A 223,885-nucleotide genomic window follows, 5' to 3' on the forward strand; every position below is an offset into this window, starting at 1 on the left:
GCTCGGCAAGACCTTCACCGCGGTCCCCCGGGGCATCGCCCTGATGATCGGCTGCAACACCTTCCCGACCTGGAACGGCTACCCGGGCCTGTTCGCCTCCCTGGCCACGGGCAACGCGGTGCTGGTCAAGCCGCACCCGCGCGCCGTCCTCCCGCTGGCCCTGACGGTCAAGGTGGCCCGCGAGGTCCTCGCCGAGACGGGCTTCGACCCGAACCTGGTCGCGCTCGCCGTCGAGCGCCCGGGCGAGGGCATCGCCAAGACCCTGGCCGTCCGCCCCGAGATCAAGCTGATCGACTACACGGGCTCGACGGAGTTCGGCGACTGGCTGGAGGCCAATGCCCGCCAGGCCCAGGTCTACACGGAGAAGGCGGGCGTCAACACCGTCGTCATCGACTCGACGGACAACTACAAGGGCATGCTGTCCAACCTGGCCTTCGCGCTGTCCCTCTACAGCGGCCAGATGTGCACCACCCCGCAGAACCTGCTGATCCCGCGCGACGGCATCGACACCGACGCCGGCCACAAGACGTACGACGAGGTCGTCGCCGACCTCGCGGCCTCCGTCGGCGGCCTGCTGGGTGACGACGCCCGGGCCAACGCCCTGCTCGGCGCGCTGGTCAACCCGGACGTCAAGGCCCGCCTGGAGGCCGCGGCCGCCCTCGGCGAGGTCGCGCTGGCCTCCCGCGAGGTCACCAACCCCGAGTTCCCGGGCGCCGTGGTCCGCACCCCGGTGATGGTCAAGCTGGACGCCTCCAAGCCCGACCCGGAGGCCCCCTACCTCTCGGAGTGCTTCGGCCCGGTCTCCTTCGCGGTCGCGGTGGACTCCACGGCGGACGCCCTGGACCTGCTGCGCCGGACGGTGCGTGAGAAGGGCGCCATGACGGTCGGCGCCTACACCACCTCCGCGGACACCGAGCGGGCGATCGAGGAGGTCTGCCTGGAGGAGTCCGCGCAGCTCTCGCTGAACCTGACCGGCGGGGTCTACGTCAACCAGACCGCTGCCTTCTCGGACTTCCACGGCTCGGGCGGCAACCCCGCGGCCAACGCGGCCCTCTGCGACGGCGCCTTCGTCTCGAACCGCTTCCGCGTGGTGGAGGTCCGCCGCCAGGCCTGAGCGCCCGGGTGCCGGGCCGTGCCGGTGGCACGGCCCGGGACCCAGCCGGACGTTCCTCCGCTCAGCCGCGGACGAGGGCGACCAGGTCCGCGCGGCCCGACGCCGCGATGAGCGGCGCCTGGTCACGGGAGCCGGCGGCGAGGCTGACGCGCGCCGCGTTCACGGCCCGCACCACCGGATTGTCGGCCCCACCGGGCTCCTGCGACTTCGCGTGGAGCGCCTTCGGGTCCACGTAGTCGTACGTGTCGCCCCGGAGCCGTCGGGCGGAGATCTCGTCCTCGACGCGGCGCAGGTCCCGGGCGGCCAGGTAGTCGGCCTGGGAGATCCTCGCCCAGACGCCGGTGCCGCCGGTGATGAAGAAGTGGTTGGGCGAGCCGTTGGGGTTGAGGGCGCTGTTGTCGACCAGATAGGTGCGGCCGGACCGGACCGTCAGGTCCTTGCCGAACAGTTCGGCCCACCTGCCGCTCGACTTCCGCAGCAGCCCTTCCACGAACTCGCCGACCTCCACCGCCTCGGCGAGGATCGTCGCGTCCGCGACCGACGCGTGGAAGAGGCTGTTGAGCGCCACGGCGGCCGGGCTGCTGCCGCAGTGGCGGTAGGAGTGACGCTGCAGGGACATGCCCAGCCGGAGCGGCCAGGTGCCCTCCACGTCGACGTTGACGACGTTCCCGGTGATCGTTGCGGTGGCCATGGCGGGATCCCCCTCGCGGACGGCGGCTTCACGACACCATCACAGTGCGGGGGAGCTGTGGACGTCCCTTGAATGTCCACTGAACGAACTACCGCACGATTTCCCGCACGGCCTCCCGGGGACCACCCCAGTGGAAGAGGGTCATCGCGACGCTCGTCGCCAGGTTGTAGCTGGAGACCTGCGGCCGCATCGGCAGGGACACCAGGTGATCGGCGCGGGCGCGCAGCTCGGACGAGATGCCGTGGCGTTCCGAACCGAAGGCGAGCAGGGCGTCGTCGGGGAGGGTGAGGGAGCGGATGTCCTCCCCCTCGGGGTCGAGGGCGTAGAGCGGTCCGGGCGGCAGCGTGTCCAGCGTGATCCGCTCCACCGTGGTGGCGTAGTGCAGCCCGGCACCGGCCCGGACCACGTTCGGGTGCCAGGGGTCGAGGTCGCCGCGGGTCACGACGCCGGTGGCGCCGAAGCCGGCGGCGAGGCGGACGACCGCGCCGACGTTGCCGAGGTTGCGCGGGTTGTCGAGCACCACGACCGGCGCGGGCCGCGGGATCCGCCCGAGCCCGGCGAGGCCCTGCGTCCGGTCGGGCCGCAGGGCCAGTGCGGCGACGCCGGTGGGGTGCACGCGGGGCAGCAGCGTGCTGAGGTCGGCCCGGCGCACCAGCCGCGCCACGTCCGCCTCGACGTCCGGAGCCAGCTCGCGGGCCAGTGCCCGTACGGCGTCGGGGTCGTCGGCGACGGCCATCCGCACGTCGGCGCCGAAGCGCAGGGCGTGCTTCAGCGCGTGGAACCCGTCGAGCAGCACGAGCTCCCCGCCTCCGGCGGCCTCCCGCCATTCCCGCCCGACCTGCTGGACCCGGTGTTCCTCGCTCATGCCCCCGACCCTACGGCCCGCCCCGCCCCTTCCCGCCCCGCGGGGCGCCCTTGTCGGCCGCTGCGCGGGGCCGTCCCCTGCCCGCCCTTCCGCCGTTCCCCGGGGCTCCGCCCCGGACCCCGCGCCTCAAACGCCGGCGAGGCTGGATGTGCCAACCGTCCGGCGTCCGAGGACCTTTCCAACCCGTCCGGCGTTTGAGGACCGGGTCCGGGCGGAGCCCGGGGAACGGTGGAAGGGAGGGTAGGGGACCAGCCCCGCAGGGACCCCGGAGCCCGGTCAGCCGCCGCTCGTGCTCGGCGCCGGCTCCGCAGGAGCAAGCACGGGCTCCGGGGCCGCACGGCGCCGCACGGCCACCCGCGCGCCCACCCACACCAGGAACCCGGTCGGAAGGAACACCGCATCCGCGGCGATCATCGCCAACGAGAAGAACGGCAGCCCCAGCAGCACCGCGATCCCCGCATGCTCCAGCATCATCACGCCCAGCAGCACGTTCTTGATCCGCCGGTTGAACAGCGTGAACGGAAACGCCACCTGCGCCGCCACCGTCCCGTACGTCAGCAGCATCACCACCGTCCCGCTGCCCGCCAGCACTCCCGACAGGCCCGGCCACGGCGTGAAGTAGTCCAGCCCCAGCGGGTAGTACAGGGCCGTGCCGTCCTGCCACCGCGAGCCCTGGATCTTGTACCAGCCCGCCGTCGCGTAGATCAGGCAGACCTCCGCCATGATCACCAGCATCCCCGCGTTGTGCAGCAGGTTCGCCAGCACGTCCAGGACGGCCCGCGCCTCCCCCTCCGGCTCGTGGCGGTCCACGAGCCACCACAGCCCGCACATCACCCACACCGCCGCGAACGCCGCCAGCCACCCCGCGCCGAACCGCCCGGACGCCGCCCCGTACGCGTACACCGCGCCCAGCACGCCCCACAGCACCGGCCCGGCCGCGCCCGCCGTCGCCGAGCCGCGCCTGCGTGCCCGCCGCGCGTCCAGCGACCACACCTGCGCGCACCGGGTCAGAACCAGGTAGATCGCCATCAGGTGGATGACGTTGTCCCCGCCGTCGCCCATGAAGACGCTGCGGTTCTGCAGCGACAGCACGCCGACCATGAACACCACCGAGGTGGCCCTGGTCCGCCAGCCCAGCAGCAGGCCGGCGCTGGCCAGCACCGCGACCGCGTAGACGATCTCGAACCACACCTCGGAGCCGGACCACATGAGCACGCTGAAGGCACCGTTGGAGGCCGTCAGCCGCTGCGCGAGCGCCCAGCTCCACGGCCCGTCCGGCCCGTAGAGCTCACCCCGGTTCGGGAACTCCCGCAGCAGGAAGAACAGCCAGGTCCCGGCGAAGCCGATGCGTACGACGGCGCTCTGGTACGGGCCCAGTGCCCGCCCCGTGACCTGCTCCAGCCCCCTGGCCAGACCGGCTCTCAGACCGTCCACCACGGCAGCTCCCGGTAGTACGTCTGGGTGTCGGTGGTCTCGTCGCTCCACTTCGGCGCGGCCACCGCCGTCGTCGCCGAGCGCATCTGGATCCGCAGCAGGCGCCCGCCCGCGCGGTCCACCAGCTCCGGCGTCAGCCGGCCCACGGCGATCCGCCGCAGGTACTGCTCGGACAGCTCGCCCCGCTCCCCGTGCGGCCGGTTGTCCTCGTCGTGGGAGCCGGTGAAGAAGTCCCAGGCCCTGCGCAGCTCGTTCTGCTCGGTGTGGCTCGGCAGCAGACTGTGCCGGATGGCCGCGCCGTCCTCGGCGCTCAGGTCGCGCCAGTCGGTGGTGACCAGCTCGCCGGCGGCCGTGCGCACCTGGGCGCGCACCTGCACGGCGATGTTCTGCTGGAGCGGGTTGGGCGCGAAGAGCTTCCAGTTCTGCTCGAACTCGGGGTAGATCCATCCGTCGATCGTCCTGGCGTGCCGCTTGCTCAGCGTGTTGGACGGGGCGACGTGCAGGAAGACCAGCGCGAGGTGGGCGCAGGCGGCCACCGCCACGGCCCCCAGCGCGAGGGCGGCGACGACACGGAAGCGGGGGGAGAGACCGGCGATCCCAGGTGCCCGCGGGGGCACCGGAAGGGGTGGCTCGACGGCCCCTCCGGCGCTCTTCGGCTCGTACGAATCCATCCCGCCCCGATCGTCCGGCGTCACAGCGTCGGCCACAGAGGTTGACCACAGAGGTTGACACCCTACGGGCCGCCGTCTCACCATTGAAGAGCATGAACCGAACGATCGGTCGGTCGGGCGGCAGGACGGGCAGGACAGACACTGACGAGGGGCCGGGATGGTGGCAGTGACCCCGGAAACAGATCCGGGCATGACCGCACAGCTCGCGGCGGCGTTCGACGCGGCCGTGGCGGCGGAAGAGCGCGTGGAACCGCGCGACTGGATGCCGGAGGCGTACCGCAAGACCCTGGTCCGCCAGATGGCCCAGCACGCCCACTCCGAGATCATCGGCATGCAGCCCGAGGCGAACTGGATCACCCGCGCCCCCTCGCTGCGCCGCAAGGCCATCCTGATGGCCAAGGTCCAGGACGAGGCCGGCCACGGGCTGTACCTCTACAGCGCCGCCGAAACCCTCGGCACCAGCCGCGACGAGCTGCTCGACATGCTCCACGCGGGCAAGCAGAAGTACTCCTCGATCTTCAACTACCCCACCCTGACCTGGGCGGACGTCGGCGCGATCGGCTGGCTCGTGGACGGCGCGGCGATCACCAACCAGGTGCCGATCTGCCGCTGCTCCTACGGGCCCTACGCCCGCGCCATGGTCCGGATCTGCAAGGAGGAGTCCTTCCACCAGCGCCAGGGCTTCGAGCTGCTGATGGCCCTGTCCAAGGGCACCGAGGCCCAGCACGCGATGGCGCAGGACGCCGTGAACCGCTGGTGGTGGCCGTCGCTGATGATGTTCGGCCCGCCCGACGACGAGTCCTCGCACTCGGCGCAGTCGATGGCCTGGCGGATCAAGCGGCACTCCAACGACGAGCTGCGCCAGCGGTTCGTCGACATCGCCGTCCCGCAGGCGGAGGCCCTGGGCCTGACCCTGCCCGACCCGGACCTCAAGTGGAACGAGGAGCGCGGCCACCACGACTTCGGCGCCATCGACTGGGCCGAGTTCTGGGACGTCCTCAGGGGCAACGGCCCCTGCAACGAGCAGCGGCTCGGCCAGCGGCGCGCGGCCCACGAGGAAGGCGCCTGGGTGCGCGACGCAGCCGCGGCGTACGCGGGCAAGCAGGCGGCGAGGACCGCCGCGGAGAACGCACGGAACGCACAGAACGCACAGAACGACGTGGAGGCACGGGTATGACGCAGAACTGGCCCCTGTGGGAGGTGTTCGTGCGCTCGCGCCGCGGCCTCTCGCACACGCACGCCGGAAGCCTGCACGCCCCCGACGCGGAAATGGCCCTGCGCAACGCCCGCGACCTGTACACCCGCCGCAGCGAAGGCGTCTCCATCTGGGTGGTGCCCTCCACGGAGATAACGGCCTCCTCGCCCGACGAGCGCGACCCCTTCTTCGCGCCGTCCGCCGACAAGCCGTACCGCCACCCCACCTTCTACGACATCCCGGAGGGGGTGAGCCACCTGTGACCAGCACCGATGTCACGATGACGGCCGCGCTCGCCCTCGGCGACGACGCGCTGATCCTCTCCCACCGCCTCGGCGAATGGGCCGGACACGCCCCTGTCCTGGAGGAGGAGGTCGCGCTCGCCAACATCGCCCTCGACCTGCTCGGCCAGGCCCGCATCCTGCTCTCCATGGCGGGCGACGAGGACGAGCTGGCGTTCCTGCGCGAGGAGCGCTCCTTCCGCAACCTCCAGCTGGTCGAGCAGCCCAACGGCGACTTCGCCCACACCATCGCCCGCCAGCTCTTCTTCTCCTTCCACCAGCACGAGCTGTACGGGGAACTGGCGCGCGGCGACGGCCCGTTCGCGCCGCTGGCGGCCAAGGCAGTCAAGGAGACCGCGTACCACCGCGACCACGCCGAGCAGTGGACCCTGCGCCTGGGCGACGGCACCGAGGAGAGCCACGCCCGCATGCAGGCGGCGCTGGACGCGCTGTGGAAGTTCACCGGGGAGATGTTCCAGCCGGTGGAAGGAATCGACGGCGTGGACTGGGCCGCCCTGGAGCAGCGCTGGCTGGCCGCGGTCGCGGATGTCGTGGAGCGGGCCGGGCTCGCGCTGCCGGCAGGACCGCGCACCGGCGCCTGGGCGGCCGGCGCCGGACGCCAGGGCCTGCACACCGAGCCGTTCGGCCGGATGCTCGCCGAGATGCAGCACCTGCACCGCAGCCATCCGGGGGCGTCGTGGTGACCCGGGCGGCGTCCGGGGCCGACACCGCGACGAGCCGCCTGGAGGCCGAACTGGCCGCCCTGGCCGGATCCGTGCCGGATCCGGAGCTGCCCGTACTCACCCTCGGGGAGCTCGGCGTGGTCCGCGGCGTGCGCATGCACGAGGACGGCCACGCCGAGGTCACCCTCACCCCCACCTACACCGGCTGCCCGGCCATCGAGGCCATGTCCGCCGACATCGAGCGGGCCCTGACCGGCCACGGCATACCCGAGGTGCGGGTGACCACGGTGCTCTCCCCCGCCTGGTCCACCGACGACATCAGTGCCGAGGGCCGCCGCAAGCTCGCCGAGTTCGGCATCGCCCCGCCCCGGCCGCACGCGGCAGGCGGGCCGGTCCCGCTCACCCTGTCCGTCCGCTGCCCGAACTGCGGATCGACCGACACCGAGCTGCTCAGCCGGTTCTCCTCCACCGCGTGCAAGGCGCTGCGCCGCTGCGCCGCCTGCCGCGAACCGTTCGACCACTTCAAGGAGCTGTAGATGGCCGCACCCCGCCACGGCGCGTTCCACCCGCTGACGGTGGCGGCAGTCGACCGGCTCACCGACGACTCGGTGGCCCTGACCCTGCGGGTTCCCGGGGAACTGCGCGAGGACTACCGGCACGCCCCCGGCCAGCACCTGACCCTGCGCCGCACCGCCCCCGAGGGCGGCACCGAGGTCCGGCGCACCTACTCGATCTGCTCCCCCGCCCCGGTACCGGACGGCCCGGGCCCGGAGCTGCTGCGGGTCGGGGTGCGGCTGGTGGAGGGCGGCGAGTTCTCCACCTTCGCGCACAAGGAGATCGCCGCCGGGGACGTGCTGGACGTGATGGTCCCGGCCGGCCGCTTCGTACTGGACCCGGCCGCCGCCCCGGCCGCCGGGCACTACGCCGCGATCGTGGGCGGCAGCGGCATCACGCCGGTGCTGTCGATCGCCGCCTCGCTGCTGGCCGCCCGGCCCGACGCCCGCTTCTGCCTGGTCCGCAGCGACCGCACCGCGGCGTCGACGATGTTCCTGGAGGAGGTCGCCGACCTCAAGGACCGCTACCCGTCCCGCTTCCAGCTGGTCACGGTCCTCTCCCGCGAGGAGCAGGAGGCCGGACTGCCGTCGGGCCGGCTCGACGAGGAGCGACTGGCCGGCCTGCTGCCCGCACTGCTGCCGGTGGCCGAGGTGACGGGCTGGTTCCTGTGCGGCCCGTACGGGCTGGTGCAGGGCGCCGAGCGGGCCCTGGCCGCGCTGGGCGTCGCCCGGACCCGGGTGCACGAGGAGATCTTCCACGTCGAGGACACCGCCGGCCCGGTCCGCACCGCGGCTGCGACCGCCGCCTCCCACGTGCGGGTCACCGCCCGGCTCGACGGCCGCTCCGGCACCTGGCCGGTGCAGGGCGGCGAATCCCTCCTCGACGCGGTGCTCCGCAACCGCGCGGACGCGCCGTACGCCTGCAAGGGCGGTGTCTGCGGCACCTGCCGGGCGTTCGTGGTCTCGGGCGAGGTCACGATGGAGCGGAACTTCGCGCTGGAATCCGAGGAGACCGAGGCCGGTTTCGTCCTGGCCTGCCAGTCCCACGCGGTGACCGAGGAAGTGGAGATCGACTTCGACCGCTGAGGCACCACCCGCCCGTCCCCCTGTGCAATTACAGGAACCTGTTCTATCTTGACGCACCGTCAGACCGAACGGATCCGGTGCGCGCACGGGAGGACAGGCAGTGGACTTCACCTTCACCGAGGAGCAGCAGGCGGCCGTCGAAGCGGCCCGGGCCGTGTTCGCGGACGTCGCGGCCGACGGCGTGCCCAGCCCCGCGCTCACCCCCGGGGCCGTCGCCGACGACTTCGACCGGCCCCTGTGGGCCAGGCTCGCCGGATCCGACCTGCTGAGCCTGGTCCTCCCCGAGCAACACGGCGGCGCCGGCCTCGACGCCATCGCCCTGTGCCTGGTGCTGCGCGAGGCGGCAAAGGTGCTGGCCCGCGTACCGCTGCTGGAACACTGCGCCACCGCCATGGCCGTCCAGGCCCACGGCAGCCCCGAACTCACCGCCGCCCTGCTGCCCGGCGCCGGCAACGGCACACTCGTCCTGACCGTCGCCGCCCACGGCCGCTCCGGCCACGACCCGGCCGAACTCGCCGTCACCGCCCGCCGGGAGGGCTCCGACTGGGTCCTGGACGGCACCCAGACGGCCGTCCCCTGGGCGCAGAGCGCCGACTGGATCGCCGTACCGGCCCACACCGGCGAGGGGGACGCGGTCCTCGCGCTCGTCTCCCGCACCGCCGACGGCCTCGCACTCGCCGAACAGGTCTCCACCAACGGGGAACGGTTCGCCGAACTCGCCCTGGACGGCGTCCCAGTGGCCGCCACACACCTCATCGACGCCCCCGGCGCCTGGGAGGCGCTGCGCCGGCTCCTGGCCACCGGGACCTGCGCCCTCGCCCTCGGACTCGGCGAGAGCGTCCTGGCGATGACCAGCCAGTACACCGCCAAGCGCGAACAGTTCGGCTTCCCGGTGGCCACCTTCCAGGCCGTCGCCGTGCAGGCCGCGGACCGCTACATCGACCTGCGGGCCATGGAGGTCACCCTCTGGCAGGCCGCCTGGCGCCTCGAGGCGGCCACGGCCGGGGCGGGCGGCCCGCTCCCGAGCTCCGGTGACGTCGCGGTAGCCAAGATCTGGGCCTCGGAGGGCGTACGCCGGGTCGTACAGACCGCCCAGCACCTGCACGGCGGCTTCGGCGCCGACACCGACTACCCGCTGCACCGCTACCACGCCTGGGCCAAACAGCTGGAACTCCAGCTCGGCCCGGCCGCCGCGCACGAGGAGGCCCTGGGCGACCTCCTGGCCGCCCACCCCCTCGCCTGACGGACCTGCCTACAGCACGAAGGCCGGGTTCCCGCTGTCCGTCACCATCGGGCGCCCGACACCTTCCCAGGCCTGCATTCCGCCGTCGATGTTCACGGCGTCGATCCCCTGGCGCACCAGGTACTGGGTGACCTGCGCGGAACGCCCGCCCACCCGGCACATCACATGCACGCGGCGGCCGTCCTCGACGGCCTCCGTCAGCTCGCCGAAACGGGCCACGAAGTCGCTCATCGGGATGTGCAGCGCACCCTCGACATGCCCGGCCGCCCATTCGTCGTCCTCGCGGACGTCCAGGACAAAGCCTTCGGCGGGCACCGCGGCAGCGTCCACCGAGGGAAGCGGTCCGAAGTTCATACGTCGCCTTCTCTCATCACAGATCCGACTTCCAACCTATCCGACGCCCTGAAGATCCAACCCCCGCCAACTCCAGCCCCGCCGGCGTTTGCGCCGCCCGCGGGGCACATCCAGCCCCGCCGGCGTTTGAGGCGCGAGGTCTGGGGCGGAGCCCCAGGAAGCCGGGCGCAGCCCGGCCCGCCCACCGTCCCCGGTCAGCCCGCGGCGGCGGCGAGCTCGGCGGCCAGCTCCGCCTCCCGCTCGGATACCTGCGCGAGCAGCTGCTCCGCGATCTCCTCCAGCAGCCGGTCCGGGTCGTCCGGGGCCATCCTCAGCATGGACCCGATCGCACTGTCCTCCAGCTCCTTGGCGACCAGCGCCAGCAGCTCCTTGCGCTGCGAGAGCCACTCCAGCCGCGCGTACAGCTCCTCGCTCTCACTCGGCGCCTGCGGCGCGACCGCGGGCCCGGCCGCCCATTCCTCGGCCAGCTCGCGCAGCACCTTCTCGTCGCCCCGCCCGTACGCCGCGTTGACCCGCGCGATGAACGCGTCGCGCCGCTCCCGCTCGGTCTCGTCCTGGGCGAGGTCGGGGTGGGCCTGGCGGACCAGCTCGCGGTACAGACGCCGCACCTCCTCCGTCGGCCGCACCCGCTGCGGCGGCCGCACGGGCTGATCGGTGAGCATCGCGCCCGCGTCGTCGGAGATCCCTTCCGAGTCCATCCAGTCGTGGAACAGCTCGTCCACCCCCGGCATCGGCATGACCAGCGAACGCGCGTCCCGCGCCCGCCGCAGATCCTCGGGATCCCCGGTACGGCCCGCCTTGGCCTCGGCGATCAGCGCGTCCAGCTCGTCCAGCCGCGTGTACATCGGGCCGAGCTTCTGGTGGTGGAGGCGGGAGAAGTTCTCCACCTCCACCCGGAAGGTCTCCACAGCGATCTCGAACTCGATCAGCGCCTGCTCGGCGGCCCGCACGGCCCGCTCCAGCCGCGCCTCGGGCCGCTCGTCGGCGGTCTGCTCAGGCTGCTCGATGTGCTCACTCACCCGGCCAGCCTACGGCGATGTTTCACGTGAAACACCACCCTGTGCGCACGGGTGCGGTGCCGCGCAGATCGCGGTGCCTGCCGCGGCGGCCGGCGCGGTCCCGCGGCGCCCGGACCCGCCCGACCGGCTACCCGCCAGACGCAGGCACCCACCCGGACCACCAAGCGCCCACGCCAGGCACCCACCCGGACCACCAAGCGCCCACGCCAGGCACCCACCCGGACCACCAAGCGCCCACGCCAGGCACCCACCCGGACCACCCAGCGCCCCCGCCAGGGACCCCCGCCGTCCCGGCAGGCCCGCCCAGCGCGCCCACCCCGCCCAGCCCGCCACGAGGGCCCCGCCACCCCACCCGGCCGCCGCCGGGGGCCCGGCGCGGCACCCTCACGGAGCGTCGTGCGCGCCGCCGCGAGGCGCCCCCATCCGAACCACCCGGCCCGCCGCCAGGCGCCCCGTCAGACGCCCAGTTCCGCCGCGATCCGCCCGCTGCGGATACCCGCCAGCAGATCCGCGTGGTCGGCCTCCGTGCGGTCCGCGTAGGCCACCGCGAACGCGGCGACCGCCTCGTCCAGCTCGTCGTTCTTGCCGCAGTACCCGGCCAGCAGCCGCGGATCGGCGCTGTGCGCGTGCGCCCGGGCCAGCAGCGCGCCCGTCATCCGCGCGTAGTCGTCGATCTGGTCGACGGCCAGCGCGGCCGGGTCCACGCTGCCCTTGCGGTTGCGGAACTGCCGCACCTGGTACGGCCGGCCCTCCACCGTGGTCCAGCCGAGCATGATGTCGGAGACCACCTGCATCCGCTTCTGCCCGGCCACCACCCGGCGCCCCTCGTGCTCCACCGGCACCGTCTCGAAACCGGCCGGCAGGTGCGGCAGCAGCACCGACGGCCGCGCCTCCTTCACCTGGAGCACCAGCGGCTCACCCCGGTGGTCCAGCAGCAGCACCACGTACGAACGCGTGCCCACGCTCCCGGTCCCCACCACCCGGAACGCCACGTCGTGGATCGTGTAGCGGGCCAGCAGCGGCAGCCGGTCCCCCTGGAGCGTGCTCAGGTACGGGCCCAGCGAGGCCGCCACGGCCGCCGCCTCCCCGTCCCCGACCCTGCGCAGTACCGGCAGCGCGTCCACGAAGCGGCGGCCGCCGTCCGGGCCGATCTCCGTCGACTTGGCCGCGAACCGGGCCGAGGTGTTGTTGCGGGCCTTCTCGGAGACCCGCTCCAGCGTGCCCAGCAGATCGCGGGCATCGGTGTGCGAGACGAGCTCCTCGTCCGCGATCGCGTTCCACGCGTCCAGCGCCGGCAGCTTCGCCAGCAGCCGCATGGTCCGCCGGTACGCGCCCACCGCGTCCAGCGCAGCCGCCCGGCAGGTGTCCTCGTCCGCGCCGGCCACCCGCCCGGCCAGCACCAGCGAGCTCGCCAGCCGCTTCACGTCCCACTCCCACGGACCGAACACGGTCTCGTCGAAGTCGTTCAGGTCGATGACGAGCCGCCCGCGCGCGTCCCCGTACAGGCCGAAGTTGGCCGCGTGCGCGTCACCGCACAGCTGGGTGCCTATGCCGGTCACCACGCCGCCGGACAGGTCGTGCGCCATCAGCCCGGCCGCGCCGCGCAGGAAGGCGAAGGGGTTCGCGGCCATCCGGCCCACCCGTATCGGCGTCAGCTCGGCGACCCGCCCCGCGTTGGACTCCTCCACCGCCCGCACGGCGTCCGGCCGCCCGGCGGGGGCCTCGAAGCGGGCGTGCGCCGACCGCGGCACCCGGCTCCGCAGCGCCTTGCCCTCCTCCTTGGGCGAACCCGCCGCCACCTTCGGCCCGAAGCCCGCCACCACCGGTATCCGCTGACCGGCAACCGTCGAAACCGCAGCCATGCGCGCCGCCCCCACCCATCACCTGTGCATTGATCGCTACCAGAACGGGCTGAACCGTATCTACAGCCCGGCGTCCCTGGCCAGCAGCGCCGCCTGAACCCGGTTGTCGCAGCCCAGCTTCGCCAGGATCCGGCTCACGTACGTCTTCACGGTCGCCTCGCTCATGTGCAGCCGCCGGCCCGCGTCCGCGTTCGACAGGCCCTCCCCCAGCAGCGCCAGCACCCCGCGCTCCCGGTCGCTCAGCTCCGCCACCCGCCGCCGCGCCTCCTCACCGCGCCCTGCCGCCGTCCCCGACGCCAGCTGGTCCACCACGTGCCGGGTCGCCGCCGGCGAGAGGTACGCGTCCCCGGCCGCGGCCGCGCGCACCGCGCCGATCAGCTCGCCCGGCGCCGAGTCCTTCAGCAGGAAACCCGCGCCGCCCTGGCCCAGCGCCCGCAGTACGTTCTCCTTCTCCCCGAAGGTGGTCAGGATCAGCGCCCGCACCTGCGGCACGGCCCGCCCCAGCTCACCCAGTGCGGTCAGCCCGTCCAGCACCGGCATCTGGATGTCCAGCAGCACCACGTCCGGCAGGTGCGAACGGGCCAGCTCCACCGCCTCCCTGCCGTTCCCCGCCTCCGCGACGACCTCGATGTCCGGTGCCGAGGTGAGGATCATCCTGATCCCGGCCCGGATCAGCGGCTCGTCGTCGGCGATCACCACTCTGATCACTTCGGCTGTCACCCGCACTCCTACTGCTTGACCTCGTAGACCTGCTTGTCCACGAGCTTGCCGTCCTTGAAGCAGAACCGGAAAACGGTGTCGGTGGTCAAGTTCCCCTGCGGCTCGGTCGACAGCAGCGTCAGACAGCTCGAACCCTCCGGCCGCGGCGGCCCCTTGCGGTCCAGCCCCTGCGTCAGCACGGTGGCCCCGTCGGGCAGCCGGCCCCGTACCGCCTGCTCGGACTCGCCCGTCCTCACGGCGTCGAACTCCGCCCGGTCGATCATCGCCTCGTTGGCCGATCCGACCAGGAGCACCAGCCCGGCGCCGAGCACGATCACCAGCAGCACCACCGCGGCCACCGCGATCCCGCACCCCATGGCGACGCCCCCGGACCGGCCGCGCACCTTCACGGCCAACTCCCGGTCCACCGCGTCCCAGTCCATCGGCGGCATGCTCCTGGGAGCCCGCGCCCCCCACAGCCCCCGCGCCTGCGCCTGCTGCCCGAAGTCGTCGGCCACCTCCCCGGCCCCGGCCGGCTCCTCCTCGACCCCGGCCGGCCCCGCCCCGTACGGCAGCACCCCGGCCACCCGGAACCCGCCGCCCTCCGCCGGGCCCGCGTGCACCATCCCGCCGACCAGCCGCGCCCTCTCCCGCAGCCCCGTCAGCCCCTGCCCGCCCGACACCACGTCACCGGCCCCCGGCCCGGCCGCCGGCCCGTTGGCGATCTCCACCACCAACGAGTCGTCCTCGTAACGCAGTTCCACCGTGATCGGCGCCCCCGGAGCATGCTTGTACGCGTTCGTCAGCGCCTCCTGCACGATCCGGTACGCCGCGTGGTCGCAGGCCGCGACCAGCGCCCTGGGCTGTCCCGACGTGGTCAGCCGTACGTCCGTGCCCGCGACCCGCGCGGCCTCCACGACCCCCTCGATCCCGGCCACCCCGCGCGCCGCGGGCTGGGCCGCCTCCTCCACGGGCAGCGGCGCCTCCACCCCGTCCCGCAGGATCCCGACGACCTCGCGCAGTTCGTGCATCGCCGCCACCGACGCCTGCCGCAGCACCCCCACCGCCTCGCGCTGGCGGTCGGTCAGCTTCGGGTCCACCTCCAGCGCACCCGTGTGCACGGAGATCAGAGCCAGCTGGTGCCCCAGGCTGTCGTGCATGTCCTGCGCGATGCGCTGCCGCTCGCGCAACCGCGCCTGACCTGCGACCATCGCCCGCTCGCGCAGCAGTTGGCCGTTGCGCTCCTGCAGGGCCTGCAGCAGCGTCCGGCGCTGCGACCAGTACCGGCTCGCCAGGCCCGGCATCAGCGTGATCACCAGGAACATCAACGTGGAGAAGACCAGCACCAGCAACGGCCGCATCTGCGACCACTGGTCCCACACGCTGAGCCCCACCGCCGCGAGGAAGGCCAGCGTGAACGCGGCCAGCGCCCGGCCCACCCCCACGATCCGGCGCCCCGCGGACCAGCCCAGCAGCACCGTCACCAGGAACGCCCCGGGCAGTACCGCGCCCGCCGCCGAGCCCACCACGAGCGTGGTCCCCGGCAGCCTCCGCCGCAGCAGGGTCAGCACCGCCACGACCACCACCGACAGCGCCATCCGCTGCCCGGACCCCTTGTCGAGCTCCTCGACTCCCAGACCGAGCACGCCCATCACGACGACGAGGGCCAGATCACCCGCCAGCATCCGCGGCGTCCAGGGGCCGGGCCCCGTCAGCCAGTCCCAGCCCGCCCGCGCCTTCGCCTTCACATCCACGCGCCGACCCTAGACACCCGGGCCTCCGCCCGGCCGCCCTCTTTCGTCGCACCCCGTCCGACGAAAGTCGGATCCGCCCCGGCGACGTGTCCTGGATCACCTTCCCCGCGAAGACGGATGAAGACGGATGACGAAAGAGAACGACGGAACGACGGGACGGCCGCGCCTGACCCGGGAAAACACGAAACGGCCGCCACCGCTTTCGCGATGACGACCGTTTCGCCGATGTGGGCGAGGGGGGATTTGAACCCCCACGTCCCGAAGGACACTGGCACCTGAAGCCAGCGCGTCTGCCGTTCCGCCACTCGCCCGAGCAGCGTCCCAGTGGTTCTTCCCTTTCGGGCCGTTCCCCTGGCGACGTCGAAACATTAGCACGTCGGACGGGGTGGATTCACATCGCTTTCCCCGGACCCCCGCACCCCGCCGTGGACATCCCCTCCCGCAGTCCGCTCCCGGTGCGGGACACTGTCCTCGGGCCGCCCCTACGATCCCTTGTGAGGACCAACACTCGTCCGCACAGGACCGATGGGGAACCAGCCGAATCCGCCACGCGTGGATACGATCAGTAAGCAGTACAGGGCGACAACGACGGAGGAGGTGCCCCATGGGAGTCCTGAAGCGGTTCGAGCAGCGACTCGAAGGTCTGGTGAACGGCACCTTCGCCAAGGTCTTCAAGTCCGAGGTCCAGCCCGTGGAGATCGCCGGCGCCCTCCAGCGCGAGTGCGACAACAACGCCACGATCTGGAACCGCGAGCGGACCGTCGTCCCCAACGACTTCATCGTCGAACTCAGCGCCGGCGACTACGACCGCCTGAGCCCCTACTCCGGCCAGCTCGGCGACGAGCTCGCGGGCCTCGTCCGCGACTACGCCAAGCAGCAGCGCTACAGCTTCATGGGCCCCATCAAGGTCCACCTGGAGAAGGCCGAGGACCTCGACACCGGCCTGTACCGGGTCCGCAGCCGCACCCTCGCCTCCAGCACCTCCCAGCCGCAGCCCCAGGCCCCGCAGGGCCAGCAGGGCGGCTACGGCTACCCCCCGGTCGCCGCCCCGCCGATGCCCGCAGGCCCGCCCCCGGGCGCCCCGCGCAGGCCGGCCGCGGGCGCACCGGCCCCCGTACCCGCCACGGGCGCCCCGCGGCGCCACTGGATCGAGATCAACGGCACCCGCCACCAGATCTCGCGCCCCACGCTCGTACTCGGCCGAAGCACCGAAGCCGACGTGCGGATCGACGACCCCGGCGTATCCCGCCGGCACTGTGAGATCCGGACCGGAACGCCCTCGACGATCCAGGATCTCGGGTCCACCAACGGCATCGTGGTGGACGGGCAGCACACCACCCGCGCTACGCTCCGCGACGGCTCGCGGATCGTCGTGGGCAGCACCACCATCATTTACCGGCAAGCCGAAGGGTGAAGCGGGGGCAATGTCAGAGCTGACCCTGACGGTCATGCGGTTGGGTTTCCTGGCCGTTCTGTGGCTGTTCGTCATCGTGGCCGTACAGGTCATCCGCAGCGACCTGTTCGGAACGCGAGTGACCCAGCGCGGCTCCCGCCGCGGCGGGAACACCGGCGCGCCCGCGCAGTCCGGCGGACGCCAGACGGCTCCGCCGCAGCAGCGCCAGCGCCGCGGGGCGCCCACCAAGCTCGTGGTCTCCGAGGGCACCCTCACGGGCACCACCGTGGCCCTCGCCGGACAGACCATCACGCTCGGCCGCGCCCACGACTCCACGATCGTGCTGGACGACGACTACGCGTCCAGCCGCCATGCCAGGATCTATCCCGACCGGGACGGACAGTGGATCGTCGAGGATCTCGGGTCCACCAACGGCACGTATCTCGACCGGACCCGCCTGACCACCCCGACGCCCATTCCGCCGGGCGCCCCGATCCGCATCGGCAAGACCGTCATCGAGCTGCGGAAGTAGTACGAGAATGAGCGAGCGGAGCGAGCGCGCTGCGGCGATCCGTCCCACCGAGGACACGGACACGCGCGCGCTCCCGACCGGAGGGTGGGCAGTGTGGCTCGAGACCGGTTGTACCCGGAGCCGACCGGCGAGGTGCGCATGAGTCTGTCCCTGCGGTTCGCCGCCGGATCGCACAAAGGCATGATCCGCGAGGGCAACGAGGACTCCGGCTACGCCGGACCCCGCCTCCTCGCGATCGCCGACGGCATGGGCGGCCAGGCCGCCGGCGAAGTCGCCAGCTCCGAGGTGATCTCCACCCTCGTGCAGCTCGACGACGACGTCCCGGGCTCCGACATCCTCACCTCCCTCGGCACCGCCGTGCAGCGCGCCAACGACCAGCTGCGCCTCATGGTCGAGGAGGACCCCCAGCTCGAAGGCATGGGCACCACCCTGACCGCGCTGCTGTGGACCGGCCAGCGCCTCGGCCTCGTCCACGTCGGCGACTCCCGCGCCTACCTGCTGCGCGACGGCGTCCTCACCCAGATCACGCAGGACCACACCTGGGTGCAGCGCCTCGTCGACGAGGGCCGCATCACCGAAGAGGAAGCCACCACCCACCCGCAGCGCTCCCTGCTGATGCGCGCGCTGGGCAGCGGCGACATCGTCGAGCCCGACCTCTCCATCCGCGAGGTCCGCGCCGGCGACCGCTACCTGATCTGCTCCGACGGGCTCTCCGGCGTCGTCTCCCACCAGACCCTGGAAGAGACCCTCGCCGACTACCACGGCCCCGGCGCCACCGTGCAGTCCCTCATCCAGCTCGCCCTGCGCGGCGGCGGCCCCGACAACATCACCTGCATCGTCGCCGACGTCCTCGACACCGACAGCGGCGACACCCTCGCCGCCCAGGTCAGCGACACCCCCGTCGTCGTCGGCGCGGTCGCCGAGAACCAGCACCAGCTCTTCGACGGCGGCAACGCCATGCAGAGCGCGGCCGGCCGCGCCTCCGGCCTCGGCCGACAGGCCCCGCCCCCCACGGGCTCCTTCGGCCCCCCCGGCAGCGGCGAGGGCCCCGGCTACGGCTACCCCGACCAGGGCCGGCCCGCCCCCGGCGGCGGCGCGTACGGCACCTTCGGCGAAGCCGACGCCTACAACGGCGACTCCGGCTACGAGGACACGTACGACAAGCCCCGCAGCAGGCGCCGCGGCGGCAACGGCCGCAAGTGGGCCACCCGCACCCTGGTCCTGCTGATCGTCGCCGGCGTCGTCGGCGGCGGCGTCTACGCGGGCTGGCGCTGGACCCAGAACCAGTACTACGTCGGCGTCAAGGGCGAACACGTCGCCCTCTTCCGCGGCATCAGCCAGAAGCTCGGCCCGCTGGAGCTCTCCAAGGTGGAGACCGACCGCCCCGACATCGAACTGAAGTACCTCCCGCCCTTCAAGCGCAAGCAGGTCGAGACCGGCATCAGCGAGGAAACCCTCCCGGGCGCCCGAGAGAAGATCGACGAACTCGGCGTCCAGGTCTCCGCCTGCCAGAAGGACGAAAAGCGCCGCAACGCCGAGGCGCAGAACCAGACACCCGGCACCGACACCACGCTGACTCCCCAGGAGCAGCAAGTGGTCGGCCTGTGCGGCAAGCAGTAGACACCCGCGGGCACAGGGGGCCTGCCACACCATGAGCGTTGTCACCAACACGACCACCATCGGAGCCATCGAGCTGCCGAGCCGGCGCAACACCGAGCTCCTGCTGCTCGGCTTCGCCGTGGTCATCCCGATCTTCGCCTACGCCAACGTGGGCCTCGCGATCAACGGCAAGTTCCCCCCCGGGATGCTGCTCTACGGCCTCGGCCTCGGCGCCCTGGCCGGGATCGCGCACCTTGTCGTACGCCGCTACGCCAAGTACGCCGACCCGCTGCTGCTGCCCCTGGCCACCCTCCTCAACGGGCTGGGCCTCGTACTGATCTGGCGCCTGGACCAGTCCGAGCGCCTGCAGAACCTCGCCAAGCGCTCCTTCGGCGGGTTCACCGAGTCCGCGCCCCGCCAGATGATGTACACGGCGCTCGCGATCGCCCTGTTCGCCGGCGTCCTGCTGGTCCTCAAGGACCACCGCGTGCTCCAGCGCTTCACGTACATCTCCATGGTGGTCGCGCTGGTCCTGCTGATCCTGCCCGTCATCCCGGGTCTGGGCGCCGACGTCTTCGGTGCCAAGATCTGGATCAGCGTCGGCGGCTTCTCCATCCAGCCCGGTGAGTTCGCCAAGATCGTCATCGCCGTCTTCTTCGCCGGCTACCTCATGGTCAAGCGTGACGCCCTGGCCCTGGCCAGCCGCCGCTTCATGGGCCTCTACCTGCCGCGCGGCCGCGACCTCGGCCCCATCCTGATGATCTGGGCGATGAGCCTGCTCGTCCTCGTCTTCGAGAACGACCTCGGCACCTCGCTGCTCTTCTTCGGCATGTTCGTGATCATGCTGTACGTGGCCACCGAGCGCACCAGCTGGATCGTCATCGGCCTGCTCATGAGCGTCGGCGGCGCCGCCGTCGTCGGAGCCACCGCCAGCCACGTCAAGGCCCGCGTCACCGCCTGGCTCGACCCCTTCGCCTGCTACGGCACCTCCGGCGCCTGCGAGCAGGTCGGCCAGTCGATCATGAGCTTCGGCTCCGGCGGAGTCCTCGGCACCGGCTGGGGCCAGGGCAACTCCGACCTCATCGGCTTCGCCGCCAACTCCGACTTCATCTTCTCCACCGTCGGCGAGGAACTCGGCCTGACCGGCGTGATGGCCTTCCTCCTGCTCTACGGGCTCATCATCGAACGCGGCGTCCGCACCGCCCTCGCAGCCCGCGACCCCTTCGGCAAGCTCTTCGCCATCGGCCTCTCCGGCGCCTTCGCCCTCCAGATCTTCGTGGTCGCCGGCGGCGTCATGGGCCTCATCCCCCTCACCGGCATGACCATGCCCTTCCTCGCCTCCGGCGGCTCCTCCGTCCTCGCGAACTGGGCCCTCATCGGCATCCTCATCCGGATCAGCGACACCGCACGCCGCCCCGCCCCGGCCCCCGCCCCGTCCCCCGACTCCGAGATGACCCAGGTGGTCCGCCCGTCATGAACAAGCCCCTGCGCCGCATCTCGCTGTTCTGCGGGCTGCTCATCCTCGCCCTGCTGATCCGGACCAACTGGCTCCAGTACGTCCAGGCCGAGGAGCTCAGCACGCGCAAGGAGAACCGCCGGGTCCAGATCGCCCAGTACGCCACCGAACGCGGCAACATCATCGTGGGCGGCCAGCCCATCACCGGCTCCGCGGTCACCGACGGCAGCGACTACAAGTTCAAGCGGACCTACCTCGACGGCCCCCTGTGGGCACCCGTCACCGGCTACGCCTCCCAGGCGTTCGGCTCCACCCAGCTGGAATCCCTCGAGGACGGCATCCTCACCGGCAACGACGACCGGCTCTTCTTCGACCGCACCATCGGCATGTTCACCGGCGAGAAGAAGGCCGGCGGCAACGTCGTCACCACGCTCAACCCCGCCGCCCAGAAGGCCGCCTACGACAAGCTCGGCAACAAGAAGGGCGCCGTCGCCGCCATCGACCCGCGCACCGGCGCCATCCTCGCCCTCGTCTCCACCCCCTCGTACGACCCCTCCCGCTTCGCCGGCAACTCCAAGGCCGACGGACAGGCCTGGAACGAACTGAAGGACAGCGAGGACAAGAACCTCGTCAACCGCGCCCTGCGCGAGACCTACCCGCCGGGCTCCACCTTCAAGGTCGTCACCGCCGCCGCCGCCCTGGAGAACGGCGTCGTCTCGGACATCAACGCCCCGACGGACACCCCCGAGCCGTACATCCTGCCCGGGACCAAGACCCCGATGGTCAACCACGCCAACGGATGCGAGAAGGCCAGCATCAACGAGGCCCTGCGCGTCTCCTGCAACTCCGTCTTCGCCAACATGGGCGACAAGGTGGGGCGGGACAACATGGTGAAGACCGCCGAGAAGTTCGGCTTCAACAACAGCAAGATCGACATCCCGGTCCGCGCCTTCGGGAGCGTCTACGACAAGACCATGGGCAAGGACGGGAACGCCCTGAGCTCCATCGGCCAGTTCAACACCGCGGCCACCCCCCTGCAGATGGCCATGGTCGCCGCCGCCGTCGCCAACGACGGCAAGCTGATGAAGCCCTACATGGTCGACCAGCTCACCGCGCCCAACCTCGACATCATCGAGAAGCACGAGCCGCAGGAGATGAGCCGGCCCATCTCCGCGGAGAACGCCCAGAAGCTCCAGCAGATGATGGTCAACGTCGTCGAGAACGGCACCGGCACCACCGCCAAGATCAAGAACACGGTCGTCGGCGGCAAGACCGGTACCGCCCAGCACGGCGAGGGCAACAAGAAGCGCCCGTACGCCTGGTTCATCTCGTACGCCGAGAACCCCGACCACACCTCGCCGGTCGCCGTCGCCGTCGTCATCGAGGACAGCAGCGCGGACCGCGAGGACATCTCCGGCGCCGGCCTCGCCGCCCCGGTGGCGAAGGTCGTCATGGAAGCCGTGCTGGGCAGCGGCAAGGGGTGACGGGCGGGGCCGGGTACCACACAAGAGTCGCAAGAGGCACCACGGATGTGATCCGGATCATAATTTCCGCCCGGATCCGAGCGTACGGTACCGGTCCAGTATCAGCCTGTGGCCGCGAACCGATCACAGACGATCGGCCGGTAGCCTTTGCGCGAACAGCACACCGCCGGACCACACACAGGTGCGGTCGGGACTGACGGAGAGGGCTGCACGTTATGGAAGAGCCGCGTCGCCTCGGCGGCCGGTACGAGCTGAGCCACGTGCTCGGCCGCGGTGGCATGGCCGAGGTCTACCTCGCCCACGACACCCGGCTCGGTCGTACCGTCGCCGTCAAGACCCTGCGCGCCGACCTCGCACGCGACCCGTCCTTCCAGGCCCGGTTCCGCCGCGAGGCCCAGTCGGCCGCGTCGCTGAACCACCCGGCGATCGTCGCCGTCTACGACACCGGCGAAGACTACGTCGACAACATCTCCATCCCGTACATCGTGATGGAGTACGTCGACGGCTCCACCCTGCGCGAGCTCCTGCACTCCGGCCGCAAACTGCTGCCCGAGCGCACCCTGGAAATGTGCATCGGCATCCTCCAGGCCCTCGAGTACTCGCACCGCGCCGGCATCGTGCACCGCGACATCAAGCCCGCCAACGTCATGCTGACCCGCACCGGCCAGGTCAAGGTCATGGACTTCGGCATCGCCCGCGCCATGGGCGACTCCGGCATGACCATGACGCAGACCGCGGCCGTTATCGGCACCGCCCAGTACCTCTCCCCCGAGCAGGCCAAGGGCGAACAGGTCGACGCGCGCTCCGACCTCTACTCCGCCGGCTGCCTGCTCTACGAGCTCCTGTGCGTACGGCCGCCGTTCGTCGGCGACTCCCCCGTGGCCGTCGCCTACCAGCACGTACGGGAAGAACCGCAGCCCCCGTCGAACTTCGACCCCGAGATCACGCCCGAGATGGACGCCATCGTCCTCAAGGCACTGGTCAAGGACCCCGACTACCGCTACCAGTCCGCCGACGAGATGCGCGCCGACATCGAGGCCTGCCTCGACGGCCAGCCCGTCGCGGCCACCGCCGCCATGGGCGCCGCCGGCTACGGCTACCCGCACGACCAGGGCCACGGCTACGGCCAGCAGGGCTACGACCAGCCCACCACCGCCCTGCGCACCACCGACGCCGGCCAGACCTCCATGCTCCCGCCGATGAACGCGAACGACGGCGGCTACGGCTACCCGGAGCAGGGCCACGGCGGCTACGACCAGGGCCCCCACCGCCGCCAGAGCCAGAAGAAGAGCAAGGCCTCCACGATCCTCCTGGTCGCGGCCGGCCTCCTCGTCCTCATCGGCGCGATCCTCATCGGCCGCGCCCTCCTCGGCGACGGCGCCGACAACCGGCCGACCGTGCCCAAGCTCATCGGGCAGACCCTGGAACAGGCGCAGAAGAGCGGCGAGAACGTCGGCATCAAGGTGGTCAAGGGAGCCGACGAACCCTGCGCGGACCAGCCCAAGGGCAACGTCTGCAAGCAGGACAAGGCCCCCGACACCAAGGTCGACAAGGACTCCACCGTCACGGTGACGGTCTCCACGGGCGCGCCCAAGGTGGCGATCCCCAGCGTGACCGACCTGCTGGTGGACCAGGCCGAGGCGAAGCTGAAGGACGCGGGCTTCCAGGTCGAGCGCAAGTCCCAGGAGTCCAGCCGCGCCGTCGGCACGGTCCTGGAGCAGAACCCGAAGGCGGGGGGCGAGGCGGAGAAGAACTCCGTCGTCACGCTGACCGTCGCCAAGGAAGTCTCCAAGGCCACCGTCCCGGACCTCATGGGCAAGACCAAGGAGCAGGCGGTCGCCCTCCTCACCGCCGCCAACCTGAAGCTCGGCAGCACGACGGAGACCGAGTCCCCCGGGGCCGCACCGAAGACGATCATCCAGCAGCAGTACGCGGCGGGTGAGCAGCTGGAGGTCGGCAAGACGGTCAACGTGACCATCGCCAAGGCCAGCCAGGCGACCACGGTCCCCGTGCCGGCCAACCGGACCCTGGGCCAGTACAAGGACGAGCTGAAGCGGGCCGGCCTGAAGCTGGGCAACATCACCGGCCCGACGGACGACAACGCGATCGTCGTCAACACCAACCCGGGCCCCGGCCAGCCGGTCAACACGGGCTCGAACGTCGACGTCTTCACGATGGCGGGCCAGCAGGACGGCGGCTTCTTCGGAGGCCTGGGCAACCGCCGCTAGGCATCCGCCCTACACGCACGACAGAGCCCGGCCCCAGTGGGGGCCGGGCTTTTGCGTGCCGCGCCCCCCGCTCTCCACATATCAACGAAAACCGATCGTGTCTTCATATGTCGGAAGTCGTTGACCCGTTTGGGGCGGAGCATCAGGCTCCGCCAGGGAGGGCTGGACCGTGATCGACGAATCGGTGCTGTTGGAATCAAGGACCATGCGCACGAGCGTGCTGGGCCGGACGGAAGTACTGGACAAGGTGAAAACCCTGTCACTGCTGCCGGACGGACTACACGTGACGACGGCCATGGTTGCGGCGTACTTCGAAGTGGCGGAAGAGGTCGTCAACCGACTGCGCCAGCGCCATCGCGAGGAGCTCACCGGCAACGGTATGCGCACCCTCAAGGGCCCTGAGCTGGAAAGTTTTGAAAGAGACAACCTGTCTCTTTCAAAGGAAAGTTATCCACAGGGTCGAGGTGGACGAGTTCACTTGGCCGTCTACACCCGCCGGACCATCCTCAACGTGGCCATGCTGCTGCGCGACAGCGAGGTCGCCCGGAGCGTGCGCACGTACCTGCTGGATCGCGAGGAGTCGTCCCGGCAGCAGCCCGCACCCAACGACGTCGAGTCGCTCGACGAACGGATCACCCGCCTCAGCGAGGCCGGCTTCACCAAGCTGCTCGGCAGGACCGTCGTCCCCATGCTCAGCGCGCTCGTCGAGACCTCCGGCGAACACCACAGGGAACTGCTCAGCCTCCGCAACGACGTCCAGCAGATCCAGATCAAGCTCATCGAGCACGACATCCAGCTCAGCCGCCTCCAGCGCGGCCAGGACGTCAGGGCGCTCACCGGGATCATCGGGACCATCGACGCCATGAACTGGCGGGAGTTCGAGGAGCACGTCGCCCAGCTGCTCCGGCGCGACGGCTGCACCGACGTCGAGCTGCACGGCGGGCACGGCGGCGACCGCGGGGTCGACATCTCCGCCCGCACCGCCGACGGCCGCACGGTCGCCGTGCAGTGCAAGCACTTCGCGCCGTTCCGGCACGTGCTCAGCGGAGAGATGCAGAAGTTCCTGGGCGCTTCCAAGGTCATCCACGAAGCCGACGTGGCCCTCTACGTGGCCACGTGCGCCTTCACCCGGGAGTCCCTGGCCCTCGCCGCCCAGGGAGGCGTGACAGCCGTCCACAGGGGCCTTCTGGAGGCTTGGAGCGCCGGGGTCCAGCTCCAGGTCCTGCGCTGATGACCGAGTTGCTTGAAGCAACTCGGTCATCCCGACTTGTCCACAGCCGCGGTGACTTACCTCCTCGAAGGAGGTCAGTCACCGCAACTCCGCCGGCCGCGTCCGCTTCCCGTCGACCTTCTCCGTGCGCACCAGCTCGCCCCACACCACGTACCGGTACTTCGACGTGTACACCGGCGTGCACGTCGTCAGCGTGATGTAGCGCCCCGGGGCCGTCTTCCCCGACTCCTTCGGGACCGGGTTGATCACGTCCGTGTTGTACTTCGACGTCTGCCGCAGCTCCGCGAAGACCTTGTAGACGTACCAGGTGTCCCGCGTCTCGAAGACGATCGCGTCGCCGGTCTTCACCCTGTCGATGTTGTGGAACTTCGCCCCGTGCCCGTCCCGGTGCGCGGCGAGCGTGAAGTTGCCCTTCGTCTCCCACGGCAGCGCCGACTTCACCGGCTGCGTGTAGTAGCCCGCGACACCGTCGTTCAGGATGTCCGGGTCGGTGCCCTTCTTGACCAGCACCTCGCCGTTCTTCATCGCCGGGACGTGAAGGAAGCCCACCCCGCCCTGGACGTCCAGCGCGCCCGGCGCGGCGGGAGCGCCCGCCGGCGGGGCCTGCCACTGTTCGCGGATCCGGTCGCCCCGCTCCGACGCCTGCCGGTCCGCGAGGACGTTCGTCCACCACAGCGAGTACGCCACGAACAGGCCAAGCACCAGGCCCAGGGTGATCAGGACCTCGCCCAGGAAGCTCAGGAAGCCGGCGAGCAGGCTGCGGCGGGGGGCACGTGAGGACACTGCTGGTTCGTCCTTAGGGCGGCGAAGACGGCGAAGAGGGTGGCTACGGGCTGGTCAGCGCGGGCGGCGGGCCCTGGCTGCGGGGACGTTCATCCGTCATCCTGCCCCATACGACCATCCGGTAGGTGCTGGTGAACTCGGGCGTGCAGGTCGTCAGCGTGATGTAGCGCCCCGGCCCGGTGAACCCCGAGCCCTCCGGCACCGGTCTGATCACCGACACGTTCGTCGGCGGGGTCTGCGCCAGCGACGAGGTCATCTCGTACGTGTAGTACGCGTCCCGGGTCTCGACCACCACGGGGTCCCCAGGCACCAGCCTGTTGATGTAGCGGAACGGCTCGCCGTGGGTGTTGCGGTGGCCCGCCACCGCGAAGTTGCCCGTCCTCTCCGCCGGCATCGCGGTCTTCAGCGCGCCCTCGCCGTAGTGCCCGACCATCCCCTTGTCGAGGACCTTCGGCTTGCTGACGCCCTCCGCGACCGGCACCTTCAGGTCCAGCTTCGGGATGTACAGGATCGCGAAGCCCTGGCCCGGCTCGAAGGCCGTCACGGGCGGCGCGGCGGCCCCCGCGGACGCACCTCCGCCGCCCGCGCCCGGGCCCTGCTGCCAGGTCTGCTGGAGCGAGCCCGCGGCGCCGTCCGCCGTCCGCTGCGCCAGGAGGTTCGTGTACCAGAGCTGGTAGGCGACGAACAGCAGCATCACCAGCCCGAGCGTGATGAACAGCTCCCCGCCCAGCCGGCTCAGGACGATCAACGGGCCGCCCGACGCCGGCCGCCTGCGCCGCCGCCCGCCCCGCCTCCTGCTCTGCCTGGCGGAGCGCTTGGCGGCCTCCTGCGCCGCCCTGCGTCGCGCGGCCCGGCCCTCGGTGGGCGCGGACGGCGCGACGGCGGTCACGCGACGGCCTTGCCCACCACCGGGGCGAGCCCCACCGAGCGCTCCACGGCGCCCGCGTCACCGCAGCGCACCAGCCAGTTCGCCAGCATCCGGTGGCCCCACTCCGTCAGCACCGACTCGGGGTGGAACTGCACGCCCTCGACGTCGTGCTCGCGGTGGCGCAGGCCCATGATGATGCCGTCCTCCGTCCGCGCCGTGACCTCCAGCGAGTCCGGCAGGGTCGGCGGCTCGGCGGCCAGCGAGTGGTAGCGGGTCGCGGTGAAGGGCGACGGCAGCCCGGCGAAGACGCCCAGGCCCTCGTGGAGCACCGGGGAGGTCTTGCCGTGCAGCAGCTCCGGCGCCCGGCCCACGACACCGCCGTACGCGACCGCCATCGACTGCATGCCGAGGCACACGCCGAAGACGGGGACGCCGGTGTCCGCACAGTGGCGGACCATGTCGACGCAGACGCCCGCTTCCTCCGGCGTACCGGGACCCGGCGAGAGCAGCACCCCGTCGAATCCGTCCTGCGCGTGCGAGAGCTCGACCTCGTCGTTGCGCAGCACCTCGCATTCGGCCCCGAGCTGATAGAGGTACTGGACCAGGTTGAAGACAAAGCTGTCGTAGTTGTCCACGACCAGAATGCGCGCGCTCAAGGAGTGACTCCCGATCCCTCGTCCACCGTCACGTCGTTGAACGGAAGGAGCGGCTCGGCCCAGGGGAAGACGTACTGGAAGAGCACGAAGACCACCGCGAGGACCAGCACGAGCGAGATCAGCGCGCGTACCCACGCGTTTCCCGGCAGATGGCGCCAGATCCAGCCGTACATGCCGCCTGTTTCCTTTTCGTCCACATATGTCCACGCACCGCGAAGGGCGGTACGCCAACAGACTAAAGGCAGCGGCCCGGCGGGGTGGGTCAGCCGGTCAAACCCTCCGGCTTCCCCTGCCCGGCGGGGCGCGAGCCGGTCAGCTCCGCCCAGACGACGAGCCGGTGGCTGTGGCCCCATTCCGGGTCGCAGGTGGTGAGGGTCAGGTAGCGGCCGGGTGCGGTGAACGGTGATTTCGCCGGGACCGGGTCGACCACGGCGATGTCGGTCGGCACGGTGCGCAGGGGGCCGCCGCGCACGGTGTACGTGTACCAGGCGGCGGCGTCCTTGAGGATCACCTCGTCGCCCGGGCGCAGCTCGGGGAAATCCTTGAAGGGGTCGCCGTAGGTACGGCGGTGTCCGGCCACGGAGAAGTTCCCGGTGGCGCCGAGGCGGGCGGTGCCGGAGTAGTGGCCGAGGCCCTTCTTGAGCACGTCCGGGTCGGTGCCCTCCAGGACGGGCTTGTTCCAGTCGCGTCCGAAGCGGGGAATGTACATCTCGGCGAAGGCCCTGCCCGCCGGGTAGCCCGCCGGCTCGGGAGCCGCGGACGGCGCCGTCGGCTGCGGGGATGCCGGCGGAGACGGAGACGGAGAACGGGACGGAGAAGGCGCGGGGGCGGCCGCCGGGGCCACCGGGGCCGCCGCCCAGCGGTCGCGCAGGGCGGACATCTCGCCGTCCATGGCCCGGTCGGCCTTGACCCCGGTCCAGAACAGCACGTACGCCACGAACAGCACGATCAGGGTGCCCGCGGTCAGGCACACCTCGCTGAACGTCCGCACCGCCAGGCGCAGTACGACGTCAGGGCTGACTCGTCTCGGAGGAAGGGCCGACCGGCTTCGCATAGTGGAGGTCCACTGTGCCGGAGTAACCGGGAAGTGTCAGCGCCTTGTGCTCGTCCACTTTCCAGCCGAGCCCGTACGCGTTCACGTACAGCTGGTAGTTCTGCAGGGCCGGCGAGGCCGCCAGGGCCTTGCGCAACGCGCCCGGGTCGCCGACCGCCGACACCTTGTAGGGAGGGGAGTAGACGCGGCCCTGGAGGATCAGGGTGTTGCCCACGCAGCGCACCGCGCTGGTGGAGATCAGCCGCTGGTCCATGACCTGGATGCCCTCGGCGCCGCCCTGCCACAGGGCGTTCACCACGGCCTGCAGGTCCTGCTGGTGGATCACCAGGTCGTTCGGCTGCGGCTCGGGCACGTTGGGGATGCGGGCGGTGGCGTTCGGCGGGGCGTCGTTGAGGGTGACCGTCAGGCCCTTGCCGGACAACTCCTCGGTGCCGGAGGCCGCGCGCAGGGCGGTGAGCTTGGCGTCCTCCGCCTTGGTGCTGCCGTCGTCACGGTCGGCGAGGGCGTCCACCCGGCTGCGGACCGGTTCGAGGCTCTGCTCCAGTTCGGCGTTGTCCTGGCTGCGCTCGTGGATCAGGTCCGACAGCTTCAGCATCGAGGCGTCGGTCCGGATGTTCGTACCCTTGGAGGTGTTGAAACTGGTGACGAAGAGCAGGCCGGCCAGGGCGAAGACGGCGGCCGTCAGCAGCCGGACCGCTCCGGCCTTGCGCCGGGGACCCGCGGAGGAGTCGTCGGAATTGCTCAACGTACCCTTCTCCTTCAACGCCACAGGTCCACTACGCTAACGGACGCCCGGGGCAGGCAAGGTCCCCAGCCCATCGACAGGAGAGCCCCTCGTGCCGAAGTCACGTATCCGCAAGAAGGACGACTACACCCCGCCGCCGACCCGGCAGCCGCAGAGCATCAGGCTGACGAACCGCAGCTGGGTCGCTCCGGTCATGCTGGCGCTCTTCCTCATCGGACTCGCGTGGATCGTGGTCTTCTACGTGACCGAGACCCGGCTGCCGGTCGAATCGCTGGGCAATTGGAACATTGTAGTCGGATTCGGATTTATCGCAGCGGGATTCGGCGTCTCCACGCAGTGGAAGTAGCACCGATCGCTCTCCGGCGGAAGCTCTCCCCATGAGTTATCCACAGCGTCATCCACACCTGAGGAAAAGACAGAAGATCTGTGGATAACTCTGTGGAGGGTTGACGCCGGTGTGATCAGGTGAGTTCTGCCGTCCGGAGCAGAATCACCGCCGCGGCCAGCAGGAACACCACCGCGCAGGTACCCCATTGGACCAGTGCGCGATTCCTGCCGGTGGCCGGCCGGAGCATGGCCAGCCCGAGCACCGCTCCTGTGATCAGGCCGCCCACGTGGGCCTGCCAGGAAATGGACAGGGCCCCGCCGAACGGCACGAAGGTCAGCACCAGCATCAGCACGACCATCACGATCACCGGCCGCATCTCGTAGCGCAGCCGGCGCGCCAGCACCACGGTCGCGCCGAGCAGGCCGAAGATGGCGCCGGAAGCGCCGAGGGTCGGGGTGTTCTGCGGGGTCAGCAGGTAGACGAGGGCGCTGCCGCCCAGGCCCGAGAGCAGGTAGACGGCGAGGTAGCGGGCCCGGCCCAGCGCCGCCTCGAGCGGCCCGCCGATGAACCACAGCCCGATCATGTTCCCGACCAGGTGCCACCACTCGACGTGCAGGAACACCGAGGTCAGCAGGCGGTGGTACTGGCCGGTGGAGATCCCCTCGACGGGGGCGCCGGGGAACTCGCGGTACCGGCCGAGCAGCTCCAGCTGGATGACGACGGCCGGGGCGATCAGCCCCACGAAGAACACCGCCACGTTGATCCCGATCAGGATCTTGGTGACCAGCTGGGGATCTGCGGCGACCACCCCGCCCGCGAGGTTGCGCGGTGCGTTCGCGGTGGGGCGGTGACCGGTGCCGGAGCCCTCACGGACGCATTCCGGGCACTGGAAGCCGACCGAGGCGCTGATCATGCACTCGGGGCAGATGGGCCTCTCGCAGCGGGTGCAGCTGATCCCCGTGTCGCGGTCCGGGTGGCGGTAGCAGCGCGGCAGACGGTCGGTGTCCATCGGGTCCCCCGGGTCGTGGGTCAGCGCTTCTCGATGACGACGGACTTGATGACCACGTCCTCCACCGGCCGCTCGGTCCGCGGGTTCGTGGCGCTGGACGCGATGGCGTGCACGACCTGCCGGCTCGCCGGGTCCGTGACCTCGCCGAAGATCGTGTGCTTGCGGGTGAGCCAGGCCGTGGGCGCGACGGTGATGAAGAACTGCGAGCCGTTGGTGCCCGGGCCGGCGTTGGCCATGGCGAGCAGGTAGGGCTTGGTGAAGGCCAGGTCGGGGTGGAACTCGTCGGCGAACTGGTAGCCGGGGCCTCCGGTGCCGTTCCCGAGCGGGTCGCCGCCCTGGATCATGAAGCCGCTGATGACGCGGTGGAAGACGGTGCCGTCGTAGAGCGGGTCCGTGGTCTTCTGGCCGTCCGTGGGACGGGTCCACTCCCGCTCACCGGTGGCCAGTTCCACGAAGTTGCGGACGGTCTTCGGGGCGAAATTCGGCAGCAGCTCGATCTCGATGTCGCCTTGGCTTGTCTTCAGGGTGGCGTAGAGCTTCTCGGCCACGGATCTGCCTTCCATAGTCATCACTGTCGGGTCCAGATGGTCGCACGGAGGGCTGTACGGCACAGAAATACTCCACCCGTATGCCCTGTCGCGCATGCCGGGAGGCCCTATGCCAGGCATGATCCGGTAAAGGGTGGAAAGGTGAGCTGTGTCCACCGCCGAGGAGGAGGTTCCAGTGACCCGCAAGGACATGCACCTGGCCGCCGAGCATGCCAGGGAAGCCGTGAAGTACGCGGCGGAAGCAGTGGCCCCGTATGCCGGATCCGCCAGGGACGCGGCGGTGCAGTACGCGCACGACGCGAACGAGCTCCTGGCGCCGAAGATGTCGCACGCCGCTCACGGGGCCGCGCGGCAGGCGCGGTCGACGTACGAGTGCCATGTGCAGCCCCGGCTCCGGGCCGCGCGCACGCACGTCCCGCCGAACGTGGACCGGGCGGCGACGAAGGCGGTGGAGCATACGCGGCAGGCGGCGCGCCAGGCCGCCGATTACACGCAGCCGCGCATCGAGAGCGCGATCGCCGCGGCCACCCCGGTGGCCGAGGAGGCGGCTTCGCGATCCGTGGCGGCCCTGGCGGCTCTGCGCGGCCAGGTGTCGGCCAAGGAGGTGCAGCAGCTGGTACGGCGCCATGAGCGGCGGGCGCGTGCGGGCAAGTGGGTCAAGGGCTTCGTGATCGCCGGTGTGGTCGCGATCGGGGCCTACGCGGCGTGGAAGTGGTGGGACCAGCAGGCGAACCCGGACTGGCTCGTCGAACCGCCGGCGGCGACGGAGCTGTCGGCGAGCGACGCGGAGCCGGCGAGCTTCGACGACGAGCTGGCTGAGAAGGAGCGCGAGGCGGGGTCCTCCTCCGACGACAAGCAGCCCTGACGAGCGGACAGCGCATGGGCGAGGGCCCGGATCCGGTGGGATCCGGGCCCTCGCCCGTGCGCGCCGCGGCCGTCAGCCGGGGAGGGTGAGGACCTGGCCCGGACGGATGAGGTCGGGGTTGGCGCCGATGACGCCCCTGTTCATGGCGTAGAGCTCGCGCCAGCGGGCCTCGTTGCCCAGTTCGCGGCGGGCGATCGCGGGGAGGGAGTCACCGGCCTTGACGGTGTAGGTGCGCTTCTTGGCCGCGGGCACCGGCTTGGGCGCCGGCGCCGCGGGGACGGCCTTGTGCGCGGCGGACGCCGGGGTCGGGGTGTGCGGGGCGCCCGGTACCGTCCCGGCGGCCATGGGCTTCGGCGGCAGGGGGGTGGGCTCGGGCGCGACGGGCACGGCCTTGTGCGCGGCCGACCCCGGGGTCGGGGTCGCGGGCCTGGGGGGCGCGGGCTTGGGAGGAGCGGGCTTGGGGGGTGCGGCGGCGGCCATGCGCTCGGCGGCGGCCCGGGTGGCCGCGGCCGCGTCGGCCGCCTGGCTCCCCATCCGCTGCTCGCCCTGCTCCTTCGCCTTCTCGGCGGCCTCGTCGTGCTTCTTCTTGTCGGACTTCAGGAAGTCGAAGAGTCCCATGTCTGATACGCCTCCGGCGTGGGTGTTTCCCCCCTTGGCTCGGTGCCTCCCCCCACTGTCCGCCACGGGGCGGTGGGCGGCCGTGTGACTGGGCCGTTCGGGGGAGCCCGTCACTGGCGGGCGCGGCGGGCCGGCCGGGAGCTCTCGGAGGGGGTGGCGAGATCGCCCTCGACGAGCAGACCGAGGACGCGCAGGAGGGCGGTGCGGTCGGATTCGGTGAGGCCTGCGAGGGCGTCCGCGTGGACCTGGTCGACGATGCGCTGACTCTCAGCGGCGACGGTCGCGCCCCGGTCGGTGACGGCGATGATGCGGGCCCGGCGGTCCTTGGTGGAGGGACGGCGCTCGGCGAGTCCGGCCTTCTCCAGGGCGTCCACGGTGACGACCATCGTCGTCTTGTCCATGTCGCCGATCTCGGCGAGCTGGATCTGGGTGCGCTCCTCCTCCAGGGCGTGGACGAGGACGCAGTGCATGCGCGCGGTGAGACCGATCTCCCCGAGGGCGGCCGCCATGCGGGTGCGCAGGACGTGGCTGGTGTGGTCCAGGAGGAAGGAGAGGTCGGGCTCGGTCCGGGTGGGTGCCATGGCAGTCATGGATCCACTGTAACGATTCGATCCGAAGAAAATAGTCTGCAACAAAACTATCTGGTACGGTCTCACCAGCTGCCGCGCCCGCACCGCGGCCCCTGCGCCCGACGACTGGAGAGTCCGATGCCTGCCGCGCTCACCTCCGCTCCTTCCGCCACGCCCACCACGCCCACCACGCCCACGGCCGGACCGCACCGGCTGCGCTCCCGCTGGACCGCCCTCGCCGTGCTCTCGACGGCCATGCTGATGACGGTCCTCGACGGCAGCATCGTCACCGTGGCCATGCCCGCCATCCAGAACGACCTGGGCTTCTCCCCAGCGGGCCTCAGCTGGGTCGTGAACGCCTACCTGATCGCCTTCGGAAGCCTGCTGCTGCTCGCCGGACGCCTCGGCGACCTGATCGGCCGCAAGCGGATGTTCCTCGCCGGGACCGCCGTCTTCACCGGCGCCTCGGTGCTCGCCGGTTTCGCCACCTCCTCCGCCGTGCTCATCGCCGCCCGCTTCCTCCAGGGGGTCGGCAGTGCGATGGCCTCCGCCGTCGGCCTCGGCATCCTGATCACCCTGTTCACCGCACCCCGGGAGCGGTCCAGGGCGATCGCGGTGTTCTCATTCACCGGCGCAGCCGGCGCCTCGCTGGGCCAGGTGCTCGGCGGAGTGCTGACCGAGGCCCTCGACTGGCACTGGATCTTCTTCATCAACCTGCCCATAGGGCTGACCGCCCTGCTGCTGGCGCTGCCGGCCCTGCCCGCGGGCCGGGGCCCGGGGCTGGGCGCGGGTGCCGACGTACTGGGCGCGCTCCTGATCACCGGCGGACTGATGCTCGGCATCTACACCGTGGTGAAGGTGGAGCAGTACGGCTGGGCCTCCGCTCACACCGTCGGCCTGGGGGCCCTCTCCCTGGTCCTGCTGGCAGGCTTCATCCTGCGCCAGGCGAAGGCCCGCACCCCGCTGGTGCCGCTGCGGATCTTCCGCTCCCCCGCCGTGACCGGCGCGAACCTGGTGCAGATGCTGCTGGTGGCCGCCCTGTTCTCCTTCCAGATCCTGATCGCCCTCTACCTCCAGAAGGTGCGGGGCTACGGGGCCGCCGCCACCGGACTGGCGATGCTGCCCGCCGCCCTGGTGATCGGCGCGGTCTCCCTCGGCGTCTCCGCCCGGCTGAACGCCCGCTTCGGCGAGCGCAACGTGCTGCTGGCCGGCCTCGGCCTGCTCGTCGTCGCCCTGGGACTGCTGACTCGCCTGCCGGTGCACGCCGACTACGTCACCGACCTGCTGCCGGTGATGCTGCTGGCCTCCGGCATCGGCCTGGCGCTGCCGGCCCTCACCACCCTGGGCATGTCCGGCGCCGACGAGGGTGACGCCGGACTCGCCTCGGGGCTGTTCAACACCACCCAGCAGATCGGGATGGCGCTGGGCGTGGCCGTCCTGTCCACACTGGCCGCCTCCCGCACCGAGTCCCTGGCGGGGAGCGGCAGTTCACCGGCCGAGGCGCTCACCGGCGGCTACCACCTGGCGTTCGGCATCGGCGCCGCACTGCTCCTGGCCGGGATCGTCCTGGCTTCGACCCTGCTCAGGGCGGGCAGCACCCCCCGGCGTTAGCCGGAGACGACGAGGGGGCCGGGTGGACGTTTCACGTGAAACCGATGTTTCACGTGAAACCGGCCCGTGTTTCACGTGAAACACCGGCCGGAGTTATGGTCCGGAGCATGCCCGAACTCGTCACCCCCACTCCCCGGCTGCACTCCTCCTGGCTCGCCGCACAGAAGGAGTGGGGTCCAGACGCCCACATGGACGGGGCCGGACTCGGCTCCGACGACGACGTGGACAGCGCCGAGGGGTTCGCGGCCTGGGTGGGGAAGCTGCGCCTCCAGTCCGACCGCACGGCGCCCCTCGAACCGGGCCGCGTCCACGCGACGTACTGGTGGATCGCCGAAGGCGACACCTACCTGGGCGCCATCGACCTGCGGCACTACCTCAACGCCTTCCTGCTCGACGCGGGCGGCCACATCGGTTACAGCGTCCGCCCCTCCGCACGCGGGCGGGGACTGGCCCGCTGGGCGCTGGGCGAGGTCCTGTACGAGGCACGGCTGCTGGGACTGGACCGGGTCCTGCTGACCTGCGACCCGGACAACACCGCCTCCGTACGCACGATCGAGGCGAACGGCGGGGTCCTGGAGGACCTCCGCGAGACCCTGATCGGCCCCAAGCGCCGCTACTGGATCGAGCTCCTCCCGGCCCGGTGACCAAGGCCCGGCCACGCGAAAAAGACCTCCCCGACCGCGTTTCCGCAGGTCGGGGAGGTCTCTGGCGGTGGAGCCTAGGAGATTCGAACTCCTGACATCTGCCTTGCAAAGGCAGCGCTCTACCAACTGAGCTAAGGCCCCTCGGAACTGGACGCACCTGTCCCCCGAAAAAACGGGGTCGTTCCGCAGAACAGAGTACCGGGTGTACCCCCTCATCTCGCAAAATGATAGGGACTCCCGCCCCGCGACCACTCTCCGTAAGATGCTCGCGAGGTTCGCACCAGCGAAGGGGAGTAGTAAGAGTGGACGCTGTTCAGCAAGAGGCCACGGCCAGAGCCAGAGAGCTTCAGCGCAGTTGGTACGGAGAGCCGCTCGGAGCGCTCTTCCGCCGGCTCATAGATGACCTCGGCCTGAACCAGGCGCGCCTCGCTGCGGTGCTCGGACTGTCGGCACCCATGCTGTCCCAGCTGATGAGCGGCCAGCGCGCCAAGATCGGCAACCCTGCGGTCGTGCAGCGCGTCCAGGCACTCCAGGATCTCGCCGGCCAGGTGGCCGACGGAAGCGTCAGCGCCGTGGAGGCCACCGACCGGATGGACGAGATCAAGAAGACCCAGGGCGGTTCCGTCCTCAGCAACAGCGGTCAGACGACCACCAGTTCTGGCGCTCCCACCGTCAAGCGGGTCGTCCGCGAAATCCAGTCCCTGCTGCGCTCGGTCTCCGCCGCCGGCGACATAATCGACGCTGCGGACTCCCTCGCCCCCAGCCATCCGGAGCTGGCAGAGTTCCTCCGGGTGTACGGAGCGGGCCGTACCGCCGACGCGGTCGCCCACTACGAGGCGCACCAGAACTGACGGACGGGCAGCCGGACAAGCCACAACGGGTGACGGGGGACGGGCGCAGCGATGGGTGAGATCTTCGCCGGCCGGTACGAGCTGACGGATCCGATCGGACGCGGTGGCGCGGGCGCCGTGTGGCGGGCCTGGGACCACCGCCGCCGCCGGTACGTCGCCGCGAAGGTCCTGCTGCAGAGCGATGCCCACACCCTGTTGCGGTTCGTGCGGGAACAGGCCCTGCGCATCGATCACCCGCACGTCCTCGCCCCGGCCAGCTGGGCGGCCGACGACGACAAGGTCCTGTTCACCATGGACCTGGTCGGTGGCGGCTCCCTCGCCCATGTGATCGGGGACTACGGTCCCCTGCCGCCCCGCTTCGTGTGCGCCCTGCTCGACCAGCTCCTGTCGGGCCTGGCCGCGGTGCACGCGGAAGGTGTCGTGCACCGCGACATCAAACCGGCCAACATCCTGATGGAGGCCACCGGAACCGGGCGGCCGCACCTGCGGCTGTCCGACTTCGGCATCTCCATGCGCAAGGGCGAGCCGAGGCTGACCGAGACCAACTACGTCGTCGGCACGCCCGGTTACTTCGCGCCCGAACAACTCCTCGGTGCGGAGCCCGACTTCCCCGCGGACCTCTTCGCCGTCGGACTGGTCGGCCTGTACTTGTTGCAGGGCCGCAAGCCCGACTCCCAGGCCCTGGTGGAGCGTTTCCTCGCCCACGGGACCCCGGGCGCCCCCGAAGGCGTCCCGGCGCCGCTGTGGGAGGTCCTCGCCGCGCTGCTGCAGCCGGACCCCGGCAGCCGGTTCAAGACGGCCACGGGGGCGCGCAAGGCCCTTGCCGAGGCCGTGGAACTGCTTGCGCCGTCCGCCCCGGACGAGGAGCCGGTGGAGGTCTTCGACCAACTCGGTCCGCTCCCGGCCGGTTTCGGCCCCGACGGGCCGCGGAGCACCGCGGCGGTCACTCCCGAGGCCCCGACGGCGGGCCTGGCGGGCGCCGCCGCCCCGCTGACCGCCCCGGGCCCCGCCACGGCGGCCGCGCCCCCACCGACCACCCCCGGCGCGGGCCCCGGCTCCACCACGGCGGGCGCGGACCCCGCTCCCGCCGACCCGCGCGGCCGGGCCACGCTCCCGGCCCCGGTGCCCGCGGCCCCGGTGCCCGCGGCATCCACCGCCCCGTACCCGGCCGGTCCCGCGCAGGCGCCGACGGCCGCCTCCGGGTTCGGGCCTCCGCCCGGGGCCCCGTACGAATACGCGGTCGCCCCGCCCCAACTCCCCGCCCAGGCCACCGCGTACGGCCCCTCCCCGACGGGGAGCTTCCACCTCCAGCCGCCGACCGCACCGGTGCCGCATTCCCCCGCCGCCCCGCCGCCGCGCCGGACCGGTATCGCCCCGCCGCGGCCGAAGGCCGTCGCCGCACTGCTCGCCGCCGCACTGCTCTGCTTCGCGACCGGCGTCTGGGCCCTCACTCAGATGTAGTGCGGCGTCCCCGCCGGCCGAGCAGGATCCAGCCGCCCAGCACCAGCAGCAGCACCGTCCCGGTCCCGAAACCGGCCCCGGCCACCACCCGCATCACCGAGGCGCGGTCCGCGGCGTCCGCGGCCTCCGGGGCCGTCAGCCCCGCCCTTGCGGCCTCCCGGTCCGGCGCCCCCACCCCGAAGCCGCCGGCGGCCGGGTCCTCCTTGTACGCGGGCGCCTTGCCCGGAGTCCCGGTGACGTCCAGGCGCAGGGTCAGCGGGACCGTCGTCCCGTCCGCGGTGAACTCGGCGGTCTTCGCGCCCATGGTGACCGCGACGTAGTACCAGCCGGCGATCGAGGCGTGCTGCACGTCCCTGTCGCTGGAGAAGCGGTTCTCGTAGGCCACGGGCGGGGTCCTCCCCAGGGTGACCCCGGCCTGCCTGCCGTCGTAGGAGGTGTCCTTCTCCGAGACCAGCCCCCGGAAGGGGCTGTACAGCGAGACGACGAGCCCGCCCGAGGCCGAGCCGGACGGCTTGGTCATGGTGGCCGCGGACAGCTCCGCCCCGAGCTGCAGTTGCTGTCCCCAGTCCAGCGGCACCCGGTACCAGCGGGTCTGCCCCGCCCGCAGCTCGTCGCGCCACACCCCGCCGCCCAGCGCCCGGGCGTCGTTGAACCCGCTGCCGCCGCTGCGTCCCACCGCCTCGGTGCCGGGCAGCGGCGCTGCCCCCGAGGGCCAGGCGCTGGGTGCGGCCGTGGGGCCGCCGGGGCCGCGCCCCGGCTCGCGCTGCACCCGCAGTTCGAGCGGCCACTCGCGGGGGTCGGAGCCCTTGGACGAGGTGCGGGTGACCTTGACGTAGTAGACGCCGCCCGGCGCGCAGTCGAGGTCCTCGGCGCCCCACCGCACCCCGACGGCGCTGATCGGCACCGGGTCGTAGCCGAAGCCGGCGCGGCCCGCGGAGCCCGGGCAGGAACGCCCGGCGGTGGTCATGATCTCCACCTCGATGCCGTCGCCGTAGGAGACCTTGGCCCCGGCGGCGGGTCGCGCCACCGCGGAGACGTACACGTTCGACTGGTCCTGCTCGAGCACGAGCCGGTAGACGCGCTCACCGGGGGCGATCCGGTCCGTGTAGACGTTCCCGGCGGCGATCTGCGGGGCGTCGGCGGTGGAGGGCTTGCCCTCGACGGCTTTCGCGCCGTCGGCGGGGCGGTAGGACGGCAGCGGCTGGGGTACCGGGGCGGCGTGCGCCTCACCCGGCAGAGCCGCCGGCACCGCCAGGCACAGGGCCGCTGCCACCGTCGTCGTCCGCAACCGGTCCACTACGCCCACCCCGAGTTTGCCAGCGCAAGCCAAATCTTTGCATAACGGAAGTTTTCGTCACAGAACAGCACAAAGCCCCGGCCGCAGCGGCAGCCGGGGCTTCATGGGATCAGCCTTCGGTCTCACACACCGGAACCAGAGGGCACGGAGTCGGTTGCCTCCGTCCACAGGTCCTGCTCGGCGCGGTCCGCCTGGATCTGGCGGTACACGAGGAGCCCGCCGATGGCGGCCAGTGCGACCAGGAGCAGCTTCTTCACCGCGCGACCTCGTCTTTCGTTGACGTAGGGGACTTCCTGACGCCCAACAATACACAGGGACCGATACCGTTCGGTGACCTGGCGGACCACCAACTGGCCCAACGGCGAAGACCCCCAGGCCTTGGGCCTGGGGGTCTTCGACACTGTGGGGCTAACAGGATTTGAACCTGTGGCCTCATCCTTATCAGGGATGCGCTCTAACCAACTGAGCTATAGCCCCATCCGCCTTCGCTGCGCTCCCGCGCTGCGCGCTGACTCCTGAAGATTAGCGCACAGACGCGGTAGCTCCAAAATCGGTTCTCACGCAGCGTCTGCGCAGGTCATTCGTCCTCGGCGAGCGTCAGCTCCACACCACCGACGAAGCCCGCCGACAGGTTGTAGATGAACGCGCCGAGCGTGGCCAGCGCCGTCGCCAGCACCACGTCGATGACCGCGATCACCGACGTGAAGATCAGGACGCGCGGCAGCGACAGGAACGACTGCAGGTCGAAGCCGTTGCTCTCGTTCGAACCGGTCGCCTCGCTGATCGTGCCGCCGACGGTCGAGAAGACGCCCATCGCGTCCATGACCATCCACAGCACCGCGGCGGCCACGATCGTGCAGACGCCCAGCGCGATCGACAGCAGGAAACTGACCTTCATCACCGACCACGGGTCGGCCTTGGCCACCCGCAGGCGCGCCTTGCGCGTCCTGGGGGCCGTACGGACCCCTGTGCGCGGCTTGCGCTGCGCCGAGGGACCCTCGCCGGTCCGCGGCGCGCCGGGGCCCTGGGGGGCCGTGTACGCCTGCGGCGGCTGGTACGGCGGCTGCGCCGGACCCGCGCCGGCGGCCGGCTTCGGTTCTCGGGTGTCCGTCACGGTTCCCCCCTGGGAGTCCGCGGCGGGGCCACGGGCACCGTTCGCTCCAGTCTTGGCCGGTCCGGCGCCCGTGGCTCCACTCACGACTTACTCCTCGTGCTCCCCGACCGAAGGCTGCGTGCCCTCGGCGGCCTCGGCGGCCTGTGCTTCGGCCGCCTCGGTCCCAGTGTCGGTCTCGGTCTCGTCCGCCTCGTCGGCCTCCTGGCCCGCTTCGGCGTTACGAGCGATGCCCACCACGGCATCTTTCTTGCCCAGGTTGATCAGCTGGACGCCCATCGTGTCACGGCCGGTCTCCCTGACTTCGTTGACGCGCGTACGAATCACACCACCGCTGAGGGTGATTGCGAGGATTTCGTCGCTTTCGTCCACCACGAGCGCGCCCACGAGGGACCCGCGGTCCTCCACGATCTTCGCGGCCTTGATACCCAGACCGCCGCGACCCTGGACGCGGTACTCGTCGACCGGCGTCCGCTTGGCATAGCCGCCGTCGGTCGCGGTGAAGACGAACGTACCGGGCCGGACCACGCTCATGGAGAGCAGTTCGTCACCCTCGCGGAAACTCATGCCCTTCACGCCGGACGTCGCACGCCCCATCGGACGCAGCGCGTCGTCGGTCGCCGTGAAGCGGATCGACTGCGCCTTCTTGCTGATCAGCAGCAGGTCGTCCTCGGCCGACACCAGCTCCGCGCCGATCAGCTCGTCGTCGCTGCCGTCCTCGGTCTCCCGGAGGTTGATCGCGATCACGCCACCCGAACGGGGGGAGTCGTAGTCCTTGAGCGCCGTCTTCTTCACCAGGCCGCCCTTGGTGGCCAGGATCAGGTAGGGCGCCGCCTCGTAGTCGCGGATCGCGAGGATCTGCGCGATCTTCTCGTCCGGCTGGAAGGCCAGCAGGTTCGCCACGTGCTGCCCGCGCGCGTCACGGCCGGCGTCCGGGAGCTCGTACGCCTTGGACCGGTAGACCCGGCCCTTGTTCGTGAAGAACAGCAGCCAGTGGTGCGTCGTGGACACGAAGAAGTGGTCGACCAGGTCGTCCTGCTTCAGCTTCGTACCGCGCACGCCCTTGCCGCCGCGCTTCTGCGAGCGGTAGTCCTCGGTCTTGGTCCGCTTGACGTAACCGCCGTGCGTGATCGTGACGACGATGTCCTCCTCGGCGATCAGGTCCTCGATGGACATGTCACCGTCGAAGGGCACCAGCTTGGACCGCCGGTCGTCGCCGAACTTCTCGACGATCGCCGCCAGTTCCTCGCTCACGATCGAACGCTGGCGCTCCTCCGAGGCCAGGATCGCGTTGTACTCGTTGATCTTGGCCTGGAGCTCGTCGTGCTCCGCGACGATCTTCTGCCGCTCCAGCGCCGCCAGACGCCGCAGCTGCATCTCCAGGATCGCGTTCGCCTGGATCTCGTCGATCTCCAGCAGGCCCATCAGGCCCTCGCGCGCGATCTCGACCGTATTGCTGCGCCGGATCAGCGCGATGACCTCGTCGATCGCGTCCAGCGCCTTCAGCAGACCGCGCAGGATGTGCGCGCGCTCCTCCGCCTTGCGCAGCCGGAAGCGCGTACGCCGGACGACGACCTCGATCTGGTGCTGCACCCAGTGCCGGATGAACGCGTCGATCGACAGCGTGCGCGGCACACCGTCCACCAGCGCCAGCATGTTCGCGCCGAAGTTCGTCTGCAGGTCGGTGTGCTTGTACAGGTTGTTCAGCACGACCTTGGCCACGGCGTCGCGCTTGAGCACGATCACCAGGCGCTGACCCGTACGCGACGAGGTCTCGTCACGGACGTCGGCGATACCGCCGATCTTCCCGTCCTTCACCAGGTCCGCGATCTTCTGCGCCAGGTTGTCCGGATTCACCTGGTACGGAAGCTCCGTCACCACCAGGCACTGGCGGTTCTGGATCTCCTCGACCGCGACCACCGCGCGCATCGTGATGGAGCCGCGCCCCGTCCGGTACGCCTCCTCGATGCCCTTGCGGCCCACGACCAGCGCACCGGTCGGGAAGTCCGGGCCCTTGATCCGCTCGATGAGCGCGTCCAGCAGCTCCTCGTGCGTGGCCTGCGGGTGCTCCAGCGCCCACTGGGCACCGGCCGCGACCTCGCGCAGGTTGTGCGGCGGGATGTTCGTCGCCATACCCACGGCGATACCGGCGGAGCCGTTCACCAGCAGGTTCGGGATGCGCGCCGGCAGGACCGTCGGCTCCTGGTTGCGGCCGTCGTAGTTGTCCTGGAAGTCGACGGTCTCCTCGTCGATGTCCCGGAGCATCTCCATGGCCAGCGGCATCAGCTTGCACTCGGTGTAGCGCATCGCCGCCGCCGGGTCGTTGCCCGGGGAGCCGAAGTTGCCGTTGGAGTCCACCAGCGGCATCCGCATCGACCACGGCTGCGCCAGGCGGACCAGGGCGTCGTAGATCGAGGAGTCACCGTGCGGGTGGTACGTGCCCATGACGTCACCGACGACGCGGGCGCACTTGTAGAAGCCCTTCTCGGGCCGGTAACCGCCGTCGTACATCGCGTACAGCACACGACGGTGGACGGGCTTGAGACCGTCCCGCACGTCGGGCAGCGCACGCGAGACGATGACGGACATCGCGTAGTCGAGGTAGGAGCGCTGCATCTCCGTCTCGAGCCCGACGGGCTCGATCCGCACCTGCGGCTGCTCCTCTTCGGTGTTCTCGGCGGTGGGAGTGTTTTCGTCGGCCATCGCTGGTCAAAGATCCTTTCAGGCGGTCAGCAGGGACCGACTCAGATGTCGAGGAAGCGGACGTCCTTGGCGTTGCGCTGGATGAAGGAGCGCCGCGCCTCGACGTCCTCACCCATCAGCACCGAGAACAGGTCGTCGGCCTGAGCCGCGTCGTCCAGCGTCACCTGGCCGAGCACGCGGTGGTCGACGTCCATGGTGGTGACGCGCAGCTCCTCGGCGTTCATCTCGCCCAGACCCTTGAAGCGCTGGATCGAGTCTTCCTTGATCCGCTTGCCGTTCTGCTTGCCGAGCTCGACCAGGGCGTCGCGCTCGCGGTCCGAGTACGCGTACTCGAAGTCGTCGCGGCCCCACTTGATCTTGTACAGCGGCGGACGGGACAGGTACACGTGACCGGCCTCGACCAGCGGCCGCATGAAGCGGAACAGGAAGGTCAGCAGCAGGGTGTTGATGTGCTGGCCGTCGACGTCGGCGTCCGCCATCAGGATGATCTTGTGATAGCGGAGCTTCTCGATGTCGAAGTCCTCGTGCACACCGGTACCGAAGGCACTGATCAGCGCCTGGACCTCGGTGTTCTGGAGGATCTTGTCGATACGCGCCTTCTCGACGTTCAGGATCTTGCCGCGGATCGGCAGGATGGCCTGGTACATCGGGTTGCGGCCGGACTTGGCCGAACCGCCGGCGGAGTCACCCTCGACGATGAAGATCTCGCACTTGGTCGGGTCGTTCGACTGGCAGTCCGACAGCTTGCCCGGCAGCGAGGCCGACTCCAGCAGACCCTTGCGGCGCGTCAGGTCACGCGCCTTGCGGGCCGCGACCCGCGCCGTGGCCGCCTGGATGGCCTTGCGGACGATGTCCGCGGCCTCGACCGGGTTCCGGTCGAACCAGTCGTTCAGGTGCTCGTGGACGACCTTCTGCACGAAGGTCTTCGCCTCGGTGTTGCCCAGCTTGGTCTTCGTCTGGCCCTCGAACTGGGGCTCGCCCAGCTTCACCGAGATGATCGCCGTCAGACCCTCGCGGATGTCCTCACCGGCGAGGTTGTCGTCCTTCTCGCGCAGCAGCTTCTTGTCGCGCGCGTAGCGGTTCACCAGACCCGTCAGCGCCGCACGGAAGCCCTCCTCGTGCGTACCGCCCTCATGCGTGTGGATCGTGTTCGCGAAGGAGTACACGCCCTCCGTGTACTGCGAGTTCCACTGCATCGCGATCTCGACCGAGAGCATCCGCTCCTTGTCCTCGGCCTCGACGTCGATGACCGTCGGGTGGATCAGGTCGCCCTTGCGCGAGTTCAGGTACTTCACGAAGTCGACGATGCCGCCCTCGTAGTAGTACTTGACCGTCCGCGCCTGCGGCTCGGCCGTGTCCGCGTCCGGGTCGTCCGCGCCCGCCGTGGCCTTCGCCGACTCCCGCTCGTCGGTCAGCGTCAGGGTCAGGCCCTTGTTGAGGAAGGCCATTTCCTGGAAGCGCCGCGACAGCGTCTCGAAGGAGTACTCGGTGGTCTCGAAGATGTCGCCGTCGGCCCAGAACGTCACCGACGTGCCGTGCTCGTCGGTCTCCTCGTGCTTGGCCAGCGGCGCCGTCGGCACACCCAGCTTGTAGTCCTGGGTCCAGCGGTGGCCGTCCGTCCTGACCTCGACCGCGACCTTGGTCGACAGGGCGTTCACGACGGACACACCGACACCGTGCAGACCGCCGGAGACGGCGTAACCGCCGCCGCCGAACTTGCCGCCCGCGTGCAGGACGGTCAGGACGACCTCGACGGCCGGCTTGCCCTCGGACGGCACGATGCCGACCGGGATACCGCGACCGTTGTCGACCACGCGCACCCCGCCGTCGGCGAGGATCGTCACGTCGATGGTGTCGGCGTGCCCGGCCAGCGCCTCGTCGACCGAGTTGTCGACGACCTCGTAGACGAGGTGGTGAAGACCACGCTCACCCGTCGAGCCGATGTACATACCCGGCCGCTTGCGGACCGCGTCCAGGCCCTCGAGGACCTGGATCGCACTGGCGTCGTAATTCTTCTCGTTGGAGTCGCCGGAATCGGCCACGAAGCGCCCTTTCTGGCACAGCGCAGCCCGTACTCCGGACCAGCGTGTGCGCCGGAGGAGCGGCCGCGTCGATCTGCGTTGTCTGCGTGATCCCGCGAGCGGGCGGGATTCTCCTCCAGTCTACCGGTACCACGGACATGAATGGGGGTTTGCCGGTACCTGAGTCCGCATGTGCCGCCCTGAACCGCCACTCTCCGACTCCCCATATCCGGGAAGGGGCTCAAAGAGGCTCACACGGGCATCCAGCGCTTCGGCCTGTCAACCTCCCACTACCGTGAGGGACACCACCCGCACCACAGGCCGAATCCCACCCCACCCCGTCTCAAACCCGGCCCCGTCCCCATCCGAAACAGGTCTCGCCCAGGCGCGAACCAGCCCCGCCGACAGCGAAGCCGCCACCGCCGACGCCGTCCGGCCGCCGGGGGGCGAATCCAGACCCTCCGGCGTTCGAGGAACGGGAGCCGGGGCAGAGCCCCGGAATCTCGGCGCAGCCGAGCCCAGCCCCCGGCGGCTACCCGTACGTGTCCCCCGGACCCGTGGACCCCGGCGCCCGCCACGGCCCGTACCCCTTGGGCCGGCCGCCCCCGGGCCCCCGTACGAGAAGAACCCGCACCGTCCCCTGCCCCAGATCCGCGTTCAGCCGCGCCACCAGCTGCGGCGCCAGCAGCTTCAGCTGCGCCGCCCACGCCGAGGAATCACACCGCACGACCAGTTCACGGTCCTCGTACCGCTCCGGTTCACAGTGCGCCGCGATCTCCGGACCGACGATCTCCGGCCAGCGCTCCATCACGCCCGCCACCGCCATCGGCATCTCCCAGCCCCGCTCCGTGCGCAGCCGGTCCAGCGCGGCCATCAACGGCATCGGATCCCGGCCGTCCGCACGCGCCCCCGAACGCAGCCCCGGACCCTGATGCCGCTTCTTCCCGCCCGCCGCGTTGCCCCGGGCCCGCGCCTGCTCCCGCGCCGCCGCCAGCGCCTGCCGCGCCAGATCCACACCGGAAGGCTCCGCCGCCCTGCGCGGCTCCTGGCCCCCGCCGCCCCGCTCGCCGTCCTGACCGCTCACAGCCGGGTCACCTCACCGCCGGACACCCCGAACCGCGCCCCCACCAGCACACCCGGAACGTCATCGTCCACAGCCGCGGTCACCAGCACCTGCTCGCCCCCGGCCACCAGCTCCGCCAGCCGCTCCCGGCGCCGAGCGTCCAGCTCCGCGAACACGTCGTCCAGGATCAGCACCGGCTCCGCACCCTCCGAGCGCAGCAGCTCGTAGGAGGCCAGCCGCAGCGCCAGCGCGTACGACCACGACTCCCCATGACTCGCGTACCCCTTCGCCGGCAGCTCCTTCAGCCGCAGCACCACGTCGTCCCGGTGCGGCCCCACCAGGGTCACCCCGCGCTCGATCTCCTGCTTGCGCACCTCGCCCAGCGCCGCCAGCAGCACCTCGTACAACGCATCGCGGGTCCGCGCCGCACCACTGTCCACCGCCTCGCCCGCGGAGGACCTGTACGCCAGCCCCAGCGGGCCGCCCCCGGGCGCCAGCTGCTCGTACGCCTTGTCCGCCAGCGGCAGCAGCGTCCCGATCAGATCCAGCCGCTGCGCCAGCAGCTCCGCACCCGCCCGCGCCAGGTGCTGGTCCCACACGTCCAGGGTCGACAGGTCCATCGACCGGCCCCCGTGCCGACGGGCCATCGCCGCCGACTTCAGCAGCGTGTTCCGCTGCTTGAGCACCCGCTCGTAGTCCGACCGGACACCCGCCATCCGCGGCGAGCGCGCCGTGACGAGCTCGTCCAGGAACCGGCGGCGCTCCCCCGGATCGCCCTTCACCAGCGCCAGGTCCTCCGGCGCGAACAGCACCGTCCGTACGATCCCCAGCACATCCCGCGGCCTGACCTGCGAGGACCGGTTGATCCGGGCCCGGTTCGCCCGCCCCGGATTCAGCTCCAGCTCCACCAGCTGCTGCCGCTCGCCCTGGACGACGGCGGCGCGGACGATCGCCCGGTCCGCCCCCATCCGCACGAGCGGGGCGTCCGAGGCGACCCGGTGGCTGCCCAGCGTCGCCAGATAGCCGATCGCCTCGACGAGGTTGGTCTTGCCCTGGCCGTTGGGACCCACGAAAGCCGTGACGCCCGGGTCGAGGGGAACCTCGGCCCGGGCGTACGAGCGGAAGTCGGCCAACGAGAGATGCGAAACATGCATACGGCGCCGACCTCCCCCGGCTTCCTGCTGCTCTGCTCTGTGGTGCTGTTGTGCTGTGGTGCTGTCGTGAAGCGGTGAAGCGGTGGACTACTTCTTCTCGACCGCGTGGCCGCCGAACTGGTTTCGCAGCGCCGCGATCATCTTCATCTGCGGGGAGTCTTCCTGACGCGACGCGAACCGCGCGAACAGCGAGGCCGTGATCGCCGGCAGCGGCACGGCGTTGTCGATCGCCGCCTCCACCGTCCAGCGTCCCTCACCCGAGTCCTGCGCGAAGCCCTTGAGCCGCTCCAGGTGCTCGTCCTCGTCGAGGGCGTTCACGGCCAGGTCCAGCAGCCAGGAACGGATGACCGTCCCCTCCTGCCAGGAACGGAAGACCTCGCGGACGTCGGTGACCGAGTCCACCTTCTCCAGCAGCTCCCAGCCCTCGGCGTAGGCCTGCATCATGGCGTACTCGATACCGTTGTGGACCATCTTCGCGAAGTGGCCCGCACCCACCTTGCCGGCGTGCACGGCGCCGAAGTCGCCCTCCGGCTTGAGGGCGTCGAAGACCGGCTGGACCCGCGCGACGTGGTCCTTCTCGCCGCCGTACATCAGCGCGTAGCCGTTCTCCAGGCCCCAGACACCACCGGAGACACCGCAGTCGACGAAGCCGATGCCCTTGGCCGCCAGCTCCTTGGCGTGCTTCTCGTCGTCGGTCCAGCGGGAGTTGCCGCCGTCGACGACGATGTCGCCGATCGAGAGCAGCTCGGCGAGCTCGTCGATCGTGGACTGCGTCGCCGCACCCGCCGGGACCATCACCCACACGACGCGGGGGGCCTGCAGGCTGTCCACAAGTTCCCGCAGGCTGTGGACATCGGCGAGGTCCGGGTTGCGGTCGTATCCGATGACGGTGTGGCCTGCGCGGCGGATGCGCTCGCGCATGTTGCCGCCCATCTTGCCGAGACCGACGAGACCAAGCTCCATCAGGTGGTTCCTTACGCGTTGTGGCCGTCTGTGCCGGGGCTCCCGACCGTGTTCTCACGAACACGCGGGCCGCCCACCGGATCCGAGCCTACGCCGGGGTGTGCCGCCCGGCCCCACGGGCGCTCCCAGGTGGGCGAACCGGCTCCGGGAGGCGTCGTACGAGGTCAGGCACGGGCACCGGCCGCCGGTGGAACCCGTACGGGGGCGGACGCCGTCGGGCCCGGCCCCGCAGACGGCGAGACCGGGCCCGACGTGAGCGCGTCAGCCGGACAGACGCACCGGCATGATCAGGTACTTGTACGCCTCGTCCGCCTCCGCGTCGACCGCCGGGCGGCCGCTGAGCAGTGCCGGCTTCGTGGACGTGGTGAAGCTCAGCTGAGCGGCCGGCGAGTCGATCGCGCTCAGGCCGTCCAGCAGGAAGGTCGGGTTGAAGGCGATCGAGATGTCGTCGCCCTCCAGCGTGGCGTCGACGCGCTCCACAGCCTGTGCGTCGTCGCTGGAACCGGCTTCCAGGATCAGCACGCCCTGCTCGAAGCTCAGGCGGACCGGGGTGTTGCGCTCGGCGACCAGGGCCACTCGCTTGACGGCCTCCACGAACGGGGCGGTCTCGATCACGGCGATGGAGTTGAACTCCGTCGGGAACAGCGTGCGGTACTTCGGCAGGTCGCCCTCGAGGAGACGGGTGGTGGTGCGGCGGCCCGCGCCCTCGAAACCGATGAGGCCCTCGCCCGCGCCCGAGCCGGAGAGCGCCAGGGTGACCGTGTCACCGCTGGTCAGCGACTTGGCGGTGTCGAGGAGCGTCTTCGCGGGCACCAGGGCCACGGCGGAGGCGTCCGGGTTCTCCGGCTTCCACAGGAACTCGCGGACCGCGAAGCGGTAGCGGTCGGTCGAGGCCAGGGTGACGCGGTCGCCCTCGATCTCGATGCGGACGCCGGTCAGCACGGGCAGCGTGTCGTCGCGTCCGGCGGCGATGGCGACCTGCGCGGCCGCGGAGGCGAAGACCTCACCGGGCACGGTGCCGGTCGCGGTCGGCATCTGCGGCAGCGCCGGGTACTCCTCCACAGGCAGGGTGTGGAGTGTGAACCGCGAGGAGCCACAGACCACGGTCGCCCGTACACCGTCTGTGGAAATCTCCACGGGCCGGTTGGGGAGGGCGCGGCAGATGTCGGCGAGCAGCCGGCCGGAGACGAGGACGGTGCCGTCCTCCTCCACGTCCGCCTCGACGGAGACGCGGGCCGAGACCTCGTAGTCGAAGCCGGAGAGGGACAGCAGGCCCTCCTCGGCCTTCAGCAGCAGGCCCGCGAGAACGGGCACCGGCGGCCGGGCCGGGAGGCTGCGTGCGGCCCACGCCACTGCCTCCGCGAGTACGTCGCGCTCCACCCGGATCTTCACCGGAACCGCCTCCTGCTGTTGCTCGCTCGTCTGCCGGCCTTCGTCGTCGGCCCGTCGATGCCTCGACCGATGCCGGGGACCAGTCTGACGTACGGCGCCGACAGTCGTTGCTGCCGGCGGTCAAGTCGGGAGCGAGGTGTCGGGGAGGGCCGCCGAGCGAGTTGTGCACAGGACCTGCTTGAAAACCGAAACCGGCCTAACTCTCTATGGGGGTAGTAGTAGGGCCTGTGGAAACGGTGGAAAACCTCGTCCGCGCAGGTCAGGACCAGTTTTTTATCCCCACAGCCTGTGGATGGCACCGGTGGACAACACGGTGTCTCTGTGGAGAACGAAAAGTTCTGCACAGGCTGTCCCCAGGGACCCCCGACTACTCCACAGGTGTGTCCCCAGCTTTCCCCCGGTACTCCACAAGCCAAACGTCCACATCCGTGTGACGCCTTTCACTCCGGGCGGTGAGAGGGGGTGGCGCGTTGCCGAACAGTGGACAACGGTGTGGAGAAGACATCGGATCCTGTGCACAGGACCCGCGAACCTGTGGGTCACCGGTGGACAACGTAGTGGACAGGCCTGTGGATGAAAATCTTGTCCACAGCCTGTGGATGACGCTTGCGCACAATTCCACAGGGTTCTGACCTGCCCTGATGAGGCCTCAACCCGGAGCCCTGTGGACAGATTGTGGGTGATGCGGGGCGTCCCCAGGGTGTGGACGGAAGAAAGTCACCGAATCTGTGGATGAGTTGGCCTTCAGGGGGCGTATTCGAACAGGCTGGGGGCGCAAGGACGAAGAAGGGCGCCCCCGTTGTGGTCCGGGAGCGCCCTCTCGATGCGTTTGAAGAGCCTGCAGAAGCCCTCTCGGGCCCGTCCCCCGGGCTCGGCCGAAGCTCCGCTCAGGCGTTCTTGATGCGGTTGGTGAGCTCGGTGACCTGGTTGTAGATGGAGCGGCGCTCCGCCATCAGAGCCCGGATCTTGCGGTCCGCGTGCATGACGGTGGTGTGGTCCCGGCCGCCGAACTGGGCCCCGATCTTCGGCAGCGACAGGTCGGTGAGCTCCCGGCACAGGTACATGGCGATCTGGCGGGCGGTGACCAGCACCCGGCTGCGCGAGGAACCGCACAGGTCCTCCACGGTCAGCCCGAAGTAGTCCGCGGTGGCCGCCATGATGTCGGTGGCGGTGATCTCGGGCGCGCTGTCCTCGCCGCCGGGGATCAGGTTCTTCAGCACGTCCTCGGTCAGGCCGAGGTCGACCGGCTGCCGGTTCAGGCTCGCGAAGGCCGTGACCCGGATCAGCGCCCCCTCCAGCTCGCGGATGTTGCGCGAGATCCGGGAGGCGATGAACTCCAGCACCTCCGGCGGGGCGTTGAGCTGCTCCTGGACGGCCTTCTTGCGCAGGATCGCGATGCGGGTCTCCAGCTCGGGCGGCTGGACGTCCGTGATCAGACCCCACTCGAAGCGGTTGCGGAGCCGGTCCTCGAGGGTGACGAGCTGCTTGGGCGGCCGGTCGGAGGAGAGCACGATCTGCTTGTTGGCGTTGTGGAGCGTGTTGAAGGTGTGGAAGAACTCCTCCTGCGTCGACTCCTTGCTCGCGAGGAACTGGATGTCGTCGACGAGCAGGATGTCCATCTCGCGGTACCGCTTGCGGAAGGCGTCGCCCTTGCCGTCGCGGATGGAGTTGATGAACTCGTTCGTGAACTCCTCGGAGCTCACGTACCGCACGCGGGTGCCCGGGTAGAGGCTGCGCGCGTAGTGCCCGATGGCGTGCAGCAGGTGCGTCTTGCCGAGTCCCGACTCCCCGTAGATGAAGAGGGGGTTGTACGCCTTCGCGGGCGCCTCGGCGACGGCCACCGCGGCTGCGTGCGCGAAGCGGTTGGAGGCGCCGATGACGAAGGTGTCGAAGAGGTACTTGGGGTTGAGCCGGGCGGTCGGCTCCAGCGGGCCCGAGGTGGATCCGCCGGACGGGGCCGGCGGCGGCGCGGGCCGGCCGGGGGCCTGGCGCGGGGCGGGCTGCTCGTAGGACTGCTGCTCGTACTGCTGCTGCTCGTACGCCGGCTGTTCGTACTTCGACTGGTCGTACGGGGACTGCTCGTACTTGCCCTGCGGTTCGTAGCTGCCCTGGTCGTAGGCGGGCGGCTCGGGCTGCTGGAGGTAGCCCGGCTGCGGGGAGGCGTACGGGTCGCGCTCGGGGAAGCCGCCGAGGCGGGGCTGCTGCCAGCCGTAGTCGTCCTGCTGGCCGCCGCGGGGCCAGGCGCCGGGCTCGGGGCGCGGCTGCTGGTACTCCGGGTAGGCGGGGCGGACGGTGGGGAGCTGGTCGTCGCCGTTTCCGGGGCGCTGGCCGCCGTAGGGCTCGTAGCCGCCGGGCTGCGAGGCGGGCGGGGAGGAGGGTGCGGGCTCGCCGGCCGAGTCGTCCACGGTGATGGCGATCCGGATGGGGCGGCCGCACTCGCGGCTGAGCGCGTCGCTGATCAGGGGGGCGAGCCGGCCTTCGAGTACCCGCTTTCCCCACTCGTTGGGGACGGCGAGGAGCGCGGTGTCGGCGACGAGTGCCAGGGGCTGGCATCGTTCGACCCACTGCTTGTCCTTGGGCTCGATGCCCGGCTGTCCCTCACCGAGGAGCTTTTCGAGCACCCTGGGCCACACTGCGGCAAGATCGGCAGGTACGTCAGCCACAGGGCACGCTCTCTCACAGGGGTCCCACGAATGTGTGGTTCTTTGGGACGGTCGGGACAAAAAATCCGGGATCAGGCAACGGTAGTCAGGCCTACGGGTACGGTTCAAGTCGTTGTCCACAGCCTGTGCACAGTGTGGGGCCTGGTCGGCTCGGTTTGACCGGATGGCGTAGCCGCGCGTACCGTAACGAGGTCGAGTTGTCGATGGCTGCTGCCGCCTGCCTACCGATGGGCGAAGATCACTGATCGTGATCATTTAGCGGTGCCACTCGGGCGAACACGCGAGTTTCTCCTCGTGGGCGCACGGTGACAGCCAGGCGATGTCCCGCCACAACGATTCATTCTCTGGAGCCCCCGAGTGAGCAAGCGCACCTTCCAGCCGAACAACCGCCGTCGTGCCAAGACCCACGGCTTCCGTCTCCGGATGCGTACCCGTGCCGGTCGCGCGATCCTGGCGAACCGTCGCAGCAAGGGCCGCGCCGCCCTTTCCGCGTAATCACGCGGAAATCGTGACGTCGTGCTGTCTCCCGAGAATCGGCTGAGGCGGCGCGAGGACTTCGCGAGCGCGGTACGCCGAGGACGCCGGGCTGGTCGCCCGCTCCTCGTCGTCCACCTACGTACAAGCGGTGCAACGGACCCGCACGGGCCGGGGGAGATCGATCCCTCGACGCGTGCGGGTTTCGTCGTCAGCAAGGCTGTCGGCAACGCCGTCATACGTAACCGGGTGAAGCGGCGTCTGCGTCATCTGGTCCGGGAGCGGCTGTCTCAGCTGCCCGCCGGTAGCCTGGTGGTGGTACGAGCGTTGCCCGGAGCGGGTGATGCCGGCCCTGACGAACTCGCCCGGGACCTGGATGCCGCTCTGGCGCGGCTTCTGGGAGGCGTGGCTCGATGAAGTACCCGCTGCTCGCTTTGATCAAGCTGTACCAGTGGACGATCAGTCCGCTGCTCGGGCCGGTGTGCCGCTATTACCCCTCGTGCTCGCACTACGGGTACACGGCCATCGACCGGCATGGTGCGGTGAAGGGGACGGTCCTGACCGCCTGGCGGATCCTGCGGTGCAATCCGTGGTCCCCGGGTGGTGTGGATCATGTCCCACCCCGTAAACGCCCGCGTTGGCACGAGCAGCTGCGCAGTGCGTTGCGTAGATCTCGCAATGCTCAAGGAGCCTGATTAGTGGACACGATTGCCAATCTGTTCAGCTTTATCACCACACCCGTTTCGTGGATCATCGTCCAGTTCCACAGCCTGTACGGGGCGGTCTTCGGACCGGACAGCGGAGCGGCCTGGGGCCTGTCCATCGTCTCCCTGGTGATCTTGATCCGTATCTGTCTGATCCCGCTCTTCGTGAAGCAGATCAAGGCGACGCGCGGCATGCAGGCGCTCCAGCCGAAGATGAAGGCGATCCAGGAGCGCTACAAGAACGACAAGCAGCGTCAGTCCGAAGAGATGATGAAGCTGTACAAGGAGACGGGTACCAACCCGCTCTCCTCGTGCCTTCCCATCCTGGCGCAGTCCCCGTTCTTCTTCGCCCTGTACAGCGTTCTGTCGAGCATCGCCAACGGCAAGACCATCGGCGTCATCAACGAGGAGCTGCTTGCCAGCGCCCGTCAGGCGCACATCTTCGGCGCTCCGCTGGCTGCCAAGTTCACGGACAGCGCGGCGAAGGTCGCGAGCCTGGACGCCTCGATCACCGACGTGCGCATCGTGACCGCGGTCATGATCGTTCTGATGTCGCTGTCGCAGTTCTACACCCAGCGTCAGCTGATGGCGAAGAACGTCGACCTGTCGGTCAAGACGCCGTTCATGCAGCAGCAGAAGATGCTGATGTACATCTTCCCGGTGATCTTCGCCGTCATGGGCATCAACTTCCCGGTCGGTGTCCTCGTCTACTGGCTGACCACGAACGTCTGGACCATGGGTCAGCAGATGTACGTGATCAACCAGAACCCGACCCCGGGCAGCAAGGCGCAGGACCAGTACCTGACCCGTCTGCTGAAGCAGATCACCTCGCACGGTGCGGTCAAGGGGAAGGCCAAGAAGAAGGTCGTCGCCGCGATCGTGGCCAAGGGCCCGGACCGCAACGACAACGAGCGCAAGTTCATCACCGCTCTGACCAAGCAGGGGATGGCCGCCCAGGCGGACGGCTCTGTGATCAAGAGTTCCGAGGCCACTTCGGATGCGGACGCAGCAAGCAGCGGTGCCGCGAAGCGGCAGCAGCCGAAGCGGCAGTCGAAGTCGCAGCGTCAGTCGCCCAACAAGACCTCTCCCAAGAAGTAAGAAGGAGTCCCTCCCGTGACGGAAGGCACCACCACCGCCGCCGCTGAGGGCGGCGACACCCTGACCCGCCTCGAGCAGGAGGGTGAGATCGCGGCCGACTACCTCGAGGGTCTGCTGGACATCGCCGACCTGGACGGGGACATCGACATGGACGTCGAGGCCGACCGGGCCGCGGTGTCGATCGTCAGTGACTCCGCCAGCCGCGACCTGCAGAAGCTCGTGGGCCGTGACGGTGAGGTTCTGGAGGCTCTGCAGGAGCTGACCCGCCTCGCGGTGCACCGGGAGACCGGGGACCGCAGCCGGCTGATGCTGGACATCGCCGGGTTCCGTGCGAAGAAGCGCGAGGAACTGGCGGCGCTGGGCGCCAAGGCAGCGGCGGACGTGAAGGCGTCCGGTGAGCCGCTGAAGCTGGCGCCGATGACGCCGTTCGAGCGGAAGGTCGTCCACGACGCCGTGGCGGCCGCGGGTCTGCGCAGTGAGTCCGAGGGCGAGGAGCCGCAGCGCTTCGTCGTTGTGCTCCCGGCCTGATCGGTAGCGAAAGTGTTTCGGCCCCGTCTGTGTCGCAGGCGGGGCCGATCTTTGTCAGCCTGGCATGTGAGAAACCATGCGGTACGGAAGGACGGTCCCCGTGACGGAGGCAGCTGAGCTTCCCCCGGCGCCCGAAGAGGCGCGTGCGGTGTTCGGTGAGTTTTTCCCGGAAGCTGTGCGGTACGCGGAGCTGCTGGCGGACGCGGGAGTCAAGCGGGGCCTCATCGGGCCGCGTGAGGTGCCGCGGCTGTGGGAGCGGCACCTGCTGAACTGCGCTGTGCTGTCGGAGGTGGTGCCCCAGGGCGTCACCGTGTGCGATGTGGGCTCGGGGGCCGGTCTGCCCGGTATCCCGCTGGCTCTGGTGCGCCGGGATCTGAAGATCACGCTGCTGGAGCCGCTGCTGCGCCGGACGACCTTCCTCCAGGAGGCGGTCGAGCTGCTGGGGCTGGACCACGTCACGGTGGTGCGCGGGCGTGCCGAGGAGGTCCTCGGCAAGGTGCAGCCGGTGCATGTGGTGACGGCTCGTGCGGTGGCCCCGCTGGACCGGCTGGCCGGCTGGGGAGTGCCCCTGCTGCGTCCGTACGGGGAGATGCTGGCGCTGAAGGGTGACACCGCGGAGGAGGAGCTCGTGAGCGCGAAGACCGCGCTGGCGAAGCTCGGTGTGGTGAAGACCTCGGTGCTTCACGTGGGTGAGGGTGTGGTGGATCCCCTGTCCACGGTGGTGCGGGTCGAGGTCGGAGAAAGCCCCGGTGGGGTGAGGTTTGCGGCCAAGCGGGCTAAGGCGGCCCGGGTGAGCCGTTCGCGGCGCCGCCGCTGATATGACGGGGATCCATGGGGTTCCGGCAGCGATTTCTGCGGTGTTGGGCCCTATAGGTATGGATTTCGGAGTGTCGTAGAGGCCTGAAGACTCCGTCCGGGCATCGTGTTTCACGTGAAACGTCGCTCTCTGCTGCACGGAATCATCAGCCGCGGTCGTGCGGCTGCGTCCCCCCGCGAGAAGAAGGACGCGAGGGGGACGGAGTTGTCCACATCGGTGGATTCATCCACAGGAGTAAGGGCCCCGCTGGTTCGCGACCCGGGTGACATGGCAGGCTCTGTTCATCGCGAGCCTGATGTCGAGGAGAGTGACACCGTGCGGTCCGACGCCAACCTCGCGGGGCCGATGGCCGACCCGGTCCCCGGTCCCCGCTCTGAATCACCGGGCGAGGATGTTTCACGTGAAACATCGGCGCCCCTTGTAGACAACGAGACCCCGATCGGCCGAGCCGCCCAGCTGGCGGTCGAGGCGCTGGGGCGTTCCGGTGAGAAGCTTCCCCGGCCGGAGCAGACCCGGGTCATCGTGGTCGCCAACCAGAAGGGCGGCGTGGGCAAGACCACGACGACCGTGAACCTGGCGGCCTCGCTGGCTCTGCACGGGGCGCGTGTCCTGGTGGTCGACCTCGACCCGCAGGGCAATGCCTCCACGGCGCTGGGCATCGACCACCACGCGGACGTGCCGTCGATCTATGACGTGCTCGTGGACAGCCGGCCCCTGCTTGAGGTTGTGCAGCCCGTGGTGGATGTGGAGGGGCTCTTCTGTGCTCCGGCCACGATCGATCTGGCGGGTGCGGAGATCGAGCTGGTGTCGCTGGTGGCAAGGGAGAGCCGGCTGCAGCGGGCGATCCAGGCGTACGAGCAGCCGCTGGACTACATTCTGATCGACTGCCCGCCTTCGCTGGGGCTGCTGACGGTGAACGCGCTGGTGGCCGGGGCGGAGGTGCTGATCCCGATCCAGTGCGAGTACTACGCGCTGGAGGGTCTGGGTCAGCTGCTGCGCAACGTGGATCTGGTGCGGGCGCATCTGAACCCCACGCTGCACGTGTCGACGATCCTGCTGACGATGTACGACGGCAGGACCCGGCTGGCCTCGCAGGTGGCGGAGGAGGTGCGCACGCACTTCGGCAATGAGGTGCTGCGGACGAGCATCCCCCGGTCGGTGCGTATCTCGGAGGCGCCGAGCTATGGGCAGACGGTGCTCACCTATGATCCGGGTTCCAGTGGTTCCCTCTCCTATCTGGAGGCGGCGCGCGAGATCGCGTATCGCGGGGTCGGAATGCAGTACGACGCCCAGCAAGCCCACATGGGCACGGGCCTGAACAGCACGCAGAGTGTGGCGGAGGGGATCCAGTGAGCGAGCGACGTAGAGGCCTGGGGCGGGGGCTGGGTGCGCTGATCCCCGCGGCTCCGCAGGAGAAGACGCCGCCGGTGATCGGCGCGGCCTCGACTTCTCCGTCGGCGGTGCCGGTGCTGACTTCGGAGCGGGGGGTCGCGGCGGCGAAGCTGGCTTCGCTGGCGCAGGCGGATGTTTCACGTGAAACATCGGTAGCCGTCGAGTCGGCGGGTGAGCCGGTGGCGGCGCCCGAAGCCAATGTGGTGGCGGGAGCGTCGTTCGCGGAGCTCCCGATGGATGCGATCACGCCGAACCCGCGCCAGCCTCGTGAGGTGTTCGACGAGGACGCACTGGCCGAGCTGGTGACCTCCATTCAGGAGGTGGGTCTGCTGCAGCCGGTGGTGGTGCGGCAGTCGACGCCGGGCCGCTACGAGCTGATCATGGGCGAGCGGCGCTGGCGGGCGTGCCGGGAGGCCGGGCTGGAGAGCATTCCGGCGATCATCCGGGCGACGGACGACGAGAAGCTTCTGCTGGACGCCCTGCTGGAGAACCTGCACCGGGCGCAGCTGAACCCGCTGGAAGAGGCTGCCGCTTACGACCAGCTGCTCCAGGACTTCAACTGCACGCACGACCAGCTGGCGGACCGGATCGGGCGTTCGCGTCCTCAGGTGTCGAACACGCTGCGTCTGCTCAAGCTGTCGCCGTCGGTTCAGCGCCGGGTGGCTGCGGGTGTGCTGTCGGCAGGGCATGCGCGGGCGCTGCTGTCGGTGGAGGACTCCGAGGAGCAGGACCGGCTGGCGCACCGGATCGTGGCCGAGGGGCTGTCGGTGCGAGCGGTCGAGGAGATCGTGACGCTGATGGCTTCCGAGCCTTCGAGCAAGGTGAAGCCGAAGGGGCCGCGTGCTGGTGCCCGGGTTGCTCCGGCTCTGAGTGAGCTGGCGTCGCGGCTGTCGGACCGGTTCGAGACTCGGGTGAAGGTGGACCTGGGCCAGAAGAAGGGCAAGATCACCGTCGAGTTCGCGTCGATGGAGGATCTGGAGCGGATTCTGGGGACGCTGGCGCCGGGCGAGGGCCGGGTGCTGGAGCAGGGTCTTTCCGGGGAGTAGTACCCGCAGGTGCCTTTTGCAGCCCCTTGCTTCTTCGAGATGTCCGCACTCGAAGAAGCAGGGGGCTGTGCTTACGATGTGGTCATGGGTCGTCGGCTGGTACCGCTCACGCTGGACAACCTCCGGGACCTGCCCAGGCGTTGCAGGAGCTGTGTGTTCTGGGAGCTGGATCCCGTCACCGGTGGGGCCGCCGTGAAGGCGGGTACGTCGGAGCTGGAGAAGGAGGCCTGGATCTCCGCGGTCCTGCTGGACTGGGGTTCCTGCGGACGGGTGGTCTACGTGGACGACGTCCCGGTGGGGTTCGTGCTGTACGCGCCGCCGGCGTATGTGCCCAGAGCCGCTTCCTTCCCGACGAGCCCGGTGTCCCCGGACGCGGTGCAGCTGATCACGGCCTGGATCATGCCGGGGTACCAGGGGCAGGGTCTGGGGCGGGTGATGGTCCAGACGGTTGCGAAGGACCTGCTGCGGCGCGGATTCAAGGCGATCGAGGCGTTCGGCGACGCGAGGTGGGAAGGGCCTGCTTGTCTGCTGCCGGCCGACCATCTGCTGTCGGTGGGGTTCAAGACCGTCCGTCCGCATCCCTCTCATCCCCGGCTCAGGCTTGAGCTGCGTACGACGTTGTCCTGGAAGGAGGACGTCGAGCTGGCCCTGGACCGTCTGCTGGGCGGGGCGAGGGCGCGGACGGAACCCGCGCTGCGGCCGCTGTGAGTGCCCGGAACCGTGAAACGGGGCCGCCCCTGGGAGGGGCGGCCCCGTTTCACGTGAAACAGTGACGCGTCAGGCGGTCTTGACCTCGACGAAGTCGGAGAGGTCGCGCAGGATGGCGGCCTTCGGCTTCGCGCCGACGATGGTCTTGGCGACCTCGCCGCCCTGGTAGACGTTGAGCGTCGGGATGGACATGACGCCGTACTTGGCGGCGGTGGCCGGGTTCTCGTCGATGTTGAGCTTGACGATCTCGATCTGGTCGCCGTACTCGGCGGCGATGGCCTCGAGGGACGGCGCGATCTGGCGGCACGGACCGCACCAGGCGGCCCAGAAGTCCACCAGTACGGGCTTGTCGCTCCTGAGGACCTCGGCGTCGAAGTCTGCGTCGGTCACGTTCTTGAGGGTGCCGGCCACTGCGGCCTCCTTCTTCATTCCTGCGGGGTGTTGGGGTGGGGCTGGTGTGGGGGTCAGACTGCGACGTGGGCCTTCTCGGCGTCCGCGAGGGCGGCGAGGAAGCGCTCGGCGTCGAGGGCGGCGGAGCAGCCGGTGCCCGCGGCGGTGATGGCCTGACGGTAGGTGTGGTCCACGACGTCGCCGGCGCCGAAGACGCCCGTGACGTTGGTCCGGGTGGAGGGGGCGTCGACCTTGAGGTAGCCCTCTTCGTCGAGCTCCAGCTGGTCCTTGAACAGCTCGGTACGCGGGTCGTGGCCGACGGCGATGAAGAGTCCGGTCACGGGAAGCTCGGTGGTCTCACCGGTCTTGGTGTTGCGCAGGGTGAGGCCGGAGAGCTTCTGCTCGCCGTGGATTTCGGCGACCTCGCTGTCCCAGGCAAAGGTGATCTTCGGGTCGGCGAAGGCGCGGTCCTGCATGGCCTTGGAGGCGCGCAGGCTGTCGCGGCGGTGCACGATCGTGACGGACTTGGCGAACCGGGAGAGGAAGGTCGCTTCCTCGATCGCGGTGTCGCCGCCGCCGACGACGGCGATGTCGTGGTCCTTGAAGAAGAACCCGTCACAGGTGGCGCACCAGGAGACACCACGGCCGGAGAGGGCGTCCTCATTGGGCAGGCCGAGCTTGCGGTGCTGGGAGCCGGTGGTGACGATGACGGCCTTGGCGCGGTGGACGGTGCCGGCGGTGTCGGTGACGGTCTTGATCTCACCGGTGAGGTCCACGGAGACGATGTCGTCCGGGACGAGCTCGGCGCCGAACCGCTCTGCCTGGGCACGCATGTTGTCCATCAGGTCGGGCCCCATGATCCCGTCCTGGAAGCCGGGGAAGTTCTCCACCTCGGTGGTGTTCATCAGGGCGCCACCGGCGGTGACGGCACCTTCGAAGACCAGCGGCTTGAGCGAAGCGCGTGCGGTGTACAGGGCGGCGGTGTAACCGGCCGGCCCGGAGCCGATGATGATCACGTTTCGTACGTCGCTCACGGGTTTCTTCCTCGTCTCTGCGGACTGCGTGTTGCCTACCGGGGGCCGGTGCGGACTCTCACCCCACCCAACGGATCCTACGGCGCCCGCATTCCCCGCCTGTCCCCCGTGGACCTGAACGGGTCAGGTCCGGGGGTAGGTGTTCGTCAGGAGGAGGTTTCCGGTGGGCGAACCCGTGGTCTCGCAGGTGGTGTCGACGAGGTAGGCGTCGACGCTCGCGGGGTCCCCGGAGTGCGGCAGGACGAGGAGGTAGACGGGGGTCCCCTGGTAGCTGCCGCGCTCGGAGGCGAGCGGGGTGTCCGGGCGGCCCGTGGCGTGCTGCACACAGGCGGGGACGGGTCCGGGGGCCCGCCGATCGCCGGGGGCGACGGGTGCGGCGGGGGAGTTCTCGAGCCCCAGGGTGTTGTTCTCCGCTTCGGGGGCGGTCTTGGCGCCCGGCGCCGGCGGGAGGATGCGTCGGACGCTGTCCTGGAGGCTCTGCGCCGTGTACCCGCCGGCGGCGGCTGCGGTGTCGGAGCTGGCGGCGGTGCCGGCCTGGTGCGGAGCGGTGGAGAGCTCGGTGAAGAGGAAGATCCCGAGGGCGCAGGCTGCGGCCGTGGCGAGACCCGCGAGGACGGCGATCCTGCGGCGGGCGCGACGCCGCCCGGGTCCGGTTGGGCCGGTGGGGTGACCGGCGGGGCGGTGCGGGGCGGATGTTTCACGTGAAACATCGGCGGCGACGGGGGTGCGCGGCTGGGGTGCGGGCTGTCGGCTGTCCTTGTCGCGGGTTGCGTCGAGGAGGGCTTCGGCGGCGAGGGCGGCGTCGATGCGGCCGGCGATGTCGGAGGGCATCCGGGCCGGGCCGGGGAGGGTGCCGAGGAGGGCGCGGATCTCGTCGAGGGAGGCGCGGACGTCGGCGCACAGGGAGCAGTCGCGGAGGTGGCTGCGGATCTCGGCGGTGCGGGACGGGGAGAGGAGTCCTTCGGTGAGGTCGGAGATCTCCGAGACGTCCGGGTGCCGGATCGTGCCGGTCGCGTCGGCTGTGGGGCTCACGGTCGTCCACCTCCGCCCTTCACTGGGTCTGCGTCTTGGTCTGGCTGCCGGGGTTCTGTCGCAGGTGGGACGGGAGTCCCCGGCGTCCGGTTCCTTCCCCGCTCGGTGGCGGTGTTATCCCCGGCACCGGTGCGCAGATGAGTGAGCATCGGGACGAGTTTCGCGCGGCCGCGGGCGCACCTGCTCTTGACGGTGCCGGTGGGTACGTCGAGGACGTCGGCGGCTTCGGCGACGGAGTATCCCTGCATGTCGACGAGGACGAGCGCGGCCCGTTGTTCGGCCGGGAGGGTGCTGAGGGCGGCCAGGAGCTGGCGGTGGAGGTCCTGGCGCTCCGCGGGGGCCTCGGCGGACTCGTGGGGCTCCAGGAGGCGCTCCAGACGGTCCGTGTCGTCGAGGGGCGAGGTCCTGCGGGAGGCGGCCTTGCGGGCGCGGTCGAGGCAGGCGTTGACGGTGATGCGGTGGAGCCAGGTGGTGACGGCGGACTCGCCGCGGAAGGTGTGGGCGGCCCGGTAGGCGGAGACGAGGGCGTCCTGCACGGCGTCGGCGGCCTCCTCCCGGTCCCCGAGCGTCCGCAGAGCGACGGCCCAGAGCCGGTCCCGATGCCGCCGCACGAGCTCCCCGAAGGCGTCGGGATCCCCCTTGGCGTGCAGCGCCAGGAGTTCCTGGTCGCTCCGGTCGTCTCCCGTTGCTGGCTGCATCACACCTCCCTTCCCGGAGGGAGCGTACGGGCCGGGCGGGACGAATACGAGGGTCCGCCGTGCCCTCGGCACGGCGGACCCGGGGCGTACCGATCAGGAAGCGGGCTGGTCGCCGGTGCCGAGAATCCTGATCTCGTTGATGCCGCCTCGGAAGCCGTCCCCGCCTTCCGAGGGCAGGGCGGTGATGTGCACCACCACGAAGCGGGTCTTGATCGGGGTGTCCCGGGTGGCCTGCAGCTTCTTCCCCGCGGTGGCCGACTTCACGAGCTCTTGGGGGAAGTCGGAGATGCCATGGGGTGAGGAGGCCTCGGGGGAGGCGGCGCGGACCTCGACCTTGTGTCCCGCGCCGTGCATGTCCACGTCGACGCCCGTCACCTCTTGGACGCTACCGAGGTCGACGACGATGCCACTGCCGTCATCGAACTTGTCCAGGTTGCCGAACTTCCCGCCGTAGCCGTAGAAGATCAAGGTGATCCACGCGGTGTCGGAGTTTCCGTCGATGGCCTTGTCGACGTCGTCGGGCTTTATCGGCTCCTTGCCGAAGACGGAGGCGCCGGCGATGTGCAGCGGCTTGCTCTCCTTGGGCTTCTTCTTGTCCTCGTTGGTGGTGGACTGCGAGTTGCCGGTTCCGCCGCTGTCACCCTTGCCGCGGCCCAGGAGGGTGTCCGCGAGCTGCCAGCTGCCCAGGCCCAGGGCGGCGATCAGCAGTGCGGCGACGCCCCACTTCAGGGCGCGGCCGGTGCGGCTCTGGAGCGGAGGCGGCGGAGGGACGACGGGGCGGCTCTGGGCGGTGGTGACGCCCGCGGGCGCGGGGCGGCCGTAGCTGCCCTGCTGGTAGGTGGTCTGCTGGTACTCCGGAGGGGCGGTGAAGGCGGGCTCCGGGGGCCGGATGCGGGGCATCGCGGCGACGGCCTTGGCCAGCTCCTCGGGGGTCGTGCAGGCGGGTTCCTGGCTGGAGGCGGTGGCCCCGTCATTGGCGAGGGCGCGCATGGCGAGCTCGCCCAGGCCGCGGTGGACACCGGCGCGGACCTGGTCGGGTGCGAGCAGGCCGACGCCCTTGGGCAGGCCGGTGAGGCCGTAGGCGTCGTTCTCGTACGGCCAGCGCTGGGTCAGGGCGGCGTACAGGAGCGCGCCGATGGCCTCGGTGTCGGCGCGCTGCGGGGTCTCGCTGGTGATGCCGCGCAGGGCCGCGTTCACGGCGAGGCCTCGGATGCGGTACTGGCCGGTGGAGGTGCGCAGTATCGCGCTGGGCGTCAGCCGGAGGTGGGCGAGACCCTCGCGGTGCGCGGCGGTCATGGCCTGGGAGACCTGGTGGACGAGCTGGTAGGCCTCGTGCGGTTCGAGGGGGCCCGCGGCGAGCAGCGCGGTGAGTTCGGTGGCGTCGGGGAGCCACTCGTGGACGACGTAGACGAGGTCGTTCTCCTCCACGGCGTCGAGGACCTGGACGAACCGGGGGTCGCCGAGCAGGGCGGAGGAGCGCGCGGCGGCCAGGACGGAGCGGGCGCGGGGGTGGTCGGCGGGGAGGAGGTGGACGCCCACGGCGCGGCGCAGTTTCTCGTCCATCGCACGCCAGCTGCTGAATCCGTCCAGACGGGTGACGCATTCCTCGAGCCGGTAGCGTCTGGCGAGCTTGTGGCCGCTGTGGAGTTCGGGTGCGGCCGCGGGGGCCGCGCTGCTGCGTTCGCCGTCCTTTTCGGGCATGGGTCCGTCCGCGGCTTGTCCGTTCTGGGTGTCCACCCCGTCGGCCGTGGCCTGTGCCGCCTGAGCGGCCAGCGGCTTGTCGCCGCTGTTGTCGGCCACGTCGACGGCAGCCGTGCTACGTTCCGCCACCGTCGTTCCCGCCTCCCCATCCGTTACGCGCTGTCGGCCAGTCTGCGAAGCCATGCCAATTGTGCCCACAGTCCGACGCTATGCACGACACACGAAAGGGGGCGACGGTTGTGCGCATCAGCGCCCCAAACGCCCGCGGACCATTCCGACCATCGCGTTGAGCTCTTCGATCCGCATGCGCTTGGCGGCGAGGAGGAAGACGGCGCCCAGGGCGATGCCGCCGGCCGTGAGGGCCGCGGCCGAACCACCGACTCCGCTTCCGAGTACCTGGGTGACCCCGTAGGCGACCGCTCCCGCGACCGCGGCGGCCGGGACGCAGGCGCCGGTCAGACGGGCGTAGGTGCGGGCCACGTGGGCACCGTCGAGGTCGCCGCCGAGGCGGGCCTTGAGGCGGCGCCAGGCGACGCCCACGCCCACGGCGTAGCCCAGGCCGTAGGCGGCGGCCATGCCGACGACGGCCCAGCGTTCGGGGAGCACGAGGAACGCGGCGGTCGAGACGGCCGCGTTGACGGCGGCCACGATGACCGTGTTGTAGAAGGGCGTCCGGGTGTCCTCGTAGGCGTAGAAGCCGCGCAGGACGACGTACTGGACGGAGTAGGGGATCAGTCCGAGGCCGAAGGCCATCAGGACGTAGCCGATGTTCTGGGCGCCGGCGCCGGAGCCCGCGTAGAGCAGGGTGGCCATGGGGACGCCGAGGGCGAGGAAGGCGAAGGCGCAGGGGACGATCGCGACGGCGGAGGTGCGCAGACCGTAGGAGATGTCGTCGCGGACTGCGGCGGCGTCGCCGTCGTGGGCGGAGCGGGAGATGCGGGGCAGAACGGCCGTCATGACGGAGACGGTGATGATCGCCTGCGGCATCTGCCACAGCAGCAGCGCGTAGTTGTAGGCGGTGATGCCGGTGCCGGGGTGGCCCTGCTTCTCGGCGACGGATCCGGCCCAGGTGGCGAGCTGGGTGACGACGACGAGGCCGACCTGGTTGGCGAGGACGAAGAAGAACGTCCACTTGGCCAGGCGGGCGGCCTTGCCGAGGCCGTGGCCCTTCCAGTCGAAGCGCAGGCGGGGGGAGAAGCCGGCGTCGCGCAGGTAGGGGAGCATCGCGAGGGCCTGGACGGTGAGGCCCAGCAGGGTGCCCAGACCCAGCAGGCGGACGCCTTCGGGGGTGACGGTGGTGGCGCCGACGCCGGAGGTGGTGAAGCTGCCGAAGGCCCAGATGAAGGCGCCGAAGGTGGCGATGACGACGATGTTGTTGAGGACCGGGGTCCACATCATGGCGCCGAACCGGCCCCGCGCGTTGAGGATCTGACCGAGGACCACGTGGACGCCCATGAAGAACATCGTCGGCAGGCAGTAGCGGGCGAAGGCGACCGCGACGTCCATCTGGGCGGGGTCGGAGGCGATCTTCGGCGACATCATCGTGATGAACACCGGGGCGGCCAGGACGCAGATGGTGGTGACGGCGGCCAGCAGGACCACGACGAGGGTCAGCAGCCGGTTGGCGTAGGCCTCGCCCCCGTCGCTGTCGTTCTTCATGGCCCGGACCAGCTGCGGGATGAAGACGGCGTTGAGGGCGCCGCCGCCGACCAGCACGTAGATCATCGTGGGCAGGGTGTTGGCGACCTGGTAGGTGTCGTTGAAGGTGCCGACGCCGATGGCTCCGGCGATGACCAGGGTCCGCAGGAAGCCGGTGATGCGGGAGACGATCGTGCCGGCGGCCATGAGCGCGCTGGACTTGAGGAGGCTCGCGGCGCGGCCGGCGGGCTTGCTGGGTGCCGGGGCCGCGACGGGGGCGTCCTCGGCGGGGGTGCGGGGGGCCGCCTCCTGGTCGCGGTAGAGGTGCGCGAAGGCGTCGGGCTCGGGCTGCTCCTCCGCGGCCTTGGTCACGAGGGAGTCCACGCCGACGAACTGCGTGGTGGTGGCGTGGTCGCCGTACGGCAGGTGGCGGGAGGGGCCGTCCGGCTCGGGCGGCGGGGTCTGGGCCCACACGCGTGAGTCGGGCGCGTAGGAGGGTGCCGTCGGCGCCGCGTACAGCGGGCCCGGCTCCTGGAAGGTGCCGGGGGGCGGCGGCGGGTGCGAGGCGCGGTCGTAGAGCACCTCGGCGACCGGGTCCTGGGCGGAGAGGTCCTGCGCCCGGTAGGGGTCGTTGTCGTAGGCGTCCTGGACATACGGGTCGTGGTCCGGCGCGGGCGCAGGCGCGGGAACCTGCCCGGGCACCGGGGTGCCCGGGGCAGTGCCCTGGGAGGGCGAAGGCCCGCCAGTGCCCTGCGCCCGGTCACCGTCGTACGGCGCGTTCATCGAAACCCCACCTCATCGTCCCCAGGCCGGCCGGCCACGGTATCGCTCAACGGTTCACTGTCTCACCCGTGCCGGACCCGTCCACGCTTTGCGGTCCGGTGTCCGGGGACTCGTCACTCGGCTGCGTGCTCTCCTCGGCGGCCGCGCGGGCCGCGACGCGCTTGCGGCTGGCGTACATCTTCATGCCTGCCAGGACGAGGAGGAGCACACCGCCGGCGATGACCAGCATCACGGTGGGGGTGACCTCTGTGGCCTCGACGGTGAACTTGCGCGGTTCGCCGTAGGGGACGCCGTCCTTGGTGAAGAGCTGCGCGGTGACCTCGACGGGGCCGCTCGCGGTGGCGTTGGCGGGGAACTTCACGGTCTGGGTGTGGTCGCCCTGGACGGAGACCTGCTGTTCCGCCTGACCGCTGTCGCCGAACATCAGGCGGGTCGGGTTGGCGGACCGGACGCGCAGGACGAGGTCGTGGACGTCTTGGACCAGGCTGTTCTGGACGCTGACCGGGATGGTGGCGCTGTGTCCGGACAGGGTGGCGTCGGACTTCGGGACGACCTTGACCTTCTGGGTGAGGCCGAGCAGGTACTCCTGCACCTGGTCCCGGTAGAGGCGGGCTTCCTCGGGGCGGCCGCGCCAGGAGGTGGACATCTCCCGGTTGGTGGTGTTGCCGAAGGGGATCTCCACGCGGTCGGGTGCCGCGAGGATCACCTTGAAGCGGTCGAGGGTGTTCTGGGTGGTGCGGATCTTCTCGAAGGCCGATACCGGCATTTCCTGCTTGGCGAGGGCTTCGGGGTACTGTCCGGCGCCCGGGACCTGGGTGGTGGCCCCGGGGTCGGGCTTGGCCGCGGCGGCGGCTTCGAGGTCCGCGGGCTGGGTCCAGCGGCCGGCCTGGAGGCCACGCAGGGCAGCCACCATCGTCTGCACCTGGCTGACGGTGGGCATCCGCTGCGGGGCGACGACGAAGCTGCGCTGTTCCCCCGTCTTCTGCAGGTTGAGGGCGAGGGTGTCGGCGAGGAAGCGCTGTACGGCCAGTGTCGAGCTCGAGGCGTTCAGCATGTCGCCCTCGAAGGCGGTGGAGAGTTCGGCGTCCGCCACGACGGCGGTGGCTCCGGCGCCGATGGGCCGGGCGGCGGAGGGCGTGTAGCCGAGGGCTCCGCTCTCCTGGAGGCTGTCGCTGCGGGTCAGGACGTTGTGCGCGCCGGCGGAGGTGGCGACGTTGACGATCGAGGGATCTATGGCGCCGTTCACCGGCCAGGAGAAGTCGGTGCTCACCGGGACGTGCAGGACCGTCTCGACGGCCTGCTTCGCCTTGTCGGTGGCGGGCCGCAGCTGGCCCAAGCTCCCCGAGACGTCCTTGCCGCGGTGGGCGAGGGAGGCGAGGTCGGGGTCGGCGAAGGGGAGTGCGACGACCTTCTTGCCCTGGACGGCGGTCTCCAGCGAGCTCAGCCACTGCTCGGCGACGGCCTTGTTCTTGCCCTGGACGGGCTTGCCGCCCGGGACGCGGACCCGGTAGCCCTTGGTCATCGCGTCGACGGTGGCCAGCAGGTCGGGGTCGATGACCCAGGTGACCGGGAGCTCCTTGCCGAGCGAGACCATCTGGCCCAGGCGGCCCTGCGGCTTGAGGTCCTCGGCGAGGGAGTCGTCGAGGAAGACCGGGGTCTGGATCTCGTCCGAGCCGGTTTCGGCGGTCAGGTGGGTGGTGGAGATCAGCGGCCACACGTAGGTGAGCTGGGAGCGCTTGGCGGCGGCCTCGGGCTGCCAGGGCAGGAAGGTCCGCTTGATGCCGAGGACCTGCTCGGAGGGGCGGCTGTCGCTCACCCCGGACAGGGAGACGCCGAGCTGGTAGACGCCGTCCTTGTCGAGGTCCAGTTTGTTGACCGGGACGGTGAGGGTGAACTGCCGGCTGACCTTGGAGGGCAGCCGGTCGATCTTCACGGCATAGGCCGGGTCGATCTCTCCCGGGTCGTTGCCCGCCCGGAAGCCGGTGCGTTCCGCGGCCTCGCCGATGGACGCGCGGTCCGCGAGCGCGGGGCCGACGCGCAGGCCCACGTGGGCGTCGTTGATCGTCTCGGAGCCGTTGTTGGCCACGACGCCCTCGATGGTGAGGGTGTCGCCCTTGACCGGTGCGGCGGGGGCCATGGAGATGAGCTGGACGTCGACGGAGGGGCCGGTGGCCGCTTCGGCCTGCGGGGCGGGCGAATAGACCAGAGCGGTGAGTACCGGGGTCCCTGCGAGCAGGATCATCGTGCGCCGCAGCCAGCGGCGCCGGGCAGGGGCGCGGGAGGCCCCCTGGATGTCTGCCGCTTCCGCCACGCGCTGCCCGTCCCTCGAAGTCAGTGGTCGTCGTTCGTGCGTCCACGAATGGTAACGAGGCCCGCTGTGCGCGAGTGCCGCGCGGTTGCTCCACATGATCGGCTCGACCCGGGGCTGCCGGTGCACCGGGTCGCCGTGAAACGGGGAAGCCCCTGGCGGGCGGGGCACGTACCCTTTTCTGTTGTGCCGAACGCCAATGAAGACAACCCCAGTGCCCTGAGTCAGGTGCAGCGCCGCGCGGTCAGTGAACTGCTGCGGGTCGCTCCTGTCGCCGACGATCTCGGCCGCCGGTTCCAGGAGGCGGGCTTCCGCCTCGCCCTGGTCGGCGGGTCCGTCCGCGACGCGCTGCTCGGGCGTCTCGGCAACGACCTCGACTTCACCACCGACGCCCGTCCCGAGGACGTGCTGAAGATCGTCCGGCCGTGGGCGGACTCCGTGTGGGACGTGGGCATCGCCTTCGGCACCATCGGGGCGCAGCGGGACGGCTTCCAGATCGAGGTGACCACGTACCGCTCCGAGGCGTACGACCGGACCTCCCGCAAGCCCGAGGTCTCCTACGGCGACTCCATCGAGGAGGATCTGGTCCGGCGTGACTTCACGGTCAACGCCATGGCGCTGGCTCTGCCGGAGCAGGAGTTCGTCGACCCGCACGGAGGTCTGGAGGATCTGGCCGCCGGTGTCCTGCGCACCCCCGGTACGCCGCAGGACTCGTTCTCCGACGACCCGCTGCGGATGCTGCGGGCGGCGCGGTTCGCGGCGCAGCTGGACTTCGAGGTGGCCCCCGAGGTCGTCGCGGCGATGAAGGCGATGGCCGAGCGGATCGAGATCGTCTCGGCGGAACGGGTGCAGGGAGAGCTGAACAAGCTGCTCCTCTCCGCGAACCCGCGCAAGGGCCTGGGCCTGCTCGTGGAGACCGGGCTGGCCGACCGGGTGCTGCCCGAGCTGCCCGCGCTGCGGCTGGAGAGTGATGAGCATCACCGGCACAAGGACGTCTACGACCACTCGCTGATCGTGCTGGAGCAGGCGATGGCGCTGGAGGAGGACGGCCCGGACCTGGTGCTGCGGCTAGCGGCGCTGCTGCATGACATCGGCAAGCCGCGGACGCGCCGTTTCGAGAGCGACGGCCGGGTCTCCTTCCACCACCACGAGGTGGTGGGGGCGAAGATGACCAAGAAGCGGCTGACCGCTCTGAAGTACTCCAACGACATGATCAGGGACGTGTCCCGGCTGGTGGAGCTGCACCTGCGCTTCCACGGCTACGGCGACGGGGAGTGGACGGACTCCGCGGTGCGTCGCTACGTCCGCGACGCCGGCCCGCTGCTGGAGCGCCTGCACAAGCTGACGCGCTCCGACTGCACCACGCGCAACAAGCGCAAGGCCAATGCGCTCTCCCGCACCTATGACGGGCTTGAGGCGCGCATCGCCCAGCTGAAGGAGCAGGAGGAGCTGGACGCGATCAGGCCCGATCTGGACGGCAACGAGATCATGCGGGTTCTGGAGGTCGGCCCGGGGCCGCTGATCGGGAAGGCGTACGCGTTCCTGCTGGACCTGCGTCTGGAGAACGGCCCGATGGGGCGCGAGGCGGCGGTCTCCGCCCTCAAGGAGTGGTGGGCCGCGCAGGCCTGATGCGAAGCGGGGCGGGCGATGTTTCACGTGAAACATCGCCCCGCCCCGCTCATGTTTCACGTGAAACGTCGTGTCTGGCGGCCCAGGAGCAGCGCGGTCGCCGCGTAGAGGGCCCCCACGCCGAGGACCAGGACCACGGAGCGCCCGTCTGCGGGGAGCATGAGCGCGGACACGGCTGCGGCACCGACGAAGGAGACGTTGACCAGCACGTCGTAGACGGAGAAGACGCGACCGCGGTAGTCGTCGTCCACCTGGGACTGGACGACGGTGTCGGTGGCGATCTTGGCTCCCTGGGTGGTGAGGCCGAGGACGAACGCGGCGACCAGCATCGGGCCGAAGTCGAAGAAGAGGCCGAGGGCCGGAACGAGGACGGCGGAGGCCGCGGAGCAGGCGGTGATCCAGCCGAGGGTGCCCAGCCGGCCCACCAGCCAGGGGGTGACGACGGCAGCCGCGAAGAATCCGGCCGCTGAGGCGCCGACCGCCATGCCGAGCAGGGCCAGCCCCTCCGCCTCGGTCTGCGACCAGGAGTAGCGGCAGAGCATCAGCAGGGTGACGGTCAGCGCCCCGTAGCAGAACCGCATCACGGTCATCGCGGCGAGTGCCTGGGCGGCGTCCTTGCGTGAGGCGAGGTGCCGCAGGCCCTCGGCCATGCCCCGGACGGTGAGGGCGATTCCCTCGATCACGGAGGGGTGGGTCGCGCCCGGCGGATGGTCGGGACCCAGGAGGCCGATGTCCAGGCGCAGGGAGACCAGTGCCGAGCACAGGTAGAACGCCGCGGCCAGCAGGACGACGATCGCGTTGGAGTCGGAGGCCAGCAGCCGGACGAGGAAGGCCAGCCCTCCGCCGGCGGTCGCGGCGAGGGTGCCCGCGGTCGGGGAGAGGGCGTTCGCGGTGACCAGTTGGTCGGGGCCGACCACGTGGGGCAGGGAGGCGGCGAGTCCGGCCAGGACGAAGCGGTTGACCGCGGTCACGGACAGGGCCGAGGCGTAGAAGAGCCAGTCGGGGACGTGCACCACGATCAGCATCCCGGTGAGGCAGGCGAGGAAGGCCCGCAGCAGGTTGCCGTAGAGGAAGACCTGCCGGCGTCGCCACCGGTCGAGCAGCACCCCGGCGAAGGGTCCGATCAGCGAGTACGGCAGCAGCAGTACCGCCATGGCCGAGGCGATGGCCGCGGGCGAGGTCTGTTTCTCCGGGGAGAAGACGACGTACGTGGCCAGTGCGACCTGGTAGGCGCCGTCGGCGGCCTGGGAGAGCAGCCGTACGGCGAGCAGGTTGCGGAAGTCCCTCAGGCGCAGGAGTACGCGCAGATCACGTACGACAGGCATGAGGGCAAGGGTCACATACGCGGAGGGTCCCCGGGCACATTGCCCGGGGACCCTCCGCGAAGAACTGCCGAAGTCCAGGTGTCCGCGAGGACCCTTGGGGGTTCGGCTAGCGCTCGACCTCGCCCTTGATGAACTTCTCGACGTTGGCCAGGGCCTCGTCGTCGAAGTACTGGACCGGCGGGGACTTCATGAAGTAGCTGGACGCCGACAGGATCGGGCCGCCGATACCGCGGTCCTTGGCGATCTTCGCGGCGCGCAGGGCGTCGATGATGACACCGGCGGAGTTCGGGGAGTCCCACACCTCGAGCTTGTACTCGAGGTTCAGCGGGACGTCGCCGAAGGCGCGGCCCTCGAGGCGGACGTAGGCCCACTTGCGGTCGTCGAGCCACGCGACGTAGTCGGACGGGCCGATGTGGACGTTCTTGTCGCCGAGCTCGCGGTCGGGGATCTGCGAGGTGACGGCCTGCGTCTTGGAGATCTTCTTCGACTCCAGGCGCTCGCGCTCGAGCATGTTCTTGAAGTCCATGTTGCCGCCCACGTTGAGCTGCATGGTGCGCTCGAGACGGACACCGCGGTCCTCGAACAGCTTGGCCATCACGCGGTGCGTGATGGTGGCGCCGACCTGCGACTTGATGTCGTCGCCGACGATCGGGACACCGGCCTCGGTGAACTTGTCGGCCCACTCCTTGGTGCCGGCGATGAAGACCGGGAGGGCGTTGACGAAGGCGACCTTGGCGTCGATGGCGCACTGGGCGTAGAACTTCGCCGCGTCCTCGGAACCGACGGGCAGGTAGCAGATCAGGACGTCGACCTCGCGGTCCTTGAGGACCTGGACCACGTCGACCGGGGCCTCGGCGGACTCCTCGATCGTCTGGCGGTAGTACTTGCCCAGGCCGTCCAGGGTGTGGCCGCGCTGGACCGTCACGCCCGCGTTCGGGACGTCGCAGATCTTGATGGTGTTGTTCTCGCTGGCGCCGATGGCGTCCGAGAGGTCGAGGCCGACCTTCTTCGCGTCGACGTCGAACGCGGCGACGAACTCGATGTCACGCACGTGGTAGTCGCCGAACTGGACGTGCATCAGACCGGGGACCTTGGCCGCCGGGTCGGCGTCCTTGTAGTACTCGACGCCCTGCACCAGCGAGGCGGCGCAGTTGCCTACGCCGACGATGGCTACGCGAACCGAACCCATTCCGGTTGCTCCCTGTTTGTTCTCGGACGAGGGCTGCGAGATGCAGGCCTCATTTTGCAGTTTCGTCGGACGGACCGGGTCGTCTCTGATCCCGTCCCGCCCGCTCGCTCTCGATGAGCTCGTTCAGCCAGCGCACTTCGCGCTCCACGGACTCCATGCCGTGCCGCTGCAGCTCGAGCGTGTAGTCGTCGAGGCGCTCCCGCGTGCGGGCCAGTGAGGCGCGCATCTTCTCCAGACGCTCCTCCAGCCGGCTGCGGCGGCCCTCCAGGACCCGCATGCGCACCTCTCGTTCGGTCTGGCCGAAGAAGGCGAAGCGGGCGGCGAAGGACTCGTCCTCCCAGGTGTCGGGGCCGGTGTGGGAGAGGAGCTCTTCGAAGTGCTCCTTCCCGGCGGCCGTCAACCGGTAGACGATCTTGGCGCGGCGCCCTGCGAGTGAAGCGGCGAGGGCGTCCTCCGGAGCGTTGCCCGGCTCTTCGATCAACCAGCCGTTGGCGACCAGCGTCTTGAGACAGGGGTAGAGCGTCCCGTAGCTGAAGGCTCTGAAGACCCCAAGCGAGGTGTTGAGCCGCTTGCGCAGCTCGTAGCCGTGCATGGGGGATTCGCGGAGCAGGCCGAGGACGGCGAATTCGAGGATGCCTGAGCGCCTGCTCATCCGCCTACCTCCCCTTCGACCCTGTGTCTTTATACCGAGCTGATGTATCGGCTCGATACATCCAGACGATAGAACGGCCTGCCCCGGTCGACAAGTGGCGGCGTAGTGACCGGCATCACATCACCAATTCGTAGGAGGCAGCTTGCCTGATTTGGGGTGAACTTCGGCACTGGTCGGGTTTTGACCGTGCGTAGTCTGTGCGCCATGACACCGGGCGAACCGGAATTCATCTGCCGCTTCCAGGCCACTCGCCTGCCCGAGGAGTAGTCGTTCGATGAGCGAGCACCGCCGCAAACCGTCGCAGCCCCAGAGTGGCGGGCGGGCCGAGGCCCGCCGGGCCGCCCAGCAGCGCCCCGGCAGGGGCGCCGGGACCGGACGTGACGTCCCCACGGCGTCACACAGCGGCCCCTATCCGGAACCCTCCGCACACGGCGGCAGATCGGGAACGCGCCGGGCCGGCCAGAGAGCATCCGGGGGGCGCGGCAGGGGCTCCGGGAGCGCGGGCGGTGGTGCGGGGAACGCCGGTCGCGGTGCGGCCCGTCCCGACAAGCGGCTGATCAACTACCCGCGGTCGGACCGGGAGGGCTGGAAACGCTTCCTGCCGTCCTGGAAGCTCGTCGGCGGTACGGCCCTGGGCTTCTTCTCGATCATCATCGCCGGCGCGGGCATCGGCATCGCCATGGTGAACACGCCCGACCCGAACAAGGCCGCCCAGGCGCAGAACAACGTGTTCAAGTGGGCCAACGGCGAACAGATGGTGGCAACCGGCGGTTCGATGAACCGGCAGATCGTGCCGATCTCCAGCATTCCCCGGTCGATGAGGGACGCGGTGATCTCCGCGGAGAACGAGTCCTTCGAGACGGACAAGGGCGTCGACCCGATGGGCATCGCCCGCGCCGTGTGGAACATGGCCACGGGCGGCTCCACCCAGGGCGGCTCGACCATCACCCAGCAGTACGTGAAGAACACGTACCTGGACTCCGAGCAGACGCTCAAGCGCAAGGTCACCGAGCTCTTCATCGCGATAAAGCTGGGCACGACCGAGGAGAAGGACACCGTCCTCGCCGGCTACCTCAACACCGCCTACTACGGACGGGACGCCTACGGCATCCAGGCCGCGGCCCGCGCCTACTTCGGCAAGGACAGCAAGGACCTGAACCCGTCGGAGTGCGCCTTCCTGGCCTCCGTGCTCAAGGGCCCCAACCTGTACAACCCGGACGGCGGCATCGGCGCGGCGGCCACCCCCGAGCTCAACGAGCAGCGCGCCCGCAAGCGCTGGGCCTGGGTCCTGGACCGCGAGGTCGAGGTGGGCCGGATGGACAAGGCCGAGCGGGCGAAGTACGCGGACAAGGACTTCCCCGCCCGCGTCGAGTCGGCGCAGGCCCGCGGGATGACCGGCCAGATCGGCTACCTGGTCGACACGGCCAAGGCGTACGTGATGAAGACCAAGAACATCACCGCCGAGCAGATGGCCCTGGGCGGGTACGAGATCACGACCACCTTCGAGAAGCCGAAGGTGGATGCCCTGGCCAAGGCCGTCGAGGACACCCGCAACGGCCTCATCGACGAGAAGAAGCGCCCGGACACCGACACCTTCGTCCAGTTCGGCGCGGCCTCCGTGAACGCGAAGACCGGCGCGCTCGTGGCCCTCTACGGCGGCCCGGGCTGGGACCACAAGTACTTCAGCAACAACGCCAACACGACCGGTGTCCCGGTCGGCTCGACCTGGAAGCCGTACGTGCTCGCGGCGGCCATGCAGTACGGCACGCAGAACTCGAACGGCAAGGGCATCTCGGCCGAGAGCAAGTACCAGGCCAACGACCTCACCGTGATCAACAACCGTGACGGCGTGCCGCTGCGCGGCAAGGACGGCACCCCGTTCAGGCAGAAGAACGAGAGCCCGACCGCCTACGGGTACGTGACCCTCAACGAGGCGATGGAGAAGTCCATCAACGTCCCGTTCGCCCAGCTCGTCTTCGACGTCGGCCACGACAAGGTCCGCAAGGTGGCCGAGTCCACGGGCCTGCTCCCGGACTCGATGAGCCAGGCCAACGACGCCTCCTTCGCGCTCGGTACCTCCACCCCCAGCGCCATCCGCATGGCCGACTCGTACGCCACGTTCGCGGCTTCCGGCACGCACCACGAGCCGTTCTCCGTGACCAAGGTCGAGAAGAACGGCGTGCCGCTGCCCGGCTTCGAGCCGACCAAGGCCCAGCGGGCCATGGACAACTCCGTCGCCGACAACATCACCAAGGTCCTCGAGAACGTCGTCCAGAACGGCACCGCGACCAAGGTCAAGAAGCTGGGCCGGCCCGCCGCGGGCAAGACCGGTACCACCGACTTCAACAAGTCGGCGTGGTTCGTCGGCTACACCCCGGAGCTCTCCACCTCCGTGGTCCTCTTCCGCAGCGACCCCAACTCGGCCGACAAGGCCCTGCAGTCCATGAAGGGCGTCGGCGACATCCCCTCCATCCACGGTGGTGACATCCCGGCCGAGATCTGGACCGAATACATGATGGAAGCGGTCAAGGGCACCCCGGCGACGAAGTTCCCCGAGCCCCAGGACAGCGGCGTCGTCGCGAACGCCTCCGGAGCCCCCTCCCCCACGCCCTCGGCCCCGCCGTCGCCGTCGGCCTCGCCGACGCCCTCCCCGTCGCTCACGCCGTCGGGCCGTCCCTCGCCCTCCAAGGGCGGCAAGCCCTGCAAGCCGTGGGAGCTGTACTGCGACCCGGACCCCTCGCCCAGCACCTCGGGCGGGGTGATCGGCGGCGTCGACGGCGGACCCAGCGGATCGCCGACGGCCACGGCCACCGGCGGCAGACCCGGCCGGCCGGGAGGCCTCACCACGGGAGTGCAGTCCGCGCCCGAGTGACGGGCCGGGCCGGTCCCGGCACATGGACGGGGGAAGGCCGTCGCACCCGGTGCGACGGCCTTCCCCCATGTCCGGCCCGGTACGGCAGGATGACCCCCATGACCAAGGTGCACGAGGACCGTCCCGTACTGCCCACGCAGCAGGACGAGGTCGCCGCAGCCGGAAGCGAGTTCATCGGCGGCCCCCTCGGCCGCTACGCGCGGCTCGGCGGACACTGGCTGGGGCCGGTCCGGGTCGTGGTCCTGCTCGCGCTCGGCATGTTCGCCCTCGGCATGGTGCAGAAACTGCCCTGCTACGACTGGGCGTGGTTCCGGGGCGCGGGCTCGCAGTACACCCACGCCTGCTACTCCGACATCCCGCACCTGTTCGCGGCCCGCGGCTTCGCCGACAACCTCACGCCCTACTTCGACCGGCTCCCCGGCGACATGGAGTACCTGGAGTACCCGGTGCTCACCGGGCTCTTCATGGAGGTCGCCTCCTGGCTGACCCCGGGCAGCGGCTCCATGCAGCACCGCGAGCAGATGTACTGGATGGTCAACGCGGGCATGCTGATGGCCTGCGCCGCCGTCATCGCCGTGTGCGTGGCCCGCACCCACCGCCGCCGGCCCTGGGACGCCCTGCTCTTCGCCCTCGCGCCGGCCTTCGCCCTCACCGCGACGATCAACTGGGACCTGCTGGCCATCGCCCTGACGGCCGCCGGAATGCTCATGTGGTCCCGGGGCCGGACGGTGCTCTTCGGCGTCTTCATCGGCCTGGCCACCGCCGCCAAGCTCTACCCCGTCCTGCTCCTCGGGGTGCTCTTCGTGCTCTGCTGGCGCGCCGGGAAGTGGCGAGCGTTCGGCGCCGCGGCCCTCGGCGCGGCCGCCGCCTGGCTCGTGGTGGACCTGCCGGTGTTGATCCTGGCATGGGACGGCTGGTCGAAGTTCTACACCTTCAGCCAGGAACGGCCGATCGACTTCGGTTCCGTGTGGCTGCTGATCTCCCAGCGCACGGGCAACCCCCTGCACGACGCCAACACGTACGCGACCGGGCTGACGCTCCTGATGTGCGGCGCCATCGGACTGCTGACGCTGACCGCCCCGAGGCGCCCCCGCTTCGCCCAGCTGGCCTTCCTCGTCGTCGCCGCCTTCATCCTGGCCAACAAGGTCTACTCGCCGCAGTACGTGCTGTGGCTCATCCCCCTCGCCGCGCTGGCCCGGCCCCGCTGGCGGGACTTCCTGATCTGGCAGGCCGGCGAGGTCGTGTACTTCCTCGGGATCTGGTTCTACCTCGCCTACACGACCAGCGCCGACAAGCACCAGGGCCTTCCCGTGGAGGGCTACCAGCTGGCGATCACCGCCCACCTGCTGGCCACCCTGTACCTGTGCGCGGTCGTGGTCCGCGACATCCTCATGCCCGAGCGGGACGTCGTACGGCGCGACGGCTTGGACGACCCCTCGGGAGGCGTCCTGGACGGGGCCGAGGACGTGTTCGTGCTGTCGGACGCGGCGAGGGCGCCGCGGAACGCGACGCCCTCGGAGGGACAGCGGGTCGACTGGGGCAAGGGCCCCGAGGGCTGAGCGGTACGGGCCGCGGCCGACGGGCCGCGGCCCGTCGGCGTCCCAGGCCTGTCGGGCCTGTCAGGCCTCTCAGGCGTCGAGCACCCGGTCGAACTGCGTGGTGGTGTGCCGCAGGTGCGCCACGAGCTCGTCGCCGACCTTCGGCTCGGTCGTGTCGGACGGCACGAAGAGGATCGACACCTGCATGTGCGGCGGCTCCGCGAACCAGCGCTGCTTGCCCGCCCACACGAACGGCGAGAGGTTCCGGTTGACCGTGGCCAGGCCGGCCCGGGCGACGCCCTTGGCTCGCGGCATCACGCCGTGCAGGGCCTTGGGGGCCTCCAGGCCCACCCCGTGCGAGGTGCCGCCGGCGACCACGACCAGCCAGCCGTCGGAGGCGGCCTTCTGCTGGCGGTAGCCGAAGCGGTCGCCCTTGGCGACGCGCGTGACGTCCAGGACCGAACCGCGGTACTCGGTCGCCTCGTGGTCGCCCAGCCACAGCCGGGTGCCGATACGCGCCCGGAAGCGGGTCTGCGGGAACTGCTGCTGCAGCCGCGCCAGTTCCTCGGCCCGCAAGTGGCTGACGAACATGGTGTGCAGCGGGAGCCGGGCCGCGCGCAGCCGGTCCATCCAGCCGATGACCTCCTCGACGGCGTCCGAGCCGTCCGGGCGGTCCAGCGGCAGGTGCAGGGCGAAGCCCTCCAGCCGGACGTCCTCGATCGCGGCGTGCAGCTGCCCCAGGTCCTGCTCGGAGATGCCGTGGCGGCGCATCGAGCTCATGCACTCGATGACCACCCGGGCGCCGACCAGGCCGCGGACCCCGTCCAGCGAGGCCACCGAGCGGATGACCCGGTCCGGCAGCGGCACCGGGTCCTCACCGCGCCGGAAGGGCGTCAGGACCAGCAGGTCACCGCCGAACAGGTCCTTGATGCTCGCGGCCTCGTACGTGGTGCCGACAGCGAGGATGTCGGCGCCCATTCGGGTCGCCTCCTCGCACAGCCGCTCGTGGCCGAAGCCGTAGCCGTTGCCCTTGCAGACCGGGATCAGTCCGGGGAACTGGTCCATGACCTGCTTCTGGTGCGTACGCCAGCGCGCGGTGTCGACGTAGAGCGTGAGCGCCATGCCCGTCCGGTGCCTCTCGTGTGGGGTGGGGTGGGGTCAGCGGCGCGACATGTAGATGTCGAGCGCCTTGTGGAGCACCTTGTTGAGCGGGAAGTCCCACTCGCCGACGTACTCGACGGCCTCGCCGCCCGTGCCGACCTTGAACTGGATCAGCCCGAACAGGTGGTCGTTCTCGTCCAGCGTGTCAGAGATGCCGCGCAGGTCGTAGACGCTGGCACCGAGTGCGTACGAATCGCGCAGCATCCGCCACTGCATCGCGTTCGACGGGCGGACCTCGCGCTTGTGGTTGGCGGACGCGCCGTACGAGTACCAGACGTGCTGGCCGACGGTGAGCATCGTGGCGGCGGCCAGCGGCTCCCCCTCGTGCTTGGCGATGTACAGCCGCATCCGGTTGGGGTCCTCGCTGTTGAGGGCCGTCCACTGGCGCTGGAAGTAGCTGAGCGGGCGCGGGCGGAACTTGTCGCGCTCGGCCGTGATCTCGTACAGGTGCTGCCAGGTCGGCAGGTCGTCGTAGCCGCCCTGGACGACCTCGACGCCGGCCTTCTCGGCCTTCTTGATGTTGCGGCGCCACAGCTGGTTGAAGCCCTTGAGGACGTCGTCCAGCGAGCGGTTGGCCAGCGGCACCTGGAAGACGTAGCGCGGCTGGACGTCACCGAAGCCGGCGCCGCCGTCCTCGGCCTGCTGCCAGCCCATGCGGCGCAGCTTGTCGGACACCTCGAAGGCGCGGGGCTCGATGTGCGAGGCCTCGACGTCGCGCAGCCGCTTGACCTCGGGGTCCTGGATGCCGGCCTTGATGGCGGCGGCGTTCCAGCGGCGGATGACGACGGGCGGGCCCATCTTCACGGTGAAGGCGCCCTGCTGCTTGAGGTGCGCCAGCATCGGCTGGAGCCATTCCTCCAGGTTGGGGGCGTACCAGTTGATGACCGGGCCCTCGGGCAGGTACGCGAGGTACCGCTTCACCTTGGGCAGCTGCCGGTACAGCACCAGCGCGGCTCCGACGAGTTCGCCGGCGTTGTCGAACCAGCCGAGGTTCTCCGAACGCCATTCGTTCTTGACGTCGGCCCATGCCGGGACCTGGCAGTGGCTAGCCGACGGCAGACTCTGGAGGTACGCCAGATGCTGCTCTCGGCTGATGGTCCTCAGGGACAGGCTCATGCGGGGTGCTCCTCCGGCGACTTCGCTGGCTATGGCGCGAAGCCTACTGCGACAGGGGCGCCACCCATCTGGGGGACGTGCCGGGGCCCGGGCCGATGCTCGGCCGGCGCCCCGCCGCAGGAGCGTCCCGCGGGGCCCTGTCAGCCGCCGAAGAGGCCGCCGTGGAACATGCCGATGAAGAAGCCGATGGCAGACGCGCCAAGGCCGATGATCAGTGCGAAGCGCTCGCGTGTCGTGACGGATACGAACTGTCCGTACAGGCCGGACACGATTCCGATCAGCCCGGCCCACGTGGTGAGCAGGTGCAGGTTGTGGAAGAAGGCCGTGATGAACGCCACGGCTCCGAGGACCAGGGTGACCGCCATCAGGGTGTCCTGCAGCGGGTGGGGCTTGCCGTCGGTGGACAGCAGCGAGATCGGAGGGGGCTGGGACTGGGGTTGCATGGCCTGTGCCATCGGAAGGCACCTCCTGGCTGACGCAGAGCGGTGCTCGGGCCCGCCTCCGGCCGGGGCCGGGGGCATAGCACCGAGCACACCCGATGGATACAGATTGTGTCCCCCTGGCGCCGGATTTCAACCGGAAGGAGTCGAGCAGGTAGTCTGTACAGCTGCGCGGTGTCTGCTTTCGGACGCCGTGCGCACGCATCACGACCCTCCTGCCACGGAACGACCGTGGCCGCTGAGTCCAAAGGAGGTGGGTTCCACATGCGTCACTACGAAGTGATGGTCATCCTCGACCCCGATCTCGAGGAGCGCGCTGTCTCCCCGCTGATCGAGAACTTCCTCTCCGTCGTCCGTGAGGGCAACGGAAAGGTCGAGAAGGTCGACACCTGGGGCCGTCGTCGTCTCGCTTACGAGATCAAGAAGAAGCCCGAGGGCATCTACTCGGTCATCGACCTCCAGGCCGAGCCTGCGGTCGTCAAGGAGCTTGACCGACAGCTGAACCTGAACGAGTCGGTTCTCCGGACCAAGGTCCTTCGCCCCGAGACCCACTGAACTCCGGTTCAGCGGTAATCGGGATCGAGTAGCACAGCAGCCCAGCAGCAATCCCCGCCGAGAGGTTCATCCATGGCAGGCGAGACCGTCATCACGGTCGTCGGCAATCTCGTCGACGACCCCGAGCTGCGCTTCACCCCCTCGGGTGCGGCGGTCGCGAAGTTCCGTGTCGCGTCCACCCCCCGCACCTTCGACCGTCAGACCAACGAGTGGAAGGACGGCGAGAGCCTGTTCCTGACCTGCTCGGTGTGGCGGCAGGCGGCGGAGAACGTCGCCGAGTCCCTCCAGCGGGGCATGCGCGTCATCGTGCAGGGCCGGCTGAGGCAGCGGTCGTACGAGGACCGTGAGGGTGTCAAGCGCACGGTCTACGAGCTGGACGTCGAGGAAGTCGGCCCCAGCCTGCGCAACGCCACGGCCAAGGTCGCCAAGACCACGGGTCGCGGTGGCCAGGGTGGATACGGCGGCGGCGGCGGTCAGCAGCAGGGCGGCGGCGGTGGCTGGGGCGGAGCCCCCAGCGGCGGCCAGCAGGGCGGCGGAGCTCCCTCCGACGACCCGTGGGCGTCCAGCGCGCCGGCCGGTGGCCAGCAGCAGGGCGGCGGCGGGGGCGGCTGGGGTGGAAACTCCGGCGGCTCCGGCGGTGGCTACTCGGACGAGCCGCCCTTCTAGGGCAGCTCGCATCCAAACTTCTTGATCACACAGGAGAGACACAATGGCGAAGCCGCCTGTGCGCAAGCCTAAGAAGAAGGTCTGCGCGTTCTGCAAGGACAAGACCGCGTACGTGGACTACAAGGACACGAACATGCTGCGGAAGTTCATTTCCGACCGCGGCAAGATCCGTGCCCGCCGCGTTACCGGCAACTGCACGCAGCACCAGCGTGACGTCGCCACGGCCGTGAAGAACAGCCGTGAGATGGCGCTGCTGCCCTACACGTCCACCGCGCGATAAGGAAAGGGTGACCGACTAATGAAGATCATCCTGACCCACGAGGTCTCTGGCCTCGGTGCCGCCGGCGATGTCGTCGACGTCAAGGACGGTTACGCTCGCAACTACCTGGTCCCGCGTGGTTTCGCGATCCGCTGGACCAAGGGTGGCGAGAAGGACGTGGCGCAGATCCGCCGCGCCCGCAAGATCCACGAGATCGCGACCATCGAGCAGGCCAACGAGGTCAAGGCCACGCTCGAGGGCGTGAAGGTCCGTCTGGCCACCCGCGCGGGTGACGCCGGTCGTCTCTTCGGTTCCGTGACCCCGGCCGACATCGCCACGGCGATCGAGGCTTCGGGTGGCCCGAAGGTCGACAAGCGCCGCGTCGAGCTGGGCTCCCCGATCAAGACCCTCGGTTCGTACCAGGTCTCCGTGCGTCTGCACGCCGACGTGGCCGCGAACGTGGGCGTCGAGGTCGTCGCCGCCTAAGGGCCGCGAAACGAAGGGCCGCACCCCACCGGGGTGCGGCCCTTCGTCATGTTTCACGTGAAACATCGCCCGGCTCCCGGCTCCCGACTCCCGGGTTCTGAGTCCCGGGTCCGGACGGGTTCAGCGAGTGGCTCCTGCGACCAGCCAGTGGCCCGAGCGGGCGCGCAGGTGGAGCGTGGCCATACGGACCGCCAGCATCAGCGTCATGGCCCACCACAGGGCCGTCACGCCGCCGCCCAGGACGGGGACGAGCAGGGCGGCCGGGGCGAACACGGCGAGCGTCAGCAGCATGGCCCGGGCCAGGTAGGGTCCGTCGCCCGCGCCCATGAGGACGCCGTCGAGGACGAAGACCACGCCGCCGATGGGCTGGGAGAGGGCGACGACCAGCAGGGCGGGCAGGATGGCGTGCTCGACGGCCGGATCGCTGGTGAAGAGGGGGATCAGCAACGGGCGGGCCACGACGACCAGCAGGCCGAGTGCGATGCCCGAGCCGATACCCCACTGGACCATGCGCCGACAGACGGTTTTGGCACCCTCGGTGTCGCCGGCGCCCAGGTAGCGGCCGATGATCGCCTGCCCGGCGATGGCGATGGCGTCCAGCGCGAAGGCGAGCAGGCTCCACAGGGAGAGCAGGACCTGGTGGGCGGCGATGTCGGCGTCGCCGAGCCGGGCGGCCACGGCGGTCGCGATCAGCAGGATGGCGCGCAGGGACAGCGTCCGGACGAGCAGCGGTGCCCCCGCCTGGGCGCAGGCCCTGATCCCCGCGGCGTCGGGGCGCAGGGAGGCGCCGTGCCGACGGGCTCCGCGTACGACCACGACGAGGTAGGCGGCGGCCATGGCGCACTGGGCCAGGACGGTGCCCCAGGCGGAGCCCGCGATGCCGAGCCCGGCGCCGTAGACGAGGGCGGTGTTCAGCACGGCGTTGAGGGTGAAGCCGCCGACGGCGACGTAGAGCGGCGTGCGGGTGTCCTGCAGGCCGCGGAGGACGCCGGTGGCGGCGAGGACCATGAGCATGGCCGGAATGCCGAGGGCGGAGATCCGCAGGTAGGTGACCGCGTGCGGGGCGACGGTGTCGGAGGCCCCGACGAGGGAGATGAGCCAGGGGGCCGTGGGCAGGACCACGGCGATGACGGCGGCGCCGAGCAGGAGGGCGAGCCAGACGCCGTCCATGCCCTGCCGGATGGCTCCCTGCAGGTCGCCCGCGCCGACCCGGCGGGCGACGGCCGAGGTGGTGGCGTAGGCGAGGAAGACGAAGACGCTCACGGCGGTGGTGAGCAGAGCGGCGGCGATGCCGAGGCCGGCCAGCTGGGCGGTGCCGAGGTGTCCCACGATGGCGCTGTCGGCCAGCACGAAGAGGGGCTCGGCGACGAGTGCGCCGAAGGCGGGGACGGCGAGGGCGAAGATCTCCCGGTCGTGGCGTCTCGGCGCAGCCTTCGGTGCTGTGGGGGCCTGTGTCATGCGCTCAATCTAATCTTCCACAGGTAATGGATGCAAGGCCCTTTAGATCCTTACCTTTTCGGCGATCACGGTGTTCTCGCGGCCCCGTTGGTGGTGATCTTGAGACAGTGGCCAAGATTTTTCCCATGAGGTGCTGTTGGCAAGAGAATTCGCAGGTCAGGTGGGGTGTGTGGAGGGGGCAGGTGATTTTGTCCACAGCGTCGTCCCCCGGTCCGTGCACAGCTTCGGGGGAGTTACCCACAGCATTGGCGCCGTCGTCCACATCTCATCCACACAGCCTGTGGATAACAAGATTGGCTGACGCCGCTCGCGGCCCTACCGTGGTGCGTTGCCCGACTCGCCGACAGCCGGTTCGGGTGCCCCAAATGTCAGAGCCGTGTCGTAGAAAGAGTCGCACGGCAAGGTCCGCTCTGCGGACGGGAGGAGGCGGCCCGGTGAGCATGCCCGAGCCCATGGACGACCCCTGGGCCGACAGTGGTCCGAGCGACCGTCTTCCCGCCCGTCCGCGCCGTAACAGCGAGGGCCGAGGCCGCGGGGACGAACAGCACGACCGGGGCCGCGAGGGCGGTTCCTGGGACGGCGGCGGCGGTGGCGGCGGCTTCGAGCGCGTCCCCCCGCAGGACCTCGACGCCGAACAGTCCGTCCTCGGCGGCATGCTGCTGTCGAAGGACGCCATCGCCGACGTCGTCGAGGTCATCAAGGGCCATGACTTCTACCGGCCCTCCCACGAGACGATCTACCAGGCCATCCTCGACCTGTACGCCAAGGGCGAGCCGGCCGACCCGATCACGGTCGGCGCCGAGCTGACCCGCCGCGGCGAGATCAGCAAGGTCGGCGGGGCGTCGTACCTGCACACGCTGGTGCAGTCCGTGCCGACGGCGGCCAACGCCGAGTACTACGCCGAGATCGTCCACGAGCGGGCGGTCCTGCGACGCCTGGTCGCGGCCGGTACGAAGATCACGCAGATGGGGTATGCGGCCGACGGCGACGTCGACGAGATCGTCAACAGCGCCCAGGCCGAGATCTACGCCGTCACCGAGCAGCGGACCTCCGAGGACTACCTGCCGCTGGGCGACATCATGGAGGGCGCGCTCGACGAGATCGAGGCGATCGGTTCCCGCAGCGGCCAGATGTCGGGCGTCCCGACCGGCTTCACGGACCTCGACTCGCTCACCAACGGCCTGCACCCCGGCCAGATGATCGTCATCGCCGCCCGCCCGGCGATGGGCAAGTCCACCCTCGCGCTGGACTTCGCCCGCGCCTGCTCCATCAAGGCCAACCTGCCCAGCGTGATCTTCTCCCTCGAAATGGGACGCAACGAGATCGCGATGCGCCTGCTCTCGGCGGAGGCCCGCGTGGCCCTGCACCACATGCGCTCGGGGACGATGACGGACGACGACTGGACCAGGCTGGCCCGCCGGATGCCGGACGTCTCCGCCGCCCCGCTGTACATCGACGACTCCCCCAACCTGTCGATGATGGAGATCCGCGCCAAGTGCCGTCGGCTCAAGCAGCGCAACGACCTCTCGCTCGTGGTCATCGACTACCTCCAGCTGATGCAGTCGGGTGGTTCGCGCCGTCCTGAGAGCCGTCAGCAGGAGGTCTCGGACATGTCCCGAAACCTCAAGCTGCTGGCGAAGGAGCTCGAGGTCCCCGTGATCGCGCTCTCCCAGCTGAACCGTGGTCCCGAGCAGCGCACCGACAAGAAGCCGATGGTCTCCGACCTGCGTGAATCCGGCTCCATCGAGCAGGACGCCGACATGGTGATCCTGCTGCACCGTGAGGACGCGTACGAGAAGGAGTCCCCGCGCGCGGGCGAGGCGGACCTGATCGTGGCGAAGCACCGCAACGGCCCCACGGCCACCATCACCGTGGCTTTCCAGGGCCATTATTCGCGGTTCGTGGACATGGCCAACACGTAGCATCCGCTCATGGACGATCTTGCTGAGGACCTGGAACTCCTTCCTGCCACCCGGCGTGCGCTGAGGCACCGGATCGCCGTGGCGCAGAGCGCCGGGCGGGCGCCGTCCGTGGTGGCGGCCGTCGTGCGGGGCGGGGAGGTGGTCTGGGAAGGCTCCCGGACCTCCGTCGAGGGCCATGGCCCGGACGGGAACGTCCAGTACCGGATCGGGTCGATCAGCAAGACCTTCACCGCCGTGCTGGTACTGCGGCTGCGGGACGAGGGGCTGCTGTCGCTCGCGGATCCTCTGGAGCGCCATCTGCCCGGGACCGGGGCCGGCGAGGTGACCATCGCCCAACTGCTGGCGCACACCGGCGGGCTCGCGGCGGAGACGCCGGGCCCGTGGTGGGAGCGCACGCCGGGCGATCTGCGGCCCGAGCTGGCCGACGTACTGGGCGCGGAGCCGTTCAAGCACACGCCCGGGCGCCGGCACCACTACTCCAACCCCGGTTACACGCTGCTGGGGTCGCTCGTCGAGGCGCTGCGCGGCAGGCCGTGGGAGGAGGTGCTGCGGTCCGAGGTGCTGGAGCCGCTGGGGCTGAGCCGTACGAGCGGGGCGCCGCAGGCCCCGCACGCGGGCGGCTGGGCGGTGCACCCGTGGGCGGACGCCATGTCGGCGGAGCCGCTGGAGGACCTGGGCCTGATGGCTCCGGCCGGTCAGCTGTGGTCCACGACAAGGGACTTGGCGCGGTTCGCGGACTTCCTGCTGCGCGGGGACGAGCGGGTGCTGAGCGCGGAGTCCGTACGGGAGATGCGCACGTCGGCGGCGCCGCCGGAACCGGGCTTCGCCGATCTGGGATACGGGCTGGGGATGCAGCTGGCGGCCCAGGGCGAGCGTCGGCTGGCGGGGCACAGCGGGTCACTGCCCGGGTTCGTGGCGGGGCTGTGGCTGAGCGAGGCGGACGACGTGGCGGCGGTGGTGCTCGCGAACTGCACCTCGGGGGTGCCGGCGGCGACGGTGGCCGCAGACCTGGTGGCGATCGTGGCGGATGCCGAGCCCCGGTTCCCGGAGCCGTGGAGGCCGTTCCGGGAGTCCGACCGGGTGCCGCTGGAGCTGTGCGGCCCCTGGTACTGGGGGACTTCGGCGTACGCGGTGCGGCTGAAGGCGGACGGCTCGATGGAACTGGGGCCGCTGGGCGGGTCGGGGCGCTCGGCGCGGTTCCGGGCCGAGGCGGACGGCAGCTGGACGGGGTTGTCCGGCTACTACGCGAGGGAGACGCTGCGGGCGGTGCGCCGCGAGGACGGCTCGGTCAGCCACCTCGACCTGGCGTCCTTCGTGTTCACGCGGGAGCCGTACGACGCCGGGGCCCCGGTGCCGGGCGGGGTGGATCCGCAGGGCTGGCGGGGCATCGGCTGACGTGTCGTCGGCGGGGCCGGTGGCTCAGGCGACGAGTTCGCGCTCCAGCGGGGTGCGGAAGCGCGGGGTGATGCGGGCCGCTCCCAGCCATGCGGCGAGCCGTTCGGCCTCGGCGGTGACCGCCTGCTCGGCGGCCCGGCCGCGGCCGGCCAGCAGCCGCCAGACGATCTCGCCGTCGGCCCGCTGGGCCCAGCCGCCGACGATCTCGCCGTTCCACCACACGGTGGGGCCGATGTTGCCGGCGTAGTCGAAGAGCGCGCTCCGGTGGGCGGGATCGAGGTGGAAGCCACGGTCCGCCCAGCCCATGGCGGTGGGGTCGAGGCAGGGCAGGAGGGCGGCCCAGGGCTCGGTGGCCGGCTCGGGCGCGGTGTCGCCGGGGCAGACGAGGGCGGTGGTGCCGTCGTCGAGGCGGACCTGCTCGGGACCGACGGCGGCGAGGGCCTTGCGGACGTCGGTGAGGTTCCAGCCGGTCCACCACTTGAGGTCGGCCTCGGTGGCCGGGCCGTAGGCGTGGAGCCAGCGCCGGGCGACCTCGGCGCGCGCCTCGGGGGCGGAGAGGGCGGGCCACGGCTCGGTGTGGACCCAGCGGAACTGGCTGGAGGTCCAGGATCCGCGCGGGCGGTCGCGGCGGATACGGCCGTCGGCGGCGAGGAGGCGGATGACCCGGGTGGCGACACCCGTCTCGGCCTCGTACTTCTTCCCGCGGCCGATGGTGATCTTCTGGCGCATGGCCGCCACGGCTGCGGACAGCTGGCTGCCGGTGGAGGGGCCCTGGGCGTCGAGCGCGTCCAGGGCGGCGGCTTCGGCCCGGGCCAGCCAGTCGGCATCGAGGCCCTGTCCGTCGTCGCTGAGGTGCTTGAGGAGGGTGCGGCGCTCCTTGGCGGCGATCGCGCGGGCGGTGGAGGCGTCGACGTACGGAGCCAGTTCGGCGGAGACGGCGAAGAGCGTGTTGCGCATGCTGAGCAGCCGCACGAGGCTGACGTCCTCGTACAGGGCCCGCTCGATGGTGTCGGGGCCGCCGCCGGCCAGTCGGGCGCGGGCGGAGAGGAAGACGGTCGCGGCGTCGGTGGCGTGCAGGGCGACGACGGCGTCGGCCGCCTGGGGCACCGTGACGGCGCGGGCCGAGGGGGCCAGCCGGTGGCGCCGGCCGAGCCGGTCGCGGCGCTCGGCGGTGGTGACGAGGGGCAGGCTCGGGCTCATCCTCCCGATCGTAGGCCGGGACGCGGACAGTGCGGCCCGGCCTGCCGGTCCGGGCCGTCAGAGCTGGAGCTTGAAGCCGACGTGGGAAGCGGTGAATCCGAGCCGCTCGTAGAAGCGGTGGGCGTCGGTCCGGGTCGCGTCGGAGGTCAGCTGGACGAGGTCGCAGTGCTCGGCGCGGGACTTCTCGATGGCCCACTCGATGAACCGGCTGCCCAGGCCGCTGCCGCGCTCGTCGGCGTGGACGCGGACGCCTTCGATGATGGAGCGGGTGGACCCCTTGCGGGACAGGCCCGGCACGATCGTCAGCTGGAGGGTGCCGACCACCCGGTCCGCGCGGACGGCGACGACCAGGTGCTGGTTGGGGTCGTCGGCCAGGCGCTTGAGGGCCGTGCGGTACGGGGTGAGGTCGTCGGGGGATTCGCGGGTGGCGCCGAGCGGGTCGTCGGCGAGCATGGCGACGATGGCGGGCAGGTCGGCCTCGCCGGCCGGGCGGATGGACAGGCCGGCGGGGTCGGCGGTGTCGGTGGGACCGGCGGTGTCGGTGGGACCGGCGGTGTCGGGGAGAGCGGCGGTCTCCGTGAGACCCGCCGGGTTCCGGGCGTCGTCCGGGGTGTTGGTCATCGGGGGTTTCCTTTCTCAGCCCGCGGCCACGGTGAGCGGTGCCCAGCGGCGGGTCCAGTCACCGGGCACTTGAGGGATGCCGCGCGTCATGACGGCGTTGAAGGCGATCGAGGCGAGGCCGCGCTCCTTGAGCCAGCCGAGCAGTTCCTCGTGGCGGACGTCGACATCGGTACGCAGCGGCCGGTCGGTGCCCTCGGCGAGCGCGGTGATGAGGGACCGGGCGGTGCCGATGTCGCGGGCGACCAGTGGGCCGATGACATGGGTGTCCATGTTCGGCCAGGCCGCGGCGTATCCCGTGAGGGTGCCGTCGCCGGCGGGGTCCTCGGCGACCAGCAGCTGATCGGCGAAGGCGGGCAGCCGGATGATCAGGTGGGTGCGGTCGGTGCCGAAGACCTCGGCGTCCAGGCGCAGGATGCGCTGGAGGTCCTCGGCGTTGGCGGGCCGGATCCGAGGGGTGCCGTGGGCGTCGGGGCTCGCTTCGGGGCGGAAGGTGCCCTTGAGCATCTCGGCGCGGCCGGTGGCGTCGAAGCCGAGTTCTTCGTAGAGGGGGCGGCCGTAGGGGGTGGCGTGCAGGGTGATGGGAACGCCCTTGAGAACGTCGTCGCAGACGTGTGCCATGAGGCGGCGCCCCAGGCCCTGGCGGGCGTAACGGCCCGCTACCAGGACCATCCCGATGGCGGCGAGCTCCGGTCCGGCGTGGGTGTTGCCGTACTGGGTGACGACGCATGCGGCCGCGAGTCCGAGGCCGTCCGGGGCGTCCACGCCGTAACCGTTTCCGGCGGCGAGGAGCAGTCCCCATTTGTGGTCCTCGCGTGGCCAGCCGCGGTCTTCTGACAGGTCGGCGCAGTGGCGGAGATCGTCCACGCTCAGCGCCCGGATCGGCAGGTCGGTGATGTGTGGTGGTGTCACCCGGCCCAGACTGGATCATCGGCGGGGGGTCAGTCCAGGGGATTCGGGCCGATGTTTCTCCCCCGGCTACCGCTGGGACGTTCCCGCTGTGAAACGTTGGCGATGTTTCACGTGAAACATCGAGCCCGAAACAGGATGTCCCGCGGGAGGGCACCGGCTAGCCTCGACCGCTATGACCCTCCTGCACCTCTTCGACCTCGACGGGACGCTGATGTACGGCTCGGCGGCGCCGGTCGAGATCTCCCGTCAACTCGGCGTGGGTGCCGAGATCGCCGCTCTCGAACGGGCCTTCGGTGCCGGGGAGATCGGTCCGCACCAGTTCTCGGTGGCGGCGCACGCACTCTGGGCGGACCTGACCCCCGCCCATGTCCGGGCGGCCTTCGACGGCGCCCCCTGGCTCGCGGGCATCCAGGACGTGTGGCGGGAGATCCGGGAGCGCGGGGACTACTGCGCGGTCATCTCCCTGTCGCCGTCGTTCTTCGTGGAGCTGCTGCTGGGGTGGGGCGCGCACGCCGCGCACGGTTCGGTCTTCCCCGAGGTGCCGTTCACGCGGCCGGTGGAGGAGGCCGGGATCCTGACGCCCGAGGGCAAGGTCACGGTGGCGGACCGGCTGTGCGAGCGGTTCGGGGTGGGCCGGGGCGACTGTGTCGCGTACGGGGATTCGCGGACGGACGTCATGCTCTTCGAAGCCGTCGGGGTCTCCGTGGCGGTCAACGCGCGGCCTCATCTGGTGGAGCGCGCGACCCATGTGTACGAGGGCAGGGACCTGAGAGAGGCATATCAGCTCGTGGGGGCGGCACGCCCGGGAGTTGCAGCATCTTAAGAGGAAAGTGGGTTCGAAACGCGGATTTTCCGCAATCCCCCCCAGGCCTCTGAGTCGGCTGGCACGCTGTGAAGCCCGGATCCACGGATTCACAGGCCGTGGCGTGTGCAAACCCGACCGAGATGCTCGAAGCGAGGCACCGCATGGACGCTCCGCCCACCAGATCGGCCAGACGGGGAACGGCCCGGATACCCGGTGAGGGCGAGGTGCCCGAGGCCTCGCCCGACGCCGTGCTCATCCGCCGGACCCTCGCGGAGATCGCACCGGTCGCCGACAGGGTGACCTCGTACTTCTACGCATTGGTGTTCACGGGACACCCGGAGGTCCGGGGCATGTTCCCCGCGGCCATGGACGTACAGCGGGACCGGCTGCTGAAGGCGCTGCTCACCGCCGCCGAGCACATCGACAATCCGGCTGTGCTCGCCCCCTACCTGCGCCGCCTGGGCACGGGGCACCGAAAGTACGGGACCATGGCCGGGCATTACCCGGCGGTCGGCGAGGCCCTGATCGGGGCGCTGGCCCGGTACGCGCACCAGAGCTGGGGGCCGGAGACCGAGGCCGCCTGGGTGCGCGCGTACACCGCGATCTCCCAGATCATGATCGACGCGGCGGCCGAGGACGAGACGAGGGCGCCGGCGTGGTGGCACGCGGAGGTGGTCTCCCACGAGCTGCGCACGCCGGACATCGCCGTGCTGACGGTCCGCCCCGACCAGCCGTACACCTTCCTGGCCGGCCAGTACACGAGCCTGGAGACACCCTGGTGGCCGCGGGTGTGGCGGCACTACTCCTTCGCCTCGGCGCCACGCGCGGACGGTTTGCTGTCCTTCCACGTCAAGGCCGTTCCGGCGGGGTGGGTCTCCAACGCACTGGTGCGCCATGCCCGCCCGGGAGACGTGCTGCGCCTGGGGCCGCCGGCCGGGTCGATGATCGTGGACCACACCACGGACAACGGGATGCTGTGCCTGGGCGGCGGTACGGGCATCGCGCCCATCAGGGCACTGATCGAGGACGTGGCCGAGCACGGGGAGCGGCGGCCGGTGGAGGTGTTCTACGGGGCGCGCAGCGACCACGACCTCTACGACAAGGACACCCTGTTGGGGCTTCAGCGCACGCATCCGTGGCTGTCGGTGCGCCCGGTGGTCGGCGACGCCCTGGCCGGACAGTTGCCGCAGGCCGTGGGGGAGCACGGGCCGTGGAGTTCGTACGACGCGTTCATCTCGGGACCGCCGGCGATGATCCGCAACGGGGTGGACGAGCTCAAGCGGATCGGGATCCCCGGCGAGCGGATCCGGCATGACGCCGTGGAGGAGCTGGCGGGCGTCGCGGTGTGAGACCGGCGGGAGTCCCGCCGGTCCCCGGAAGCCTCTCCCCGGCCGGGGAGACCGCTTCAGCCGAGGTCGGGGGCGTGCATGGCGCGTACTCCCTCGATGTTGCCGTCGAGGTAGTGCCGCAAGGACAGCGGGACGAGGTGGACGGCGGCGATGCCGACCCGGCTGAAGGGCACGCGGACGATCTCGTACTCGCCCGAGGGCTCGTCGATCTCGGGGCCGTGCCGTTGGCTCGGGTCCATGGATTCGAGGTGGCAGACGAAGAAGTGCTGCACCTTCACGCCGGTCACTCCTCCGTCGGCGATGTGCTCGACGGTGTCGACGAAGCAGGGCACCACATCGGTGATCTTCGCGCCGAGTTCCTCGTGGACCTCGCGGTGGAGGGCGTCGACGACGGTGGCGTCCGAGGGCTCCACTCCGCCGCCGGGTGTCAGCCAGTAGGGATCGACGCCGGGCTTGGTGCGCTTGATGAGGATCAGGTCGTCACCGTCGAGCAGGATCGCGCGGGCGGTGCGTTTGACCACGGGACGTTCGGTCATGGGAGAAGAGTGGCCCGCCGCTCCGCTTCTGAAACGCGCCAAGGGTCTCGAACGGGAACTCACCAGTCCGCGGCGGCCCGCAGCAGCAGCTCGTGGGCCCGTGCGAGGTGGGCGAGCGCGAGACCGCCGGCCCGTGTGACGAGGAACCACGTGCGCAGCGGCGGGACCGGGGGCTCCGCCAGGGCAACGATCCGGCCGCTGTCGAGGGCGTCACGGCACAGGTAGCGGGGGATCACGGCGAGCCCGGCTCCGGACTTCACGCATTCCAGTACGGCGCGCAGGTCGGGGGCGACCACGGTGGCGGCGGAGTCGGGCGGTGCCTCGAAGACGGTGGCCCAGTAGCGGGTGGCGAGGGGCAGGCTCTCGTGGACCTCGACGAGCGGTATCCCGTCGAGAGCGGCCGGTCCCTCCTGGCGCAGCCGATCCCGGTCCACGAGGCCGGCCCAGTAGGGCGCGGCGACCAGAACGTGCTCCTCGTCGCACAGGGCGGTGGCGGTGAAGAGGCCGCCGCGCGGGCGGGCGGTGGTGACGACGAGGTCGTGGTGTCCGGCGGCGAGGCCGTCCAGGGCCTCCTCGGCTCCGGGGTGGAGGGTGGCGCGCAGGGTGTGGCCGCGGCCGACCAGCGGTGCGAGGGCGGGCAGGACCCGCAGGCCGAGGAACTCCGGCGGACCCGCGATGTGGAGGGTGCGTAACGCGCCGGCGACCTCGCGCTCGGTCTCGGTGATCCGCAGCAGGGCGTCGAGGTGCGGGGCGGCCTTGTGGGCGAGCTCGTCGCCGACGGCGGTGGGGGTGACGCCCCGGGCGCGGCGGTGGAAGAGGGGGCGGCCCAGCTGGCGTTCGAGGGTGCGGATCTGCGAGGTGACCGCCGGCTGGGACAGACCGAGGAGGGCGGCGGCGCGGGTGAAGGAACCGGCGCGGTGGACGGCGACGAAGGTGCGCAGCAGAGCCAGGTCCATCGCAGCACCTCGACCTCTCGGTGGGGGCCTTCAACTATAAATATGCGGATAGCACCCTGTCGTTACCGTGATTGGACTCTGACGCGGAGTCAATTAGCCTTGTCGGGTGGTTCGGCGGTGTTTCTCCCGCGATGAACCCGGGCGGTCCGAGCCATGAGGGGGGAGGCTCGGACCGCTTTCCAGGGCCCGTTCAGCTGCAGTCGGCAGCGGAATCGAGTGCTCGCAGGACGTCCGCGACGAGGTCCTCGGTGTCCTCGGCCCCGGCGGAGAAGCGGATGAAGCCCTCCGGCACGGCGTCCCCGCCCCATCGTCCGCGGCGTTCGGCGGTGGACCGTACGGAGCCGAAACTCGTGGCGTCCTCGACCAGGTGCAGAGCGTCCATGAAGCGTTCCGCGTGCGCGCGGTCGGGCAGGGCGAAGGAGACGACCGAGCCGAAGGCGCGCATCTGGCGGGCGGCGGTCTTGTGCGAGGGGTCCGTGGCGAGTCCCGGGTAGCGCACGCCGGTCACCTCGGTACGGCCGGCCAGGGCTTCGGCGACGGCCAGCGCGTTGGCCCACTGGCGCTGGGCGCGCAGCTGGATGGTGGCCAGCGAGCGGTGGGCGAGCCAGGCCTCCATCGGGCCCGGGATCGCGCCGACGATCTTGCGCCAGCGGCGGACGAGGTCGGCGGTTCCGGCGTCCCGGCAGACCACGTAGCCGAGGAGCAGATCGCCGTGGCCGGTGAGGCCCTTGGTGCCGCTGGCGACGGAGAAGTCCGCCCCCAGCTCCAGCGGCCGCTGCCCGAGGGGCGTCGCCAGGGTGTTGTCGACGGCGACCAGGGTCCCGCCGGCGTGCGCGGCCTCCACGAGGCGGCGGACGTCGCAGACGTCGAGCCCGGGATTGGAAGGGGTCTCGATCCACAGCAGCCGGGCCCCGCCCAGGACGGTGAGCTGGGCTTCGCCGGCGGTCGGAGCGGTGCGTACCTGGATCCCGTACGCCTCCATCTGCTCGCGCAGCAGCGGCAGAGCCTGGTAGCCGTCGTCGGGCAGGACGACGGTGTCGCCGCTGCGCGCCTGGGAGAGGAGTACGGCGGAGACCGCGGCCATTCCGGAGGCGAAGACGACGGTGTGGACGTCCTGACCGGGGGCTTCGAGTTCCCCGATGGCCCGTTCCAGCAGGGTCCAGGTGGGGTTGGTGTCGCGGCCGTAGGTGTACGGGCCCTCGACGTCGCCGGGGAGGTGGAAATGGGCGGCGAAGGCGGGTCCGGGCAGGGTCGGTTCGTTCTTGACGGGAGCGGGCAGTCCGGCCCGGACGGCGCGGGTGCCCTCGCCGAGCCGGGTCGCCGCCGCGTCGCCCGCATCGGGGGTGGTGCCGGGTCCGGTGCCCGGGTCGGGGTGCTCGTTCATGCGGTCTGCTCCTTCAGGGCCAGGGCCTCGCGTACGGCCTCCAGCAGGCCGGGGCTCGCCGCCTCGACCAGCTCCAGGCATTCCTCGAACCCGTCGAGCGGCCCGTAATAAGGGTCGGGTACGTCGCCGTCCGCGGCCGTGGCCGCCGGGTCGAAGGACCGCAGCAGCCTGACCTTGGCGGCGTCCCGCGGGGTGGGCGCGAGGGCGCGGAGGTCCCGCAGGTGCCCGGCGTCGAGGGCGACGACGAGGTCGAGGCCGGCGAACCAGGAGGAGCGGAACTGCCGGGCCCGGTGGTCCTGCTCGTACCCGGCGGCCTCCAGTACGGAGACGGTGCGAGGGTCGGCGGGGTCGCCCTCGTGCCAGCCGCCGGTCCCGGCGCTGTCCACCTCGACCAGGGCGTCGAGCCCGGCCTCCGCGACGTGGGAGCGGAAGACGGACTCGGCCATGGGCGAGCGGCAGATGTTGCCCGTGCAGACGAAGCACACGCGGTACATGGGAGGCCTGTTCAGTTCTTGTCGGGCAGGACCATGTTCACGGCCCAGCTGACGATGGAGATGATCAGGCCGCCGACGAGCGCGGTCCAGAAGCCGTCGACGTGGAAGCTGAGGTCGAGCTGCTTGGCCAGCCACGAAGTCAGCATCAGCATCAGGGCGTTCACGACGAGGGTGAACAGGCCCAGGGTGATGACGAACAGCGGCAGGGAGAGCAGCTTCACCACCGGCTTGACGACGACGTTGACCAGGCCGAAGACCAGAGCGACCAGGATCAGCGTCAGCGTCCGGCGGCCCAGGCTGCTCCCGTCGTCGAGGGCGATGCCGTCGAGCAGCCAGATGGCGACGGCCAGGGCGGCCGCGTTGGCGATCGTCTTGACTACGAAATTTGTCATGTGTCTGATCGTGGCAGAGAAGATCCCGGGGGAACATCCGCAGATCAGCGGAGACCCGGGGACGACCGAGCACAAGGGGCACAAGGACGATGAAAGCGTTCCGGCTGGACGAGCTCGAGGCGGAGCGGGCCGCCAACGACGGCGCCTATCTGCAGTTCCTGCGCGAGCGGAACATGTCGGTCGGGCTGTACGCACTCGATGCGGGGCAGAGCGACCCACAGCAGCCGCACCGCCAGGACGAGGTGTACTTCGTGGTGAGCGGCCGGGCCTCCATCACGGTCGGGGAGGAGACGACGACGGTGGCGCGCGGCAGCGTGGTCTATGTTCCGGCGGGTGTCCCGCACAAGTTCCACCACATCAGCGAGGACCTGAGGGTGATGGTGGTGTTCTCCCCGCCGGAGGGCTGAGCGGCTCGTCGCATCAGGGTCGCGGGGCTGATCCGGCGTCCGGCCCCTAGGGGGTGGATCAGGGGACTCCGGGGGCTCGCGGGCCCCCGGAGCCGTCCGACGACTCCTAGCATCGAGAGCAGGAAGTCACGGATGAGGACGAGAACGAGGAAGAGGTCGAGGAGACATGAACGGGATCCGGGAGACGTTCGCGGGTATGCCCTGGTGGGTCAAGTGGGTCGCTGTTCCGCTGCTGGTGCTGTTCGTCTTCGGCGGTGTGATCACCAGCTTCCTCAGCTTCCTGGTCGGGTTCGTCTTCAAGGTGCTGCTCTTCGTGGCCCTCGTCGGCGGTCTGGTCTTCGTCGTGAAGAAGCTCGGGCGCGGCGGCGCGAAGTCCTCCTCCACCGACTGGTAGAAGCCGCGGACCGGGCGGTTTCGCGATTGCGCCAGGTGAGGGAACATGCGCCCCTTAACCGCTCACAGGCCTGGAATCGGCGGATACAGTGGCAATCTATGCCGCTCCCTGGGCATCGAACGTCGGCACTTCCGCTCTGACCTGCGGTGATGTCAAGCAGCCGCTGAGTACGACCCCCAGGGCCCACGGCATGTGGCGGGGGCGGCCCCCGCAGGGTGGGCCTCCCCGAAGGCCCGCCGCCATGCCTGGGGGTGAGCTTTGTCTTCGGTTCACAATGCCGGTGTGCCGACTCTGATCGGTTCGGTGCAGAGGGCGTTGAGGCTGCTCGAAGCAGTGGGGTCCCATAGCGAGGGAGCCCCGGCGAAACAGCTGGCGCGCGAAGCCGGGCTCCCGCTCCCCACCGCGTACCACTTGCTGCGCACCCTGACCCACGAGGGCTATCTGCGCAGAGAGAACGGAGTGTTCGTACTAGGCGACGCCGCCTGGCGGCTCGCCGGCGGCGGACTTCAGCAGAAACGTCGCAGCATGATCCTCGACTCCCTCGCGCACTTCCGCGACGCGGTCGGGGCCCCCGTCTACTTCGCGGTCTACCGCGAGGGCGAGATCGAGGTCGTGGGCGTCTCGGACACCCCGGCGAACCCGGCCTGCGAGGAGTGGGCCGACTTCCGGGCGACCGGCCATGCGCACGCCATCGGGCAGTGCCTGCTCGGTCAGCTCGACGAAGAGGCCCGCCAGGACCACTACGACCGGCACCCGGTCGAGGCCATCACCGCTTATACCGTGAGGGACCTGCGCTCCCTGGAGAACCGCATCGGCACCCTCGGGCGAATGCAGCCAGTAACCGAACGCCAGGAATATGCCCTCGGCACGGTCTGCGCCGCGATCCCCATCACCGCGGGCGATACCGCTGCAACCATGGCGATTTCTCTCCCCCTGCACCAGCAAGACCGATTGCTTTCCGTAGTCAATCGACTACGGAGTGAAGTAGGCGCGCTGTTGAGCACCCTCTCCTTCTCTATCAGTATCTGAAAACTCACTCCTTGTGATCTGCTAGCGCTTCCACCACCCTTGTCAAGAGGGCCTTGGGGGACCATTCCTGGCCACTTCCACTACAGCGGGGTAGGCAATGCGCGAGTCCGTACAGGCAGAGGTCATGATGAGCTTCCTCGTTTCCGAGGAACTCTCGTTCCGGATCCCGGTGGAGCTCCGGTACGACGCCCGTGACCCCTACGCAGTGCGCCTGACCTTCCATCTTCCCGGAGACGCGCCCGTGACCTGGGCGTTCGGCCGGGAACTCCTCCTCGACGGCATCAACAAGCCGTGCGGTGACGGCGATGTGCACATCGCCCCCACCGATCCCGAGGAGCTGTCCGACGTCCACATCCGGCTCCAGGTGGGCGGCGACCGGGCGCTCTTCCGCGCAGGCGCGGCTCCGCTCGTCGCGTTCCTCGACCGGACCGACCGGCTCGTTCCCCTCGGCCAGGAACGGAACCTGGGTGATTTCGACGAGAACCTCGACGAGGCGCTCTTGAAGATCCTCGCTGAGTCCCGGCAGAACGAGCAGAACGCGGGCTGACGCCGGGGCGGCACTACGAGCGAGCAGTACGGGCAGTGCGGGCAGTGCGGGCAGTGCGGGCATTACGGGTAATACGGGCTACACCCGCAACACCTGAAACACCTGAAACACGGGCCCCTGAAAACCAGGGCAATTCACGAGGCGCCACCGTGATTCAGCGCTTGCGCCGTCGGCCCCGGCCCCGGCCGCCACGGACCGGCCCCGAGGCCGGCGAGGCGGCCGTCGGCCCCGGCCGGTCGGCCGAAACGACCAGCGCTGCCAGCGCCGTGGTCACCGGGACCGAGGCCACGAGCCCGATCGATCCCACGAGGGTCCGTACGATCTCCTCCGCGACCAGTTCGCTGTTGGCCACGGACCCCATGCTGCTGTTCGCGATCGAGAACAGCAGGAGCAGCGGCAGGGCGGCACCCGCGTAGGCCAGTACGAGCGTGTTGACCACCGACGCGATGTGGTCGCGGCCGATCCGGATCGCCGCCCGGTAGAGCCCGCGCGGGCCCATCGTCGGATCGGCCTGGTGGAGCTCCCAGACGGCGGAGGTCTGAGTGACCGTCACGTCGTCGAGCACGCCCAGGGATCCGATGATCACGCCCGCGAGCAGCAAACCGCTCAGGTCGATCTGCGGGTAGAGCCCGTGGATCAGCCCTGTGTTGTCATCGGTGTTACCGCTGAGGAAGGCCCAGTCGATGAACACCGAGCCCAGCAGACCGATCAGCAGGAGCGAGACCAGCGTGCCGAGGACGGCGACCGAGGTGCGGGCCGTCAGTCCGTGGCACATGTACAGGGCGATCAGCATGATGGCGCTCGCGCCGATGACCGCGACGAGCAGCGGATTCGATCCCTGGAGGATGGCCGGGAGGATGAAGAGCGTCAGCACGCCGAAGCTGATGGCCAGTGCGATCAGGGCGAACACCCCGCGCATCCGCCCGACGAGCACGACCGCGAGGGCGAAGATGCCCGCCAGCAGCGCCATCGGGAACTTCCGGTTCACGTCGACCACCGAGTACTGGAGGTCGTGCGGGGCGTCCGGGGCATAGGCCACGACCACCTCCTGGCCCTTCTCCAACTGCCGCGGCGCACCCGGCTGGACGACCTCCACGAAGGTCCGCCCCTTCTCCGGGCCCGTACCGACCTCGACGGTGGCCTTCTTGCACTCCCCCGTCTGCGCGGCCTGTGCCTCGCGCCCCTCGGGGGTGGACGTGTCGCCCGTCGGTGGTACCTGCGAGGCGTTCACGGATTTGCAGTCGACACGCTCCAGCGAGACGACCGTGGCCTGCTGGGTCTGCCGGTCGAAACCGACCCCCGTGCGCTCGTGGGCGGGCGCGCCGCCCGGCCAGAGCACCGCCATGCCGATGAACACGGCCGCGGCGAAGGGGATCAGTACGGCCGCGATGACCCTGCGCAGGTGCTTCGAACCGGGAGCGGCCGGACCGTGGCCATGCCCGTGACCGTGGCCATGCCCGTGACCGTGGCCGTGTCCGCCATGACCATGACCGTGCCCGTCACCGTGCCCATCACCATGACCATCGCCATGACTGGCGTGGCCGTGGCCGTTGGGGCCATGGGGCTCGGTGGGCATCGTGGGGGGATGCTGCGAAGACGTCACCGGCAGATCATCGCAAGAGATGAAGGGGGCCCACTGTTCAGCACGCCATGGATGACGCTAGCGTGGGGGCTACTTTGCACAACGCGGGAGCTCGGAGCACCGGGCTGAGAGGGCGCTGATCACCGTACGCACATCACAGATGTGTACGGGAGGAGGCTGCGCCGACCGCCGAACCTGTTACCGGGTAATGCCGGCGTAGGGAGATCAGGTCTCATGACCATTCAGGACGACGCACGCACGCCTGCCGTCAGCCAGGACGACGACGGCCAGACCGAGCGCCAGCCCGGCTGGCACAAGGGATACCTGGCGGGCTCCCGCCCGGACATCCGGGTGCCGGTCCGCCAGGTCCACCTCACCAACGGCAAGGACGTGACGCTCTACGACACGTCCGGTCCGTACACCGACCCCCAGATCGAGACCGACGTCCGCCGGGGTCTGCCCCCGCTGCGCGAGAACTGGATCATCGGGCGCGGCGACACCGAGGAGTACGCGGGCCGTCCCGTGCGCCCCGAGGACGACGGCATCAAGCACACCTCGCCGCGCGGCGGGCTCAAGAACCTCGACGCGGTTTTCCCCGGCCGTCCCCGCCAGCCCCGCCGGGGCCGTGGCGGCGCCGCCGTCACGCAGCTCGCGTACGCCCGCCGGGGCGAGATCACCCCGGAGATGGAGTACGTCGCGATCCGCGAGAACGTCTCCCCCGAGGTCGTCCGCGAGGAGATCGCCGCAGGTCGGGCGGTGCTTCCGGCGAACGTGAACCACCCTGAGATCGAGCCGATGATCATCGGCAAGAAGTTCCTGGTGAAGGTCAACGCCAACATCGGCAACTCCGCCGTCACCTCCTCCATCGAGGAGGAGGTGGAGAAGATGACCTGGGCGACCCGCTGGGGCGCGGACACGGTCATGGACCTCTCCACGGGCCGAAACATCCACACCACCCGTGAGTGGGTCCTGCGCAACTCCCCCGTGCCGATCGGCACCGTGCCGCTCTACCAGGCGCTGGAGAAGGTCGACGGCCGTGCCGAGGACCTGACCTGGGAGATCTACAAGGACACGGTCATCGAGCAGGCCGAGCAGGGCGTCGACTACATGACGGTCCACGCCGGCGTGCTGCTCCCGTACGTCCCGCTGACCGCCCGCCGCAAGACCGGCATCGTCTCGCGCGGCGGGTCGATCATGGCGGCCTGGTGCCTGGCGCACCACAAGGAGAACTTCCTCTACACGAACTTCGAGGAGCTCTGCGAGATCCTCGCGGCGTACGACGTCACCTACTCGCTCGGTGACGGCCTGCGCCCGGGTTCGATCGCGGACGCCAACGACGCCGCGCAGTTCGCGGAGCTGAAGACGCTCGGCGAGCTGAACACGATCGCCAAGCGCCACAACGTCCAGACCATGATCGAGGGCCCGGGCCACGTCCCGATGCACAAGATCAAGGAGAACATCGACCTCCAGCAGGAGATCTGCGAGGAGGCGCCGTTCTACACGCTCGGCCCGCTGACCACGGACGTCGCGCCCGCGTACGACCACATCACCTCGGGCATCGGCGCCGCGATGATCGCCTGGTGGGGCACCGCGATGCTCTGCTACGTGACGCCCAAGGAGCACCTGGGCCTGCCCAACCGCGACGACGTGAAGACCGGCGTCATCACCTACAAGATCGCCGCGCACGCCGCCGACCTGGCCAAGGGCCACCCGGGCGCCCAGGACTGGGACGACGCGCTGTCGGACGCGCGGTTCGAGTTCCGCTGGGAGGACCAGTTCAACCTGGCCCTCGACCCGGACACGGCCCGCGAGTTCCACGACGAGACCCTCCCGGCCGAGCCGGCCAAGACCGCGCACTTCTGCTCCATGTGCGGTCCGAAGTTCTGCTCGATGAAGATCTCGCAGGACATCCGCCGTGAGCACGGCGGGGACCTGAAGGCCGAGGAGATCGAGGCGGGCATGGCGGAGAAGTCCGCCGAGTTCGCGGCCTCGGGCAACCGCGTGTACCTGCCGCTGGCGGACTGACCTCCGCTGCGGCGACACGGAACGGCCCGCGACACCGAGGGGGGAGTCGCGGGCCTTTTCCGCTGTTCGGGAGGGGTGCGGCCGTCAGGCGGGGACCTGGGTGGCCAGGCCGAGCTTGCGCCGGGCGAATTCGAGGTTCGCGAGGATCCGGTCGTGCTCCTCCAGGGGAAGCCTGCCCTCCTCCAGGAGGCACCGGCAGCACTCCAGTGATTCCTGGTACTCGCCCACCCAGTAGGCGGCCACCGCGAGTTCGTCGAGCGCGCGCCATTCGTGCCAGGCGAATTCGACGAACAGGATGTCGTCCGGCGCCGGGATGCGCACCGCCTGCCGGGCGAACGTGTAGGCGAGCGGCCAGCGGCTTTCGAGACGGCAGAGACGGGCCAGCTCGCCGATGGCCTCGGCGCGGGAGGGACGGCTCTCGTACGCGCGCAGGAAACGGTCGATCACCTCGGCCGCCGGCCGCTCGAGGCCGGCCGCGAGCCGCGCGGCGTAGAGCCGGGCGCAGTAGGTCTCCTCGGCCCAGCCGCCCATGGTCACCCGGTGGTCGTAGGCGGCCAGGGACTTCTCCGGCTCCCCGGCGTCGCGCCAGCTCTGGGCCAGGTAGAAGGCGTAGCGGGTGTTCTCGGGTTCCTTCGCGAGGCCTTCGGTGAGGACTTCGGCGTCGCGCAGGTACTTCGCCCGCTGGCCGCCTTCCCGCAGACGCGCTCCGCCGCCGACGGAGAGGATGTTGAAGCCCTCGATCACGTCGCGGCTGTAGTCGGTGCCGCATTCGATGTACTCGTGGAGTACGCCCACGTACCGCCAGGGCAGCCGGTTGGAGACCAGAGCCGGACGCCAGTGGATGATCGGGCCGTCGTGCAGCGCGACCTGGTACGCGTCGAGCGTCAGGTCCGGCATGCGGAACCCGGGCTCGATCTGCATCTCGTCGTCGCCGTCGATGAACAGCAGGTAGTCGGCGCTGGAGCGGGCGAGCTCGATCGCCTCTGTGCGGCTTCCGTCGAAACCCTTCCACGGGCGTTCGTGGAGGGCGCCGGGCAGGTCGCGGAAGCAGTCCCGGATGATGTCCTGGGTGCCGTCCGTGGAGCCCGTGTCCACGATCACCCAGGTGTCGATCAGCGGGCGCACCGACTCCAGGCACTTCCGGATGGTCGGCGCCTCGTTCTTGACGATCATGTTCAGACAGATGGTCGGCTTCACCGCAAACACCCTCTCGTCGGCCGGGACGCGGGCGACGTTAGGGAGTCCGGCCGCCGAGGGGGTGGCGGCACGCCGGTGGCGTGAACCGATCTCATTATCACGAGATGGTCCATTTCGCATCCATTCGTGGGGGTCTGGTAGGCCGATCTGTTGACGACGAGCCCGAAATGCTCAAGATGCCCCGGTTCACGCCCGTAGCTTCCCAGGGAAGATCGAGCTCGCGGTCGGGGCGTCACCCGTTCCGACCCGTCATCCGTTCCGAAGGAGCGCTGCACATGAGTCGTGAGCACCGGACCAGGTCGCCGCTTGGCCCCGTCCCCCGCAGTCGGGCCTGGATGACGGGAGGTGCCCTGGCCTCGCTCTCCCTCGTGCTCGTGAGTATGGCGAGCCCCGTCGTCGCGCTGGCCCAGCCGCCGGCCACCGCGGTGACCGCCGCCGCTCCGGCAGCCGGCGGAGGCGACGACTGCAAGTCGGACGAGGGCCGGCCCCCGCACGACAAGCCGCTGCACGCCCAGCTGCTGGACAAGTACCTGGGTGGCGGCGACGACGAGGCCTGGGGCGGGGAGGACGGCAAGGGCGGCCACGACGAGTGCCCGTCCGGCGCCACGGGTCCGACGGGCCCGACGGGCCCGACCGGTCCGACCGGCCCGAAGGGCGACACGGGCGCGACCGGTCCCACGGGGCCGGCCGGTGGCGGTACGGGTACCACGGGTCCGACGGGTCCGACGGGTCCGACCGGTGCGACGGGCGCCACCGGTGCGACGGGTCCGGGCGGTACGGGCTCCGTCGGTCCGACCGGTCCGACGGGTCCGACCGGTCCGACGGGTCCGGGCGGTACGGGCTCCGTCGGTCCGACCGGTCCGACGGGTCCGACCGGTCCGACCGGTCCGACGGGCGCCACGGGTGCGACCGGACAGGCTGTGTGCCAGGACGTCGACGCCATCACGGACCAGAGCAGCCGCGAGTTCAAGGCGGTGCACAAGCCTGACGGGACGACCTGGGTCGGTGTGCGCCAGACGACGGGCCAGTCGCCGTTCTCGTGGATCTGGTACGACCTCACCACCGCCAGCCACCCGGCGGACGCCTGCAGCGTGTCCATCGCGCAGCAGGCCAACGGCATCGTGGTCGAGGTGCTGACCGAGGGCGGCGACCTTTACGAGACCACGTGCGACGTGGTCAACGGCAACCCGACCACCCTTTCGTGCAGCGGCAACTGGGTTCTGGTGGACCCGCAGCCGGCTCCCCCGACGCGTCGTGCCGCCCACAGCTCGCTGGCCCCCGACACGTTCAACCACCGTCCGAAGACCATGAAGTAGCGGACACGCGGCACCACGGCGGCCCGGAGCACCGTCGGACGATCCAGTCCGGCCGGTACTCCGGGCCGCCGGCGTATCCGAACGCGTGAAGCCGAGCGGGAGCGAAGCCGCGCCGGTGTCGTCGAGGAGCGGCTCGAAGACGCCACCGAGTAAGACCATCAGGGGCGCGTCATTCGTCCAATAAGTGGACTTATATGCGAGGCGTCCCGGCGTCCGAGACGGCGATCCCCACGATGACTGGGTGGCCAGAGCGGCCCCACCACACATCGTTCGATCCGGTTTCGAGAAGGAGCGGCGTATATGAGTCCCGAGAACAAGACCAGGTCAGCCCTCGGCCCCCTGCCGAAGCGCGGCAGCCTGGTGACCGGCGGAACCCTCGCATCGCTTGCCCTGGTCTTGATGGGAATCGCAGGCCCGGCGGCAGCCGTCGGCCAGTCCGTCCAGACGTCCGGGAGTGCCCGTGCGGCGACCCCGGCGGGCGGGGACTACTGCCCCGACCACAAGCCGAACCACAAGCCGAAGAGTACGGACCTGCGGGGCGGGCCCCAGGGCGGCGACGACAAGTGCAACGAGGGCAAGCGCGGTCCGACCGGCCCCACCGGTCCGACCGGTCCGACCGGTCCGACCGGGCCCACGGGTCCGACGGGTGCCACCGGTCCGACCGGTCCGACGGGTCCCTCCGGGACGGCCCTCTGCCGCTCCATCGACTCCGTCCGTGACCAGGCGAGCCGCGAGTTCAAGACGGTCATCCCGGGAGACGGGAACACCTACGTCGGCGTCCGCGACCTGACGGCCAACACCATCGGACCCTGGACCTGGTACGACCTCTCCCTGAACGAGGACGGCAGTTACCCCGAGGACGCCTGCGGCGTCTCCGTGTCCCACCAGGCCAACACCCTCCTGGTGGAGGTGGTGACCGAGAGCGGTCTCGTCTACGAAACCTTCTGCCGTGTCGTCCCGGGCAACGGGCCGAACCCGACGACGCTCACGTGTGACGGGCACTGGTCCCTGGCGAACCCGCAGCCCGAGGAGGGTGACCCCGGCCGCCGTGCCGCACGCAAGGCGATGGCCCCCGACGCGGTCAACCACGGCCCGAAGGGCATGAAGTAGCGGCACGCACCGCCGGGGCGGCCCCTGGGGCGGCCGGAGGGACCTACTCCGGCGCGTGCTCCGGGCCGCCGAAGTCCGGGCTCGTGAAGTCCGGTGACGTGTAACCGGGCCGGGGACCCTCGTTGGGGGTCCCCGGACTTGTGAAATCGGGCGCCGTGTAACCCAGCTCGGGCATCCGGCCACCCCGCCTGCGGGGCCCGGGGAACCCCGGGCCCGCACTCGGGTCCGCCAGGGCGTCCCGCAGGAACGGCATGATCCCGCGCTCCAGCAGTGCGTTGCGCCAGGCCTCCCGGGCCCGCGCGACCTCGTCGGGTACCGCCTGCGCCTCGTCCGCCGCCACTTCCGTCGAGCTGTTGCGGACTGCCGTCACCAGCAGCCCGATCACGGCGAAGAGCAGTGCGGCCGCCGTGAGGGCGCCGAAGAGCCAGCCGGCCGTCAGCATCGTCTCGGCGAAGGCGGGTTCGGGCTCGATCATCTTCAGGCTGTAGCCCACGAGCAGGAAGATCAGCATGGCGGTGCCCGCCAGGACGGGTGCGAGGACCGCGACCACGGCGCTGACGCCCGCACCGCCGCCGGTGTCCTGCTCGGCGCCCTCCTCCCCCGTGGTGGCGGGGGCGGACAGCATCTCGTCCCGCGACTCCTCGCGGATCTTCACGTAGTGGTCGTACTCGGCGGCGGCGGCCGCGATGAGCAGTGCGCGGGCCCCGAGGGCCATGGTGCGCAGCTGTTCGGCGTTCAGACGTTCGCCGAGCGTGGCGAGCTCGGGCCGGTCGTGCGCGGTGCGCAGCGCCTCGTCGAGGAGCCGATCGAACTCCGGTCGGTCTTCGGTCAGCAGGTGCGGAGCGCTGGTCATGTGCATCCCCCGATGCTCCGTGGAGGCCGATACCCGCGTAGACCCGGGCGCCGGCACAAACGGAGGAGAGCCTGCTACGGATAGAGCGATGGTAGAGCGCCCACGCCGCAGGTTGACAGGGGCTTTCCGGAAATACCCCGTGCGGGGAACCCTCAGTCGTTCAGCGGGAGTTGCCGCACGAGCAGTTTGCCCGCCATCGTGACCCCGCCGTCCATGGCGATGGCGAGGCCGTCCGCGTACACGTGCGGGCCGTGAACGGCCTCCGGGCCGCGGTTCTCGTCGCCGTCCTCGGTGCCCACCTCGCCGAGGAGGTAGGGGATGGGGCTGTGTCCGTGGACGACGCGGCTGCCGCCGTAGGTGCCGAGCAGCTCTCGGACGGCCTGGGGGCCGGTCTCCTCGTCGCGGAAGGCGAACCGCTTGGTGAACTTGCGGAAGAGGTCCCAGGTGATGTCGGCGTCACCGCGGTTGAGGAGCTCGTGGATGGTGTCGTTGACGTCCTCGATGTTGTCGCCGTAGTCGAGGTAGGCGGTGGTGTCGGAGTGCAGCAGGAGGTGGTCCTCCACCAGTACCGCCGCGTCCAGGCGGGACATCCACTGCAGGTGCACGTCCTGGAGGCGCTCCATGTCGGTGCGCTGGCCGCCGTTGAGGAGCCAGGCGGCCTGGAAGGTCGCGGTGCCGGCGCCGGACTGGATGGGGGTGTCGCCGAACCGCTTGGCGCCGATGAGCAGCAGTTCGTGGTTGCCCATGAGGGCCTTGCAGTAGCCGCCGGAGGCGGCGGCCTCGGCGGAGAGCCGCATGACGAGGTCGATGACGCCGATGCCGTCGGGGCCGCGGTCGGTGAAGTCGCCGAGGAACCAGAGCCGGGCGTTTCCTGCGGACCAGCTGCCGTTCGCGTCGATCAGGCCCTGGGCCTGGAGTTCGGTGACGAGTTCGTCGAGGTAGCCGTGGACGTCGCCGACGACGTAGAGGGGCCCGGGGCCGGTGGGGTCGTCCTGGGGGACGTACTGGACCTGGACGGTGTCGCCGGGGCCGCCGAGTGCGCCGCGGCCGATGACCGGCAGGTCGCGGAAGGTCGGGGTGTAGCCCTCGGGGTCCGCGTCCGCGGGCTCCTCGGGGGTCTTGTGCATGATGACGGGTCCCGAGAGGGGGGCCGGAGCGGAGGCGGGGGCCGGGGCGGGGACCGGGGCCGGCTCGGTGAAGTGTTCCGTGAGGTGTTCGGCGTGCGGCTCGGCGGCGCCCTCGGCGTAGTAGGCGGGGTAACCGCCGTACACGGGGGCCTCGCCGGGGATCCCCGTGGGCACGGCGTACGGGGCGGGCTCGGTGCCCGGTTCGTCGACCGGCACCCGGAAGTCCCGCAGCGTCTCCGTCCGCATCGCGGGTCCCTGACCGGCCCCCTGAGTCATCGACCCCTCCACCACCGTCGCGCTGCCGTACACCTGCGGACCCTCCTGACCTCCGGGGAGGAGGGTCCGTGATGTCGTGCGCCCATCATAGGAATGCGGCTCGCGCTGTGTGACGCACCAGGGGTGGTGAATCCTGTGCGGAACCAGTCGTTCCTGATGCTTTGGCCCGATATGGGCGTTGTCGATCTCTCCGGCGGTCAGTCCTGTGCCGGGGATCGGGGCGGGCTGACGGTCGTGCGGGGCTGCCTGCGCTGCGACGAGGTACGGATGATGAGCTCGGTCGGGACGACCTGTTCCACCGGCCGCCCGGTGTCCACGCCCTCGATGGCGTCGATCAGGAGCTGCACCACCGCGGTGCCGATGCGCCGGGGTTTGAGGGAGAGGGTCGTGATCGGCGGTTCGGTGTTGGCGTAGACGGTGGACTCGCTGCAGCACACGAGCAACAGGTCCTCGGGGACGCGCAGGCCGTAGCGCCGGGCGGCGGCGAGCAGGTCGGTGCCGTTGGGGTCGAAGAGTCCGTAGACGGCGTCGGGCCGGTCGGGGCGGGCGAGCAGCCGGTCGGCGGCGACGGCGCCCGCGCAGGGGTCGTGGGCGGGGTAGGACTCGTAGACGGGATCCTGGCCGACGCGCTCGCACCAGCTGAGGTAGGCGGTGGTGGAGAGCCGCGTGTAGGTGTCGGTGGTCGTGCCGGTCAGCAGCCCGATCCGGCGGGCGCCGGCGGCGGCGAGGTGGTCGAGCAGGCCCAGTACGGCGGCCTCGTGGTCGTTGTCGACCCAGGCGGTGACGGGGAGGGAGCCCGCGGGGCGGCCGTCGGAGACCACGGGCAGGCCCTGGCGGACCAGTTCGGTGACCACGGGATCGTGGTCGGAGGGGTCGATGACGACGGTGCCGTCGAGGGCGACGTTGGACCACACGTCGTGCCGGGAGGTGGCGGGGAGGATGACGAGGGCGTAGCCGCGGGCGAGCGCGGCCGAGGTGGCGGCCCTCGCCATCTCGGCGAAGTAGGCGAATTCGGTGAAGGTGAAAGGTTCATCCCCGTACGTCGTCACGGTCAGGCCGATGAGGCCGGACTTTCCGGTACGGAGGGTGCGGGCGGCGGCCGACGGGCGGTAGCCGAGACGGTCGGCGACTTCGCGCACGTGGCGGCGGGTGGCGTCGGGGAGACGTCCCTTGCCATTGAGCGCGTCGGAGACTGTCGTGATGGAGACGCCCGCCGCGGCGGCCACGTCCCTGATGCCTGCCCGGCCCTGTCGGCCGGCGGCCCGCCGGGTGGTCTCGGTCCGGCTCACCTGATGCTTCCCTGCTGCTGTCATGGCGAGCCGATAGTAGGGCTCCGGGGCGGGGGCGGCCTGGGTGCATATGCACCCGTTGACAGGCACGTTTCTGCATGCTTCGCCACCCCCAATGACCTTGGAATTGAAGGTATTTGGGTGCGCGTGGCGAAGGTGGCGCTTGTCGGCGGGTCCGGGCATGCCAAACCGGTGCGGCCCCGGGCCGGTCTCAACTCACCTGCACGAGGGATGCGCGCCACGGCGCGGGCCACCGGCGCGCGCATATATGCGCGCGCTCCCCCGCATTCCAGGCGCCCCCATTCTCGGAAGAGCGGAATCCTCATAAGGTGAGGAGTATTGAGTCGACGGCGACGTCGTACGGGATGGTCGAGGAGGACCTGCGGTGAGCGAGAAGAGCCCGAAGCTGCGCGCCGAGCTGGACGGCATTCCGACATACAAGCCCGGCAAGCCGGCCGCCGCGGGCGGTGCCGTCGCGTACAAGCTGTCCTCGAACGAGAACCCGTACCCCCCGCTGCACGGGGTGCTGGAGAGCGCGGTCGCGGCGGCCGGCAGCTTCAACCGCTACCCCGACATGGCGTGCACCGGCCTGGTGAACGAGATCGCGGAGCGGTTCGGCGTGCCGGTCGAGCACGTGGCCACCGGCACCGGCTCGGTGGGCGTGGCCCAGTCCCTGATCCAGTCGACCGCCGGTCCGGGCGACGAGGTCATCTACGCCTGGCGGTCCTTCGAGGCGTACCCGATCATCACGCAGATCTCGGGCGCGACCTCCGTCCAGGTCCCGCTGACCGACGGCGACGTGCACGACCTGGACGCGATGGCCGAGGCGATCACGGAGCGGACCCGGCTGATCTTCGTCTGCAACCCGAACAACCCGACCGGCACCGCGGTGCGCCGCGCCGAGCTGGAGCGGTTCCTGGACCGGGTGCCCTCGGACGTCCTGGTGGTGCTGGACGAGGCGTACAAGGAGTTCGTCCGCGACACGGACGTGCCGGACGGTGTCGAGATCTACCGCGACCGGCCGAACGTGGCCGTGCTGCGCACCTTCTCCAAGGCGTACGGTCTGGCCGGCCTGCGCGTCGGCTTCGCGATCGCCCACGAGCCGGTGGCCGCTGCGCTGCGCAAGACCGCGGTGCCCTTCGGTGTCAGCCAGCTCGCGCAGGACGCGGCGGTGGCCTCGCTGCGCGCCGAGGACGAGCTGATGGGCCGTGTCGGGGCGCTGGTGTGCGAGCGGACGAGGGTCCACGAGACGCTGCTGGCGCAGGGCTGGACGGTGCCGGACACCCAGGCGAACTTCGTGTGGATGCGGCTGGGGGAGCGGACCGCCGACTTCGCGGCGGCCTGCGAGAAGGCCGGTGTGGTGGTCCGGCCCTTCGCGGGCGAGGGCCTGCGGGTCACGATCGGCGAGCCCGAGGCGAACGACCTCTTCCTGCACACGGCCGAGGCGTTCTTCAAGGAGATGTAGGGGCTGCGGGCCGTCAGGCCAGTTCCACGCGGATGGGGTCGCCGTCGCGGACGGTGGCCAGCAGGCGGGGGTCGCCGTCGAACGAGCCGAGTACGTTGCACGGGCTCGCCAGGCGGCTCTCGCCTCCGCGCGAGATGGGCGTGGGGCCGTAGGGCAGCGCGAGCGCGTCGCCCTCGGTCCAGAACGCGACGGTGCCGGGCTCGACGACCTGCTGGGCGTCGTCTTCCAGGGCCACGGAGACGCCGGTGTCGAAGTAGACCTCCTCGCCCCAGGTGTTCGCGGAGGCGGAGATCGGGAGGGCCGCGGCCAGGGCCTTGCTGGTCGGGGTCTCGTCGAGGGTTGCGGTGAGCAGGCCCGCGGGCCAGGAGATGCGAATCTTCATGAGCCACATTCAACAATTTGTTGAATGGATTGGCTAGAGGGGCCCCCGCTGTGGAGGACCGAAAGGCGATGCGCAATAATGCTTGTGAATGTGAACGCGTTCACAAGCGTGTCTTGCTTCTCCCGGTATGGGAGGAACCCGCCAGGCAGACTGCGGCTGTGACCACGGCGACGACAAGGAGAAGACGACGTGGACCTAGCTTTGGCGCCAGAGACATTGGCGCGCTGGCAGTTCGGCATAACCACCGTCTATCACTTCCTCTTCGTGCCGCTGACGATCTCGCTCGCCGCCCTCACGGCCGGCCTGCAGACCGCCTGGGTGCGCACGGAGAAGGAGAAGTACCTCAGGGCCACGAAGTTCTGGGGAAAGCTTTTCTTGATCAATATCGCGATGGGTGTCGTCACCGGCATCGTCCAGGAGTTCCAGTTCGGCATGAACTGGTCCGACTACTCGCGATTCGTGGGTGACATCTTCGGAGCGCCGCTGGCCTTCGAGGCGCTGATCGCCTTCTTCTTCGAATCGACCTTCATCGGCCTGTGGATCTTCGGCTGGGACAAGCTGCCCAAGAAGATCCACCTGGCCTGCATCTGGATGGTGTCCATGGGCACCGTTCTGTCCGCCTACTTCATCCTGGCGGCGAACTCCTGGATGCAGCACCCCGTCGGGTACCGCATCAACGGGGAGCGGGGCCGGGCCGAGCTCACCGACTTCTGGCTCGTGCTCACCCAGAACACCGCCCTCACCCAGTTCTTCCACACCATCACGGCCGCCTTCCTGGTCGGCGGTGCGTTCATGGTCGGCATCTCGGCCTTCCACCTCGCGCGCAAGAAGCACATCCCCGTGATGCGGACCTCGCTGCGGGTCGGCCTGGTCACCCTGATCATCGCCGGAATGGGCACCGCGATCAGCGGTGACCTGCTCGGCAAGGTCATGTTCAAGCAGCAGCCCATGAAGATGGCCGCCGCCGAGGCGCTCTGGGACGGTGAGGCGCCGGCCCCCTTCTCCGTCTTCGCCTACGGCGACGTCGAGAAGGGCCACAACAAGGTGGCCATCGAGATCCCCGGTCTGCTGTCCTTCCTCGCCAACGACGACTTCACCTCCTTCGTCCCCGGCATCAACGACGTCAACAAGTCCGAGCAGGAGAAGTTCGGGCCCGGCGACTACCGGCCCAACATCCCGGTCGCCTACTGGGGCTTCCGCTGGATGATCGGCTTCGGCATGGCCTCGCTCGGCGTCGGCGTGCTGGGCCTGTGGCTGACCCGCAAGAAGTTCATGCTGCCGCCGGGGCTGCGCACCTCGGAGGACGAGGTACCCAACCTGGTCCTCTTCAAGAAGGCGCTCAGCCCGAAGTGGGGACAGCTGTACTGGATCGTCGCGCTCTGGACGATGGGCTTCCCGCTCATCGCCAACTCCTGGGGCTGGATCTTCACCGAGATGGGCCGCCAGCCGTGGGTGGTCTACGGGGTCCTGCGCACCCGGGACGCGGTCTCGCCGAACGTCTCGCAGGGCGAGGTCCTCACCTCCATGATCGGTTTCACGCTGCTCTACGCCGTGCTCGCCGTCATCGAGGTCAAGCTCCTCGTCAAGTACGTCAAGGCCGGCCCGCCCGAGCTCACCGAGGCCGACCTGAACCCGCCCACCAGGATCGGCGGGGACGACAAGAACGCCGACCGGCCGATGGCCTTCTCGTACTGAGGCTGGGGAGACCACACCATGCAACTCCACGACGTCTGGTTCGTACTCATCGCCGTCCTGTGGACCGGCTACTTCTTCCTGGAGGGCTTCGACTTCGGGATCGGCGTACTGACCAAGCTGCTCGCCCGCGACCGCACCGAGAAGCGGGTCCTGATCAACACGATCGGGCCCGTCTGGGACGGCAACGAGGTCTGGCTGCTCACCGCGGGCGGCGCGACCTTCGCCGCCTTCCCCGACTGGTACGCCACCCTCTTCTCCGGGTTCTACCTGCCGCTGCTGATCATCCTCGGCTGCCTCATCGTCCGCGGTGTCGCCTTCGAGTACCGGCACAAGCGCGACGAGGAGCGCTGGCAGACCAACTGGGAACACGCGATCTTCTGGACCTCGATGATCCCCGCGTTCCTGTGGGGCGTCGCCTTCGCCAACATCGTGCGCGGCGTGAAGATCGACCAGCACAAGGAGTACGTCGGGACCCTCCTCGACCTGCTCAACGGCTACGCGCTCCTCGGCGGCCTGGTCACCCTCACCCTGTTCACCTTCCACGGCGCGGTCTTCGCCTCGCTCAAGACGGTCGGTGACATCCGGGAGCGCTCGCGCAGGCTCGCGACCCGGCTCGGTGTCGCGACCGCGGTGCTGGCCCTGGTCTTCCTGACCTGGACCCAGTTCACCCGCGGTGATGCCAAGAGCCTGGTCGCCATGGCCGTCGCGGTGATCGCGCTGCTCGGGGCCCTGGGCTTCAACCAGGCGGGCCGCGAGGGCTGGTCGTTCGCACTGTCGGGGGTCACCATCGCGGCAGCCGTCGCGATGCTCTTCCTGACGCTCTTCCCGAACGTCATGCCGTCCTCGCTGGACGACGCGTGGAACCTCACGGTCACCAACGCCTCGTCGAGCGCGTACACGCTGAAGATCATGACCTGGTGCGCGGCCGTGGCCACCCCGCTGGTCCTGCTCTACCAGGGCTGGACGTACTGGGTGTTCCGCAAGCGCATCGGTACGCAGCACATCGCCGACGCGCACTGACGCCCGGCCCATCCGTTCGACCCCCTGCCGAGGGATGTTTCACGTGAAACCGATCGACCCGCGCCTGCTCCGGTACGCCCGTTCCACCCGCCTCTTCCTGGGGGCGGTGGTGGCCCTGGGCGTCGCCGGCGCGGGGCTGGTCGTCGGTCAGGCGATGCTCATCGCCGAGATCGTGGTCGGCGCCTTCGAGAAGGGGCTGGACGGGGCCGCGCTCCGGACGCCACTGCTGCTGCTCGCGGCGGTGGCACTGGGGCGCGGCCTGGTCACCTGGATGACGGAGCTGGCCGCCCACCGGGCCGGCGCGGCCGTCAAGTCGGAACTGCGCGGCAGGCTCCTGGAGCGGGCCGCGGACCTGGGACCCGGCTGGCTGACGGGTCAGCGCACCGGCTCGCTGGTGCAGCTGGCCACGCGAGGGGTGGACGCCCTCGACGACTACTTCTCCCGCTACCTGCCCCAGCTGGGGCTCGCCGTGGTCGTACCGGCGGCGGTGCTCGCCCGCGTCGTCACCGAGGACTGGGTGTCGGCGGCCATCATCGTGGTCACGCTGCCGCTCATCCCCGTGTTCATGATCCTGATCGGCATGGCCACGCAGTCGCGGATGGACCGCCAGTGGCGGCTGCTGTCGCGGCTGTCGGGGCACTTCCTCGACGTGGTGGCCGGCCTGCCGACGCTGAAGGTCTTCGGGCGGGCCAAGGCGCAGGCCGAGTCGATCCGCAGGATCACCGATGACTACCGGCGCGCCACGATGCGCACCCTGCGCATCGCCTTCCTCTCCTCCTTCGCACTGGAACTGCTGGCCACCCTGTCGGTGGCGCTGGTGGCCGTGACGATCGGCATGCGGCTGGTCCACGGCGGCCTCGACCTCTACACCGGGCTGGTCATCCTGATCCTGGCCCCCGAGGCGTACCTGCCGCTGCGGCAGGTGGGGGCGCAGTACCACGCGGCCGCCGAGGGGCTGGCCGCCGCGGAGGAGATCTTCGACGTACTGGAGACCCCGCTCCCCGGTGCCGGCGGACGGGCGGAGCTGCCGGCCGGGGCCCCGCTGCGGATCGAGATCGACGGGGTCGCCGTCCGCCACGCGGGCCGGGGCGAGGACTCTCCCGCTCCCGTCTCGCTGGCCGTCGGGCCGGGGGAGTGCGTGGCCCTCACCGGATCCAGCGGGTCCGGGAAGTCCACGCTGCTCCAGGTGTTGCTCGGGTTCACGGCCCCGACCTCGGGGCTGGTCCGGGTGGCGGGTGTGGATCTGGCCGACCTGGCACCGGAGCAGTGGCGCTCGCGGATCGCGTGGGTGCCGCAGCGGCCGCACCTGTTCGCCGGGACCATCGCCGAGAACGTGAGGCTGGCGCGCCCCGGGGCCTCGGACGCCGAGGTGACCGCCGCCCTGGAGGACGCCGGGGCGTGGCCGTTCGTCGCCGCACTGCCGCAGGGGACGGCGACCCGGCTCGGCGAGGGCGGGGCGGGCCTGTCCGCCGGCCAGCGCCAGCGGCTCGCCCTGGCGCGGGCGTTCCTGGCGGACCGGCCCGTTCTGCTGCTGGACGAGCCCACCGCGGCCCTGGACGGGGAGACCGAGGCCGGGATCGTGGAGGCCGTACGCCGGCTCGCCGAGGGGCGGACCGTACTGCTGGTCGTGCACCGCCCGGCGCTGCTGGCCCTCGCCGACCGGGTCGTGCAGGTGCGCCCCGGGCCGCTGTCCTCCCCCGCCCTGTCTTCCGCCGCCGTGTCCTCCTCCGCCGTGTCCGGCGCCGCCGTGTCCTCCTCCGCCGTGTCCGGCGCCGCCGGGCTGCGGCCCCGGGAGCCGCAGCGGGATCCGCAGCGGGCCGTGGACCCGGACCCGGACGGCGCCCCGGCTGCCGGCCCCGCGTCGGCGCGGACCCCCGGCGCGGACCCGCTCGGCCGGGTACGAGCCGCCGCCAAGGCCTGGCGGGGGCGGTTCCGGCTCGGGCTGCTGCTGGGGGCGCTGGCCGTCGGGTGCAGCGTCGGCCTGATGGCCGTGTCCGGGTGGCTGATCTCGCGGGCCTCCGAACAGCCGCCCGTGCTCTATCTGATGGTGGCCGTCACCGCCACGCGGGCCTTCGGTATGGGCCGGGCCGTCTTCCGGTACGCCGAGCGGCTCGTCTCCCACGACGCCGTCCTGCGGATGCTCGCCGACCTGCGGGTCTCCGTGTACCGGAGGCTGGAGCGCATCGCCCCCGCCGGTCTGCGCGAGCACCGGCGCGGGGACCTGCTGGCCCGTCTCGTCGCCGACGCCGACGCGCTGCAGGACTACTGGCTGCGCTGGCTGCTGCCGGTCGGCACCGCGCTGATCGTCGGCACCGGCTCGGTCGCCTTCACCGCCTGGCTGCTGCCCGAGGCGGGAGCGGTACTCGCCGCGGGGCTGCTCGCCGCCGGGATCGGTGTGCCGCTGGTCAGCGGGGCATGCGCCCGCCGTGCTGAGCGCCGGCTCGCGCCCGCCCGCGGCGAACTGGCCACCCGGGTGGCCGATCTGCTCACCGGCACCGCGGAGCTGACCGTGGCCGGCGCGCTGGAGGACCGCAAGGCCCGTACGCGCGAGAGCGACCACCTGCTGACGGGAATCGCCGCGCGGGGCGCCGCCGCGAGCGGGCTCGGCGGCGGACTGTCCGCCCTGGTGTGCGGGCTCACCGTGGTGGTCTCCGCGGCGCTCGCCGCGAACGCGGTGCACGGCGGACGGCTCTCCGGGGTGGCCATGGCCGTCGCCGTGCTCACGCCGCTCGCCGCCTTCGAAGCGGTGACCGGACTGCCGCTCGCCGTCCAGTACCGCCAGCGGGTGCGCCGCAGCGCCGAGCGGCTGTACGAGGTCATCGACGCTCCGGCCCCGGTCGCCGAGCCGGAGCGGCCCGCCGCTGCGCCCGGCTCGCCGTTCCCGGTGAGGCTGACCGGGCTCGGCGCCCGCCACCCGGGTCAGGACCGGGACGCGCTGCGCGGGCTCGACCTGACCCTGGAGGCCGGCCGGCGCATCGCCGTCGTCGGGCCATCGGGTTCCGGCAAGACCACGCTGGCCCAGGTGCTGCTCCGGTTCCTGGACCCGCGCGAGGGCACGTACACCCTGGGCGGGAGCGACGCCCGCACCCTCGACGGGGACGACGTCCGCACGCTCGTCGGCCTGTGCGCCCAGGACGCGCACATCTTCGACAGCTCCGTACGGGAGAACCTGCGCCTGGCCCGGACCGGCGCGAGCGAGGAGGAACTGCGCGCGGTGCTGGCCGCTGCCCGGCTGCTGGAATGGGCGGACGGCCTGCCGGACGGGCTGGACACACTGGTCGGCGAGCACGGGGAACGGATCTCGGGCGGGCAGCGCCAGCGCCTCGCCCTGGCCCGGGCACTGCTCGCGGACTTCCCCGTACTGGTCCTCGACGAACCGGCCGAGCACCTCGACCTGGCAACCGCGGACGCCCTGACGGCGGACCTGCTGGCCGCGACCGAGGGCCGCACCACCGTGCTGATCACGCACCGGCTGGCCGGTCTGGAAGCGGTCGACGAGGTGCTCGTCCTGGATCGCGGGGAGGTCGTACAGCGTGGCGCGTACGCGGAGCTCGCCGCCGCCGAGGGCCCACTGCGCCGGCTGCTGGAGCGGGAACGGGCGGCAGACGGTACTTTGGCCGACTTTCCCCGCTAATGGGCACTAACTAGGCTCAAGGGCATGTCAGTGCAGGAGTCGCAGCAGTCCCCCGAGCCGTCACAGGCAACCCCTGGAACGCCGGACCCGCTGGAGGCCGCCACCCAGGCCACCAGGAGTCTGCACGGCCTGTCCACCGAGCTCACGGCCCGGGTGCCGCAGCTGCTGGAGGCCATGAGGTCGGTCGGTACGGGACTCGAGCTGCACTCCACGCTCGACCGCATCTGCGAGACGGCGGCCGAGCTCGCCGGCGCACGCTACGCGGCGATCGGCGTCGTCGACACGGAGGGCCGGGGGCTCTCGGACTTCGTCACCTACGGGATCGACACCGAACAGGCCCGGAAGATCGGGCACCGCCCCGACGGGAAGCGGGGCCTGCTCGGGGCGCTGATCTCGCACCCCGAAACGGTGCGGCTCGCCGACCTGACCGAAGACCCGAGGTCGGCGGGGTTCCCGGCGCACCACCCCCCGATGAAGACCTTCCTCGGGGTCCCGATCCGGGTGCAGGGGGAGATCTTCGGCAACCTCTACCTCGCCGAGAAGAACGGCGGGGTCGAGTTCAACGACTACGACGTCCACATGGTCCGGGTGCTGGCCACCGAGGCGGGCATCGCCATCGGCAACGCCCGGCTGTACGAGGCCGCCACCCAGCGGGAGCGGTGGATCGACGGCTCGGTCGCCGTCACCACCGCCCTGCTGTCCGGCGGGGACGCCGACGACGCGCTCGCCGTGGTCGCCGAACAGGCCCGCCACCTCGCCGACTCCGCGGCCGGGATCGTGATGCTCCCGGCCGAGGAGGGCGGGATGGAGATCGTCGCCGTCTCCGCCGAGAACCCGGCCACCTCGCTGGGCATGGTGATTCCGGCCGAGAGTCCCGTGGTGGACAAGCTGCTCCAGGGCGAGCCGGTCTTCGTGGAGGACGCCGCCTCCGATCCCCGCATGATCAGCAAGCTGACCAGCGAGTACGGCCCCTGCATGATGCTCCCGCTGCACAGCGGCGGACGGGTGCTCGGCGCGCTCGTCACCCCCCGCGCCCGCGGCGGGCGGCCCTTCAGCGAAGCCGAGCGGACGCTGGCCACCCAGTTCGCCTCCCAGGCGGCTCTCGCCCTGATGATGGCCGAGGCCCAGCGGGACCGGGAGCGGCTCGCCGTCTTCGAGGACCGGGACCGGATCGCCCGGGACCTGCACGACCTGGTCATCCAGCGGCTCTTCGCCACGGGCATGATGCTGGAGGGCGCCCAGCGCCGCTCCATCGTCCCCGAGGTCCGTGACGGCGTGGGCAAGGCCGTGGACGAGCTGGACGTGACGATCCAGGAGATCCGCACCGCGATCTTCGCCCTCCAGCAGGGTCCGGCGGAGGCCCCCTCCGGGCTTCGTACGCGGGTGCTGCGCGAGATCAACATGGCCGCCGTGCCGCTGGGCTTCAAGCCCGCGCACCGATTCCTCGGCCCGATCGACGCGGTCGTCGGCGAGCTGGTGGGCAAGAACCTGATCGCCGCACTGCGCGAGGCCCTCTCCAACGCCTTCCGGCACGCCGACGCGTCCCGGATCGAGGTGGTCCTGGACTGCACCATCACCCTCGACGACGGGCGGCCCGGGGTCCGGCTGGAGGTCGCCGACGACGGGGTGGGCATCCCCGAGGGCGGCCGGCGCAGCGGGCTGCGGAACCTGCGCCGGCGGGCCGAGTCGCTGGGCGGGTCGAGCTGGTACGGCCCGGGCATCGGCGAGGACGGCGGAGGAACCACCCTGGTGTGGGAGGCCCCGCTCTAGGGCCTCTTCAGGCCCGGCAGGCACTTCCTAGACGTGTCCCTGCTGCCGCTGTGCGATGCGTTCGGCCACGATGCGCTCGATGACGACGGCGACCCCGTCCTCGTTGTTGGCGGTCGTGCGCCCGGACGCGGCCGCGATCACGTCGGGGTGGGCGTTGCCCATCGCGTACGAGGTGCCCGCCCAGCCGAGCATCTCGACGTCGTTCGGCATGTCCCCGAAGGCGACCACCTCGTCGGCGGAGATGCCCCGCTCGGCGCAGCACAGCGCCAGGGTGCTCGCCTTGGAGACGCCGTGCCCGCTGATCTCCAGGAGAGCGGTCGGGCTGGACCGGGTGATCGACGCGTACGAGCCGGCGGCGGAGCGCGCCAGCTCCAGGAACTCGTCGGGGGCGAGCTCGGTGTGGTGGGCGAGCAGCTTGAGCACGGGTGCGGCGCCGTCGCCCGTGTCTTCCCTGAGCAGCTTCTCGGCGCTGGCCAGGATCGCGCCCGGGTCCTTGAAGAAGGGCGGGTAGGCGGGTTCGTAGTTGATGCCGGTGGTCATCTCGACGGCGAAGGAAGTGCCGGGAGCCGCCGCGCGCAAGGCCTCGACGACGGAGAGCGCCGCGTCCCGGGGAAGGGCCCTGACCAGTACGAACTCGCGTCCCGCGTGGAGGTCGACGACCGCCGCCCCGTTGGCGCAGATCGCGAGGCCGTGCCCGTGGACATGGTCGCTGACCACGTCCATCCAGCGGGCCGGGCGGCCGGTCACGAAGAAGACCTCGATGCCGGCCTCCTCGGCTGCGGCGAGCGCGGCGACGGTGCGCTCCGAGACGGACTGGTCGTCGCGCAGCAGAGTTCCGTCGAGGTCGGTGGCGATGAGCCGGGGCACGGGGGTCGTCCCGTCCGGACGCGGGGAAGCCGAGATCACCGACCCATCTTCGCCCATGGCCCCGAACCGCCCGACCCCGCCCGTGCCCCGGAGGTCGCGGCGAGGCATGTTTCACGTGAAACATCGCCTCCCCGTAGGCTCGACACATGAGTCTGCGTCTGAGCACGGTGATCCTTCCGGTACGGCGATGGCACGAGGGAGGCCGCGACCAGTGGCTGCGGGCCGAACAGCTCGGCTTCCACACGGCCTACACCTACGACCACCTGTCCTGGCGGTCCTTCCGGGACGGGCCGTGGTTCGGTGCGATCCCCACTCTCACTGCCGCGGCGGCGGCGACGCAGCGTATGCGCCTGGGCACGCTGGTGACCTCGCCGAACTTCCGGCACCCGGTGACCCTGGCCAAGGACCTGATCTCTCTCGACGACATCTCCGGCGGGCGGATCACGCTCGGCATCGGCGCGGGCGGCAACGGCTTCGACTCGACCGTGCTGGGCCAGGAGGCCTGGACGCCGCGTGAGCGGGCCGACCGCTTCGCCGAGTTCGTGCCGCTGCTGGACCGGCTGCTGACCGAGGGCGCGGTGAGTCAGGAGGGGACCTTCTACTCCGCCGAGGAGGCGCGCAACATCCCCGGCTGTGTGCAGCGGCCGAGGCTGCCGTTCGCCGTCGCCGCGACGGGACCGCGCGGTATGCGGCTCGCCGCCCGCCACGGCCAGGCGTGGGTGACCACGGGCGATCCGAAGCTCTTCGAGGAGGGGACGCCCGAGCAGTCGCGCGAGGCCCTGCGCGGGCAGCTCGAACGCCTCGACAAGGCGCTGGCGGAGATCGGGCGGGAGTCCGAGCCGATGGAGAAGATCCTGCTGACCGGCTTCACGCCCGAGGCCAACCGGGTGCTGGAGTCCGTGGACGCGTTCGTCGACTTCGCCGGCCGCCACCGCGAGCTCGGCTTCACGGAGCTGGTGATCCACGCCCCGATCCCGGACTCCGACTTCGCCTCGGACGAGAGCGTCTTCGAGGCGATCGCCACCGAGGGACTGGCTCAGCTGGAGCGCTGACCGGCCGCCGGCCCGGCCGTCGTCTGCCCGCCCCGTCGCCGCTTCCCGGACATCCGCACGGGAAGCGGCGACGGGTGGCTCAGCCCCTCAGCTGGCCGAGGACACGCTCCGCGGAAGGCAGCAGCCACTCCGGCAACTCGTCCTCGGACAGTGGCCGCAGCTCATCGATCAGGGCGGAGACACGGGTGGCGCCCGCTTCGGCGTCGCCCCGCTCGTGTTCGGTCCACGCGGCGTTGGTCACGCACTGGAACCGGTCACGGAGATGGCCGGCACCGAGCTCCGCGTAGGCCCGGGCGGCCCGGTCCCAGAGTTCGATCTCCTCGACACGCAGCCCGTCGACCTCCGCGTCGCTGAGCGAGGGCCCGGAAAGCTCCCCGAGCTCGTCGTCCCGGTCCTCGTCGTCCCGGTCCTCGGCGTCCCCGTCCTCGTCGTCCCGGTCCTCGTCGTCCCCGTCGTCGTCCGCGTAGGACTGCCCGTTCGCGACGACGTGCTGGTCGAGCACCTGCGCCAGCTGGTGCCAGGTCTGGGCGAGTTCGGAGCGCAGCTCGGGGGCACCGGGATCCGCCGCCAGGGCGGCCTCCAGTACCGCGGCGGCCTCGGCCATCCGGGCCCGGGCCCGCTCCACGGTCTCCCCGGTGACCTCCTCGCCCAGTCCCAGCCAGGCCAGGGAGCGCAGGATCCGCACCTCGGCGACCGGTGCCCCGCCCGCCCGCCGGTGCAGGACGAGGGAGCGCTCGTAGGCCGCAGCCGCCTCTTCGACCAGCCCCGCGTCGGAGAGGGCGTCGGCGGCCGACTGCGCGAGGCTCGCCTGCGGACGTGCGTCCTCCCAGCCCTCGGCCGCCTCGGCGGCGAGGAGGTACTGCTCGGCCGCCGACCGGGCCTCGTTCAGCCGGCGCAGCAGATCGCCCAGGAGTTCCCGTGCGAACACCGTCTGCTGGTCGCCGTGCTCCAGCAGGTCGGGCAGCGTCGACTGCAGGATCTCCGCCGCCTCGGCCTCCCGGCCGTCCGTCGCGTACGCGCGGGCCAGCAGCAGCCGGGCCTGTGCCCCGCCGTCGGCGGTGAGACCGGCCTGGTCGAACCAGTGGGACGCCGCCAGCGCGTGGTCGGCGGTCTCCGCCGCCGCGCCGCCGCGCCGCAGCAGGATGTCCGCGAGGGTCAGCCGTACGACGCCCTGGGTCTCGGGATCGGTCACCTCGGCGGCGTGCTCCAGACCCGAACGTGCCGCCTGCTCCGCTTCCTCGGGGCGGTCGAGCGACATCAGTACCCCCGCCCGCAGTACCAGGGGGTCCACCGCCTGCCACGGCCGGCCCGCTCCGACCGCCCGCGCGGCGGCATCGGCCAGCAGGGCCACGGCCCGCTCCGGATCACCTTGGGAGAGGGCCACCCGGCCCAGCATCTCCTCGGCGTCCGCGACCAGGTCCGCCAGGGGCGTGTCCCGGTAGGCCGCGACGAAGGCGGTCAGTTCGGCCGCGAGCCCGTCGTGGCCGTGCTCCTCGCCGTGGCCATGGCCGTGCCTGTGGCCGTGGGCGTGGGAGTGGTCCGCGGCACCGGACGCCTCGACCGAGCGCAGGTACGACTCCACGCGGATCTCGGCCAGTTCCGCGAGCGCGATGCGGCGCGGGCGCAGCGGTTCGGCCGGGTCCAGTGCCTCGGCGGCCCGGACGGCCGCCGCCAGCAGTTCCCGGATCCGTGCGGGTCCGGCCCCGGACTGGGCGGCCTCGCTGGCCAGCCGGAGCTCGGCCAGTGCTGCCCGCTCCGTCCGGCCGAGCGCCAGGTACTCGTCCCGCACGGCGGCGAGCAGCCCGGCCGCCTCCTCGGCGCCGCTCCTGGCAGCGGCCAGGGCGCGGTGGTCAGCGAGATCGGCGCGGACCAGCGGGTCGGTCCCCGGCTGCGCGTGCGCCCGTACGGCGACCTCGGCCCACAGTGCGTCCGCACTCGGATGTCCCTGGTCGCGGGCGTTGCGGGCCCGCTCCACCAGCTCGTCGAAGCCGAGGGAGGAGTGCGGGCCGCCTGCTGTCGCGGCCGGCTCGGCCAGCGTGGCCGCCGGGGCCGAGCCGGGCTGGGCGGGCGTCCCGGGAGCGGCCTGCGGCAGCGCGGTGCCCCGCACGCCCAGCGGGAGCACGCGGGCCAGCGGCTGCCGCGCGACGCGTTCCAGGAACCGGTCCGATACGCGGGTGGTGCCGTTGCGGGCGTCGAACTGCCGGGCGATGTCGAGCGCGCCCGCGTGCAGGACCTCGTACAGCTCGGAAACCGTGCGGGGGGTCCCCTCGTAGGGGACGGCGGGGAGCTGTCCGTGGCCGAGTTCGTCCAGGCGGCGCAGCAGGACGAGGATCCCTCCGTGGAAGGCCAGCTGGTCGTCGACATTGGCGAGGGGGGTCACGTGCGGGGCGTGCTCGGCCAGGATCTCCAGGCCGCGGGACTCGTTGCCGGTGAGCGCGCAGAACTCGATGTGCCGGCCGACCGACGGGAGCAGGCTGTCGTTGCCCCGTGCCAGGCGGTAGCCGCGCAGGTGGTGCGAGCGGGCTTCGTCGGTCCGGCCGAGCCGCAGCAGCGGCAGCAGCGAGGTCGCGAGGACGCGGTGGGGCTCCTCGGCGCACGTCAGATCGCCTTCGAGGACGGGCTTCCAGATGTCGAGGGCGGCGGCGTCGTCCCCGCGCAGGACGGCGTACTGTCCCTGGCCGTTGAGCTCGCAGGCGCGGCAGTCGCTCATGGTGTCGCGGTCCGCGGCTTGCCAGCGGGCGAAGGCCTGCTCGGCCCGCTCGTCCTGGCCGATGGCGTGGGCGAGCCACAGCTCTGCCTCACGGACGGGCCGCTCGCTGTAGCCCGCGGTCCGGTACCGGCGCTCCATCTCCTCCAGCCACCCCGTGGCCGACTCCAGGGGGATCCCGGGGGAGTCCGAGATGGCCGTCGCCACCCACTTGAACTGCCAGAACAGCGAGTGCGCGTCCCATTCGGAGAAGGCGCCCGGGTCCTTGTCGTACTCCTGGAGCAGCCGGGCGAAGGGCACCAGCATCTTCGAGGACTCGGAGCTGTAGAGGTAGGCGTTGATCAGGTTGTCCAGGGCCTCGCGGAACAGGGCCCGGTCACCGCTCGTCTCCGCGGCCCCGGCCAGTGCCTCGGCGTGTGCGTTGCGCGCGGAGCCGTTCGGGGCTTCCCGGTTCTCGGCCAGACCCCGCACGATCTCCTCGCGCGTCACGGTCGTCACTTCTGGTCCTCCTGGGCGTCGCGGGCGTCGGTGTCGTCGGCGGCGGGGGCCGGGGCCGTCGGGTGGGTAGCCCATTCCAGGAGCCCGAGGAAGGCCCGGTTGAGCAGGGTCGAGTCGGCGGGGCGCAGCGGCCGCTGGGACATCAGCAGCGCCTGCCCGTACAGCGATTCGACGGCGGTGCCGGTCAGCACCTCGTCGGGGAGGGAGGAGATCCTGCGGATCAGCGGGTTGTTGTGGTTGAGGACGAGGCGGGCGCGGGGCGCGGAGCCGCGCAGTGCGCCGAGGATGCCGCTCCACAGGGAGTCGGCGCTCTCCAGTGCGGCGCTCCGGTCGCGTTCCTGGCGGGCCTGCCGGTCGTCGAGGTAGAGCGCGGGGACGGTGACGGGCTGGAAGGCGCGCAGCACCACGTCGCAGCCCTGGGGCTCCAGGCGGGTGCGGGCGGTGGCGAGGAAGGGGGCCAGTGCCAGTTCGGCGTCGGTGGGCACCGGGTCGAGCCGTTCGGTGACGGCTCCGGCGTCGAGCTCGGTGACCTTCAGCTCCGGTCGTACGGAGGGCAGCAGGGCCAGCAGGTCGGCGTCGTAGGTGTAGCCGGCGTTGATGATGCCGAGGCCGTGGGCCGCGGCGATCGGGGCGATCTGGCGGAACTCCTCCACGGTGCGAGTGAAGTGGATGTCCGTGTGGGCGGCCGCGAACTCCTGGAGGCTCATCGAGCCGTCGCTGGTCTCGAAGGGAAGCCACGGCAGCATCAGTCCGAGCAGTTCGGAGTCGTGGCGGGCCATGGACTTCACACCGAGGTGGTGGACGCGCAGGAAGGCGGCGAGGCGTTCGGGATCGCTCGCCGCGAGCTCGGCGAGCCAGCCGCGCACGCGGGAACCGAGGGCGTCGCGTACGGCGGAGAGGGTCTCGTCGTCGTACAGGTTCTCGCGGGAGGCGGTGGGGCGCAGGGTGTCGGTGTCGAGGACGACGCGCACGAAGAACGCCCAGTCCGGCAGCAGGTTGTCGGCGCGGTCGGTCAGCAGCATGCCCTTGAGGTGGACGCGGTGTCCGGCCCGGTGGGCGGGGCTGGTCGGTTCGGGAAGGACGTACGCCACTCCGCGCACCCCGGCGAGGGGCAGGTCGAGGTCGATGCTGTCGAGCGGGGTGAATCCGAAGAGTGCGGAGCAGTGCCCGGCGAGTGCGACGCGGCGGGCGGCGGGGGTGGGGAAGGGCCGGTCCCACACGGCGGGCAGGTCGGTGACCGGGCGCGGCTCGCCGCCCTCGCCGTCGTGGAAGGTGATGTCGTACGGGAGCAGGGAGCCGTAGTCGCGGGCCAGTTGCTCGACCTTGGCCGGGACGGTCCATTCGGTGGCGCCGGGGCGGGCTTCCAGGACCACGGTGGTGCCGGGCTCCAGGCGTGCCTCGTGGGGCAGTTCGCGGACGGTGTACGAGCCGTCGTCCGTGGCCAGCCATTCGACGGGTGCGGCGTGCGGGTCGCGGGCGGAGCGGGTGATGACGCGGATCTGGCGGGCCACGACGAAACAGGCGAGCAGGCCGATGCCGAACTGGCCCAGGAATTCGCGGCGGGCGGCTTCCAGTCCGTGGTCGCCGCCGCGCTTGGAGCTGCGTCCGATGGTGGCGAGGAGCGAGTGAGCCTCGGCGGCGGTCAGGCCGATGCCGCTGTCCTCGATGGTCACCCGGCCTCCGGTGGCCGACAACCGGATGCGGACCTGCGCACCGGGTTCGAGGGCGTGACGGGCGGTGACCGCGTCCACGGCGTTCTGCAGGAGCTCGCGTACGTAGACGCGGGGGCTGGAGTAGAGGTGGTGGGAGAGGAGGTCGACCAGGCCGCGCAGATCGACCTGGAAGCTGTGGGATTCGGTTTCGGACTCGGACTCGGACTCGGACGTCATGGTGCGTCACCTCGCGTGCGTGTGTGCAGGGTTGGTTCGGCGATCGCGAGGTACCCCCCCTCACGGATCCCGGAGTGGGACACACATTAGGGGGATGGTCCGACAATCTCGGTATGAATTCCCCCCGGTCCCGGCGCGTTACTGGAAGCGCAGGAAACGCGGTGGCACGCAGTCGACGAGCCATACGCCGTTGGCGCTGATCCGGAAGACGTGGCCGGCCTCGCGCATCGCCGCGGCGTCCACGCTGAGCACCACCGGCCGGCCGCGCCGGGCGCCGACCCGGGTGGCGGTCTCCCGGTCGGGGGACAGATGGACGTGGTGGCGGGCCATGGGGCGCAGGCCCTCGGCGCGGATCGCGTCCAGGGCGGAGGTGACGGTGCCGTGGTAGAGGTACGCGGGCGGCTCGGCCTCCGGAAGGCCCAGGTCCACGGGCACGGTGTGTCCCTGGCTGGCGCGGATCCGGGATCCGTCGACGGCGAACCGCTGCTTGTCGTTGGCGGCGACGACGTGGTCGAGCTCGGCGCGGGTGAACGGGAACCCGTGGGCGGTGGCCGCGCGCAGAAGGTCGTCGATCTCCACCCAGCCGTGGGCATCGAGCACCAGTCCGATCCGTTCCGGCTGATGCCGCAGGTGTTTCGAGACGTATTTGGAGACCTTGACCGTGCGTCTTTCATCCATAAGCCCAGCGTGCCGGGTGGAGGACCTTCCGAAAAGGGATTTTCGTGGTACCGGGAGGCGCTGGACACCGCTATCGTTTTTCCAAGATACGGAATATCTTTTCCGCTGCTACGTCTGCCCAGGGGGAGAAATCATGACAGCCCGTACCTCTCTGCCACGCCGCGCAGCCGCCGAGATCATCGGAACCGCCGGTCTCCTCGTGGTCGTGATCGGTTCCGGCATCAAGGCCGCCCAGCTCAGCACCGACACCGGCGTGGCTCTGCTGGCCAACTCGCTGGCCTCGGCCATCGGTCTCGGGCTGATCATCACCCTCCTCGGGCCGCTGTCCGGCGCCCACCTCAACCCGGTGGTCACCCTGGTCAGCTGGTGGGCCCGGCGCACCGGCGGCGAGGGCCTCAGCGGCCGCGACGCCCTCGTCTACACCGCGGCCCAGACCGCGGGGGCCATCGGCGGCGCCGTCCTCGCCGAGGTCATGTTCGGCCGGACGCCGGGTGCCTTCGCCACCCAGGTCCGCGACGGCGGGAACCTGCTCCTCGGAGAGGTGATCGCCACCGCCGGACTCGTGCTGGTCATCCAGGGCCTCGGGCGCATCGGGCGTCCGAGGCTCATCCCGGCCGCGGTCGCCGCGTACATCGCCGTCGCGATCTGGTTCACCTCCTCCGGGTCCTTCGCCAACCCGGCCGGCACCATCGGCCGCTCCTTCAGCGACTCCTTCACCGGCATCGCGCCGGAGTCGCTGCCCGGGTTCGTCGCCGCGCAGCTGATCGGCGGCATCCTCGGCCTCGCCCTCGCGGGCATCCTCTACGGGGGCACGCGCACCCACAGGACGGTGCCGGCCGACATCGTGCCCGCCGGGACCTCGCCGGCCAAGGGCGAGTTCGAGACCATCGGTTGAGACGCGGGCTCCGTTGCCCACAGGTGAAGTGGACTTGTCCACAGCCGATTGGGCGGGTTTTGACGGCAAACGCGTGATCCGCCCTGTGGACTACTGAACGGGCGGACGCACATCCTTCCGTATGCCCGCCGTATGCCCTGGCGCGCTCCTCAGCGATTGCCCCGGCGTGCCAGATCGTTCATCGTCCGGGCCTGCAGCTCCCGCTCCGTCGCCGCCCGGACGAACTCCGCGACGTGCTCCGCGCCGACCAGCTCCTGCACCGCCCGGACCGTCCCGGCCGGCAGCACCACCGGTGAGGGACCCGACGGCTGGGGTGCGCCGGACGCCCCGAGGTGCCGCTGCAGGTGCCGCGTGGCGAACAGCCGCATCGCCCGCGCCAGCTCCGCGTCCACCGTCTGCTGGGCCAATGGCCGCAGCCGCCGTACCATCGTCGCCGCCTCCGCCGCGTCCGCGTCGGTCGGCGGCACCTGCCCGAGGTAGCGCGCGAAGACGTGCTCGGTGGTGAACTCCAGGAACCGCGAGGCGATGTGCTCGACCTGCCCCCGCAGTTCCCGCAGGTGCCCGGTGATCGCCGACAGCGGCACCCCGGCCGCGTACAGCTCGGCGGCCACGGCCAGCTCCTGCGGGGAGGGCACCAGGAACTGATCCGGGCGTCCCGGGATCCGCTCCAGCACCCCCAGCTCGCACGCCTCGCCCACGGCGTCGTCGTCGGGCCTGCCGCCGAACCGCTCGTTCAGCTCCTCCCGGGTGATCCGGGCCGCCTCCTCGTCGGTCCACGGGCCGTGCACCTCGGCGACCAGCCCCAGCACGCCCCCCAGCCCGCGCCCGGCGTCCCAGGCCTCCAGCAGTTCCTTGATGGAGGCCAGGGTGTAGCCGCGGTCCAGCAGGTCCGCGATCTGGCGCAGCCGCGCCAGATGCGTGTCCCGGTAGACGTTGGAGCGGCCCCGCCGCTCCGGCTTCGGCAGCAGCCCGCGGTCCTGGTACGCACGGATCGTGCGCACCGTCGCCCCGCTGTGGTGCGCCAGATCCTCGATCCGGTACTCGGCTACGGCCTGATCGGACAATCCCGGCTCCCTACGACATCGCGGCTCGGCCGACCGCGCCCGCCGCGGACCGGGCGGCAGGTGAAGCCGCAAGGTGCTCGACCGCCCTGCGCAGCGAGCCCTCCTGCGAGGGATGGTACGACCGCCGGATGGAGCCGGGTATGGCCGTGCCGGGCTCTCTGCGAGCCGGGACGGCGACCCCGCTCACAGCCTGGGCTCCAGGCGCGCGATCCGGCGCAGAGTGCGGGGCGCGAAGCGGGACATCCACAGGGCGCCCTTGGACTCCGGAGTCACCGGTACCACCGCCTCGTTGCGCACCACGGCCCGCAGGATCGCGTCGGCCACCTTCTCCGGCGGGAAGTTGCGCAGCCCGTACAGCCGTGAGGAGCGTTCCTGGCGGCGCTTCTCCTCGGCCGCGTCCACCCCGGCGAAACGGGAGGTGGCGGTGATGTTGGTGTTGACGATGCCGGGGCAGATCGCCGAGACGCCGATCGACTTCGAGGCCAGTTCCGCGCGCAGGCACTCCGACAGCATCAGTACGGCGGCCTTCGAAGTGCTGTACGCGGGCAGGGTCCGGGAGGGGAGGTAGGCGGCGGCGGAGGCGGTGTTGACTATGTGCCCGCCCTGGCCGCGCTCGGCCATCTGCTTCCCGAATATCCGGCAGCCGTGGATGACGCCCCACAGGTTGACGTCGAGGACCTTCTTCCAGTCCTCGGCGCTGGTGTCGAGGAAGGACCCGGACAGACCGATCCCGGCGTTGTTGACCAGGACGTCCACGATCCCGTACTCGGCCGCGACCTTCGCCGCGAGCTTCTCCATCGCCTGCTCGTCGCTGACGTCCACGCACTCGCCCCAGGCCTCCGGGGCGCCGACGAGGCGGGCCATGTCGGCCGTGCGCGCCGCGCCCTCGCCGTCCCGGTCCACGGCCACCACCCGGGCCCCGGCCTCGGCGAAGGCGAAGGCGGTGGCGCGGCCGATGCCGCTGGCCGCGCCGGTCACCAGGACCAGCTGGCCGCCGAAGCGGTCGGCGTACTTGCCGGGGGCCTTCAGCTCCGGCGCGCGGGTCGCAGGCTCCTCCCGGGCCGTGACGAACTCGGCGACCCAGGCGGCGAGCTGGTCCGGCCGGGTCCGCGGCACCCAGTGCTTGGCGGGCAGCGTCCGGCGCAGCAGGTCCGGAGCCCACCGCTCCAGGTCGTCGTACAGCCGCTCCGAGAGGAACGCGTCCCCCGTCGGGGTGATCAGCTGCACCGGGACGTGCGCGAAGGCGTCCGGGCGGGGCCGGCGCAGGCGGGGCCGCACGTTGTCCCGGTAGAGCCAGGCCCCGTGCGCCGCGTCCGAGGGCAGTGAGGCCGTCGGGTAGGAGCCGGCCGGCACCTTCTCGACCCGCTCCAGCATCTTCGGCCAGCGCCTGCCGAGCGGCCCGCGCCAGGCGAGCTCCGGCAGCACGGGCGTGTGCAGCATGTACACGTACCAGGACTTGGCGCCCTGGCCGAGCAGCTGCGCCGCCCGGCGCGGGGTGGGCCGCGACATCCGCTTCTTGATCCAGTGCCCGAAGTGGTCGAGGGAGGGACCGGACACCGAGGTGAAGGAGGCGATGCGGCCCTCGGTGCGGGCGACCGTCGCGAACTCCCAGCCCTGGACCGAGCCCCAGTCGTGGCCGACCAGGTGCACCGGCCGGTCGGGGCTGACGGCGTCCGCCACGGCCAGGAAGTCGTCGGTCAGCTTCTCCAGGGTGAAACCGCCGCGCAGCGGCTGCGGCGCGCTGGAGCGCCCGTGTCCGCGCACGTCGTACAGCACCACGTGGAAGCGCTCCGCGAGCCGCTCGGCCACCTCCGACCAGACCTCCTTGCTGTCCGGATAGCCGTGCACGAGCACCACGGTCGGCCGGCCCGTCTCGCCGAGCTCGACGACGCACAGTTCGATGCCGCCCGTGCCCACCCGGCGCTCGCGCCCACCGGCCAGTCCCACCGCGCCCGCTCCACCGGTGCCGTTCATACGGTTCATGCCGCTCATGCTGCCTTCTCCTCGGCCCAGCGCCGCACGTGCGGCAGATCGTCGTCCAGCCAGAACGCGCTCTCCTCGGGATCCCGGGAGTCGGTGACGACCAGGATCTCCTCGAACTTCGCCCCCGTGCCCCGGAAGCCCAGATGGGGCTCCACCGCCCACAGGCCGGCCTGCGGCGCGTGGTCGGAGAAGCGGTACGGGCTCCACAGCGGGGACCAGCCCTCACGGTGTCCGCGCAGGGCGTCACCGGCCAGCCCCTTGAGGGACTGCGTGCCGAAACCGAACGCCGTCGGCGACCAGCGCCGCTCCTTGACCCGGTCGATCTTGTGGGCGATGACGCCGAAGGGGTACGCGCGATGCCGGTTGGCGTACCCCTGCCGGGTCATCAGCCGCTCGACGTTCTCGTAGATCTCACGCAGCGACCGGCGCTCGCGCACCTGCTCCAGGATCAGCACCCGGTGTTCGCGCAGGTCGGACATGAGCCGGTCCTGCACCGGATTGAGACCGAGGCTGCCCGAGTACCCGATGTCGGCCGCGTACCCCTTGTAGACCGGAGCCATGTCGAGGATGAACGGCATCCCCGGCTCCAGCTTCCGGTTGGTGGGGAAGAACTGGAGCGGGATCTTGAAGTTCACGAACGCGGTGCGGTCCCCGAACCAGGCGAACGGCAGGTGGAACCAGTCCCGTACGCCCCGCTCGCGCAGCCATTCACGCTGCATGCGCGCGGCTTCGCGCTCGGTCACCCCGGGCCGCAGCTGGGCCGCGACGGCCTCCGCGCACTCGTAGGAGAGCCGTTGCACTTCCCTGAACCCGCGCAGGTCGGTGTCGAGCCGCGCGGTGCGTTGCTTGGTGTCCCCAGCCATGCCAGCAGTCCCGTCCCCTGTAGCCGTACGCGCCCGTAAGTTGACACTGATGAATGTGACAATGCCTGGAGATCACGTCAAGGCCCGTGCACGGACCTGTGGACAAACTTGTCCGGGTCACATCAGCCTCCAGTACGGGCGCATACGCCTGAAGGCGGAGACGGGATCCAGCTCAAGGTCTGACGTTTCGCGAGGCGCACACCACTAACGTCGAATCCGTGACTGTCATCGCGACCGAAAGCCTGAGCAAGCGGTACCCCCGAGTGACCGCCCTCGACCGGCTCTCCCTGGACATCGGGCCCGGCGTGACCGGACTCGTGGGCGCCAACGGAGCCGGCAAGTCCACGCTGATCAAGATCCTGCTGGGACTGTCCCCCGCCACCGAGGGCAGCGCCGCCGTGCTCGGCCTCGACGTCCGCACGCATGGCAGCGCCATCCGTGAACGCGTCGGCTACATGCCCGAACACGACTGCCTGCCACCCGACGTCTCGGCCACCGAATTCGTCGTCCACATGGCCCGCATGTCCGGGCTGCCGCCGACCGCCGCCCGCGAGCGCACGGCCGACACCCTGCGCCACGTCGGGCTGTACGAGGAGCGCTACCGCCCCATCGGCGGCTACTCCACCGGCATGAAGCAGCGCGTCAAGCTGGCCCAGGCACTGGTCCACGACCCCCAACTGGTCCTCCTCGACGAGCCGACCAACGGCCTGGACCCGGTCGGCCGCGACGAGATGCTCGGCCTGATCCGGCGCGTCTACACCGACTTCGGCATTTCCGTCCTGGTCACCTCCCACCTCCTCGGCGAGCTGGAGCGGACCTGCGACCACGTCGTGGTCGTCGACGGCGGCAAACTGCTGCGCTCCAGCTCCACCAGCGACTTCACCCAGACCACCACGACCCTCGCGGTCGAGGTCACCGACTCCGACGCCCACCCGGACGGCACCGCCGCCCTGCGCAAGGCACTCGGCGCGGCTGGCCTCACCCTCCACGCGGGCGAGGAGCAGGGCCTGCCCGGCGCCGGCCACATCCTCCTCGTCGAGGCCGCCGACGACCGCGCCTACGACACCGTCCGCGACACCGTCGCCGACCTCGGCCTCGGCCTGGTCCGCATGGAGCAGCGCCGCCACCACATCGCGGAGGTCTTCCGCGACAACGACCAGCCCGCGCACCTCGTCCAGCAGAAGGGAGCCGGTTCCGATGGCGCCTGACACCTCGACCCAGATCCACAACATCGGCTACCGGTCCTACGACGGGCCCCGCCTCGGCCGCGCCTACGCCCGCAAGTCGCTGTTCTCGCAGTCCCTGCGCGGCGCCTACGGACTGGGCCGCTCCGCCAAGTCCAAGGTCCTGCCGATGATCCTCTTCGCGGTGATGTGCGTTCCCGCGCTGATCCTCGTCGCGGTCGCCATCGCCGTACCCGGCTCCACCGACCTGCCCATCAAGTACACGACGTACGCCCTCACCACCCAGGTGGTCATCGGTCTCTACCTCGCCTCCCAGGCCCCGCAGTCCGTCTCGCGGGACCTGCGCTTCAAGACCGTGCCGCTGTACTTCTCCCGGCCCATCGAACGCGTCGACTACGTCGTGGCCAAGTTCGCGGCCATGGCCTCGGCCCTGTTCATCCTCACCGCCACGCCACTGCTGATCATGTGGATCGGCTCGCTCCTGGCGAAGTTCGACTTCGCCGACCAGACCAAGGGATTCGGGCAGGGACTGGTGTCGGTGCTGCTGCTGTCATTGCTCTTCGCGGGCCTCGGCCTCGTCATGGCCGCCCTCACCCCGCGCCGCGGCTTCGGCGTCGCCGCCGTCATCGCCCTGCTGCTCATCCCCTTCGGCGCGGTCACAGCGGTGCAGGGCGTCGCCTACTCCACCGGGAACACCGGGGCCATCGAATGGATGGGCCTGTTCTCCCCCATCACCCTCATCGACGGCTTCCAGGCCGCCTTCCTCGGCGCCACGTCCGCCTTCCCCGGCGGCGAAGGCCCCTCGGCCGGTGTCGGTGCCGTCTACCTGCTCGTCATCCTCGGCCTCATCGCCGGCTCCTACGCCGCCCTGATGGCCCGCTACCGGAAGGCCGGGCTGTGACAGTCATCGACATCGACCACACCTCACGCTGGTTCGGGAACGTCGTCGCCGTCAACGACGTGACGATGCGCATCGGCCCCGGCGTCACCGGACTGCTCGGCCCCAACGGCGCCGGCAAGTCCACGCTCATCAACATGATGGGCGGCTTCCTCGCCCCCTCCACGGGCACCGTCACCCTCGACGGCGCACCGATCTGGCAGAACGAGCAGGTCTACAAGCACGTCGGCGTCGTGCCCGAGCGCGAGGCCATGTACGACTTCCTCACCGGCCGGGAGTTCGTCGTCGCCAACGCCGAACTGCACGGCCTCGACGACGCGGCCGCCCGGCGGGCACTCGCCACCGTCGAGATGGAGTACGCCCAGGACCGCAAGATCTCCACGTACTCCAAGGGCATGCGCCAGCGCGTCAAGATGGCCTCCGCCCTCGTCCACGATCCGTCCGTACTGCTCCTGGACGAGCCGTTCAACGGCATGGACCCGCGCCAGCGCATGCAGCTGATGGACCTCCTGCGGCGCATGGGCGACGAGGGACGCACCGTCCTGTTCTCCTCCCACATCCTGGAGGAGGTCGAGCAGCTCGCCTCGCACATCGAGGTCGTCGTCGCCGGCCGGCACGCGGCCTCCGGCGACTTCCGCAAGATCCGCCGCCTCATGACGGACCGCCCGCACCGCTACCTGGTCCGCTCCTCCGACGACCGGGCCCTCGCCGCGGCCCTGATCGCCGACCCCTCCACCGCCGGCATCGAGGTCGACCTGAAGGAAGGCGCGCTGCGCATCCAGGCCGTCGACTTCGGCCGGTTCACCGAACTGCTGCCCCGGGTGGCCCGGGAGCACGGCATCCGCCTCATGACGGTCTCGCCCTCCGACGAGTCCCTCGAGTCGGTCTTCTCCTACCTCGTCGCGGCCTGAAAGGAGCTGGCACCCATGTACAACCCCACCGTCGCCCGGCTCACCTACCGGGCCCTGCTCGGCCGACGCCGTGCGATGATCCTCTTCGCGCTGCCCGCCCTGCTGATCGTCATCGCGATCGCCGTGCGCGCCTTCGCCGGAGTGGACGACAAGGTCGCGGCCGACCTCCTCGGCGGCTTCGCCCTCGCGACGATGGTTCCGCTGATCGGCGTCATCGCCGGCACCGGCGCCATCGGCCCCGAGATCGACGACGGCTCGATCGTCTACCTGCTGGCCAAGCCGGTGAAGCGCCCGACGATCATCATGACCAAGCTGACCGTGGCCATCGCCGTCACCATGGTCTTCTCCGCGGTCCCCACCCTGATCGCCGGCTTCATCCTCAACGGCAACGGCCAGCAGATCGCCGTCGCCTACACCGTCGCCGCCCTCGTCGCCTCGATCGCCTACAGCGCGCTGTTCCTGCTGCTCGGCACGGTCAGCCGGCACGCGGTCGTCTTCGGCCTGGTCTACGCCCTGATCTGGGAGTCCCTCTTCGGCAGCCTGGTCTCCGGCGCCAAGACCCTCAGCGTCCAGCAGTGGGCCCTCTCCCTCGCGGAGAAGGTCGCCGGCCCCGGCTACGTGGACGCCACCGTCGCCCTGCCCACCGCCGTGATCCTGCTCGCCGCGGTCACCGTGGGCGCCACCGTCTACGCCGGCCAGAAACTGCGCCGCCTCACCCTGGCAGGCGAGGAGTAGGCCTGCGGGACCCCCGCGCCCGCTGTGCCCCGCCCGGCCCATTCGGCCAGGCGGGGCACAGCTTCAGGCGCCATGATCGGTTCATGATCGAGCAGAGCGACCCGGAGCCGTCCAGGCCACTGCGGTCCTGGATACGTTCCACCCCCGGAACGCACATATGGCTGCTGATCATCGCCGTCACCAGCGTCGTCGTCGCCATCGCGCCCGATCAGGTCGAGCGCGTCCTGCTCCACCGCAACAGCAGCAACATCCACCAGCTCGTCAAATACCCGGTACGGGCACTCATCAGCAGCGCGTTCTGGATCGAGGACCCCGCCTCGCTCGCCCTGTACGCCGTGCTCTTCGAGGTCTTCCACGCCCCCGTCGAACGCTGGCTCGGCACCCTGCGCTGGCTCATGATCGTCGCGACCGCCCATGTCGTCGCCACCCTGATCAGCCAGAAGGTGCTGCTCACCGCCATCCAGGCGCACGAGGCCCCGCGCAGCATGACCCACGTCGTCGACATCGGCGTCAGCTACGGACTGGCGGCCTCCGTCGGCGTCCTCACCTACCGGATCCCCAGCCCCTGGCGATGGTTCTACCTCGCCGGAGCCGTCGCCTTCTTCGGTGTCCCGCTCGCCACCGGCGGCACCTTCACCGACCTCGGCCACGCCATCTCGCTCGCCGTCGGGCTGCTCGCCTGGCCCCTCACCCGCCACGTCGATCCTCCCCCGCTGGGAGGCGACCCCCGTGAAACCGGGTCATGTTTCACGTGAAACGTGACGGGTCGCCCTCCGCTTCCCCGCGGTGCTCCCACGCCCACGCGGCGATCCCCGCGGCCGGAAAATTCGCTGGTAAGGGGCTTCCGGCCGGGGCACAGTTGGTCGTGCGGGGAGCAACAAAAGGTCCGGGACAGCCACTTCGAGCGCGCCTCATGGCGCGGGCTGTCCCGGACCTCTCGTACGTCCTCAGCGGTTACGCGGCGCCCAGCAGGCGCTCCAGCACCACCGCGATGCCGTCCTCCTCGTTGGAGGTCGTCACCTCGTCGGCCACCGCCTTGAGTTCCGCGTGGGCGTTGGCCATGGCCACTCCGTGCGCGGCCCAGCCGAACATCGGGATGTCGTTGGGCATGTCGCCGAAGGCAATGGTGTCCGCCGCCTTCACGCCCAGCCGGCGGGCGGCGAGCGACAGCCCGGTGGCCTTGGTCAGCCCCAGCGGCAGGATCTCCACGATGCCCGGACCCGCCATCACGATGTCGACCAGGCTGCCCACGGTCTGCCGGGCCACCTGTACGAGCGAGTCGTCGTCCAGCCCGGGGTGCTGGATGTACAGCTTGTTCAGCGGGGCCGTCCACATGGCGGCGGTGTCCTCCAGGTAGAGGGCCGGGAGGCCCTCCTGCACCTGGTAGCCGGGTCCGAAGAGCACCTCGCCGTCGACCCCGTCCCGGCTGGCGGCCAGCGCCAGCGGACCGATCTCTGCCTCGATCTTCGCCAGCGCCAGTCCGGCCAGCTGCCGGTCCAGCGTCACCGAGGTCAGCAGCCGGTGCGCACCGGCGTCGTAGACCTGCGCGCCCTGCCCGCACACGGCGATCCCCTTGTAGCCGAGGTCGTCCAGTACGTTCCGGGTCCAGGGCACGGCCCGGCCGGTGACGATGATGTGCGCCGCGCCCGCCGCGGTGGCCGCGGCGAGCGCTTCACGGGTGCGTTCCGAGACGGTGTCGTCGCCACGCAGCAGCGTGCCGTCGAGATCGGTCGCGACGAGCTTGTACGGGAACGGGACCGGGCTCACTTGGTGATCGGCTCCAGGACCTCGCGGCCGCCGAGGTACGGACGCAGCACCTCGGGCACCCGCACGGAACCGTCCGCCTGCTGGTGGTTCTCCAGGATCGCGACGATCGTGCGCGGTACGGCGCACAGCGTGCCGTTCAGCGTCGCCAGCGGCTGGGTCTTCTTGCCGTCGCGGTAGCGGATCGACAGGCGGCGGGCCTGGAATCCGTCGCAGTTCGAGGCGGAGGTCAGCTCGCGGTACTTGCCCTGCGTCGGGATCCACGCCTCGCAGTCGAACTTGCGGGAGGCGGAGGCGCCCAGGTCACCGGTGGCCACGTCGATCACCTGGAAGGGCAGCTCCAGGCTGGTCAGCCACTGCTTCTCCCACTCCAGGAGCCGCCGGTGCTCGGCCTCGGCGTCCTCCGGCGCGACGTACGAGAACATCTCGACCTTGTCGAACTGGTGGACGCGGAAGATGCCGCGGGTGTCCTTGCCGTACGTACCGGCCTCGCGGCGGAAGCACGGAGAGAAGCCCGCGTACCGCAGCGGAAGCTTCTCGGCGTCGATGATCTCGTCCATGTGGTACGCGGCGAGCGGGACCTCGGAGGTGCCGACCAGGTAGTAGTCGTCCTTCTCCAGGTGGTACACGTTCTCCGCGGCCTGGCCGAGGAAGCCGGTGCCCTCCATGGCCCGCGGGCGGACCAGCGCCGGGGTCAGCATCGGCACGAAGCCGGCGGCCGTGGCCTGCGCGATCGCCGCGTTGACCAGGGCGAGCTCCAGCAGGGCGCCGACACCGGTCAGGTAGTAGAAGCGCGAGCCCGAGACCTTCGCGCCGCGCTCGACGTCGATGGCGCCCAGGGACTCGCCGAGCTCCAGGTGGTCCTTGGGCTCGAAGCCCTCGGCGGCGAAATCGCGGATGGTGCCGTGCGTCTCCAGGACGGCGAAGTCCTCCTCGCCGCCGACGGGGACGTCCTCGTGCACGATGTTGCCGAGCTTGAGCAGCAGCTGCTTCGCGACCTCGTCGGCCTCGTTCTGCTCGGCCTCGGCGCCCTTGACGTCCTGCTTGAGCTGCTCGGCCTTCTTGAGCAGCTCGGTGCGCTCCTCGGGGGATGCCTTGGGGATGAGCTTGCCGAGCGACTTCTGCTCATTGCGCAGTTCGTCGAAGCGCATGCCAGAGGACCTGCGGCGCTCGTCGGCGGAGAGCAGTGCGTCGACGAGTTCGACGTCCTCTCCACGAGCGCGCTGCGAGGCGCGGACACGGTCAGGGTCTTCACGGAGCAGCCGGAGGTCAATCACCCCTCCAGGCTACCGGGCTGGGGTTCCTGGGATCACACCGATATCACGCTGCGTGTCGCTATGTCCTAATTGCGGCGAAAGGATAAGTCTTGACCGGCGGCCGGAAGTGATCGTTCCGCGGCGGTCGATAAAAGCCGCCCATTCCCCGAAAAGGGACGGCGCACCGGCCGGCGGCCGAGCCCTGAGCAGGGCCGGAGCCCCTCCCTTGTCCACAGGAATTCACAGCCGCCCGATCTTATCCACAGGCTGTGTGCCGCATCTGTGGACACGGAAATAGATCATTCCCGATCGGTGGGTGACCGAGGTGAATCAGGGTTCAAACCGCCCTCACACACTCATTCGGGTGGGAATGACTCGCCCCAAAGAGTTGATCGGTGATACGGGGGTGACGTCGTTCACCTCCCGCTCTCCAGCGCGAAACCTGGGCGCTGCGGCCGATATGTCGACCTTGTCGTGCCGCTGTGTCGACTTGTCCCCAGGTTCGCCTGTCGGCCTGTGGATAACTCTGTGGACAGTGGACGGCGGACTACGCGCGGCCGTCGAGGCAGCGAGTCAGCCAGTCGGAGGCGTCCGTGAAGTCGCCGTCGGAGGTTCCCGGCCTGGGCGCACCGACGTCACCCAGAGCAACGCCGGCCCGCGGATAGGAACCGAGGAAGCGGACCTGGGGGCAGGTCCTCTTGAGCCCCATGAGTGCCTCCCCGACCCTCCGGTCCGAGATGTGTCCCTCCGCGTCGACGGCGAAGCAGTAGTTGCCGATTCCCGCACCTGTCGGGCGGGACTGGATCAGCATCAGGTTGACCCCGCGCACGGCGAACTCCTGGAGGAGTTCCAGCAGCGCACCGGGCCGGTCGTCGCCCATCCACAGCACGACCGAGGTCTTGTCGGCGCCCGTCGGGGCCGCGGGCCGGGCCGGGCGCCCGACGAGCACGAACCGGGTCTCCGCGTTCTCCGCGTCGTGGATCTCGGTGACGAGCGGCACGAGCCCGTAGGTGGCGGCCGCGAACTCGCCGGCGAAGGCCGCGTCGAAACGGCCCTCCTGGACCAGCCGGGCGCCGTCGGCGTTGGAGGCCGCCGACTCCCACACCGCGTCCGGCAGGTTCGCCCGCAGCCAGTTGCGTACCTGCGGCTGGGCCACCGGGTGCCCGGTGACGGTTTTGACGTCGGACAGCGCGGTACCGGGCCGCACGAGCAGCGCGAAGGCGATGGGGAGCAGCACCTCGCGGTAGATCATCAGCGGTTCGCCGGAGGCGAGCTCGTCCAGGGTAGCGGTGACCCCGCCCTCGACCGAGTTCTCGATGGGGACGAGGGCGGCCGCGGCCTCCCCGTTGCGCACGGCGTCCAGGGCGGCCGGAACGGACACCATCGGGACGAGCTCCCGGGTGGCGGCTTCCGGAAGCGTACGGAGGGCGGCTTCGGTGAAGGTGCCCTCGGGACCGAGATACGTGAAGCGGGTGGCCGACATGCGGTCAGCCTAATGCCGAGATGTCCGCCCTTGTTGGGCCGTTCATCCTTCGAGCAGCCGCTGCCCTACGTACTCCCCCGGGCGGGGGCCGGGCGGGACGGCGTAGAGGCCGCTGGACTCGTGGCGGATGAACTCCGACAGCGCGTCGCCGCGGTCGAGCTTGCGCTGGACGGGCACGAAGCCGCGCAGGGGGTCGGCCTGCCAGCAGATGAAGAGGAGCCCCGCGTCGGGGGTGCCGTCGGCGCCGATCCCGTCGTGGAAGGAGAAGGGGCGCCGCAGCATGGCGGCCCCGCCGTTCTGGGCGGGGGCGGAGATCCGGGCGTGGGCGTTGGACGGGATGACGGGTTTGCCGTCGGCCCCGAACTTGTTCAGGTCCAGTGGGGTGGTCTCGGTGCCGCCGGTCAGCGGGGCGCCGGTGGCCTTCGTGCGGCCGATGACCTGCTCCTGCTGTGCGAGGGACTGCTTGTCCCAGTCGTCGAGGAGCATGCGGATGCGCCGTACGACGGCGTACGAGCCTCCCGCCATCCACGCGTGCTCGGCCGGTCCGGGGCCCGAGGCGGGGACGAAGATCCGCTTGTCGAAGTCGGGCTGGGCGGGCTTCGGGTTGCCCGTGCCGTCGATCTGGCCCATCAGGTTGCGGGCGGTCATCGGCGTGCCGGTGGCGCCGGGGGACCGGTTGAAGCCGTTCATCTGCCAGCGGACCCGGGCCGCGTCCCCCGCGTCCTTCTGCAGCGCGCGCAGGGCGTGGAAGGCGACGAGCCCGTCGTTCGAGCCGATCTGGATCCACAGGTCGCCGTTGCTGCGCTGGGGGTCCAGCCGGTCGGACGAGAAGTCCGGGAGCGGGTCGAGAGCCGTGGGGCGGCGGGCCGTGAGACCGGTCCGGTCGAAGAAGGAGTGGCCGAAGCCGAAGGTGACGGTGAGGGAGGACGGGCCGGCGTCGAGGGCGATACCACTGTCCGAGGTGGGTGCGGTCTCGCCGGCCATCAGCCGTCGGGCGGTCTCGGACCAGCGGCGCAGCAGCGCCGCCGCCTCGGTGCGGCCGGCGCCCGCGGCGAGGTCGAAGGCGAGGACGTGCCCCTTGGCCTGGAGGGGGGTGGTGATGCCGGCCTGGTGGTCCCCTTCGAAGGCGACCTGGGTGGCACCGAGGGAGGACAGGCTCCCTGCTGCGCCCGCGGCGGAGGAGCCGGCCCCGGAGTCGGCGAGGGCGGAGTGCGCGAGGGCGCCGCTTGCTGCGCCGAGCGCCAGCCCCGCGGCGCCTGCGGCGCCGACGGTGCCCAGCAGCCGTCGCCGGGAGATCTCGATGTCGGAGTTGCTCTCGGTCACGCTGTTCAGCCGATCTTCACGTTCTTCTGGACGGTCGTCTGGTCGATGTCGGAGGTGCGGATGGTCACGTCGATACGCCATTCACCGGCGAGAGGGAGCTGGACCCCGGACGCGGTCCAGTGTCCCGGTGCGGCATGGTCGGGGACGAGGGGCAGCGGGCCGATGTCCTTCGCGGGGAGGGTGAAAGCGATCTTGACCTCGGGGAGGTCGAGGGGCTGGCCGTCCCCGGAGTCGGCCCACAGGTGCAGGGTGTTGGCCCCGACCCGGCCCGGGTCGAGCTCCAGCCGGACGGATCCCTTGCCGTTCGGGCCACCGGTGTCGAACGGCAGAGTGATCTTGACAGCCCGGTCGGGGACGGCGGGGGCGGCGGAACCGCGGGCCGCCTCCCGCTCCACGGTGCGCCCGGGCTCGGTGCTGGTGAGGACCGTGGTGACGGCGAGCAGCACCACGGCGACGGCGGCCTCGGCGAGGACGGAGCGGCGCAGGCCCACCCGGTCAGCATCCGCGTCGCGGACCTGCTTCTCGCGTGCGTTCTGGCGGGCGGCGCGCTGTCGGGCGAGCTGGGCGGCGCGCTTGGGGTCGGCCGGCACGGGGGCAGGCTCGGTTTCACGTGAAACACCGGTGCTCGCAGGAACCGGGACGGCGACGGTGGCTGTTTCACGTGAAACGTCGGCGAGCCGGCCGGTCCACCTGCGGGACACGAACGCGAGGCCGACGAGGACGGCGACCAGGCCGACCTTCACGAGCAGCAGCCGTCCGTAGTCGGTCCCGGTGAGCGCGGACCAGCTGCCGACCTGGCGCCAGGACTGGTACACGCCGGTGACGGCCAGGACCAGGACGCTGACGAAGGCGACCCTGGAGAAGCGGCGGACGGCGGCCCGCTCGATGCCGGGGACCTGGCGGAGCGCGGTGAGCAGGGCGGCGAGACCGCCGAGCCAGGTGGCCGCGGCCAGCAGGTGGAGGATGTCGACGGGCATGGCGAGGGTGGACTGGATGCCCGTCGAGGCGTGTTCGGACAGGGCCCAGGTGGCGGCGATGCCCGCGGAGACGACCGTGCCGCCGATGGCCAGCCCGAAGGTGAGGTCATCGGTGTCCCGGGTCGTCTCCGAGTCCTCGGCCGAAGCCGCCTCGGCACCGTCGGACTCCTGCTGGCGGCGGGCGTAGACACCGAGCAGGACCGCGATGAAGAGGGCTGCCGCGCCCAGCAGGAGCAGGCGGGAGACGAGTGAGGCTCCGGTCTTGGTCGCCAGGACGGCCCGCAGCCCCTCGAGGTCGAAGGCGTCGGCGAACTTCCCGGACCCGGTGTAGGGGGTGCGGAGCGCCAGCATCACCAGGGTGGCGGCGGTCAGGGTGACCCAGGCGCGGACGACGAGCTTCTGCAGCGGCCGCTGCGCCGCGCCCCGGCGCCAGCACAGCAGGATGAAGGCGGCCGCGCCGACGAGGACGGTGAAGCCGGCGTAGGCGGCGTAGCGGGCGATCCCGTACATGATGCCCACCGGGCCGCCGCCCGCCTGCTGGGCGGGCAGCTTGACGGTGGTGGTGGAGGGGGCGCCGACGGAGAAGGTGAAGGCGCCGGAGATGGGGTGGCTGTCGGCGGAGACGGCTTGCCAGGCGACGGTGTACGTCCCGTTGGGCAGGCCGGCACGCAGGGCGGTGCCGTAGCGGACGGTGTTCCCGCTGCACAGGTCGCGCAGTTCGCCGGTGTCCACGCGCTTGCCCTGGGGGTCCAGGATGCGGATGGAGTCGCCGCCCATGGCGACCTGCTCGGAGAAGGAGAGCGTCACCTGGGCGGGGGCCGTGGCGACCACCGCCCCGTCCTTGGGGTCGCTCGCGGTGAGTGCTGCGTGTGCCGTGGCCGGGGCGGCCGCGGTGAACAGGGTTGCCAGCAGGGCTGCGAGGACCAGCGCGAGCCGCGGCAGGAGTGCCGTGGCGCGGGTGCGGGCCGTGGAGGGGGCGGTGGTCGTCATGGCGTGTCAGTCCCTCGGTGCGGGTCCGTCAGTGACCGTTGCTGTTCTGGGCGTTGAACGTCCGTTCCTTGACGTCCAGCTCGACCTTGACGGGGTCGGCCTTCTCGAAGTGCAGCTCGACCGTGACCTTGTCGCCGACCTTGGGGGTGTTCTTGAGCCCCATGAACATGACGTGGTTGCCGCCGCGTTCCAGCTTGAGTTCACCGTTGGCAGGCACGTCCATGGACGCGACCTGCTGCATCTTCTGGTCCTTCGTCTCGTGGATCTGCAGATCGTCGGAGAGCGCGGAGGTGACGCCGGTGAGCTTGTCGGCGGTCTTGGAGCCGTTCTTGATGACCATGAACGCGCCGGCCATCTTGTCGTTGACGGGCTCGGGCATGTACCCGCCGCTGACCGTCATCTCCGGCTTGCCGTTGGCGGAGTCGCCGGAGTCGGCGGAGTCCGAGGAGCAGCCGGATATGGCGAGTGCTGCCGTCAGGGAGAGGGCGGCGGCCAGGGTGCGGGTGGTACGGGCGGTCACGGGTTCTCTCCCTTGATGATCTTCGGCAGGTCCTTGGTGTAGTCGTCGACGGTGGCGCCCTCTCCGTAGAGGACATAGCCCTCGTCGGTCTTGGGCGAGAACGCGATGACCTGGGCGCCGTGCATGGAGACGACGCTGCCGTCGGCCTCCTTCTTGGCGGCCTCGATACCGATGCCGAGCGTGCGCGCGGCGGCCTGGATGGTGGCGAAGTCCCCGGTGAGTCCGACGAACGCCGGGTCCTGGGCCTTGAGCCACGAGCCGAGGGATTCGGGAGTGTCCCGGTCGGGGTCGGTGGTGACGAAGACGACCTGGAGCTTGTCCTGGTCGGCCTTGGGGAGTGCCTTCTTGGCGACGGCGATGTTGCTCATCGTCAGGGGGCACACGTCGGGGCAGTTGGTGTAGCCGAAGTAGATGAGGGTGGGCCGGCCCTTGGTCTGCTCGCGCAGGTTCCACGGCTTGCCGGTGGTGTCCGTGAGGACGAGCTCCGGCTTGGCGAAGGGCCGGTCGAGGACGGTCGCGGCCTTCGCGTTGCTCTGGCCGCCCGCGATCTGGGTGACCGAGCCGGGCTTGGCGGCCTCGCCGCCGCAGGCGGTGAGGGTGAGTACGGCCGCCGCGAGGAGGGCGGCGACCGTCACACGTGTGGTGCGCATGGAGAGGTGTCCCTGGGATCGGGGATGGTTCGGGAAGGTCAGGCGGAGCGGCGGCGCGAGGCGACGCCGAAGGCGACACCGCCGAGTCCGACGAGGATGCCCGCGATACCGAGGGCGCGTGCCGTGTTGTCGGCACCGTCTCCGGCGCCGGCCTCGTCGTGGCCAGGGGCGTCCTTGTCCGCCTTCACGTCCTTGGCGTTCTTGTCGTCGTCGTGGTGGCCGTCGGCGCCCTTGGCGGCGGTCAGCTTCAGGACCGGCGCCGGGTTCTGCGGTTCGGCGGCGCCTTCCTTGGCCTCCTCGATCCAGCGGACGACTTCGCCGTTGTCGTAGGTCTGGATGGACTTGAAGACCATCTTGTCCGCGTCCTCGGGGAGCTTGCCGACGGAGAGCGGGAACTGCTGGAACTTGCCGGGCTCGATCTTGCCGCCGGTCCAGGTGACCTTGGTGACGGCCTCGTTGATCTGCTTGCCGTGGACGGTGAGCGGCTTGTCGAGCTTGCTCTTCTCGACCGTCACGGTCCAGCCGGGAACGTCCTGCGGCATGACGGACGTGAGCGGCTGGTCCACGGGGAAGTTGACCTCCAGCTGCGTGGTCGCGGCGTTGTCGCGCTCGTTGGGGACCTTGAAGTTGATCGTCGCGTAGCCGCCCTTGGTGGCTTCGCCGGGCTGGACGCCGACGTGGGCGAAGGCCGTACCGGACAGGACGAGGACGGTACCGGCGGCGAGGGCGGCGGCGAAGGAGACGCGAGAGGTCTTCATGGCAGAAACACTCCACGGAAGCAGTGGTGACGGTGGCTCCGCGCACGGGCGCGCGCGGAGTTCGCGGCACCGGTGTTCCCGTCGTGCGTCGGGGAAGGCGGGTGCCGCGTCAGGCTGCGAGGGCGAGCGCCGTGGGCGGCCCGCGCCTGATCACCGTGTGCTGGAGTGCCTCGCGGCCGGTGGGGGCCGCGGGATCGGTGCCGGTCCGCGGGTCCCGCCGGGCCAGGACCGGCGCGGCCGGGAGCCCGGTGCCGAGGGCCAGTACGAGCGCCAGCGCGGCGCGCAGCGGGCGCACCGGGCCGGCTTCGGCGGAGAGCCGCGACAGTTCGAGGAGCCGGGAGAGCGCCGCGTCGCCGCGGCCGAGGAGCCAGCCGGCGGCCAGCGCCGCCAGCAGGTGGCCGACGAGCATGGCCGGGGTGAGCAGCGCGGTGTCGGGTGCGGCGGTGGCGGCGTGGGCCAGGTGTGCGTGGGTGCCGTGGCCCTGGGCGGCGAGGTCGGTGGCCTGTCCGGCCTGTGCGGCCAGTGCGGCAGGGTCCAGGCCTGCGCTCTCCAGGACCTGCCGGGCATCGGCGGGGCTGAGCGGTACGGAGTTGCCCCCGCACACCAGGCGGGCGGCGAGCGCCGCGAGCGAGGCGTCGTCGGTGGCGGCGCCCGCCGGTCCCAGGCCTGCCGCCGCGCTGTGCTGGCCGAGGCCGAACAGCGTGTGCAGGGCCAGTTGTCCGACGGCCAGCGCGGCGGTGATGCCGGGCAGCGTGCGCCGGCGTCCCGCGAGCGGCGCCGCGACCGCGAGGACGGCGAGGAAGCCGAGGGCCAGTGACCACCAGGGCACGGTGGCGCAGGACGCCAGGGCGTGCCCGGCCCCGGACAGCACGACACAGACCGCGGTGAACACCGCGGCCCGGAGCATCCGGAGCCCGGCTCCGGAGTGTGTCGCGTGGGGGGCAGTCATGGCCGGGCCATCATCGCACTGCGCTTGGGCCGTTCCTACGGCAGGTCCGGAAGGTCCCTTGAGTCCGCTCTGGGGATGGCTTGAGACGGTCGGTCGCCGAGCCAGGACCGCCCGCATACACCGCTGCCCGGGAGAGCCGCCATCGGCCGAACGGGGGCATTGCGTGTCCGGCTGCCTGCGGAGCGCTTACGACCGCCCGGCGGCGGCAATACGTATCCGTATGAGCATCTGGTGGTCTCTCCACTTGAGGCGCGAAGCCGCGAGCGTGCCGCTCGCCAGGCGACTGCTGCTCGGGACGATGGAGACCGCGGGGGTGGACCCGGACATCTCCTTCGACCTCTCGGTGGCCCTGAGCGAGGCGTGTGCGAACGCGGTGGAGCACGGAGGGCACGGCGATCTTCCGCAGGAGGCCGAGGCGTATCACGTCACGGCCTATCTGGACGGGGACCGCTGCCGCATCGAGGTGAGCGATTCGGGGCCGGGTTTTCCCGCCGCGACGGTGGCCCGTCGCAGACCCTCCCTGGCCGAGAGCGGCCGGGGTCTTCACCTGATCGCGGAGCTCGCCGACCACGTGCGTTTGCGCAACCGGCCCGGCCGGGGCGCGGTGGTCACCTTCGACAAGATGCTGAAGTGGCGCGACGACGCGCTGCTCAAGGTCTCCTAGCCGGTTTCGGATCCCCGGGCGCGGGATCGCGTGCGACGTGCCGGTGGGCGGGACCCCGTACGGGATCCCGCCCACCGCGAGGCGCGAGCGAGGGCGTCAGCGTCAGCTCTTGAGGCGTGCCATCCAGGCCTCGACGTCGACGGAGGTGCGGGGAAGTCCGGCCGACAGGTTCCGGTTGCCGTCCTCGGTGACGAGGATGTCGTCCTCGATCCGGACGCCGATGCCGCGGTACTCCTCCGGCACGGTCAGGTCGTCGGCCTGGAAGTACAGGCCGGGCTCGACGGTCAGGCACATGCCCGGCTCCAGCGTGCCGTCGACGTACGCCTCGGTGCGCGCTGCGGCGCAGTCGTGGACGTCCATGCCGAGCATGTGGCCGGTGCCGTGCAGGGTCCAGCGGCGCTGCAGGCCGAGCTCCAGGACACGCTCGACCGGGCCCTCCAGCAGGCCCCACTCGACGAGCTTCTCGGCCAGCACGTGCTGGGAGGCGTCGTGGAAATCGCGGAACTTGGCGCCCGGCTTGACGGCGGCGATGCCGGCTTCCTGGGACTCGTAGACCGCGTCGTAGATCTTGCGCTGGATGTCGGTGTACGTGCCGTTGATCGGCAGCGTGCGCGTGACGTCGGCGGTGTAGAGGGAGTGGGTCTCCACGCCGGCGTCGAGCAGCAGCAGGTCGCCGGAGCGGACGGCGCCGTCGTTGCGGACCCAGTGCAGGGTGCAGGCGTGGGAGCCTGCGGCGGCGATGGTGCCGTAGCCGACGTCGTTGCCCTCGACGCGGGCGCGCAGGAAGAAGGTGCCCTCGATGTAGCGCTCGGAGGTGGCCTCCGCCTTGTCGAGGACCTTCACGACGTCCTCGAAGCCGCGGACGGTGGAGTCGACGGCCTTCTGCAGCTCGCCGATCTCGAACTCGTCCTTCACGGCGCGGGCCTCGGAGAGGTAGACGCGCAGTTCCTCGTCGCGCTCCTTGGTCACCTTGTCGGTGAGGGCGGACTCGATGACCGCGTCGTGGCCGCGCACGTTGCGGACCGGGCCCTCGGCCTCGGTCAGGGCCTCGGCCAGCTCGCGCACGTCCTTGGCGGGGATGCCCAGGAGCTGCTCGGCCTCGGCGAGCGAGTGGCGTCGGCCGACCCACAGCTCGCCCTGACCGGAGAGCCAGAACTCACCGTTCTCGCGGTCGGAGCGGGGCAGCAGGTAGATCGTGGCGGTGTGGCCGCTCTCGCCCGCGGGCTCCAGGACGAGGACGCCGTTCTCGGTCTGGTCCCCGGTGAGGTACGCGTACTCGGTCGAGGCACGGAAGGGGTACTCCGTGTCGTTCGAGCGGGTCTTCAGACGGCCTGCGGGGACGACGAGGCGCTCACCGGGGAAGCGGGCGGACAGCGCGGCGCGGCGAGCGGCGGTGTGCGCGGCCTGGGCGATGGGCTCCAGCCCGTGCAGCTCGGTGTCGGCCCAGCCGGTGCGCATGCTCTCGGCGAGTTCGTCGCTGACGCCCGGGTACAGACCGTTCTTGCGCTGCTTGTGCGTCTTCTTGGGCTGCTCTTCTTCCGGGGTCTCCGGGGTGAGCTCGTCAGCCACGTCTTCTCCTCAGCTACGACAGACACGGACCTGGGTGTGGACCTCATCCATCGTATGTGTGAGCGGAAGGCCTCCGGAGACTCTGTGCCAAATCGCACAAATGACACCAAAACGCCTTATGCTCATGCTCCTGCTCGGGGAACCCTCCGGATCTCCGGATCATTCGAAGCGTGCGGCGAGCAGGACGACGTCCTCGGGGGCCCCTTCCGGATCCGTTCCCGGCAGCAGGGTCCGCAGGATGTGGTCGCAGATCGCTCCCGGGTCCTCCCGGGCGATCCGCGGGACCCCCGCGGCCGCGGCGTGCAGCCGGGCGTAGGCCCGGTCCATCGGGTCCCCGGTGCGGCGCAGCAGCCCGTCCGTGTACAGCAGCACCGTTTCTCCGGCAGCGGGCTCGATGTCCACGCTCGGCGCTTCCCAGCAGGACAGCATCCCGAGCGGTGCGGAGAGGGAGGTCTCCACGTACTCGGTGCGCCGTTCGCCGATGAGGAGGGGCGGGGCGTGCCCGGCACCCGCCAGGATGATCTTGCTGGGCGGTCCCCCGCCCCCCGCGGGCTCGCAGTAGGCGAAGAGCGCGGTCGCCGAGCGCGCGGGCTCGGTCAGCCGCAGCAGCAGTTCCAGGTCGGACAGGACCGCGACCGGGTCCTCGCCCTCCATGACGGCGTACGCGCGCAGGGAGGCGCGCAGCCGTCCCATGGCGGCCACCGCGCTCGGCCCTGAGCCGGTGACGGAGCCGACGGCCAGTCCCAGGGCGCCTTCGGGCAGGGGCAGGGCGTCGTACCAGTCGCCTCCGCCGAGCGGTCCCGTGTGGTGGCGGGCCGCGAGCTGGACGCCGGGGATCCGGGGCAGTCGGCTGGGCAGCAGTTCCTCGGCGACAGTGGCCAGCCGGGAACGGGAGCGCTCGACCTCCAGCATCCTGGCCAGGTGCTCGGCGGCGTGCCGCACGTAGAGGCCGACGAGGTCGCGCTGGCGGTCGTTCGGCTCGGCCTGCTCGTCGTAGAGCCAGACGGCCGCTCCGAGCAGGCCGGTGGCCTCGGCGGTCAGCGGGAGCGCGTAGCTGGCGGCGTAACCGAGGCGGGCGGCGACCTCGCGGTGGCGGGGGTCGAGGGGGGCGGCGAAGCCCCCGGTGCCCGCGGGCGCGTCCGGTTCGGGGAGCACCTCTGAGCCGCCGTGCGCGTCCGGCAGTCCGTCGAGGATGCGTCCGTACGAGGTCGCGCTGCGCGGCACGGTCTCGATGTGGCCGAGGTCGGCGTGGCCGAGGCCGAGGCCGATCGTGGTGGTGGGGCCGAGTCCGTCGGAGGGCTCCAGCACGACCAGTCCGCGGCGAGCGCCGACGAGGGAGGCTCCGGCCCGCAGGAACTCGTGGAGCGAGTCGTCGAGACGGCTGGTCCGGGCGAGGCGCTCGGTGAGCTCGTGGAGGGTGGTGAGGTCCGAGACCATGCCCGCGAGCCGGTCCTGGATGAGGCTGCCCGGGGCGGCCGGGGCGGGCGGCGCGGCCTGGGCGGGGGTGGTCCGCGCGGGTGCGGGCGCAGCAGTGTGCGGTGACGCGGTAACTGCTGGATCGATTCCAGCCACTTTCGGCAGATGCGGAGCGCTCATGGCGTCCGCCTTTCCACCTGGTGCGATTCGCCATATAGCATCGCAAACCCCCAGATCGTGCTGCGTCGCCATCAAGGAATCCACATCTACACGCACACACGGATCCATGTCCAGCATTGCCCAGGTGGGAATCCTGGTGTCCGTGAGGCGGCAACTCACTGTCCGGCCAAGGCTAGAACTTGGCCGGAAAAAGCTGGAACCGGACGGTTTTTACGATCGACTGGACGGGCCGGGCAAGAGGCCCGGGTACGTAACCGGTAGCGCCCGGGGCCAGTTGGAACCGCCCGGCGCGGGTCGCCGTCCTTAGCGGCGGCAGCCGGTCTCGGTACCGGCGCGGGTCGCGCTCCATGCCCGCCGGACGTTTGATGGACCCGTAAGACGACTGCACGAACCGTGTGAACCTGCTTCTGGTGGACAGTGACGCGAAACGTGTACGTGTGGTGAGACACCGGTTACGTGGTGTGATGTGGCCCTCGGCGTTCAACGGAAAGGAACGAGCGCTCATGCGCGAGATCCTCGGAAGGCGTCTCCAGCGGCTCCGCGACCGCTTTCGATCCCTGCGCCCCGACCAGGCAGAGCCGGCCGGTGCCCCGCGGTCCCTCCTCGACGCGGCGCTCCACTGCGCCACGGTCCGGCACTGGCCCGTCCTGCCCGGCGTCGGCCGTTCCGCCGCGGACGGTTCACGCTGTGCCTGCCCCGACCCCGACTGCGTCGTTCCCGGCGCGCACCCCTTCGACCCGGGACTGCTCGCCGCCACCACCGACGCCCGGATGGTGGCCTGGTGGTGGACGCGGCGGCCCGGCGCTCCCGTGCTCCTGGCCACCGGCGGGGCCGCCCCGTGCGCGGTGAGCCTGCCGGCCGGCGCCGCGGCGCGTGCGCTCGTACGGCTGGACGCCCAAGGGCTGCGGCTGGGGCCGGTCGTTGCCACGCCGACGCGGTGGTCGGTGCTGGTGGCGCCGTATTCGCTGGAGCGGCTCGGTGAACTCCTGTACGCCAAGGACCATGTGCCCTCCTCGCTGCGTTTCCACGGCGAGGGCGGCTACGTGCTGCTGCCGCCCTCTGCCGCGTCCAGCGGTGGCCGGGTCCGCTGGGAGCGGGAGCCGGGAGCGGGAAGTGACCTCTGGCTGCCCGAGGTCGAGGCGGTCGTGGACGCGTTGGTCGAGGCGAGCAGCGGAGCACCCGGCGGCGGCAGCCGACTTGCGTACTGATCACTCGTACGGGTGCCAGCGGGACGGGTTTCCAGGGGAATTGGGCGCGGGGATCTCCGGGCCCCATTCCCGCGTCGCTATCTTCGGCGAATGAATCTCCGCCTGATCGGTATCGGCGCCGGTGTGTTGATCATCCTGTCCCTCCCACTCGCGGGAGCGATCGCCGGGCCGGATTCCGCCGGTCAGGACGACGGAAAAGGCGGCGGCCTGTTCTCGACGCTGGGCCTTTCGGACTCCTCGAAGGGCTCTTCCCGATCTCATGGGTCTTCCGGAGGAGCGCCCCGCGACGCGGCACCCGGTGCCGCCGGGCAGCGGTCCGGTCCGTCCGTCGCGCCGCGTTCCGACGCGCGCTGCGGACCCGAACTGTCCTCGCCCCACGGGGTGGAGGCGCAGACCTGCGTGCTGGCGGGCGGGGGGCAGACGTGGGGCCGCAGTTACTACCGGAACACCAGCGGCCGTGCACTGGATGCCGTGCTGACGGTGATGGGGCCGGCGGGCCGCACCGTGCAGATCCGGTGCGTGGTGGGTGCCGGGGACGAACCGGGTTTGTGCGAGACGCCGAAAGAGGCCTCTTCGGGGCCTGCGGACAGCTACTCGGCCGTTGCGGAATTTGCAGTTCCGGATGATGAAGGGCGTCTGTTGCTGCGGTCCGGGAGCAACTCACCGGCGCCGGGCGACGGTTGAGCACCGCCGAAAAACAAGGGCCCGGTCGCTGGCGACGGGGGATGCACCAGCGACCGGGCTACAAGAACGGTAACAAGAGATCGCCTGTTCGCAAATTCGATCTCCGATATTCAGACACCGATTTGCAGACGGTTAGCGGGAGTTGTGACTCCTGTCACCGGCTCCGCGGCGATCGCGGAGGGGGTGCGTCAGCTGAGGGTCACCTGGCGGTTGGTGAGCCCGCCGCGCGCCCGGCGCTCCTCCGGCGTCAACGGAGCGTCCGTGGCCAGGGCCCCGGCCAGCCGCTCCGCGAACTCCGCGGCGGGCTTCTCCACGTCCTCCGCGGTGACTCCGGTGGGGAGGTCCCAGACGGGGACCATCAGGCCGTGCGCGCGGAAGGAACCGACGAGCTTCGTGCCCTCGCCGAGCGAGGAGGTGCCGGCCGCGTGCAGCCGCGCCAGGGCGTCGAGCAGCTTCTCCTCGGGGTGCGGCATGACCCAGCGCAGGTGGTTCTTGTCCGGGGTCTCGCACCAGTAGGCCGCGTCCACACCGGTCAGCTTGACGGTGGGAATGGCGGCGGCGTTGGCGCGCTCCAGCGAGGCGGCGATCTCCGGGGAGGCGTTCTGAGCGCTCTCCGCTTCCGGAATCCAGAATTCGAAGCCGGTGTGGACAACAGGCTCGAAACCGCCGTCGGCGTCCAGGAGGTCCTGAAGTCGCGGCCCCTCGGCGGGAACGCGGCGGCCCGCCACGGGCGTACCCGGCTCCGCCACGAGAGCACGCTCCAGGGTGTCGGCCAGATCGCGGCCGAGGTCCCCGCTGGAGGATTCGTTCTGCAGGCCGAGCAGGACGGAACCGTCCTCGCGGCGCAGCGCCGGCCAGGCCATGGGCAGTACGGTCACCAGCGTCACGGAGGGGACACCCTCGGGCAGACCGCCCTTGAGGGTCAGCGGCACGGTGGCCGCGGGCACGAGTTCGCGCAGCGCGACCCAGTCGCATTCACCCGGCAGGCCCTCGAAGGGGCGCCGTACGTGCTCGGTGACGGCGTGCGCGGCGGCCGCGCCGTGGCATGCCTTGTAGCGGCGCCCGGATCCGCACGGACAGGGTTCGCGGGCGCCCACCACGGGGATTTCGCCGTTGTCGAGCTGCGGCTTTGCAGTCTTGGCTGCGGGGCGCTTCTTGGCCATCGTGGGTGTCTCCCGGTTGCGGCGGTACGGCGTCGTGTCTGGGCGCGAGCCTAGCCGTTCGTACCGCCGGAACCGGTGGGGTACGGCCGGGAGCACGGTCGGCGTGCGCTCCCGGACGGCCGCTTGTCTCTTCCCGCGTGGTCCAGTTGTCTTCGAGCGGTGTTCTGTTGGTCTTCTGTTGTGTCGATCGGTTGTCGTGTCGTTCCGTGTCAGGCCGCTTCTCGTCGCCTGTGGTGTCGCTCCGTGTCGTATGCGGACCGTGTGGCGCCTTCAGAGATCGAGATCGTCGAAGGCGGTGCTGAAGTCGATCGCCGGGGCCGCAACGCGCGTAGCGAAATCGTCGTGCCGGGGCCCACAGGCAACGATCACCCACACGGTGACCTCACCCGCCGCTCCGTCCCGGACACCCCAGTCCTGCGCGAGGGCGCTGATGATGTTCAGCCCGCGGCCGCCGCGCGCGGTGACCGAGGGCGTGGCCGGAACGGGGCGAGTGGGCCCGCCCCCGTCCGTGACCTCGACCGTCAATCGCCCCGCTGTGTCGAAGCGCCATGCGGCGCGTATCTCCCCGTCCCCGGCTTCCCGAGAGCCCAGCGGCCTGCCGTGTCGGCAGGCGTTGCTGAGCAGTTCGGAAAGGATCAGTACGGCATCGTCCACGACCGATTCGGACACCCCGCTGATGCGTAGTTGTTCACGCATCCGGTGTCTCGCCTCGCCCACACCCGCAGGACCATGGCGTACATCCATGCACGACGACGTGGGCACTTCCTGTGCCACCACCAACGCCACCCCCGGAACCTCCTTAGCCCCACGCATGGTCTGGATGCCCCAATGGCCTGGACCGGAAACCGCCGGAGCGCGGCCCTCTGACGCATTCGTACCGGCCGAATGCGGAGCGGATGCGCCGGTGCACACCCTGTTACGGATGGGATGCGGGGGGTGAGTGCGCAAATAGGGACGTCAGCGGCCCAGTTGGGACAGAACCTGACGGGGTCTGTTCGTAATGATCGCTTCCACGCCGAGATCAGCGCAGAGCTGAACGTCTCCGGGATCGTTCACGGTCCATACATGTACGGAGTGGCCCGCGCTCTGCAGCTTGCGGATGTAGCCGGGGTGGTTGCGCACGATCCGCATCCCCGGGCCCGCGATGCGGACGCCCGCCGGCAGCCGTCCGTCCCGCATGCGGGGCGAGATGAACTGCATCAGGTACACGGTCGGGATCGTGGGGGCCGCCGCCCGGACCCGGTGCAGGGAGCGCGCCGAGAAGCTCATGACGCGGACCGGGTGGGGTCCCTCCGCGGGCGGGGTGTCCAGGCCGAAGCGCTTGAGGAGGAAGAGGAGGCGTTCCTCCACCTGTCCGGCCCAGCGTGTCGGGTGTTTTGTCTCGATCGCCAGCTGGACCGGTCGGCCGGCGTCGGACACGAGCTCCAGGAGCCGTTCCAGGGTGAGGACGGAGGTGCGCTCGGGGTCCGCGTCCCAGTCGGGGGACTCCTCGCGGTCCTTCCAGGAGCCGAAGTCGAGGGCGGCGAGGTCGGCGAGCTCCAGGGCGGAGACGGCACCGCGGCCGTTGGAGGTGCGGTTCACCCGGCGGTCGTGCACCAGGACGAGGTGGCCGTCGGCGGTGAGCCGGATGTCGCATTCGAGGGCGTCCGCGCCGTCGTCGATGGCCTTGCGGTAGGCGGCCAGCGTGTGCTCGGGCGCGTCCTCCGAGGCGCCCCGGTGGGCGACGACCTGGATGGGGTGCGGCGTTGCGTGGGTCACCGGGTCATGGTGCCACCGAGGGGGCCCTGGACGTCGAGGTCCAGACCTGCGGATGCGCCCAAAATGTCGGATATAAAGAATGGGGAGGGATGCACAGGTCCGGCTTACAGTGCTCTGACGGGTGATGGGAAAGGCTTTGCCCAGGAACTTGTGAGGCCAGTCGAACGTTCAGTCGGACCGACTGCACGAGATGTGCCGAAGATTTCTGAAGCCGTGTGTGACGAGGAGAGAGCGCTGTGAGCACCGAGAACGAGGGCACCGCGGCCCCCAAGCCCCCCGCGGCCCCGTCCGCCCCACCTGCTCAGGCCTCCGAGACCCAGGCGGCGGAGTCCGCGGCGGCCCCGCAGCCCGCCGACCCGCCGCCGACGGCCCCGGCCACTGAGCCCGTCCCGGCTGCTCCCGCGGCCATGCCCGCGACCGAGCCGGTGACCCAGCAGCTCCCGCCCACCGCCCCGGCGCCGGGCACCGAGCACACCCAGCAGCTCCCGCCGACCCCGCCGGCCGCGGCTCCGCCGCACCCCGCCGCGGGGTACGGCCAGGCTCCCGCGGCCCACGCACCGGGCTACGAGCAGGCCCCCGTCGCCCCCGCTCCGGCCGCGCACGGCGCGGAGGTCTGGCCGCCGGCGCCGCCCGCCGTGCCCGCGTACGGCGTGGGTGGCGGCCAGGGCGGCCACGGAGGCTGGGGGGCTCCTCCGGTGGCGGACGGCACCCCCACGGGCAAGCCGAAGGGCAGGGGCGGCCTGATCGCGGGCGTGCTCGTGGCGGCCCTGATCGCGGGCGGCATCGGCGGCGGCGTCGGCTACTGGGCCGCCGACCGCAGCAACAACGGCACCGGCTCGACCACGATCTCCGCCGGCAACACCCCCAAGGACGTCAAGCGCGAGGCCGGTTCGATCGCGGGCCTGGCCGCCGCGGCGCTGCCCAGCGTCGTCACGATCGAGGCCTCGGCCGGCGACGGCGAGGGCGGCACCGGCACCGGCTTCGTCTACGACCAGCAGGGCCACATCCTCACGAACAACCACGTGGTGGCCTCCGCCGCCAACGGCGGCAAGCTCTCCGCGACGTTCTCCGACGGCAAGAAGTACGAGGCCGAGGTCGTCGGCCGGGCGCAGGGCTACGACGTGGCCGTCCTCAAGCTGAAGAACCCGCCGGCCGGCCTCAAGCCGCTGGCGCTGGGCGACTCCGAGAACGTCGCGGTCGGCGACCCGACCATCGCGATCGGTGCGCCCTTCGGCCTGTCGAACACGGTCACCACCGGCATCGTCAGCGCCAAGAACCGGCCCGTCGCCTCGGGTGACGGCTCCGGCGGCAAGAACTCCTACATGAGCGCGCTCCAGACCGACGCCTCGATCAACCCCGGCAACTCCGGCGGTCCGCTGCTCGACGGGCGCGGTGCCGTCATCGGGATCAACTCCGCCATCCAGTCGGCCGGCAACGGCGGCTTCGGCGGCGGCCAGGCCGGTTCCATCGGCCTCGGCTTCGCCATCCCGATCAACCAGGCCAAGAACGTCGCGGAGTCCCTGATCAAGACCGGCAAGCCGGTCTACCCGGTGATCTCGGTCTCGGTGGACCTCCAGGCCAAGGCCGAGGGCGCCAAGATCTCCGAGCAGGGCGCGGCCGCCAACGAGCTGGTCGACCCGAACGGCCCCGCCGGGAAGGCGGGCCTCAAGCCCGGCGACGTGATCACCGAGTTCGGCGGCAAGCCCGTCGACAGCGGCCCGACCCTGATCAGCATGATCTGGACGTACAAGCCCGGCGACACCGTGAAGCTCACCTACCTGCGCAGCGGCAAGCCGACCACGGTGGACATCACGCTCGGCTCGCGGGTCGGCGACAAGTAGCACCGAGGGGCCGCTGCAGCGGCAGGGACCGGTGGGCCTGCCGGGCTGACGGGCCCGATGGCCCGATGGGCTGACGGGCCCGATGGGCCTGATGAAGAGGGGCCGTAGGCGGGATTCCGCCTACGGCCCCTCCCAACGTCCGCTTATGCTTCGCTGGTGTTCGATTCCCGGCACATACGGACGTTCCACGAAGTGGTCGCCTCCGGTTCCTACTCGGCGGCCGCGCGCGTCCTGGGGTACACCCAGCCCGCCATCACCCAGCAGATGAAGGCGTTGGAACGCGCCGTCGGCACCCCGCTGTTCACCCGCGTGGGCCGGAAGATGCAGCTCACCGAGGCCGGGAAATCCCTGTCCCGGCACGCCGAGACGATCCTCGGCAGCCTCTCCGCCGCCGAGGCACAGCTGAAGGCGTACGCCCGTCTGCGCACCGGGCGGGTACGGCTCTGCGGCTTCCCCAGCGCCAACGCCACCCTGGTCCCGGAGGCCCTCAGCGGACTGGCCAAGGACCACCCCGGCGTGCAGGTCGAGCTGCTGGAGGGAGAGCCCCCGGACTCGCTGCGCCGACTGGATCGCGGGGAGTGCGACATCACCCTGGCCTTCACGTATCCGGGGCTGCACGAGGAGATCCCGGACGAGGTGACCGAGGTCAGGCTGCTGGAGGACCAGCTGACCGTACTGCTCCCCACCGGGCACCCGCTGGCCCGGCGCAGGGCCGTGCACCTCGCCGACCTCGCCGAGGAGCGGTGGATCGCCGGCTGCCCGCGCTGCCGGGCCAACCTGCTGCACGAGTGCGCGGAGCTGGGTTTCGTGCCCGACGTCCGTTTCGCGACCGACGACAACCTGGTCGTGCAGAGCCTGGTCGCCCAGGGCCTGGGTGTGGCGATGATGCCCGCGCTGGTCCTGCCCTCGCTCTCGCTCAGCAAGGTCTGCGGGCGGGCGCTGGAGCCGGCCGCGCGCCGCCACATCTCGGCCTACGTGTACCGGGACCACCTGCGCATCCCGGCGACGTCCGTGGTTCTCGGCGCGCTCAAGCGGGTCGCGGCGAACCGGGTCGGCTGCTGACCGGGCCGCTGCCAACCCATAAGCAGTGCTTGGGATTTCGGGTGAGAACTGTCGTTGGACGTGATGGGTCGGCGGCAGGACGCTGCCAGCATGACCACCACCACGCCGGCCCGCACCACCACGAGGATGGCCGCCCTCGTCAGTGAGATCCGCACGGTCGTGGAGCGGGGGCTGGCCCCGGACCTGACCGCCTACCTCGTCGGCGAACGGGTCGCCCCGCACCTGGGCGCCCCCGACCTGCTGACGCCCGCGCAGTGCGAGGGCGACCCGCAGCGGTACCGGCAGCACATCCTGCACGCCGAGTCCGACGGCAGCTTCTCGGTGGTGGCGCTGGTGTGGCTGCCCGGTCAGGAGACCTGCATCCACGACCACGTGTCGTGGTGCGTGGCCGGGGTGCACCAGGGGGAGGAGAGCGAACGCCGTTTCCGGCTGGCGCCGGGCACCGGTCCCGCCCGGCTGGTGGCCACCGAGGACGTGGTCAACGTAGCCGGAGAGGTCTGCGGATTCGCGCCGCCCGGCGACATCCACAAGGTGCGCAACTCCTGTGTCTCAAAGGCCATATCCCTGCACGTGTACGGAGCGGACGTGTCCCGTCTGGGCACCAGCATCCGCCGCGTCTACCAGCTTCCCGTCGACTGATGGCGCTCCTTCACCGCCCGCAGCGGGTGGCAGTCGGGCATGTTTCACGTGAAACGTCCACTCCCTGGCCCGGGTTGGCGATGGCTGGGGGCGGAGCGCTGGCGGCTTGGTCCGTGCACCGCCTCCTGCCCGCCGTGCCCATGCTGACCGCGTCCGTGGTGCTGGGCATCGCGGTGGCCCACCTCCCCGGCCTGCGGTCCTACGCACGGGGCACCGCCCGCCCGGGCCTGTCCCTGGCGGGCCGGCGCCTCATGCGTATCGGCATCGTCCTGCTCGGGCTCGGTCTGGGGCTGGGCCAGGTGCTGAGGCTGGGCTGGGGGACCGTCGCGATGGTCGCCGGGGTGGTCGGGGCCACCTTCTTCGGCACGCTCTGGCTGGGGCGGCGCCTCGGACTCCCTGGGGATCAGCCGTTGTTGATCGCCACCGGCTACTCGATCTGCGGGGCCTCGGCGATCGGCGCGGTGAGCGAGGTGTCGGGCAGCGAGGAGGAGGACGTGGCCGCCTCGGTGGCCCTGGTCACGCTGTGCGGAACCCTCGCCATCGCGGTCCTGCCGCTGCTCCAGGGGCCGTTGGGGCTCTCCGACCCGGCCTTCGGCAGGTGGGTCGGCGCGAGCGTCCACGATGTCGGCCAGGTGGTGGCCACCGCGCAGACCGCGGGCCCGGGTGCTCTGGGGGAGGCGGTGCTGGTCAAGCTGATGCGCGTGGCGCTGCTCGCGCCGCTGGTCGCGGCGGTGGCCTTCTCCGTACGGGCGCGCCGGCGCGGGGTGCGTACGTCCTCGGGGCGCCGGCCGGCCCCCGTGCCGCTGTTCGTGGCCGGCTTCCTGGCGGCGGCCGCGCTGCGTGCGACGGGAGTGCTGCCTGCCGTGGCGCTGGACTGGGCGCATACGGCGCAGGAGGCCCTGCTCGCGGCGGCGCTGTTCGGACTGGGGAGCGCGGTCCACCTGCCGACACTGGCACGGACGGGCGGGCGGGCCGCTGTCCTGGGGCTCGGGGCGTGGCTGGTGGTCGCGGGCGTCTCGTACGGAGGCGTGCTTCTCACCATGTAGCAGCGGGGAGTTGGCCATTTCGTGGCCGGAACCGACCGAACGTTCCGACTGCCCGCTGACATCGCGACCCGCCCGTGCCACTCTCCTCCCGGCAACTCGAACAACCGATCCGCACCGACCGCTCTTCACCCCCACCCTGCCCGGCGGCCACGTCGCTCCCGGGCACGGCAGAAGGAGTCATGCGTGAATCGTCATCGAACCGCCTTGTCCGTGCTGCTCTCGGCCGGCGCCCTGATCGCGGGCGTCCTGACGGCCGCCACTCCCTCGGTCGCGGCGGACGCCCCGGCGTCCTTCCGGCAGCAGCACACCGCGGGCTTCTGGACCGCCGAGCGGATGCGTGCGGCCGTTCCGCTCGACGTCACGGCGGCTCCGGGCGGGTCCCGTACCGCTGCGGCCACGGCGGCCGCCCCCACGCGCATCGCCCCGACCGCCGCTTCCGTGGCCTCCCTCGGGGCCTCCCCCACTGCATTCCCGCAGGCGGGCGGCGCCTGGACGGGCGGCGGCGCGGTCGTGAAGACCTCCGGCCGGGTCTTCTTCACCATGGGGGACCGGACCGCCTCCTGCTCCGGTGACTCGATCACCAGCGCCAACGGCAGCACGGTCATCACGGCCGGCCACTGCGTGAAGTACCAGGGCGCCTGGCACACGAACTGGGTCTTCGTCCCCGCGTACAACAACGGCAACGCTCCCTATGGCCAGTGGTCGGCCACCAAGACCTTCGCCACCGACCAGTGGGCGGCGAGCGAGGACATGAACATGGACGTCGGACTGGCGGTGGTCGCGCCCCAGAACGGCCAGACCCTCAGCCAGGTCGTCGGAGCACAGGGAATCCTCTTCAACGGCGGCTACAACAAGAGGATGTACTCGTTCGGCTTCCCCGCGGCCGCCCCGTACGACGGCACGAAGCTCGTCTACTGCAGCGGCAACAGCGGCAAGGACTTCCTGCTCACCAAGGACCACAGCCTGTCGTGCAACATGACCGGCGGCTCCAGCGGCGGCCCCTGGTTCCAGGACTTCAACGAGGCCACGGGCCTGGGCACGCAGGTCTCGGTCAACAGCTTCGGCTACAACTTCCTGCCGAACCGCATGTACGGCCCGTACTTCGGCAACGAGGCCAAGGCGGCCTACGACAAGGCCCAGACGTCCTGACCGGCGAACCCGCCCGGCCCCCCGCCGACAACGCCGCCCCCGATACCCCCGACAGCCGGTACTCTGGTGCCCGCTCCGCCGCTGACCGGCAGGGGCGAGGGTGGGTTGCCCGAGCGGCCTAAGGGAACGGTCTTGAAAACCGTCGTGGCGCGAGTCACCGTGGGTTCAAATCCCACACCCACCGCCACAGGTCAGAGAACGCGCTGATCAGAAGGGGTGTCCCAGGTCTGGGACACCCCTTCGTCCGTCCCGGCTCAGCCGAAGCAGACGACCAGGCGGACGGCATCGTCGCCGTGGATGGCCGCCAGGGTGCGCATCACCGACCAGAGGGGCTCCCAGTCGCTGTCCGGTACGGCGTCCTTGCGCCGCAGGCGGCCGATGCGGAAGAGGCGGTCGCCGTCGTGCCACTCCGTGCCCTCGGGGTGGCTGCGGCCCGCGTGGCGCAGGGTGTGCGGGTCCGTGATGCCGGAGAGCTCGGCGAAGCGGCCGAGGTTCGAATTCCGGCCGTACATCTCCCAGGCGCCCTCGGCATCGCGGCGGTACTCGAGGACGCAATCGTCGACCTCGGTCGCAGGCTCGTCCCAGTCCGTTGCGGAGAGCTCCGCCCAGGTGATCCAGGAGTCGCCGTAACGCTCGTCGCCGAACTCGGCCCGGGCCTCCTTCGAGATGTCCGGGGGCAGGCCGCGATCTGCGGCCAGAGGGCGGAACGTACTGTCGCGTACGCCGAAGAGGCACCCGAAGGCGAGGTAGGAGCGGCCGTTGTAGAGGTGCGCGATGTCGATCGCCGCGTACCACTCGCGGTCGTCCTCGTCCAGCCAGCGGTCCCACCGGGCCTCGATGTACCCGTACATGTCCGTTCCCATGGCTTGGATTCTTCGAGGCGGAGGGCGGGGTGCGCGACCCGATTTCCGGGTGCGGGTGGGGCCCCGGAAAGAGGCTATGGGCCCTTTGGGTGGTGTTTGTCGGAAGATCGGCGCGGGTCGTGGGAGCCGTGCGGTTGCGTCCGCATCATGACGAATGTATGCAGATCCGCCCGTCGGAACATCGCGAAATGAGGGACCCCGTCATGGCTCAGCGCAGCGTCATCCTGTCGATCTGGACTTCCGTCCTCGCCGCCCTCGTGGCGCTCCTCGGCTCCCTCGGGCTCGTCGGCAAGGCCGCCCCGGCCCTCGCCTCCGCTATTGCTCCCGCCGCCCCCACCTCCCCGGCCGGCGCCGTGCGCCGGGTGGGTGTCCAGGCGCGGCGGAGCTGGCGGCAGATGATGCGGGGCGGTTCGCTCCCGCCGACCATCAAGCAGCGGATCCACGCGGAGGCCCACGGCAAGTCGCCGTCCGTCCGCCGGTCCACCACCGCCGCTGCCATGGGTGCCGCTTTCGCCGTCGCACGCGCTGCCGCGTTCGCACCCGCACCGGCCCCCGATGCCGTCCCCGCAGCCGTCGACGCCCGGGACGGGCTCGCGCTCGCGGCGTAGTGCGGTACCGCGCAGTCGCCCCGGCGGGCGCCGGGGGCGTGCAGGGGGCGTGAAACCTGGTATTGCAGGGCCGCAGGCCCGGGAGACGGTGGGGTTCCCGGACGGAGCGGCCCTTTTCGGCATGTCCGGGCGGGCGTTCCTGGCTGAACGCTTCATCCCTTGTGCCGCAAGGGTTTCGGCGGGTTCCGCGGTGCTGACCTGCGGCGCAGGGGGCGCGAATTGGGTTTATCCGGAGTTGGTCATGCTTGAGGGGGAATCGCAGACTCCGGGGTGGTTCGCCGGGGATTCGGTGGGCAACTCTGGTCTCGCGACGTCGTCACCACACGGAACGACCGAGGCGGTCGGCCAACTGCCTTGGAGCAACTCCCACTTCGGTTTTCTGGAGGATTCACACATGGCAAGCATCCGTACCGCCCGCGTCATCGCCGCCGTCGCCGCTCTCCCGCTCGCCGTCGCCCTCTTCGGCGGCGTGGCATCGGCCGACAACGGCTCCTTCGCGAACGACGGATCGAATGCGAGCGTCGCCAGCATCATCGGCAGCGGCGTCGGTGGCGACAACAACGGCAACTCCTCCACCTCGCAGCAGGTGGCCACCGGTTCCGGAGCGTCCAACCAGAACAACACCGCGCAGGTCAACGGCTCGGCGTTCACCGCGATCCACCAGTCCAACGTGGCGGTCAACTTCCACCCCTGGTGGTAGCCGCGGCCTGAGCCGCACCGACTGTTGAGGGCGCCCGTACGACCGGACCGGCTGGGGTCCGGTAGTGCGGGCGCCCTCGCGTGCGTCTCCCCGCGAGTGCGGCAGCGGCTCGTCTTCCGACCTTGACATCGATGGTGAATCTGACGGACAGTCAGGTTTACTCGATGTTGTGATGCCGGGAGGCCAGCGCCGTGCACCTCGCCCCGACCGAAGGCCAGTTGCGGCTCCGCGCCGAACTGCGGAAGTACTTCCAGGACCTGCTGCCGGACGGGGTTCCCGAGGACCCGGCCCGCCAGCGCGCACTGCTGCGCCGCATCGGCGCCGACGACCTGCTCGGCCTCGGCTGGCCCGTCGCCTACGGAGGACAGGGCCGCGGCCCCGACGAGCAGTTCGTCTTCTTCGACGAGGCCTACCGGGCCGGCGCACCCGTGTCCATGGTCACGCTCAACACCGTCGGCCCTACCCTGATGAAGTACGGGACGCAGGAGCAGAAGGACTACTTCCTGCCCCGCATCCTCAATGGCGAGATCGTCTTCGCCATCGGCTATTCCGAGCCGGAGGCGGGCACCGACCTCGCCTCGCTGCGCACCCGGGCCGTCCGCGACGGCGACGACTGGGTGATCGACGGGCAGAAGATCTTCACTTCCAACGCCCAGAACGCCGACTGGATCTGGCTCGCCTGCCGCACGGACACCGAAGCCCCCAAGCACAAGGGCATATCGATCATCCTGGTGCCCACCGACGACCCGGGGTTCTCCTGGACCCCCATCGAGACCGTCGGCGGGCTCACCACCACGGCGACGTACTACGACTCGGTCCGCGTGCCCGCCGGCAACCTCGTCGGCCCCGAGCACGGCGGATGGGGCCTGATCACCAACCAGCTCAACCACGAGCGCGTGGCCCTCGCCGCCATCGGCATGCAGGCCGAGGACTTCTACACCTACGCCCTCGGCCACGCCCGCACCCCCGACCCGGTCACCGGCGAGCGGCCGGCGGACCTGCCCTGGGTGCAGTCCCGGCTCGCCGAGGCGCACGCACGGCTGGCCGCCGTACGCCTCCTGAACTGGCGCCTCGTCCAGGACGTCGGCGCGGGCACCCTCGCCCCCGGTGACGCCAGCGGGGTGAAGTTCCTCGGCACCGAGTCCACCGTCGAGGTGTACCGGATGTGCCAGGAAGTGGTCGGCGAGGAGGCGCTCGTACGCGGTTCCGGGGCCTTCGCGGGCGGTGAGCTGGAGCGGATGAACCGCGCCGCGCAGATCAACACCTTCGGCGGCGGAGTCAGCGAGGTCCAGCGGGAGATCGTCGCCATGATGCGGCTCGGCATGAAGGGGAGGAAGCGATGACGGCGCAGGCGGCCGAAACCGACGGGGAGGCGGCCCGGTTCCACGCGCTGCTGGCGGCCTTCGAAGGGCGGCCGGCCGCCACCGCGGGCCGGGGCAAGGACCGGGTCAACGAACCGATGATCCGCCACTGGTGCGAGGCGATGGGCGACACCAACCCCGCCTACACCGGCCCGGACGCCATCGCGCCGCCCACCATGCTGCAGGCCTGGACGATGGGCGGGCTCTCCGGCCACTCGGACCGCTCGTCCTGCTACGACGACCTCTTCGCGCTCCTCGACGGCGCCGGTTTCACCTCCGTGGTGGCCACCGACTGCGAGCAGGAGTACCTGCGCCCGCTGCGTCCCGGGGACACCGTCACCTTCGACGCCGTCATCGAGTCCGTGTCCCCGCGCAAGACGACCAAGCTGGGCACGGGACACTTCGTGACCACGCGCATGGACGTCCGCGCGAACGGGGAACCCGCCGGTACCCACCGCTTCCGGATCCTCAAGTACGCGCCCGCCGGCAGCCCGGCGAAGAAGAAGGCGCCGGCCCTGCGCCCCCGCCCGGTGGTCAACCGCGACAACCAGGGATTCTGGGACGGGGTCCGCGAGCACAAGCTCCTGCTCCAGCGCTGTGTCTCCTGCGGAGCCCTCCGCTTCCCGTGGCTGCCCGGGTGCAATGCCTGCGCGAGCCCGGACTGGGACACCGTCGAGGCCTCCGGCTCCGGCACCGTCTTCTCGTACGTGGTCATGCACCACCCGCCCTTCCCGGCCTTCGACCCTCCCTACGCGGTCGCGCTCGTCGAGCTCGCCGAGGGGGTCCGGATGATCAGCAACATCACCGGTGTCCCCTACGACAAGGTCCGCATCGGAATGCCCGTCCAGCTGGAGTTCCTGCGCGTCGACGACGACCTCGAACTCCCCGTCTTCCGCGGGAGTGAAGGCTGATGGACTTCCACCCCACCGAGGAGCAGGCCGCCGCGGCCGGCCTCGCCGCCCGGATATTCGGCGACCTCGCCACCCACGAACGCCTCGGAGCCGCAGGCACCGGCAGCGACGCCGAGCTCTGGAAGGCCCTCACCACGGCGGGCATGACCGCCGCCGTCGAGGAGATCGGCCTGCTCGGCCTGGTCCTGCTCCTGGAGGAGCAGGGCCGCACCACCGCACAGGTCCCGTACGCCGCCACCTGCGCGTACGGGATCCTCCCGGTGGCCGCGCACGGCAGCCCCGAGCAGCGCGCCCGCTTGCTCCCCGCCCTCGGCACCGGCGAGGCGGTCGCCACCGGTGCCTTCCCGGCGCGCGGCCGGATCACCTCCGAGGACGGCCGCCTCACCGGAACCGCCCCCACCGTGCCCTGGTTGCGCGATGCCACGCACGTACTGGTCCCCGACGCGGACCGGGCGCTGTGGTTCGTACGGACGGACGCGCCCGGGGTGAGCAGCTCCCCGGTGGAGACCACCGCCCCGTGGTCGGCGGGCCGGCTCACGCTGACCGGGGCGGAGGGCGAGCGCCTCGGGGGCGAGGACGCGTACGAAGCGACCCTCGCGGCCGCACGGACCGCGTTCGCCGGACTCCAGGCGGGCGTCTGCGCGGGCTCGCTCGCCCGCGCCGTGGAGTACACCTCCACCCGCGAGCAGTTCGGCCGGCCGCTCTCCACCAACCAGGCGGTCCTGCTGCGCGCGGCCGACGCCTACATGGACACCGAGGCGATCCGGGTCACCACGTACGAGGCGGCCTGGCGCATCGACCAGGGCCTCCCGGCACGCGAACACGCGCTGACGGCGGCCTGGTGGGCCTCGGAGGCGGGCAAGCGCGTCGTACACGCGGGCCAGCACCTGCACGGCGGCATGGGCGCCGACCTGGACCATCCCGTCCACCGGCACTTCCTCTGGGGGCGCCAGCTGGACGCTTACCTGGGCTGCGGCAGCGAGCTGCTGGCCGAACTGGGCGCCGTGCTGGCGCAGGAGGGCTGAGCCATGGGAACCGTCGCCATGAGGGTCGGCGAGGAACTGCCACCGCTGGAGATCCCGGTCACCCGCACCCTGATCGTCGCGGGCGCGATCGCTTCCCGCGACTACCAGGACGTGCACCACGACGCGGCGCTGGCCCGGGAAAAGGGCTCTCCGGACATCTTCATGAACATCCTCACCACGAACGGCCTGGTCGGCCGGTACGTCACCGACCACCTCGGGCCGCGGGCCGTCCTGCGCAAGGTGGCCATCCGCCTGGGCGCCCCCAACTACCCGGGGGACACGATGACGCTCACGGGCACCGTCACCGCCGTCGCCGGGAACACCGTCGAGATCCGCGTCCTGGGGGCCAACGGCATCGGCCACCACGTGGCGGGGACGGTCACCGCGGAGGTGCCGGTATGAGCGTCCGCACCCGCGACGAGCTCGGCGGCAAGGCCGCCGTCGCCGGCATCGGAGCGACCGAGTTCTCCAAGGACTCGGGCCGCAGCGAGCTCAAGCTCGCCGTCGAAGCCGTGCACCACGCCCTCGACGACGCCGGTCTCACCCCCGCCGACGTCGACGGGATGGTCACCTTCACGATGGACACCAGCCCCGAGATCACCGTCGCGCAGGCGGCCGGCATCGGGGACCTGTCCTTCTTCTCCCGCATCCACTACGGCGGCGGCGCGGCCTGCGCCACCGTCCAGCAGGCCGCCCTCGCCGTCGCCACCGGAGTCGCCGAGGTCGTGGTCTGCTACCGGGCCTTCAACGAGCGGTCCGGCCGCCGCTTCGGCTCCGGCGTCCAGCAGCGCGAACCCTCGGCGGAGGGCGCGGCACTCGGCTGGTCGCTGCCCTGGGGACTGCTGACCCCCGCGTCATGGGTGGCCATGACCGCCCAGCGCTACCTGCACGCCTACAACCTCACTCCCGAGGCCTTCGGGCACGTCGCCGTCACCGACCGCCGGCACGCCGCGAACAACCCCGCCGCCTACTTCTACGGCAAGCCCATCACCCTCGCCGACCACGCCGCGTCGCGCTGGATCGTCGAGCCGCTGCGGCTGCTGGACTGCTGCCAGGAGACCGACGGCGGGCAGGCCCTGGTCGTGACCACGCCCGAGCGGGCCCGGGACCTGCGGCACGCGCCCGCGGTGATCACCGCGGCCGCGCAGGGAGCCGGACGCCGGCAGGAGGGCATGACCTCCTTCTACCGCGACGACCTGACCGGGCTGCCGGAGATGGACGTGGTCGCACGCCAGCTGTGGCGCACCAGCGGACTGCGGCCCTCGGACATCGACGTCGGCATCCTCTACGACCACTTCACCCCCTTCGTGCTGATGCAGCTGGAGGAGTTCGGCTTCTGCAAGCCGGGCGAGGCGGCCGACTTCGTGGCCGCGGACGCGCTGCCGATCAACACCCACGGCGGCCAGCTCGGGGAGGCGTACCTGCACGGAATGAACGGGATCGCCGAGGCCGTCCGCCAGCTGCGCGGCACCTCGGTCAACCAGGTCGAGGGGGCGGAGCACGTACTCGTCACGGCCGGTACAGGGGTGCCGACCTCCGGGCTGATCCTGGGAGCCGACCGCTGACGCACGAGGGCTACGCACGACGGCTGACGCACGACCGCTGACGCCCGGATTCGTGCCGGTTGGACCCCACCTCCTCCACCTTCAGGAGGTGGGGCTTTCCCCACTCCTACAACCTGAGACGGACCCCGCTTCGGCACTTACGGCCGATCCCCTGAGGGGCGGGCGCTCCTAGCGTGGACACATGACCACGCCTGTGTGCACGCTCGCCTCGAACCCGACGCCGTACCCGTCGTTCTCGGCGTACGTCCGGACCCGCGGCACGGTCCTGATGCGCACGGCGCGCTCCCTCACCGCCAACCCGTGCGACGCCGAGGACCTGCTCCAGACGGCCCTGACCAAGACGTACATGGCCTGGGACCGCATCGAGGACCACCGCGCCCTGGACGGCTACGTCCGGCGGGCCCTGGTCAACACCCGCACCTCCCAGTGGCGCAAGCGCAAGGTCGACGAGTTCTGCTGCGACGAACTCCCGGAGACCGAGGACCTCCCGGCCGCCGACCCCGCGGAGACACAGGCCCTGCGCGACGCGATGTGGCGCGCGGTGACACGGCTGCCCGACCGGCAGCGGGCCATGGTCGTACTGCGCTACTACGAGGACCTCAGCGAGGTGCAGACCGCCGAGCTCCTGGGGGTTTCGGTCGGCACGGTCAAGAGCGCCGTCTCCCGGGCGCTGGGCAAGCTCCGGGAGGATCCGGAGCTCACTCTGGTCCGCTGAGCCCCTGCGCGTCGTCCTCGGTCCGGGCGATGTTTCACGTGAAACACCGGCCGCGGCGGCTGCGAAGAAAGCTACCGAGACGTAGTGACATACCACGCGGTACGTGCGCAGAATTCTCCCACCGTCGAGACGAGTGACAGCGCCCACCGGGAGGACGCCCGTGCTCAGCACCATGCAAGAGGTACCGCTCACCATCAGCCGGATTCTGGAGCATGGTCGGAGGGTTCACGGCAGGTCGACCGTGACGACGTGGACCGGTGGGGCCGAGCCGCACCGCCGGACGTTCGCCGAGATCGGCGACCGCGCCGCCCAGCTCGCCAACGCCCTGCGCGACGAACTGGGCGTCGAGCCCGGCAGCGTTCTGGCGACGCTGATGTGGAACAACGCCGAGCACGTCGAGGCGTACTTCGCGATCCCCTCCATGGGCGCGGTCCTGCACACCCTCAACCTGCGGCTCCCTCCCGAGCAGCTGGTCTTCATCGTCAACCACGCCGAGGACCGGGTCGTGCTCGTCAACGGCACCCTGCTGCCGCTCCTCGCGCCGCTGCTGCCGCACCTGCCGACCGTCGAGCACGTCGTCGTCTCCGGAGCCGGCGACCGCTCGGTGCTCGAAGGCCTGAACGTCCGCGTGCACGATTACGAGGAGCTGATCGCGGGCCGCCCGGTCACCTACGACTGGCCCGAGCTGGACGAACGCCAGGCCGCGGCCATGTGTTACACCTCCGGCACCACGGGCGACCCCAAGGGCGTCGCCTACTCGCACCGCTCGATCTACCTGCACTCCATGCAGGTCAACATGGCCGAGTCGATGGGGCTGACCGACCGGGACACCACCCTCATCGTGGTCCCGCAGTTCCACGTGAACGCGTGGGGCCTGCCGCACGCCACCTTCATGACCGGCATCAACATGCTGATGCCGGACCGCTTCCTCCAGCCGGCCCCGCTCGCCGAGATGATCGAGCGCGAGAAGCCGTCGCACGCGGCGGCCGTCCCCACCATCTGGCAGGGTCTGCTCGCCGAGGTCACCGCGAACCCGCGCGACCTGACCTCGATGAAGCAGGTCACCATCGGCGGCGCGGCCTGTCCGCCCGCCCTGATGGAGGCCTACGACAAGCTCGGTGTCCGCCTCTGCCACGCCTGGGGCATGACCGAGACCTCCCCGCTCGGCACGATGGCGCACCCGCCGGCCGGTCTGGGCGCCGAGGAGGAGTGGCCGTACCGGATCACCCAGGGCCGTTTCCCCGCGGGTGTCGAGGCCCGCCTGGTCGGCCCCTCCGGCGACCACCTGCCCTGGGACGGCGAGTCCGCGGGTGAGCTGGAGGTGCGCGGCACCTGGATCGCGGGCGCCTACTTCGGCGGTGCCAAGGGTGAGCCGTTCCGCCCCGAGGACAAGTTCAGCGCGGACGGCTGGCTCAAGACCGGTGACGTCGGCGTCATCAGCCACGACGGCTATCTCACCCTCACCGACCGGGCCAAGGACGTCATCAAGTCCGGCGGCGAGTGGATCTCCAGTGTGGAGCTGGAGAACGCCCTGATGGCGCACCCCGAGGTCGCCGAGGCGGCTGTGGTCGCCGTCCCCGACGACAAGTGGGGCGAGCGCCCGCTGGCCACCGTCGTGCTCAAGGCGGGCGCCACCGTCGACTACGCGGGCCTGCGCGAGTTCCTCGGCCGGTCGATCGCCAAGTGGCAGCTCCCCGAGCGCTGGACGGTGATCACGGAGGTGCCCAAGACCAGCGTCGGCAAGTTCGACAAGAAGGTGATCCGCAAGCAGTACGCGGACGGCGAGCTCGAGGTCACGAAGCTCGACTGACCGGCACCCGCGTGTGGGCGACGGCCGTGGCTCACCCCTTGGTGAGCCACGGCCGCAGCAGCCTGCTGACGGTGGGCATGGCCACGTAGGTCATCAGGGTGCTGAACACGACGGTGAAGGCGGCCGTGCGCAGCACGAACGGCAGGTCCACCAGGAACGGTCCGAGCACCGCGTTGCCCACGAGCGAGATCGGGAAGATGGCCAGCCCCGAGCTGATCGCCATCTTCCACCGGGGCGGCGCGGGCCGGGTCGTACCCGGCTTGGCGAACCACGTCTCCATGCCGTGCAGTTCCCGGCGGGCTATCTCCTGGTGGTGGTGACCCAGGCAGTTGGAGAACCACTGGGCCCGCTCCGGCGAGTCCTGCCAGCGTTGGAACGCCGCCTCGTTGCGGAAGCGGTGCACCAGGAACCACGGGCCGCCCTCGGTCGCCGGGCGGAACAGGCCGTACCCCAGGTGCCCCGGGAAGCCCGCGGCCGTCTCCAGGATCCCGTGGGCCCAGGCCTCGAAGGTCTCCTCGTACCCGGGCTCCACCTGACGGGCTATGAGCAGGTTCACCTCCCCGTTGTCCGCGGGGACGGTGTGCTCGGTCGTGTCGATGATGGCCATCGGGCCAGGATGGCTAGTTGGTGCCGATCTTGGCCAGTAGGTCCACGATGCGGCCCTGTACGTCGGCCGTGGTGGCCCGCTCGGCGAGGAAGAGGACGCTCTCCCCCGAACCCAGCTTCGGCAGCTCCGCCGCGTCGATGCCCGTCGCCGTGTAGACGACCAGCGGGGTGCGGTTCAACTGCCCGTTGGCGCGCAGCCAGTCCACGATCCCGGCCCGCCGGCGGCGTACCTGCATCAGGTCCATGACGACCAGGTTGGGCCGCATCTGCGTCGCCAGTTCCACCGCGTCCGTGTCGGCGCCCGCCCGGGCGACCTGGAGGCCGCGCCGTTCCAGGGCGGTGGTGAGCGCCGCCGCGATCTCGTCGCGCTCCTCGATCAGCAGGACCCGCGAGGGGTGCTGCTCGCTGTCGCGCGGTGCCAGCGCCTTGAGCAGGACCGCCGGATCGGCTCCGTACGAGGCCTCGCGCGCGGCGTGCCCCAGCCCGGCCGTGACCAGTACGGGCACCTCGGCCGCCACCGCCGCCTGCCGCAGGGACTGCAGGGCGGTACGGGTGATCGGCCCGGTCAGCGGGTCCACGAACAGCGCGGCGGGGAACGCGGCGATCTGCGCGTCCACCTCCTCGCGGGAGTGCACGATCACCGGGCGGTAGCCGCGGTCGCTGAGTGCCTGCTGGGTCTGCACGTCGGGTGCGGGCCACACCAGGAGCCGGCGGGGATTGTCCAGCGGCTCGGGCGGAAGCTCGTCGTCCACGGGTACGGGCGCGGGCCGGTTGACCACCTCGACGGCGCCACCCGGACCGTCCAGCGGCTCGGGGCCCTCGTCGGCGCCGGCCTCGGGCGCTCCTATGGCGAACGCCCGGCCCTGCGGAGCGGGCTCGGCGAGCCGACGCCGCCGGCCGGAACCGGAGGCGGCGGTGCCGGTGCCGTTCGGGTCGACGGAGATGCCCTGGCCGAGGGTGCCGAGGGCGCGTACGTTGATCGCCGCCTGCCCGGCCTGGCCCTCCGCGGCGGTCGCCTGCGGCTGCCGGGCCCCGGGGAGCGCGACCTGGCCCGACTCGCCGTCCTCGGCCGCCGTCCGCGCTGCCGGAACCGGCCATGCGGGGGTGCCGGGCAGCGCACGCCGCCGCCCGGTCGGGGGTACGGGTTCCTCGGCGGCGCCCGCCGCTTCGGGCTCGGCGGCGGGCGTGCTCAGCACCCGGCGCCCGCGCCGTCCGCCCGCGCCCGGAGCCTCGGCATCCGCTTCGGCGGGGGCGGGGGTCGGACCGGCCATCGCGGGGGCCTGCGTGGGCCCGGCGGGCAGCGCGAAGCCGCCCTCGGGAGCGATCGGCCGGGTGGGAGCGGGGCTCAGACCGGTGGCGGGTACGGGACCTCCGGGCTGTACCGGACCAGCAGGCCCCAGCGCGCGCCGCCGCCCGGCGGGGTGCTCGGTGACAGGTACGGAGGGCATGGGCGGCAGCGCGGGCATCCCGGTCCCCTGAGGCGGCACGGGACCGCCGATCCCGCCGGGCGCGACGGGGCCGGGACCACCGGGGCCGCCGGGCGCGACGACGGCGCCGGGCGCTACGGGGCCGCCGGGCGCGTTCTGGCCCGCGATGCCGCCGGGCGCGACCACGCCGCCGGGCGCCACTACGCCGCCGGGCCCGCCCTGGGCTCCGATGCCGCCGGGCGCTACCGGGCCGCCGGGCCCGTTCTGGCCCGCGATGCCGCCGGGCGCCACTACGCGACCGGGCCCGCCGCCCTGGGCTCCGATGCCGCCAGGCGCTACGGGGCCACCCGGCCCGTTCTGGCCCGCGATGCCGCCGGGCGCCACTACGCCGCCGGGGCCGCCCTGGGCCCCGATGCCGCCGGGCGCGACGACGCCGGGGCCGCTGCCCTGGCCGCCGATGCCGCCGGGGGCCACCACACCGCCCGGTCCGCCAGGCATGGTGCCGCCCTCACCGCTGCCGTCGCCGGCGCGGCCGCGCCGGCGCCCGGTGCCCAGCCCCGCCGGGTTCACCGGGGACTGCGCGAGCTCCGGCTGCGCCTCGGTGCCGGCGGCCTCGGCCCCCCGCCGCCGCCCGGACGGCAGCGCCAGCGCGCCCCCGCCCTGGCCGGACTGCGCGGCTCCGGTGCCCGCGGCCTCGTCCTCCAGGAAGGCGTCGACGCCGCGCCGGCCCCGGCGCCCGCCGGAGACCTTCCCCGGGGCCGCGCCCGCCCCCGAACCGTCCCCGTCCGAACCCGCCGCGGGATCCGGCTCCTCCGCCGGCTCCGGCAGGGTCACCGTCCCGGCTCCCGAGCCGAGCGGCAGCTCCAGTACGTACGCCCCGCCGGGCGCGCCCGGCACCTCCACCGTCTGCAGCACACCTCCGTGCGCGGCCACGATCCCCCGCACGATCGGCTCGTGGACGGGGCTCCCGCCCTCGTACGGCCCGCGCACCTCGATCCGTACGACGTCGCCCCGCTGCGCGGCGGCCACGACGATCGTCGAGTCGCTGTAGCCGCTGCCCTGGCGGGTCTTGCCGGTTGCGTCCACCCCGGCGACGTCGGCGACCAGGTGGGCGAGTGCGGTCGCGACCCGCTCGGCGTCCACCTCGGCCTCGATGGTCGGCGCGTGGACGGCGAACTGCGCGCGGCCCGGTCCGATCAGCTCGACCGCGCCGTCGACGCCGGCCGTAACGACGCCGTTGATCAGGACCTTCTTCTTGCTGAGCTTGTCGTTGCCGGCGTCAAGGCGCTGGAAGCCGAGCACGTTGTCCACGAGCGTGGTCATCCGCGAGTACCCGGCGGCCAGGTGGTGCAGCAGCTGGTTGGCCTCGGGCCACAGCTGTCCCGCGTCATCGGCGGCGAGTGTGGCGAGCTCCCCGCGGAGCTCGTCCAGCGGCCCGCGCAGCGAGTCGCCGAGGACGGCCAGCAGCTGCGCGTGCCGCGCGGCGAGGGCGTCGTACGGCCGCCGGTCGGTGAAGGTCATGACGGCGCCGACGAGCTGCTCGCCGTCCCGCACGGGAGAGGTCGTCAGGTCGACGGCGACCGGCTGGCCGGCCTTGTTCCACAGCACCTGTCCGCGCACCCGGTGCTTGCGGCCGCTGCGCAGGGTGTCGGCGAGCGGGGACTCGTCGAAGGGGAACGGCGAGCCGTCGGCGCGCGAGTGCTGGACGAGGCCGTGCAGTTCGCGGTTGCCGAGGTCGGTGGCCCGGTAGCCGAGGATCTGGGCGGCGGCGGGATTGACCAGTACCACCCGTCCGTCGGTGTCGGTGCCGACGACGCCCTCGGCGGCGGCGCGCAGGATCATCTCGGTCTGCCGCTGGGAGCGGGCCAGCTCGGCCTCGGTGTCCACGGTCTGGGAGAGGTCCCGTACGACGAGCATCAGCAGCTCGTCACCCGTGTAGGAGGGCTGCGGCTCGCGGTAGGCGTCGCGGCCGTCGAGATGGGCCGCGGTGACCTCGACGGGGAACTCGGAGCCGTCGGTGCGGCGCGCGACCATCCGCTTGGGCCTGGCGCGGCCGCCCTCGTCCTCGCCGGGCCGGCGCATGGAGCCGGGGATCAGTTTGGAGTCGAACTCGGGCAGGAGGTCGAGCACGCCCCGGCCGACGAGCCCGGTTCCGGGGCTCTCCATGGCCTCGAGGGCGATCGAATTGGCGTTGACGACCGTGCCGTTGGTGTTGACGAGCAACAGCGCGTCGGGAAGGGCGTCGAGTATTGCTGCGAGGCGAGCAGCGCCTCGGGATGGCCTGCTGCTCACGACGAGCTTCCTCCCTGACCACAACTACCGGCATGTCACGGGAGGAGTCTAAGGGCACAGCCCCGCGGTGGGACGGCCGAAGTCCGGTGCATATCGCCCGCGCCGCGCATCCTCCCAGGTCAGGAACGCCCAGTCGGAAGCAGAGGTTCCAACTCGTCCCAACGGCTGATTTCGCATCCGTCCGTGCGCCGGAAGGTCGCGTCCACTTTGCGCCCCTGCCAGGTCCCGGTGATCCGGGCGGTGGCCGGCCCCCCGTACTTCATGCTGCAGATCTGACGCCTGGAGACGGGGGCGAAGGGGTCCTTGCCCTCGGAGGCGAGCTTGTGCAGCTTGGCGCAGGCCTGCTCCCGCCAGGGGTGGTCGCCGCCCACGGGGTCGCACTCGAGCAGGTACTCGCGGTCCAGCCTGCGGTTGCCGGTGTCGGCCATGGCGATGGTGAGGCTGTCGGGACCGCCCAGCAGCCGCCCGAGGGGCAGCGGCGGCAGCGGCCCGGCGGCCGCGGCGGCCAGGGCTGAGGTGACGGCGAAGGCGGCGAGACGCAGCATGGGGCACTCCAGGTCGTCCGTACGTCGTACGCCTGCCCAACGACGGCGGCGCTCCTACGTTCCGTCCCGACGCCCGTATCGCGCGGTCTTAAGGCTTTGCCCTCGGGCCGCCGCTCCTAGTACCGTGGGAGCGGATTGGTGAGGGGCCCTGCGCCTGTGTCATCATCTGCACGCACCCTCGTACGCGGGGGTGAGCTGGAGGCGTCGCCTAGTCCGGTCTATGGCGCCGCACTGCTAATGCGGTTTGGGGCTTACACCCCATCGAGGGTTCAAATCCCTCCGCCTCCGCACCTCGTCGAAGCCCCGGTCCTTTCGGACCGGGGCTTCGATGCGTTTCCGGTGCCGTCCATGCCGACGAAGGCCGGTAGGAGGCGGTGTGAGCCGGTGGGAGCCCGGGGGTGCCGATCGCCCTGCCCCAACCGGGGCCGCACGGCCCCTCCTCCCCTTCGCGCCAAGTCATCCGGACGATCTACGTCCAGAGCGTTTCCGCAGGTCAGGAGTGGTTTGGCTAATGGATTTCGCGTCCCGGCGAGGTCCATGTATTGTTGTTCTCGCAAGGCCAACGGGGCGAAAAACCCCGGGAAGCCCAAGCACTCGTAGCTTAACGGATAGAGCATCTGACTACGGATCAGAAGGTTGCAGGTTCGAATCCTGCCGAGTGCACAGCAGGCCAGAGGCCCCGGACGAAAGTCCGGGGCCTCTCGCGTTTCCGCGTGCAGCAGTGAGACGCGGCAACCGGTCGGCCTCCTCACCAAGGAGGAGGGAATCCCCCGGAGGTACTCAGGGGCGGGATGGCTCTGGAGGGGGACGCGGGGCAGCGGCTGGGCTCGATACGGTTCTGGGAGATCGTTCGAAGCTAGGGGCGGGGGCTCTCATGGGACTGTTCGGGAATGCGCACACGGTCGACCCGGTGTCGGCGCAGCGGGACTACGCGCGGCTGATGGGGCACGGCGAGCAGGTGCACGCCGCCTATCTCCTGATCAGGGACACGATCCTGTTCACCGACCGGCGGCTGGTGCTCGTCGACAAGCAGGGGATCACGGGGAAGAAGGTCGAGTACCACTCCATCCCCTACCGGAGCATCACCCACTTCTCCGTGGAGACCGCCGGGCACTTCGATCTCGACGCCGAGCTGAAGATCTGGATATCCGGCAGCTCGACGCCGATCGAGAAGACCTTCACCAAGGGCGTGGACATCTACGAGGTGCAGGCGATCCTGACGCAGTTCGTCGCCCGGTAGGCGTAGGCGGCGGCGTCACAGGACGCGGGGGAGGCCGGTCACTGACATCACCATCGAGTAGAGCGAGGTGGTGGCCGTGATGAACACGCGGTTGTTCTTGGGGCCGCCGAAGGTGAGGTTCGAGACCGGCTCGGGGACGCGGACGCGGCCGATCAGGGTGCCGTCCGGGGCGTAGCACTGGACGCCGTTCTCCATCGCGGCCGCCCACAGCCGGCCCTCGTCGTCGAAGCGGATGTTGTCGACGCCGGGGCAGGGGGCGAAGACCCGGTCGTCCGTGAGGGTGCCGTCGTCGGTGACCTTGAAGACGCGGATGTGGCCGGCGCGGGTGTCGGCGGCGTATAGCTCGCTCTCGTTCGGGGAGAAGACGAGGCCGTTGGGGCCGAGGAAGCCGTCGGCCACCAGGTGGACGGAGCCGGTCGAGGGGTCGGCGCGGTAGAGGTTGCAGGCGCCGATCTCGCTCGGCGCGCGGTGTCCCTCGTAGTCGTTGGTGATGCCGAAGTCCGGGTCGGAGAACCAGATGGAGCCGTCCGAGCGGACGACCGCGTCGTTGGGGCTGTTCAGCCGCTTGCCGTCGTAGCGGTCGGCGATGACGGTGATCCTGCCGTCCGGTTCGGTGCGGGTGACGCGGCGGTTGCCCTGCTCACAGGTGATCAGGCGGCCTTCGCGGTCGAGGGTGTTGCCGTTGGGGTGGCCGGCCGGGGAGCGGAAGACGGAGACCGCGCCGGTGGCCTCGTCCCAGCGCAGCATCCGGTCGTTCGGGATGTCGCTCCACACCAGTTGCCGCCAGGCCGGCAGGTAGAGCGGGCCTTCGGCCCAGCGGCAGTCGTCGTAGAGCCGCTCCAGTCGCGCGTCGCCGTTGGCGCAGCGGCCGGTCCGGAAACGATCATCCAGGATCTCGTACAAGGTGAGGTCGGCTATGGCAGACATGATTCCCCCTGAGTTCATATTGCCGAATTTTGTTCGGCGTGATGGTGAGATTGCAGGATCCGGTACCGTCTTCGCAAGGGCCGACGCGCCCATGAGAGGAACTTCGCGTGGACGACATCGACCGGGCGCTCGTCCTGCGCCTGCAGCAGGACGCGGGGCAGTCGTACGCCGCTCTCGGCACGGCGGTCGGGCTCTCGGCGGGGGCGACCCACGAGCGGGTCCGCAAGCTGCGCGAGCGCGGGGTGATCCGGCGGACCACCATCGAGGTCGACCCAGCCGCGGTCGGCAGCGGGGTCCTTGCCTATGTGATGGTCGACTCCAACGCGTGGATGGGCGAGTCCGCCGACGCATTCGCGGCGATCCCCGAGATCCAGGAGGCGCACATCATCGCGGGCAGCGCTTCTGTACTGGTCAAGGTGCGCACGGCCTCGACGGAAGGCCTGCAGGACGTCCTGCGGCGCCTCTACGGCATCGAGGGTGTCAGCGGAACGCACGCCACCGTCGTCCTGGAGACCTTCTTCGAGCGGCCGCTCCCCCTGTGACCTGGTGGTGCACCGGGATCCGGTGGGGCGGGGGCCGGCCGGCCATCGGGTGGTACGGCGAGGGGCGCGGAGAGCGGGTCAGCGAGCTCGCCTACGGGCAGCGGCTGGCGTTCGTCGCCCGCGGGGAACGCCACTGCCTCGGTGTGCGGCGGGCCGGGAAGCGGACGGCGTGCCCCACCGGAGCGCGGGTGCCGGGGCGTGCGGGGAACGCGCAGTGTCCCGAGTGCGCCCGGCTCGACCGGTCCTTCTCGGTGGCGGCCGACACCCATGCGGCCGATCCGCGCACCTACCGGGTCTATCTGGCCTGGTTCGGGCCCGGTCTGGTCAAGGTCGGCATCACCGCCGAGGAGCGCGGATCCGTCCGGTTGCTGGAGCAGGGGGCGGTGACCTGGGCGTGGCTGGGGCGGGGGCCGCTGATGGCCGCCCGGCGCACCGAGGAGTTGCTGAAGGCGGCGCTCGGAGTGCCGGACCGGATCGCGTACGCGCGCAAGCGCGGGGTGCGGGCGCATCTGCCGTCGGCGTCCGAGCGGGCCCTGGAGGTGGCGGAGTTGCACGCCCGGGCCGCTGGGCTGGAGGGCTGGCCCGAGTCGTTGGAGCGCCTCACGTGTGAAGTGGCCGATCACGCAGGAGTGTTCGGGATGGAGGGATGGGCCGGGTTGCCGGCACCGGCCCGGGTGGTCACGGCCATGGTGCCCGGCGGAGCCGTCGTGGGCACGCTCGTGGGTGCGGCGGGGCCCGATCTCCACCTCGCGGACGGGCTCGTGGTGGACACCCGGCTGCTGGCCGGCTGGGAACTCACCACCCCGCAGAGCGGCGCGGGCCCGCGGGCCGGGGTGCCGGTGGCAGAGATCGCGGTTCCCGCCGATCCTGCCGCCGGGCAGGACGGGTTGTTCTGAGAGAGGGCGGGTTGGTCAAAACTTGGATCCCTTTGGGGTTCCGGGGCCGATTGTGGTGGACATGGCGGGGGAGCCCCGCAGAGGGTGGTGGTCATGAGCATTCAGCCGGTACAGGCCTTTGAACCGCCGTATGTCATGGCCGTTTTCAGCAATGTCCGCACCCACGACGACAGCGGATACCCCGAGACCCTCGCCCGGATGAACGAGATCGTCCGGACCAACCCGGGCTTCCTCGGCTACGAGTCGGCTCGCACCCCGGGCGGGCTCGGGATCACCGTCGCGTACTTCCGGGACCACGAGTCGCTGGCCGTGTGGCGCCAGGACCTGGAGCACCAGGCGGCCATGAAGCAGGGGCGCGCCGACTGGTACGAGAGCTACACCCTGCACGTCGCGACCGTCGAGCGGAGCCATGGCTTTGACCGCAACGCCTGACGCGGTCCGTGCCTTCTCCGAACGGCTCGGGCTGCCCGGACTGGTCGACGTCCACACGCACTTCATGCCCGAGCGGGTCCTGGACAAGGTGTGGGACTACTTCGACGCGGTCGGCCCGCTGACCGGGGTCGAGTGGCCGATCCTCTACCGGCACGAGGAGGAGCAGCGGGTCGCGCTGCTGCGGGGATTCGGAGTCCGCGCCTTCACCGCCATGCTGTACCCGCACAAGCCGGCCATGGCCGCCTGGCTCAACTCCTGGTCCGCCGACTTCGCGGCCCGTACCCCCGACTGCCTGCACACCGCGACGTTCTTCCCGGAGGAGGGCGTCGGCGCGTACGTCCGGCAGGCCGTCGAGGCGGGGGCGCGGATCTTCAAGGCGCACGTCCAGGTCGGCGGGTACGACCCGAACGACGACCGGCTGGAGCCGGTGTGGGGACTGCTGGCCGAGGCGGGGATTCCCACGGTGGTGCACTGCGGCTCGGGGCCCGTTCCGGGCAAGCACACCGGGCCCGAGCCGATCGCCCGGCTGCTGGCCCGCCATCCGCGGCTGCCGCTGGTCATCGCCCACATGGGCATGCCCGAGTACACCGACTTCCTCGACCTCGCCGACCGCTACGGCGAGGTCCGCCTGGACACCACGATGGCCTTCACCGACTTCGCGGAGCAGTTCAGCGGCTTCCCGGCCGCTGACCTGGGGCGGCTCGCGGACCTCGGCGACCGGATCCTGTTCGGCACCGACTTCCCCAACATCCCGCACCCCTACGAGCACCAGCTCCACGCCCTCGAACGGCTCGGCCTGGGTGACGACTGGCTGCGGGCCGTCTGTCATGACAACGCCGCCCGGCTGTTCGGCCTCGGTCTCTGATCCGTTCGGTCTCCGATCCGTTTCTCAGGGAATTCACAGGAAGGGGCAAGAAGGCTTTCAGGGGCCGGGGGGAGCGTAGGGGCATGACTGCGACGACCAGCTTCCACGCGTCCACGTCCACCAGCACCCCCACGGCCCTGGTGCGGCCCGACGGCGGGCCCTGCCAGGTGCTCGTCGTCGACGACGAGGCCTCGCTCTCCGAACTCCTGTCCATGGCCCTGCGCTACGAGGGCTGCGAGGTCCGCAGCGCCGGCGACGGGGCGGGAGCGGTCCGGGCGGCGAAGGAGTTCCGGCCGGACGTGGTGGTCCTCGACATCATGCTCCCCGACATGGACGGACTCGCCGTCCTCGGTCGGCTGCGCCGGGAGATCCCCCAGGTCCCCGTACTGTTCCTGACCGCCAAGGACTCCGTCGAGGACCGCATCGCCGGTCTCACCGCCGGAGGCGACGACTACGTCACCAAGCCCTTCAGCCTGGAGGAGGTCGTGGCCCGGCTGCGCGGGCTGGTCCGCCGCTCGGGCGCCGCGCAGGCGGCGCGCGGTGGTTCGGTACTCGCCGTCGGCGATCTGCGGCTCGACGAGGACAGCCACGAGGTGGTGCGGGACGGGCGGGAGATCCATCTGACCGCCACCGAGTTCGAGCTGCTGCGCTACCTGATGCGCAACCCCCGCCGGGTGCTCAGCAAGGCGCAGATCCTGGACCGAGTGTGGTCCTACGACTTCGGCGGCCAGGCCAACGTGGTCGAGCTGTACATCTCCTACCTGCGCCGGAAGCTGGAGAGCGGCCCCGGCCTGGCGCCGATGATCCATACCCGCCGGGGCGCCGGGTACCTGATCAAGCCGGCCGAGTAGTGGTCGCGCGTGCCCAGCGGCTGCGCCGTCGGCCTTGGTCGCTGAGGACCCGGCTGGTCGTCTCGGCGGTGGCGCTGATCGCCGTGGTGGGCGCGGCCATCGGGACGGTCACCACCCTCGCGCTGCGGTCGTACCTGGTCCACGAGCTCGACGAGCAGCTGGGCAACTCCGTGCGGATGGCCTCCCACCCGTTCGGCGGGAAGGCGGCCCGGGACAGCCCCAGTGCCTTCGCCATGCCCCCCGGCAGCCCGCTGGACGCCGCCGGGCTGCGCCTGAACTCCGACGGCACGGTGCTCGCGACCGCCCGTACCGCCCGTGTCGAGGGTTGGGCGCCCGGCCAGCCGCCGCTCACCGAGGCGCAGAGCGCGGCCCTCGCCGAGACCGGGCACAAGGCCCGGGAGGGATCGGCCGGGCCGGTAGACACGGATCTGCCGGGCCTGGGCAGCTACCGGGTGCTGGCCTCCCGCGACGGCACCCTGGTGTTCGGCTTCCCGCTCGCGGGGGTCGACTCCACCGTCCATACCCTGGTCGTGGTGGAGGTCTGCGTCACGCTGGCCGGGCTGATCGCCGCGTCCCTCGCCGGGCAGGTCCTGGTCGGGGTCGCCCTGCGCCCCCTGCGACGGGTCGCCGCCACGGCCACCCGGGTCTCCGAACTCCCGCTGCACAGCGGCGAACCCGCCCTGGACGAGCGGGTACCCGACGCCGATCCCCGTACAGAGGTGGGCCAGGTGGGCGCGGCCCTCAACCGGATGCTGGGGCACGTCTCCTCCGCCCTCACGGCACGCCAGCAGAGCGAGATGCGGGTGAGGCAGTTCGTCGCCGACGCCAGCCACGAGCTGCGCACCCCCCTCGCCTCCATCCGCGGCTACGCCGAACTGACGCGTCGCGGCAGGGAGGAGCCGGGTCCCGACACCCGGCACGCCCTGGGCCGGATCGAGTCCGAGGCCACCCGGATGACCGGGCTGGTCGAGGACCTCCTGCTGTTGGCCCGGCTCGACGCGGGCCGTCCGCTCGACGCCGGCGACACCGTCATCGACCTGGCGCCGCTCGTGGTCGACGCCGTCAGCGACGCCCGCGCGGCCGGACCCGGGCACCACTGGCGGCTGAGCCTGCCGGAGGAGCCCGCACCCGTACGGGGCGACCCGGCGCGGATCCAGCAGGTGCTGGTCAATCTGCTCGCCAATGCCCGTACGCACACCCCGCCCGGTACCACCGTGACCGCCCATGTTTCACGTGAAACATCCCCCGCCGTGGTCCGCCTGCGGATCGAGGACGACGGGCCCGGCATCCCGCCCGCCCTGCTCCCCCACGTCTTCGAGCGTTTCGCCCGCGGTGACGCCTCGCGCTCCCGCGCGGCCGGCTCCACCGGGCTCGGCCTCGCCATCGTGCAGGCGCTCGTCACCGCCCACGGCGGGCAGGTCGACGTACGGAGCGAGGCCGGGCGGACCTGCTTCGAAGTCCTCCTGCCGTGCGCCTCCGAGGCAGCGGTCACGGACTCACAGCCCGGGCACAGGCTCAGCACACATCGGTGACAGGGCACCCGGCGAGTGTCGGACCATGCCAACCGACACCTCCCCCGGGGCCCTGCCGGCGCGGGCGCCCCTCGCGCCCGTGCCCGGCCGGCCCGTCCTCGACGTGGTGATCCCGGTGTTCAACGAGGAGAAGGACCTCGGCCCCTGTGTGCGCAGGCTGCACGAGCACCTCACCCGCACTTTCCCCTACCCCTTCCGGATCACGGTCGCCGACAACGCGAGCACCGACCGCACCCCCGACGTCGCGGCGGCGCTGGCGGGAAGCCTGGACGGCGTCCGGAGCGCGCGGCTGGAGGAGAAGGGCCGGGGCAGGGCCCTGCGCACCGTCTGGTCGGCCTCCGACGCCCCCGTCCTCGCATACATGGACGTGGACCTCTCCACCGACCTCAACGCGCTGCTGCCCCTGGTCGCCCCGCTGATCTCCGGGCACTCCGACCTCGCCATCGGCACCCGCCTCGCCCGCTCCTCGCGGGTGGTGCGGGGTGCGAAGCGCGAGTTCGTCTCCCGCGCCTACAACCTCCTCCTGCGTTCCTCCCTCGCCACCCGCTTCAGCGATGCCCAGTGCGGCTTCAAGGCCATCCGGCGGGACGTCGCGGAGCGGCTGCTGCCGCTGGTGGAGGACTCGGGCTGGTTCTTCGACACGGAGATGCTCGTGCTCGCCGAGCGGGCCGGGCTGCGGATCCACGAGGTCCCGGTGGACTGGGTCGACGACCCCGACTCCACCGTCCACATCGTCAGGACCGCCACCGAGGACCTCAAGGGTGTCTGGCGGGTCGGCAGGGCGCTGGCGGTGGGCGCGCTCCCGCTGGACAGGCTCGCCCGCCCCTTCGGCGACGACCCGCGCGACCGTGCGGCCCTGCCCGGGGTGGACGGCGGGCTGGCCCGCCAGCTCCTCGGCTTCTGCGCCGTCGGGGCCCTGTCCACCCTGCTCTACCTGCTCCTGTACTCCGCCTTCCGCGCCGGCACCGGCCCCCAGCTCGCCAACGGCGCGGCCCTGCTGCTCTCCGCCGTCGCGAACACCGCCGCCAACCGACGATTCACCTTCGGTGTGCGCGGCCGGGAGCGGGCCGTGCGTCACCAGGCCCAGGGGCTGGTGGTGTTCGCCATCGGACTCGCGCTGACCAGCGGCTCCCTCGCCGCCCTCGGAGCTGCCTCGGCAGATCCCGCGCACAGCACCGAACTGGCGGTGCTGATCACCGCGAACCTCGCCGCCACCGTGCTGCGTTTCCTGCTCTTCCGCGCCTGGGTCTTCCCCGAGCGCCGCGACACCCCCGTGAAGGACGACATTCGATGACCACGGCCGCACCCCCGCTCCACCCCGTCCCCGAGGCCCGGCCGCACGCCGGCCGGCACGCCGTCGACAGGCCCCGCTGGGAGCGGCCCGCCTTCGCCGGGCTGCTGATCGCCACCGCCGTGCTGCTGCTGTGGGACCTGGGCTCCTCCGGCTACGCCAACTCCTTCTACTCCGCGGCCGTGCAGGCGGGCGGTGAGAGCTGGAAGGCGTTCTTCTTCGGGTCCTCGGACGCCGGCAACTCGATCACCGTCGACAAGCCCCCGGCCGCGCTCTGGCCGATGATGCTGTCGGTCCGGCTGTTCGGGCTCGGCTCCTGGCAGATCCTCGTCCCGCAGGCCCTGATGGGCGTCGGTACGACGGCCGTGCTGTACGCCGCGGTCCGCCGCCAGTTCGGTCCCGGTGCGGCGCTGCTCAGCGGTGCGGCCTTCGCGCTCACGCCCGTCGCCGCCCTGATGTTCCGCTTCAACAACCCCGACGCGCTGCTGACGCTGCTGCTGACCGTCACCGTGTACTGCGTCCTGCGCGCCCTCGACGGGGCGCGTACCAAGTGGCTGGTCTGGGCGGGCGTCGCCGTCGGCTTCGCCTTCCTCACCAAGACCCTGCAGGCCTTCGTCATCCTGCCGCCGCTCGCCGTGGTGTACGCGGTCTGCGCCCCGACCCCGCTGCGCAGGCGGCTGGGCCAGCTGCTGCTCTCCGGGCTCGCGATGGTGGCGGCAGGCGGCTGGTGGGTGGCCGTCGTGGAGCTGTGGCCCGCCTCCTCCCGCCCGTACATCGGCGGTTCGCAGAACAACTCCTTCCTGGAGCTGACCCTCGGCTACAACGGCCTGGGCCGGATCAACGGCAACGAGACCGGCAGCGTCGGCGGCGGTATGCGCACGGGCGGCCCCGTAGGCGCCGGCGGCTACGGGCTGCCCGAGGGCGTGCCGGGCATGCGGGTCGGAGGCGGCGGCTGGGGTGAGACCGGCATCGACCGGCTGTTCTCCGGGAACGTCGGCGGTCAGATCTCCTGGCTGCTGCCGGCGGCCCTGGTGCTGCTGGTCGCCGGGCTGGTGGTCACCTGGCGGGCCCGCCGGGCCGCCGATTCGCTGGAGGGCATGGCACGGGCGGCGTTCCTGGTCTGGGGCGGCGCGCTGCTGATCACCGCGGTGGTGTTCAGCTTCATGCAGGGCATCTTCCACGAGTACTACACGGTGGCGCTGGCGCCGTTCGTGGCCGCGCTGGTCGGGATGGGCGTGGCCGTGCTGTGGGAGGAACGGGGAGGCAGGGCGGCCGTGCTCACCCTGTCCGGGGTGCTGGCCCTGACGGCGGTCTGGTCGTGGGTGCTGCTGGGCCGGGCCACCGGATACCTGCCGTGGCTGCGCTGGACGGTGCTGGTGGCGGGTCTGCTCGTGGCGGCGGCGCTGCCGTTCGCCGGGGCACTGGGGCGCCGGGGCGTCCAGGCGGTGGCGGCCGCCGGTCTGGGCGTGGCGCTGGCGGGGCCGTTCGCGTACTGCCTGACGACCGTGAGCACCGGGCACACGGGGTCGATCGTGACCGCCGGGCCGGCGGTGGCGGGCGGGCGGGGCGGACCGGGCGGGATGCGCTTCGGCCCGGGCGGCGAACAGTTCGGCGGCCAGGGAGGCCTGCCGGGCGGGATGCCGGGCGGGATGGCGCCCGGGGGCATGGCGCAGGGGGGTCCCGGCGGCCCTGGGGGTCCCGGTGGCATGGCCCAGGGCGGCATGCCGCAGGGTCAGGGCCAGGGCCGGAACGGTATGAGCGGACGCGGCTTCGAGCTGTTCGGCGGCGGTCAGGGAGGTCCCGGCGGGCTGCTGAACGGCGCCCGGGTCGGGGCCGAGGCCACGGCGGCCCTGCGGGCCGACGCCGGCAGGTACACCTGGGCGGCGGCCGCGGTCGGCTCCCAGAACGCGGCGAGCTACCAACTGGCCTCGGGCAGGCCGGTCATGGCGCTCGGCGGCTTCAACGGCAGCGACCCCTCGCCGACCCTGGAGCAGTTCAAGAAGTACGTGCGGGAAGGCAGGATCCACTACTTCATCGCCCAGGGCGGCACCACCGGAGCCGCCGAGGGAGGGGCCCGCGCCGGCGGCGGACCGGGCGGCGGTGGGCCCGGCGGCGGCACCAGCACCGCCATCGACAGCTGGGTCAGGGCCACCTTCAAGGCCACGACGGTCGGCGGCGCCACCTTCTACGACCTGACGGCCCCGGTGTCCGGAAACTCCTGATCCGGCCCCACCTGGGGAACACCCCCTAGCATCGACAGGACGGACCGGGCATTCCGGGCTGTACCACCTGTCATGAGGAGGGTGCCTCCATGATGACCGCGGCCGATTCCGGTGATGTCCGGGCCAGCGTGTGGCTGGCCGGCAGGTCGGCCGCACCGGCAAGACGCCGCAGCGAGGCACCCTCCGGGCTGGACCGCGAACGGATCACCGCCGCCACCGTACGGCTGCTCGACAGCGACGGGCTGGCCAGGTTCTCGATGCGGCGGCTGGCCGCCGGGCTCGGGGTCACCGCCATGTCCCTGTACTGGTACGTGGACACCAAGCACGATCTGCTCGAACTCGCCCTGGACAGCGCCCTCGGCGAGCTCGAGCCCCCGGCCGGGCCGGACGCGTCCGACGGCTGGGCCGGCCGGCTGCGGGCACTGGCCCGCGGCTACCGGCGGGTCCTGGCGGACCACCCCTGGGTGGCTCCGCTCACCGCCGCCTACCCGAACATCGGCCCGCACGCCCGGGCCTTCGACGCCGACATCCAGCGGCTGCTGGACGCGACCGGCCTGGTGGGCGCCGCCCGGACCGGCGCCCACCTGGCCGTCTCGCAGTTCCTGCACGGCTGCGGTGGCACGGTCCGGCGGGCGCCCGAGGGGGACTTCTGCCTCGCGCTCGACGTCCTGATCGCGGGAATCGAGGCGAAGGCCGCCGCTTAGGCCTTGACCGTCGTTCCGGCTTCGGCCGGAGCGGGCGAGGGGTCCTGCGAGGCCGCGGCCGGGGCGTGGGCGGCCGGCTTCGACTTCAGCGCGACCTCCTTGATGAAGAGCACCAGCACCAGGGAGAGCAGCGCGAACGGGGCTGCGTAGAGGAAGACGTCGCCCACGCCGTGCCCGTACGAGGACTCGACGACCGTGCGGATCGGCGCGGGGAGCTTGTCGAGGTCGGGGATCCCGCCACCGGCGGTGCCGCCCTGGCCCATGGCCGCCGCAGCCTTCGGGCCGAGCGCGGCGATCCCGTCCTGGACGTAGTGCGTCACCCGGTTGGCCATCACGGCGCCCAGCGCCGAGACGCCCATCGCACCGCCGAGCGAGCGGAAGAACGTCACGACCGAGCTGGCGGCGCCCAGGTCCTCGGGAGCCACCTGGTTCTGGGTGGCGAGGACCAGGTTCTGCATCATCATGCCGAGGCCGAGGCCGGTCAGCGCCATGTAGATCGCGATGTGCCAGTACGGCGTGTCGTAGCGCAGGGTGCCGAGCAGGCCCAGGCCGGCCGTCAGCAGGACGCCGCCGGAGACCAGCCAGGCCTTCCACCTACCGGTCTTGGTGATCACCTGACCGGAAACGGTGGAGGAGACGAAGAGTCCGCCGATCATCGGAATCGTGAGGATTCCGGACATCGTGGGGGACTCGCCACGGGCCAACTGGAAGAACTGGCTGAAAAACACGGTCCCCGAGAACATCGCGATGCCCACGAAGAGGGAGGCCGCCGAGGCGAGGCTGATGGTCTTGTTGCGGAACAGCCGCAGCGGGATGATCGGGTCGCTCGCACGGGACTCGACGAGGACGAAGAGCAGGCCGAGCAGCACCGCGCCGCCGGTCATCGTCCAGGTCTGCCAGGAGATCCACTCGTAGGAGCCGCCGGCCTGGGTGACCCAGATCAGCAGCAGCGAGACGGCGCCGCTGATCAGGAAGGCGCCCAGCCAGTCGACCTTGACGTCACGCCGGACGACGGGCAGGTGCAGCGTCCGCTGGAGCACGATCAGCGCGATCACCGCGAAGGGCACGCCGACGTAGAAGCACCAGCGCCAGCCCAGCCAGTCGGTGTCGGTGATGACGCCGCCGAGCAGCGGGCCGCCGACGGTGGCGACGGCGAAGACCGCGCCGAGGTAGCCGCTGTACCGGCCGCGCTCGCGCGGGGAGATCATCGCCGCCATCACGATCTGGGCGAGCGCGGACAGACCGCCGACGCCGATGCCCTGGACCACGCGGCAGGCGATGAGCGTGCCGGTGTTCTGGGACAGGCCGGCGACCACGGAGCCGAGGACGTAGATCACCAGGGATATCTGGACCAGCAGCTTCTTGCTGAAGAGGTCGGACAGCTTGCCCCACAACGGGGTCGCCGCCGTCATCGACAGCAGGGCGGCGGTGACGACCCAGGTGTAGGAGGACTGGGTGCCGCCGAGGTCGCTGATGATCTGGGGCAGGGCGTTGGAGACGATCGTCGAGGACAGGATCGCCACGAACATGCCGAGCATCAGCCCGGACAGCGCCTTCATGATCTGTGGGTGGGTCATGGACGGGGTGTTGTGGGAGGCGGCGGGTTCGGCGCCGGAGGCGGTGATGGACGTGCCGCCTGTCGGCTTCTCCGTCGTGGCCATGTGTTTCCTTCGGTCTAGAAGCTCGATCGGAGTCGGGCCAGCAGGGTGTTGAGTACGTCGATGTCCTCGGCGGACCAGTCGGCCAGCGCTCTTTCCAGCGCGGCCGTGTACCGGGCTCCGAGCTCGGCGAGGAGCGCGCGCCCGGACGGGGTGAGCCGCAGGATCCGGCAGCGCCCGTCCCCCGGGTCGGCCTCCCGCGCGATCCAGCCGCGTTCGGCGACGTGCGTGACGTGCCGGCTGGTCACGGAGATGTCGACGGCCATGAGCTCGGTCAGCCGGCTCAGCCGCATCTCGCCGTGCCGGTCGAGGACGGTGAGGACGGCGGCCGCGCCCGGCGGGCAGTCGGGGGGCAGGGCGCGGGCGAGGTCGCGCTTGACCGCGCCGATCCCGGTGAGCCGGCGGGCCAGCTCCTCGTACCGAGTGGTGGTGGTCACCGCACGCCCTCCCCATCTTGTTGCTTCAAGCAACCATAGAAGCGGATGGTTGCTACAGGCAAATGAATTCGGGGGTGGGGCGGTAAAGGAATCGGAAAACCCGCTAGGGTCCTGACCCATGGCTGCGAACCACAACTCACAGGGCCCCGAGGGCGACTACGACCCCGCGGGCAGCACTCAGATGTTCCGGGCGTTCGTGGAGGAGGCCGCGCCGGTCTCGCCGACGGGTGCGGGCTCCCGCAGGCAGCGCCGCGAGGGGCAGGCGCAGGCGCAGTCGGGGTCCCCGGCCGCGAAGATCGCGCTGGTGATCGCGCTCGTCGTCGTGATCGCCGCGGCTGCCTGGGTCGTCCTGAAGTAACGGCCGCCCTGAGCCGGCGGCACCGCGGGTGAGCGGCCCTGCAGGCCCCGAGGCGTTCGGCCGGGCTCCGGGGTCCGGAGGTGTTCAGCCGGGCTCCGGGTCCGGAGGCGCTCGGAGCCCGGAACCGGGCCCCGGGGCGCCAAGGCCGCGGAACCGGAGCCCGGGCCCTTATGGCCCCGGGGCGGGCCCCAGGCCCTCGCGGCCCCGAGGCGGGCCCCAGGCCCTCGCGGCCCCGGGGCGGGCTCCGGGCAGTCGAAGCCCCGAGGCGCTCAAAGCCCCGCGCCCGGTCTCAGTTCCAGGTGGCCGTGACCTTCTGGGTCTCCACGTGCATGCCCAGCGGCACCCGCCAGGCCTCCACGCACACCGTGTAGGTCTGGCTCTTCGAGCTGCCGCCGGCGATGGGCGCGGGCAGGGGCTGGGTGGTGGTGATCGTGGCCCAGTCGACGCCGAGGGCGCCGATGATGTGGGTCGCGAAGCTCACCGTGCCCGAACGGGTCGCCGTGGTGCCGGTGTTGGTGAAGGTGACGGTGACCCGCTCGCACCAGCGGTCGCCCGCGGCCGACCGGGTCGGCGTGGACAGCGTGAGCTTCGCGGGGGTCGTGGGCGGTGGCGGAGGCGTCGTGCCCGGCTCCGTCGGTGTGCCCCCACCCGGCCCGGGGGTGCTCCCCGGCCCCGACGGAGTGCCGGGCGCGGTGGTGGCCGAACCCTGGCCGGGGGTGCCCGCGGCGCCTCCGGGGCCGACGGGTGCCGCTCCGCCCGGGACCGAGCCGCCGGGGTACCCGGACCCCACCGGGCCGGCCGTCGTACCGGCGGACGCGCCGGCCGACGTACTCGCCGACGTACTCGCCGACGTGCCGGCGGAGACGGAGGCGTCGCCCGCCGCCGACGGGCCGCCGAGCTGCTGGAACTCCACGGCGCCCTGCGGTGCCACGTTCTCGCCGGCCCCCCGCTCGGGGCCGGGGGCGGCGGCGCCCACGGCAACGTACCCGTCCCGCGCCGGGCCCCCGCAGCCGGTGAGGGCGGCGACGGCCGTGCAGCAGCACAGGGCGAGGAGGGCGGCCGGGGTGGCCGTACGGGATCCCGTTCGCATCGCGCCAGTTTTACTGACGTTCCGTCAATTGGGAACCCGAACGGCCCATTGGGGCGCGGGTCGGGCCCGCGTCACTCTCCGATGAGACCCGCGCGCAGCTGCGCCAGCGTCCGCGTCAGCAGCCGCGAGACGTGCATCTGGGAGATGCCGACCTCCTCGCCGATCTGCGACTGGGTCATGTTCGCGAAGAACCTCAACATGATGATCTGCCGTTCCCTGGGCGGGAGTTTGGCGAGCAGCGGCTTGAGGGACTCGCGGTACTCGACGCCCTCGAGCGCGGTGTCCTCGTAACCGAGGCGGTCCGCGAGCGAGCCCTCGCCACCCTCGTCCTCGGGTGAGGGCGAGTCGAGCGAGGAGGCGGTGTACGCGTTGCCGACGGCAAGGCCGTCGACGACGTCCTCCTCCGAGACGCCGAGCACGGCGGCGAGCTCCGGCACGGTCGGCGACCGGTCCAGCTTCTGCGCGAGCTCGTCGCTGGCCTTGGTCAGCGCGAGGCGCAGCTCCTGGAGGCGGCGCGGGACGCGGACGGACCAGGAGGTGTCCCGAAAGAATCGTTTGATCTCGCCCACGACCGTCGGCATCGCGAACGTCGGGAACTCCACGCCGCGTTCGCAGTCGAACCGGTCGATCGCCTTGATCAGGCCGATCGTGCCGACCTGGACGATGTCCTCCATCGGCTCGTTGCGGCTGCGGAAGCGGGCCGCCGCGTACCGCACGAGCGGCAGGTTCAGCTCGATCAGGGTGTCGCGTACGTAGGCCCGTTCGGGGCTGTCCAGGTCCAGGGTGGCAAGTCGCTGGAAGAGGGAGCGGGAGAGAGTGCGGGTGTCGATGGCTTCCGAGCGGTTGGACACTGCCGGCTGCGGCGCGGCGCTCTTGACGAGCGTGAGCACCTTGGAGCTGCCCTGGTCTTCGGACATGCCACCCCCTTGAGGTCGCGGACGGTCGCGTACTGCGCGCCCGTCGGAGGAACGCAGCCTCCACCTGAATACCGGAGGCGGGGCTGCGGCAAACGCGGTTCCAGCAGAATGTCACATGTCGGCAACGCGCTGTAGCGTCATGTCGACATATGTCTCCAGCGACAGAACAGGTCAGAAGGGGATCGGCCGGTTCTGTCAGGAAAACGGGGGGATGATCTACACCCGTTCCGGTTACGCCTCGATCCTGTTTGCGGATCTCAGTCGGGCGAAGCTGCGGGCGAGCAGCCGGGAGACGTGCATCTGGGAAACGCCCAGCTCGGCGCTGATCTGGGACTGCGTCAGATTGTTGTAGTACCGCAGGAGCAGGATCCGCTGTTCGCGCTCGGGCAGTTGTACGAGGAGATGGCGTACGAGGTCCCGGTGCTCGACCCCGGCCAGCTCGGGGTCCTCGTACCCGAGGCGGTCGAGCAGCCCGGGCATCCCGTCGCCCTCCTGGGCCGCCTCCAGCGAGGTCGCGTGGTAGCTCCGCCCCGCCTCGATGCAGGACAGCACCTCGTCCTCGGTGATGCGCAGACGCTCGGCGATCTCGGGGGTGGTCGGGGTGCGGCCGTGGAGGGTGGTGAGGTCCTCGGTGGCCGCGTTGACCTGCACCCACAGCTCGTGGAGGCGGCGCGGGACGTGCACGGTTCGGACGTTGTCGCGGAAGTATCGTTTGATCTCGCCCACGACGGTCGGCATCGCGAAGGTCGGGAACTGCACGCCCCGGTCCGGGTCGAAGCGGTCGATGGCGTTGATCAGGCCGATGGTGCCGACCTGGACCACGTCCTCCATCGGCTCGTTGCGGCTGCGGAAGCGGGCGGCCGCGTAGCGGACGAGGGGGAGGTTGGCCTCGATGAGGGCCCCGCGCACCCGGTTGTGCTCGCTGGTGCCCGGTTCCAGGGCCTTCAGCTGCCCGAAGAGGACCTGGGTGAGGGCCCGGGTGTCCGCGCCCCGGCTCTGCGTCCGCTGCGCACCGGGTGTGGGTGCGTGCGGAGGCGGGGGCGTGGGCGCCTCCAGGGTGGCCCCCGGGGTGGCCCCCGGGGCGATCCCCGAAGTGGTCCCTGGGGCGGTCCCGTGGACGGCCCCAGGGACGGCACCCTGCATGGCCGCCGGGGGCGGTGTCGGGGGCTCGTCCTGCTGTGGCGGGACCTGGGGGTCCTGGTGCGGCTGGTGGGACGGGTGGGGTTGGTGGGTGCCCTGCTGAGGGTCCTGCTGAGGGGGCACCTGAGGCGCTGTACTGGCCGGCACGGTCACGCCACCCCTTCAGTCAACTTCAGTCAACGCATCCGTCAAAAGCGGTCATAGCATCACAAGAGATGTGCACTGTGTGCAAGCACCGTATATCGCCGTGTTGAGGGCAAGTTGGGCATATCGTGGCATTCCATCCGGCTGCAGGTACGCAAAAAACCCCCACCCGTCGGAGTGGGGGGCCGGAAGTCCGGGAACCGGTTCAGCGTACGGGTCAGCGCACCAGTTCGGTCATGAACTCGCCGATGCCGGAGGCCGCGTCCGATATCCCCTGGAAGCCGATTTCCACGATCTCGGCGGCCCTCTTCGGCTGGGTGATGATGACGAAGAGGACGAAGACGGTCAGGGCGCTCGTGATGAGCTTCTTGGTGTCCACGGGCGCACGGCCTCCCCAACCGGTCCTTTGTGAGTCGGGTGAGTCTAACCGGTCAGGATTGGGCACTCACCTGTCCTTTAAGGACCAATGACCCGGTGGGACGGGTCCTTTGCCGCTCGGGAGGCGGCAGGGCGGGGCGCATGCTTGTGGGGAGCCCACCGGTTCTGGCAGGAAACCGGTGGGTGAGGGACAGGGCCTCACTGCGGGGTCCGGGCCGCAAGCTTCCCCCTGACTGCGGCCCGGACTGGCAGGTTCCGTCCTCAACGGGGGAAGTGGCTTGTCCCCCCGATGCCACTTCCCCCGTCCCACACGTCGAAGGTCCCGGCCCCCGCGGTCGGGGCCTTCTTCGTGTGCGCGTTGTGCGCGTCCTGCGCCCGTCCCGCGCCCGCCGTTCTGCGTGCCCTACTCGATGCCGCCGGCCAGGTCGGCGATGGGCTGTACGGGGGCGATGACGGGCGCCAGCTGGTTGGGCAGCTCCATCAGCTGGTTGAGCTGGTTCGCGCCCTCGCTGAGCTTCGCGCCGATCTCCTGGACGGAGGCGGGCTGTGCGCCGGACGGCATGCCGGGGGCGGCCGTCGGCAGGTCGGGGAGGGAGAGCGGTGAGATCGGGGCGTCCGCGGCGGAGGCGGTGGGAGCGGCGAGGCCCGCGGCGGCCCCCGCGAGGGCGATGGCGGCGAGCATGCGCTGGGTCTTGGTCATGCCGTGACAACGGCCGAGCGGGCGGGCGGTCACGCCGGTGTCCTCCGGACAGCGGCGTGACCGCTGTCCTCCGGACAGGTCGGCGGCTCCTCCCGGGGCGCGGGCCGTGGACGGGTGCGGCGCCGCTGCCGGGGCTCTGCCCCGGACCCCGCGCATCGAACGTCCGCGGGGCCGGATTCGGTGGGCGCCGGGTGTGCCGGGCGGTGTGGGATGCGGCCCGGAGTACGCCGAGAGCCCCGTCCCTTGCGGGGCGGGGCTCTCGGTCAGAGCGGTAGTGGAGGGATTTGAACCCCCGATGGGTTGCCCCATACTCGCTTTCGAGGCGAGCTCCTTCGGCCACTCGGACACACTACCGAGATGGATCCTAGCCTACGGAGCGGCATCCTCTGAAATCGGCGTCCGGAGAGCCTGCCGAACCAGGTGAAACCAGGATCAAAGGGTGCGGAAGAAGTCCGTCAGCTGCCGGGCGCACTCCTCCGCGAGGACACCCCGGACCACCTCCGGCCGGTGGTTGAGCCTGCGGTCCCGTACGAGGTCCCACAGCGAGCCCGCGGCGCCCGCCTTGTCGTCGTCCGCGCCGTAGACGACCCGGGCGACGCGCGACTGCACGAGCGCGCCCGCGCACATCACGCACGGTTCCAGGGTCACCACGAGCGTGCACCCCGGAAGGCGCCACTCCCCGAGCGCGGCCGCCGCCCGCCGCAGCGCGACGACCTCGGCGTGCGCGGTCGGGTCGCCGGTCGCCTCGCGCTCGTTGTGGCCCGTGGCGAGGAGCTCCCCCGTCGGGCCGAGCACGACGGCGCCGACCGGCACATCGCCGGCCGGCACCGCCAGGGCGGCCTCCTGGAGCGCGAGGCGCATGGAGTCCCGCCAGGGATCCCGTACGGGATCCGGGGTGTGCGCGTACTGCATGTGGATCACTAGCGGACGGCCTCCAGGACCTCGGTGGCGCCGAGGGACTCGGCGATCTCCGAGAGGGCGTCCCCGTCGAGGGTCATGAGCTGCTTGTTGGTGACCCCGAGGTCGTCCAGCAGCCGGGGGTCGCCGAGCGGACCGGCCGGGGCCGGCTCGGAGCCGCTCCTGACCGCCTCGTCCTCGTCGGCGTCCTCGTCCGCGAAGGCGGACACGGAGTCCTCCTCGCCGTCCTCGGTGCCGTCCAGGTCGAGTTCGTCGAGTTCGTCGTCCTCCTCGTCGTTGCCCAGCAGCTCTTTGGTCAGCATCGAGCCGTAGGAGCTGCGGGCGGCCGCGGCGGCGTTCGATACGAAGTACCGCGGGTCCTCCTCGCCGTCCACGCGGACGACGCCGAACCAGGCGTCCTCCTGCTCGATGAGGGCGACCACCGTGTCGTCGTCGACAGCGGCGGAACGGGCGAGATCGATCAGATCACTGAGGGACTCGACGTCGTCGAGTTCCATGTCGCTCGCTTCCCACCCGTCTTCGGTGCGCGCGAGCAGTGCGGCGAAGTACACCGTGACTCTCCCACTGGTCTTAGGTGTGCCGGTTGGAGGTCCCCCCGGCCGGAGGTTGGGGCGGAACGGCGGTGGTGCGTCGTGCGGTGCTGCGGTGCTGCTGCGGTGCCGTCCGTGCCCCGCCCAATCGGCATCGTGGCAGAAACGGCGGCTTTGCGAGAGGTCTTCCGCGCTTGCGTCGTGCCGTGGCGCCTCACTGCGGGGGTCGTACGGGCTCCCCGCCGGGGCGTGTCGGCCTCGGGTGCGGCGCCCTCCCCGGGCCCTGCCCCGGGCCCCGCTCCCCAAACGCCGGAGGGGCCAGGATCCACCACCGGAGGGCGGGAGCGAGCTACCAGCGGAAGGTGCGCATGCGCATCTGCTGGCGCATGCGGGCCGCGCGGGCGCGGCGGGGCTGGACCCGGTCGCGCAGGGCCCGGGCCTCCATCAGGTCGCGCAGGAACTGGGCGCGGCGCGCTCGGCGCTGCGCGGCGGTCTCCGCGGATTCCGCCGGTTCCGCCGTGTCGTCGCTCGGCTGCGTTTCGGGCATCGGCCACCACCCCGTGCTGGTCGGTCGTCCCCCTCGCACCCACCTTCCCCCGAACAGTCCGTTTGATGCCACCCAAGTGCAGGTCAAGTGGGTCAGCGGGGGGAGGGCCAGGGGAGGGCCGCAGGCGCGGTCAGGAGTCCTCCGTGAGGGTCGGGACGACCGCCACCGGGCCGTGGGCGTGGTGCAGCACCGCGTGCGCCACCGAGCCGATCCGGAGGGACAGGGCCGTGCGCCTGGGATGGTGGCGGCCGACGACGATCAGGGCCGCCGACCGGGAGGCCGTGACGAGCCGGCCCGCCGGGTCGCCGGGGACGGCGGCCTGCTCGACGGGGACGTCCGGATACAGGGTCCGGAAGGGCGCCAGCCGCTCCGTCTGGGAGCGCAGCATCTCCAGCTCGGCCGGTACGGCGTCCTCCCCGTCCTCCGGCAGCCCCTCGGGCGGGATCACCACGAAGGGGGCGTCCACCACCATGGTCGGCGCGGGCGGGACGACGTACGCGGAGACCACCTGGACGGCGGTCCCCCGCGCGGCGGCCTCCGCGAAGGCGAAGGCCAGTACGTCGTCGGGGGTCTCGGAGGCGTGCAGGCCGAGCACGACCCGCCCCGCCGACTCCTCCGCCCCGGCTTCCGCGGCACGCTCCGCGTGCGGGACCACCACGACCGGGCAGGGCGCCACGGACGCCACGGCCCGGCTGTTCGAGCCCAGCAGCAGGCTGGCGAAGCCCCCGCGGCCGCGGGAGCCCATGACCAGCATCATGGCCTCCGAGCCGATCACGCGCAGGGCCTCGGGGACGGAGCCCTCCAGCGACTCGTACCGGACCCCCGCGGGCAGCTCGCCGCCGCTGCTGCCCAGCAGGGCCCGGATCCGCTCGTTCACGGGGTCGGTGTACTCCTCCGGCTCCGAGGCGTCGTGAAGCGAGGACCGGCGGCCGGCATACAACTGGGCCTCGTCGGGCAGGACATGGGCGATCAGCAGCTCCGTTCCGTGCCGGAGGGCCGCGGCCCGTGCCCATTCCAGGGCCTTGAGGCTGTGTTCGGATCCGTCGACGGCTGCGATCACGGGTGCCTGCGTCATCAGTCCAGCCTGCGGGGCGTGCGGCCGGTCCGCATCCGGGGCCGCCCGGGTGGCCGGGCCGGGAGTGCGGCCGCAGGGCGGCCGGGCGAGGGCGCGAACGGGCCCCGTCAGCGCGTAGCCTTTTGGGTGTGGGTCGCGTCTCGCGGCCGTTTTTGCAGGTCGCAGGCCGAATTTGGAGGATGTTGTGCGTTTGCAGGTAGTCGATCACCCCTTGGTGGCGCACAAGCTCACGACCCTGCGCGACAAGCGCACCGACTCGCCCACGTTCCGTCGGCTCGCCGACGAGCTCGTGACCCTGCTCGCGTACGAGGCCACGCGCGACGTGCGGACCGAGCAGGCCGACATCGAGACCCCGGTGGCTCCCACGACCGGCGTGAAGCTCTCGCACCCGCGTCCGCTGGTCGTGCCGATCCTGCGGGCCGGCCTCGGCATGCTCGACGGCATGGTGCGGCTGCTGCCGACGGCCGAGGTGGGCTTCCTGGGCATGGTCCGCAACGAGGAGACCCTGGAGGCCTCCACGTACGCCACGCGCATGCCCGAGGACCTCTCGGGCCGCCAGGTCTACGTCGTCGACCCGATGCTCGCCACCGGCGGCACGCTGGTCGCCGCGATCCAGGAGCTGATCAAGCGCGGCGCCGACGACGTGACGGCCGTGGTGCTGCTGGCCGCGCCGGAGGGCGTGGAGATCATGGAGCGCGAGCTGGCGGGCACGCCGGTGACGGTGGTGACGGCCGCGGTCGACGAGCGGCTCAACGAGCACGGCTACATCGTGCCGGGGCTGGGCGACGCGGGCGACCGCATGTACGGCTCGGCCGAGTAGGCCGCCCGGCCGGGCTACCGGTTCAGCACTTGACGGGCGCGGGCGCGGGGTTGGCCAGCAGGGCCAGCGCCTTGTCCGCGTCCTCCTTCTTGGTCAGCTCCGTGAAGGCGTCGCCCAGGATCAGGTCGATGTCCGCGCCCTCGCGGGTGTCGGTCTGCTGGGTGGCGCCGGCGAGCTGCGCGCCGAGTACGGAGTAGGCGGCCTTGTCGGTGGTGGGGGAACCCAGCAGTATCCCGGCGCCGGGGACCTTCTTGTCGAAGTCGGCGGGGGCGTTGCCCACCTTCCCGATGACGAAGCCGCGCTTCTGCAGTTCGTCGCCGACGGCCTTGGCGAGGCCGGCGCGCGGGGTCGCGTTGTAGACGTTGACGGTGATCTGGCCGGGCTGCGGGAGGACGACCGCCGGTTTCGGCGAGGCGGCGCCGGGGCCGCCCTTGGCGGCGGCGGCCGCCTTCTTCTTGCAGTCCTCGGCGGCCGCGGCCGCGTTCCGTTTGGCGGTGTCGCCCTGGAACACGTCGATGAGCTGCAGGGCTCCATAGCCGAGCAGGGCGAGCGCGAGGACCGAGCCGAACACGGCGAGGACGATCCGACGACGGCTCCGCTTACGGCTCATGCGAGGGTAGGCGGCTCCCGTGACGCGGTACTTTCCGCCCATGCCGGGGGGAGTGAGCATGCTCATGGGCGCAGCGTAGTGCCGCCCGGGGGCGATGCCCACTAAATGATCTGCTGATAGGTCAATCGAGACCCGAAAGGCGCAATCCGCCGCGAAGCGGTCAGTCCATTTCGAGGACGCGCGCGTGCAGCACCTGGCGCTGCTGGAGGGCCGCGCGCACGGCGCGGTGCAGCCCGTCCTCCAGGTAGAGGTCGCCCTGCCACTTCACGACGTGCGCGAAGAGGTCGCCGTAGAAGGTGGAGTCCTCGGCGAGCAGCGTCTCCAGGTCCAGCTGTCCCTTGGTCGTCACGAGCTGGTCCAGCCGGACCGGGCGCGGGGCGACGTCCGCCCACTGCCGGGTGGTTTCCCTGCCGTGGTCGGGGTACGGCCGTCCGCTTCCGATGCGCTTGAAGATCACACGGAAAGCCTACCGGGCCCGTGGCTGCGGGCGCAGCCTCGCGACGTTGGTGCAAAAGTGTCAAACAGGGCTATTCCTGGAGTGATGCATGAGCGAGAGCACCGACGCCGCCGTCCCGGCGGACCATGCCGAGCAGGCCGGACCGGCCGCGCAGATCGCCGCCGGATACGCCTTCACAGGACCGGCGCTCGACCTGGGAGCCCTGCTCTGGGACGGGTCCTGCCTGCCGGAACGGCAGATCCGCATCCCCCTGTCGATGCTCAACCGGCACGGTCTCGTCGCGGGCGCCACCGGCACCGGCAAGACCAAGACGCTCCAGCTGATCGCCGAGCAGTTGTCCGCCCAAGGCGTACCCGTCTTCCTCGCGGACATCAAGGGAGACGTCTCCGGGATCTCCGCGCCCGGTGAGCCGGGCGAGAAGGTCGCCGAACGGGCCCGCGAGGTCGGACAGCGGTGGGAACCCGCCGGACAGCCCTGCGAGTTCTACTCGCTCGGCGGCATCGGCCCCGGGATCCCGGTCCGCTCCACCGTCACCGGCTTCGGCCCGGTCCTGCTGTCGAAGGTGCTCCAGCTCAACCAGACGCAGGAACAGTCGCTCGGCCTGATCTTCCACTACGCCGACTCCAAGGGCCTGGAGCTGATCGACCTCAAGGACCTGCGCGCGGTCGTCGCCTTCCTCGTCTCCGACAAGGGAAAACCCGAGCTGAAGGGCATCGGCGGACTGTCCACCGTGACCGCCGGCGTGATCCTGCGGGCGCTGACCGCCTTCGAGCAGCAGGGCGCCTCGGAGTTCTTCGGCGAGCCCGAGTTCGACACCGGCGAGTTCCTGCGCACGGCCGCCGACGGCCGCGGCACCGTCTCCCTGCTGGAGCTCCCGGCCGTCCAGGACAAGCCGCAGCTCTTCTCCACCTTCCTGATGTGGCTGCTCGCCGACCTCTACACCGGCCTGCCGGAGGTCGGCGACCTGGAGAGGCCCAAGCTCGTCTTCTTCTTCGACGAGGCCCACCTGCTCTTCAGCGGCGCCTCGAAGGCCTTCCTCGCCTCCATCACCCAGACCGTCCGCCTCATCCGCTCCAAGGGCGTCGGCGTGTTCTTCGTGACCCAGACGCCCAAGGACGTACCGGCCGACGTGCTCGGCCAGCTCGGCAACCGCGTGCAGCACGCGCTGCGCGCCTTCACCCCCGACGACGCCAAGGCGCTGAAGGCGACCGTGAAGACCTTCCCCAACTCCCCCTACGACCTGGAGGAGCTGCTCACCGGTCTGGGCACCGGCGAGGCCGTCGTCACCGTGCTCAGCGAGAGGGGCGCCCCCACCCCGGTGGCGGCGACCAGGCTGCGCGCCCCGCAGTCCCTGATGGGGCCGGTCGACGCGGCGGCGCTGGACCGGGCCGTGAAGTCCTCACCACTGTGGCCGCGTTACGCGGAACCGGTCGACCGGGAGTCGGCGTACGAGAAGATCAGCGCCGAACAGGCCGCCGCCGAGGCCGAGGCGGAGGCGGCGGCCGCCGCCGCGGAGGCGGAGAAGCGGGCGAAAGAAGCCGAGAAGGAGGCGGCACGGGCGGCGCGCCGCGCACCCGAGCCGGAGCCGTCACTGACCGAACAGGTCCTGGGCAGCGGGCTGTTCCGCTCCCTGGCCCGGTCGGTCGGCACCCAGCTGGGCCGGGAGATCTCCCGCTCGGTCTTCGGCACGGCCCGGCGGCGGCGATGAGCACGCCGAGCGTCGGGGCGTCGCGGCTCGCGGTACCGCGGCTCGCGGCACCGCGGGTCCGGGCGTCGGTTCGAGGCGGAGTCGAGCGAACCGATTGCCGCTGCGCGGGTCCTCGCTGACAGACTCGTCGTATGCGGACCGAACTCACCGACACCACCTCCAGCAAGGTCAACCGGGCCCTGCTCGAAGCCCGCCGGGCCATAGGCAGCCCCACCATGGGGCTGGTGCTGACCCTCGTCGTCGTCACCGACGAGGAGAACGCGTACGACGCCGTGCGCGCGGCCTCGGAGGCCTCCCGGGAGCACCCGTGCCGCATCATCGCGGTGATCAAGCGGGTCTCGCGCGGCCCGCTCACGCTCCGGGCGACCCGCATGGATGCCGAACTGCGGGTCGGCACCGACGCCGGCACCGGGGAGATAGTGATGCTGCGGCTGCACGGCGCCCTGACCGAGCACACCGCCTCGGTCGTGCTGCCGCTGCTCGTGCCGGACGCGCCCGTGGTGGCGTGGTGGCCGGCCGACGCCCCCGCCGACCTGGCGGGGGACCCGCTGGGCGCGCTCGCGCAGCGCCGGATCACCGACGCGGCGGCCGCCTCGGACCCGGTGGCCGTGCTCGACGAGCGGGCCGCGGGCTACCAGCCCGGCGACACCGACCTGGCCTGGACGCGGCTGACCCAGTGGCGGGCGCTGCTGGCCGCCGCGCTCGACCAGAAGCCGCTGCCGGTGACCGGCGCGACGGTGGAGAGCGAGGCCGACAACGTGAGCGCCGAGCTGCTGGCCCGCTGGCTGGAGGACCGGCTCGGGGTGCCGGTGGAGCGGGTGGAGAGCCCCGGGCCGGTCATCACCCGGGTCACCCTGCGCACCACCGGCGGCGAGATCCGGGTCGACCGACCCGCGGGCGCGCTGGCCACGCTGGTGCTGCCGGGGAGCGTCGACCGCAAGGTGGCCCTGAAGATCCGCGACAACGCCGAACTGATCTCGGAGGAGCTGCGCCGGCTCGACGCCGACGTGGTCTACGGCTCCGCGCTGCGGCGGCGACCGCTCCAGGCGGCGCTCTCCGCGTAGTGATTGTCGTAGGTCGCCGAGCTGTCCTTGATGTCCTGCACGGTGGCCTCGCCCGCGTTGACCCGGCCGAGGAGCCGGTAGTACTCGAACCGGCCCATGCCGGGCGTGAAGCCGACGAAGACGCTCGCGGTGTGCCCGGCGGCCGGGGCGAAGGCGTGCTTCACGCCCGGCGGGATCGCGATGAAGTCGCCGGCTTCCAGGGTCTGGATCCCGTCGCCGACGAGGACGTCGAGCCGGCCCGCGGTGACGTGGAAGAACTCGGTGGCCCTGGTGTGGAAGTGCACCGGGGCCCCGGCGGCGCCCTCGTCGAAGGTGGCGGTGTTGCAGGTGAGTTCGGCGGTGTCCGTGAGCAGCGTGATGAGGCTGCCGGGGGCGTCGTGGATGGCTTCGGCGGTGGCGGCGCGGGTCGCGATCTCTGTCATGTCCCCTAACCTACGGCCGGGATAGACCGGCTACAGGGGTCAATCAGTGCCCCGCTGGACCGGTCAATTCCGGGATCCGGCAGTGGCCGTGTCCAACCCCGCCGACGTCCGGGGCTCGGGGGTCCGGGGTCCGGGGCGGATCCCCGGGAGGCCCGCCGGTGCCCGGGGCGCCGGTCCGCGAGTCCGGATTCACGCGCCGCCCCGCGAGGCCTTGGCCGCGGCCTTCACCTCCTGCTTGTGCGCCCGTACTCTGGCCAGCGACTCCGGGCCCGTGATGTCCGCCGCCGACCGGTAGACGTTCGCCTCTCCGTAGCCGCCCGCCGCTTCCCGCCAGCCCTTCGGCCGCACCCCCAGCCGCTTGCCCAGCAGCGCCAGGAAGATCTGTGCCTTCTGCTCCCCGAAGCCGGGCAGCGCCTTCAGCCGCTTGAGCAGCTCCGCGCCCGTCCCCGCGTCGGCCCAGACGGCCGCCGCGTCCCCTTCGTAGTGCTCGACGAGGTACGCGCACAGCTGCTGGATCCGCTTCGCCATCGAACCCGGATAGCGGTGCACGGCCGGCTTCTCCGAGAGCAGGGCGGCGAAGGCATCGGGGTCGTAGGAGGCGATCTCGTGCGCGTCCAGATCGTCGCCGCCCAGCCGCTGGGCGATCGTCCACGGCCCCGAGAACGCCCACTCCATCGGCACCTGCTGGTCCAGCAGCATTCCGACCAGCGCGGCGAGCGGGCTCCGGGTGAGCAGCGCGTCTGCCTCGGGCTGCTGCGCGAGCCGGATGGTGATGTCGTTGTCCATGGCTTCAGGGTCCCCCGTGGGCGCGCTTCCCGCGCGGTTGTCGGACCCCGCCCCTAGCGTGGTTCGTGCAGTCGGACAGTCGAAGAGCAAGCCGAGGAGTCGATCGATCATGGTTGAGTTCACCGAAGGCGCGCCGTGCTGGGTGGACGCGATGTTCGCCGATGTGGAGGGCGCCAAGTCCTTCTACGGCGATGTACTGGGCTGGACCTTCGGGGATGCCAGCAGCGAGTACGGCAATTACACGCAGGCGTATTCCGACGGGAAGGCCGTGGCCGCCGTCGTCCCGCCGATGCCGGGGGTGGAGGCGCCCTCGCAGTGGTGTCTGTACTTCGCCTCGCCCGATGCGGCGGCCACCGCCGCGAAGGTCACGGCGGCGGGCGGCGAGGTGCTGATGGGCCCGATGCAGGTCGGCACGTTCGGCACGATGCTGATCGCGAAGGAGCCGAGCGGGGCCGTCTTCGGCGTCTGGCAGCCGGGAGAACACAAGGGCTTCGAGAAGATGGGCGAGAACGGGTCGTTCGCCTGGGCCGAGGTCTTCACCCGCGACGCGGCCGAGGCGGACGCGTTCCTGCCGAAGGTCTTCCCGTACGGCGTCCAGCAGATGGATCCGGGCGACTCCGGGATGGACTACAAGGTCTTCAGCGTCGGCGGCCCCGGGAACCCGGTCATCGGCCGGATGCCGATGGGCGACGAGTTCCCGCCCGAGATCCCGTCCTACATCCAGGTCTACTTCGCCGTCCCGGACTGCGACGAGGCGGTCGCGAAGACCCAGGCGCTCGGCGGAAAGCTGCACTTCGGCCCGATGGACAGCCCGTTCGGCCGGTTCGCGGCGGTGACGGACCCGCAGGGTGCGGCCTTCGCGGTGATCGACACGGCGACGACGGTCGGTGAGATGCCGAGGTTCGAGTGACGGTCCCGGCTTCCGTACGCATGCCCGTACGCATGCCCGTGCCCCTGCCGGGGATTCACGCCAGGGGCACGGGGGTGTGGGGGGTGCGGGTCTCAGCTGCTGGTGCCGGTGATGTGCTTGATCACTGATGGAGGAATACCGGCCGGGAGGCGCCGCCGAACAGGTTTCTGATCCCGTCTTCACCCGTATGCCGGAGCCGTTTCACCGCAGAAACGAACCGCCACCTCAACCGGTGATCAGAGACATCAGCAGCTCGTGGGTTCCGGCGTCCGCGGCCACGACGAGTCCGCGGCCCGCCTCCCCGAGCGGGGCGCCGTCGATCCCGCTGACCACGCAGCCCGCGGCCCGGCACAGGGCGATGCCCGCGGCGAAGTGGACGCTCCCGGAGAGGTCCCCGCCGTCGGTGACGTACGCGGCGCGCTTGCCCGCCGCGACCCACGCCAGCGCCAGGGTCGTGGAACCCACGCGCGGGCGGAAGCGCTCGACGAACCCGGGGTGACCCAGCAGTTCCACGGCCCGGAAACCGGGAGCGCCGGGGAACGGCGGATCGAGGTTCACGTCCACCAGCCGGCTGGCGGAGGAGGGCTCCAGCGGCTCGTCCGCGACCCCTTCCCGGCGCACCCAGGCGGCCTGGCCGTCCGTGGCGAACACCTCGCCGCCGAACGGGTCGGCCACGGCCGCCGCGCCGCCGAGCAGGGCCACGTTGACGGCCACCAGCATGGTGCCGACGGCGTAGTTCAGCGTGCCGCACAGGGGATCCACCAGCCACTGCCGCCCGCCCCCGCCGCCACCCCGCTGCCCGCCCTCCTCGCCGAGCACCGCGTCGTCCGGACGGGCGGCCCGGATGACGTCGAGGATCGCCTCCTCGGCCTGCACGTCGGCGGCGGTGGCGAAGTCCCCGGCACCCTTGTCGATCCGGTCCAGCCGCCGGCCGTACATCCCCCGGACCACGTCCGCACCGGCCTGAGCCGCGGCTGTCGCGACTGCGGTGTCGTCGAGTCCCTGGTAGGAGTGCGTCACTTCTCATTCCTCGTGGTGAGTCGGGCCTGCTGCGGCCATGAGGGCCTGCCAGGGGGCGGAGTCGAAGATCAGGTCGATCGAGGTGACCAGGCCGTCTCGCAGCCGGAAGTGCTCGGCCGTGTGCTGGGTGATGCCGACGGCCGGCGTGGTGTGGACGTCGTAGACCAGGACGGCCTGCGTCTCGCCGTACAGCTCACTGATCAGCTCGACGCCCGTGACGATGCCGAGGAGCCCGTCCAGGCCGTCAAGATGGCCGGTCGGGCTCCCGGAGGTGATGAACGGGCTCCGGAAGCCGAAGCCTTCGCCGATCAGGGCGGCGGCCGCGGCGACGTCTCCCCGGAAGCGGGCCTCGTGATAGGCCCTGACGGTGTGCCGGGTCGTGGCAACGGGATCGGTCGCGGTGTCGGTGGTCATGTGGTGCTCCGTCGTCGTCGGTTCAGGAGGCGGGCGGCCGGTCCTGCCGGGCCGTGCCCAGGAATTCCTCGATGCGTTGCTGGTTCCGCACCACGCGCAGGCACAGGTCGCGGAAGCGGGCGAGGTCGTCTTCGGTGAAGCCCTGGAAGACGGCGGTCATGGCGCGCTGGGTCGGCTGCCGGAAGGCGTCCAGCCAGTCGCGTCCGGCGGGCGTGATCCTGGCCCGCACCGACCGGCGGTCGTGCCGGTCCTGGATCCGCTGGGCCAGTCCGTCCCGTTCGAGCGTGTCGACCAGGCCGGTGACGTTGCGGGAGCTCACGCCTGCCGCGCGGGCCAGCTCGCCGATGCTCAGCCCCTCGTCGGCGGACGTACCGAGCCGCGCGAGGACGTCGAGCGCCCCCGCGCTGAGGCCGCGTCCTCCGGCACCCTGCGAACGCAGCCGGTCGACCGCCTGCGAGGCGGACCGCACGGCCGCGGCGGTCTCCAGGGCGAGGGTGTCACCGCCCGCCGCGAACGCTCTCATGGAGTCGCGGACACCTGGGTCGTAGAGAAGACCGTCGGCGTCCTGGGCGGGTTCCGAATTATGTACGTGCTTCATTATGAAGCAGTACGTTACTTCGGCAAGGGGCCTACCGCCAGGGCCGGCCGGCAGCCGGTCGGGCGACTCGGCGGCGGTGTGTGGCCGTGCGCGCGGTGCACCGGCCCGAGCAGCGGCGGCAGTTGGGCCGAGGTCAGTGCCGACTCACGCAGCGCGGAGGCGACTCGGATCTCACCCTCGGTGAACCGGCCGGCCGGCTTCTTGACGCCGATCCGCGTCCCACCTGGCACCGACCGGATGTACGCGGCGAGTCCGGTCGCGGTGAGCGACAACCCGCCGTGCTGGGCGAGGTGGTTGCCGACCACGGTGAAGTGCGCGGGCGAATCCGCTCCCCCGATCCTGGGACCCAGGTCACATCGGCGACCTGTCACAGCCTCCCGGACAGCGGTGTCTTGAGGGTCGTAGCCACCGAGAACGGCAGAGGAGAAGACCATGGGTCCCCGACTGGACATCTTCGGCAACGCGACCGCGAGCAAGGTCATGAAGCACTTCATGGCGGCGGGCATGGCGATCAAGGGCTCCACGCTGCCGGCCGCCACGCAGGAACTCGTGGCGCTGCGTGCGAGCCAGATCAACGGGTGCAGTGCCTGTATCGACATGCACACCAAGGACGCGACCGCCGCCGGGGAGAGCGCGGTACGCCTCCACCTGGTCGCTGCCTGGCGGGAGGCGACGGTGTTCACCGAGGCCGAGCGCGCCGCGCTGGAACTGACCGAGCAGGGCACCCGCATCGCGGACGGCGCCGGAGGCGTGCCGGACGAGGTGTGGGAGAACGCGGCCAAGCACTACGACGAGGACCAGCTGGCGGCCCTCATGATCCTGATCGCCATGATGAACACCTTCAACCGCCTGAACGTCATGCTTCAGGTGCCCGCCGGCGACTACCGGCCGGGCCAGTTCCACTGACCGGTCGCGTCACCTGCCGGACCGGTACAGGTCGCGCAGGAGGGCGATCTCCGCTCCGTGGTGGAGGAGTTCCTGGTTGACCCACCACGCGATGTCGATGAAGGGCTCCTCCGCGTCGCCGCCGTGCGGGTAGGTGCAGTACCCGACGGTGTCCAGGGCGGCCTCGTCGACGCTCAGCAGGGCACGGCGCCAGGCCGTGGTGGCGGTGGCGAAGGCGGTCACCGCCCCCGCGGCCGTGCCCTGGGCGTGATAGTCGTCCCTGGTCAGGGTGCGGGTGCCCGCCGTGTGGTCGGCGCGGAGGGTCAGCATCTCGGTGAGGTGGCTCAGGCGCCACGCGATCGTGGTGAACGGCGGCGGCCACGGGTGCGGGTACGCCGCCGCGTCGCGGCCCCAGTCGCCGGCGCCGGCCAGGAAGCCGGCCCGGGCACCGGGGCCGTCGGCGTGCCGTCGTATGGACCAGCAGTCCGGGACCGGCTCCCAGAGGTACTCCTCGTCCGTCATCGGGCCGACCTTGGTGTCCGAGCCGTCGCCGCTGTCCATGACGGGCCCCGAGAGGCGGTCGGCGAGGCGGGTGGCGGCGAAGTCGAACTGGTCGAGCAGCGGGGTCAGGCGGGGCGGGGTGGTCACGGGACGGCTCCTGTCAGACGTCGAAGGGCTGGAAGTGCACGAGGGCGGTCCTGCCGTCGCCCTCGTACCGCACGGTGATGTCGACCGCCATCGCACCGCCGACGGCGGGCGGCTTCAGATCGACGTGGGCGCAGGCGTCGACGGTGTCGGGGTGGCAGTAGTCCGAGCCGAGGGCGGTGCCCGGGTAGGTGGCGGCCAGCCAGGTCTCGAAGTCGGTTCGGGCGATGCGGAATTCGACGTCGTAGGAGGCGTCGCGCGAGATCATCGCCTCGCACGTGGCGTCGTGCGCGCCGGCCGGCAGTCCGGGCCGGTCCGCGAAGTGCATGGCCTCGGCGCAGGACGCCGGCTTCCGGGTCGCGGCGAGCTCGTCGTCCGTCGCCATGCCGACGGCCTTCCAGGCCAGCCAGCCCACGCCCGCGAACACCGCGGCCCACACTGCGACGAGTGCCCAGGTCTGCTTCACGCCCGGGAGGCTACTCGCAGATCTGTTCGCGACCTACGGGATTTCGGGTGGCCGCCCGGTTCCTCCCGCCGGGCTCGACGGCATCCACCAGCCGACCGGGTGGTTCGGGTGGGCGGATGCGATGGGGTGAGGGTGCGTCAGGGCGGCGCGGCATACGGTCGATCCGTGCGGTTCCTCACCGGCCCGCACGAAGTCGCCGCTCCGTCCCCGCACAAGAGGTCGTACCACGTATGAGCCTGAGCATCCGCAACCAGATCGCCGGCACCGTCACCGCCGTCACCGCAGGTGAGGCCATGGCGACGGTCAAGGTCCGGCTGGACGGCGGGCAGGACGTCACCGCCGCCGTCACCGTCGACGCCGTGAAGGAGCTCGGCCTCTCCGAAGGGGCCGCGGTCAAGGCGCTCGTCAAGGCCACCGACGTCGCCCTCGCCACCGCGCCGGTGGACGGGATCTCCATTCGCAACCAGATCGCCGGGACGGTCACCGACGTGTCCGCCGGGCCCGCCATGGCGTCCGTCAAGGTCGACGTGAACGGGGGCGCCCTGACCGCCGCCATCACCGCCGACGCCGTCGAGTCCCTCGGGCTGGCCGCCGGGTCGCCCGTCACCGTGCTGATCAAGGCCACCGAGGTCTCGCTCGCGACCGCCTGACCGCGCTGACGTCGCGGGCCGGCCCCGCCCAGGGCTCCGGAAAAAACTTCGGCCGCCCTGTCACACTCCCGTCCGGCGGCGGGTCAGTGGAGTGAAGCAGGCGGGAAACACGACCGGGCGGGCAGCGCTCCGGGGCCCGCCCGAGGGGAGCTCGGATGTCCACCACCGCTGTCGTTTTCGCTCTGGTCGGTGCGCTGATGGTCGGATTCTCGGCCTACTCGGTGTTCGCCAGGGCCGAGTTCGTGGTCGGGCCGTTGAAGGAGTACGGGGTTCCGGAGTCGATCTGGACGTTCCTGGGTGCGGCGAAGGCGGCGGGTGCGGTGGGTCTGGTGGTCGGGATCTTCGTCCCGCTGATCGGGGTCGCGGCGGCGGTCGGCATCGCCCTGTACTTCGCGGGGGCCGTGATCACGACCTTCCGGGCCAAGGCGTACGCTCACGCCGTCTTCCCGGTCATGTACGCGGCCCCCGCGGTGGTGGCCCTGTCGCTCGGCTTCAGCGGCTGAGCGCCGCCGGCTGGTCCGCGGTGCGGAAGGGCGCGAAACCTCGGTTGCTCTTGCAGCCGAGGTTTTCGTACGTGTTGACCTTGGTCACCGGGTCGGTGCCGGTCAGGTGGATCTTGCAGGCCTGCTTGATGAACCGGCCCTCGACCCCGCCGGGGAAGTCGATCTCCTTGTTCCACAGGTACGGGGAGCTGTAGTCGTTCGCCCAGGCGGTGGAGTTCACGTCGATGCCGCCGGGCGCCTCGATCTCGTACACCCAGCCCGTCCTGGCGCTGCCGTAGGTGGCGAACTTCTCGGCCACCCACTTCTCGCAGCTGGTGCTGAGGTGGGCGCTGGTCTGGCCGCCGCCCTTGACGATGTATTCGGCGAGCGGGGTCAACTGGTCGCCGCGCGGGGTGAATCCGGTGCGGAAGAGCTCCTCGACGTTCTCCCGGGTGTCGCCGCGCCACAGGGTGTTGTCGTCGACGCGCCAGTGCCAGTTCTCGGACTTCGCCGCGGCCTCGACGGCGTAGGCGATGAACGGGTTGGTCGTGGTGCTGAACCAGTCCCACGCGTCGAACTCGGCGACCGGGCCGCAGGGTCCGGTGTCGGGCGCCGGCGCCGGGAGCGAGGGCGCGGCGGCGGCGGGTGCGATGGCGGCGGCGGTGGCGAGTGAGGCGGCGGCGAGGACCTGAAGAGCGGCCTTCAGCATGGTGAGAGCCCATCAGTTGATCAACATGACGGGCCCTTTTATAGCGAGATGTCCTACCCCGGATCGAGGCCGACGGAAGGTGATCACCCGGACGAGTGTCGGCGGTTGCGCGGGCCCGCTGCCATCGAACCCCCCCTCGTCAGCGGCAGCCGCTGGACGAAGTGGCCGTACGCGAAACCGGGCCCAGGAGCAGCGGGGTCACGAGGAGGATCGCGGGCAGGACCGCGCCGAGGGGGCCCGGGGGCAGGCGGGCAGGTGGGTACGGCCGTCCAGGCTTGGCCAGGCCTAGCCGGGCGGGGTGGCCGGCTCCAGGTTGAGCGCCATGCGCTCCAGGACGCCGACGGCGATGCGGTACTCCTCGTCGGAGATGCCGCGCGCCGACAGGGCGCGGAACGCGTCGACCCGCTCGGCGACCTCCGCCAGGCGGGTGCGCCCGTCCTCGGTGAGGGTCAGGCGGCCCGGCCCGGGGCGGGCCGCCCAGCCGTCGCGGACGACCGTCGCGATGGCGTCGGCCAGTGCGTCGACGGGGGCGTTGGCGGCGAGGAAGTCCCGTACGGAGGCGTCGGTGGCCTCCGGGCCGTCCGCGAGGACGTTCAGGACCTGCCAGGCGAGCCGGGTGAGGCCGAAGCCGGCGAGGGCGGCGTCCATCCGGGCGGTGAGGGCCTTGTCGGTGCGGTTCAGCCAGTAGCCGATCGGTTTCATGTCGCGATTCCGTTCCGGGTGCGGGGTGGCAGGGGCCGAGGCCCCGGACATGGGATCCCGTGAGGGTGTCAGTGCCCGGCGAAGGCGGCGGAGTTCTCCTCGGCCCACTGACGGAAGGTGCGCGCGGGGCGGCCGAGGAGGGTGGCGGTGGTGTCGGCGACGGTGGCGGGGCCCTGGCAGGCGGCCTCCCACAGGTCGAGGAGCGAGCCGACGACATGGGCGGGCATGTGGGCGCCCATCTGCAGCTCGGCCTCGGCGCGGGTGATCCGTTCGACGGGGATCGGGCGGCCGATGGCCTCGGCGAGGACGGCGAGCTGCTCGCGGAAGGTCAGCGACTCGGCGCCGGTGAGGGTGAGGGTGCGGCCGGTGAGGGAGTCGTCGGCCAGCGCCTCGACGGCGATGTCGGCGATGTCCTCGGGGTGGATGGGTGCGATGTGCGCGTCGGGGTGGGCGAGCCGGACCGGCTCGCCCCGGCTGATGGACCGGGCCCAGGCCAGGGAGTTGCTGGCGAAGGCGTCCGGGCGCAGGAAGGTGCAGGTGAGCTCCGAGCCGGCGAGGGCGCGCTCGACCGTGAGGCTGTGGCTCGCGAGCGGGTCGCTCTCGGCGTCCGGGCCGGCCACGGAGGACGAGGAGAGCAGGACGACGTGCTCGACGCCGGCGGCCTCGGCGGCCTTGACCAGCTCGTGGACGCCGGACGGCTGAGGGTAGAGGAAGACCTGCCGGACGCCGGCGAGCGCGGCCTCGAAGGTCTCCGGGCGGTCGAGGACGAGCCGTACGGCCTCCACGCCGTCCGGGACGGTCAGTCCGTCGGGGTCGGCGCTGGCGGCGCGGACGGTCACGCCGGCGGAGTGCAGGCGGGCGAGGACGGCGCCGCCGATCCGGCCGCGGGCGCCGGTGATGAGGACGGTCAAGGGAACCTCCGGAACGGGGTCTCTGAGACATTTTCTTGTCGACTTGCATATGCATGCTTACATGCACACGTTTTCACGTCAACACATGTCTTCATGCCGTCACATAGGTAGGCTGAGGTCATGACGAAGTACGACCCGGAAACGGCGGAGGAACTGCTGAACGCCGTCGGCCCGGCCTTCGGGAAACTGCGGCGCTCCTCGCTCCTGGAGGTCGAGAACCCGATCTCCCAGAAGGACCTCAGCCGCACCCTGGTCCTGAACGTGGTCCTGGAGGCCGGGGGCGCGGGAGGCCCGGGGGACGACGAAGCGCGCGAGGTCACCGTCGGAGGCGTGGCCGAACACCTGGGCACGGACCCCTCCGTGGCCAGCCGCATGGTGTCCGACTGCATCTCCGCCGGCTACCTGGTCCGCGCCGCCTCCCAGCGCGACGGCCGCCGTACGGTGCTCCACCTCAGCCCCGAGGGCGAGGAACTGATGGCCCGTTTCCGCCGCCACCAGCGCGCGGCGTACGACTACATCACTGCGGACTGGTCGGAGCGCGACCGCCTCGACCTGGCCCGCCTGATGCTGAAGTACGTCGCCTCGCAGGAAGCGCTCCGGCGTCGCTGACGCACCGGGGGTCCGACGGCGGCGCCGACGGGCGCCGCCGTCCGCTCCGCGGGGAGTTCAGGAGCCTATTCGGGTGCCACGCTCATGACGCTGTGGATGCGGGAAAGGGTGAAGACGCGCTCGGCTTCGCGCAGGTGGCACCAGGCTTCGAGGTACGGGGGATCGAGTTCGAGGCCGCTGAGGGTGCGTACGGTCCGGTTGCCCGAGGAGGCGACGTACTCGACGGTGATGGCCTGACCCGCGTCCACGGCATGAGCGAGCTGGCGGATGTCGCTGTACGGCAGACGTTTCGCCCACCGTGCGACGGTCTCCTCGGTGTCCGTGGCGAAGGGCACTCCTCCGTCGAAGGGCGCCGGTTCGGGAGTCGTGGCGGGGGCGGCCAGCAGCCGGGTCGCCAACGTACTCGGGTCGGGGGAGGCGGATTCCTGCAGCGTGCTCTTGGCAGAGGTCGGGCCGCCGCTCCTCACCCGGGAGCCGCGCGGAGCCGGAACGGGAGCGGTCGCCCGCCGAGGCCGGGTCTTCTCGATGCGAACCGTTCCCTGGTCGGTCTCGGCTACGGGGGCGTATCCCTCGGCCCTGAGCGCGGCCAGGGTCGTGCCGAGCGGGCTGCTGCTGATCAGCACGGTCGGCGCCAGCTGTCGTAGTCCGAGCTTGGCCAGCGTGCGGTGGGCGGCGAGTTCGGCCAGGAGCGCGGGCTCGTCGCCGTGGAGGACGCAGGCGGCGGGAGCGATGCGTACCCGCCCGTGGCCGCGTGCGGTGTCGGCGATCAGGTACGACAGAGGCTGTGGCAGTGGCCCGGCAGCGACGGCGGCCAGGCCGGCTGTGATGTCCTCGGGGGTGCGTCCGGCGTCCAGCGCGCGGCGGACGCTGTCGGCGCCGAACCGCCACACCGACGCGGTGCCGCTGGTCTCCCGGTCGGCGACGGAGTCCAGGAGGGCGGCCAGCCGCGCGGAGGGTGTGCCGGTGACGACGGCGGTGAGGTCGGCGCCGATCCGGGCCGTCGTGGTGGCCGAGGGCAGCAGCCGCCGGCATTCGACGCCCAGCCCCTCCGTGTCGCCGGTCCGCAGGTGGATCCCGATGGCGGACAGGGAGCCGCGCGCGAGGACGCCCAGGAGTTCGGCCTCCCGGGCCACGGTGGCGAACGGCGTTGCGTCCTGGGGCAGTGAGTCGGCGAGGGGGCGGTGCCAGGCGATCAGCGGCCCCAGATCCGCTGCGACCCGGACGCCCTGCCCTGCCGGGAGCCGCGCCGCTGAGGCCAGCAGCCCGTGGCGGGCCTGCACGCAGCCGTTGCAGGGCGGTGCGCCGGCCAGGGCGGCAAGCGCCTTGTTCTCCTCGTCGCGCGCCTGGGTGGGGGTCAGCGGCAGGTTCTGCCATGCCTGCAGCAGTACGGCGAACTGCTCCGGGGGTTCCTGTTCCGCCCAGGTGTCGTAAGCCTCCGTGGGTGCCACCCGATCGCCGTCCCGGGCGAGCAGGCCGGCGGCGTACGCGGCCTCCAGAGTGAGGCGTACGACGGCGTCGTCGGCCTGGGCGGCCTTGCCGATCCGTGCCAGTTCCCGCGCACCGATCCCGCCGGACTTCAGCCGGGCCGGCGCGGTTGCCGAGCACGCCGCCAGCACCGAGGCGGCACCGGCGGCGAACGCCGAGGCGGCGGCCGACGCCTCGCGGTCGACCTCCCTCGGGGTAACGGGCGCCAATGCAACGGCAGGCGGCACGGGCTGGAACGGGGCGTGCCAGCCGAGTCCCCGCAGTGCGAGCGCCACCTCGGCGGGCATGCGGGCCGGGCCGTAGCGGTGACGGTCCTGGATCAGGAACCCCCGCTCCAGTGCCCATCGAGCGCCCGGTTCGGTATCAGGGCCCGGAGTCCCGAACATGATGAACCGCGCCGGCCTCGCGGGCCCTGCCCCCGCTCTCCCTTCGAGCAGCTTCCGGGTCGCCGCAGGGGCTTTGGCGGCCACGGAGAGGATCCGCTCCGGGTCGCTGTGGTGTTCCACGAGCGCGGCCAGCCGCTGAGACCTGTTGCCCGGCGGCTTCACGCCCAGTGCCGCCAGCATTCCGCGCAGCTCGTCGGAGGTCGTGCCCGCGAGGAGTTCCTCCAGCGGGGCATCCAGTCCCAGCGGCGCGTCCCACGCCTGCCGCAGCGGGGCGGCCATGCGGAGCTTGCCCGTGCCGTCCGGCCAGACCAGAGCATGATCGGCCAGGGCCTCCAGTACGGCCTCCAGCTCGCGGGTGCTCTCGTCGTCCGCTGCTCCCAGCAGTTCCGCCAGGGCATCGGGCGACGCGGACGCACCGAGCGCCGCAAGCGCTTCTGCCACCTGGAGCTGCGGCAGCGCGAGCCGCGGCAGGGCAAGGGCCACCGATCCCGGGCGCTGCAGACGATCGGCCAGTTCCCCCACCGAGCGCGGCTCCGGAGCGGCCGCGGCGTCCCTCCGCGTCTCCAGCACGTGTGCCAGACGGCAGCCGTCGAGGCCGCTCAGCCATGTCGCCAGCGTCGATCGGGACTTCATGCTGTCGCACCTCGCGGGATGGGGACCGGGGCAGCGTGCCGACTCGCCGCGGGTTCAAGGATGTCCTGCCGCTGGGATCCGCGGATGCCGTACGGGACAGAACTCCCTCTTGGCGGGCGCCGACATCCGGTGGGGCGCCGCGGTACGGCGGGAGCAGGGCTACCCGGTTACCCGAAACGGGACCCGGACCGAGACCAGCCGGCCCGGCTTCTGGTGATCACCAGCCGGTTTTCGCCGACGTGAATGAGAACGGAGCACAAGACCGCGGAACGACGAAGGACCCGGCCGCAGTGCGGTCGGGTCCTTCGGCTGCCCTTGCGGGCGAGTGCGGAGGATACGAGATTCGAACTCGTGAGGGGTTGCCCCCAACACGCTTTCCAAGCGTGCGCCCTAGGCCACTAGGCGAATCCTCCGCCGCAAACAATACAAGACGTTGAGGGGTGCTCGCGAACTTGATCGTCGGGCGGAGCGGCAGGTGGGGGTCCGGCCGGGGTCCGGCTCGATTCCGGGGGGCTCCATCCGCTAGGGTGGGCGCAGCCCCTCACGCGGCGCTATCTCACCCAACTCCCCCAGGGCCGGAAGGCAGCAAGGGTAAGTGGGCTCTGGCGGGTGCGTGGGGGGCGCTTTGCGTTCCGGGGCGGGTCCGGGGGCGCCGGCGGGCCGCTGTTGTCGGCGGGCCCGGATAACCTCGTAGACGTGTCGTCCCTTGCGCTGTACCGCCGCTATCGCCCCGAGTCGTTCGCCGAGGTCATCGGGCAGGAGCATGTCACTGCCCCGCTGATGCAGGCCCTGCGGAACAACCGGGTCAATCACGCGTACCTGTTCAGCGGGCCGCGCGGCTGTGGAAAGACGACCAGCGCGCGCATCCTCGCCAGGTGCCTGAACTGTGAGCAGGGTCCCACTCCGGACCCGTGCGGGGAGTGCCAGTCCTGCCGCGACCTCGCCAGGAACGGGCCGGGGTCCATCGACGTCATCGAGATCGACGCCGCCTCCCACGGTGGCGTCGACGATGCCCGTGACCTGCGGGAAAAGGCCTTCTTCGGGCCCGCGTCCAGCCGGTACAAGATCTACATCATCGACGAGGCCCACATGGTCACCTCGGCGGGCTTCAACGCCCTGCTGAAGGTCGTCGAGGAGCCGCCGGAGCACCTCAAGTTCATCTTCGCCACCACCGAGCCCGAGAAGGTCATCGGGACCATCCGGTCCAGGACGCACCACTACCCCTTCCGGCTCGTGCCGCCCGGGACGCTTCGGGACTACCTCGGTGAGGTCTGCGGGCGCGAGGGTGCCCAGGTCGAGGAAGGCGTGCTGCCACTCGTCGTGCGGGCCGGCGCGGGATCCGTACGTGACTCGATGTCCGTCATGGACCAGCTGCTGGCCGGTGCGGGTGAGGAGGGTGTGACGTATGCCATGGCCACCTCCCTGCTCGGCTACACCGAGGGCGCGCTGCTCGACTCCGTCATCGACGCGTTCGCGTCGGGGGACGGCGCGGCCGCCTTCGAGGTCGTCGACCGGGTGGTGGAGGGCGGGAACGACCCCCGGCGGTTCGTCTCCGACCTGCTGGAGCGGCTGCGCGACCTCGTGATCCTGGCCGCCGTGCCCGACGCCGGGGAGAAGGGGCTGATCGACGCCCCCGCCGATGTCGTGGAGCGGATGCAGGCCCAGGCGTCCGTCTTCGGGGCCGCGGAGCTTTCGCGCGCCGCCGATCTGGTCAACGCCGGCCTGACCGAGATGCGGGGTGCGACCGCGCCCCGGCTGCAGCTGGAGCTGATCTGCGCCCGTGTGCTGCTGCCGGCGGCCTTCGGTGACGAGCGGTCCTTCCAGGCCCGGCTCGACCGTCTGGAGCGCAGCGGGGCCGCCGCCTTCGCCGCGGGGCCGCCGCAGGGCATGCCGCCCGCGGTGTCTCCCGCCATGGGTTACGTTTCCGCGCCCGAGGCCCACGGCATGGCGCCCGTCGGCCCGGGCGGGGGCGTCGCCGCCGCGCGTGCCGCCGTACAGGCGCAGGCACCGGCCCAGGGCCAGGGCCAGGGCCCGGGCCAGGGGCAGGTCCCGGCTGCGGCTCCGGTCCCGCCGCCCGTGCCGGCCGTCGCCCCGCCCGTCGTGGTTCCCGAGCCCGTACGGGCGCCCGAGCCGGCGGCGCCGCCCGCCGCGGCCCCCGCCGCCGGGGCCTGGCCGACCGCGGCCGCGCCCGGGCAGGGCGTCCCCGCGGCGGCGCAGCCCCCGGCCGCCCCCGCGGCCCCCGCCCCGGGCGCCTGGCCCGGAGCGGGCGGCGGTGCCACCGCCGGTGCCTGGCCGAGTGCGGCCGCGCCCGGCCAGGGGGCCCCCGCGGCCGCGCCCGGCCAGGGGGCCCCCGCGCCCGCACAGCCTGCCGCCGCCCCCGCCCCCGCTGCCGCGCCGTCCCCCGGGATGGCCGCCGGAGCCGGCCAGGTCCAGGCGATGTGGCCGGGCATCCTGGAGGCCGTCAAGAACCGCCGCCGCTTCACCTGGATCCTGCTCAGCCAGAACGCCCAGGTCACCGGCTTCGACGGAACCACCCTCCAGCTCGGCTTCCCCAACCCCGGAGCCCGCGACAACTTCGCGAGCAGCGGCAGCGAGGACGTGCTCAAGTCGGTCCTGGCCGAGCAGTTCCAGGTCCACTGGAAGATCGACGCCGTGGTCGGCGGTGGCCAGCAGGCCCCCCAGAGCGGGTACGCGGCCCCGCCCCCGCCCGCCTACAGCCAGCCGCCCGCCCCGCAGGCCCAGGCTCCGTACCAGGCCCAGGCGCCGGCGCAGGCCCCGCAGCCCCCCGCCGCGCAGCAGCCGCAGTACCAGCCGCCCCAGCAGTCGGCGCAGCCGTCGGCCCCCGCGCAGCAGCCGCCCGCGCAGCAGGCGCCCCCGCCGGTCGCCCCCGAGGACGACTTCGCGGAGGACGACGACCCGGACCTCGTCGAGAGCGCGCTGACCGGACACGACCTCATCGTGCGCGAGCTCGGGGCCACCGTTGTGGAGGAATACACGAACGAGTAGGACCGTCCCATTGGGTGGCCGCACGAAAGGGAATCCGGAGCGCGGGCTACGCTTCATGGCGTGAAGGTCCTCGTCATCGGCGGCGGCGCCCGCGAACATGCCCTGTGCCGCTCTCTGTCCCTCGACCCCGACGTCTCCGCTCTGTACTGCGCCCCCGGTAACGCGGGGATCGCGGATGTGGCCGAGCTGCGGGACGTCGACCCCCTCGACGGCGACGCCGTGGCGCGCCTCGCCACCGAGCTCGACGCGGCCCTGGTCGTCGTCGGCCCGGAGGCCCCGCTGGTCGCCGGAGTCGGCGACGCCGTCCGCGCGGCCGGCATCCCCGTCTTCGGCCCCTCCGGCGAGGCCGCGCAGCTCGAGGGCTCCAAGGCCTTCGCGAAGGACGTCATGGCCGCGGCCGGCGTTCCGACCGCGCGCAGCTACCTGTGCACCACCCCGGACGAGGTGGACGCGGCCCTGGACGCCTTCGGCGCCCCGTACGTGGTCAAGGACGACGGCCTCGCGGCCGGCAAGGGCGTCGTGGTCACGGAGGACCTCGCCGCCGCCCGCGACCACGCGCTGGCCTGCGACCGCGTCGTCATCGAGGAGTACCTCGACGGACCCGAGGTCTCCCTCTTCGCCATCACCGACGGCGTCACCGTGCTCCCGCTCCAGCCGGCGCAGGACTTCAAGCGCGCGCTCGACGGCGACGAGGGCCCCAACACCGGCGGCATGGGCGCCTACTCCCCGCTGCCCTGGGCCGACCCGAAGCTGGTCGAGGAGGTCATGGCGAGCGTGCTCCAGCCGACCGTCGACGAGCTCCGCCGCCGCGGCACCCCGTTCTCCGGCCTGCTGTACGCGGGTCTCGCGCTCACGAGCCGCGGCGTACGGGTCATCGAGTTCAACGCCCGCTTCGGGGACCCCGAGACCCAGGTGGTCCTGGCCCGGCTGCGCACCCCGCTCGCGGGCGTGCTGCTGAACGCGGCCAACGGCACCCTGGACCAGCAGGCCGAGCTCCGCTGGAGCGAGGACGCAGCCGTCACGGTGGTCATCGCCTCCCACAACTACCCGGACACCCCCCGCACCGGGGACCCGATCGAGGGCCTCGCCGAGGTGGCCGCCGAGGACGGGCCCGACGCGTACGTGCTGCACGCCGGCACCCGCCGCGAGGGCGACGCGGTGGTCAGCGCGGGCGGCCGCGTCCTGTCGGTGACGGCGACCGGTTCCGACCTGGCGCAGGCCCGTGAGAAGGCGTATAAGGCCGTCGCGCGGATCCGGCTGGACGGATCGCAGCACCGCACGGACATCGCCGCCAAGGCGGCCCAGGGCGGCTGAGCCCGCCCGACCAGTGGCTACGCGGACCCGCGGGCCCGGTGCGCACACCCCGCGCCCGGGCCCGCGGGCGTGTCCGCGTGCGAGTGCATCCGGCCGCGTTCGAACGCACCCAGCTTTACCCAAAGCCATTCCATCGGGTGATCTCACCCGGTCTGCCTGACGCCCGGACGAGCCCCAACTAGGGTGCGAGGCCAAGCATTCCGGCACTTGGCCCACCGGCATTGCGATGTCAGTGGCGGGTGTCACAGTGGGGGAGTGAGCAACGTCGCCGCAGGGCAGAGGGGGTGAGGTCCGGTCGTGTCCGGAACCGGTTCGATCGTGGAAGTGAGCGCGCCGTCCGCGCGTTCCCGAGCCCTGGCCGTGCTGCGCGTGCGCAGTACGGCCCTGGCCCTCGGGCTGCTGCCCGCCGCCCTCGCGGTGGTGCTGGTCAGCGCCCGAGTGACGGGCCGGCTGGCCGGTGACCCCTGGCCCGTGGTGACCCTCGTCGTCTGCGCGGTCGCCGCCCTGGTGCTGCTCGTCGGCGGGATCTTCGCCGCGGTCGTGCTGAGGGCGGGCCCCGCAGTGACGCCCACCGTGCCGCTCCCGGAGCAGTCCGCTCCCGACCTCTACCGGCTCGTGCGGGACCTGGCCGACCGGATGGACGTCCCGGCGCCCTCCGCGATAGCCCTGACCCCGGACTGCGACAGCTGGCTGGAGGACCGCTCCCACGCGGCCCACCGCAGGAGCGCCGCCCGTGCCTCCGCCGGGATCGCCGGAGCCGCCGGCCCGGAGACGGAGCCGGGCGCCGCCCCCGTGCTGGTGATCGGTTCACCCTTCCTGTGGTGGATGCGGGTCGCCGAGCTGCGGGCCGTCCTCGCGCCGGTCGTCGCCGGCACGGGCCCTTCCGCCCACCCCGACATAGCCGACGCCCGGGGCTTCGTACGCGGGCTGGACGCGGCCGTGGACGTGGGCAACCGGCGTGGCCTCGGCTGGATCGCCGCCCCCGCCCGGCTGCTGCTGCGGCTGTGCCGGGTCGACGCCGCCGAGATGGAGCGCGGGGTGGCCGCGGCCGCCTCGGAGCGCGCACAGGGTGTGGACTACGGGCTGCGCATCGTCGCCCAGGAGCAGGTCGGCCTCGCCTACGCGGGCTGGGACCGGCTGCTGACCCGGGTCGCGCTGCCCGCCTGGCGGATGGGCCGCTGGCCCGCGCACCTCGACGCCGGAGTGGTGTCCGCGCTGACCGAGCTGTCCCGGCGCGACCGGCTGGCCGACGGGTTCACCTCCCGGCTCGGCGAGCGCCCCGCCTGCGACCTGCTGGAGCGCCCGGGCGTCGTCGACGAGGCGGCCTCGCTGCTGGCCGCCCGGCTCTTCCACGGCGGCCCCGCCGAGGCCGGGCCCGACTGGTCCCCGGTGGACTGGGCGGAGTATCCGGAGGAGGTCGTGGACCGCAAGTGGCGCACGGAGGCGTCCCGCCTGCACGCCGCGCTGGACGCCCTGGCCGTCCCGGCCCGCCCGGGTCCCGCCGCCGTCGGGGCCGCCGCGTCCGTCCCTGCGGCGCCCTCCGCGGACGGCTTCGCCGGGCCGACCCTGGAGCGCGTGCTCGGCCACCTCACCGATCCCTCCGGCAGTGGCGCGGCCGGTGAGGCGCTGGCCGGGCGGCTCAGCGGGGACCTGGCGCGCGAGGAGCGGGCCGCCGGGGCCGGACGCCCCCGCACCGCCAAGGAGCGCGGGGGGGACTGCGTACCGCTCTTCCCGCTCCAGCCGCCGCGCACCGGGCGGGACCTGCTGGCCGACCACGTCACCGCGATGGTGTGCTGCGCCGCCGTGGACTCGGCGGGGGCCGCTCCCGGACTCGACTGGCTGGACGGCCCGGTACTGCTCGTCGGCGGGGCCCGCTGCACCGACCTGGCACCGCTCGTGCTGTGCCTGGTCGAGGACGGGGACCCGGAGCCCCTGCGGAGCTGGCTCGCGGAGTTCGGCGTGCGTACCGAGAAGCCCGTCCGGCTCGTCTGAAGCACTTCCGTCCGAGGGCTCTCACACCGGGTTCTGCCACCGGGCGCCGGCTCACCCGCCGGGTTACGGGTCGTACACACAAGCGGATCCGAATGTTCCGTTCACGTCAATTCGCGACGAACGGTGACGGACTGAGTGCGTTATGTGATGTGCTGGGACCGGCTCGACGCAGACAAGTCCGGGGGAGCGAGGGAGGGGAGCGGTTACATGGGTGCGGACCAGATCCGTCGCTGGGAGTCAGGTGCGCTCGCGCACGCGGTGAACGACCCCTTCGGGCAGGGCCCCCTGCCCTGGTTCCGGGGGAGTGAGCTCTACTTCGACGACACCGGCCAGGTCGTCCCCTGGTACGTGGACCCGGCCGCCGCGGTGGCCGGGGCGGCCGCGGGCAGCGGCACCGGCCGGATCCCCCGCGCCCGGGGCGCCGGCGGCCCCCTGACCGCAGACGACGTGCACCGCCAGATCAAGGGCTTCGCCTCCACCGGAGCCGTCGCCCCCGGCGAGGCCATCGACTTCCACATCACCGTCGACCCGCCCCAGCAGTTCTCCGTCGACGTCTACCGGATCGGGCACTACGGCGGGGACGGCGCCTCCAAGATCACCACCAGCCCGCGGCTCTCCGGCATCGTCCAGCCGGCCCCGCTCACCGCCGACCGCACGGTCTCCTGCCACCACTGGTGGCTGTCCTGGCGCCTCCAGGTGCCCTCCTACTGGAGCATCGGCGCCTATGTGGCCGTCCTCACCACCGCCGACGGCTACCGCTCCCACATCCCTTTCACGGTCCGCGACGACCACCCCGCCGACCTGCTCCTGCTGCTCCCCGACATCACCTGGCAGGCCTACAACCTCTACCCCGAGGACGGCCGCACCGGCGCCAGCCTCTACCACGCCTGGGACGACGAGGGCCGCCTGCTCGGCGAGCAGGACGCGGCCATCACCGTGTCCTTCGACCGCCCCTACGCGGGCGCCGGCCTGCCCCTCCACGTCGGCCACGCCTACGACTTCATCCGCTGGGCCGAGCGCTACGGCTACGACCTCGCCTACGCCGACACCCGCGACCTGCACGCCGGCCGCGTCGACCCCAGCCGCTACCGCGGCCTGGTCTTCCCCGGCCACGACGAGTACTGGTCGGGCCCCATGCGCCGCACCGTCGAGCGCGCCCGTGACAACGGCACCTCGCTCGTCTTCCTCTCCGCCAACACCATGTACTGGCAGGTCGAGCTGGCCCCCTCCCCCTCCGGGACCGAGGACCGGCTCCTCACGTGCCGAAAACGCCGCGGCCCCGGCCGCCCCAGCCTCTGGCGTGAAGTGGACCGCCCGGAGCAGCAGTTGCTCGGCATCCAGTACGCGGGCCGGGTCCCCGAGCCCGCACCCCTGATCGTCCGCAACGCCTCGCACTGGCTCTGGGACTCCACCGGAGCCGGGGAGAACGACGAGCTGCCCGGCCTGGTCGCGGGCGAGGCCGACCGCTACTTCCCGCGCACCCAGCTCCCCCAGCACCAGGACCGGATCCTCCTCGCGCACTCCCCGTACCTCGACACCGAGGGCCACCGCCGCCACCAGGAGACCTCCCTGTACCGGGCCCCCAGCGGCGCCCTGGTCTTCGCCTCCGGCACCTTCGCCTGGTCCCCCGCCCTGGACCGCCCCGGGCACGTGGACGAGCGGGTGCAGCGGGCCACCGCCAATCTCCTCGACCGCATCTGCAAGAGGGACTGAGCCGCGGGACACCCCTGGTCACACACCCCCCTGGCCGGGAAGCGGGTCCCGGTGCGCCAGAATGGACCCGCGCTCGTACAGAACCACAGGGAGACCCCGTGTCCGGATTCGTCGAAAAACCTGAGCCGGCGCAGGTGCCCGGCCTCGTCCACCTCCACACCGGGAAGGTGCGAGACCTCTACCGCGACGAGGACGGCCGTCTCGTCATGGTCGCCAGTGACCGCCTGTCCGCCTTCGACTGGGTCCTGCCGACCGAGATCCCGGACAAGGGACGCGTGCTCACGCAGCTGTCCCTGTGGTGGTTCGACCAGCTCGCGGACCTCGTCCCCAACCACGTCATCTCCACCGACCTGCCCGCCGGCGCCCCCGACGACTGGGCCGGCCGCACCCTGATCTGCAAGAACCTCGACATGGTCCCCGTCGAGTGCGTGGCCCGCGGCTACCTCACCGGCTCCGGCCTCGCCGAGTACGTGCAGACCCGTACGGTCTGCGGTCTCGGCCTCCCCGAGGGCCTCGTGGACGGCTCCGAGCTGCCCGGCCCCATCTTCACCCCGGCCGCCAAGGCCGAGGTCGGCGAGCACGACGAGAACGTCTCGTACGAGGAGGTCGCGCGCACCACCGGTGCCGAGACGGCCGCGCTGCTGCGCCAGACCACCCTGGCCGTGTACAGCCGCGCCCGCGACAACGCCCGCGAGCGCGGGATCATCCTGGCCGACACCAAGTTCGAGTTCGGCTTCGACCCCGCGGACGGCACCCTCGTCGCCGCCGACGAGGTGCTGACCCCGGACTCCTCCCGCTTCTGGCCCGCGGACCAGTGGGAGCCGGGCCGCTCGCAGCCCTCGTTCGACAAGCAGTACGTCCGCGACTGGCTGGCCTCCCCGGCCTCCGGCTGGGACCCGAAGGGCGAACTGCCGCCGCCGGCCCTCCCGGCGCAGGTCGTCGCCCGGACCCGCGCCAAGTACATCGAGGCGTACGAGCGCCTGACCGGCCAGAACTGGTCCTGACGACGAAGAAGGCCCCGATCGGAGATCGGGGCCTTCTTCGTTCTGAGCGGACAACGCGACTCGAACGCGCGACATCCACCTTGGCAAGGTGGTGCTCTACCAACTGAGCTATGTCCGCACTGCGCCGTGGCGCGAGAGCAACTATACCCAACCTCGGCGCCGTGCGAGACGCACTGCGGTGTGCCGGTTCTCCGCACCCAGTTTCGTGGCCGCCGAGGACAGGTAGTTCCGGACCGTCCCCTGGGACAGCGAGGCGCGCTCCGCGATCTCCGCGATCGGCGCGCCGTCCGCCGCCAGCTCCAGCACCTCGGCCTCCCGGGCGGTCAGCGGCGAGTCCCCCGCGCTGATCGCGTCGGCCGCCAACTCCGGGTCCACGTAACGCCCTCCCCCGTGCACGGTCCGGATCAGCTCGGCCAGCCGCTGCGCCGAAACGGTCTTCGGGGTGAAGGCCCGCACCCCCGCCGCGAGGGCCCGCTTCAGGTGTCCCGGGCGGCCGTGACTGGTCACGATCATGACCTTGCAGTCGGGCAGTTCGGCCCGCAGGGTTGTGGCGACACTCACACCGTCCGCCCCAGGCATCTGCAGGTCGAGCACCGCCACGTCCGGCCGGTGGGCCCGCGCCATGGCGAGCGCCTCGGGTCCCGAGGCCGCCTCGGCGACGACCAGCAGGTCGTCCTCCAGCGAGAGCAGCGCCGCCAGCGCGCCCCGGATCAGGTGCTCGTCGTCGGCGAGCAGTACGCGTACGGGACTCATGCCCACGCCTCCAGTCGTTCGGACCGCGGTCCGGGTATCTCGGCGCGCAGCCGGAACCGGCCGCCGTCCAGGGGCCCCGCCCGCAGGGTCCCGTCGAGGACGGCGAGCCGCTCGCGCAGCCCCGCCAGTCCCGATCCGGGCGGCCCCGCGGGGACCTCGGGGGCCCCGTCGTTCTCCACCACCAGGGTCACGCAGCCCTCCGCGGGCGCGGTGAGCCGGATCACGCAGCTCTGCGCGTCACCGTGCCGCAGCACGTTCGTCGTCGCCTCTCGCACCACCCAGCCGAGCGCGGACTGCACCTCGGCGGGGAGCGGGCGGTCGGCCTCGAAGTCGACCCGGCAGTCCATTCCGGCGGCGGTCAGCACTCCGCGGGCGCCCTCCAGCTCCACTTCGAGGTCCGCCTCCCGGTAGCCGCGTACGACGTCCCGGACCTCGCGCTGCGATTCCCGCGCG

At 71.3% G+C, this 223,885-nt stretch carries 208 protein-coding genes, 9 tRNA genes, 1 other RNA gene and 2 pseudogenes (2 of these 220 running past the window's edge); 104 read left to right on the forward strand and 116 right to left on the reverse strand.

The genetic code is table 11. The features are described 5' to 3' along the window. Window positions 1-1,114 carry the 3' portion of a phenylacetic acid degradation protein PaaN gene (paaN, locus tag ACZ6Y1_RS09055; protein WP_469625206.1) on the forward strand. It extends 578 nt beyond the left edge of the window, so 1,114 of the gene's 1,692 nt are visible here — the last part of the coding sequence; the start codon falls outside the window, past its left edge; it ends in the stop codon at window positions 1,112-1,114. A gap of 61 nt (window positions 1,115-1,175) precedes the next feature. Here the strand turns inward: paaN and ACZ6Y1_RS09060 are convergent, their stop codons facing one another. The 4 genes from ACZ6Y1_RS09060 to ACZ6Y1_RS09075 form a co-directional block, all read right to left on the reverse strand. Further along, window positions 1,176-1,805, reverse strand: coding sequence for a hypothetical protein (locus tag ACZ6Y1_RS09060; RefSeq protein WP_469625209.1), 630 nt, complete (start codon window positions 1,803-1,805; stop codon window positions 1,176-1,178). An 88-nt stretch (window positions 1,806-1,893) separates the two neighbouring features. After that, a complete protein-coding gene (locus ACZ6Y1_RS09065; protein WP_469625211.1) occupies window positions 1,894-2,670 on the reverse strand; it encodes a TrmH family RNA methyltransferase in 777 nt (258 codons plus the stop codon). 276 nt (window positions 2,671-2,946) lie between these two features. Next, the gene (locus ACZ6Y1_RS09070) at window positions 2,947-4,107 is read right to left on the reverse strand and encodes an HTTM domain-containing protein (RefSeq protein ID WP_469625213.1); all 1,161 of its coding nucleotides are present in this window, start codon (window positions 4,105-4,107) and stop codon (window positions 2,947-2,949) included. Continuing rightward, a complete protein-coding gene (locus ACZ6Y1_RS09075; protein WP_469625215.1) occupies window positions 4,092-4,775 on the reverse strand; it encodes a DUF5819 family protein in 684 nt (227 codons plus the stop codon). The genes ACZ6Y1_RS09070 and ACZ6Y1_RS09075 overlap by 16 nt, the downstream gene beginning before the upstream one ends. 190 nt (window positions 4,776-4,965) lie before the next feature. Here ACZ6Y1_RS09075 and paaA point away from each other — a divergent pair, with 190 nt between their 5' ends. The 6 genes from paaA to ACZ6Y1_RS09105 all read left to right on the forward strand — a co-directional run bounded on the left by paaA (window position 4,966) and on the right by ACZ6Y1_RS09105 (window position 9,817). Then, entirely contained in the window at window positions 4,966-5,952 is a 987-nt protein-coding gene (paaA, locus tag ACZ6Y1_RS09080; RefSeq protein WP_469625217.1) for a 1,2-phenylacetyl-CoA epoxidase subunit PaaA, read from the forward strand. Continuing rightward, entirely contained in the window at window positions 5,949-6,233 is a 285-nt protein-coding gene (paaB, locus tag ACZ6Y1_RS09085) for a 1,2-phenylacetyl-CoA epoxidase subunit PaaB (RefSeq protein ID WP_384757985.1), read from the forward strand. Before paaA ends, paaB begins: the two co-directional genes overlap by 4 nt. 17 nt (window positions 6,234-6,250) lie before the next feature. Next, window positions 6,251-6,955: a 1,2-phenylacetyl-CoA epoxidase subunit PaaC gene (gene paaC / locus ACZ6Y1_RS09090; RefSeq protein ID WP_469625734.1), complete on the forward strand. Its 705-nt coding sequence runs from the start codon at window positions 6,251-6,253 to the stop codon at window positions 6,953-6,955. Beyond that, window positions 6,949-7,470: a 1,2-phenylacetyl-CoA epoxidase subunit PaaD gene (gene paaD / locus ACZ6Y1_RS09095; protein ID WP_469625220.1), complete on the forward strand. Its 522-nt coding sequence runs from the start codon at window positions 6,949-6,951 to the stop codon at window positions 7,468-7,470. Before paaC ends, paaD begins: the two co-directional genes overlap by 7 nt. Continuing rightward, window positions 7,471-8,574, forward strand: coding sequence for a 2Fe-2S iron-sulfur cluster-binding protein (locus ACZ6Y1_RS09100; RefSeq protein WP_469625222.1), 1,104 nt, complete (start codon window positions 7,471-7,473; stop codon window positions 8,572-8,574). A gap of 100 nt (window positions 8,575-8,674) precedes the next feature. Then, window positions 8,675-9,817, forward strand: coding sequence for an acyl-CoA dehydrogenase family protein (locus ACZ6Y1_RS09105; protein WP_469625223.1), 1,143 nt, complete (start codon window positions 8,675-8,677; stop codon window positions 9,815-9,817). Between the two features lie 9 nt (window positions 9,818-9,826). Here the strand turns inward: ACZ6Y1_RS09105 and ACZ6Y1_RS09110 are convergent, their stop codons facing one another. The 6 genes from ACZ6Y1_RS09110 to ACZ6Y1_RS09135 form a co-directional block, all read right to left on the reverse strand. Continuing rightward, window positions 9,827-10,171 (reverse strand): rhodanese-like domain-containing protein, encoded by a 345-nt coding sequence (locus ACZ6Y1_RS09110; protein ID WP_469625227.1) that lies wholly within the window; start codon window positions 10,169-10,171, stop codon window positions 9,827-9,829. 194 nt (window positions 10,172-10,365) lie between these two features. Continuing rightward, window positions 10,366-11,190 carry a hypothetical protein gene (locus ACZ6Y1_RS09115; protein ID WP_469625229.1) on the reverse strand — a complete coding sequence of 275 codons (825 nt, stop codon included), beginning with the start codon at window positions 11,188-11,190 and terminating at the stop codon, window positions 10,366-10,368. A gap of 455 nt (window positions 11,191-11,645) precedes the next feature. Then, on the reverse strand, window positions 11,646-13,052 hold the full coding sequence (locus ACZ6Y1_RS09120; protein ID WP_469625231.1) for a DUF2252 domain-containing protein: 1,407 nt from the start codon (window positions 13,050-13,052) through the stop codon (window positions 11,646-11,648). A 60-nt stretch (window positions 13,053-13,112) separates the two neighbouring features. Next, complete coding sequence (locus ACZ6Y1_RS09125; protein WP_469625233.1) at window positions 13,113-13,772, reverse strand: response regulator; 660 nt, start codon at window positions 13,770-13,772, stop codon at window positions 13,113-13,115. 8 nt (window positions 13,773-13,780) lie between these two features. After that, entirely contained in the window at window positions 13,781-15,505 is a 1,725-nt protein-coding gene (locus tag ACZ6Y1_RS09130) for a sensor histidine kinase (RefSeq protein WP_469625236.1), read from the reverse strand. 228 nt (window positions 15,506-15,733) lie between these two features. Then, window positions 15,734-15,816 (reverse strand) — tRNA-Leu (locus ACZ6Y1_RS09135). A 293-nt stretch (window positions 15,817-16,109) separates the two neighbouring features. Here ACZ6Y1_RS09135 and ACZ6Y1_RS09140 point away from each other — a divergent pair. The 7 genes from ACZ6Y1_RS09140 to ACZ6Y1_RS09170 all read left to right on the forward strand — a co-directional run bounded on the left by ACZ6Y1_RS09140 (window position 16,110) and on the right by ACZ6Y1_RS09170 (window position 25,428). Further along, the gene (locus ACZ6Y1_RS09140) at window positions 16,110-16,919 is read left to right on the forward strand and encodes an FhaA domain-containing protein (RefSeq protein WP_469625238.1); all 810 of its coding nucleotides are present in this window, start codon (window positions 16,110-16,112) and stop codon (window positions 16,917-16,919) included. 10 nt (window positions 16,920-16,929) lie between these two features. Next, window positions 16,930-17,430 carry an FHA domain-containing protein FhaB/FipA gene (locus ACZ6Y1_RS09145; protein WP_469625241.1) on the forward strand — a complete coding sequence of 167 codons (501 nt, stop codon included), beginning with the start codon at window positions 16,930-16,932 and terminating at the stop codon, window positions 17,428-17,430. 138 nt (window positions 17,431-17,568) lie between these two features. After that, the gene (locus ACZ6Y1_RS09150; RefSeq protein WP_469625243.1) at window positions 17,569-19,050 is read left to right on the forward strand and encodes a PP2C family protein-serine/threonine phosphatase; all 1,482 of its coding nucleotides are present in this window, start codon (window positions 17,569-17,571) and stop codon (window positions 19,048-19,050) included. Between the two features lie 31 nt (window positions 19,051-19,081). After that, complete coding sequence (locus ACZ6Y1_RS09155) at window positions 19,082-20,506, forward strand: FtsW/RodA/SpoVE family cell cycle protein (protein WP_469625246.1); 1,425 nt, start codon at window positions 19,082-19,084, stop codon at window positions 20,504-20,506. Continuing rightward, the gene (locus ACZ6Y1_RS09160; protein WP_469625248.1) at window positions 20,503-21,969 is read left to right on the forward strand and encodes a peptidoglycan D,D-transpeptidase FtsI family protein; all 1,467 of its coding nucleotides are present in this window, start codon (window positions 20,503-20,505) and stop codon (window positions 21,967-21,969) included. The genes ACZ6Y1_RS09155 and ACZ6Y1_RS09160 overlap by 4 nt, the downstream gene beginning before the upstream one ends. Before the next feature lie 215 nt (window positions 21,970-22,184). Further along, window positions 22,185-24,197 carry a Stk1 family PASTA domain-containing Ser/Thr kinase gene (pknB, locus tag ACZ6Y1_RS09165; RefSeq protein ID WP_469625250.1) on the forward strand — a complete coding sequence of 671 codons (2,013 nt, stop codon included), beginning with the start codon at window positions 22,185-22,187 and terminating at the stop codon, window positions 24,195-24,197. Between the two features lie 478 nt (window positions 24,198-24,675). Next, entirely contained in the window at window positions 24,676-25,428 is a 753-nt protein-coding gene (locus tag ACZ6Y1_RS09170; protein ID WP_469625254.1) for a restriction endonuclease, read from the forward strand. Between the two features lie 78 nt (window positions 25,429-25,506). Here ACZ6Y1_RS09170 and ACZ6Y1_RS09175 read toward each other — a convergent pair whose 3' ends face one another. From ACZ6Y1_RS09175 to ACZ6Y1_RS09200, 6 genes and pseudogenes are all read right to left on the reverse strand, one after another. Beyond that, on the reverse strand, window positions 25,507-26,211 hold the full coding sequence (locus ACZ6Y1_RS09175) for a class E sortase (protein ID WP_469625256.1): 705 nt from the start codon (window positions 26,209-26,211) through the stop codon (window positions 25,507-25,509). A 43-nt stretch (window positions 26,212-26,254) separates the two neighbouring features. Next, window positions 26,255-26,953, reverse strand: a pseudogene (locus ACZ6Y1_RS09180) (class E sortase); the annotation flags it as partial. A gap of 143 nt (window positions 26,954-27,096) precedes the next feature. Continuing rightward, window positions 27,097-27,735, reverse strand: a complete 639-nt coding sequence (locus ACZ6Y1_RS09185) for an aminodeoxychorismate/anthranilate synthase component II (protein WP_469625259.1) — start codon at window positions 27,733-27,735, stop codon at window positions 27,097-27,099. Further along, window positions 27,732-27,908, reverse strand: coding sequence for a hypothetical protein (locus ACZ6Y1_RS09190; RefSeq protein ID WP_266935629.1), 177 nt, complete (start codon window positions 27,906-27,908; stop codon window positions 27,732-27,734). The genes ACZ6Y1_RS09185 and ACZ6Y1_RS09190 overlap by 4 nt, the downstream gene beginning before the upstream one ends. An 89-nt stretch (window positions 27,909-27,997) precedes the next feature. Next, window positions 27,998-28,789 carry a class E sortase gene (locus ACZ6Y1_RS09195; protein ID WP_469625262.1) on the reverse strand — a complete coding sequence of 264 codons (792 nt, stop codon included), beginning with the start codon at window positions 28,787-28,789 and terminating at the stop codon, window positions 27,998-28,000. Next, the gene (locus ACZ6Y1_RS09200; protein WP_469625265.1) at window positions 28,746-29,534 is read right to left on the reverse strand and encodes a DUF881 domain-containing protein; all 789 of its coding nucleotides are present in this window, start codon (window positions 29,532-29,534) and stop codon (window positions 28,746-28,748) included. Before ACZ6Y1_RS09200 ends, ACZ6Y1_RS09195 begins: the two co-directional genes overlap by 44 nt. Before the next feature lie 91 nt (window positions 29,535-29,625). Between ACZ6Y1_RS09200 and crgA the strand changes: the two genes are divergently transcribed. After that, window positions 29,626-29,880 carry a cell division protein CrgA gene (gene crgA, locus ACZ6Y1_RS09205; protein WP_469625267.1) on the forward strand — a complete coding sequence of 85 codons (255 nt, stop codon included), beginning with the start codon at window positions 29,626-29,628 and terminating at the stop codon, window positions 29,878-29,880. Window positions 29,881-29,995: 115 nt separating this feature from the next. On the opposite strand, the gene ACZ6Y1_RS09210 is transcribed toward crgA, so the two are convergent. Together ACZ6Y1_RS09210 and ACZ6Y1_RS09215 are read right to left on the reverse strand one after the other, a co-directional pair. Next, on the reverse strand, window positions 29,996-30,871 hold the full coding sequence (locus ACZ6Y1_RS09210; protein ID WP_469625269.1) for a rhomboid family intramembrane serine protease: 876 nt from the start codon (window positions 30,869-30,871) through the stop codon (window positions 29,996-29,998). A 20-nt stretch (window positions 30,872-30,891) separates the two neighbouring features. Continuing rightward, entirely contained in the window at window positions 30,892-31,419 is a 528-nt protein-coding gene (locus ACZ6Y1_RS09215; protein ID WP_376657449.1) for a peptidylprolyl isomerase, read from the reverse strand. Between the two features lie 175 nt (window positions 31,420-31,594). On the opposite strand from ACZ6Y1_RS09215, the gene ACZ6Y1_RS09220 reads away from it, so the two are divergent. Beyond that, window positions 31,595-32,284, forward strand: coding sequence for a DUF5324 family protein (locus ACZ6Y1_RS09220; protein WP_469625271.1), 690 nt, complete (start codon window positions 31,595-31,597; stop codon window positions 32,282-32,284). A 72-nt stretch (window positions 32,285-32,356) separates the two neighbouring features. On the opposite strand, the gene ACZ6Y1_RS09225 is transcribed toward ACZ6Y1_RS09220, so the two are convergent. Further along, window positions 32,357-32,902, reverse strand: a complete 546-nt coding sequence (locus tag ACZ6Y1_RS09225) for a LysM peptidoglycan-binding domain-containing protein (protein WP_469625274.1) — start codon at window positions 32,900-32,902, stop codon at window positions 32,357-32,359. Window positions 32,903-33,012: 110 nt separating this feature from the next. Further along, complete coding sequence (locus ACZ6Y1_RS09230) at window positions 33,013-33,492, reverse strand: MarR family winged helix-turn-helix transcriptional regulator (RefSeq protein WP_469625276.1); 480 nt, start codon at window positions 33,490-33,492, stop codon at window positions 33,013-33,015. 117 nt (window positions 33,493-33,609) lie between these two features. Here ACZ6Y1_RS09230 and ACZ6Y1_RS09235 point away from each other — a divergent pair, with 117 nt between their 5' ends. Both ACZ6Y1_RS09235 and ACZ6Y1_RS09240 read left to right on the forward strand, forming a co-directional pair. After that, entirely contained in the window at window positions 33,610-35,082 is a 1,473-nt protein-coding gene (locus ACZ6Y1_RS09235; protein ID WP_469625279.1) for an MFS transporter, read from the forward strand. 107 nt (window positions 35,083-35,189) lie between these two features. Then, window positions 35,190-35,726, forward strand: a complete 537-nt coding sequence (locus ACZ6Y1_RS09240) for a GNAT family N-acetyltransferase (protein WP_469625281.1) — start codon at window positions 35,190-35,192, stop codon at window positions 35,724-35,726. A 68-nt stretch (window positions 35,727-35,794) separates the two neighbouring features. Here ACZ6Y1_RS09240 and ACZ6Y1_RS09245 read toward each other — a convergent pair. After that, window positions 35,795-35,867 (reverse strand) — tRNA-Ala (locus ACZ6Y1_RS09245). A gap of 161 nt (window positions 35,868-36,028) precedes the next feature. Here ACZ6Y1_RS09245 and ACZ6Y1_RS09250 point away from each other — a divergent pair. Both ACZ6Y1_RS09250 and ACZ6Y1_RS09255 read left to right on the forward strand, forming a co-directional pair. Continuing rightward, window positions 36,029-36,577 (forward strand): DNA-binding protein, encoded by a 549-nt coding sequence (locus ACZ6Y1_RS09250; protein WP_469625283.1) that lies wholly within the window; start codon window positions 36,029-36,031, stop codon window positions 36,575-36,577. A 51-nt stretch (window positions 36,578-36,628) separates the two neighbouring features. Beyond that, entirely contained in the window at window positions 36,629-38,038 is a 1,410-nt protein-coding gene (locus ACZ6Y1_RS09255; RefSeq protein ID WP_469625285.1) for a serine/threonine-protein kinase, read from the forward strand. Here ACZ6Y1_RS09255 and ACZ6Y1_RS09260 read toward each other — a convergent pair. From ACZ6Y1_RS09260 to dnaA, 11 genes are all read right to left on the reverse strand, one after another. Further along, the gene (locus ACZ6Y1_RS09260; RefSeq protein WP_469625287.1) at window positions 38,025-39,335 is read right to left on the reverse strand and encodes a hypothetical protein; all 1,311 of its coding nucleotides are present in this window, start codon (window positions 39,333-39,335) and stop codon (window positions 38,025-38,027) included. The genes ACZ6Y1_RS09255 and ACZ6Y1_RS09260 overlap by 14 nt on opposite strands. Window positions 39,336-39,457: 122 nt before the next feature. Beyond that, window positions 39,458-39,592 carry a DLW-39 family protein gene (locus tag ACZ6Y1_RS09265; protein WP_208809277.1) on the reverse strand — a complete coding sequence of 45 codons (135 nt, stop codon included), beginning with the start codon at window positions 39,590-39,592 and terminating at the stop codon, window positions 39,458-39,460. 146 nt (window positions 39,593-39,738) lie between these two features. Then, window positions 39,739-39,812 (reverse strand) — tRNA-Ile (locus tag ACZ6Y1_RS09270). 100 nt (window positions 39,813-39,912) lie between these two features. After that, window positions 39,913-40,533, reverse strand: a complete 621-nt coding sequence (locus ACZ6Y1_RS09275) for a DUF3566 domain-containing protein (protein ID WP_469625289.1) — start codon at window positions 40,531-40,533, stop codon at window positions 39,913-39,915. 3 nt (window positions 40,534-40,536) lie between these two features. Then, on the reverse strand, window positions 40,537-43,149 hold the full coding sequence (gene gyrA, locus ACZ6Y1_RS09280) for a DNA gyrase subunit A (RefSeq protein WP_469625291.1): 2,613 nt from the start codon (window positions 43,147-43,149) through the stop codon (window positions 40,537-40,539). A gap of 41 nt (window positions 43,150-43,190) precedes the next feature. Then, a complete protein-coding gene (gene gyrB / locus ACZ6Y1_RS09285; RefSeq protein WP_469625737.1) occupies window positions 43,191-45,212 on the reverse strand; it encodes a DNA topoisomerase (ATP-hydrolyzing) subunit B in 2,022 nt (673 codons plus the stop codon). Window positions 45,213-45,702: 490 nt separating this feature from the next. Then, window positions 45,703-46,254, reverse strand: coding sequence for a DciA family protein (locus tag ACZ6Y1_RS09290; RefSeq protein ID WP_469625294.1), 552 nt, complete (start codon window positions 46,252-46,254; stop codon window positions 45,703-45,705). Next, on the reverse strand, window positions 46,251-47,387 hold the full coding sequence (gene recF / locus ACZ6Y1_RS09295; RefSeq protein WP_469625296.1) for a DNA replication/repair protein RecF: 1,137 nt from the start codon (window positions 47,385-47,387) through the stop codon (window positions 46,251-46,253). Before recF ends, ACZ6Y1_RS09290 begins: the two co-directional genes overlap by 4 nt. Before the next feature lie 87 nt (window positions 47,388-47,474). After that, a complete protein-coding gene (gene gnd / locus ACZ6Y1_RS09300; protein WP_469625298.1) occupies window positions 47,475-48,350 on the reverse strand; it encodes a phosphogluconate dehydrogenase (NAD(+)-dependent, decarboxylating) in 876 nt (291 codons plus the stop codon). A gap of 261 nt (window positions 48,351-48,611) precedes the next feature. Beyond that, complete coding sequence (dnaN, locus tag ACZ6Y1_RS09305) at window positions 48,612-49,742, reverse strand: DNA polymerase III subunit beta (protein ID WP_469625301.1); 1,131 nt, start codon at window positions 49,740-49,742, stop codon at window positions 48,612-48,614. A gap of 887 nt (window positions 49,743-50,629) precedes the next feature. Continuing rightward, window positions 50,630-52,405: a chromosomal replication initiator protein DnaA gene (gene dnaA / locus ACZ6Y1_RS09310; protein WP_469625303.1), complete on the reverse strand. Its 1,776-nt coding sequence runs from the start codon at window positions 52,403-52,405 to the stop codon at window positions 50,630-50,632. Between the two features lie 357 nt (window positions 52,406-52,762). Here dnaA and rpmH point away from each other — a divergent pair, with 357 nt between their 5' ends. From rpmH to ACZ6Y1_RS09355, 9 genes are all read left to right on the forward strand, one after another. Further along, window positions 52,763-52,900: a 50S ribosomal protein L34 gene (gene rpmH, locus ACZ6Y1_RS09315; protein ID WP_018547628.1), complete on the forward strand. Its 138-nt coding sequence runs from the start codon at window positions 52,763-52,765 to the stop codon at window positions 52,898-52,900. Between the two features lie 21 nt (window positions 52,901-52,921). Continuing rightward, window positions 52,922-53,296, forward strand: a complete 375-nt coding sequence (gene rnpA, locus ACZ6Y1_RS09320; RefSeq protein ID WP_376657827.1) for a ribonuclease P protein component — start codon at window positions 52,922-52,924, stop codon at window positions 53,294-53,296. After that, window positions 53,293-53,574, forward strand: a complete 282-nt coding sequence (gene yidD, locus ACZ6Y1_RS09325; protein WP_075970728.1) for a membrane protein insertion efficiency factor YidD — start codon at window positions 53,293-53,295, stop codon at window positions 53,572-53,574. The genes rnpA and yidD overlap by 4 nt, the downstream gene beginning before the upstream one ends. A gap of 3 nt (window positions 53,575-53,577) precedes the next feature. Further along, on the forward strand, window positions 53,578-54,681 hold the full coding sequence (yidC, locus tag ACZ6Y1_RS09330) for a membrane protein insertase YidC (protein WP_469625307.1): 1,104 nt from the start codon (window positions 53,578-53,580) through the stop codon (window positions 54,679-54,681). 15 nt (window positions 54,682-54,696) lie between these two features. Next, window positions 54,697-55,209, forward strand: a complete 513-nt coding sequence (locus tag ACZ6Y1_RS09335) for a Jag family protein (protein ID WP_365164382.1) — start codon at window positions 54,697-54,699, stop codon at window positions 55,207-55,209. A 76-nt stretch (window positions 55,210-55,285) separates the two neighbouring features. Continuing rightward, window positions 55,286-56,026, forward strand: a complete 741-nt coding sequence (rsmG, locus tag ACZ6Y1_RS09340; protein ID WP_469625309.1) for a 16S rRNA (guanine(527)-N(7))-methyltransferase RsmG — start codon at window positions 55,286-55,288, stop codon at window positions 56,024-56,026. A gap of 267 nt (window positions 56,027-56,293) precedes the next feature. Next, the gene (locus ACZ6Y1_RS09345; RefSeq protein ID WP_469625313.1) at window positions 56,294-57,379 is read left to right on the forward strand and encodes a ParA family protein; all 1,086 of its coding nucleotides are present in this window, start codon (window positions 56,294-56,296) and stop codon (window positions 57,377-57,379) included. Further along, window positions 57,376-58,464 carry a ParB/RepB/Spo0J family partition protein gene (locus ACZ6Y1_RS09350; protein ID WP_469625315.1) on the forward strand — a complete coding sequence of 363 codons (1,089 nt, stop codon included), beginning with the start codon at window positions 57,376-57,378 and terminating at the stop codon, window positions 58,462-58,464. The genes ACZ6Y1_RS09345 and ACZ6Y1_RS09350 overlap by 4 nt, the downstream gene beginning before the upstream one ends. 84 nt (window positions 58,465-58,548) lie before the next feature. Further along, entirely contained in the window at window positions 58,549-59,172 is a 624-nt protein-coding gene (locus tag ACZ6Y1_RS09355) for a GNAT family N-acetyltransferase (RefSeq protein ID WP_469625317.1), read from the forward strand. Window positions 59,173-59,241: 69 nt separating this feature from the next. Here ACZ6Y1_RS09355 and trxA read toward each other — a convergent pair whose 3' ends face one another. From trxA to ACZ6Y1_RS09390, 7 genes are all read right to left on the reverse strand, one after another. Next, window positions 59,242-59,583, reverse strand: a complete 342-nt coding sequence (gene trxA, locus ACZ6Y1_RS09360) for a thioredoxin (RefSeq protein WP_030025741.1) — start codon at window positions 59,581-59,583, stop codon at window positions 59,242-59,244. Window positions 59,584-59,636: 53 nt separating this feature from the next. Beyond that, entirely contained in the window at window positions 59,637-60,596 is a 960-nt protein-coding gene (gene trxB, locus ACZ6Y1_RS09365) for a thioredoxin-disulfide reductase (RefSeq protein ID WP_469625320.1), read from the reverse strand. A 123-nt stretch (window positions 60,597-60,719) separates the two neighbouring features. Next, window positions 60,720-61,628, reverse strand: a complete 909-nt coding sequence (locus ACZ6Y1_RS09370; protein ID WP_469625322.1) for an anti-sigma factor — start codon at window positions 61,626-61,628, stop codon at window positions 60,720-60,722. Then, window positions 61,625-62,326 carry an RNA polymerase sigma factor SigM gene (gene sigM / locus ACZ6Y1_RS09375; RefSeq protein WP_469625324.1) on the reverse strand — a complete coding sequence of 234 codons (702 nt, stop codon included), beginning with the start codon at window positions 62,324-62,326 and terminating at the stop codon, window positions 61,625-61,627. The genes ACZ6Y1_RS09370 and sigM overlap by 4 nt, the downstream gene beginning before the upstream one ends. 93 nt (window positions 62,327-62,419) lie before the next feature. After that, window positions 62,420-64,156: a protein kinase family protein gene (locus ACZ6Y1_RS09380; protein WP_469625326.1), complete on the reverse strand. Its 1,737-nt coding sequence runs from the start codon at window positions 64,154-64,156 to the stop codon at window positions 62,420-62,422. 117 nt (window positions 64,157-64,273) lie between these two features. Then, window positions 64,274-66,448 carry a murein biosynthesis integral membrane protein MurJ gene (murJ, locus tag ACZ6Y1_RS09385; RefSeq protein WP_469625328.1) on the reverse strand — a complete coding sequence of 725 codons (2,175 nt, stop codon included), beginning with the start codon at window positions 66,446-66,448 and terminating at the stop codon, window positions 64,274-64,276. A 46-nt stretch (window positions 66,449-66,494) separates the two neighbouring features. Continuing rightward, window positions 66,495-68,759, reverse strand: a complete 2,265-nt coding sequence (locus tag ACZ6Y1_RS09390) for a DUF6049 family protein (protein ID WP_469625330.1) — start codon at window positions 68,757-68,759, stop codon at window positions 66,495-66,497. A 183-nt stretch (window positions 68,760-68,942) separates the two neighbouring features. Here ACZ6Y1_RS09390 and ACZ6Y1_RS09395 point away from each other — a divergent pair, with 183 nt between their 5' ends. Further along, window positions 68,943-70,385, forward strand: coding sequence for a CCA tRNA nucleotidyltransferase (locus tag ACZ6Y1_RS09395; RefSeq protein WP_469625333.1), 1,443 nt, complete (start codon window positions 68,943-68,945; stop codon window positions 70,383-70,385). Window positions 70,386-70,441: 56 nt separating this feature from the next. Here ACZ6Y1_RS09395 and ACZ6Y1_RS09400 read toward each other — a convergent pair whose 3' ends face one another. From ACZ6Y1_RS09400 to ACZ6Y1_RS09410, 3 genes are all read right to left on the reverse strand, one after another. Further along, the gene (locus ACZ6Y1_RS09400) at window positions 70,442-71,710 is read right to left on the reverse strand and encodes an MFS transporter (protein WP_469625335.1); all 1,269 of its coding nucleotides are present in this window, start codon (window positions 71,708-71,710) and stop codon (window positions 70,442-70,444) included. Window positions 71,711-71,816: 106 nt separating this feature from the next. Then, window positions 71,817-72,899 (reverse strand): inositol-3-phosphate synthase, encoded by a 1,083-nt coding sequence (locus ACZ6Y1_RS09405; protein ID WP_469625337.1) that lies wholly within the window; start codon window positions 72,897-72,899, stop codon window positions 71,817-71,819. 49 nt (window positions 72,900-72,948) lie between these two features. After that, window positions 72,949-73,551 carry a PadR family transcriptional regulator gene (locus ACZ6Y1_RS09410; RefSeq protein ID WP_136210355.1) on the reverse strand — a complete coding sequence of 201 codons (603 nt, stop codon included), beginning with the start codon at window positions 73,549-73,551 and terminating at the stop codon, window positions 72,949-72,951. Between the two features lie 274 nt (window positions 73,552-73,825). On the opposite strand from ACZ6Y1_RS09410, the gene ACZ6Y1_RS09415 reads away from it, so the two are divergent. Together ACZ6Y1_RS09415 and ACZ6Y1_RS09420 are read left to right on the forward strand one after the other, a co-directional pair. Then, window positions 73,826-76,423, forward strand: a complete 2,598-nt coding sequence (locus ACZ6Y1_RS09415) for a transglycosylase domain-containing protein (protein ID WP_469625340.1) — start codon at window positions 73,826-73,828, stop codon at window positions 76,421-76,423. Window positions 76,424-76,521: 98 nt separating this feature from the next. Beyond that, entirely contained in the window at window positions 76,522-77,982 is a 1,461-nt protein-coding gene (locus tag ACZ6Y1_RS09420) for a glycosyltransferase family 87 protein (RefSeq protein ID WP_469625342.1), read from the forward strand. 69 nt (window positions 77,983-78,051) lie between these two features. Here the strand turns inward: ACZ6Y1_RS09420 and ACZ6Y1_RS09425 are convergent, their stop codons facing one another. The 3 genes from ACZ6Y1_RS09425 to ACZ6Y1_RS09435 all read right to left on the reverse strand — a co-directional run bounded on the left by ACZ6Y1_RS09425 (window position 78,052) and on the right by ACZ6Y1_RS09435 (window position 80,693). Then, window positions 78,052-79,083: an alanine racemase gene (locus ACZ6Y1_RS09425; RefSeq protein WP_469625344.1), complete on the reverse strand. Its 1,032-nt coding sequence runs from the start codon at window positions 79,081-79,083 to the stop codon at window positions 78,052-78,054. A 36-nt stretch (window positions 79,084-79,119) separates the two neighbouring features. After that, window positions 79,120-80,238 carry a lipid II:glycine glycyltransferase FemX gene (locus tag ACZ6Y1_RS09430; RefSeq protein ID WP_469625346.1) on the reverse strand — a complete coding sequence of 373 codons (1,119 nt, stop codon included), beginning with the start codon at window positions 80,236-80,238 and terminating at the stop codon, window positions 79,120-79,122. A gap of 140 nt (window positions 80,239-80,378) precedes the next feature. Next, window positions 80,379-80,693 (reverse strand): hypothetical protein, encoded by a 315-nt coding sequence (locus ACZ6Y1_RS09435; protein ID WP_469625349.1) that lies wholly within the window; start codon window positions 80,691-80,693, stop codon window positions 80,379-80,381. A gap of 249 nt (window positions 80,694-80,942) precedes the next feature. Here ACZ6Y1_RS09435 and rpsF point away from each other — a divergent pair, with 249 nt between their 5' ends. The 4 genes from rpsF (at window position 80,943) to rplI (ending at window position 82,644) form a co-directional block, all read left to right on the forward strand. Further along, entirely contained in the window at window positions 80,943-81,233 is a 291-nt protein-coding gene (gene rpsF, locus ACZ6Y1_RS09440; protein ID WP_015034882.1) for a 30S ribosomal protein S6, read from the forward strand. 72 nt (window positions 81,234-81,305) lie between these two features. Further along, window positions 81,306-81,899 (forward strand): single-stranded DNA-binding protein, encoded by a 594-nt coding sequence (locus tag ACZ6Y1_RS09445; RefSeq protein ID WP_469625351.1) that lies wholly within the window; start codon window positions 81,306-81,308, stop codon window positions 81,897-81,899. A 43-nt stretch (window positions 81,900-81,942) separates the two neighbouring features. Next, entirely contained in the window at window positions 81,943-82,179 is a 237-nt protein-coding gene (gene rpsR, locus ACZ6Y1_RS09450) for a 30S ribosomal protein S18 (protein WP_005315025.1), read from the forward strand. Between the two features lie 18 nt (window positions 82,180-82,197). Next, a complete protein-coding gene (gene rplI, locus ACZ6Y1_RS09455) occupies window positions 82,198-82,644 on the forward strand; it encodes a 50S ribosomal protein L9 (RefSeq protein WP_469625353.1) in 447 nt (148 codons plus the stop codon). Between the two features lie 120 nt (window positions 82,645-82,764). On the opposite strand, the gene ACZ6Y1_RS09460 is transcribed toward rplI, so the two are convergent. Next, on the reverse strand, window positions 82,765-84,102 hold the full coding sequence (locus ACZ6Y1_RS09460; RefSeq protein WP_469625355.1) for an MATE family efflux transporter: 1,338 nt from the start codon (window positions 84,100-84,102) through the stop codon (window positions 82,765-82,767). Between the two features lie 452 nt (window positions 84,103-84,554). Between ACZ6Y1_RS09460 and dnaB the strand changes: the two genes are divergently transcribed. Continuing rightward, window positions 84,555-86,024 (forward strand): replicative DNA helicase, encoded by a 1,470-nt coding sequence (gene dnaB, locus ACZ6Y1_RS09465; RefSeq protein WP_469625739.1) that lies wholly within the window; start codon window positions 84,555-84,557, stop codon window positions 86,022-86,024. A gap of 9 nt (window positions 86,025-86,033) precedes the next feature. Continuing rightward, the gene (locus ACZ6Y1_RS09470; RefSeq protein ID WP_469625357.1) at window positions 86,034-87,419 is read left to right on the forward strand and encodes a serine hydrolase domain-containing protein; all 1,386 of its coding nucleotides are present in this window, start codon (window positions 86,034-86,036) and stop codon (window positions 87,417-87,419) included. 24 nt (window positions 87,420-87,443) lie between these two features. Here the strand turns inward: ACZ6Y1_RS09470 and ACZ6Y1_RS09475 are convergent, their stop codons facing one another. The 3 genes from ACZ6Y1_RS09475 to ACZ6Y1_RS09485 are packed head-to-tail and all read right to left on the reverse strand — an operon-like array spanning window position 87,444 to window position 90,149. Beyond that, a complete protein-coding gene (locus tag ACZ6Y1_RS09475; RefSeq protein WP_469625359.1) occupies window positions 87,444-88,619 on the reverse strand; it encodes a winged helix DNA-binding domain-containing protein in 1,176 nt (391 codons plus the stop codon). Between the two features lie 57 nt (window positions 88,620-88,676). Beyond that, on the reverse strand, window positions 88,677-89,240 hold the full coding sequence (locus ACZ6Y1_RS09480) for a GNAT family N-acetyltransferase (protein ID WP_469625360.1): 564 nt from the start codon (window positions 89,238-89,240) through the stop codon (window positions 88,677-88,679). Between the two features lie 15 nt (window positions 89,241-89,255). Further along, window positions 89,256-90,149, reverse strand: coding sequence for a GNAT family N-acetyltransferase (locus ACZ6Y1_RS09485; RefSeq protein WP_469625362.1), 894 nt, complete (start codon window positions 90,147-90,149; stop codon window positions 89,256-89,258). A 172-nt stretch (window positions 90,150-90,321) separates the two neighbouring features. Between ACZ6Y1_RS09485 and ACZ6Y1_RS09490 the strand changes: the two genes are divergently transcribed. Together ACZ6Y1_RS09490 and ACZ6Y1_RS09495 are read left to right on the forward strand one after the other, a co-directional pair. Beyond that, window positions 90,322-90,972, forward strand: coding sequence for an HAD family hydrolase (locus ACZ6Y1_RS09490; RefSeq protein ID WP_469625364.1), 651 nt, complete (start codon window positions 90,322-90,324; stop codon window positions 90,970-90,972). Between the two features lie 143 nt (window positions 90,973-91,115). Continuing rightward, window positions 91,116-92,303: a globin domain-containing protein gene (locus ACZ6Y1_RS09495; RefSeq protein ID WP_469625366.1), complete on the forward strand. Its 1,188-nt coding sequence runs from the start codon at window positions 91,116-91,118 to the stop codon at window positions 92,301-92,303. Between the two features lie 56 nt (window positions 92,304-92,359). On the opposite strand, the gene ACZ6Y1_RS09500 is transcribed toward ACZ6Y1_RS09495, so the two are convergent. The 5 genes from ACZ6Y1_RS09500 to ACZ6Y1_RS09520 all read right to left on the reverse strand — a co-directional run bounded on the left by ACZ6Y1_RS09500 (window position 92,360) and on the right by ACZ6Y1_RS09520 (window position 96,065). After that, window positions 92,360-92,839: an NUDIX domain-containing protein gene (locus ACZ6Y1_RS09500; RefSeq protein WP_469625368.1), complete on the reverse strand. Its 480-nt coding sequence runs from the start codon at window positions 92,837-92,839 to the stop codon at window positions 92,360-92,362. Between the two features lie 59 nt (window positions 92,840-92,898). Beyond that, window positions 92,899-93,795: a LysR family transcriptional regulator gene (locus ACZ6Y1_RS09505; RefSeq protein WP_469625370.1), complete on the reverse strand. Its 897-nt coding sequence runs from the start codon at window positions 93,793-93,795 to the stop codon at window positions 92,899-92,901. 190 nt (window positions 93,796-93,985) lie between these two features. Then, window positions 93,986-95,179: a cystathionine gamma-lyase gene (locus tag ACZ6Y1_RS09510; RefSeq protein WP_469625372.1), complete on the reverse strand. Its 1,194-nt coding sequence runs from the start codon at window positions 95,177-95,179 to the stop codon at window positions 93,986-93,988. Continuing rightward, on the reverse strand, window positions 95,176-95,673 hold the full coding sequence (locus ACZ6Y1_RS09515; protein WP_469625374.1) for a low molecular weight protein-tyrosine-phosphatase: 498 nt from the start codon (window positions 95,671-95,673) through the stop codon (window positions 95,176-95,178). Before ACZ6Y1_RS09515 ends, ACZ6Y1_RS09510 begins: the two co-directional genes overlap by 4 nt. Before the next feature lie 11 nt (window positions 95,674-95,684). Beyond that, window positions 95,685-96,065 carry a phage holin family protein gene (locus ACZ6Y1_RS09520; RefSeq protein WP_469625376.1) on the reverse strand — a complete coding sequence of 127 codons (381 nt, stop codon included), beginning with the start codon at window positions 96,063-96,065 and terminating at the stop codon, window positions 95,685-95,687. An 89-nt stretch (window positions 96,066-96,154) separates the two neighbouring features. Between ACZ6Y1_RS09520 and ACZ6Y1_RS09525 the strand changes: the two genes are divergently transcribed. From ACZ6Y1_RS09525 to ACZ6Y1_RS09540, 4 genes are all read left to right on the forward strand, one after another. Further along, the gene (locus ACZ6Y1_RS09525; RefSeq protein ID WP_069921097.1) at window positions 96,155-96,472 is read left to right on the forward strand and encodes a cupin domain-containing protein; all 318 of its coding nucleotides are present in this window, start codon (window positions 96,155-96,157) and stop codon (window positions 96,470-96,472) included. Window positions 96,473-96,638: 166 nt separating this feature from the next. Further along, complete coding sequence (locus tag ACZ6Y1_RS09530) at window positions 96,639-96,866, forward strand: DUF5326 family protein (protein ID WP_469625379.1); 228 nt, start codon at window positions 96,639-96,641, stop codon at window positions 96,864-96,866. 291 nt (window positions 96,867-97,157) lie between these two features. Beyond that, window positions 97,158-97,895, forward strand: a complete 738-nt coding sequence (locus ACZ6Y1_RS09535) for an IclR family transcriptional regulator (protein ID WP_469625742.1) — start codon at window positions 97,158-97,160, stop codon at window positions 97,893-97,895. 97 nt (window positions 97,896-97,992) lie between these two features. Then, complete coding sequence (locus ACZ6Y1_RS09540) at window positions 97,993-98,442, forward strand: SsgA family sporulation/cell division regulator (protein WP_469625381.1); 450 nt, start codon at window positions 97,993-97,995, stop codon at window positions 98,440-98,442. A gap of 154 nt (window positions 98,443-98,596) precedes the next feature. On the opposite strand, the gene ACZ6Y1_RS09545 is transcribed toward ACZ6Y1_RS09540, so the two are convergent. Next, the gene (locus ACZ6Y1_RS09545) at window positions 98,597-100,045 is read right to left on the reverse strand and encodes a YibE/F family protein (protein ID WP_469625383.1); all 1,449 of its coding nucleotides are present in this window, start codon (window positions 100,043-100,045) and stop codon (window positions 98,597-98,599) included. A gap of 213 nt (window positions 100,046-100,258) precedes the next feature. Here ACZ6Y1_RS09545 and thiC point away from each other — a divergent pair, with 213 nt between their 5' ends. After that, window positions 100,259-102,049: a phosphomethylpyrimidine synthase ThiC gene (gene thiC, locus ACZ6Y1_RS09550; RefSeq protein WP_469625385.1), complete on the forward strand. Its 1,791-nt coding sequence runs from the start codon at window positions 100,259-100,261 to the stop codon at window positions 102,047-102,049. 84 nt (window positions 102,050-102,133) lie between these two features. Here thiC and ACZ6Y1_RS09555 read toward each other — a convergent pair whose 3' ends face one another. After that, window positions 102,134-103,246 carry a glycosyltransferase gene (locus tag ACZ6Y1_RS09555; RefSeq protein ID WP_469625387.1) on the reverse strand — a complete coding sequence of 371 codons (1,113 nt, stop codon included), beginning with the start codon at window positions 103,244-103,246 and terminating at the stop codon, window positions 102,134-102,136. Between the two features lie 335 nt (window positions 103,247-103,581). Here ACZ6Y1_RS09555 and ACZ6Y1_RS09560 point away from each other — a divergent pair, with 335 nt between their 5' ends. After that, a complete protein-coding gene (locus ACZ6Y1_RS09560) occupies window positions 103,582-104,562 on the forward strand; it encodes a hypothetical protein (protein ID WP_469625391.1) in 981 nt (326 codons plus the stop codon). Between the two features lie 300 nt (window positions 104,563-104,862). After that, window positions 104,863-105,672, forward strand: coding sequence for a hypothetical protein (locus tag ACZ6Y1_RS09565; protein WP_469625392.1), 810 nt, complete (start codon window positions 104,863-104,865; stop codon window positions 105,670-105,672). A gap of 43 nt (window positions 105,673-105,715) precedes the next feature. Here ACZ6Y1_RS09565 and ACZ6Y1_RS09570 read toward each other — a convergent pair whose 3' ends face one another. The 3 genes from ACZ6Y1_RS09570 to ACZ6Y1_RS09580 form a co-directional block, all read right to left on the reverse strand. Next, window positions 105,716-106,531, reverse strand: coding sequence for a hypothetical protein (locus ACZ6Y1_RS09570; protein ID WP_469625393.1), 816 nt, complete (start codon window positions 106,529-106,531; stop codon window positions 105,716-105,718). 146 nt (window positions 106,532-106,677) lie between these two features. Next, window positions 106,678-107,928 carry a metallophosphoesterase gene (locus tag ACZ6Y1_RS09575; RefSeq protein ID WP_469625394.1) on the reverse strand — a complete coding sequence of 417 codons (1,251 nt, stop codon included), beginning with the start codon at window positions 107,926-107,928 and terminating at the stop codon, window positions 106,678-106,680. Between the two features lie 197 nt (window positions 107,929-108,125). After that, window positions 108,126-109,241 carry a LacI family DNA-binding transcriptional regulator gene (locus tag ACZ6Y1_RS09580; protein ID WP_215013179.1) on the reverse strand — a complete coding sequence of 372 codons (1,116 nt, stop codon included), beginning with the start codon at window positions 109,239-109,241 and terminating at the stop codon, window positions 108,126-108,128. Window positions 109,242-109,602: 361 nt separating this feature from the next. On the opposite strand from ACZ6Y1_RS09580, the gene hisC reads away from it, so the two are divergent. Continuing rightward, a complete protein-coding gene (gene hisC, locus ACZ6Y1_RS09585) occupies window positions 109,603-110,682 on the forward strand; it encodes a histidinol-phosphate transaminase (protein WP_469625397.1) in 1,080 nt (359 codons plus the stop codon). Between the two features lie 13 nt (window positions 110,683-110,695). Here hisC and ACZ6Y1_RS09590 read toward each other — a convergent pair whose 3' ends face one another. After that, window positions 110,696-111,064 (reverse strand): cyclophilin-like fold protein, encoded by a 369-nt coding sequence (locus tag ACZ6Y1_RS09590; RefSeq protein WP_365164281.1) that lies wholly within the window; start codon window positions 111,062-111,064, stop codon window positions 110,696-110,698. Between the two features lie 189 nt (window positions 111,065-111,253). On the opposite strand from ACZ6Y1_RS09590, the gene ACZ6Y1_RS09595 reads away from it, so the two are divergent. The 4 genes from ACZ6Y1_RS09595 to ACZ6Y1_RS09610 are packed head-to-tail and all read left to right on the forward strand — an operon-like array spanning window position 111,254 to window position 119,183. Next, entirely contained in the window at window positions 111,254-112,759 is a 1,506-nt protein-coding gene (locus ACZ6Y1_RS09595) for a cytochrome ubiquinol oxidase subunit I (protein ID WP_469625401.1), read from the forward strand. Window positions 112,760-112,777: 18 nt separating this feature from the next. After that, window positions 112,778-113,779 carry a cytochrome d ubiquinol oxidase subunit II gene (gene cydB / locus ACZ6Y1_RS09600; RefSeq protein WP_469625403.1) on the forward strand — a complete coding sequence of 334 codons (1,002 nt, stop codon included), beginning with the start codon at window positions 112,778-112,780 and terminating at the stop codon, window positions 113,777-113,779. A 43-nt stretch (window positions 113,780-113,822) separates the two neighbouring features. Further along, window positions 113,823-117,413 carry a thiol reductant ABC exporter subunit CydD gene (gene cydD / locus ACZ6Y1_RS09605; RefSeq protein WP_469625405.1) on the forward strand — a complete coding sequence of 1,197 codons (3,591 nt, stop codon included), beginning with the start codon at window positions 113,823-113,825 and terminating at the stop codon, window positions 117,411-117,413. A gap of 24 nt (window positions 117,414-117,437) precedes the next feature. Further along, window positions 117,438-119,183: a sensor histidine kinase gene (locus ACZ6Y1_RS09610; protein WP_469625407.1), complete on the forward strand. Its 1,746-nt coding sequence runs from the start codon at window positions 117,438-117,440 to the stop codon at window positions 119,181-119,183. Window positions 119,184-119,210: 27 nt separating this feature from the next. On the opposite strand, the gene ACZ6Y1_RS09615 is transcribed toward ACZ6Y1_RS09610, so the two are convergent. Continuing rightward, on the reverse strand, window positions 119,211-120,107 hold the full coding sequence (locus ACZ6Y1_RS09615; protein WP_469625409.1) for a Cof-type HAD-IIB family hydrolase: 897 nt from the start codon (window positions 120,105-120,107) through the stop codon (window positions 119,211-119,213). Between the two features lie 89 nt (window positions 120,108-120,196). Here ACZ6Y1_RS09615 and ACZ6Y1_RS09620 point away from each other — a divergent pair, with 89 nt between their 5' ends. After that, window positions 120,197-121,102 (forward strand): LLM class flavin-dependent oxidoreductase, encoded by a 906-nt coding sequence (locus ACZ6Y1_RS09620; RefSeq protein WP_469625411.1) that lies wholly within the window; start codon window positions 120,197-120,199, stop codon window positions 121,100-121,102. Between the two features lie 79 nt (window positions 121,103-121,181). Here the strand turns inward: ACZ6Y1_RS09620 and ACZ6Y1_RS09625 are convergent, their stop codons facing one another. The 3 genes from ACZ6Y1_RS09625 to ACZ6Y1_RS09635 all read right to left on the reverse strand — a co-directional run bounded on the left by ACZ6Y1_RS09625 (window position 121,182) and on the right by ACZ6Y1_RS09635 (window position 126,874). After that, window positions 121,182-124,307 (reverse strand): tetratricopeptide repeat protein, encoded by a 3,126-nt coding sequence (locus ACZ6Y1_RS09625; protein WP_469625413.1) that lies wholly within the window; start codon window positions 124,305-124,307, stop codon window positions 121,182-121,184. Next, window positions 124,304-126,196, reverse strand: coding sequence for an HSP90 family protein (locus ACZ6Y1_RS09630; RefSeq protein WP_469625415.1), 1,893 nt, complete (start codon window positions 126,194-126,196; stop codon window positions 124,304-124,306). The genes ACZ6Y1_RS09625 and ACZ6Y1_RS09630 overlap by 4 nt, the downstream gene beginning before the upstream one ends. A gap of 138 nt (window positions 126,197-126,334) precedes the next feature. Next, on the reverse strand, window positions 126,335-126,874 hold the full coding sequence (locus ACZ6Y1_RS09635) for an RNA 2'-phosphotransferase (protein WP_469625417.1): 540 nt from the start codon (window positions 126,872-126,874) through the stop codon (window positions 126,335-126,337). Window positions 126,875-127,007: 133 nt separating this feature from the next. Here ACZ6Y1_RS09635 and ACZ6Y1_RS09640 point away from each other — a divergent pair, with 133 nt between their 5' ends. Then, on the forward strand, window positions 127,008-127,769 hold the full coding sequence (locus ACZ6Y1_RS09640; RefSeq protein ID WP_469625420.1) for an aquaporin: 762 nt from the start codon (window positions 127,008-127,010) through the stop codon (window positions 127,767-127,769). A 149-nt stretch (window positions 127,770-127,918) separates the two neighbouring features. Here ACZ6Y1_RS09640 and ACZ6Y1_RS09645 read toward each other — a convergent pair whose 3' ends face one another. The 3 genes from ACZ6Y1_RS09645 to ACZ6Y1_RS09655 form a co-directional block, all read right to left on the reverse strand. Then, on the reverse strand, window positions 127,919-128,833 hold the full coding sequence (locus tag ACZ6Y1_RS09645) for a MerR family transcriptional regulator (protein WP_469625422.1): 915 nt from the start codon (window positions 128,831-128,833) through the stop codon (window positions 127,919-127,921). A 183-nt stretch (window positions 128,834-129,016) separates the two neighbouring features. After that, on the reverse strand, window positions 129,017-130,825 hold the full coding sequence (locus tag ACZ6Y1_RS09650; protein WP_469625424.1) for an SDR family oxidoreductase: 1,809 nt from the start codon (window positions 130,823-130,825) through the stop codon (window positions 129,017-129,019). Then, the gene (locus ACZ6Y1_RS09655) at window positions 130,822-131,679 is read right to left on the reverse strand and encodes a M24 family metallopeptidase (RefSeq protein ID WP_469625426.1); all 858 of its coding nucleotides are present in this window, start codon (window positions 131,677-131,679) and stop codon (window positions 130,822-130,824) included. Before ACZ6Y1_RS09655 ends, ACZ6Y1_RS09650 begins: the two co-directional genes overlap by 4 nt. A 218-nt stretch (window positions 131,680-131,897) precedes the next feature. Between ACZ6Y1_RS09655 and ACZ6Y1_RS09660 the strand changes: the two genes are divergently transcribed. The 5 genes from ACZ6Y1_RS09660 (at window position 131,898) to ACZ6Y1_RS09680 (ending at window position 136,162) form a co-directional block, all read left to right on the forward strand. Continuing rightward, on the forward strand, window positions 131,898-132,887 hold the full coding sequence (locus ACZ6Y1_RS09660) for an ABC transporter ATP-binding protein (RefSeq protein ID WP_469625428.1): 990 nt from the start codon (window positions 131,898-131,900) through the stop codon (window positions 132,885-132,887). Continuing rightward, window positions 132,877-133,764 carry an ABC transporter permease subunit gene (locus ACZ6Y1_RS09665; protein WP_469625431.1) on the forward strand — a complete coding sequence of 296 codons (888 nt, stop codon included), beginning with the start codon at window positions 132,877-132,879 and terminating at the stop codon, window positions 133,762-133,764. Before ACZ6Y1_RS09660 ends, ACZ6Y1_RS09665 begins: the two co-directional genes overlap by 11 nt. Then, complete coding sequence (locus ACZ6Y1_RS09670) at window positions 133,761-134,672, forward strand: ABC transporter ATP-binding protein (protein ID WP_469625433.1); 912 nt, start codon at window positions 133,761-133,763, stop codon at window positions 134,670-134,672. The genes ACZ6Y1_RS09665 and ACZ6Y1_RS09670 overlap by 4 nt, the downstream gene beginning before the upstream one ends. 15 nt (window positions 134,673-134,687) lie before the next feature. Next, a complete protein-coding gene (locus ACZ6Y1_RS09675) occupies window positions 134,688-135,407 on the forward strand; it encodes an ABC transporter permease (protein ID WP_469625435.1) in 720 nt (239 codons plus the stop codon). An 83-nt stretch (window positions 135,408-135,490) separates the two neighbouring features. After that, on the forward strand, window positions 135,491-136,162 hold the full coding sequence (locus tag ACZ6Y1_RS09680) for a rhomboid-like protein (RefSeq protein ID WP_469625438.1): 672 nt from the start codon (window positions 135,491-135,493) through the stop codon (window positions 136,160-136,162). Between the two features lie 199 nt (window positions 136,163-136,361). Here the strand turns inward: ACZ6Y1_RS09680 and ACZ6Y1_RS09685 are convergent, their stop codons facing one another. The 9 genes from ACZ6Y1_RS09685 to ACZ6Y1_RS09725 form a co-directional block, all read right to left on the reverse strand. After that, on the reverse strand, window positions 136,362-137,174 hold the full coding sequence (locus ACZ6Y1_RS09685; protein WP_469625440.1) for an HAD family hydrolase: 813 nt from the start codon (window positions 137,172-137,174) through the stop codon (window positions 136,362-136,364). Continuing rightward, window positions 137,171-138,448: a serine--tRNA ligase gene (serS, locus tag ACZ6Y1_RS09690; RefSeq protein WP_469625442.1), complete on the reverse strand. Its 1,278-nt coding sequence runs from the start codon at window positions 138,446-138,448 to the stop codon at window positions 137,171-137,173. Before serS ends, ACZ6Y1_RS09685 begins: the two co-directional genes overlap by 4 nt. Before the next feature lie 526 nt (window positions 138,449-138,974). Next, window positions 138,975-139,910, reverse strand: coding sequence for a prephenate dehydratase (pheA, locus tag ACZ6Y1_RS09695; protein WP_384751482.1), 936 nt, complete (start codon window positions 139,908-139,910; stop codon window positions 138,975-138,977). 42 nt (window positions 139,911-139,952) lie between these two features. Continuing rightward, window positions 139,953-141,233: an iron uptake transporter deferrochelatase/peroxidase subunit gene (gene efeB / locus ACZ6Y1_RS09700; protein WP_469625446.1), complete on the reverse strand. Its 1,281-nt coding sequence runs from the start codon at window positions 141,231-141,233 to the stop codon at window positions 139,953-139,955. Between the two features lie 5 nt (window positions 141,234-141,238). Beyond that, entirely contained in the window at window positions 141,239-143,200 is a 1,962-nt protein-coding gene (locus tag ACZ6Y1_RS09705; protein ID WP_469625448.1) for a copper resistance CopC/CopD family protein, read from the reverse strand. Window positions 143,201-143,228: 28 nt separating this feature from the next. After that, window positions 143,229-143,720, reverse strand: coding sequence for a copper chaperone PCu(A)C (locus tag ACZ6Y1_RS09710; RefSeq protein ID WP_469625451.1), 492 nt, complete (start codon window positions 143,718-143,720; stop codon window positions 143,229-143,231). Next, entirely contained in the window at window positions 143,717-144,370 is a 654-nt protein-coding gene (locus tag ACZ6Y1_RS09715) for an SCO family protein (protein WP_469625453.1), read from the reverse strand. The genes ACZ6Y1_RS09710 and ACZ6Y1_RS09715 overlap by 4 nt, the downstream gene beginning before the upstream one ends. A 38-nt stretch (window positions 144,371-144,408) precedes the next feature. Further along, the gene (locus ACZ6Y1_RS09720; RefSeq protein WP_469625455.1) at window positions 144,409-145,128 is read right to left on the reverse strand and encodes a YcnI family copper-binding membrane protein; all 720 of its coding nucleotides are present in this window, start codon (window positions 145,126-145,128) and stop codon (window positions 144,409-144,411) included. Window positions 145,129-145,237: 109 nt separating this feature from the next. Beyond that, entirely contained in the window at window positions 145,238-146,077 is an 840-nt protein-coding gene (locus ACZ6Y1_RS09725) for a hypothetical protein (RefSeq protein ID WP_469625458.1), read from the reverse strand. Window positions 146,078-146,297: 220 nt separating this feature from the next. Here ACZ6Y1_RS09725 and ACZ6Y1_RS09730 point away from each other — a divergent pair, with 220 nt between their 5' ends. Then, complete coding sequence (locus ACZ6Y1_RS09730; RefSeq protein WP_469625460.1) at window positions 146,298-146,741, forward strand: ATP-binding protein; 444 nt, start codon at window positions 146,298-146,300, stop codon at window positions 146,739-146,741. Window positions 146,742-146,843: 102 nt separating this feature from the next. Here ACZ6Y1_RS09730 and ACZ6Y1_RS09735 read toward each other — a convergent pair whose 3' ends face one another. Together ACZ6Y1_RS09735 and ACZ6Y1_RS09740 are read right to left on the reverse strand one after the other, a co-directional pair. Beyond that, on the reverse strand, window positions 146,844-148,310 hold the full coding sequence (locus ACZ6Y1_RS09735) for an aminopeptidase P family protein (RefSeq protein ID WP_469625464.1): 1,467 nt from the start codon (window positions 148,308-148,310) through the stop codon (window positions 146,844-146,846). Window positions 148,311-148,469: 159 nt separating this feature from the next. Then, entirely contained in the window at window positions 148,470-150,023 is a 1,554-nt protein-coding gene (locus ACZ6Y1_RS09740; protein WP_469625466.1) for a PP2C family protein-serine/threonine phosphatase, read from the reverse strand. 386 nt (window positions 150,024-150,409) lie between these two features. Here ACZ6Y1_RS09740 and ACZ6Y1_RS09745 point away from each other — a divergent pair, with 386 nt between their 5' ends. Together ACZ6Y1_RS09745 and ACZ6Y1_RS09750 are read left to right on the forward strand one after the other, a co-directional pair. Further along, window positions 150,410-151,114, forward strand: a complete 705-nt coding sequence (locus ACZ6Y1_RS09745) for a bifunctional DNA primase/polymerase (protein WP_469625468.1) — start codon at window positions 150,410-150,412, stop codon at window positions 151,112-151,114. Window positions 151,115-151,204: 90 nt separating this feature from the next. After that, entirely contained in the window at window positions 151,205-151,798 is a 594-nt protein-coding gene (locus ACZ6Y1_RS09750; protein ID WP_469625471.1) for a hypothetical protein, read from the forward strand. Between the two features lie 188 nt (window positions 151,799-151,986). Here the strand turns inward: ACZ6Y1_RS09750 and ACZ6Y1_RS09755 are convergent, their stop codons facing one another. The 3 genes and pseudogenes from ACZ6Y1_RS09755 to ACZ6Y1_RS09765 form a co-directional block, all read right to left on the reverse strand. Beyond that, the gene (locus ACZ6Y1_RS09755; protein ID WP_469625473.1) at window positions 151,987-152,961 is read right to left on the reverse strand and encodes a DUF5926 family protein; all 975 of its coding nucleotides are present in this window, start codon (window positions 152,959-152,961) and stop codon (window positions 151,987-151,989) included. A 270-nt stretch (window positions 152,962-153,231) separates the two neighbouring features. Then, window positions 153,232-153,833 (reverse strand): annotated as a pseudogene (locus ACZ6Y1_RS09760) (ATP-binding protein). An 85-nt stretch (window positions 153,834-153,918) separates the two neighbouring features. Next, window positions 153,919-154,719, reverse strand: coding sequence for a glycerophosphodiester phosphodiesterase (locus ACZ6Y1_RS09765; protein ID WP_469625475.1), 801 nt, complete (start codon window positions 154,717-154,719; stop codon window positions 153,919-153,921). Between the two features lie 236 nt (window positions 154,720-154,955). Here ACZ6Y1_RS09765 and ACZ6Y1_RS09770 point away from each other — a divergent pair, with 236 nt between their 5' ends. The 6 genes from ACZ6Y1_RS09770 (at window position 154,956) to ACZ6Y1_RS09795 (ending at window position 160,643) form a co-directional block, all read left to right on the forward strand. Beyond that, a complete protein-coding gene (locus ACZ6Y1_RS09770) occupies window positions 154,956-156,560 on the forward strand; it encodes a S1C family serine protease (RefSeq protein ID WP_469625478.1) in 1,605 nt (534 codons plus the stop codon). Between the two features lie 156 nt (window positions 156,561-156,716). Beyond that, a complete protein-coding gene (locus ACZ6Y1_RS09775) occupies window positions 156,717-157,622 on the forward strand; it encodes a LysR family transcriptional regulator (protein ID WP_469625480.1) in 906 nt (301 codons plus the stop codon). A 90-nt stretch (window positions 157,623-157,712) separates the two neighbouring features. Then, window positions 157,713-158,261: a cysteine dioxygenase family protein gene (locus tag ACZ6Y1_RS09780; RefSeq protein ID WP_469625484.1), complete on the forward strand. Its 549-nt coding sequence runs from the start codon at window positions 157,713-157,715 to the stop codon at window positions 158,259-158,261. Beyond that, window positions 158,261-159,307 (forward strand): YeiH family protein, encoded by a 1,047-nt coding sequence (locus ACZ6Y1_RS09785; RefSeq protein ID WP_469625486.1) that lies wholly within the window; start codon window positions 158,261-158,263, stop codon window positions 159,305-159,307. Before ACZ6Y1_RS09780 ends, ACZ6Y1_RS09785 begins: the two co-directional genes overlap by 1 nt. 183 nt (window positions 159,308-159,490) lie before the next feature. Further along, a complete protein-coding gene (locus ACZ6Y1_RS09790) occupies window positions 159,491-160,456 on the forward strand; it encodes a trypsin-like serine peptidase (protein ID WP_469625489.1) in 966 nt (321 codons plus the stop codon). 99 nt (window positions 160,457-160,555) lie between these two features. Then, window positions 160,556-160,643, forward strand: a tRNA-Ser gene (locus tag ACZ6Y1_RS09795). 67 nt (window positions 160,644-160,710) lie between these two features. On the opposite strand, the gene ACZ6Y1_RS09800 is transcribed toward ACZ6Y1_RS09795, so the two are convergent. Then, a complete protein-coding gene (locus ACZ6Y1_RS09800) occupies window positions 160,711-161,319 on the reverse strand; it encodes a hypothetical protein (protein ID WP_469625491.1) in 609 nt (202 codons plus the stop codon). Between the two features lie 203 nt (window positions 161,320-161,522). Between ACZ6Y1_RS09800 and ACZ6Y1_RS09805 the strand changes: the two genes are divergently transcribed. The 9 genes from ACZ6Y1_RS09805 (at window position 161,523) to ACZ6Y1_RS09845 (ending at window position 170,014) form a co-directional block, all read left to right on the forward strand. Beyond that, window positions 161,523-161,927, forward strand: coding sequence for a DUF6344 domain-containing protein (locus ACZ6Y1_RS09805; RefSeq protein WP_469625494.1), 405 nt, complete (start codon window positions 161,523-161,525; stop codon window positions 161,925-161,927). Window positions 161,928-162,321: 394 nt separating this feature from the next. After that, the gene (locus ACZ6Y1_RS09810; protein WP_469625496.1) at window positions 162,322-162,627 is read left to right on the forward strand and encodes a hypothetical protein; all 306 of its coding nucleotides are present in this window, start codon (window positions 162,322-162,324) and stop codon (window positions 162,625-162,627) included. Between the two features lie 191 nt (window positions 162,628-162,818). Next, the gene (locus ACZ6Y1_RS09815; RefSeq protein ID WP_469625498.1) at window positions 162,819-163,970 is read left to right on the forward strand and encodes an acyl-CoA dehydrogenase family protein; all 1,152 of its coding nucleotides are present in this window, start codon (window positions 162,819-162,821) and stop codon (window positions 163,968-163,970) included. Further along, window positions 163,967-164,899 carry a bifunctional MaoC family dehydratase N-terminal/OB-fold nucleic acid binding domain-containing protein gene (locus ACZ6Y1_RS09820; RefSeq protein ID WP_469625500.1) on the forward strand — a complete coding sequence of 311 codons (933 nt, stop codon included), beginning with the start codon at window positions 163,967-163,969 and terminating at the stop codon, window positions 164,897-164,899. Before ACZ6Y1_RS09815 ends, ACZ6Y1_RS09820 begins: the two co-directional genes overlap by 4 nt. Further along, the gene (locus tag ACZ6Y1_RS09825; RefSeq protein WP_469625502.1) at window positions 164,899-165,924 is read left to right on the forward strand and encodes an acyl-CoA dehydrogenase family protein; all 1,026 of its coding nucleotides are present in this window, start codon (window positions 164,899-164,901) and stop codon (window positions 165,922-165,924) included. Before ACZ6Y1_RS09820 ends, ACZ6Y1_RS09825 begins: the two co-directional genes overlap by 1 nt. Before the next feature lie 18 nt (window positions 165,925-165,942). Next, entirely contained in the window at window positions 165,943-166,326 is a 384-nt protein-coding gene (locus ACZ6Y1_RS09830; RefSeq protein WP_469625744.1) for a MaoC family dehydratase, read from the forward strand. Beyond that, window positions 166,323-167,489, forward strand: coding sequence for a lipid-transfer protein (locus ACZ6Y1_RS09835; RefSeq protein WP_469625506.1), 1,167 nt, complete (start codon window positions 166,323-166,325; stop codon window positions 167,487-167,489). The genes ACZ6Y1_RS09830 and ACZ6Y1_RS09835 overlap by 4 nt, the downstream gene beginning before the upstream one ends. A gap of 181 nt (window positions 167,490-167,670) precedes the next feature. Then, window positions 167,671-168,204, forward strand: coding sequence for a SigE family RNA polymerase sigma factor (locus ACZ6Y1_RS09840; protein WP_469625508.1), 534 nt, complete (start codon window positions 167,671-167,673; stop codon window positions 168,202-168,204). Between the two features lie 160 nt (window positions 168,205-168,364). Next, window positions 168,365-170,014, forward strand: a complete 1,650-nt coding sequence (locus tag ACZ6Y1_RS09845; RefSeq protein WP_469625511.1) for a long-chain fatty acid--CoA ligase — start codon at window positions 168,365-168,367, stop codon at window positions 170,012-170,014. Window positions 170,015-170,045: 31 nt separating this feature from the next. Here ACZ6Y1_RS09845 and ACZ6Y1_RS09850 read toward each other — a convergent pair whose 3' ends face one another. The 3 genes from ACZ6Y1_RS09850 to ACZ6Y1_RS09860 all read right to left on the reverse strand — a co-directional run bounded on the left by ACZ6Y1_RS09850 (window position 170,046) and on the right by ACZ6Y1_RS09860 (window position 174,884). Beyond that, window positions 170,046-170,621: an antibiotic biosynthesis monooxygenase gene (locus ACZ6Y1_RS09850; protein ID WP_469625513.1), complete on the reverse strand. Its 576-nt coding sequence runs from the start codon at window positions 170,619-170,621 to the stop codon at window positions 170,046-170,048. 13 nt (window positions 170,622-170,634) lie between these two features. Next, window positions 170,635-174,339, reverse strand: a complete 3,705-nt coding sequence (locus ACZ6Y1_RS09855; RefSeq protein ID WP_469625515.1) for a response regulator — start codon at window positions 174,337-174,339, stop codon at window positions 170,635-170,637. Between the two features lie 119 nt (window positions 174,340-174,458). Next, window positions 174,459-174,884 (reverse strand): SSI family serine proteinase inhibitor, encoded by a 426-nt coding sequence (locus ACZ6Y1_RS09860; protein WP_469625517.1) that lies wholly within the window; start codon window positions 174,882-174,884, stop codon window positions 174,459-174,461. A 197-nt stretch (window positions 174,885-175,081) separates the two neighbouring features. Between ACZ6Y1_RS09860 and ACZ6Y1_RS09865 the strand changes: the two genes are divergently transcribed. The 3 genes from ACZ6Y1_RS09865 (at window position 175,082) to ACZ6Y1_RS09875 (ending at window position 176,124) form a co-directional block, all read left to right on the forward strand. Beyond that, window positions 175,082-175,172 (forward strand) — tRNA-Ser (locus ACZ6Y1_RS09865). Window positions 175,173-175,474: 302 nt separating this feature from the next. After that, window positions 175,475-175,547: transfer RNA gene (locus tag ACZ6Y1_RS09870), tRNA-Arg, on the forward strand. A gap of 211 nt (window positions 175,548-175,758) precedes the next feature. Next, window positions 175,759-176,124: a PH domain-containing protein gene (locus ACZ6Y1_RS09875; RefSeq protein WP_469625520.1), complete on the forward strand. Its 366-nt coding sequence runs from the start codon at window positions 175,759-175,761 to the stop codon at window positions 176,122-176,124. Between the two features lie 15 nt (window positions 176,125-176,139). Here ACZ6Y1_RS09875 and ACZ6Y1_RS09880 read toward each other — a convergent pair whose 3' ends face one another. Then, window positions 176,140-177,051, reverse strand: coding sequence for an SMP-30/gluconolactonase/LRE family protein (locus tag ACZ6Y1_RS09880; protein ID WP_469625522.1), 912 nt, complete (start codon window positions 177,049-177,051; stop codon window positions 176,140-176,142). A gap of 107 nt (window positions 177,052-177,158) precedes the next feature. On the opposite strand from ACZ6Y1_RS09880, the gene ACZ6Y1_RS09885 reads away from it, so the two are divergent. The 9 genes from ACZ6Y1_RS09885 (at window position 177,159) to ACZ6Y1_RS09925 (ending at window position 186,386) form a co-directional block, all read left to right on the forward strand. After that, window positions 177,159-177,593, forward strand: a complete 435-nt coding sequence (locus ACZ6Y1_RS09885) for an Lrp/AsnC family transcriptional regulator (RefSeq protein WP_469625525.1) — start codon at window positions 177,159-177,161, stop codon at window positions 177,591-177,593. After that, window positions 177,590-178,489, forward strand: a complete 900-nt coding sequence (locus ACZ6Y1_RS09890; protein WP_469625527.1) for a DUF2797 domain-containing protein — start codon at window positions 177,590-177,592, stop codon at window positions 178,487-178,489. Before ACZ6Y1_RS09885 ends, ACZ6Y1_RS09890 begins: the two co-directional genes overlap by 4 nt. Before the next feature lie 93 nt (window positions 178,490-178,582). Continuing rightward, on the forward strand, window positions 178,583-178,921 hold the full coding sequence (locus ACZ6Y1_RS09895) for an antibiotic biosynthesis monooxygenase family protein (protein ID WP_469625530.1): 339 nt from the start codon (window positions 178,583-178,585) through the stop codon (window positions 178,919-178,921). Then, window positions 178,899-179,786 (forward strand): amidohydrolase family protein, encoded by an 888-nt coding sequence (locus ACZ6Y1_RS09900; RefSeq protein ID WP_469625532.1) that lies wholly within the window; start codon window positions 178,899-178,901, stop codon window positions 179,784-179,786. The genes ACZ6Y1_RS09895 and ACZ6Y1_RS09900 overlap by 23 nt, the downstream gene beginning before the upstream one ends. Before the next feature lie 83 nt (window positions 179,787-179,869). After that, entirely contained in the window at window positions 179,870-180,637 is a 768-nt protein-coding gene (locus ACZ6Y1_RS09905; protein ID WP_469625534.1) for a response regulator transcription factor, read from the forward strand. Next, window positions 180,637-182,169 carry a sensor histidine kinase gene (locus ACZ6Y1_RS09910; RefSeq protein ID WP_469625536.1) on the forward strand — a complete coding sequence of 511 codons (1,533 nt, stop codon included), beginning with the start codon at window positions 180,637-180,639 and terminating at the stop codon, window positions 182,167-182,169. Before ACZ6Y1_RS09905 ends, ACZ6Y1_RS09910 begins: the two co-directional genes overlap by 1 nt. Before the next feature lie 25 nt (window positions 182,170-182,194). After that, the gene (locus ACZ6Y1_RS09915; protein ID WP_469625538.1) at window positions 182,195-183,463 is read left to right on the forward strand and encodes a bifunctional glycosyltransferase family 2/GtrA family protein; all 1,269 of its coding nucleotides are present in this window, start codon (window positions 182,195-182,197) and stop codon (window positions 183,461-183,463) included. After that, window positions 183,460-185,682: an ArnT family glycosyltransferase gene (locus ACZ6Y1_RS09920; protein ID WP_469625540.1), complete on the forward strand. Its 2,223-nt coding sequence runs from the start codon at window positions 183,460-183,462 to the stop codon at window positions 185,680-185,682. Before ACZ6Y1_RS09915 ends, ACZ6Y1_RS09920 begins: the two co-directional genes overlap by 4 nt. A gap of 89 nt (window positions 185,683-185,771) precedes the next feature. Further along, on the forward strand, window positions 185,772-186,386 hold the full coding sequence (locus tag ACZ6Y1_RS09925; RefSeq protein ID WP_469625543.1) for a TetR/AcrR family transcriptional regulator: 615 nt from the start codon (window positions 185,772-185,774) through the stop codon (window positions 186,384-186,386). On the opposite strand, the gene ACZ6Y1_RS09930 is transcribed toward ACZ6Y1_RS09925, so the two are convergent. Then, on the reverse strand, window positions 186,383-187,963 hold the full coding sequence (locus tag ACZ6Y1_RS09930) for an MDR family MFS transporter (RefSeq protein ID WP_469625746.1): 1,581 nt from the start codon (window positions 187,961-187,963) through the stop codon (window positions 186,383-186,385). The genes ACZ6Y1_RS09925 and ACZ6Y1_RS09930 overlap by 4 nt on opposite strands. A 98-nt stretch (window positions 187,964-188,061) precedes the next feature. Next, complete coding sequence (locus tag ACZ6Y1_RS09935) at window positions 188,062-188,481, reverse strand: MarR family winged helix-turn-helix transcriptional regulator (protein WP_469625544.1); 420 nt, start codon at window positions 188,479-188,481, stop codon at window positions 188,062-188,064. 118 nt (window positions 188,482-188,599) lie between these two features. Here ACZ6Y1_RS09935 and ACZ6Y1_RS09940 point away from each other — a divergent pair, with 118 nt between their 5' ends. Beyond that, window positions 188,600-188,839 (forward strand): hypothetical protein, encoded by a 240-nt coding sequence (locus tag ACZ6Y1_RS09940; RefSeq protein ID WP_469625546.1) that lies wholly within the window; start codon window positions 188,600-188,602, stop codon window positions 188,837-188,839. A gap of 289 nt (window positions 188,840-189,128) precedes the next feature. Here the strand turns inward: ACZ6Y1_RS09940 and ACZ6Y1_RS09945 are convergent, their stop codons facing one another. The 10 genes from ACZ6Y1_RS09945 to ACZ6Y1_RS09990 form a co-directional block, all read right to left on the reverse strand. Beyond that, complete coding sequence (locus ACZ6Y1_RS09945) at window positions 189,129-189,929, reverse strand: hypothetical protein (RefSeq protein WP_469625548.1); 801 nt, start codon at window positions 189,927-189,929, stop codon at window positions 189,129-189,131. A gap of 71 nt (window positions 189,930-190,000) precedes the next feature. Further along, window positions 190,001-190,846: an RNA polymerase sigma factor SigF gene (locus ACZ6Y1_RS09950; protein ID WP_469625551.1), complete on the reverse strand. Its 846-nt coding sequence runs from the start codon at window positions 190,844-190,846 to the stop codon at window positions 190,001-190,003. A gap of 231 nt (window positions 190,847-191,077) precedes the next feature. Further along, a complete protein-coding gene (locus tag ACZ6Y1_RS09955; RefSeq protein WP_469625553.1) occupies window positions 191,078-192,109 on the reverse strand; it encodes an RNA polymerase sigma factor SigF in 1,032 nt (343 codons plus the stop codon). 238 nt (window positions 192,110-192,347) lie between these two features. Further along, a complete protein-coding gene (locus ACZ6Y1_RS09960) occupies window positions 192,348-192,509 on the reverse strand; it encodes a hypothetical protein (RefSeq protein WP_365172386.1) in 162 nt (53 codons plus the stop codon). Window positions 192,510-192,911: 402 nt separating this feature from the next. Next, window positions 192,912-193,241, reverse strand: coding sequence for a hypothetical protein (locus ACZ6Y1_RS09965; RefSeq protein WP_469625556.1), 330 nt, complete (start codon window positions 193,239-193,241; stop codon window positions 192,912-192,914). Window positions 193,242-193,477: 236 nt separating this feature from the next. After that, window positions 193,478-193,562: transfer RNA gene (locus ACZ6Y1_RS09970), tRNA-Ser, on the reverse strand. A gap of 78 nt (window positions 193,563-193,640) precedes the next feature. Continuing rightward, a complete protein-coding gene (gene tadA, locus ACZ6Y1_RS09975; RefSeq protein ID WP_469625748.1) occupies window positions 193,641-194,120 on the reverse strand; it encodes a tRNA adenosine(34) deaminase TadA in 480 nt (159 codons plus the stop codon). Window positions 194,121-194,128: 8 nt separating this feature from the next. After that, window positions 194,129-194,677, reverse strand: a complete 549-nt coding sequence (locus tag ACZ6Y1_RS09980) for a tRNA adenosine deaminase-associated protein (protein ID WP_469625558.1) — start codon at window positions 194,675-194,677, stop codon at window positions 194,129-194,131. 328 nt (window positions 194,678-195,005) lie between these two features. Beyond that, complete coding sequence (locus ACZ6Y1_RS09985; RefSeq protein ID WP_469625560.1) at window positions 195,006-195,203, reverse strand: hypothetical protein; 198 nt, start codon at window positions 195,201-195,203, stop codon at window positions 195,006-195,008. A 130-nt stretch (window positions 195,204-195,333) separates the two neighbouring features. Then, entirely contained in the window at window positions 195,334-196,278 is a 945-nt protein-coding gene (locus ACZ6Y1_RS09990; RefSeq protein WP_469625563.1) for a universal stress protein, read from the reverse strand. A 184-nt stretch (window positions 196,279-196,462) separates the two neighbouring features. On the opposite strand from ACZ6Y1_RS09990, the gene upp reads away from it, so the two are divergent. Further along, complete coding sequence (gene upp / locus ACZ6Y1_RS09995; protein ID WP_469625565.1) at window positions 196,463-197,098, forward strand: uracil phosphoribosyltransferase; 636 nt, start codon at window positions 196,463-196,465, stop codon at window positions 197,096-197,098. A 22-nt stretch (window positions 197,099-197,120) separates the two neighbouring features. Here the strand turns inward: upp and ACZ6Y1_RS10000 are convergent, their stop codons facing one another. Further along, the gene (locus tag ACZ6Y1_RS10000) at window positions 197,121-197,774 is read right to left on the reverse strand and encodes a LytR C-terminal domain-containing protein (protein WP_469625567.1); all 654 of its coding nucleotides are present in this window, start codon (window positions 197,772-197,774) and stop codon (window positions 197,121-197,123) included. A 94-nt stretch (window positions 197,775-197,868) separates the two neighbouring features. After that, complete coding sequence (locus ACZ6Y1_RS10005; RefSeq protein WP_008740979.1) at window positions 197,869-198,165, reverse strand: type II toxin-antitoxin system VapB family antitoxin; 297 nt, start codon at window positions 198,163-198,165, stop codon at window positions 197,869-197,871. Between the two features lie 88 nt (window positions 198,166-198,253). Between ACZ6Y1_RS10005 and ACZ6Y1_RS10010 the strand changes: the two genes are divergently transcribed. Together ACZ6Y1_RS10010 and opcA are read left to right on the forward strand one after the other, a co-directional pair. Then, complete coding sequence (locus ACZ6Y1_RS10010; protein WP_469625569.1) at window positions 198,254-199,873, forward strand: helicase HerA-like domain-containing protein; 1,620 nt, start codon at window positions 198,254-198,256, stop codon at window positions 199,871-199,873. A gap of 131 nt (window positions 199,874-200,004) precedes the next feature. After that, window positions 200,005-200,937: a glucose-6-phosphate dehydrogenase assembly protein OpcA gene (gene opcA / locus ACZ6Y1_RS10015; RefSeq protein ID WP_469625571.1), complete on the forward strand. Its 933-nt coding sequence runs from the start codon at window positions 200,005-200,007 to the stop codon at window positions 200,935-200,937. Here opcA and ACZ6Y1_RS10020 read toward each other — a convergent pair. Next, window positions 200,886-201,359, reverse strand: a complete 474-nt coding sequence (locus tag ACZ6Y1_RS10020; protein ID WP_469625573.1) for a cupin domain-containing protein — start codon at window positions 201,357-201,359, stop codon at window positions 200,886-200,888. The genes opcA and ACZ6Y1_RS10020 overlap by 52 nt on opposite strands. 189 nt (window positions 201,360-201,548) lie before the next feature. Further along, on the reverse strand, window positions 201,549-202,145 hold the full coding sequence (locus tag ACZ6Y1_RS10025) for an HhH-GPD-type base excision DNA repair protein (RefSeq protein ID WP_469625575.1): 597 nt from the start codon (window positions 202,143-202,145) through the stop codon (window positions 201,549-201,551). Between the two features lie 109 nt (window positions 202,146-202,254). Between ACZ6Y1_RS10025 and ACZ6Y1_RS10030 the strand changes: the two genes are divergently transcribed. After that, window positions 202,255-203,055 carry a VOC family protein gene (locus tag ACZ6Y1_RS10030; protein WP_469625577.1) on the forward strand — a complete coding sequence of 267 codons (801 nt, stop codon included), beginning with the start codon at window positions 202,255-202,257 and terminating at the stop codon, window positions 203,053-203,055. 225 nt (window positions 203,056-203,280) lie between these two features. Here ACZ6Y1_RS10030 and ACZ6Y1_RS10035 read toward each other — a convergent pair whose 3' ends face one another. The 4 genes from ACZ6Y1_RS10035 to ACZ6Y1_RS10050 form a co-directional block, all read right to left on the reverse strand. Next, entirely contained in the window at window positions 203,281-204,075 is a 795-nt protein-coding gene (locus ACZ6Y1_RS10035) for an inositol monophosphatase family protein (RefSeq protein WP_469625579.1), read from the reverse strand. A 3-nt stretch (window positions 204,076-204,078) separates the two neighbouring features. Then, window positions 204,079-204,489: a nuclear transport factor 2 family protein gene (locus ACZ6Y1_RS10040; protein WP_469625582.1), complete on the reverse strand. Its 411-nt coding sequence runs from the start codon at window positions 204,487-204,489 to the stop codon at window positions 204,079-204,081. Window positions 204,490-204,511: 22 nt separating this feature from the next. Next, window positions 204,512-205,012, reverse strand: a complete 501-nt coding sequence (locus ACZ6Y1_RS10045; protein WP_469625584.1) for a MarR family winged helix-turn-helix transcriptional regulator — start codon at window positions 205,010-205,012, stop codon at window positions 204,512-204,514. 89 nt (window positions 205,013-205,101) lie between these two features. Next, window positions 205,102-205,458, reverse strand: a complete 357-nt coding sequence (locus ACZ6Y1_RS10050; RefSeq protein WP_469625586.1) for a hypothetical protein — start codon at window positions 205,456-205,458, stop codon at window positions 205,102-205,104. A gap of 61 nt (window positions 205,459-205,519) precedes the next feature. Between ACZ6Y1_RS10050 and ACZ6Y1_RS10055 the strand changes: the two genes are divergently transcribed. After that, window positions 205,520-205,993: a carboxymuconolactone decarboxylase family protein gene (locus tag ACZ6Y1_RS10055; protein ID WP_469625588.1), complete on the forward strand. Its 474-nt coding sequence runs from the start codon at window positions 205,520-205,522 to the stop codon at window positions 205,991-205,993. 9 nt (window positions 205,994-206,002) lie between these two features. Here ACZ6Y1_RS10055 and ACZ6Y1_RS10060 read toward each other — a convergent pair whose 3' ends face one another. Together ACZ6Y1_RS10060 and ACZ6Y1_RS10065 are read right to left on the reverse strand one after the other, a co-directional pair. After that, window positions 206,003-206,620 (reverse strand): DinB family protein, encoded by a 618-nt coding sequence (locus ACZ6Y1_RS10060; RefSeq protein ID WP_469625590.1) that lies wholly within the window; start codon window positions 206,618-206,620, stop codon window positions 206,003-206,005. Between the two features lie 13 nt (window positions 206,621-206,633). Next, window positions 206,634-207,083, reverse strand: a complete 450-nt coding sequence (locus ACZ6Y1_RS10065; RefSeq protein ID WP_469625594.1) for a hypothetical protein — start codon at window positions 207,081-207,083, stop codon at window positions 206,634-206,636. Between the two features lie 230 nt (window positions 207,084-207,313). Here ACZ6Y1_RS10065 and ACZ6Y1_RS10070 point away from each other — a divergent pair, with 230 nt between their 5' ends. Together ACZ6Y1_RS10070 and ACZ6Y1_RS10075 are read left to right on the forward strand one after the other, a co-directional pair. Continuing rightward, the gene (locus tag ACZ6Y1_RS10070) at window positions 207,314-207,733 is read left to right on the forward strand and encodes a TOBE domain-containing protein (protein WP_469625599.1); all 420 of its coding nucleotides are present in this window, start codon (window positions 207,314-207,316) and stop codon (window positions 207,731-207,733) included. Window positions 207,734-207,888: 155 nt separating this feature from the next. Further along, complete coding sequence (locus ACZ6Y1_RS10075) at window positions 207,889-208,236, forward strand: DoxX family protein (protein ID WP_469625606.1); 348 nt, start codon at window positions 207,889-207,891, stop codon at window positions 208,234-208,236. On the opposite strand, the gene ACZ6Y1_RS10080 is transcribed toward ACZ6Y1_RS10075, so the two are convergent. From ACZ6Y1_RS10080 to ACZ6Y1_RS10090, 3 genes are all read right to left on the reverse strand, one after another. Next, entirely contained in the window at window positions 208,226-208,924 is a 699-nt protein-coding gene (locus ACZ6Y1_RS10080; RefSeq protein ID WP_469625608.1) for a scabin-related ADP-ribosyltransferase, read from the reverse strand. The genes ACZ6Y1_RS10075 and ACZ6Y1_RS10080 overlap by 11 nt on opposite strands. 285 nt (window positions 208,925-209,209) lie before the next feature. Next, window positions 209,210-209,626 carry a MarR family winged helix-turn-helix transcriptional regulator gene (locus ACZ6Y1_RS10085; protein ID WP_469625610.1) on the reverse strand — a complete coding sequence of 139 codons (417 nt, stop codon included), beginning with the start codon at window positions 209,624-209,626 and terminating at the stop codon, window positions 209,210-209,212. Between the two features lie 68 nt (window positions 209,627-209,694). After that, window positions 209,695-210,537, reverse strand: coding sequence for an NAD(P)H-binding protein (locus tag ACZ6Y1_RS10090; protein WP_469625613.1), 843 nt, complete (start codon window positions 210,535-210,537; stop codon window positions 209,695-209,697). A 120-nt stretch (window positions 210,538-210,657) separates the two neighbouring features. Here ACZ6Y1_RS10090 and ACZ6Y1_RS10095 point away from each other — a divergent pair, with 120 nt between their 5' ends. Continuing rightward, a complete protein-coding gene (locus ACZ6Y1_RS10095) occupies window positions 210,658-211,146 on the forward strand; it encodes a MarR family winged helix-turn-helix transcriptional regulator (protein ID WP_469625615.1) in 489 nt (162 codons plus the stop codon). 65 nt (window positions 211,147-211,211) lie between these two features. Here ACZ6Y1_RS10095 and ACZ6Y1_RS10100 read toward each other — a convergent pair whose 3' ends face one another. Both ACZ6Y1_RS10100 and ACZ6Y1_RS10105 read right to left on the reverse strand, forming a co-directional pair. Beyond that, window positions 211,212-213,650 carry a helicase C-terminal domain-containing protein gene (locus ACZ6Y1_RS10100; RefSeq protein WP_469625618.1) on the reverse strand — a complete coding sequence of 813 codons (2,439 nt, stop codon included), beginning with the start codon at window positions 213,648-213,650 and terminating at the stop codon, window positions 211,212-211,214. 328 nt (window positions 213,651-213,978) lie between these two features. After that, window positions 213,979-214,063: transfer RNA gene (locus ACZ6Y1_RS10105), tRNA-Ser, on the reverse strand. Between the two features lie 119 nt (window positions 214,064-214,182). Between ACZ6Y1_RS10105 and ffs the strand changes: the two genes are divergently transcribed. From ffs to ACZ6Y1_RS10135, 6 genes are all read left to right on the forward strand, one after another. Further along, window positions 214,183-214,281, forward strand: an RNA gene (gene ffs / locus ACZ6Y1_RS10110) — signal recognition particle sRNA small type. A gap of 65 nt (window positions 214,282-214,346) precedes the next feature. Beyond that, on the forward strand, window positions 214,347-216,656 hold the full coding sequence (locus ACZ6Y1_RS10115; RefSeq protein ID WP_469625620.1) for a DNA polymerase III subunit gamma and tau: 2,310 nt from the start codon (window positions 214,347-214,349) through the stop codon (window positions 216,654-216,656). Window positions 216,657-216,716: 60 nt separating this feature from the next. Continuing rightward, window positions 216,717-217,970: a phosphoribosylamine--glycine ligase gene (purD, locus tag ACZ6Y1_RS10120; protein WP_469625624.1), complete on the forward strand. Its 1,254-nt coding sequence runs from the start codon at window positions 216,717-216,719 to the stop codon at window positions 217,968-217,970. Window positions 217,971-218,267: 297 nt separating this feature from the next. After that, a complete protein-coding gene (locus tag ACZ6Y1_RS10125) occupies window positions 218,268-219,962 on the forward strand; it encodes a M48 family metalloprotease (protein WP_469625626.1) in 1,695 nt (564 codons plus the stop codon). A gap of 207 nt (window positions 219,963-220,169) precedes the next feature. After that, window positions 220,170-221,675, forward strand: coding sequence for a N,N-dimethylformamidase beta subunit family domain-containing protein (locus tag ACZ6Y1_RS10130; RefSeq protein WP_469625629.1), 1,506 nt, complete (start codon window positions 220,170-220,172; stop codon window positions 221,673-221,675). 98 nt (window positions 221,676-221,773) lie between these two features. Continuing rightward, entirely contained in the window at window positions 221,774-222,679 is a 906-nt protein-coding gene (locus ACZ6Y1_RS10135; protein WP_469625631.1) for a phosphoribosylaminoimidazolesuccinocarboxamide synthase, read from the forward strand. A 45-nt stretch (window positions 222,680-222,724) separates the two neighbouring features. Here the strand turns inward: ACZ6Y1_RS10135 and ACZ6Y1_RS10140 are convergent. The 3 genes from ACZ6Y1_RS10140 to ACZ6Y1_RS10150 form a co-directional block, all read right to left on the reverse strand. Beyond that, window positions 222,725-222,797, reverse strand: a tRNA-Gly gene (locus ACZ6Y1_RS10140). A 23-nt stretch (window positions 222,798-222,820) separates the two neighbouring features. Further along, window positions 222,821-223,432 (reverse strand): response regulator, encoded by a 612-nt coding sequence (locus ACZ6Y1_RS10145; RefSeq protein WP_469625633.1) that lies wholly within the window; start codon window positions 223,430-223,432, stop codon window positions 222,821-222,823. Further along, window positions 223,429-223,885 carry the 3' portion of a sensor histidine kinase gene (locus tag ACZ6Y1_RS10150; RefSeq protein ID WP_469625636.1) on the reverse strand. 779 nt of this gene lie beyond the right edge of the window, so only the last 457 of its 1,236 coding nucleotides appear in the window; the start codon falls outside the window, past its right edge; it ends in the stop codon at window positions 223,429-223,431. Before ACZ6Y1_RS10150 ends, ACZ6Y1_RS10145 begins: the two co-directional genes overlap by 4 nt.

This window comes from Streptomyces sp. NPDC053432 (genome assembly GCF_055585365.1).

What these genes read in the sequence shown, in the direction of transcription:
- ACZ6Y1_RS09225 (WP_469625274.1), bottom strand. Translation starts at nt 32,902, where the DNA reads ATGGGACTCTTCGACTTCCTGAAGTCCGACAAGAAGAAGCACGACGAG.
- ACZ6Y1_RS09780 (WP_469625484.1), top strand. Translation starts at nt 157,713, where the DNA reads ATGACCACCACCACGCCGGCCCGCACCACCACGAGGATGGCCGCCCTC.
- ACZ6Y1_RS09825 (WP_469625502.1), top strand. Translation starts at nt 164,899, where the DNA reads ATGGACTTCCACCCCACCGAGGAGCAGGCCGCCGCGGCCGGCCTCGCC.
- ACZ6Y1_RS09150 (WP_469625243.1), top strand. Translation starts at nt 17,569, where the DNA reads ATGAGTCTGTCCCTGCGGTTCGCCGCCGGATCGCACAAAGGCATGATC.
- ACZ6Y1_RS09915 (WP_469625538.1), top strand. Translation starts at nt 182,195, where the DNA reads ATGCCAACCGACACCTCCCCCGGGGCCCTGCCGGCGCGGGCGCCCCTC.
- paaC (WP_469625734.1), top strand. Translation starts at nt 6,251, where the DNA reads ATGACGGCCGCGCTCGCCCTCGGCGACGACGCGCTGATCCTCTCCCAC.
- ACZ6Y1_RS09435 (WP_469625349.1), bottom strand. Translation starts at nt 80,693, where the DNA reads ATGGCACAGGCCATGCAACCCCAGTCCCAGCCCCCTCCGATCTCGCTG.
- ACZ6Y1_RS09540 (WP_469625381.1), top strand. Translation starts at nt 97,993, where the DNA reads ATGCGCGAGTCCGTACAGGCAGAGGTCATGATGAGCTTCCTCGTTTCC.
- ACZ6Y1_RS09060 (WP_469625209.1), bottom strand. Translation starts at nt 1,805, where the DNA reads ATGGCCACCGCAACGATCACCGGGAACGTCGTCAACGTCGACGTGGAG.
- ACZ6Y1_RS10095 (WP_469625615.1), top strand. Translation starts at nt 210,658, where the DNA reads ATGACGAAGTACGACCCGGAAACGGCGGAGGAACTGCTGAACGCCGTC.
- yidD (WP_075970728.1), top strand. Translation starts at nt 53,293, where the DNA reads ATGAAGTACCCGCTGCTCGCTTTGATCAAGCTGTACCAGTGGACGATC.
- ACZ6Y1_RS09650 (WP_469625424.1), bottom strand. Translation starts at nt 130,825, where the DNA reads ATGAGCGGCATGAACCGTATGAACGGCACCGGTGGAGCGGGCGCGGTG.
- ACZ6Y1_RS09510 (WP_469625372.1), bottom strand. Translation starts at nt 95,179, where the DNA reads ATGAACGAGCACCCCGACCCGGGCACCGGACCCGGCACCACCCCCGAT.
- ACZ6Y1_RS09565 (WP_469625392.1), top strand. Translation starts at nt 104,863, where the DNA reads ATGAGTCCCGAGAACAAGACCAGGTCAGCCCTCGGCCCCCTGCCGAAG.
- murJ (WP_469625328.1), bottom strand. Translation starts at nt 66,448, where the DNA reads ATGAACGCGCCGTACGACGGTGACCGGGCGCAGGGCACTGGCGGGCCT.
- ACZ6Y1_RS09705 (WP_469625448.1), bottom strand. Translation starts at nt 143,200, where the DNA reads ATGACGACCACCGCCCCCTCCACGGCCCGCACCCGCGCCACGGCACTC.
- dnaB (WP_469625739.1), top strand. Translation starts at nt 84,555, where the DNA reads ATGGACGACCCCTGGGCCGACAGTGGTCCGAGCGACCGTCTTCCCGCC.
- ACZ6Y1_RS09820 (WP_469625500.1), top strand. Translation starts at nt 163,967, where the DNA reads ATGACGGCGCAGGCGGCCGAAACCGACGGGGAGGCGGCCCGGTTCCAC.
- ACZ6Y1_RS09470 (WP_469625357.1), top strand. Translation starts at nt 86,034, where the DNA reads ATGGACGATCTTGCTGAGGACCTGGAACTCCTTCCTGCCACCCGGCGT.
- ACZ6Y1_RS09530 (WP_469625379.1), top strand. Translation starts at nt 96,639, where the DNA reads ATGAACGGGATCCGGGAGACGTTCGCGGGTATGCCCTGGTGGGTCAAG.
- ACZ6Y1_RS09620 (WP_469625411.1), top strand. Translation starts at nt 120,197, where the DNA reads ATGAGTCTGCGTCTGAGCACGGTGATCCTTCCGGTACGGCGATGGCAC.
- ACZ6Y1_RS09110 (WP_469625227.1), bottom strand. Translation starts at nt 10,171, where the DNA reads ATGAACTTCGGACCGCTTCCCTCGGTGGACGCTGCCGCGGTGCCCGCC.
- ACZ6Y1_RS09345 (WP_469625313.1), top strand. Translation starts at nt 56,294, where the DNA reads ATGGCAGGCTCTGTTCATCGCGAGCCTGATGTCGAGGAGAGTGACACC.
- ACZ6Y1_RS09155 (WP_469625246.1), top strand. Translation starts at nt 19,082, where the DNA reads ATGAGCGTTGTCACCAACACGACCACCATCGGAGCCATCGAGCTGCCG.
- ACZ6Y1_RS10000 (WP_469625567.1), bottom strand. Translation starts at nt 197,774, where the DNA reads ATGAGCATGCTCACTCCCCCCGGCATGGGCGGAAAGTACCGCGTCACG.
- ACZ6Y1_RS09860 (WP_469625517.1), bottom strand. Translation starts at nt 174,884, where the DNA reads ATGCTGCGTCTCGCCGCCTTCGCCGTCACCTCAGCCCTGGCCGCCGCG.
- ACZ6Y1_RS10075 (WP_469625606.1), top strand. Translation starts at nt 207,889, where the DNA reads ATGTCCACCACCGCTGTCGTTTTCGCTCTGGTCGGTGCGCTGATGGTC.
- ACZ6Y1_RS09755 (WP_469625473.1), bottom strand. Translation starts at nt 152,961, where the DNA reads ATGGCCAAGAAGCGCCCCGCAGCCAAGACTGCAAAGCCGCAGCTCGAC.
- tadA (WP_469625748.1), bottom strand. Translation starts at nt 194,120, where the DNA reads ATGCAGTACGCGCACACCCCGGATCCCGTACGGGATCCCTGGCGGGAC.
- ACZ6Y1_RS09405 (WP_469625337.1), bottom strand. Translation starts at nt 72,899, where the DNA reads ATGGGTTCGGTTCGCGTAGCCATCGTCGGCGTAGGCAACTGCGCCGCC.
- ACZ6Y1_RS09575 (WP_469625394.1), bottom strand. Translation starts at nt 107,928, where the DNA reads ATGACTCAGGGGGCCGGTCAGGGACCCGCGATGCGGACGGAGACGCTG.
- ACZ6Y1_RS10045 (WP_469625584.1), bottom strand. Translation starts at nt 205,012, where the DNA reads ATGAGAGCGTTCGCGGCGGGCGGTGACACCCTCGCCCTGGAGACCGCC.
- opcA (WP_469625571.1), top strand. Translation starts at nt 200,005, where the DNA reads ATGCGGACCGAACTCACCGACACCACCTCCAGCAAGGTCAACCGGGCC.
- cydB (WP_469625403.1), top strand. Translation starts at nt 112,778, where the DNA reads ATGCAACTCCACGACGTCTGGTTCGTACTCATCGCCGTCCTGTGGACC.
- ACZ6Y1_RS10085 (WP_469625610.1), bottom strand. Translation starts at nt 209,626, where the DNA reads ATGAAACCGATCGGCTACTGGCTGAACCGCACCGACAAGGCCCTCACC.
- ACZ6Y1_RS09985 (WP_469625560.1), bottom strand. Translation starts at nt 195,203, where the DNA reads ATGCCCGAAACGCAGCCGAGCGACGACACGGCGGAACCGGCGGAATCC.
- ACZ6Y1_RS09425 (WP_469625344.1), bottom strand. Translation starts at nt 79,083, where the DNA reads ATGGCGCTCACGCTCTACGTCGACACCGCGCGCTGGCGTACGCACCAG.
- ACZ6Y1_RS09475 (WP_469625359.1), bottom strand. Translation starts at nt 88,619, where the DNA reads ATGAGCCCGAGCCTGCCCCTCGTCACCACCGCCGAGCGCCGCGACCGG.
- ACZ6Y1_RS09930 (WP_469625746.1), bottom strand. Translation starts at nt 187,963, where the DNA reads ATGACCCACCCACAGATCATGAAGGCGCTGTCCGGGCTGATGCTCGGC.
- ACZ6Y1_RS09140 (WP_469625238.1), top strand. Translation starts at nt 16,110, where the DNA reads ATGGGAGTCCTGAAGCGGTTCGAGCAGCGACTCGAAGGTCTGGTGAAC.
- ACZ6Y1_RS10070 (WP_469625599.1), top strand. Translation starts at nt 207,314, where the DNA reads ATGAGCCTGAGCATCCGCAACCAGATCGCCGGCACCGTCACCGCCGTC.
- ACZ6Y1_RS10020 (WP_469625573.1), bottom strand. Translation starts at nt 201,359, where the DNA reads ATGACAGAGATCGCGACCCGCGCCGCCACCGCCGAAGCCATCCACGAC.
- ACZ6Y1_RS09850 (WP_469625513.1), bottom strand. Translation starts at nt 170,621, where the DNA reads ATGGCCATCATCGACACGACCGAGCACACCGTCCCCGCGGACAACGGG.
- ACZ6Y1_RS09160 (WP_469625248.1), top strand. Translation starts at nt 20,503, where the DNA reads ATGAACAAGCCCCTGCGCCGCATCTCGCTGTTCTGCGGGCTGCTCATC.
- ACZ6Y1_RS09875 (WP_469625520.1), top strand. Translation starts at nt 175,759, where the DNA reads ATGGGACTGTTCGGGAATGCGCACACGGTCGACCCGGTGTCGGCGCAG.
- ACZ6Y1_RS09945 (WP_469625548.1), bottom strand. Translation starts at nt 189,929, where the DNA reads ATGCGAACGGGATCCCGTACGGCCACCCCGGCCGCCCTCCTCGCCCTG.
- paaB (WP_384757985.1), top strand. Translation starts at nt 5,949, where the DNA reads ATGACGCAGAACTGGCCCCTGTGGGAGGTGTTCGTGCGCTCGCGCCGC.
- ACZ6Y1_RS09950 (WP_469625551.1), bottom strand. Translation starts at nt 190,846, where the DNA reads ATGTCCGAAGACCAGGGCAGCTCCAAGGTGCTCACGCTCGTCAAGAGC.
- rsmG (WP_469625309.1), top strand. Translation starts at nt 55,286, where the DNA reads ATGCGGTACGGAAGGACGGTCCCCGTGACGGAGGCAGCTGAGCTTCCC.
- ACZ6Y1_RS09495 (WP_469625366.1), top strand. Translation starts at nt 91,116, where the DNA reads ATGGACGCTCCGCCCACCAGATCGGCCAGACGGGGAACGGCCCGGATA.
- ACZ6Y1_RS09830 (WP_469625744.1), top strand. Translation starts at nt 165,943, where the DNA reads ATGAGGGTCGGCGAGGAACTGCCACCGCTGGAGATCCCGGTCACCCGC.
- ACZ6Y1_RS09840 (WP_469625508.1), top strand. Translation starts at nt 167,671, where the DNA reads ATGACCACGCCTGTGTGCACGCTCGCCTCGAACCCGACGCCGTACCCG.
- ACZ6Y1_RS10055 (WP_469625588.1), top strand. Translation starts at nt 205,520, where the DNA reads ATGGGTCCCCGACTGGACATCTTCGGCAACGCGACCGCGAGCAAGGTC.
- paaA (WP_469625217.1), top strand. Translation starts at nt 4,966, where the DNA reads ATGACCGCACAGCTCGCGGCGGCGTTCGACGCGGCCGTGGCGGCGGAA.
- ACZ6Y1_RS09240 (WP_469625281.1), top strand. Translation starts at nt 35,190, where the DNA reads ATGCCCGAACTCGTCACCCCCACTCCCCGGCTGCACTCCTCCTGGCTC.
- ACZ6Y1_RS09525 (WP_069921097.1), top strand. Translation starts at nt 96,155, where the DNA reads ATGAAAGCGTTCCGGCTGGACGAGCTCGAGGCGGAGCGGGCCGCCAAC.
- rpsR (WP_005315025.1), top strand. Translation starts at nt 81,943, where the DNA reads ATGGCGAAGCCGCCTGTGCGCAAGCCTAAGAAGAAGGTCTGCGCGTTC.
- ACZ6Y1_RS10010 (WP_469625569.1), top strand. Translation starts at nt 198,254, where the DNA reads ATGAGCGAGAGCACCGACGCCGCCGTCCCGGCGGACCATGCCGAGCAG.
- rpsF (WP_015034882.1), top strand. Translation starts at nt 80,943, where the DNA reads ATGCGTCACTACGAAGTGATGGTCATCCTCGACCCCGATCTCGAGGAG.
- ACZ6Y1_RS10030 (WP_469625577.1), top strand. Translation starts at nt 202,255, where the DNA reads ATGGTTGAGTTCACCGAAGGCGCGCCGTGCTGGGTGGACGCGATGTTC.
- ACZ6Y1_RS09615 (WP_469625409.1), bottom strand. Translation starts at nt 120,107, where the DNA reads ATGGGCGAAGATGGGTCGGTGATCTCGGCTTCCCCGCGTCCGGACGGG.
- ACZ6Y1_RS09355 (WP_469625317.1), top strand. Translation starts at nt 58,549, where the DNA reads ATGGGTCGTCGGCTGGTACCGCTCACGCTGGACAACCTCCGGGACCTG.
- pheA (WP_384751482.1), bottom strand. Translation starts at nt 139,910, where the DNA reads ATGTCGGCCACCCGCTTCACGTATCTCGGTCCCGAGGGCACCTTCACC.
- ACZ6Y1_RS09100 (WP_469625222.1), top strand. Translation starts at nt 7,471, where the DNA reads ATGGCCGCACCCCGCCACGGCGCGTTCCACCCGCTGACGGTGGCGGCA.
- ACZ6Y1_RS09560 (WP_469625391.1), top strand. Translation starts at nt 103,582, where the DNA reads ATGACGGGAGGTGCCCTGGCCTCGCTCTCCCTCGTGCTCGTGAGTATG.
- ACZ6Y1_RS09785 (WP_469625486.1), top strand. Translation starts at nt 158,261, where the DNA reads ATGGCGCTCCTTCACCGCCCGCAGCGGGTGGCAGTCGGGCATGTTTCA.
- ACZ6Y1_RS09460 (WP_469625355.1), bottom strand. Translation starts at nt 84,102, where the DNA reads ATGACACAGGCCCCCACAGCACCGAAGGCTGCGCCGAGACGCCACGAC.
- ACZ6Y1_RS09490 (WP_469625364.1), top strand. Translation starts at nt 90,322, where the DNA reads ATGACCCTCCTGCACCTCTTCGACCTCGACGGGACGCTGATGTACGGC.
- ACZ6Y1_RS09940 (WP_469625546.1), top strand. Translation starts at nt 188,600, where the DNA reads ATGGCTGCGAACCACAACTCACAGGGCCCCGAGGGCGACTACGACCCC.
- pknB (WP_469625250.1), top strand. Translation starts at nt 22,185, where the DNA reads ATGGAAGAGCCGCGTCGCCTCGGCGGCCGGTACGAGCTGAGCCACGTG.
- recF (WP_469625296.1), bottom strand. Translation starts at nt 47,387, where the DNA reads ATGCATGTTTCGCATCTCTCGTTGGCCGACTTCCGCTCGTACGCCCGG.
- ACZ6Y1_RS09920 (WP_469625540.1), top strand. Translation starts at nt 183,460, where the DNA reads ATGACCACGGCCGCACCCCCGCTCCACCCCGTCCCCGAGGCCCGGCCG.
- ACZ6Y1_RS10130 (WP_469625629.1), top strand. Translation starts at nt 220,170, where the DNA reads ATGGGTGCGGACCAGATCCGTCGCTGGGAGTCAGGTGCGCTCGCGCAC.
- gnd (WP_469625298.1), bottom strand. Translation starts at nt 48,350, where the DNA reads ATGGAGCTTGGTCTCGTCGGTCTCGGCAAGATGGGCGGCAACATGCGC.
- rplI (WP_469625353.1), top strand. Translation starts at nt 82,198, where the DNA reads ATGAAGATCATCCTGACCCACGAGGTCTCTGGCCTCGGTGCCGCCGGC.
- gyrA (WP_469625291.1), bottom strand. Translation starts at nt 43,149, where the DNA reads ATGGCCGACGAAAACACTCCCACCGCCGAGAACACCGAAGAGGAGCAG.
- ACZ6Y1_RS09190 (WP_266935629.1), bottom strand. Translation starts at nt 27,908, where the DNA reads ATGTACGGCTGGATCTGGCGCCATCTGCCGGGAAACGCGTGGGTACGC.
- ACZ6Y1_RS09905 (WP_469625534.1), top strand. Translation starts at nt 179,870, where the DNA reads ATGACTGCGACGACCAGCTTCCACGCGTCCACGTCCACCAGCACCCCC.
- ACZ6Y1_RS09590 (WP_365164281.1), bottom strand. Translation starts at nt 111,064, where the DNA reads ATGAAGATTCGCATCTCCTGGCCCGCGGGCCTGCTCACCGCAACCCTC.
- ACZ6Y1_RS09900 (WP_469625532.1), top strand. Translation starts at nt 178,899, where the DNA reads ATGGCTTTGACCGCAACGCCTGACGCGGTCCGTGCCTTCTCCGAACGG.
- ACZ6Y1_RS09580 (WP_215013179.1), bottom strand. Translation starts at nt 109,241, where the DNA reads ATGACAGCAGCAGGGAAGCATCAGGTGAGCCGGACCGAGACCACCCGG.
- ACZ6Y1_RS09415 (WP_469625340.1), top strand. Translation starts at nt 73,826, where the DNA reads ATGAGCGAGCACCGCCGCAAACCGTCGCAGCCCCAGAGTGGCGGGCGG.
- ACZ6Y1_RS09445 (WP_469625351.1), top strand. Translation starts at nt 81,306, where the DNA reads ATGGCAGGCGAGACCGTCATCACGGTCGTCGGCAATCTCGTCGACGAC.
- ACZ6Y1_RS09640 (WP_469625420.1), top strand. Translation starts at nt 127,008, where the DNA reads ATGACAGCCCGTACCTCTCTGCCACGCCGCGCAGCCGCCGAGATCATC.
- ACZ6Y1_RS10080 (WP_469625608.1), bottom strand. Translation starts at nt 208,924, where the DNA reads ATGCTGAAGGCCGCTCTTCAGGTCCTCGCCGCCGCCTCACTCGCCACC.
- ACZ6Y1_RS09430 (WP_469625346.1), bottom strand. Translation starts at nt 80,238, where the DNA reads ATGAGCCTGTCCCTGAGGACCATCAGCCGAGAGCAGCATCTGGCGTAC.
- ACZ6Y1_RS09505 (WP_469625370.1), bottom strand. Translation starts at nt 93,795, where the DNA reads ATGGACCTGGCTCTGCTGCGCACCTTCGTCGCCGTCCACCGCGCCGGT.
- ACZ6Y1_RS10100 (WP_469625618.1), bottom strand. Translation starts at nt 213,650, where the DNA reads ATGAAGTCCCGATCGACGCTGGCGACATGGCTGAGCGGCCTCGACGGC.
- ACZ6Y1_RS09230 (WP_469625276.1), bottom strand. Translation starts at nt 33,492, where the DNA reads ATGACTGCCATGGCACCCACCCGGACCGAGCCCGACCTCTCCTTCCTC.
- ACZ6Y1_RS09730 (WP_469625460.1), top strand. Translation starts at nt 146,298, where the DNA reads ATGAGCATCTGGTGGTCTCTCCACTTGAGGCGCGAAGCCGCGAGCGTG.
- ACZ6Y1_RS09665 (WP_469625431.1), top strand. Translation starts at nt 132,877, where the DNA reads ATGGCGCCTGACACCTCGACCCAGATCCACAACATCGGCTACCGGTCC.
- ACZ6Y1_RS09410 (WP_136210355.1), bottom strand. Translation starts at nt 73,551, where the DNA reads ATGAGCAGGCGCTCAGGCATCCTCGAATTCGCCGTCCTCGGCCTGCTC.
- ACZ6Y1_RS09480 (WP_469625360.1), bottom strand. Translation starts at nt 89,240, where the DNA reads ATGACCAACACCCCGGACGACGCCCGGAACCCGGCGGGTCTCACGGAG.
- ACZ6Y1_RS09655 (WP_469625426.1), bottom strand. Translation starts at nt 131,679, where the DNA reads ATGGCTGGGGACACCAAGCAACGCACCGCGCGGCTCGACACCGACCTG.
- ACZ6Y1_RS09610 (WP_469625407.1), top strand. Translation starts at nt 117,438, where the DNA reads ATGTCAGTGCAGGAGTCGCAGCAGTCCCCCGAGCCGTCACAGGCAACC.
- ACZ6Y1_RS09675 (WP_469625435.1), top strand. Translation starts at nt 134,688, where the DNA reads ATGTACAACCCCACCGTCGCCCGGCTCACCTACCGGGCCCTGCTCGGC.
- ACZ6Y1_RS09145 (WP_469625241.1), top strand. Translation starts at nt 16,930, where the DNA reads ATGTCAGAGCTGACCCTGACGGTCATGCGGTTGGGTTTCCTGGCCGTT.
- ACZ6Y1_RS09500 (WP_469625368.1), bottom strand. Translation starts at nt 92,839, where the DNA reads ATGACCGAACGTCCCGTGGTCAAACGCACCGCCCGCGCGATCCTGCTC.
- ACZ6Y1_RS09120 (WP_469625231.1), bottom strand. Translation starts at nt 13,052, where the DNA reads ATGGCTGCGGTTTCGACGGTTGCCGGTCAGCGGATACCGGTGGTGGCG.
- ACZ6Y1_RS09800 (WP_469625491.1), bottom strand. Translation starts at nt 161,319, where the DNA reads ATGGGAACGGACATGTACGGGTACATCGAGGCCCGGTGGGACCGCTGG.
- ACZ6Y1_RS09715 (WP_469625453.1), bottom strand. Translation starts at nt 144,370, where the DNA reads ATGCGCACCACACGTGTGACGGTCGCCGCCCTCCTCGCGGCGGCCGTA.
- ACZ6Y1_RS09725 (WP_469625458.1), bottom strand. Translation starts at nt 146,077, where the DNA reads ATGACTGCCCCCCACGCGACACACTCCGGAGCCGGGCTCCGGATGCTC.
- ACZ6Y1_RS09925 (WP_469625543.1), top strand. Translation starts at nt 185,772, where the DNA reads ATGATGACCGCGGCCGATTCCGGTGATGTCCGGGCCAGCGTGTGGCTG.
- ACZ6Y1_RS09075 (WP_469625215.1), bottom strand. Translation starts at nt 4,775, where the DNA reads ATGGATTCGTACGAGCCGAAGAGCGCCGGAGGGGCCGTCGAGCCACCC.
- ACZ6Y1_RS09680 (WP_469625438.1), top strand. Translation starts at nt 135,491, where the DNA reads ATGATCGAGCAGAGCGACCCGGAGCCGTCCAGGCCACTGCGGTCCTGG.
- ACZ6Y1_RS09420 (WP_469625342.1), top strand. Translation starts at nt 76,522, where the DNA reads ATGACCAAGGTGCACGAGGACCGTCCCGTACTGCCCACGCAGCAGGAC.
- ACZ6Y1_RS09515 (WP_469625374.1), bottom strand. Translation starts at nt 95,673, where the DNA reads ATGTACCGCGTGTGCTTCGTCTGCACGGGCAACATCTGCCGCTCGCCC.
- ACZ6Y1_RS10145 (WP_469625633.1), bottom strand. Translation starts at nt 223,432, where the DNA reads ATGAGTCCCGTACGCGTACTGCTCGCCGACGACGAGCACCTGATCCGG.
- ACZ6Y1_RS09805 (WP_469625494.1), top strand. Translation starts at nt 161,523, where the DNA reads ATGGCTCAGCGCAGCGTCATCCTGTCGATCTGGACTTCCGTCCTCGCC.
- ACZ6Y1_RS10040 (WP_469625582.1), bottom strand. Translation starts at nt 204,489, where the DNA reads ATGACCACCGACACCGCGACCGATCCCGTTGCCACGACCCGGCACACC.
- ACZ6Y1_RS09255 (WP_469625285.1), top strand. Translation starts at nt 36,629, where the DNA reads ATGGGTGAGATCTTCGCCGGCCGGTACGAGCTGACGGATCCGATCGGA.
- ACZ6Y1_RS09880 (WP_469625522.1), bottom strand. Translation starts at nt 177,051, where the DNA reads ATGTCTGCCATAGCCGACCTCACCTTGTACGAGATCCTGGATGATCGT.
- ACZ6Y1_RS09895 (WP_469625530.1), top strand. Translation starts at nt 178,583, where the DNA reads ATGAGCATTCAGCCGGTACAGGCCTTTGAACCGCCGTATGTCATGGCC.
- ACZ6Y1_RS09630 (WP_469625415.1), bottom strand. Translation starts at nt 126,196, where the DNA reads ATGACGTCCGAGTCCGAGTCCGAGTCCGAAACCGAATCCCACAGCTTC.
- ACZ6Y1_RS09570 (WP_469625393.1), bottom strand. Translation starts at nt 106,531, where the DNA reads ATGCACATGACCAGCGCTCCGCACCTGCTGACCGAAGACCGACCGGAG.
- ACZ6Y1_RS09745 (WP_469625468.1), top strand. Translation starts at nt 150,410, where the DNA reads ATGCGCGAGATCCTCGGAAGGCGTCTCCAGCGGCTCCGCGACCGCTTT.
- ACZ6Y1_RS09065 (WP_469625211.1), bottom strand. Translation starts at nt 2,670, where the DNA reads ATGAGCGAGGAACACCGGGTCCAGCAGGTCGGGCGGGAATGGCGGGAG.
- ACZ6Y1_RS09810 (WP_469625496.1), top strand. Translation starts at nt 162,322, where the DNA reads ATGGCAAGCATCCGTACCGCCCGCGTCATCGCCGCCGTCGCCGCTCTC.
- ACZ6Y1_RS09835 (WP_469625506.1), top strand. Translation starts at nt 166,323, where the DNA reads ATGAGCGTCCGCACCCGCGACGAGCTCGGCGGCAAGGCCGCCGTCGCC.
- sigM (WP_469625324.1), bottom strand. Translation starts at nt 62,326, where the DNA reads ATGCAGCCAGCAACGGGAGACGACCGGAGCGACCAGGAACTCCTGGCG.
- ACZ6Y1_RS09750 (WP_469625471.1), top strand. Translation starts at nt 151,205, where the DNA reads ATGAATCTCCGCCTGATCGGTATCGGCGCCGGTGTGTTGATCATCCTG.
- ACZ6Y1_RS09210 (WP_469625269.1), bottom strand. Translation starts at nt 30,871, where the DNA reads ATGGACACCGACCGTCTGCCGCGCTGCTACCGCCACCCGGACCGCGAC.
- ACZ6Y1_RS09720 (WP_469625455.1), bottom strand. Translation starts at nt 145,128, where the DNA reads ATGAAGACCTCTCGCGTCTCCTTCGCCGCCGCCCTCGCCGCCGGTACC.
- ACZ6Y1_RS09990 (WP_469625563.1), bottom strand. Translation starts at nt 196,278, where the DNA reads ATGACGCAGGCACCCGTGATCGCAGCCGTCGACGGATCCGAACACAGC.
- ACZ6Y1_RS09400 (WP_469625335.1), bottom strand. Translation starts at nt 71,710, where the DNA reads ATGCCTGTCGTACGTGATCTGCGCGTACTCCTGCGCCTGAGGGACTTC.
- ACZ6Y1_RS09520 (WP_469625376.1), bottom strand. Translation starts at nt 96,065, where the DNA reads ATGACAAATTTCGTAGTCAAGACGATCGCCAACGCGGCCGCCCTGGCC.
- ACZ6Y1_RS09235 (WP_469625279.1), top strand. Translation starts at nt 33,610, where the DNA reads ATGCCTGCCGCGCTCACCTCCGCTCCTTCCGCCACGCCCACCACGCCC.
- ACZ6Y1_RS09740 (WP_469625466.1), bottom strand. Translation starts at nt 150,023, where the DNA reads ATGCTGGACATGGATCCGTGTGTGCGTGTAGATGTGGATTCCTTGATG.
- ACZ6Y1_RS09635 (WP_469625417.1), bottom strand. Translation starts at nt 126,874, where the DNA reads ATGGATGAAAGACGCACGGTCAAGGTCTCCAAATACGTCTCGAAACAC.
- thiC (WP_469625385.1), top strand. Translation starts at nt 100,259, where the DNA reads ATGACCATTCAGGACGACGCACGCACGCCTGCCGTCAGCCAGGACGAC.
- ACZ6Y1_RS10025 (WP_469625575.1), bottom strand. Translation starts at nt 202,145, where the DNA reads ATGGACAACGACATCACCATCCGGCTCGCGCAGCAGCCCGAGGCAGAC.
- ACZ6Y1_RS09195 (WP_469625262.1), bottom strand. Translation starts at nt 28,789, where the DNA reads ATGCGAAGCCGGTCGGCCCTTCCTCCGAGACGAGTCAGCCCTGACGTC.